Genomic DNA, 230,686 nt, shown 5'->3' on the forward strand with positions numbered 1-230,686 from the left:
CGTGGTGCGCCCCTCGGGTGCCGGTACCGCGACGGTGACCGTGTCCGCCGAGGGCCACGAGGACGTCGCCCTGGAGCTCACCATCGCGTAGCGCGCAGGTTCATTGAACGGCCACGCGAGTGTGCACTCGCGTGGCCGTTCGTGCATTCCCTAGGCTGGCGGCATCACCACCGGTTTCAGCTAAGGAAGCACACCGTGACGATCATCCCCCTCAACGACGAGTGGACCTACCGCCTCCCCACCGGCCCCTTCGCGGGTGCCGACGGGAGCCGACCGAGCGTGCTCGGCACGGTCCGCCTGCCTCACGACGCGCTGCGCGACGAGGACCGCTCCCCCGACGCCCCGTCGAAGGACGCGTCCGGCTACTACCCGCGCGCGGCCTTCACGTATGAGCGCGCGCTCGATGTGCCCGCCGAGTGGGAGGGACAGACCGTCCAGCTCGAGATCCAGGGCGCGATGCGCCGTGCGCAGGTGTTCGTGAACAACGAGCTTGCCGGGATCCGCGCCGACGGCTACGCGCGCTTCTTCGTCGACGTCACGCCGTACCTGCTTTTCGGCGCGTCCAACGCACTGCGCATCGAGGTGCGCACGGGCGAGGACTCGCGCTGGTACTCCGGCGCCGGACTGCATCGTCCCGTCTTCCTGCACGTGGACGATGCGGTGCGCATCGTCAACGACGGGGTCACCATCGTGACGGAGCGGATCGAGGACGACCAGGCGGTCGTGTCCGTCACCACCACGGTGGTCAACGACACCAGGACGACGCGCACCGTGCGCGTGGTCACGGACGTCGCCTCGCCCTCCGGCTCGTCTTGTGAGGGCGACTCGACGCCGCTCACGCTCGCCCCCGGCGAGACCGCGTCGGTGCGGCAGTTGCTGTACGTCGCCGATCCCTCGTTGTGGAGCCCCGACTCGCCGGCCCTGTACACGGCGTCGGTGGGCCTCGAAGGTTCCTCGCCTGTGGTGACCGCGTTCGGCATCCGGACCATCACCGTCGACCCCAAGAAGGGGCTGCGACTCAACGGCGAACCCGTGCTGATGCGTGGGGCGTGCATCCATCACGACAACGGGCCGCTCGGCGGCGCTGCGATCGGCCGTGCCGAGGAGCGCCGGATCGAACTGCTGAAGGAGGCGGGCTTCAACGCGATCCGCACGTCGCACAACCCGGCATCGGTCGCGATGCTCGACGCATGCGACCGGCTCGGCATGCTCGTCATGGACGAGGCCTTCGACATGTGGACGCGCTTCAAGACACCCTACGACTACGCCGCCGACTTCCCTGTGTGGTGGGAGGCGGACGTCGAGGCGCTCGTCGCCAAGGACCGCAACCACCCCAGCGTGATCATGTACTCGACGGGCAACGAGATCGTCGAGGTCGGCACGCCCCACGGCGCGCGGTGGGCGCGCAGGCTCGCGCAGAAGTTCCGCTCGCTCGACCCCACGCGGCCGGTGACCAACGGCGCGAACGCCCTGCTCGCGGTGATCGACGAGATGCCCGAGTTCATCGAGAAGATGGGCGGACTCAACGCCGCGATGGCGGACTACGACCTGTTCGACGAAATCGGGAAGTCGCCGTCCGCGACCGCGCGCATGGAGGAGGCGGCGTCGTCGCTCGACGTGTTCGGCCTCAACTATGCGGAGTCGCGGTATGAGCAGGATCTGGAGGCGTTCCCCCACCGCGTGATCGTGGGCTCGGAGACGTTCCCGTCGCAGATCGGGCGGCTGTGGCCGCTCGTGAAGTCGCATCCCAACGTCATCGGCGACTTCACGTGGACCGGCTGGGACTACCTGGGTGAGGTCGGCATCGGCTCGGTGCAGTACGCCGACGACCCGAAGGCGAACGGCCAGCTGATGCGCGAGTACCCGTGGCTGACCGCGTGGACCGCGGACATCGACATCACGGGCTGGCGCAGGCCGGTGTCGTACTACCGAGAGATCGTGTTCGGGCTGCGGACCGAGCCGTACATCGCGGTGCAGCGGCCCTCTCGGTATGGGGTCAAGGTCGTGGCGCACTCGCAGTGGTCGTGGAGCGACACGGTCTCGTCGTGGTCGTGGAACGGGTTCGAGGGCAAGCCCGTCGTGGTCGAGGTGTATGCCGATGCCGACACTGTTTCACTCGAATTGAATGGCTCCGAGGTCGCTCGTGGTCCCGTGGGGGACATGAAGCCGATGCTCGCCTCGCTGGAGACGACGTATCAGCCGGGTTCGCTGGTGGCCGTCGCCTTCCGGGATGGGGCCGAGGTTGGCCGGACTTCGTTAGTGACCGCCGGCGCGCCTTCGCTTGTCGCGTCGCTCGACCGTTCCGCGATCACGAACTCGGACGACGACCTGGCGTACGTGGCGATCGAACTGCGCGATGCTGCTGGGGTCCTTGCGGCCGACTCGGTGTCGTCGGTGACGGTGATCGTGGAGGGCGCGGCGGTACTGGCGGGCATGTGCTCAGCGAACCCGTCGACCGAGGAGCGGCTGGACGCGTCGACGTGGAAGACGTTCGACGGCCGCGCGCTGGCCGTGGTGCGGCCGACAGGGACGGGCGCCGCGAAGGTGACCGTGACGGCCGAGGGCTACGAGGACGTGGTGCTGGAACTCAGAATCGCGTAGGCGCCCGATCCGGGTGTGCCGGGGGGTGCTTCGGCGCGACTCAGATCGGCTTGGCCGCGATGGTGGGCCTGCTGGCACAGGAGGTCGGCAGGCTAGTAGCGTGCATCCGGGGGATCGTTCAATCGAAGCGCCGAGATGTCCTTGGCGGAGGGGGCATTGTTGTCAGTCAGCAAGAAGGGCTTGAGCACGCTCGTCGCGGCGTTGGCAGCCACCTTGCTCGCCGGATGCACTGGCGGGTCCGAGGCTCGGGTGCCCGAAGTCGCGGAAGTCGAGGCGCTCGTCGCACAGGCATATGGCTCGCGCGGAGACGCTGCGGCACTGTGCGACCTGGCGTCCTCGCAAGGCAACTGCGATGTGCTGCTCCAAGAAGCGGGCACCGCACCCACCGCCCAGCCTGAGATCGTCTGCACACAGCCGTACGAAGGCCACGACAACTACACGCCGGGCCTGCTGGTGAGAACCGTCACGGACGATGGCTCCGGAGACGACATCACCCACGACACGATCGCGATCGACACCCCCGAGGGCCCGAAGCTCATGAACGTCGTGTACTGGGTGTCATCCAAAGTCTCGGACGGAAACACAACGGACGACGCGATCGACTTCACCTGTTGACAGCGGCTGTAAGTACCACGCGGTCGATGCAGGTCCGCAGGGGGGTGGATTGGCAACTGGCCGGCTTGCTGGCCTGAGTGGCACCGTATGGGCGCGAGATCATCGGGAGCACAAGCAGAACGAGGAGGGGCCGGTCGACCACATGGTCGACCGGCCCTTTCTCTGCAGTCAGCAGCGCTACCGCAGCACGGCCCCGAACTCGTCGCTGGCCTTCGCGATGATCGCTTCGCGCACAGCGAGCACCTCATCAGCAGACAGCGTCCGGTCGGCAGCACGCATCACGACGTTCACAGCCAGCGACTTCTTGCCCTCGCCGATCTGCTCGCCCGTGTACACGTCGAACACGTGCGCGTCCTCGACCAGCTCGCCGCCAGCCGCGCGAACGGCAGCCACGAGCGCACCGGCCGGCACAGAGGACGCGACGACGAACGCGAAGTCCTCCTTCGCCAACACCTGCTGCGACACGGGAGTCGCGGGAGCAATCCGTCCCTCGGACGCCTCGATCATCGGATCGAGCACGACCTCGAACGCCACGGTCCGGGCCGGGAGGCCCAGGTTCTCGCACACCTTCGGGTGCATCTCGCCGGCGTAGCCGATCGGGGTGCCGTCGGGCAGGCGGAACGCCGCCGTGCGGCCCGGGTGCAGCGGCGCGAGCGACAGGCGCTCGAACGGCTCCGTGCCGATCTCCAGCTCGACTCCGCACACGCCAGCGACCTTCTGAACCATGGCGATCGCATCGGTCCAGTCGAAGGCCTCCGCGCCGTGGTTCCACGACGCCGGCACGCGGTTGCCGGTCATGATGCCCGCCACGCGACGACGCTGACCCGGCAGGGCCTCGTTGAGTCGCTCGACGTCATCGGGCGTGATGGTCGAGCCCGAGAACGTCGTCGGCACGTCGCCGATCAGGTCGGCGCGGTACGCTCGGCCGATCTCGTAGACGGCGACGTCCTGCGCGCCGCGGCCCAGGTTCGTCTTCACGGCGTCGATCAGCGTCGCGATCATGCCGGTACGCATGAGCGGCATCGTCGACGACAGCGGGTTCGCCAGGCGGATTGCCTGCGCGCGCCGGAAGTCGTCCGCGGGGATCAGCATGTCGTCCAGACGGGACTCAGCCATGAACGGGTACGTGAGCACCTCGGTCAGGCCGGCCTCGGCCAGGGTCCGCGCCACGGATCGACGCGTCTTCTGCGAGTGCGTGAGACCACGCCCGGGGGGCGCGACCGGCAGGATCGACGGCAGGGTGTCGTAGCCCTCGAGGCGCGCGACCTCTTCGACGAGGTTCACCGGCGACTCCAGGTCGGGACGCCACGACGGCGGGGTCACGGTGAGGGTCGTCCCGGAGGCCGACACCAGGCAGCCGACCTGCTCGAGCGAGTCGACCACGACGTCCTGTCGGTACTCCACCCCGACGAGCGTCGACGGGTACGAAGCATCCATGACGATCGGCTTCACGGGCTCGACGTGGTTGATGTCGGTGTAGATCTCCTCGATCTCACCGCCACCGAACTCCTTCATGAGCCCGAGCGCGCGCTCGATCGCGTGCGGCGGCAGCGCGGTGTCGACGCCGCGCTCATAGCGGCGCGACGCCTCGGAGCCGAGCTTGTGACGGCGCGCGGTGCGCGCGATCGTGATCGGGTCCCAGTGCGCGGCCTCGAGAAGGATGTCCGTGGTGGTCTCCGAGATCTCGGTCTCGAGTCCACCCATGACACCGCCGAGGCCGATGATGCGCTCGCCCGCGCCGCCGACCGAGTCGGTCACGAGGATGTCCTCGGGGTCGAGCTTGCGCTCCACGTCGTCGAGCGTGACCAGGGTCTCCCCCGGCTTCGCGCGGCGCACCACGATCGGCTCCTCGAGCTTCGCGAGGTCGTACGCGTGCAGCGGCTGACCGAGCTCGAGCATCACGTAGTTGGTGACGTCCACGGCGAGCGAGATCGGGCGCATGCCTGCCTGATCGAGCCTGCGCTTCATCCACGTCGGGCTCGGCGCGGCCGGGTCGAAGCCGCGCAGAATGCGCGCGGCGAAGCGGTCGCATCCCACGCGCCCCCGGATGGGCGCCTGGTCGTCGATGTCCACAGGGAAGCCCGCGCCGCGTCGTCCGGAGACCTCGATGTGCGCGGGGTCGCGCAGCGGCTGGCCGGTCGAGTGCGAGTACTCGCGAGCGACGCCGCGCACCGAGAACGAGTAGCCGCGGTCGGGCGTCACGTTGATCTCGATGGTCTGCTCGTCGAGCCCGAGCAGCGGGATCGCGTCGGCACCGGGCACGAGCGCGTCGGAAGGCACGGAGACGCCCGCGAAAACCTCGGACGAGCCCGAAGGCGACGCGAGCACGATGATGCCCGAGTGGTCGTCCCCGAGGCCGAGCTCCTTGGACGAGCAGATCATGCCGTCCGACCAGTGACCGTACGTCTTGCGGCCGCCGATCGGGAACGGCCCGGGCAGCACGCCGCCGGGCAGCACGCAGACCACGTAGTCGCCCTCGACGAAGTTGTGCGCACCGCAGACGATGCCCTTCGACGCCGGGTACTCGACCTTGTGGTCGGGCTTGTGGCCCGGCCCCTCAGGATCGTTGTGCTCGCCGACATCCACGCGGCAGTAGTTGATGGTCTTGCCGTTGGACTGCTCCTCCTTCACCAAGGAGAGAACGCGGCCGATGACGAGCGGCCCCGTGACGGAGCCGCCCTCGATGCCCTCCTCCTCGAGGCCGACCTTGACGAGCGCGGCGGCCACGTCGGACGCGGTGGAACCGGGCAGCAGGTCGACGGACTCCTCGAGCCACTTCAGCGGAATCTTGGGCATGTCAGATCTCCATCCCGAACTGCTGGGAGAAGTGCACATCCCCCTCGACCATGTCACGCATGTCCTTCACACCGTGGCGGAACATCAGGGTCCGCTCGATGCCCATGCCGAACGCGAACGCGGTGTACTCGAACGGGTCGATGCCCGCGGCGATGAGCACGTTCGGGTGCGTCATGCCGCAGCCGCCCCACTCGATCCAGCCGGTGCCCGAGCAGGTGCGGCACGAGGCGTCCTCGCCGCCGCACACGAAGCAGCGCAGGTCCATCTCCGCGCTGGGCTCGGTGAAGGGGAAGAACGACGGGCGCAGACGCGTCACGGCATCGGGGCCGAACAGCGAGCGCGCGAACGCGTCGAGCGTGCCCTTGAGATGCGCCATCGTGAGGCCCTTGTCGACCGCGAGGCCCTCGATCTGGTGGAAGACCGGGGTGTGGGTCGCGTCGAGCTCATCGGTGCGGAACGTCTTGCCGGGGCACACCACGTAGATGCCGCGGCCGTCACGCACGAGCGCGTCACGGCGGTCGAGCGCGGCGCGCACCTGCACCGGCGAGGTGTGGGTGCGCAGCAGCAGGCCCGACTCGGGCGGGTCGATGAAGAAGGTGTCCTGCATCTCGCGCGCCGGGTGGTCAGGGTCGAAGTTGAGGGCGTCGAAGTTGAACCACTCCGCCTCCATCTCGGGCCCCTCGGCCACCTCCCAGCCCATCGCGACGAAGGTGTCGCACATGGTCTCCTGCATCGTCTCCAACGGGTGGCGAGCGCCCTGCAGGCCGCGCTGCACCGGGAGGGTCACGTCGACCGTCTCCTCGACCAGGACGCGCGCGTCGCGCTCGGCCTCGAGCTCCTCGGTGCGGGCCGCGAGCGCGCGACCCATGGCGGCGCGGGCGGCACCCATGGCCTTGCCGGCGGCGGCCTTGTCGGTGGGCGCGACGTCCTTGATGGCGCGGTTGGCGAGGGTGAGCGGCGCCTTGTCACCCGTGTGGGCGAGTCGCGCATCCTTGAGCTCGTCGAGGGTAGTGGCGGCCGCGAAGGCGGCGAGCGCCTCGTCGACGGCCGCCTGGACGCCGTCGGCGTCGAGCGGAGAAAGGTCGGTCATGGCTGCTTTCCTTGAGGGAATGTCCGTGCGGGAGTCTACCGGCGCGCGCGGGGGCGTTCAGTGCGGCCGCGTGCGGATTCAGGCCAGGCGGTCCTCGCCTGGCCTACATAAACAGCGAAGGTGCGGGGCGGCTCTGCGCGCCCGACTCCCGAGGCACGGCGGCGCCCGCGACAGGGGCGCTCGGCTGCGTGCTCATGGATGCCACCTTAGCAATGGACGATGCGTCAGTCACCGGGCACCGGGACGATGCGTCGCTCCCCGGGCCACGGACGATGCGGCACCCGGGCAGGTGGGGACGACCCGGATCAGTGCTCGGAGGCCGGAGGCACGGCCTCGTATGCGGTCCCCTTCTCGTCCTGGCGTCCCTCAACCATCGCGCCGTCCGCGGCGCGCACGAGCCGGTCCAGGCGCCGCTCTCCCCCGTGGGTCGTCGCCCATCCCGCACTCACGCCGACCGCGATCTCTCCCACGACGACCTCGGAGTCCACGCATGCCTTGAGCTCGAGGTCGGCGAGCGAGCGGAAGCGCTCGACAGTCTCCGAGGCGTCCTCATCGTCACCGAGCCAGTGCACGAGCGCGAACTCGTCGCCGCCGGTGCGGGCCACGACGTCGCGGGGTCCCGCGGCGCCCGTGAGCGCGTCGCCGACGATCTGCAGCGCGGCGTCGCCCGCGTCGTGGCCGATGACGTCGTTCACCTGCTTGAAGCCGTCCAGGTCGAACACGACGACGAGCACGTGAGCGCCGCGTCGTCCCGCCGCTGCGAGGATGTCCTTGCCGCGGACGTGGAAGTGATGGCGGTTGGCGAGCCCGGTGACGGCGTCGGTGCGCGCGAGCGCGGAGATCTCCCCCGCGGGCCTGCGCAGCACCCAGGCGACCGCGCCGAAGACCGCGACGAGGATCAGCACGAGCGCGGTGTAGAAGGTCATGGTGTGCGCGACCGCGGCCGCCGACGGCACGACCTCGTCGGCGCTCGCGCACAGCACGAGCGTCCAGCCGAGGCCCGAGTCGGTGCTCACGGTGCGCGTGTAGTAGACCCAGTTGCCGTCGACCGCGACGGAGCCCTCGTCCACCGCCGTCGACATGAGGTCCTCGGGCACCTGGACGTCCTCACCTGCGATGAGCTCGCCCTCGGGCGAGTAGACAGCGACCTGTCCGACCTCGACAGCCTTCGTGTCCGCGAGCGCCTCGTCGAGCATGTCGATGTCGATCGCCGCCTGCACCGTGGCGATGAGCTCGCCGTCATCGTCGTAGACCGAGAGCCGGCTCGGGACCGCGAGTCCTCGCTCCGAACCGATGGGCTGAGGCTCGCCGCGGACGATCTCGCCCTGCTCGACGGGCTCAAGGTCGAGGATCGCCTTGCTCGGCGGGTTCGCGATGGCGCCCTGGGCGGTGAAGAACGAGTTGAAGTGGATGCCCTCGACGGTGCCGTCCGCATGACGCCCCACGAAGGCGAAGCCGCCCTCGACGCGGTACATCCCCGCGAACGTCCCGTCGGCCACCTCGACCTGCATCGAGCCGACCTCGTCGAACGACAGCATCGCGGTCGCGAGCATCGTCGCGACGTCCGCCGGCTCAAGCAGCGTCGGGTCAGCATAGATCCCCGAGCGCAGCGCGGTCAGCACCAGGTCCGCAGGCAATGAGGACTCGACGAGCTGCGCGGCGGCGGCGTCCCCGATCACCTGAACGGCCTCCGAAGTCACCGTCTGCGCCTCCTCGGAGACGTCGGCGCGCACGAACAGCGACGAGCCCGCGATCACGGTGAGCACCACGAGGGCGACCACCACGACCCACGCGAAGGGATCGCGCAGCCTCTCCCGGATCCTTCCTTCAGCCATCGCAGCGTCCCCCTTGCCGCGGCCGGTCAGCCTAGAGCGCCCGTGAACACGAGGACGACGACCGCACCCGCCGCGGTGTTGGCGAGCGGAAGGGCCGCGCGCATCCACACCGGCATGTCGGGATTCTTCACGACCATGATGGACATGAAGAACAGCAGCAGCGCGAGCACCATGCCGATGGTCCCCGGGACGGTGCCGAACAGCGCGGTGACCAGCAGGAGCAGCGGCGCGAACATGGTCACGCGCGCGACCATCGGCACGTGGTCGCCGAGCCCGACGACGGGCTCGCCGTCGACCACGACCTTCTGGAAGCCGGGAAGCAGCCCCCGCAGGCGGATCTCCGCGGTGCGTCCACCGCTCACCGGAACGGCGAACACGCCCTTCTTGGGGCGCACCGGCTCGCCGTCGAGCAGCACCTTCGCGGTGACGCCGTGGCGGCCCTCCACCTCGACCTTGCCGCGCGCGCCTCGCACGTCGATCCGCACCGTGTTATCCATGGATCCTCCTCAGACTGCGCCCGAGGCTACCAGTGAGGGCCCGCCGCGCCCCAGGCCCCTGCCTCATCGCGTCGCGGCGTACGAGTGCGACTTCGCGCGGCGCTTGCCCTCGACGAGGGCCTGATCGGCCTCCCGCACGAGCTCCTCGATGGCCTCCCGCCCGGTGAGCGACCGCGTGCCGCCGGCGGTCACCCCGAGGCCCGGCACGTCAGGGAAGAGCGTGACGAGCGCATCCTCGGCCGTGTCCCGCAGCCTCTCCATCGCGGCCACGCCCAAGGTGTCATCGGGCATCGCAAGCAGGGCGACGAACTCGTCGCCTCCCCATCGCGCGACCAGGTCCGGCCCTCGCGCATGGTTCCTGAGCGCCTTGCCGACTGCCTCGAGCCCGGCGTCGCCGGCCTTGTGTCCGCGCGCGTCGTTGAGCGCCTTGAAGTTGTCGAGGTCGAGCACGACCACGCACACGTGGCCGCCTTCCCGGTGCGCGTTCGCGATGACCTGAGGGGCGAGGTGCGTGAACCGACGGCGCGTGAGCAACCTTGTCAGACCGTCCTCATAGGCGGCGCTCCGCATCTGCCGCAGCGGCTTCCAGATGATCGCATACACGATCGCCGCGAGCAGCAGCACAAGGAACATGCCCGCCGTGACCCACCTGAACACCGTCGCGAGATGCACGATCCCGGGGGCGAGTGAGGAATCCGTCGCCCGGAAGTGCAGGATCCACGGAACCCCGAGGTCGTTGAGCCCACGCTCGGCGGTGTGGAGGTCGCCGTCGGTGCCGATCTGCACTGCGATGTCGTATGGAGTCGCGCGCTCGGACGGGTCGAGGCCGAAGCCGGCGCTGCTCAGCCCACCGTCCTCGTCGAAGCCCGCGGCGATCCGTTCGCCGAGCTCGGTCGGGCCGGTCATCACGCGTCGGTCGCCGTCGAGCAGGAAGATCTCCCCGTCGCTGCCGAGCGGCAGCGCGTTGAGGTCCTCCTGAAGCGACTCGAGCGGGAAGTCTGTGCCGACGATCGCCTCGATCTCGCCGTCATCGTCGAGCACACGCTGTGCGGCCCAGGCACCTCCGACGCCGGTGATCGGACGGAGCGCGGGCTGCGTCCACACGAGCTCGTACGAGGGCGCGGCGGCCTCCCAGAAGCCGAGCTCCGTGCCTCCGACGGCCCAGTCGTACGACTCGTCCGCGATGGGCTCGAGGTCCATGTTGTAGCCCGTCAGGACGTAGGAGCCGTCGGTCGCGTCGGCGGTCGCGGTCACATACGCGTAGCCGCTCCCCTCCCACGCGGGCACGACGGCGACGAAGGAGTCGTCCGGATAGGCCACGGCGATCACCCGCAGGCGCGAGTCGGCGGCGACGATCACCAGCAGGCGGTCGGCGATCTCCTCCCTCGTGGGCGAGTCCCTGTCGATCCACCTCGCCACGGCGTCGGTGGTCTGCTCGGAGGCCTCCACGTACTCGGCCACCTGGGCGGTCGAGCTCTCCGCGACATACGCGAACGCCTCGGCGAGGGCCGTCTCGACGCCCTCGCGCGCGACCCCGCCAGTCCAGATCGCGACGGCGAGGTGGGCGAGCAGCACCAGGTCGGCGAGCAGCAGACCGATCACGAACGTGTGCCGGCGAGTCCGGCGTCGTGGCTGGCTGCGTGCGATCACGGCCACAACCTAGAGCAGCGAGAGCGGCGAGCACACCCCTGTGTGGCAACTCTCACCCTCGCTCATCAGGCGTTTCTTGTCCGCGTGTGCTGGGGCGTGCCGCAGCAAGGGGCCGAGCGTGCTGCCGGCGCGCGAGGTCACGGGTGCGCGGCGTAGGACCTCGACTTCGCGTGCTGCTTGCCCTCGACGAGCGCCTCATCCGCGAGCGTGATGAGCTCCTCGACGTCGTCCCACGCGCCCGCCGCGGGCGCGCCTCCCGCAGTGACCCCAAGGCCGTGCTGCTTGGGGAACGCGGTGTCGAGCGCGTCGGCCACCCCCGCGCGGAGCCTTTCCATCGCGGCCTCGCCCGTCGCGGCGTCCGGGACCATGAGCAGCGCGACGAACTCGTCGCCTCCCCACCGCGAGACCAGGTCCTTGCGACGCACCTCGGCCTCCATCGCACGCCCCACCTCCGTGAGCGCGGCGTCTCCCGCATCGTGCCCTTGGGCGTCGTTGAGCTCCTTGAAGTTGTCGAGGTCAAGCACGACCACGTAGGCGATGCCTCCCGCACGGTTGGCCTCGAGGATCGTCGCCGACGCGAGCTCGATGAAGCGGCCGCGGCGCAGCAGCCCCGTGAGCGAGTCCGTGTACGCGGCGCTGCGCATCTCCGAGAACGGCCGCCACAGCACGAAGAACAGCGCGGAGGCGCCGATCACCATCCCGAAGAGGATCGCGGCCGCCCAGGCGAGCGCGCCCTGCAACGTGATGACCTCGGGCGAGATCTCGTCGTCGATCGCCCTCACGTGCAGGATCCAGCCCACCCCGAGCGACTCGAGACCCACCTCGGCCGTGCGCACGTCGCCGTCGAAGCCGAGCTGAATCGTCGCGTCCTCCGGCGTCGCGACGGCGGACGTGGTGAGGCTCAGCGCCTTGTCATCGACCAGGCCACCAGTCTCGAACGCGTCCTCGAGGTCCGCCCGCAGCATCTCGGGAGCAACGAGCACACGCCGCTGGCTGTCGAGCACGTACACGCCGGCGCTGTCGCCGAGCGAGACGGCGTTGACCGCCTCGGCGAGCGAGTCGAGCGTGAAGTCCGAGGCGACGACCGCGACCACGTTGCCCGCATCGTCCCGCACCGCCTGCGCCGCCCACGACCCGATGTCGCCGTTGAGCGCCTTGCGCGCGGGGTCGGTCCACACGAGCGCATCGGCGGACGCGGCGGTGGACCAGAACCCGAGCTCCTCAGCGTCGAGCTCCCCCTCCTGCTCGGAGGCGCTCACCCGAACCAGGCCGCTCGAGTACTCGGTCGTGCTCTCAGCGCCACCCAGGCCCGAGCTCGTCACAACGGTGAAGGCCTCCTCCGATGGGAAGATCCCTCTGGTCACGGCGACCCACGAGCCGTCCGGGTACGCGACCGCGACGGTCCGCAGGGTCGAGTCCACGGCCTCCGCGACGAGCAGCCGGTCGGCGACCTGCGCGGGTGACGGATCGTTCTGGGCGACCCAGCCTGCGAGGCCCGCGGTGGTGTCCTCGGCGGACCCCAGGTACTCCTCGACGCGCCCCATGGCCGTGTCCGCGGCCGAATCGAGCGCTCCCTCGACGACCCGGTCCACGCCGTTGCCAGCCAGCGACCCGATCCAGATCGTCACGCCAAGCAGCACGACGAGCATGGTCGCGCTCACGACCGCCCCGGCCCGCACGAGGTCGCGGGACCGTCGCGCGCGCAGCGGGGAAAGGTGGCTCATACCTGGATCGTAGGCACAGGGACAATGCGGGGGCGAGGGCCATGCAGGTCGCCGCCCGGGCCGCCGCACCTTTTGCGTCGAATGTCCGGCGAGACGGTCACCGGGTGCCCGCGTACGAGCGCGACTTCTCCTGCTGCTTGCCCTCGATCAGGTGGGCGTCGGCGGTGTCCACGAGCTCGCGGATGTCGGCGTCACCCGAGCGCGACACGACGACGCCGGCGGTCGCGCCGAGGCCCAGGTCCTCGGGGAAGGACCCGCGGAACGCGGTCTCGCACTCGCTCCTGAGCCGCTCCGCGACCGACAGGCCGACAGCGTCGTCCTTGAGCCTCACGAGCGCGACGAACTCATCACCACCCCAGCGGCAGACCAGGTCCCCCGAGCGCACCGCGGCGCTGAGAGCCCGCGCGGCCTCGGTGAGCGACCTGTCCCCGGCCGCGTGGCCCGCCTCGTCGTTGACGCGCTTGAAGTTGTCGAGGTCGAGCACGACGACCGCGACGGCGGCCCCCGTGCGATGCGCGTCCGCGATCACCTCGGGGGCCAGCTCCAGGAAGCGGCTGCGGCGCAGGAGGCCCGTGAGGCCGTCCGTGAACGCGGTCCGTCGGATCTGCTTCATGGGACGCCAGTACAGGAAGAAGAGCACCGCGCCGCCCACCAGCACCGTGAACTGTGCGAACGATGCGATCTGAATCGTCGTCCTGAGACTGAGGATCTGCGGAGCCAGCTCCTCGTCGACCGCGCGAAGCTGGAGCACCCACGGCACCCCCACCGACTCGAGGCCGATCTCCGCCACGTGATACTGGCCGTCGTACGCGAACTGGGCATGCGAGTCGTCCGGCGTCGCCTCGGCCGCGGTCGCCAGGCCAAGGCTCTCGGCGGTCGCGCGCGCCGTCGACGTCGAGCCGTCCGCCGCGCCTGTCGCGAGATCGGTCGGGGCCGCGACGACACGTCGCTCCGCGTCAAGCACCACCGCACTTCCGTGCTCACCGAGAGAGACCTCTGCGAGCGCGGAGGACATGCCCTCCACGGGGAAGGACGAGGCGACGACGGCGACGAGCTCACCGTCGCCGTCCCGCGCGGGCTCGGCGAGCCAGACGCCGTGATCCTCAGATCGAGGGTCGACCTCGTCCGAGACGTACCACAAGGCATCGTCGGAACGCGAGGCCTCCTCCCAGAACGTCACCTCGAGCGGCACCCGATTGTCGTCGAGGACGATCGTCTCGACCAGTCGCAGGTCGCTGTCATAGAACTCGGCCGTCTGCGTCAGCCCTTCCCCGACCGTGGACGTGCTCGCGACCGCAAAGGCGTACTCGTCGCCGTCGCCTCCCACGTCGATCGCCGTCCATGACCCGTCCGGGTACGCGACGACGACCGTGGTGAAGTGGGGATTGAGTGCGGCACTCGCCAGGAGGACCTCGGTGACCTCGTCGGGAGCCGGTGAGGCGCGCGAGATCCACGCCGCGGTGCCGGAGGTCGCGGACACGACCGCCTCGGTGTAGTCCGCGACCCACTCCTGGGCGCTCTCGACCGAACTGGTCATGACCTCGTCGACCGCGTCGGCGACGCCGTTGACCGCCACCCCGCGCATCCACAGGGCGATCAGGAGCTGCGCGACGAACATGAAGACCATGACGGCGACTCCGAGCGCGAACATGCTGCGCGGGCGCACTCGCCCCTGCGACATCAGCTCGGTCATGTGCAGAGGCTAGGGAACCATGCGCGCGCGAGGCGAGCGCGTGTGGGAACAATCACCAATGCTCACCAGGCATTTCACGGCTTTGCCCAGATTTGCCCCGGTACCCTCGGGGGCATCCCGCGACGTTCGGTTGGCTGGACGGACACGCCTCGGGCCGCGACCCGCTCAGGCGACGCGGTCAGGAGCGCGCGAACAGGCTCGCGTACATGCACACCGCGGCCGCGGTGGCGAGGTTGAGGCTCTCGGCCTGGCCTGGGATGGGGATCCTGACGACGTGCTCGACGACGGCGAGCTCGTCGTCCGTGAGACCCCAGGCCTCGTTGCCGAAGACCCACGCGTGCGGCTCTCGCAGGGCCGGCTCCGTGGCCCGCCCGAGCTCGTCGGCGCCGCTCACGTCCGCCGCGACGAGCGCGAGGCCGCGCTCCTTCAGGGCCGCCGCGGACTCCCTCAGTTCCGGCGCGCGCAGCACGGGAAGGTGGAACACGCTGCCGACCGAGGCGCGGATCACCTTGGGCGAGGCGGGGTCGACGCACTCGCCGGCCAGCACCACGGCGTCGGCGCCCACGGCGTCCGCGACCCGGATCGCCGCGCCGAGGTTGCCGGGGTCGCGGATCGCGCTCAGCACGGCGACGAGCGTCGCATCGGAAGGAATGCTGTCGATCTCGCCCGTGGCGCGGGCGGTGAGCACGGCGATCACGCCCTGCGCGTCACCGCTCATGGCGTGTGCGACCTCGTCGGTGACGGGGTGGACGAAGAGCCCGGCCTCGAGCGCCTCGTCGACGATCTCGGGGTGCGCGACTCGCGCATCGTCCGTGACATACACGTCGCGCACGTCGGCCGCGGCGAAGCGCACGGCCTCGCGCACGGCCTGCGGACCCTCGACCAGGTAGGTGCCCGACCGCTTGCGCGCAGAACGCCCCGCCAGGGCCCTCACGCCTCTCACGCGATCGGCCCTCGGGTTCGAGAGCGTGTCGCGGAGGCGGGGCCCGGCGGGGCGTCCTGTCATGCGGGTGCTGCTTGGGTGGCGACGCTTACGCGGCGGGCGCGTTGACGTCGGCCGGGAGGGCCTTCTTGGCGACCTCGACGAGCTGCGCGAAGGCGGCCTCGTCGTTGACCGCGAGCTCGGCGAGCATGCGGCGGTCGACCTCGATCTCCGCGGCCTTGAGGCCCTGGATGAGGCGGTTGTAGGTCATGCCGTTCGCGCGGGCCGCAGCGTTGATGCGCTGGATCCACAGCTTGCGGAACTCACCCTTGCGAGCGCGGCGGTCCCGGTAGCTGTACACCATGGAGTGGGTGACCTGCTCCTTGGCCTTCCGGTAGAGGCGCGAGCGCTGGCCGCGGTAACCCGCTGCCCGCTCGAGGGTGGACCGGCGCTTCTTCTGGGCGTTGACTGCCCGCTTGACGCGTGCCATTTCGTACTCCTTAGTTTTGCGGGCGGGCTTACTTGCCCAGCAGCTTCTTGATCTTCTTGGCGTCGCCGTCGGCGAGCGTCTGGTCCACGGCCACGCGGCGCTTGCGCGAGGAGTGCTTCTCCTCGAACTTGTGCACGTTCATCGCCGAGGCGTGCTTCACCTTGCCGGTGCCAGTGAGCTTGAAGCGCTTCTTGGCGCCCGAGTGGGTCTTGTTCTTCGGCACGATGGCCTCCTTCTTCAGGTCAGGCCGCGCCCGCGAGGGCACGACACGTTCGTCCGGGACCCGTGGGGGCCCCGGGAAGTCTGTGATGAGGCTTACGCCTCCTCCACCTCGGCCTCCACCGGCTCTGCCGATGCGGGCTTCGACGCGGCCTTGGCCGCCTCGCGCTCGGTGCGCTCCGCGACATCCGCCGCCTTGCGCGCCTCGCGCTCCTTGCGCTGCTCGTCCCGAGCCTCGGCCTTCTTCTTCAGAGGACCGAGCACGAGGGACATGTTGCGTCCCTCCTGGCTGGGACGGTTCTCGACGACCGCGTACTCCGCGACCTCGTCCGCGAGCTTCATGAGGAGTCGACGGCCCATCTCGGGACGGGACTGCTCACGGCCGCGGAACATGATCGTGACCTTGACCTTGTCGCCACCCTTGAGGAAGCGGACGACGTGGCCCTTCTTGGTCTCGTAGTCGTGCTCGTCGATCTTGAGGCGGAACCGCATCTCCTTGATCTCGGTGTTCGCCTGGTTGCGACGTGCCTCGCGTGCCTTGACCGCAGCCTCGTACTTGAACTTGCCGTAGTCCATGAGCTTGACGACGGGAGGACGCGAGTTGGGCGCCACCTCGACCAGGTCGAGCTCGGCGTCCTGCGCCAGACGGAGGGCATCCTCGATGCGGACGATGCCGACCTGCTCGCCCTTCGGGCCGACCAGGCGGACCTCGGGGACACGGATGCGCTCGTTGATGCGCGGCTCGTTGATAGCGGCTCCTTCTCGTTGCTTGCGTCGACGACCTTCCGACCGGCGCCTTCCCCGGAAATGGGAAAAGCCCCTGCCCGAACACGAGCAGAGGCCACCAGCGATCCCGCCCCCACGTACGATGAACGCACGCCACGGGCGAGGACCTGTACCCTGGCCCATCTGCTGGCCCTAGGGTGGGAGGCGGACTCCACTTGCGCGTCACAGCATGTGCCGTGACCGGTCGATCAAGAAGGATAGCACGATGAGCCCAGAAACACCCGTCGAGGACTCCACGACCCCCGCGCGCCGCACCTGGGCCGACGCGGGCGAGGAGACCCGGGACCTCTCCGACGTCACGTCGGTCGAGCTGATCACCACTGTAGGCGTGCACCTGCTGAGCGCCGCCGCACTGCGCTGCGGCCTCGCGGAGGACGGCGACGAGCACCAGGACCTCGACGAGGCACGCACGCTCATCACCGCCCTCGCGGGGCTCGTGACCGCGGCCGCGCCGGAGATCGGCGACACCCACGCGCGCGCCCTTCGCGACGGCCTCCGGAGCGTACAGTTGGCGTTCAGGGAGGCCTCGGTCTTCCCGGATGCTCCGGGCGAGGGGCCGGGCGAGAAGTACACGGGGGCAGTCAGCTGACGATGGCGCGAGACACGGCGGGTTCCTCCGCGCACGGCGGCGGCTCGGATCCGGACGGATCCGAGCTCGAGTCGACCGCGCGTCGCTCGCCTCGCGCCTCCCGCACCCCAGGTCTCTCCCGACGTGCGCGGGCGCGTCGCTCGCGCACCGCGGGCGACGAGGCCGACACCACCACGTCCGAGATCTCCAGCCCTCCGCCGACCGCCGCCGGGCTGTCGCTCGCCGAGCGCTCCGGATCCGCCTTCGGGTACGAGGACGACTGGGACGACGACGACCTCCCTGAGGGGGAGCGCAGCGACGACCGCCGAGGCGCCCGCCTGCGCTGGATCATGGTCACGGCCTTCCTCGCCCTCACGGTGCTGTCGCTCACGGGCGTCGCGATCTACCTCACCGATGTGGTCGAGCAGTGGGAGCAGCGCTCCGACGAGCTCACCGAGGCGAACTACGAGCTCGGCGACAAGATCGCCTCGCAGAAAGAGACGATCGCGTCGAAGACCGACCAGATCGACATCCTCACCGAGCAGCTCAACACTGCGCAGGACCGCATCAGCGAGCTCGCGAGCCAGAGCGCCAACAGCGACGACGACCTCGCCTATGCCGAGCAGCGCCTCGAGATCCTCAGCGGCTACGCGAGCACCGGCGCCGCGGTCGCGAACGCTCTGGTCCGATGCCTCGACAGCGAGGAGCAGCTCGTCGAGTACCTCGCGAACCCCGACGACTACGACGAGGACGAGGTCGCGGCGTACGCGGAATCCGTGGACGAGCTGTGCACTGCGGCACGCGAGTCCAACTCCCAGTTCCAGGCGCTGCTGACCGAGTGACCCCATGAAGACTCCCCGCTCTCTCGCCCTCGCAGCGTCCGCGCTCCTGATCGCGGGCTGCGGCGTCCTCCCCGAAGGACCTGACCCGATGCCGTCCGACTGGGTGCCGACGGCGTCGGCCTCCCCCGCCGCGCGCGCGGGAGCGATCTCTCCCGACGGCTTCTCCGCGGCACAGCGCATGACCGTGCGGCTGCGCAACATCGGGTGCGGCTTCATCGCGACGGGAACTGGTTTCATCTACGACAGCACCACGCTGATCACGAACCGCCACGTGATCGAGAACTCTCGCCAGATCCAGGTGTCGACGTACAACGGGACGAGCCTGACGACGACCGCGGTGTCGTCGACGACAGTCGCCGACATCGCGATCGTCCGCATCGAGGAGTCGGTGCTCACGAGCTTCGCGAAGCTCGCGCAGGAGGACCCCGAGGACGGCGACGTCATCACGGTCATCGGCTACCCCAACGGCGGCGAGCTCACGACCGTGTCAGGCGTGGTGCTCGGCGCCACGTCCGATCCTCTCGACTCGTCGATCGGACAGGTCCTGCTGACGAGCGCCGAGGTCGAGCCCGGCTCGTCGGGATCCCCTGTGCTCAACGAGAGCGGCGCGGTCGTGGGCGTCGTCTACGCGAAGACCGACGACGACCGCAGCCTGATCGTGCCCGTGTCGACGCTGCGCACCCTGCTGAACGAGACATCCCTGCTGGTCCCCGAGGCTCTCTCGTGCGACACCGCCACGGGATCCTCCTCCTGACGCACCCGCCCGCGGCCCTCGCTCTCCACCGAGAGCGCTCCGATGCCCGATACTGGTCACGCCCGCCGCACACCTGGGAGGACCATTGACGACCGACGCCCTCGCCACCGCTCCGCTCCCACCGCCCGCGCCCTCGCGCGGCAAGGGACGGGTGTGGCGCACGCTCGGCCTCATCGTCCTCGTCCTTGCGCTGCTGGCCGCGTCGTCGCTCGCCGCCTACCTGTGGCTCGTGAGCTCGCAGTGGATGGACCAGAACGACACCCTGCGGTCCGAGGCGACCGCGATGGGTGAGCAGCTGGCGGAGGCCCAGGATCAGGCCGCAGCGCTGCAGGCGCAGGTCGAGACTCTCGAGGGCCAGCTCGAGACCACGGCGACCCGACTGTCCGACGTGGTCAACGAGGAGGCGCACGCAGGTGATGACCTGCAGTACCTGGGCGACCTGATCGACGCGTATGCCAACTGCGTCGACTCGTACGACGAGGTGCTCACCGACGCCCTCAACGCGGGATACACGTACAGGAACTCGAACGCGAGCAGCGTGCAGGCCGACGTTGCCGAGTACTGCGACTCGCTCGCCGAGGCGTACGCGGAGTACACGGCGGAGGCCGAGTGAGGAGACCCGCGCTCCTGGTCGCCCTCGCGGCGCTGCTCGCGGGGTGCGCAACCCTGCCGTCGTCCCCTCCCCCGCTGCCGGACAGCTTCGTGCCCGAGACGAACCCGACCGTCGACACGGCCTACGTGTCCGACGACGGCTTCACCCTGGCCGAGCACGCGTCCTACCGGGTCCGGGTGCGCACGTGCGACGGCTACGCGACCGGCACAGCCTTCGCGATCGACGAGCACACGCTGGTCACCAACCGGCATGTGGTCTCCGAGGCCGTCGAGGTGGACGTCACGACCTATGACGGCCGCGAGCTCGACGTCGTGACGACCCGCATCGACCGCGACGCGGACCTCGCGCTCCTGACAGTCGACGACTCGCTCGACGAGTGGCTCGAGCTCGCGGACGAGGAGGCGGTCAAGGGCGACATCGTGTCGGTGTCCGGCTATCCCGAGGGCGACAGCCTCTCCACCGTGAGCGGCCCGATCCGCGGAGTCGTGGACGAGGTCTTCGGGACCGACGCGGACGAGGTGCTGCTCGTCCGAGTGCCCGCGGCGCCCGGAAGCTCCGGCTCCGCGGTCGTGGACGACTCCTCCGAGGTGGTCGGAGTCCTCTACGCGATCGACGCCGACGAGGATGGCTGGTCGTACGCGGTCAGCCTCGACTCGCTCGTCACGATGCTCGAGGACTCGAGCGTGCTCGATCCCGTCGTCGGGCTGTGCGCGGACTGAAGTCGACCATCGGCGCGACGCGCGGCCGCGCGTCGTCTTGGGCCGTGCTCTCCGCCCGCGTCTACTCCGCGGGCGTCTACTCCGCCGGCGCGAGCCTGAGCTCGACGCTGTCGATGCGGTGCGCCACCACATCCGACGCCGCGAGCTGACGCTGCACCCGTCTCAGCAGGTCGTCGACCTCAGGCTGCGTCAGGCCTGGGATGAGTCGTAGCACCACCGCGACCTCGCTGCGTCGTCCCGGCGCCGCGTCGACCCTCCTGAGCCGGTCGTCGAGCGTGACGGCGTCGCGTACGGCGTCGACCACGTCCCCCTCTACCTCGCCCTCGACGATCGCGGGCCGCCAGGTCTCGCCCTGGCCCAGCGCCCAGACCGCCGGTCGAGGGATCACCGTGGTCTCCATGCCCGGGTTCAGCACGAGCACGGCCCACTCCTCCGTGATGGCCGCGAGCGCCGCGCGAGGCCCCTCCGCAGGGATGGGGCGCGCGTTCTCGTTCCATGCCTTCATGGCGTCGACGTCGGTGAAGATCGGCAGGCCCGCGCGACCGTCGGGCATCTGCACCGCGACCACGCCGGTCGACGCGACGTGATCCTGCTCGAGCCCGTGGCGACCCATCACGCGCTGCTCACCGTCCGCGAGCACGGGCACGAGCACGCGCGCGTACGCGAGCGCCTCGACCACCTCGGCGAGCGGCGCCTTTCCCCGCGAGTGCCGGATCAGCGCCTGCGCGAGGCGCGCGTCGGCGCTCCCGTCGTCGTCCGCGAAGATCGACTCGGGGATCTCCTTGAGCGGGTCCTCGTCGGTCATGCCTCAAGGGTACGGGCAGGGCCCGACAAGCCGACATACCGCTGTGGCGATTCCGACGCTCAGGACGATGCGGCCGTCCAGGCAGCGGCCGCCGCTGAGGCAGTGGCGGAGACCGGGATCGTGGGCCCGAGGAGCGCGCGCAGGTCGTCCAGTGCGGCACGCCCACCGTCGACGATCAGCCACCCGGACTCCAGCGCATCGTCCGCGCTCTCCCCGGGGGCCGTGACGAAGGGATCCTCGGTGAATCGCACAGTCTCGCAACCGAAGACGTCGATCACGACTCCCGTGAGGTCCCCGTCGTCCACCAGGACCACGAGCTCCCGAGGACCGAGGTCGGCGAGGCAGTCCATGCTGGCCGACGCGACGGCGAGCCTGTCCAGGACGTCATCGACGATGGGCAGGTCCTCCTCCGCGAGCTCGACGGGCGTGGTCGCGAGGTGCCACGAGTTGAAAGTCCCGTTGCCGTCCTCCTGAGGGCGGTCGATGGGGACGTACTCACACAGCCATACGGCGTCGTAGCCGCCGAGCTCGGGCACCGCATCGCCCTCGAGGTCCGCTCCAAGCCCGTACCGGTCAGACGAGTCCACGAGCGAGTCCGGGCACGCGACGCCGCCGTAGGCCGCGAGCTCGGAACCCGCGGGAGCCGATCCCTCCGCGCCCGAGTGCTCGGCGTCGCCAGAGCACCCCGTCAAGACCACCGCGAGCGCTGCGCCGCACAGGCTCGCCGCTGGAGTCCCGATGTTCCCCATGCCATCCCCCTTGCTGAGATCCAGCGTAGTACTCAGGGGAGAACCCGAGCGGCCCCGGGCGCCTCCCCCAGGGAAGACGCGCGGAAGGCCCAGCTCGTGGGGTCTGGCGCGGCGATATGCCTGCTACGGACGCCCGGCGATGTCGAGGGCCTCGGGCAGCGTGAAGTTGCCGTTGTAGAGCGCCTTGCCGACGATCGCGCCCTCGACGCCCTTCGGGGTGAGGGTGCGGATCGCCTCGATGTCGGCGAGCGAGCTCACGCCGCCCGACGCCACCACGGGCGCCTTGGTCGCCTCGCACACCTGGCCGAGCAGCTCAAGGTTCGGGCCCGTGAGCATGCCGTCCTTCTTGACGTCCGTGACCACGTAGCGGGAGCAGCCGGCCGCGTCGAGGCGCGCGAGCACCTCCCACAGGTCGCCGCCGTCCTTGGTCCAGCCGCGCGCGGCCAGGGTCGTGCCGCGCACGTCGAGGCCGACGGCGACGCGGTCGCCGAAGCGGTCGATCGCCGACGCGGTCCACTCGGGGTTCTCGAGCGCCGCCGTGCCGAGGTTCACGCGAGCGCAGCCGGTCGCCATCGCGCGCTCGAGAGACTCGTCGTCGCGGATGCCGCCGGACATCTCGACCTTGACGTCCACGGCCTTGACGACCGACGCAAGCAGCTCCGCGTTCGAGCCGCGACCGAACGCCGCATCGAGGTCCACGAGATGGATCCACTCGGCGCCACCCTTGACCCAGTCCATCGCGGCGGACAGCGGGTCGCCGTAGCTGGTCTCCGAGCCCGCCTCGCCCTGCGTGAGGCGGACGGCCTGACCGTCGGCCACGTCGACGGCGGGAAGGAGCTCGAGGCGGGGAAGGTCGGTCATCGTGGTCGCTCTCTCGTGGGGTGAAGGGCCGACGACCAGCGTACCGGCGCGCGGACGGCACCGGGTGCGCGAGTCAAGAGATGAAGCTCGCGGCGCAGTACACGGAGTCGCCGGCATCACTCAGGCGCCAGAAGCAGCCGACCTTGGCCGCGGCGGGCTCACCGTCCGTGAGAATCTCCCCGAGGTGGACGTCCGAGTCGAGGAACGCCTCCATCAGGGCCGGGATGTCCGCGGCGTAGCCGACGATGTTGTCGTGCCCCGAGTGCCAGATATCGGACGCCTCGGCCATGTCCTCGGCATGCGCGACGAGCGAGCCCCACTCGCCGCACGAGGTGAGCGGTGGCGAGCCCGCGGCCTCGCGGATCTCGTCGAGCGCCCTGCAGAAGCGCGCCTCGCTGCTGCGGTGCTTGAGAGTCACGGGCGTCGACGTCGACGTGCTCGATCCTCCGCTCGCCGTCGACGCGTGCGGCGAGGGCTCCGATGGCTCCTTCTCCGCGGAGCCTTGGGACGTCGTGCCTTGCCCTGTACCGCTCGTGCCCGTCGACTGCGACCCTGACGGCTGTGACCCTGACGGCTGCGCGGCCTGCTGCGCGGCCAGTCGCGCTGCCTCCTCAGCCTCCGCCTGCGCCGTCTCCCACTTGTCGTGCGACGCGGACACGAGGGCTGCCGCGGTCCGCAATTCGCCGCGCGCCGCGCCGAGCAGCTCAGCCTGCTGCGCCAACCACGGCGCGTCGTCGGCGGCGGACGCCTCCGCGTCGAGCGCCTCCTGGAGCGCGTCCAACGCGGCCGCGAGCCGCTCGCGGGTCCGCTCGTCCGACACCTCACCCGCGGTGTCGGCATAGACGCCCTGCGCCTTCACCTGCGCGCGCTGCGCGGCGTCCGCGGCGTCCGCATACGCGAGGGAGGCCGCCTCCAGGACGGCCTCGCCCTCCGCATCGTCCAGCGACGCCTGCCCGGCCTCGAGATCCGCCGCGAGCGACTCGAGCTCCTCCGCCGCGGCGACCAGCTCCGCGGTCAGAGCCTCGTTCTCCTCCACGGTGTTCTCGTCCAGCGTGTTCCCGCGCGCCGCGTCTCCCGCCTCGGGGTCGCACGAGTCCACCGCGGCGAGCGATGCGGAGACTGTCTCCGCGAGCGCCTGGCCGGCCTCGGAGTCGACCGTCAGCTCGGCCCCCGCCAAAGCCTTCTCGGCGTGCTCAGCGGCTTTGCGCAGCGCGCTCTCGGCGTCCACACACGTCGCTGCGGCCTCCTCGACCTCGGCGATCGAGGCCGCGAGCGCCTCACGGTCCCGCTGCTGCGCCGTGGCGATCCACCCACCGGCGCCGAGCGCGACGACGCCGACCACGGCAAGCGTGGTCATCACGCGCGCACGCGGCATCATTGCCATGTCGCCCCTTCAGAAGCCTCGATCTACGGTAATCGACGGTGGCGCGAGGCGGAAGGCTCCTAGAGCGACTGCACCCAGTTGCGCAGCAGCGCGAGGCCCGCCTCACCCGACTTCTCGGGGTGGAACTGCGTGGCCATGAGCGGGCCGTTCTCGACCGCCGCGACGAAGCGATCCGACTGCTCCACGGTTCCGGCCTCCGACCACGTGACGAGCGGTGCGCGGAAGCGGCCGGTGTCTTCGGTGGTGCCGAGCGGGAACTTGCGCGCGCCGTAGCTGTGCACGAAGTAGAAGCGCTCGTCGGCGATCCCGTCGAACAGCACGGAGCCCTCGGGCGGCTCGACCTTGGCCCAGCCCATGTTCGGCACGACAGGTACCTGGAGCCGCTCGACGGTGCCGGGCCACTGATCGAGGCCGTCGGTCTCGACGCCGTGCTCAACGCCCTTGGAGAACATCACCTGGAGACCCACGCAGATACCCAGAACCGGGCGTCCTCCGGAGAGGCGGCGGCCGACGATCTGGTCGCCGCGCGCCTCCTTGAGGCCCTCCATGACGGCCGCGAACGCGCCCACACCGGGGACGATGAGGCCGTCGGCATTCATCGCGACGTCGCGGTCGGCGGTCAGGTGCACCTCGGCGCCCACGTGCTCGAGGGCCCTGGTCGCAGAGCGGACGTTGCCGAAGCCGTAATCGAAGACGCAGACGGTGGGGGTGCTCACCCGCGCCAGTCTAGTGGCGGCCGCGGCAGTCGAACGCGGGCCTGCGGCACGGAGGTGGCGCCCGGAACCGGCTCTACTGCGAGAGCCGGCCCTTCGCCTCCTTGGCGACCGCGCGGAGCGACCGGAAGGCCTTCCACTTGGACATGCGCGCATCGGCGACCTTGTCCTCGTGCAGTGCGGCGACCTCGTCGAAGTCCTGGGATCCCGACATCACGGACAGGACCACGCCGGGGGCGTTGTCGAGCGCGAGGCCGGGGGGCAGTGCCTCCCCGCGCGCGCCGGCGCGCCACTCGATCGCCGTGATCTGCCCGTCCTTGCGGTCGAGCACCACGACCGGCATCGTCTTGACGAAGTTGGACACGACCTGGCCCACCTTGGCGGCCATCTCATCCGACGCATCGTCCAGGACTCCGAAGGCACCGCCCGAGGTGAGGATCACGCGGCCCTTGCAGCCGCCCATCGCCATCACGGCGGCGAGGACGCGCTGGTCCCCGACCGGCGTGAAGACGGCGAGGACCTCGGCGTCCGCCACTACAGCGCGCCCTTGGTCGACGGGATGATGCCAGCGATGCGCGGGTCCTCCGTGACGGCGGCGCGCAGCGCGCGGGCGAGCGCCTTGAACTGCGCCTCGACGATGTGGTGCGGGTCGCGGCCCGACAGCACGCGCATGTGCACGCAGATCCCCGCGTGGTGCGCGATCGACTCGAGCGCGTGCGCGGTCAGCGAGCCTGCGAAGTTGCCGCCGATGAGGTGCGTGGCCTGGCCGACGGGCTCTCCCGTGTGCACGAAGTAGGGACGGCCCGACACGTCGACGACGCACTGCGCGAGAGCCTCGTCGAGCGGGACCAGGGCGTCGCCGAAGCGCGAGATGCCTGCCTTGGTGCCGAGCGCCTCCTTGAGCGCCTCGCCGATGCAGATCGCGATGTCCTCGACCGTGTGATGCGAGTCGATGTGCACGTCGCCGGTCGCCTTGACGGTGAGGTTCATGAGCGAGTGCTTGCCGAGCGCCGTGAGCATGTGGTCGTAGAACGGCACGCCGGTGTCGATGTCCGTGACACCGGTCCCGTCCAGATCCAGCTCGACGAGCACCTGCGACTCGCTCGTGGCGCGCTCGATGCGTCCGGTACGGCTCATGCGGTGACCTCCAACAGGGCGCTGCGGAACAGCGCCATCTCCTGCGGCGTGCCGATCGACACGCGCAACCAACCCTCGGGACCCGTGACACGGATCAGCACCCCACGCTCGAGCAGTCCCTCGAACACCTTCTCGCGGTCCTCGAACGGACCGAACAGCGCGAAGTTCGCGTCCGTGTCCGCGACCGTGTAGCCCTGCGCCGTGAGCCACGCGACCGTGTCGTCGCGCTCGGCGCGGATCTCCGCGACCTGGGCCTGGAGCTCTCGCGCGTGCGCGAGCGCGGCGCGGGCCGTCGCCTGCGTGACCGCGCTCAGGTGATACGGCAGACGCACGATCTGGAGCGCGTCGACGATCTCGGCCGATGCCGCGAGATAGCCGAGGCGACCGCCGGCCATCGCGAAGGCCTTGGACATGGTCCGGCTCACGACGAGGTTCGGCTGGGTCGGCAGCAGGCTCAGCGCGCTCGGCACGCCGACGTGGCGGAACTCCGCGTAGGCCTCGTCGACGACGACGAGGCAGCCGGCCTCGACCTTGTCGGCAGCCTCGAGCAGCGCGACCGTGTGGTCGAGCGGCAGGGCCGTGCCCGTCGGGTTGTTCGGGCTCGCGACGATCACCATCGACGGCTGCACCTCGGCGATCGCGGCGACCGCCGCGTCGACGTCGAGCGTGAAGTCGTCCGAGCGCGGGAACGTCACGTACTCGGTGAGGGTGTCGCGCGCATACTCGGGGTACATCGAGTAGGTGGGCGCGAAGCTCAGCACCTTGCGCCCCGGGCCGCCGAAGGCCTGGTGGAGGTGGAGCATCACCTCGTTGGAGCCATTGGCAGCCCACAGGTTCTCGGTCCGCAGGAAGTCCGCGTCGGACTCGGAGGCCAGGTAGGCGGCGAGGTCCCCGCGCAGGCCCTCGGCGTCGCGGTCCGGGTACCGGTTCAGGCTCGAGGCCGCCTTGCGCACCGCCGTCGCGATCGAGTCGACCACCGAGTCCGGGGGCAGGTACGGGTTCTCGTTGACGTTGAGCCGTGCCTCCACGTCCAGCTGCGGGGCGCCGTACGGCTTGAGGCCCTCGAGGTCGGGGCGCAGGGGCAAAGTCATGGCCACGAGTCTAGTGGCGGGACCCGACCGGGCTTGGCACCGCCTGCCACGGCTTCGGTCGCATCGTCCGCGTACCTGGCGCCGCGTCAGCCGATGCTCACGTCGCCCGTGAAGGTGAGCACGAGCAGCACCGCGTTGAGCGCGACGATCGCGGCGACGACGGTCCAGGCCACCGCCTTCGTGCCGACGCCCGCGGCATGCATGCCCATGAGAGAGCGGTCCGAGATGAGCCGCACGAGGGGGATGAGAGCGAACGGGATGCCGATGCTCAGCACCACCTGCGAGATCACGAGCGCCCACGTGGGGCTCACGCCACTGCCGAGGATGATCAGCGCGGGGATCAGCGTGATCGAGCGGCGGACGATGAGCGGGATCCGACGGTGGATGAGGCCGCCCATGATCGCGGAGCCCGCGTAGCAGCCGACGGAGGTCGAGGCGAGGCCCGAGGCGAGCAGCCCGACACCGAAGATCGCGGCGATGACGGGGCCGAGCGCGCCGTCGATCGCGGCGTAGGCGCCCTCGATCGAGTCGGTGCCGTCGACGCCGCGCAGGGCGCCGGCGGCGAGCATGAGCATGCCGATGTTCACGCCGCCCGCGATGATGAGGCTCAGGCCCACGTCCCACTTGGTCGCGTGGAGCAGCTCCTTGAGCCTTCCGTGCCCGTGACCCGAGCCGTGCCGGTCACGCGACAGCGAGCTGTGCAGGTAGATCGCATGCGGCATGACGGTCGCGCCGAGCATCGAGGCGGCGAGCAGCACGGTCGGTGCGCCGTCGAAGCGCGGGACCAGGCCCTCCGCGGCCTCTCCCCACTGCGTGTCGGTGAAGAGCAGACCGACGAGGAAGCCGACCGCGATGATCGCGAGCAGGCCCATGATGACGAACTCGAAGGGGCGCTGGCCGCGGTTCGACTGCACGCGCAGCAGGCCGAGCGAGACGATGCCGACGATCAGGCCACCCAGCACGAGCGGGATGTCGAAGAGCAGGTAGAGCGCGATCGCACCGCCGATGACCTCGGCGAGGTCCGTCGCGGCCGCGACGATCTCGGCCTGCGCCCAGTAGGTGATGCGCGTGCCGCGGCCGAGCCGCTCCCCCAGCAGCTCGGGCAGGCTGCGGCCCGTGACGAGGCCGAGCTTGGCGGACGAGTACTGGATGAAGACCGCCATCGCGTTCGACACGACGAGGACCCACATGAGCAGGTAGCCGTACTCCGCACCCGCGGTGAGGTTCGCCGCGACGTTGCCGGGATCGACGTACGCGATCGCGGCGACGAAGGCCGGGCCGAGCAGCGTGGCGACGCGCCGGATCGGATTCCGCGGACGCGCGTCCTGGCCCTCCTCGCTGGGGGTCAGCGTGCTGGTCATGGGGACCGCCTTCACCTCAGGGACGGACCTCTCGGCCCACCTTGCTCGCAAAGTTCGCCGTGGCGAACTTTCCTTGGACGCCAAGCCTATACGCGCCTCGGCTCGTGTCGCGACGACATGCCGTGGCCCGCCTTCGTGCCTGTCGGACCACCCCCTTAGGCTCGTGCGCATGACCGAGACGCTCACGATGAGGAACGCCGCGGAAGCCGCGCTGCGTGCGCTCGTCGGCCGCGAGGACGCGTCGCTGCGCGCGGATCAGTGGACCGCGATCGAGGCGCTCGTCGCGCGCCGCTCGCGCGCGCTCGTGGTCCAGCGCACGGGCTGGGGCAAGTCCGCGGTGTACTTCGTCGCGACGCGCCTGCTGCGGGACGCGGGCGCCGGGCCCACGATCATCGTCTCCCCGCTGCTCGCCCTCATGCGCGACCAGATCGCAGCGGCCGGGCGTGCGGGGATCAGCGCGGTGACGATCAACTCCGCCAACGTCACCGAGTGGGACGCGGTGCACGAGTCGATCGCCGCCGGCGACGTCGACGTCTTGCTGTGCTCGCCCGAGCGGCTCAACAACCCCCAGTTCCGCGACACGGTGCTGCCGCGTCTCGCGGCGGACGCGGGGCTCGTCGTGATCGACGAGGCGCACTGCATCTCCGACTGGGGGCATGATTTCCGTCCCGACTACCGACGCATCCGGACTCTGCTGGCGAGCCTGCCGTCGGGCATCCCCGTGCTCGCAACCACGGCGACCGCCAACGCGCGCGTGACCGACGACGTCGCGGAGCAGCTCGGCGTGACCGGAGACTCCGCGTCCGCGGAGGTGCTCGTGCTGCGCGGACCGCTCGACCGGGAGTCGCTCCATCTCGCGGTGCTCGACCTGCCCGACCCCGCGGCGCGCGTCGCCTGGCTCGCGCAGTCGCTCGGCTCACTCGAGGGCTCGGGCATCGTGTACTGCCTCACCGTCTCCGCCGCCGAGGAGGTCGCGTCGCAGCTGCGTGCCGCGGGGCTCGCCGTCGGCGCGTACACGGGCCGCACCGACCCGGCCGAGCGCGAGCAGCTCGAGCAGGACCTCAAGGACAACCGGGTGAAGGCGCTCGTGGCGACGTCCGCGCTCGGGATGGGTTTCGACAAGCCCGACCTCGCCTTCGTCGTGCACCTTGGCGCGCCCTCGTCCCCGATCGCCTACTACCAGCAGGTGGGCCGCGCGGGTCGTGGCGTCGACCGCGCCGTCGTCGCCCTGCTTCCCGGGCGCGAGGACCGCGCGATCTGGGACTGGTTCGGCTCTCAGGCCTTCCCTCCCGAGGACACCGTGCGCGCGACCCTCGCGGCGCTGAACGCGGAGAGTCCCACGAGCGTCCCCGCGCTCGAGACCGCGGTGGAGCTCAGCCGCTCCCGGCTCGAGGCGATGCTCAAGGTGCTCGACGTCGACGGCGCGGTGCGCCGGGTCCAGGGAGGCTGGATCGCGACGGGCGCCCCCTGGAGCTACGACGCCGAGCGCTACGCCAAGGTCGCCGCGACCCGCGAAGCCGAGCAGCGGACCATGCTCGCGTATCAGCGCGCCGAACGCTGCCGGATGGCCTTCCTGCGCGAGGTGCTCGACGATCCCGAGCTTGCACCCGGCTGGGCGTGCGGGCGATGCGACGTCTGCGGTGGAGTGGCGCTTCCCGAGGCACCGACCGAGGAGTCCGTGTCCCGCGCGCAGGAGGCGCTCAACGTGGTCGGCGTCGAGGTCGTCGCTCGCCGACAGTGGCCCAGCGGCATGCAGACGCTCGGCGTCAATCTGCGTGGACGCATCGCCCCTGAGGAGCAGGCGTCGCCCGGTCGTGCCATCGCGAGGCTCGACGGCCTCGGCTGGTCGGGGATGCTGCGCGACCTTTTCGCCGCGCGTTCCGAGGACGGGACGCCCGTTGACGCCGAGCTGCCGGTGCCGCTTCGCCATGCGGCCGTGCAGGTGCTCGACGAGTGGCCCGACCGAGGCCGGATCAACGGCGTCGTCGGCATCGATTCGACCACCCGCCCGGCGATGATGAGCCACCTGCCAGCGGGGCTCGCCCGCTACCTCGGCGTTCCCGTGCTCGGCACCGTGAGGCCCGCGCCCGGACGCGAGGAGCCCACGCGGCACGACGTGAACTCCGCGCAGCGGCTCGCGGCCGTCGCCGCGAGGCTGCGGTGGGAGCCGGCCGCGGAGACATCGGTCGGGGGCGCGCGCGTGCTCCTGGTCGACGATCAGACCGAGTCCGGATGGACGCTCACGGTCGCGGCCCGCGAGCTGCGGCTCGCGGGCGCGCAGGAGGTGCTGCCGTTCGTGCTCGGAGTGCGCTGACCTCCTCGTGCCGGCGGACCGCAAGGCTCTTGATGGAGCGGCCCACGAGACACGCAGAGGGGCACCGTCCGAAGACGATGCCCCTCCACTGACTCGGTCCGCGCTAGCTGACCTTGGTGAACTTGTTGCAGCCGTTGACCTCGATGAAGTCGTACGCCGAGTCCAATTGCAGGTAGATGGTGCCGGAGCGGGTGAAGCTCTGGAAGTCGGGGTCGTAGAGGTTCGCGGTCAACGTCGCGCCGTCCGGGTCCTTCCAGAAGGTCATCTCGCAGCCGCTGTTGCCCGTCGACTTGTACGTTCCGGCCTTGACGTCGACACCCACGCCGAACATGCCGTCGCCCGGCATGGTGCTGCGCTTGAGTCCGGTCCCGTCGTAGCGGATCCATCCACCGCAACCCTCGCCCTCCACAGGAACCGCCACAGCGAGCCTGAAGGGATCCGTCGAGCTCGACTGCGTCACGTACGTGATCTTGCCGGCGGTGATGACGGTCTTGTCAGACGCGCTGATTGAGATCATCCGCCTTCCGCTGCCAGTGTTGGTTCCACCCGTCCAACGGTTGCCCGTCTTGCGGGTCCATTCGCAGTACTCCGTCTCCGACGCCGTGTAGTAGATGCCGGGCTGCACATCGACGCCGACCTCCCATGTGCCGTTGCCCTGCATGACGAGCGGGCGCTTCCTGATCTCCGCCGTCAGCGCGGAGGTTCGCGTCGTCGTGACATAGCCATCCTTGACGTAGGTCACCCTGACCGAGATCCTGCGGCCCGCGTCGACGTTCTTGAGCCCGTATCGCGCGCTGGTCGCACCCTTGATCGCGTTCCCGTTGCGCAGCCACTGGTAGGTGATCTTCGTGCTGCCCGGAGTGACCGTACCCAGCCGCACGGACAGTCGGTTACCGGCCCTGGTGGTGCCCGTGAGCACGGGCTTGGTTGCCTCAATATGACCCTTGCGCACCTTGTCGGTCGCGCCGGAGGTCCTGGACTTCGCGAGGTAGCCGGGCTTGTGCCCTGTCACTGTCACCGTGATCTTGTGACCGAGGTCGTTCACGGTAAGCCTGCGAGTCTTGCCGGTGGCTCCCTTGATGGCCACGCCGTCACGGTTCCACTGATACGTGTACGACTTCACGCCCGGCGACCACTCGCCCACCGAGGCCTTGAGCACCTGACCCACCCGCACGGTGCCGCTGATCTTCGGCGCCTTCGACGCGGTGAACACACGTTTGACCTTCGACGTCGCGTTCGCGATCGACTTCTGCGTGACGTAGCCGGGCGCACTCTGCACGACCTTCACCGACATGCGGTGCCCGGCGTCGGCTGACCTGAGCGTGTAGGTCGAGGACGTCGCCCCCGAGATCGCGACCCCGTCGCGGCGCCACTGCACCGTGTACGGCCCCGAGGCGGGGACCTTCGCCTTGAGGGTCTTGCCGACCACGAGCGAGCCCGACAGCGACGTCGAGAACTCCTCGAACGTCGCCTTCTGCACCGTCACGGCCGCGGTCTCCAGCGTCGTGTCCGCATAGCCGTCCTGATGACCGGCCACCGAGAGCACCAACGACTTCAGCGCATCCTCCGCGACCACGTCATACGTCTGCGTCGTGCCGACGACCACGCCCGCGACGCTCCACTCGTAGTCGTACGTCGCCGCCGCATTGTCCGTCACCGCGGTCAGCGTCTCCCCGACCTGCACCACGCCAGAGACCTCCGGCGAGAACGCCACCGGATCCAGCTCGACCGCCTGGGCGGCCGTCGTCAACGTCAACGCCGCGACGATCGCCGCCGCGACAGCCATGAGACCACGCCCGGATCGACGTGGCGCGCGTGCGAATGAATGCATCAATCCCCCTCAGTAGACAGGCACCCCGGAGGGCACTAGGGAAGATAGTGGTGGGATCGCGAAGTTTTGCGAAGGGACGCCCGGCGCAAATGGATTACGAAGTGATAACGATCCCTCTCGAGACGGCACGGGCCGCCTCGCTGCGGACGTGCCACGCACCTGACCTCGTCGTGCGCGGAGAAGCACAGAGGGGCACCGTCCGAAGACGATGCCCCTCTGATGGCCCGGTCAGCGCTAGCTGACCTTGGTCCACTTGTTGCAGCCCAGCACCTCGACGAACTCGGCACCCGCATCCAGGAACAGGTAGACCTTGCCGTCGTACTCGTCGCTCTCGACGATGTCGGCGATGTCACCCGACGGGGCGTCCAGGATCGCGACGTAGCACCCGTCGTTACCGGTGGACTGGTACGTTCCGGTGCGCACGTCCACGCCTACCTTGAACACCCCGCTGCCGGGCAGGCCGCTGCGCTTGAGCCCGGTGCCGTCGAAGCGGATCCAGCCACCGCAGCCGTAGGTGTAGACGTACTCGTCGCCAGAGTCGATCTGCATCATCCGACGCCCGGTGCCCCAGTCACCGCCGGCGACCGCGTCCTCGTACGAGCCGGACATGTCGTCCCACCGCTCCCACGTGCAGGACTCCGTCGGAGAGGCCGAGTAGTACAGGCCGGGCTTCACGTCGACCCCGACCTTCCAGGCACCGTTGCCTCGCATGACCTGGTTGCGCTTCGCGATCTTCGCGGTCTCGACGGAGGTCCGCGTCTTGGTGACGTAGCCGTCCCTCGCGTAGGTCACCTCGACCGAGAGGGTCTTTCCCGCGTCGACGTTCTTGAGAGCGAAGGTCGCCTCGGTGGCACCGCTCACCGCCTTGCCGTTGCGGTACCACTGGTAGGAGAGCGACACGTTCCCCGGCGTGATCCGCCACGCGTAGTCCTCGACGGTGAGCCGCTTGCCTGCCTTGCGGGTGCCGGCGATCGTGGGCCTCGGAGCGCTGATGATTCCCTTGCGCACCTTGTCCGTGCCAGCCGACGTGCGCGACTTCGGCGCATAGCCGGGCTTGTATCCGGTGACGGTCACCGTGATCTCCGCACCCAGGTCGTTGACCGTGAGCTTGCGCGTCCTCTTCGTGGCGCCTGTGATCGCCTCACCGTCCCGCTTCCACTGGTACGTGTAGGAACGCACCGTCGGCGACCAGTCAACGACGTCCGCGGTGAGGACCTTGCCGACCCTCGCGGTGCCACGGATCTGCGGTGCCTTCGACGCGGTGAACACGCGCTTGACCTTGCCCGCTGCGTTCGCGATCGACTTCTGCGTGACGTAGCCGGGCGCGCTCTGCACGACCTTCACCGACATGCGGTGGCCGATGTCAGCGCTCTTCATCGTGTAGGTCGCGGACGTCGCCCCCGAGATCGCGACCCCGTCGCGGCGCCACTGCACGGTGTAGGGCCCCGAGGCGGGGACCTTCGCCTTGAGGGTCTTGCCGACCACGAGCGAGCCCGACAGCGACGTCGAGAACTCCTCGAACGTGGCCTTCTGCACCGTCACGGCCGCGGTCTCCAGCGTCGTGTCCGCATAGCCGTCCTGATGCCCGGTCACCGAGAGCACCAACGACTTCAGCGCATCATCCGCGACTACGTCATACGTCTGCGCCGTGCCGACGACGGCGTCGTCGACCATCCACGCGTAGTCGTACGTCGCCTCGGCGTTGTCCATCACGGCCGTCAGGGTCTCCCCCACCTGCACCACGCCAGAGACCTCCGGCGAGAACGCCACCGGATCCAGCTCGACCGCCTGGGCGGCCGTCGTCAACGTCAACGCCGCGACGATCGCCGCCGCGACAGCCATGAGACCACGCCCGAATCGACGTGGCGCGTCTGCGAATGAATGCATCAATCCCCCTCAGTAGACAGGCACCCCGGAGGGCGCTAAGGAAGATCCTGGCGGGATCGCGAAGTTTTGCGAAGGGACGCCCGGCGCGAATGGATTACGAAGTGATAACGAACACTATCCACGCGGCGCGCACCGTGCACGGTTCGCGAGAGCCGGGCGCTTCAGCCCCGCTCGAGACGCGCAGCGATCGCCTCTCCGTGCGCCGGAAGGTCCTCGGCGTTCGCGAGCGCGATCACCTTGCGGCCTACCTCGGCCAGCGCGCCGGCGTCGTACTCGATGACCGACACCGCCTTGAGGAAGCTCACGACGTTCAGGCCCGACGCGAAGCGCGCGGTGCCACCCGTGGGCAGCACGTGGTTCGAGCCGGCGAGGTAGTCACCGAGCGGCACCGGGCTGTGCGGACCGACGAAGATCGCGCCCGCGTTGCGGATGCGCCCGGCGACCTCGGCTGCGTCGCGCGTGTGGATCTCGAGGTGCTCCGCGCCGTACGCGTCGGCGACCTGGATGGACTGCTCGAGGCTGCCCGTGAGGATCACGGCCGACTGGATGCCCGTGAGGGCCTCCTTGGTGCGCGCGACGTGCTTGGTCGCCTGGGCCCTCGCGAGCAGCGCCGTCTCGACGCGCTCGGCGAGGTCCGCGTCGTCGGTGATGAGGACCGAGCCCGCCATCGGGTCGTGCTCGGCCTGGCTGAGCAGGTCCGCGGCGACGTAGTCCGCGTCAGCGGAGTCGTCCGCGACGATCGCGATCTCAGTCGGGCCGGCCTCCGAGTCGATGCCGACGACGCCGTTGACCGCGCGCTTCGCGGCGGCCACGTAGACGTTTCCCGGGCCCGTGATGACGTCGACCGGCTCGCACAGCACCGATCCGTCCGCGGCCTCGGCGCCGTAGGCCAGCATGCCGACCGCCTGGGCGCCTCCGACCGCGTAGACCTCGTCAACGCCGAGCAGCGCGCATGCCGCGAGGATCGTCGGGTGCACCGAGCCTCCGAACTCACGCTGCGGCGGGCTCGTGACGGCGATCGCCTTCACGCCCGCGGACTGCGCCGCGACCACGTTCATGACGACCGAGCTCGGGTAGACGGCGAGCCCGCCGGGCACGTACAGGCCGACGCGTCCGACCGGGATCCACCGCTGCGACACGGTCGCACCGGGCGCGAGCTCGACCTTCACGGGCGGCGGGACCGTCGCGACGTGGAAGGCGCGCACGCGCGTGATCGCCTCCTCGAGCCCCTCGCGGACGGCGGGGTCGAGAGTCGTCAGCGCGTCCTCGATCTCCGCGGCCGGGACGCGCAGCGACGAAGGCACCGCACCGTCGAAGCGCTCGCCGTACTCGCGCAGCGCATGCTCGCCTCGCTCGCGCACGTCGGCGAGGATCGGCAGGACGGTCTGGAGCGCGGCGGCGACGTCCACCTCCGCGCGGGGAACCACCTCGAGCAGCTCGCGGGTGGTGAGGTCGCGGTCACGCAGGTCGATACGGCTGAGCATGAGGTCAGCCTAGTGGCGCGGCGTGCCGCGTCCGGGCCCCGAGGCTCTCTGTCTTGCCGGGCATCGCCCGCTGCCGGCGGACGCCCCTAGTCCTGTCCGGAGACCGGGTTGACGTGCTCCGACAGCGACAGCAGGTTGCCCTCGGTGTCATGGAACCAGGCGACGCGGTCGCCGTTCGGGGCCGTCCACACGTCGGAGCCCTCGGCCGAGCCGAGATGCTCGAAGCGCACGTCCTCCGCGACGAGCCGAGCGACCTCGGCCTCGATGTCCCGCACCTCCCAGCCCAGGACCGTGAAGGGCTGCGGCGAGAAGTCGCGGGGCTCGACGATCCTGACCATCGTGCCGCCCATCTCGCACACCGCGGCGAAGCCATCGTCCTCCACGAGTCTCGCCCCGAGCACCTCGGTGTAGAACTCGACCGCGCGAGGCTGATCCTCGGCCGGCACGAAGGCGATCACGGGCCATCCGCTCATGGCTCCTCCTCTCGGGCGGACCCCGAGGACGAGCCGACGACACGCGCGAGGCACGCTGAAGCGGGCGTGCCGCCCCGGAGCCGCCACCACGTCGTCGGGGTCATACCTCGACGCTAGCGCGCCGCGCCGCCGACGTCAGGCGAGACAGGCCGGACCGAGCGCCGCCTTGAGGTCGCCGTAGAGCGCGCTCGAGCGGGTGACGCGGAACTTGTCGTCGACAGACACCGTCACGGGGTCGCCCGAGCCGGTCAGCACGAGCTTCACCTCGATGCCGCCGGGGTGCGAGGTGAGGATCGACCGCACCTCCTCGACCACGGGCGGGGTCGCGCGCGACGCGGGCAGCGTGATGACGACCGGCGAGTTGTCCTGCACGTTGAGGTTCGGAACCCGCAGCTCGACCGCGGAGAACTGCATGCCGCCGTCGCCACGCTCGCGAGCGCGCGCCTTGATCACGATCACGGCGTCGTCGGCGAGGTCGCGCGCGTACGTCTCGTACGTCTTGCCGAAGAAGGAGATCTCGGTCTCGCCCGTGAGGTCCTCGAGCGTGACGATCGCGTACGCGTTGCCGGACTTCGCGATGCGTCGGTCGACGCGCGTGAGCAGGCCCGCGAAGGTGACCTGGTCGCCGTCCGACACGCCGTGCGAGGGCGTCGCCGTGAGGATCTGGTGCGAGGACTCGGACCGCAGCACGTTCTCGAGCCCGGACAGCGGGTGATCGGAGACGTACAGGCCGAGCATGTCGCGCTCGAGGTTGAGGAGGGTCTTCTTGTCCCACTCCTCGATGTCGGGCACCGACACCTTGACGCCGCCGCCGAGCTCCTCGTCCATCCCGAACAGGTCGAACTGGCCGGTCGCCTCCTGGCGCTTCACGCCCACGACCGAGTCGATGGCCTGCTCGTGGATCGTGTTGAGCGAGCGGCGCGTGTGGTCCAGCGAGTCAAACGCGCCGGACTTGATGAGCGAGTCGATCGTGCGCTTGTTGCACACCGACGCGGGGACCTTGTCGAGGAAGTCGGAGAACGAGGTGAACTTCCCCTTCTCCTCGCGGGCCTTGACGATCTCCGCGACGACGTTGGCGCCGACGTTGCGCACTGCGGCCATGCCGAAGCGGATGTCGGACCCGACCGCGGAGAAGAACGCGCGGGACTCGTTGACGTCCGGCGTGAGCACGCTGATGCCCATGCGGCGGCATTCGGCCAGGTAGAGCGCCGACTTGTCCTTGTCGGTGCCGACCGACGTGAGCAGCGCCGCCATGTACTCGGTCGGGTAGTGCGCCTTGAGGTATGCGGTCCAGAAGGAGAGGACGCCGTAGGCCGCGGTGTGCGCCTTGTTGAACGCGTAGTCGGCGAACGGGAGCATCGTCTCCCACAGCGCGTTGATGGCCTCGATCGAGTACCCGCGCTCGAGAGCACCGTTTTTGAAGGGCTCGAACTCCTTGTCGAGGATCTCCTTCTTCTTCTTGCCCATCGCGCGACGCAGCAGGTCGGCCGCGCCGAGCGTGTAGCCCGCGACGATCTGCGCGATGCGCTGCACCTGCTCCTGGTACACGATGAGGCCGTAGGTGATCCCGAGGACCTCCTTGAGCGGCTCGTCGAGCTCGGGGTGGATCGGCTGGATCTCCTGGCGGCCGTTCTTGCGCTCGGCGTAGTTGGTGTGGGAGTTCATTCCCATCGGGCCAGGGCGGTACAGCGCGAGCACAGCCGAGATGTCCTCGAACGAGTCGGGACGCATCTGGCGCAGCAGCGAGCGCATCGCAAGACCATCGAGCTGGAAGACGCCCAGGGTGTCGCCGCTCTGGAGGAGCTTGAAGGTCCCCTCATCGGCGAGCTCCAGGTCCTCGAGGACGAGCGGATCCTTGCCGTTGTCGACGATGTTGTCGAGCGCATCGTCCAGGATCGTGAGGTTGCGGAGGCCCAGGAAGTCCATCTTGACCAGGCCGAGCGTCTCGCACGTCGGGTAGTCGAACTGGGTGATGATCGCGCCGTCCTGCTCGCGGCGCATGATGGGGATGATGTCGATCAACGGGTCGGACGACATGATGACGCCCGCGGCGTGCACGCCCCACTGACGCTTGAGCCCTTCGAGGCCGCGCGCGAGATCCATGACCTCGGCGGCCTCGGGGTCGGTCTCGAGCAGCGCCCTGAAGTCGGCGGCCTCGTGATACTGCTTGTGCGACTCGTCGTTGACGGCGCCGAGCGGCATGTCCTTGCCCATGATCGCGTCGGGGTAGGCCTTGGTGAGCTGCTCACCGACCGCGAACGGCTTGCCCAGGACGCGCGCGCCGTCCTTGAGCGCCTGCTTGGCCTTGATCGTGCCGTAGGTGACGATCATCGACACCCGGTCCTCGCCGTACTTGTCCGACACGTAGCGGATGACCTCGGCGCGACGACGCTCGTCGAAGTCCACATCGAAGTCGGGCTTGGACTCGCGCTCCGGGTTGAGGAAGCGCTCGAAGTACAGCTGGTGGACCAGCGGGTCGATGTCGGTGATCTTCATCGCGTACGCGGCCATCGAGCCCGCACCGGAGCCACGGCCGGGGCCGACGCGGATGCCGTGGTCCTTGGCCCACTGGATGAAGTCGGCGACGACGAGGAAGTAGCCGGGGTATCCCTTGCCCGCGATGACCTCGATCTCGAAGTTGGCGCGCTCCTGCACCTCCGACGGGATCGTCTCGCCGTAGCGCAGGTGGAGGCCCTTCTGGACCTCCTTGACGAACCACGAGTGCTCGTCCTCGCCTGGCGGGCAGTCGTAGACCGGCATGTAGTCGGCCTTGGTGTCGAACGCGACCTCGCAGCGTTCCGCGATCGCCATGGTGTTGGTGAGCGCGTCGGGGTGCGCGTCTCCCCAGAGGTCCCACATCTCCTCGGATGACTTGACGTAGTAGCCGTCGCCCGAGAACGCGAAGCGCTTGCCGCCCTGGTCGTAGGTGGGCTCGTTGAGGTTGGAGCCCGACTGGATGCACAGCAGCGCCTCGTGCGCGTGGGCGTCCTCCTTGCGCACGTAATGCAGGTCGTTGGTCGCGACGAGCGGAGCGCCGATGGCCTTGGCGACGCGGATGAGGTCCTCGTAGACGCGCTTCTCGATGGACAGGTTGTGGTCCATGAGCTCGACGAAGTAGTTGTCCTTGCCGAAGATGTCCTGGAACTCCGCGGCGGCCTTGATGGCCTCCTCGTACTGCCCCAGGCGCAGGCGGGTCTGGACCTCTCCGGACGGGCAGCCCGTGGTCGCGATGATGCCCTTGGCATAGCGCTGGAGAAGGTCGCGGTCGATGCGCGCCTTGTGGAAGTGCCCCTCGAGGCTCGCATACGAGCCCATCCGGAACAGGTTGTGCATGCCCTCGGTGGTCTCTGCCCACATGGTCGCGTGCGTGTAGGCGCCACCGGCCGAGACGTCGTCGGACTCCTGGCCGCGCTCGCCCCAGCGCACGCGGGTCTTGTCGGCGCGGGCCGTGCCCGGCGTGAGGTAGGCCTCGAGACCGATGATGGGCTTCACTCCCGCGGCGGTGGCCTTGCTCCAGAACTCGTACGCGCCGAACAGGTAGCCGTGGTCGGTGATCGCGATCGCGTTCTGACCCAGGCTCTTGACCTCCGTCATGAGATCGCCGATGCGGGCCGCGCCGTCCAGCATGGAGTACTCGGTGTGGACGTGCAGATGAGTGAATTCCTTGCCCGGCATGGGGTTGATTCTAGGACCCGCCGCTGACAACGCTGGGCGAGACTCGCGGCCCACCGACCTCGCGGACGGATCACCCCTGACACCTTGGGACAATGGTGGGCATGACCGCCGACACGCCGCCCGAGAACGCGCCGGTCCGTCGCCTCGACCGCGACGGGAACCAGGCGCAGGGACGCTCCGGTCGCCGCGGTCACGGTCGTCGCCGCGGTCAGGGGGCGGGTCGGGGCACGCCGCGTCAGCCGCGCGTGAGCCATGCCGCTCTCGCGGCCGCCGCGGAGAAGCGCGCCGCAGTCGAGCTGCCCTCGATCTCCTATCCCGAGGAGCTGCCGGTCAGCGCCAGGCGTGAGGACATCGCGGCTGCCATCCGGGACCACCAGGTCGTGATCGTCGCGGGCGAGACCGGCTCGGGCAAGACGACCCAGCTTCCCAAGATCTGCCTCGAGCTCGGTCGCGGCCGTGCCGGCCAGATCGGCCACACCCAGCCGCGCCGCATCGCTGCCCGCTCGGTCGCGGAGCGCATCGCCGAGGAGATCGGCACTCCTCTCGGCGGCATTGTCGGCTACCAGGTGCGATTCACCGACGAGTCCTCGCCCGAGACCCTCGTGCGCGTGATGACCGACGGCGTCCTGCTCGCGCAGATCCAGCGCGACCCCGAGCTACGCGCCTACGACACCCTCATCATCGACGAGGCCCACGAGCGCAGCCTCAACATCGACTTCCTCCTCGGCTACCTCACCAACCTGCTCCCCCGCCGCCCTGACTTGAAGGTCATCATCACGTCGGCGACGATCGACTCGCAGCGATTCGCGAGGCACTTCGCTCCGGGGGGCCCGCTCCCCTACGTGGCACCCGAGGATACGGACGATGCGACCGCCGCCCTGGCATCGTCCGGAACCACCGCATCGTCCCTTCCCAGGGACATGGACGATGCGCCCGTCGCCCCGATCGTCGAGGTCACGGGCCGCACCTACCCGGTCGAGATCCTGTACCGCCCGCTCGAGGGCGAGACCCGTGGCGCCGAGAGGGACCTGGTCACCGGCATCGTCGAGGCGTGCGACGAGCTCATGACGTGGGGCGACGGCGACATCCTCGTGTTCCTCTCGGGCGAGCGGGAGATCCGCGACGCCGCCGACGCGCTCGAGGGCCACTACGGCGACCGCGTGCGCAATCCCCGGCACCCCCGCCGGATCGAGGTCCTCCCGCTCTACAGCCGGCTCAGCGCCGCCGAGCAGCACCGCGTGTTCGAGCGCCACTCCGCGCGCCGCATCGTCCTGTCGACGAACGTCGCAGAGACGTCGCTGACCGTCCCCGGCATCCACTACGTCGTGGACCCCGGCACCGCGCGCATCTCGCGCTACTCGAAGGCCACCAAGGTGCAGCGCCTGCCGATCGAGCCGATCTCGCAGGCGAGCGCGAACCAGCGCTCCGGTCGCGCGGGACGCCTCGCCGACGGCATCGCGATCCGCCTGTACTCCCAGGAGGACTTCGAGGGCCGGCCTCGGTTCACCGAGCCCGAGATCCTGCGCACGTCGCTCGCGTCGGTGCTGCTCCAGATGATCTCCGTCGGCGTGGTCGCCTCGCCCGAGGACATGGCGTCCTTCCCGTTCGTCGAGCCGCCGGACACCCGCGCCATCCGCGACGGCATGAACCTGCTCGCCGAGCTCGGCGCGATCTCGCAGCGCGACGGTCAGACCCGGCTGACCGAGACGGGCCGTGCACTCGCGCGCCTGCCCATGGACCCGCGCCAGGCCCGCATGATCGTCGAGGCCGCCAAGCACGGCGTCGCGCACGAGGTCGCCGTGATCGCCGCGGCCATGTCCATCCAGGATCCGCGCGAGCGCCCCGCGGAGATCCGGGAGGCCGCGGACCTCCTGCATCGCCGCTTCGCCGACCCGTCGTCGGATCTGCTGTCCTACCTCAACCTGTGGGAGTACCTCCGCGAGCGCCGCCGCGAGCTGTCCGGCTCCGCGTTCCGCCGCCTCGTCAAGGCCGAGCACCTGCACTATCTGCGGATCCGCGAGTGGCAGGACGTGGTCCAGCAGATCCGCGAGGCCGCGAAGCCGCTCGGCATCCAGATGCAGTCGGGGAGGCCGAAGAGGGTCACCCCCGAGGGCGATGAGAGGGCCACCGGTGCGCTGCGGCACGTGTGGAACGAGGAGGCCATCCACCGCTCGGTCCTGTCCGGGCTGCTGTCCCAGATCGGCATGCAGGAGACCCTCGACGTCAAGGCCTCCGACTTCGCTCACCTCACCGGCGACAAGCGCCAGGCCGCGATCCGCAAGGCCCGCAAGCGCGCCTCGAACGAGTACCTCGGCTCGCGCGGCGTGCGCTTCGCGATCAACCCCGGATCCGCGCTGTCCAAGAAGCCTCCGGAGTTCGTCATGGCCGGCGAGATCGTCGAGACGAGCCGCATGTGGGCGCGCGACGTCTCCTCGATCAAGCCCGAGTGGGCCGAGGAGCTCGCGGGCGACCTCGCCAAGAAGACGTACTCGGACCCGCACTGGTCGACGAAGCAGGGGGCCGCGATGGCCCACGAGAAGGTGCTGCTCTACGGTGTCCCGATCGTGTCCGACCGCACGATCCTGTGGGGACGAGTACGACCCGCAGAGGCGCGCGAGATGTTCGTCCGCCACGCGCTCGTGCAGGGCGAGTGGACCACGCACCACAGATTCTGGAAGGACAACCAGCGGCTGCTCGCCGAGCTCGAGGAGGTCGAGGCCCGCTCGCGCACGCGCGGCCTCATCGCCGACGAGGAGACGCTGTTCGACTTCTACGACGAACGGATTCCCGACTCCGTCGTCTCCGCGCGCCATTTCGATCGCTGGTGGAAGGGCGCTTCGCGGACCACGCCCGATCTGCTCACGCTGCGCCGCGACGACCTGCTGCCGCCCGAGGCGGACGTCGACCCCGAGGCCTTCCCCGATGCGTGGCCTCAGGGCGAGCTCACGCTGCCGCTGCAGTACGCGTTCGAGCCCGGGGCGCTGCACGACGGGCTGACCGTCCGCATCCCGCTCGCGCTGCTCCCCCGCGTGGTGCCCGACGGCTTCGACTGGCTCGTGCCGGGCCTGCTCGAGGAGCTCACCACCGAGACGATCCGAGCGCTCCCCAAGCCCGTGCGGCGCGGCCTCGTTCCAGCACCCGACACCGCGCGCGCGGTCGTCGCGTGGCTTGTCCGCGAGACGCCCGCCTGGGCGGACATGGCTCGCGCCGGGGACATAGCCGAGTCGTACCGCTCCACGTTCACGCGCGCGATCGCGGCCGTCAAGGACGCCGCCATCCCCGAGGACGCATGGACCGAGGTCGACGCGCGGCTGCCCTCGCACCTGCGCGTGACCTTCGAGGCGGTCGACGGCCGCAAGGCGGTGTCCTCCTCCACGAGCCTGATCGCGCTGCAGCGCGAGCTCGCGCCCCGCACGGAGGCCGCCGTGAAGCGCGCCGTCGCGACGGCGCGCCCGTCGTCCCGGCAGCGCGGCGGCGCGAAGGGAGCGACGCCCTCCCCCGCGAACGTCGCGCCGGTCGTCCCGACGACGCTGCCCGAGCAGGAAGGGCTCACCTCGTGGCCCTCGCTCCCCGGCGGGACACTCCCCGAGCACGTCGAGGGCGTCGTCGGCGGCGTGGCAGTGCGCGGCTACCCGGGGATTGTCGCCGAGAAGGGTCGCAAGGCCTCGCTGCGGGTCATGCCCGACGCCGTCTCGCGCGACGCGGCCCACCCGGCCGGGGTCAGGCGCCTGCTCGTGGCCGACCTCGCCCTCGCGACGGGACGCGTCACGTCGCGCTGGAGCTCGAAGGAGTCGCTGCTTCTCGCCTCGGCTTCGTACCGGAACACCGAGGCGCTCGTCGACGACCTTCAGCTCGCGGCGGTCACCGCCCTCACCACGCCAGGCTCCGACACCGGGCTCGACGCGGGAGCGATCCGATCCGCGGCAGCCTACGACCACGCGCGCACCGTGCTGCGCGAACGGCTCGAGGACGAGGTTCAGACGATCGTCACACGCGTCCTGCCCGCGCTCGAGGCCGCCCGCGAGCTCGACTCGGCCGTGCGGGCCTCGACGTCGCTGGCGCTGCTGAACGTGCTGTCGGAGCTGCGCGCGCGGTCCGCCGACCTCGTGGGCGACGGCTTCATCTCCGCGACGCCTCCCGCGCGGCTCAGGCACCTCGCCCGCTACCTCAAGGCCGCCAAGGTGCGGCTCGAGAAGGCGGCCACCGCATCGTCCAGGGACACCGAGCTCGCGTGGAAGGTGCGAGAGGTCGCCGACGAGTACGAGGCCGTGCGCGGCGCAGTGCTCGCCGGACGGCCCGATCCGACGCGCGCGGCGGCGCTCGAGGACGTCCGCTGGATGATCGAGGAGTACCGCGTCTCGCTGTTCGCCCAGACGCTCGGCACAGACGGACCCGTGTCGGACAAGCGCATCCGCAAGGCGCTCGCCGAGATCCGCTAGCGTCGGAGTCATCAGCCCGGCACCGCACGTCGCGCCATCGGGCCCCGCCAGGAGGAGAACCGTGAGCGACCGCAGGAAAGCGCCCGTCTGGCTCGTGTGGACCGAGCGAGGGCTCGCCCTCGCCGCGCTCCTCGTGGTGGCATGGGTGGCGCTCACCGCATGGGGAGGCGTCTCCCACGGGCATCCGCTGTATCCCGCGCTGCTCCTCGTCACGGTGCTCGGCGCCGCGCTCGTCGGAGTCGCGACGTGGCGTGGCTGGGGCGGGGCCCGCACATGGCAGATCGTCCTCCGCGTGTGCGCCGCAGTCGCGGGGGTGGCATGGATCGCCGCGATGGCGTGGCTCAAGCCGTTCTCCGCGACGGAGCCCGCGCTCGCCGCGATGGAGTCCGACGAGGCGGTAGCGGTCACCGAGACGAGCACGCAGATCGTCCTGCAGCCGACCGGCGAGGCGAGCACCGTGGCCCTCGCGTTCCAGCCCGGCGCGCGCGTCGATCCGCGCGCCTACGCCGCCGTGCTGCGGCCGCTCGCGGAGGCCGGCCACACCGTGGTCATCGTCAAGCAGCCGCTCGGGATCGGCTTCCTCGCCCTCGACGGCTACGCGGCCGCGACGGCGATCGATCCCTCGTTGGAGTGGGCCGTGGGCGGGCACTCGCTCGGAGGCACGGTGGCTGCGCTCGAGGCCGAGAGCGCCGCCGAAGCGCCCGCAGGGCTGCTGTTCTTCGCGTCCTACCCTGCCGACGACATGAGCGGCTTCGCGGGTACGGTGCTGTCGATCTCGGGCTCGGAGGACGGCCTTGCGACCCCCGACAAGATCGAGGCCTCGGCCGAGGACCTGCCTGCCGACACGACCTTCACCGTGATCGAGGGAGGCAGCCACGCCCAGTTCGGCGCCTACGGCCTCCAGCCGGGCGACGGCACGGCGACCATCTCCGATGACGAGGCTCGCGAGCAGATCTCGGACGCGACCGTGGCCTTCCTGGACTCGCTCGCATCCTGACGCGTGAGTCCCGCCGCATGCACTCCGCACGGATCTGCGTCCGACACCCCGACGACACGCCGACTGTGCCGGGCGACACGCTGGCGTGCCGCCCGCGAATCCGTGCGGAGCGTTGGGTTGTTCAGTCCGCGCGGACGATGCGGTACGCGTCCTGGTGCCACACGTGCTCGTCCAGGTAGGCGTCGCCGAACGCCGTATAGCCGAGCCGGTGGTAGAACGGCATCGCCTGGCGCTGCGCGCTGACCTCGACCCGCACCTCGCCGTCGGCGCCGAAGCGCGCGACCGCCTCGCGCTCGAGGTAGTCCATGAGCGCACGCCCAGCCCCCGTGCCGCGGCCCGCGGCCGCGACCACCACACGCCCGATGTGCGGCACGGTGGCGTCCATCCCGCCGATGCCGCCGTCGACCCCGTGCCCCGCGTCGGAGCCAGGCGCGACCAGCCGCGCGGTGCCCAGCACGGTGCCATCGTCGGCGAGGCACAGCGCGTGAAGGGTACGCGGATCGTCGTCGACGGCGTCGCGCTCACCCTCGAGGTCGAAGCCCTGCTCGGTGACGAACACCTGGATCCTCAGCGCGATCGCCTGGTCCAGCTGCGCCGCCGTGGTCACGGAGACGACGCGCATGTCAGGCCCGCAGCTTCTCGAGCGCGGACGCGAGGTCCTCGGGATACTGCGAGACGACCCGCACCTCGCCGCCGCGCGTCGGGTGCTCGAATGCGAGCTCATGCGCATGCAGCCACTGCCGTCCGAGGTTCAGCCGCTTCGCGAGCATCGGGTCGGCGCCGTACGTGAGATCCCCGACGAGCGGGTGGCGCATCGCCTGCATGTGCACGCGGATCTGATGCGTGCGGCCGGTCTCGAGGTGGATCTCCAGCAGCGACGCAGCGGGGAACATCTCGAGGACCTCGTAGTGGGTGACCGAAGGCTTGCCGCCCTCGACGACCGCGAACTTCCAGTCCGAGCTGGGGTGGCGCCCGATGGGCGCGTCGATGGTCCCCTCGGTGGGGTCCATATGGCCCTGCGCGATCGCGTGGTAGATCTTCTCGACCGTGCGCTCCTTGAACGCGGCCTTGAGCGCGCTGTAGGCGGGCACGGACTTCGCGACCACCATGAGTCCCGAGGTGCCCACGTCGAGGCGGTGGACGATGCCCTTGCGCTCGGGAGGACCGGCATCGGCGAGCGTCACCGCCGCCGAGGCGAGTCCACCGACGACCGTGGGTCCTGTCCAGCCTGGTGACGGGTGAGCGGCGACGCCGACGGGCTTGTCCACGACGACGAGGTCCTGGTCCTCGTACACGATCATGAGTCCACCGGGGATCTCAGGCTCAGGAGCGGGCTCGCGATCGTCCGGGATCTCGACCGCGAGGACCCCATCCGACAGACGATCCGACTTGCCGAGGATCCGCCCGTCGAGCATCGCGGAGCCCGACTCGAGGATCTCAGCGGCCTTCGTGCGCGACAGCCCCAGCATCCGGGACAGCGCGGCATCGGCCCTCTCGCCCACGACGGCGTCGGGGACGGGGAGGTAGCGGGTCTCAGACACCGTCGGCCGTGCTCTCCGTGGCCTCGGCCTCGGTCGCCGCCTCGTGCTCGAGGAGACGATGCCCGAACAGCCCGGCGATGACCGCCCAGATCGCGGCTCCCACGATCGCGATGTCCGCGACGTTGCCGATGAAGAGGTCGCCGTACTTGATCATGTCGACCACGTGGCCCTCCCCAAACGACGGCTCGCGGAAGAGCCGGTCGATAAGGTTGCCGATCGCGCCGCCCAGGCCCATGCCGAGCAGCACGGCGGACCACGTCGCAGACGCCCGTCGGCCGTACCAGAGGATGCCGACGGTCAGCACGACGGCGACGACCGTCAGGATCAGGGTGCTCGAGTTGCCGAAGGAGAAGGCCGCTCCCGAGTTGAACACCAGCTGCAGCGACAGCAGGTCACCGAGGAGCTGATGCTCCGTGCCCGGCGTGAGGGCCGACAGCGCCCACTGCTTGGTGGCCTGGTCGACCGCCACCGTGAGGATCGCGGCCAGCCAGAAGGCTGGCCGCCAGCTCAACGACGCTCCTCGCGCTGCTTGCAGGTGACGCAGTGGGTCGCCCGGGGGAACGCCTGCAGGCGCGCCTTGCCGATGCCGTTGCCGCACACCTGGCACGCGCCGAAGGTGCCCGCCTTGATGCGACGCAACGCGTCGACGCTCTGCTCGAGCATGTCACGCGTGTTGTTGACGATCGACATCTCCTGCTCGCGCTCGAGCGCGGTCGAACCGGCGTCGGCCTGGTCGTCTCCCGCGCCCTCCGAGGTGTGCAGCAGATCGTCGAGCTCGAGCTCCGTGTCGCGGAACTCCTCGAGCAGCCGAGCGACGTCGGAGTTGAGCAGCGTCACGATGTCCCTGAGCTCGCCGACCTTCCAAGCCTCGTCACCCTCACGCACCGGCAACGTCTTCACTGACGCCGCCTTGATGTCGTCCGGGTCGATCTCGATGATCGTCACGTCCGTGCTGGTCATGACACACCTCTTCTCGGTAGTGACGCGAGCGTAGACCTCATTCGCGTCGCAGGCAAAGCGTGACGCGCCTTGTCAGCCGTCGGCGTACATACTTCCACAATCGGACGTCTGCCGGGCCCGACGCACCGCGCAGAAGCGAAGAGGGCCGGGCGTCGCCGCCCGGCCCTCCTGTCGCTTGCTGAGATCAGCCGTTCTCGTTCCGCGGCGTCACGTCGCCGAAGATCGACCGGATGTCGTAGATGTCGGGCTTGGGAGCCGCGGCCTCCTCCGCCTCCGTGTCGGCCGCCGCAGGCTCGGCCGGCTCAGTCGAGGCGGCCTGCGGGATGGACGACGTGGTGGGAGCCCACATCGGGGTCGTCTGCGTGGGCGCCTCGTAGCGCGGCGGCTCGGAGTACGCGGGCTCAGGTGCGGCAGGGCTCTCCTGCTGCGGCGCGGCGAAGGACTGCGGCGTGTAGGGCGCCACCTCCGGCTCGGCGGCAGGGGCGCCGAACAGCGACGCGCGCGCCGGGGCGGCAGGGGCCTCGGGCGAGGGCGCGGATGCCTCCGGCGTCGCGAACATGCGCGGCTGGTAGGGCTCAGGCTGCTCGGCCTCGGCGGGAGCTGCGGGCTCGTCGTCGGGCTGCTCCGCGCTGAACGTCGGCATCGCTGCGGACCAGGCCGGCGCCGCAGACTCCTCCGCGACGGGCTCCTCCTCCGGCTCAGCAGCAGCAGGAGCGAACTCGGCGACGGGAGCCTCCTCGGCGGAGGCCTCCTGGACCGACTGGCCGTACGGTGCGAAGCCTCCGAAGGGAGACGGTGCGGCCTCGGGCTCCTCCGCGGCGGGGGCGTACTCCTCGACGGGAGCCTCCTCGGCAGCGGGCTCCTCCGTCACCTCGTCGGCGAAGGTCTCGGGCTCGGCCTCGGCCTCTGCATCCATCGCCGGCTCGGCCTCGGTCTCGTCGTCCGCGGGGATCGTGTCCTCGCCGACTCCGACCGCGGCCTCCTCAAGCGCTGCGGCAGCGACGGCCGCCTCGAGCCCGGCCACGTTCGCGGCGGGCGCGGCGGCCGGACCGGATGCGGCGACGCCCGTGGGGGCGGTGCCGTGGTCGAGGTCGCCGAGAAGGTTCTCGAGGTACGTCTTGAGACGGGCGCGGTAGTCACGCTCGAAGCGGCGCAGGTCGTCGATCTTGCTCTCGACCGCCGAGCGCTCCTGCGCCAGCTGGTCCATGCGCGCCGCCGAGTCCGTGTCGGCCTGGCGGAGCAGCTCGTCGGCCTTCGCACGCGCCTCCTCGACGATGCGGTCGCGCTCCTCCTCGCCGGCACGGACGTACTCGTCCTGCAGCTTCTGGGCCATCGCGACCATCTCGGGTCCGCCGGCCTGCGACGGGTCGGTCGCGGCGGCGAGCAGCGACTCAGGCTCGGCGGGCGCCGCCTCAGGCGCGGGTGCCGCGCCGGACTGCGCCGCGGCCAGGCGCTGCTGAAGATCGTCCCGCTCGGCGGCGAGCACGGAGATCGTGTGCGCCACCTCGTCGAGGAAGTCGTCGACCTCGTCCTGGTCGAAGCCCTCGCGGTACTTCGTCTTGGAGAATGCCTTGTTCAGCACGTCCTCTGCTGTCAGCAAAGCCATGGGTCACCCCTTCGCTACGTTCGGACAAAACGAACGCGTCGTTTCCGTCACTCTACTCATTCATCTATCGGCTTGCACTTGAGCCGGTTCTCGAGACTTCCCAGGTCGGTCGGGGTTATGTGCTCAGGAACGAGAGCGCCAACATGAGGAAGTAGCACACGAAGAACAGGATGATCACGGCCAGGTCCAGACGGATCTGCCCGATCGTGATCGGCGGGATGAGCGACCGCAGGAGCTTGATGGGCGGGTCGGTCACGCTGTACACCGATTCGACGATGACCGCGGCGACTCCGGTGGGTCGCCAGTCCCGGGCGAGCACCGACACCCAGCTCAGCACCACGCGTCCCAGAAGGAACATCAAGAACAGGAAGACGACGAACTGGAGCAGACCGAAGATGATTGTCACGCGACGAGCCTAACCGACGAACCGCAGGGTTCCCGCAGCGATGACGCGGGCCTCAGGACTGGTTGTAGAACGTCTGCTGGTCCTGCTGCTGCTCGTTGTCCATGCCGATCTCGACATGCGCCGGAGAGAGCAGGAAGACCGACGTCGTCACGCGCTCGATCGAGCCGTGCAGGCCGAACGAGAGGCCCGCGGAGAAGTCCACGAGGCGCTTCGCGTCCGCGTCGGACATCTCGGTGAGGTTCATGATGACCGGGACTCCAGAGCGGAACGCCTCGCCGATCAGGCGCGCGTCGTTGTACGAGCGCGGGTTGATCGTCTGGATGCGTCGCAGGCTCTTCGACTGCGGCGCCGACGGCTCGCGGTGCGCCGCGCGCACCGAACCCGTGGCGGGCGCGCTCTTGCGCGCCTCCGACACCTCGTGAAGGTTCGTCACAGGGGCGAGCTCCTCCTCGGAGTAGTCGTAGTCCTCGTGCTCGCTCACATCGAAGCCGAGGTACTGAACAACCTTGCGCACCGCGCTCATCGGCGTGCTCCTCTCCCCTGATGGATGTCCTGAGCCATCTGGGACCACGTTAGGTCGCGGCGTCCTCGGGTGCCGGGACCGACACGCCGACAGGGCCCTCGCACACGATGACTCCAGCGTGGCGGCCCGTGCGCGCGTCCCTGCGGTGCGAGAACCACCGCGTGTCCTCGAACGTGCAGTGCCGGTGGCGCAGCACGGGGCCCACCCCCAGCTCGGTGAGCCGCGTCTCGATCGCCCGCGGGATGTCGAGCGAGGGGGTGCCCCACGACGTCGAGGCCACGGCGACCGGATGCCGCCTTCCCACGCGGGCGCGCAGGTTCTCGGGGACCTCGTAGCACGCGCCACAGATGGCGGGCCCGATCGCGGCACGGATCCCGGCCGCACCGGCACCGCTCGGGCGCAGGTCGAGCATGGCCGCTATCGCGGAATCGACGACGCCGCGATAGAGCCCCTCCCGGCCCGAGTGCACCGCGGCGACGGCGCCTGTCTGCGGGTCGTTCAGGAGCAGCGGCACGCAGTCCGCGGCGATCGCGGCGAGCGCGATCCCCGGCGTCGTCGTGAGCAGCACATCCGCCTTGGGCGGTCTCGGGGTGGGCTCGTCGATCCTCGCGACCGTGATGCCATGATCCGCCTCCAGGAACGTCACGAGCGCGCCGGCGGCCTCCGACACCACGACTCGGTTGTGCGCGACCGCGTCCGGGTCGTCGTCGACGTGAAGCGCGACGTTGAGAGTGTCGTAGGGAGCCGCCGAGTGCCCTCCTCGCCTGTCGGTGAAGAAGGCTCTGACGGGCAGCCCGGCATCGAGCACGCGGCGGCTACCGCAGGAAGTCGGGAACGTCGAGCTCGTCCGCCGCGGCGGCCACCTTCGGCTTGACCTCGATCGCGTCCGTCATCGGCTCGGGCTCGGCGTCTGCGTCGATCGCGGTCGGGATCGCTGACTGCTCGATCGGCGCGGACACGGGCTCTGCGGGCACCGCGGCGGCCGCGGGCTTGGTCTCCACGCCGCCGACCGCCGTGTCGTGCTGGCGGTACGTCGGCGCACCGCCGTCGAAGCCCGCCGCGATGACCGTGATCCGCAGCTCGTCGCCAAGCGAGTCGTCGATGACGGTGCCGAAGATGATGTTGGCCTCCGCGTGGGCCGCCTCGCGCACCAGGCGCGCCGCAGCCTCGACCTCCTTGATCCCGAGGTTCGAGCCGCCCGAGATCGACAGCAGCACGCCGTGCGCGCCCTCGATCGAGGCCTCGAGGAGGGGCGATGAGATCGCGCCCTCGGCCGCCTCGAGCGCGCGGCTCTCGCCGCGGGCGGACGCGACACCCATGAGAGCCGTGCCCGCGCCCTGCATCACGGACTTCACGTCGTTGAAGTCCACGTTGATGAGGCCGGGGGTCGTGATCAGGTCGGTGATGCCCTGCACGCCGCCCTGGAGGACCTGGTCGGCCGCCGCGAAGGCGCCGAGCACGCTCAGCTGCGCATCCGAGATGTCGAGCAGGCGGTCGTTCGGGATGACGATGAGGGTGTCGACCTCCTCGCGCAGGCGCTGGATGCCGGCGTCCGCCTGGTCCGCGCGGCGGCGGCCCTCGAAGCCGAAGGGGCGGGTCACGACGCCGACGGTGAGCGCGCCGAGGCCGCGCGCGATCTTGGCGACGACGGGGGCTCCGCCGGTGCCGGTGCCGCCGCCCTCTCCCGCGGTCACGAACACCATGTCGGCGCCCTTGAGCGCCTCGGTGATCTCATCCTCGTGGTCGTCGGCGGCCTGGCGGCCGACCTCGGGGTCGGCGCCGGCGCCGAGGCCGCGCGTGAGCTCGCGACCGATGTCGAGCTTCACGTCCGCGTCGGACATGAGCAGCGCCTGCGCATCAGTGTTGATCGCGATGAACTCGGCGCCCTTGAGGCCGACGTCGATCATGCGGTTGACGGCATTGACGCCGCCGCCGCCGACGCCGACGACCTTGATGTTGGTGATGTAATTCTGCGGTGCGGCCATGGGTGCCTCCCCTAAACGTTAACCTTCAACTTGAGGGTTATAGTTATGTCAAGTTGATCCACGACGAAGGTACGTCGCGCCGTCGGCTCGGCTCCGCAGGACACGCGCAAGTGTCGCGACAATCCGAAGTGAGAGAGTCGACCGTCACTCGTCGCGAGTGATCGGCAGGCTCGGCGCGGAGACGTCGATCACCTCCGCCGAGGAGGCCTTGTCCGAGTCGAGCAGCACCGACAGCACCTGAGCCTTCGTGGCAGAGTCCTCAACGCTCCCCCACTCCACGCGCGGCCCGTCGCGCAGGGTGAAGCTCACCGAGTCCTCGGTCTCCGCCTCGATGCTCTCGACCTGAGATCGCAGGTCGACGGGGAGCTCGTCGATCACGCCGAGCACCGCCTGGAGCACCCGGTCGCTCCCCTCCCCGAGCGGCACGGTCACGATCGGCAGCCTCTTGGGGGCGTTCTTGACCGTCGACACGGTCTGCGCCTCGTCATCCACGATGACGTAGCCGCCGCCGTCCCGCGGAACCGCGGCGACCGGGACGCGAGATTCGATCTCGACCCGGAGCGTGGTCGGCCACAGCCTCACGACGCTCGCCGAGGCGACTCCCCGGATCTCCTCGAGGCTCTCCACGAGCGCGCCCGTGTCCACGAGGAGCAGCGAGTCGCCGTCCTGCGCCGCGATGGCGGCCTCGACGGCGTCGCCGTCCACGTACCTGCCCGCGCCCGAGACCTCCACCGCCGACGCGTCGAAGCGCAGCAGCGGCGACATCATCACCGCCCACACGACCGCGACCACGCCGAGCGCGATCGCCGCGCGGATGCCCCACCGCCGCCACAGCACGCGCCGTTCGACGGCACGGCGCTCCGCGAGGCGTTCCTGCATGCGCAGGGTCACGCGGTCGAAGGTTTGGGAGGCCCTGGCGACCCAGATGCTCGGGTCGGCGGCCTGCTGCTCGCCGGCCGCTCGCGCGGCCCCATCGGCGACCTCGTGCTCACCGGTCGCCTTCGCGGCCGGCGTCGCGCTCTCGCGGGACCTCGTGACTTCGGTGCGATCGATGGTCCCGGTCGCCGCGCCCTGACGGCGCGTCGCCTGCGGCGCCACCGACATGGGTGCGCTCCCGGTGCGCGGGCGCTCCGCTTCCGTACTGCGCGGTGCCTCCGTACCGCGCGGCACGGCCGGGCGCCTCGCGGCGGGTCGCGAGGGCGCGGCCGGGCGCTCAGGCATCCGGGCCCCGGCCCTCGCCCTTCCGCAGGGCGTCGAGGATCCATCCAGCGGCCTGGGTCACGGGACCGGAACCGACCGTGAGCACGAGATCGCCCGGCTTCGCGAGACGCGCCGCCTCCGCAGCCGCGTCGACGAGGGACGGTACGAGCGTGAGCGTCGACCCCTCTGGCATCGTGGCGCCGTCGGCGATGAGCTGCGACGAGACTCCGGGGATCGGGTCCTCCCTGTCACCGTGCACCTCGGTGAGCACGACGTCGGCGTCGGCGACCGACAGCGCCTGGCCGAACGCCGCGGCGTGCAGCTGGGTGCGGGTGAACAGGGCCGGCTGGAACAGCACGACGAGGTGTCCGGCCCCCGAGGCGCGCGCGCCCTCGAGCATCGCCGCGACCTCGGTCGGGTGGTGCGCGTAGTCGTCGATCACGCGCACCCCGCCTGCCTCGCCGCGCAGCTCGAACCTGCGGCCCGTGCCTCCGAACGTCGCGACCGCATCGGCGGCCTCGACAGGGTCCACTCCCAGGTGGACGGCGGCGGCCCATGCTGCCGCCGCGTTGAGTCTCTGGTGAGCGCCGGGCAGCGCGGGCGCGATCGCATACGTGTCGGCTCCGCGCACCAGCCCGTCGGCGGTGACCCGCACGTCGGCGTCGGGAGACTCGCCGTAGCCCACGACGTCGCGGCCCTCGGAGCGCAGCCGCTCGGCGATGCCCCGCACCACAGGGTCGTCGACGCACGCGACCAGCAGGCTCGCCTCGCGCGCGAAGTCCTCGAATGCCTGGTGCAGCGCCTCGACCGTGCCGTGGTGGTCCAGGTGGTCCGGCTCGATGTTGAGGATGATCGCGACCTCGGGGTGGTAGCGAAGGAACGAGCCGTCGGACTCGTCCGCCTCGACGACCCCGACGCCGCTCGAGCCCGCGTAGCCGCCCGCGACGGCGCCCTCGATGCCCAGCACGCGCGCACCCACGGCGTAGCTCGCGTCGATCCCACAGGCGTGGAGCACGTGAGCGGTGAGCGCGGACGTCGTGGTCTTGCCATGCGAGCCCGCGACGCCCACGAGGCGCTGCCCCGCGAGCGCGTTGGCGAGGGCCTCGGAGCGGTGCACCACCGGGATCCCGAGCTCACGCGCTCGCGCGAGCTCGACGTTGGTCTCGCGCACCGCGGTCGAGATCACGACGGCGGCCGCCCCCTCGACGAGCGCGGCGTCGTGCCCGATCCGCACGTCCATGCCGGCGCCCTTGAGCGCGAGGAAGTAGGCGCTCTCCTTCGCGTCGGTGCCCGACACCTCGACGCCCGTCGCCGCGGTGAGGCGGGCGACGGCGGACATGCCTGAGCCGCCCACGCCGATGAAGTGGATCCTGTCCGTCACTGCTGCGCGTCCTCCTTCAGCTGCGCCTCGACGAGGTCGGCGAGCCTCGCCGAGCCGTCGGCGATTCCCACCCGTCTTGCCGCGGCGCGCATGCGCGCCGGCGCGTCCCTGTCGAGCAGCATTTGCTCCGCCGCCATCTCGATCGAGGCGGGCGTGAGGTCAGCATCGCGGATCATGGTCGCCGCGCCCGCGTCGACCGCGGGACCGGCGTTGAGGCCCTGCTCGCCGTTGCCGTGCGGCAGCGGCACATAGAGCGCGGGGATCGCGAGGGCCGTGAGCTCGCACACCATGCCCGCGCCCGAGCGCGCGACGACGGCGTCGGCGGCCGACAGCATCGCCGCCATGTCGTGCGCATACTCCTCGACCTTGTACATCTCGCGGTGCGAGGCGGACATGCCACCCCTCACGCGGAGCGCATCGTCCGCCTTGCCGATCCCCGTGAGGTGGATGACGTGGACGCCGTGCGCGGTGAGGCGCTCGGCGGCACCGACCGTCGCAGCGTTGAGGCTCGCAGCACCCGAGGAGCCGCCGGTGACCAGGAGGACCGAGGCGTCCGCGGGCCAGCCGAGCGCCTTGCGCGCCGCGGCCTGCGCCTCCTTGCGGGCGTCGTCGTCCAGCAGGATCGGGGCGAGCTCACCGATCTGCGCGCGCAGCGGCAGTCCGGTCACCACCGCGCCCTTGAGCGGGGTCGAGGGGAACGTCGTCGCGACCGCGGCGGCCCAGCGCGCGCCGAGCTTGTTCGCGAGGCCAGGCATCATGTTCGCCTCGTGGACGATCACGGGGAGCCTCCTGCGCCGCGCCGCGAGATACGCGGGCGTGGACGCGTAGCCGCCGAAGCCGACGACGGCCTTCGCGCCGATCGCGTCGATCGCGTCGGTCGCGGCATCGATCGCGCGCTTGAGGTTCAGCGGCAGGCGCACGAGGTCCATCGAGGGACGACGCGGCATGGGCACCTTGGGGACCGTGAAGAGCTCGAGGCCGGCGCGCGGGACGAGGTCGGCCTCGAGCCCCATCGACGTGCCGAGCGCCGCGGGCTCGTGCCCGCGTGACGCGAGCTCGGCCGCGGTCGCGAGCAGCGGGTTGACGTGGCCGGCGGTGCCTCCGCCGGCCAGCAGGATGGGATCACCCACGACGCCCCCTCGAGACGACCGCGATGGAGCGGCGGATCATCGACGGCCGGGCCGCGAAGGCCTCCTGCGCGCCGGGTTCTCGGCGCGCGAACGCCATGAGCACGCCGAGCGCGGCGAGGGAGGCGATCATCGACGATCCGCCCGAGGACAGCAGCGGCAGCGGCACGCCGAAGACCGGCAGCAGCTCGAGCACGACCGCGATGTTGAGGAAGGCTTGCCCCACGATCCAGGCGCCGATCGCGCCCGAGGCGATCTGCACGAAAGGATCGCGGTGGCGGCGCACGAGGCGTGAGACCGCGATGAGGATCATGGCGAACGCGATGAGCACCGTCACGGTGCCGATGAGGCCCCATTCCTCGCCGATGATCGCGTAGATGAAGTCGTTCTCGGACTCCGGCAGGTAGCCCCACTTCTCGCGGCTGTTGCCGGGCCCCAGGCCCCAGATGCCGCCCGAGGCGAGTGCCCAGGTGCCGCGGGTCTGCTGCAGGCCCACGCCGACGGTGTCGGTCTCCCCCGACAGCCACGACGAGATGCGGGCCGACCTGGTCGATCCCTGGGTGAGCAGCCAGATGACGAACGGCACCGCGGCAAGCGCTGCCATCACGAAGAACCGCGCGGGCACTCCGGCGATCCAGTACGCGGCGGCGACGACCATGCCGATCACCATCGCCGTGCCCATGTCCCCTCCGGCGAGGACGAGGCCGATCACCGCGAGCGCGGCGACGCCGCCAGGGAGCAGCATCCCCTTGAGCGTGTGGAGCTCCTTGCGGCGCTGCGCAAGTACGAGGCCGAGGAACAGCGCGAGCCCGAGCTTCGCGAACTCGGACGGCTGCAGGGAGAAGCCCGCGATCCTGATCCAGTTCCTGTTGCCGTTGACCGCGGTGCCGGCGAGCTGGACGAAGATGAGCAGCCCGAGCGACCCGTAGAAGACGAGCGGCGTGAACGCCTTCCACTGCACGATCGACAGCCGCGACCCGAAGATCAGCACCACGAGGCCGATGAGCATCGCCGCGACCTGCACGATGAACGCGCCCCACGGGTTCCCGCCGGAGGTGAACGTCGACGTGATCGACGAGCTCGACAGCACGACCGCGAGGCCGATGAGCAGCAGGATGCCGGTGGCAGCGGCGAGCAGGTAGTACGTGACGACGGGCGAGCCCGTCGGCGCGGGGGCGGCCTTGCGGCGGTCTGCCGTCGCGGTCACTCGCACCTCCCCCGGCGCGTGCGCGCCTATGTCAGCGCCTCCGCCGCCCGGGCGAAGGCCTCTCCTCGATCCGCGTAGCTCGCGAACTGGTCGAACGACGCGCACGCGGGAGACAGCAGGACCGTGTCGCCCGCGGTGGCGAACGAGCGAGCGGCGATGACCGCCCTCGCCATCACAGTGTCCCCCGGTTCGATCCGCGATACGGGTATATCGGGCGCGTGTCCCGCGAGGGCCGACAGGAGCGGCTCGGGGTCCTCGCCGATGAGGACCACGGCCTTGAGCCTGTCGCCGACCTCCCGCACGAGCTCGGAGAACTCCTGGCCCTTGGGCTGACCGCCCGCGATCCACACGACCGAGCCGGGGCTCATCCCGCCGAAAGCGGCGATCGCCGCGTGCGCGTTGGTCGCCTTCGAGTCGTCGACGTACTGCACGCCGTCGAGGTCGCGCACGAACGCCGTGCGGTGCTGGTCGAGGGCGAAGCCACGCAGCCCGGCGCTCACCGCCTCGGGCGGGACGCCCACCGCCCTGGCGAGCGCGGCCGCGGACAGCGCGTTCGTGACGAGGTACGGGGGCACGGCGCCCGCCACGAGGTGCTCGAGGTCCTGGAGCTCGCCGATCTCCGCGGCCTGGCGGCGACGGTCCTCGACGAACGCGCGGTCGACGAGCAGGCCCTCGACGACGCCGAGCTGGCTGGGCGCGGGAGCGCCGAGCGAGACGCCGATCGCGCGGCAGCCGTCGACGACCTCGGCGTCCTCGACCATCCTCTCCACCCGCGCGTCAGCGCTCGGGTACACGCACGCGACCTGGACGTGGCGGAACACGCGCGCCTTGTCAGCGCGGTACGCCTCGAGCGAGCCGTGCCAGTCGGTGTGGTCGTCGTCGGCGTTGAGGCACACGGCGGCGTGCGGCGAGAGCGTCTCGGTGAAGTGCAGCTGGAGACTCGCGATCTCGACCGCGACGAGGTCGTGCTGCTCGCGCGCCGAGGCGATGACGGGGATCCCCATGTTGCCGCACACGGCGACATCGAGACCGCCGGCCTCGGCGATCGCGCCCACCATCTGGGTCGTGGTCGTCTTGCCGTTGGTGCCGGTCACGAGCACCCACGGGATGCCGGGACGGCGCACGCGCCACGCGAACTCCATCTCGGACCAGATCGGCAGCCCGGCCTGCTCGCATGCGCGGATGGCCGGCGAGTGCGGGGCGAAGGCCGCCGACGCCATCACGACGTCGAAGCTCGACAGGTCGACCTCGGAGAGGTCGCGGTGGTCGCCGTGACCGTTCGCGTCGACGGTCACCGCCTCCGCGCCGTCCTCGCGGCACGCCTGCGCCGCCGACGTCCCCGCGACGCCGACACCGAGGATCAGCACCCTCAGCCCGGCGATGCTCACAGGTTCGCCACCCACTCCGCGTAGAACGCGCCGACCCCGGTCATCGCGCACAGGCCCGCGATGATCCAGAAGCGCACGACGATCGTGACCTCGTTCCATCCCATGAGCTCGAAATGATGGTGCAGGGGCGCCATCTTGAAGATGCGTTTGCCGCCGCTGATCTTGAACCAGCCGATCTGCAGCACCGACGAGGCGACGATGAGGACGAACAGGCCGCCGATGAGCAGGCCGAGGAACTCGGTGCGGGAGACGATCGTCATGCCCGCGATCGCGCCGCCGAGCGCGAGCGAGCCGGTGTCCCCCATGAAGATCCGCGCGGGCGAGGTGTTCCACCACAGGAAGCCGAAGCACGCGCCCGCGATCGCGGAGCTGAGCACCGCGAGGTCGAGCGGGTCGCGCGTCTCGTAGCACAGCGATCCCGCGCCCTCGAGCTGGCAGTTCTGCTGCAGCTGCCAGATCGCGATGATGATGTACGAGCCGAAGAAGATGAGCGAGGCGCCGGTCGCGAGGCCGTCGAGCCCGTCCGTGAGGTTCACCGCGTTCGACCACGCGGTGATGAGGAAGTTCGACCAGATGATGAACCCGATCGTGCCGACGGCGGGCGCGATGACCGCGAGATCGAGCGACGTGTCGCGCAGGAACGAGATCGCCGTGGACGCGGGCGTGAGGCCGTCCGCGTTCGGGAACTGGAGCGCGAGCACCGCGAAGCCGATGCCGACGATGCCCTGGCCGAGGATCTTCCACCCCGCCCTCAGACCGAGCGAGCGCTCCTGCCGGATCTTGATCGCATCGTCCAGGAAGCCCACGAAGCCGAGGCCCACGAACAGGAAGACCACGAGGATCGACGAGGCGTTAGGCGCCCTGCCGATGAACGCGTTGCCGACGAGCCAGCCGAACAGCGTGGCGAGGATGATGACGACGCCGCCCATGGTCGGGGTGCCGCGCTTGACGTGGTGCGACGCGGGCCCGTCCTGGCGGATGAACTGCCCGTAGTGCTGCCTCGTGAGGTACCGGATGAACAGCGGGGTCCCGAGCAGGGACACCAGCAGCGCGATCCCGCCTGCGGCGACTACCGCCTTCATGCACTCTCCTCCACGAGCTGGTCCGCCAGCCTCCACAGCCCTGAGCCGTTCGATGCCTTGACGAGCACCGTGTCTCCTGGTCGCAGCGCTCCCTCGAGCATCGCGCGGGCCTCGTCAATCGTAGCGGCGAAGGCCGCCTCGTCGCCCCATGAGCCCTCGCGCACTGCCGAGACGTAGACCGGTCGCGCGCCCTCGCCGACGACGAGGATGAGGTCGAGCCGCAGGCGCACCGCGTCCAGCCCGATCTCCTCGTGGGCCTCGCGCGAGCGGTCGCCCATCTCGCGCATCTCGCCGACGACGGCGATCGCGCGGCCCTCGCCCGCGACCTCCTTGAGCGCGCGCAGGGCGGCCTTCATCGACTCGGGGCTCGCGTTGTACGCGTCGTCCAGGATGCGCACGCCGTCCGTGCGCTCGGTGAGCGCCATGCGGTGCGCGCTGACGGGGCCGGAGACGGCCAGGCGCGCGGCGACGTCGTCGAGAGCGACTCCGCACTCGAGCGCGACCGAGGCCGCGGCGAGCGCGTTGGTCGCGTGGTGCGCGCCGATGAGCCGCAGCGTCACGGGGGCCGTGGACTCCGGGGTGGTGAGCACGAACGACGCGCTGCCGCGCACGAGCGCGAAGCCGTGCGCGCCGAGCGCGAGCGCGGGGCCGTCGCCCTCGACGCCGAACAGCCGCACGCGACGGCCGTCCTCGCCGAGGGACGGTCGGTCGGCCATCGCGAGCACGCGCGGGTCGTCCGCGTTGAGGATCGCGACGCCGCCGGGCACGAGGCCGTCGAGCAGGGTCGCCTTCTCCGCGGCGAGCCCCTCGGGGGAGCCTTCGTAGCCGCCCAGGTGCGCGGTGCCGACGGTGAGGACGACGGCGATGTCCAGTGGCGCGATGCCCGTGAGGTACGCGAGGTCGCCGGGAGCGCTCGCCCCCATCTCGAGGATGAGGTGGCGGGTCGAGGACTCCGCGCCGAGCACCGTGAGCGGCATGCCGAGCGCGTCATTGTAGCTCTTGATCGGCGCGTGCGCGTCGGGCAGGAGCTGCGTGAGCAGATCCTTCGTCGTGGTCTTGCCGTTGGAGCCCGTGATGCCGACGACCGTGAGCTCGCCCTCGGCGCGCAGCAGCGCGAGGTAGGCCTTCGCGAGGCGTCCGACGGCGGCCGGGACGTCGTCGACGAGCACGTGGGGCGATTCGACCGGGCGCGACGCGAGCGTGAGCACGGCCCCGGCCTCGGTCGCGGCGCCGACGAACTCGTGGCCGTCGAAGAACTCGCCCACGACGGCGATGTACAGCGCGCCCGGCTTCAGCACGCGCGTGTCGTTCCACGCCGAGGTGACGGTGACGCCAGGGTCGGCGTGCAGCTCTCCCCCGACCTCCTGAGCGATCCAGCCGGCGGTCAGCGGCCTCATGCGCCCGCCTCCCGCTCGGAGACGATGCGCGCGTGGGCGGCCAGGTAGGCGTCGCGGTCGTTGTAGCGATGGAAGACGCCGGCGATCTCCTGGGTCGGCTCGTGGCCCTTGCCGGTGACGATGACGGTGTCTCCCGGGCGGCCCAGGCGCAGCCCGTACTCGACCGCGTCGACGCGCGGCTCGACCTCGTGGACGTCTGCCAGGTCGGGACGCACCCTCTGGATGCCCTCGCGGATCGCGGCACGGATCGCGGCGGGCTCCTCGGACCGGGGGTTCTCGTCCGTCAGGACGATGACGTCGGCCAGGTTCGCGGCGATCTCGCCCATGACGGGGCGCTTGCCCTGGTCGCGGTCGCCGTCCGAGCCGAAGATCAGGATGAGGCGGCCGGGCGTGATGGGGCGCACCCCCTGGAGCGCGAGCGTGAGCGCGTCGGGGGTATGGGCGTAGTCGACGATCGCGAGAGGGTCCACGTCGCTGCGCTCGATCACGCGCTCCATGCGTCCGGGGACCTCGTGACCTCCCGCGACCCCGGCGATCGCCTCGTCGAGCGGCACGCCCGCGGCGTGCGCGGCCACGATCGCGACCATCGAGTTGGAGACGTTGACGAGCCCGGGAAGAGGGCTCTCGGCGTGGTGCTCGGCTCCCGACGGATCGGTGAAGGCGAACCGCGAGCCGACACCGTCGAGGCCGATGTCGGCCCACGTGACGGTCCACTCAGCCTCGTGCGGGTCCTCGGGGCGGGTCGACACACGCTCGCACGGGATCTCGACCCTGCCCGCGAGCTTGCGCCCCCACTCGTCATCGACGTTGATCACTCCCCTGCGCGCGCGGCCGGGCTCGAACAGCCGCGCCTTCGCGTCCAGGTAGCCGTCCATCGTCTTGTGGAAGTCGAGGTGGTCCCACTGCAGGTTCGTGAAGACCGCGACGGAGAACTCGACGCCCGCGATGCGGTCGAGCGCCGCTGCATGCGAGCTCACCTCGGTGACCGCGGCCGTGACGCCCTCGTCGAGCATGCGAGCGAGCAGCCCATGCAGGACCGGCGACTCGACCGTGGTCCGGGGGCTCTCGATGGCCTCGTCGCCGAGGCGCAGCTCGACCGTGCCCATGATGCCGGTGAGCTCGTGGACGCGCCCCAGCGCCGACTCGATAAAGTAGCTCGTCGTGGTCTTGCCGTTGGTGCCCGTCACCCCGACGAATGCCAGCTGCTTCGAAGGGTCTCCATAGACCTCTGCGGCGGCCTCACCCATCGCCGCCCGCGCATCGTCCACGACCACGACCGGCACGTCGACGCCGTCCGCGGCGAGGATCTCGGCACCCTCCGTGTCCGTGAGGATCGCGGCCGCGCCCGCGGCCTGCACCTGCGCGCCGAAGCGCGCGCCGTGGACCTTGAAGCCGGGGAAGGCGCCGAACAGGTCGCCCTCGCGCACCTCCCGCGAGTCGACGGTCGCGCCGCTCAGCGCGAGCCCTGCGACGTCCGCCGGCAGCGGCGCGAGTCCGAGGCGCGCGGCCACGGCGGCGAGGGTGGTGCCCCGCGCGTGCGCGGGACGGAGGTCCATCTGAGTCAAGCTCACTCCCAGGTCGTGGGGTACGGATCGGCCTCCCCCGTCGAGGGCGCGACGCCGAGCGACTGGAGCGTCAACGTCGCGACATCGCGGAAGACCGGTGCAGCCACCGTGCCGCCCCAGATCGAGGTCCTGGGATGGAACATGATGACGGACACGACGATACGCGGATCGTCGGCCGGCGCGATTCCGACGAACGACGCGACGACGCCGGACTGGGTGCCGTCGCTCGCGAACACCTGCGCCGTGCCGGTCTTGCCAGCCACGCGGTATCCCTCGATCGTCGCGGCGCCACCCGTGCCCTCGGCCGTGACGTCCTCGAGCATCGTCATCAGCTGCGAGGCCGTGTCCGCGGAGATCACCTGGGTGTCCTCCTCGGTCTCGCGCGCGGTGAACTCCCCGTCTGCGGACTCGTAGCCCTGGACGACCGTCGGCTGCACCATCACGCCGCCGTTCGCGATCGTCTGGTACACCTGCGCGGTCTGCAGCGCCGTGACCGAGACGCCCTGCCCGTAGTAGACGGCGTACTTGGTGCGCCCGTCCCAGTTCTCCCAGCTGCGCAGGATGCCGCCCGACTCCCCGGGCAGCCCGACGTCCGTGGGCTCGCCGAAGCCGAAGGCCTCGAGGTACTCGTAGAACGTCTCCGAGCCGAGCTCCTCGCCCACCTGGATGGTTCCCGTGTTGGAGGAGTTCACCAGAATGCCCGCGAGCGTGTACTGCTGCTTGCCGTAGTCGTGGGAGTCGCTGAAGGTCTGACCGTTCGACGTCGTGTACTGGTACGGCGCGACGTACTCGGACGTCGGGGTCGCGACGCCCTCCTCGAGTGCGGCGGCCATCGTGATCACCTTCGCCGTGGAGCCGGGCTCGAACACCGTCGAGACCGCGCGCGAGCCGCGGTCCTCCGAGTCGGAGGCGCCTGGGTCGTTGGGATCGACGGTGTCCGAGTCGGCCAGCGCGTAGATCTCGCCCGACTTGACGTCCTCGACGATCACGATGCCTCCCGACGAGCCCGTGTCGGCGACCGCCTCGTCGAGGATCTCCTGCACCTGATACTGGATGTCGGCGTCGATCGTCAGCACCACGGTGTCGCCCGGCTCCGCCGCGACCTCGTCGAGGATGCCCGTGGGGATCACGGTGCCGCTCGCGGAGTTGGCGCCGCGCTCGTACGTGACGGAGCCGTCCTCGCCGACCAGCGTGTCCTCGAGCGCGAGCTCGATGCCGGCGTTGCCGAACAGTCCTGCCTGGTCCGAGCGGCCGCCCATGTAGCCCACGATGTTGCCCGCGACGGTGCCGTTCGGGTAGTAGCGCTGCGAGACGCTCTCCTTGCCGATGCCGGAGATGCCCTCGTCGTCGATGAGCTCCCACGTCTCGGGAGAGACGTACTTCGCGATGTACGTGAACGTGCTGTCGCCGACGAGCTTCGCGGCGAGCTCGCTCTCGCTCATGTCGAGGATCGGCGCGAGGATCTTGGCCGCGTCGAGCGGGCCCTCGGCGACCAGCTGGCCACCCTCGTAGCGCGTCCAGCCCGCGAGCTCGGTCTGGTCGACGTACACGTGGTACTTCTGCACCGAGGTCGCGAGCACCGTGCCGTTGCGGTCGACGATGTCGGCGCGCTCGGTGGACACGCTCGTCGTGGTCAGCCGGGTCGCGAGCGCCTCGTCAGAGAGCTCCTCGGCATTGACGGCCTGCACCATCACGAGCCTGCCGATGAACACGAGCAGGATGGCGAGCGCGGCGAAGGACAGCACGCGCTGCCGCCGCACAGGATGCCCCACGCGCTGCAGGTGCGTGCGCCCCGCGCGATCGGCCATCAGCCGGTCCTCTGCTTGAGGACGACCCCTTGCTCCAGCGACACGAAACCGAGCGTATCCGCGGACTGCATCCCGAGCTCGGAGGCACGCTGTGCCAGCCGCGGAGCTGCCGAGCTCTCCTCGAGCTCCGTGACGAGGTCGTCACGCTCCTGGGCGAGCTGCGCGATCTCGATCTTCAGGTCGCGGCGCTCGTACGCGCCCTCCGTCATCGCGATGTTGATGAGCAGCACGCTCGCGAGCGCCGCCACGATGACGCTCACGCACAGCATCGCGAACGGCACGATCGAGCGCGCCTGCTCGGGCGCCGCGACGGCCCGCAGATGCGGCGCGCGCGCCGGCTCCTCCGCCTGAGGCCGAGGGCGCTGACGGCGCGGCGCGGCAGCCGTGGCGGCGGACGACCGCGAGACCGGGACGGGACGTCCTGAGACGCCGGGCCTCAGCTTGGGTGCGGCGCTCACGCGTCCCTCCTTCGACGCGAAGGCGGCGTGGGCCGGAGCCGCTGTGCGGCGCGCAGCCGGACGGGCTTGGAGCGCGGGTTGACCTCGGCCTCCTCGGCGGAGGCCTTCTCAGCCCCGCGCGTGAGCAGCTTCAGGTAAGGCTGCGCCTCGTCGGGGACGACGGGCAGCCCGGGCGGGGCGTCGATCTCGGCCCCTGCGGCGAACGCGTGCTTCACGAGCCGGTCCTCGAGCGAGTGGTAGCTCATCACGACGACGCGGCCGCCGACCCCCACCGCCTCGATCGCGGCGGGGATGGCGCGATCGAGCACCTCGAGCTCGCGGTTCACCGCGATGCGCAGGGCCTGGAACGTGCGCTTGGCGGGGTGACCGCCGGGCGCGTGCCGCGCGGCGGCCGGCATCGCCTCGAGCACGAGGTCGGCGAGCTCCGTCGAGCGTGTGAGCGGCGCGGTCTCGCGGCGGCGCACGATCGCACGCGCGATGCGCGGCGCGAAGCGCTCCTCCCCGTACACCTTGAGGATGCGGGCGATCTCGCGCTCGTCCTCCTCGCGAAGCAGGTCCGCGGCCGTGCGCGGCTCCGACCGGTCCATGCGCATGTCGAGCGGAGCGTCCTGCGCGTACGAGAAGCCTCGCTCGGGCTCGTCGATCTGGAGGGAGCTCACGCCGAGATCGAGCAGGATCGCATCCGCGGCCCCGACGCCCGCGGTCGCGAGCGCGCCCGCCATGTCGTCGTACGTGGCGTGATGCGCGACGAAGCGGTCCCCGAAGCGCACGAGGCGCTCGGACGCGAGCGCGATGGCCTGCTCGTCGCGGTCGATGCCGACGACCCGCGCGAGCGGGCAGCGCTCGAGCAGCGCCTCGGTGTGGCCGCCCATGCCGAGCGTGCCGTCGATCGCGACCGCACCCTCGTGGTCGAGTGCAGGGGCCATGAGCTCGACGCAGCGGTCACGCATGACCGGCACGTGCCGAGAGGCCGCATCCTGACCCATCTCCTGCCCCCTTCCTCCGTCGGTACTGCTTCAGGTCTGTCGTGCCCCGTGGTCTCCCTCCGGCCCTCTGGCGGGGGGAAGTCCGCCAGAGCTGCTCGGAAGAAGGCCACGGGGCACGCGCGTCACATGTCGTCGAACACCTCTGCCGCCGTCTCCGCGTAGGCGTCCTCGCCAGCCTCGAGGTACTTCTCCCACGCCTCCACGTCCCAGATCTCCACGCGGGATCCCATGCCGACCACTGCGACCTCGCGGTCGATCCCCGCGTACTTGCGCAGCGGCTGCGACAGCAGCACGCGCCCCTGCTTGTCAGGGATGTCGTCCTGCGCATACGCGAGAAAGCTGCGCATGTAGTCGCGCGCCGCCTTGTTCTCGAGCGGCGCCTTGCGCAGGCGGCTGTGAACCTCCTGGAACTCGTCGATCGGGAACACGAAGATGCAGCGGTCCAGGCCGCGTGTGGCGACCAGTCCCGATGCGAGGCGACCGCGGAACTTCGCCGGCAGGATCAGCCGGCCCTTGTCGTCGAGGCGGGGCATGAACGTGCCAAGGAAGACCCCTGTGGGTCCCAGGCCATGCGCCGCGATCTCCGACACGTGGCCTCACCTCCCCTCGCCACGGTTCACCCGATGCCCCCACTTTACTCCACTTCCCCCCACATTTTCAGAGGACAGGCGAAATTCTCCTGTCAGATTCCTCATATCTACTGGTAGATCACGGTGGAGGGATGTGGAGGAGTCTAGGCCTCCCCTGGGTGTCCGATACGCTCGAACCAGTCCGAACAGGAGGAACCCCGCATGGCACACCCGATCCCCACCCCGGAGGAGCTCGCCGAGGTCGCCGAGGTGATGGAGCGCATCCGTGAGTCGATCGGCACGGTGCTGTCCGGGCTCGGACCCGCGGTCGAGGCGACGCTGTCGACCGTCCTCGCCGAGGGACACGTGCTCATGGAGGACGTCCCTGGCGTCGGCAAGACGACGCTCGCCCGCGCGCTCGCCGCCTCGGTCGGGGCGAGCGTCGGCAGGGTGCAGTTCACCCCGGACCTGCTCCCCTCGGACGTCACCGGCGTCTCGATCTTCAGGTCCGACGAGCAGCGCTTCGAGTTCCGTCCCGGCCCGATCTTCGCGAACCTCGTCATCGCGGATGAGATCAACCGCGCCTCTCCCAAGACGCAGTCCGCGCTCCTCGAATCGATGCAGGAGCGCAGGGTGACCGTCGACGGCACGACGCACCCTCTGCCGTCGCCCTTCCTCGTCGTCGCGACCCAGAACCCCGTCGAGATGGAGGGCACCTACCCTCTGCCCGAGGCGCAGCGTGACCGCTTCATGACCCGCGTCGCGGTGGGCTATCCGTCTCCCGACGACGAGCTCGCGATGCTCGACAGCCACGACGGCGTCGACCCGCTGCAGTCCGTCTCCGCGGTGACCGACACCGAGACGCTCGCGCGCCTCATCTCCATCGCGCGCAGGATCTATGCAGCCCCGGCGATCAAGCAGTACATCGTCGACCTGGTCCGCGACACCAGGCAGGACCCGGCGCTGCGCCTCGGCGCCTCGCCGCGCGCGTCCCTCCAGCTGCTTGCCGCGGCGAAGGGCCGCGCCGCGCTGCACGGACGCAACCACGTGCTGCCGGACGACCTCAAGGCGCTCGCCGTGGCGGTGCTCGCGCACCGCGTGATGCCCTCCGTGGAGTCCCGCGCCGCGGGGCGGAGCGCCGAGTCGATCGTCGCCTCCCTCACGAGCAGCGTGCCTGTTCCCACCGAGGCGCGCGTCGGGTCGTCCCGCTCCGCATGACCTCGCGCGGCACGTCGCAGGCTCGCACCGCTCCCGCGAGCGCGAGGCCGGGGCGCACGGAGACAGTCGTCACCGCGCGCGGCATCGGGATGGCGGGCGCGAGCATCGCGGTCCTCGCCCTGGGCATCGGGCTCGCCTCGACCCTGCTGGTGTTCATCGGCATGACCGTGCTCGCCGCGACCCTGATCTCAGCCGCGTGGCTCGTCGGCGCGGTGCAGATGCTCAGGCGCCGGTTCCGCACCGCCCGCCGGGTCGTCGCGCCCTTCCCGCTCGTCGTCGGGGAGCCGGGCTCGGTCACGGTCGACGTCGACGCGGTGCGCGCGACGCGACGCGTCCCCCGGCTCGACATCCGCGAGCAGGCCTCCCCCGAGCTCACCGGGCCGCGGCCGACGTCCGCCGAGGTCCTGCGAGCACCCGGCCGAGTCCGCCTCGCGTACGCGCTCCACCCCGACGCGCGAGGACGCTGGCCCCTGGGCCCGGCCGTCGTGCGCGTCTCCGATCCCTTCGGCCTCGCCTGGGCCGACACCCCGGTCGGCGCCGAGGAGGTCGTGCCGGTGCGGCCCCAGGTGGTCGATCTCGCCGCCGCAGGCGCGGCCCGCCTCGAAGGCCTCGAGCAGCTCTCGCGGGGCGCGCGGCGCGCATCGTCGGACGATGCGGCGGTGCGCGAGTACCGGGTGGGCGACGACCCACGTCGCGTCCACTGGCCCAGCACTGCCCGCCGCGGCAGCCTCGTCGTCCGCGCGGATGAGCACGCCGGCCGCCCGCCCGCGACACTGATCGTCGATCTGCCAGGCGACGAGGAGTCGCTCGAGACAGCCGTGTCCGCCGCCGCGTCGGTCGCGCTGAGCGTGATCGCCGACGGCCACGGCCTCACGTTCGAGGTGCCAGGCAGCGTCGACTCACCGAGCTGGAACGCAGACGCGCCCGACGAGGCCCGTGCGGGCATTCTCGATGCGTGCGTCGACCTGCGGTCCCCCTCCACGGGGGACGGCGATGCGCTCGCTCAGGCCACGCACGCCGTACTGCGACGCGACGGCGCCGCCTCGCTCGTGATCGCCATGGTCGAGCCGCGCGGAGAGAGGGACACGGGACTCGTCGCGCTCTCGGGACTCGGTGCGGGAGGCCGCGCGATCGCGCTCGTGCGTGCCGGAGAGCGCGCGTCCGAGACCCAGCGACTGCTCGCGCGCGGCGGATGGCGCTGCGCGATCTGGAACGATCTCGACGACCTCGCGGACGCCTGGGGATCCATCGCGGGCGGGACGGGGAAGTCATGAACGAGCCGACCCGCCGGGTCTCCCCCGCCGCGACGCTCCTGGTCGGGACCGCGAGCGTCGCGGGCCTGCTCGCGTACTCCGACCCGGTGGAGCTCGGGGCGTGGCTGCTTCCCGCGCTCGGCCTGCTCACCGGGCTCGTCGTCCTGCTCATGGCCGTGCGCCTGCTCACCCGGTCGCGCATCCTGCCCACCGCCCTCGGCCTGGCCGTCGGCATCACCGTCGCCGTCCCGATGCACACGGAAGAGTCGTTCCCCACTCCCGACGGGGTGCGCGCCCTCCTCGACGCGATCGGGGACGGCGCCGCGTTCGCGGCCACCTCGGTCGCCCCTGTGAGCGACGCCGCGCCACTCGGCGCCCTGGTCACCACGGGTCTCGCGCTGCTCTTCCTCATCGCCGAGCACCTCACGGTGTCCTGGCGCGCGGCAGGATTCGCGGGGGCCCTGCTCCTGCTGCCGTGGCTGCCTCCCATCGTGATGCCGTGGGCGGTGCCCTGGGTGCCCGCCGCGGTCGCGCTCGCCGCCTGGCTCGGCACGCTCGCGCTCACCTCGATGCACGAGGAGGTGACGCTTCCGCCGCGACTCGGAGCGTGGGCGGGCGCGACAGCGGCCGCGGTCGGGATGGCCGTGCTCGTCGCCCCGCTGTCCCCTGGAGTCCCCGGATGGGGCATGCTCCCGCAGACCAATCTCGCGAGCAGCTCCTCGACGAGGCTCGATCTGGGACTCGACCTGCGCGACTCCCTCAACACCAACTCCGAGTCGATCGTGCTCACGTACTCGACCGCCGGCGGGCCACTCGACGTGCTGCGCCTGCGCACGCTCGAGGACTTCACCGGCGCGGATTGGGAGCGGCCCGACGACTCTGGCGTCGCCGAAGACACATCGGGCTGGATCCTGTGGCCCGAGCAGAGCCTGCTCACCCAGCAGCCCACGCAGACCGTCAGCATCTCCGTCGACACGCTGACCGAGGGGGCTCTGCCTCTCACGGTCGACCCGCGCACAGTGTCGGTGTCCGACGCCTGGAGCTACTACGCCGGCAGCGACGAGGTGCGCTCGGACTCGACCGACACCTCCGGCCTCGAGTACACGCTCGTCACGGATCCCTCGTACGTCACCGCGGATCGGCTCCGCACCCTCTCTGGCCCGGACGTCGCCGGCGAGACGCTTGCGATCGCCGACGCGATCGACGCGGACCGCATCGGCGATCTGGCGGCGCAGATCGTCGCCGACGCGGGAGCGACGACCCGCTACGACGAGGCGGTCGCGATCCAGAACTGGCTTCGCGACCCCGCAGAGTTCACCTACGACACGACGGTCGCCCTTACCGGCGACGACGCCGTCTCCGAGTTCCTCGACACGCGAGAGGGCTACTGCGTCCAGTTCGCCACGACGATGGTCGTGATGGCCCGCACGCTCGATATCCCGGCCCGCGTCGGCGTCGGCTTCCTGGGTGGCGAGCAGATCGAGTCCGGCACCTACGAGGTCATCGCCGGCAACGCGCACGCCTGGCCCGAGCTCTACTTCCCCGGTACCGGCTGGGTGCGCTTCGAGCCCACGCCCGCGGTCCAGGCGACCGCACCGTCGTATGCCTCGGGCGACGCGGACGACGCGAGTCCCACTCCCTCTCCGAGCGCGTCGCCCTCGGAGACAGCGGCCGCCGCAGCCACGCCCTCAGCGTCCTCCACGACGTCAGCGTCCCCCACGGCGCAGGCCGACCAGGAGGGATCCGAGACCAGCGGCGGATCCGGGTGGGCGGCCTGGGCCTTCCTCGCGATCGCGCTGATCGCCGCGGGCGCGATCGGATGGTTCGTGCTCCGCCGCCGCCAGGTGAGCGCCGCGGCCGCGCACGGCGCAGAGGCCGCATGGGCGCGCCTGCGTCAACGGCTTCCGGATGATGCACGATGGCCGGCCTCCGCGACGCCCTTCGAGGCTGCGGCGCACATACGCGACACGGTCTCCCTCTCCGAGGAGGCGGACGCCGCGCTCACTGCGCTCACCGAGGCCGTCGTGAGCAGCCGCTATGCGCCCGACTCCGGGCCGTCCGAGGGCCAGGGTGACTCGCAGGACTCCGTGGCGGACGAGTCGCTGTCGCTCGAGCGGCTCAGGGGTCTCGCCGACACCGTCGCTGACTCCGCGCGCAGCCACGAGTCGTAGCCAGGACCGCGTAGCGCGCGGCACGGCGAGGACCGGGTCACGGGCGCGGCACAGCGAGCGCCAGGTCGCGGGGGCGGCAAGGTGGACGCCGTGTCGCGGGCACGAACTCAAAGGCGCGCCAGGTCGCGCCGAGCCTCCGAGCGAGGGGTCTACGCGCGGTGCGCGAGAGTCAGAAGTCGCCGTTCTCGCGACGACGGTCGTACCGCTCCTCCATGCGCTGGGTGAACGGCTTCTTGGTCGGGCGCGGCTTCGCGGCCGGTCCGCCCTTGCCCTTCGCCTTGGCTCCGGCGCCCTTGACAGGGGCAGCGGAGGATCCACCGAGCAGCGCCCACAGCGCCGACGCGACCATGACGGCGAAGCCGACGATCCCGAGCCAGAGGATCTGCGTGACGACGGCGATCACGACGACGCCGAGCCCCACGACCACTCCGACGACGCCCAGCGCGATCCTGCTGCGAGCCTTCGGGCCGCGCTTCATCGCGCGACCAAGCTGCGGGTCGGTGCCCAGGTCGCGCTCGAGCTGCTCGAGCACGCGCTGCTCGTACTCCGACAGCGGCATGGTGCCACCTCCCTACCCTCAACCAGGCCCGGGGTCCCACGGGCTTGGAAACAGTCTAGTTCTAAGCGCGACGGCAATCCAGCCGTCTAGTCTGAGCGCATGGCCCGGCGCAGGACACCTACGGACGAGATCGCGCCAGGAGTGCCGCGAGGAGTGGACTTCCCCATCGCGACGGGGACGGCACGTCTGCAGGATGAACCCGATGGGACAACGTTCCTATGGGTCAATGGAGTTCCCAGCTCTCCGCTGCGCTCCGATCCGGAGATTCTCGACTTCGAGTACATGGAGCGCTTCTCGGCGACGGTCGACGCCTGGGGCCCGCCCGCGAGGATGCTCGCGCTCCACGTCGGAGCCGCGGCGTGCGCCTTCCCGCGTCACCTCGCGCACCGGTTCCCCGACTCGGGCCATATCGCCGTCGACATCGACGCGACGCTGCCGGAGCTCGTGCGCACGTGGTGGGACCTGCCGCGAGCGCCGCGGCTGAGGATCCGTGCGCAGGATGGGCTCGAGGCACTCGTAGGTCGCGCGGACGCGAGCCTCGACCTCGTGGTGAGGGATGCCTTCGCGGGCGACGACACGCCGTCGCATCTCGCGGGAGAGGAATGGTGGGGTCATGCGAGCAGAGCGCTGCGCCCCGGGGGCCTCGTGCTCGCCAATGTGGGGACGAGGCCGGGATCGACCGCCACGCGGGGCGATCTCGCGGCCGCCCGCGCCGCCTTCGGCACGGTGATCGCGATCGGCGAGCACGCCGTGCTCAAGGGGCGTCGACGCGGGAACGTGGTGCTCGCCGCGTCGACGCGCCTCGATACAGATGTGCTCGCACGCTACGCCGCGTCGGCATCGCTGCCGACGGGCGTGCGGAGCGACTGGGCGCCCTCATAGGCGCCCCGTCGTTCCTTAGAGCGGGCGGACGTTCGAGGCCTGCGGGCCCTTGGGGCCCTGCGTCACCTCGAACTCGACGCGCTGCTGCTCGTCGAGCGACTTGTAGCCGTCGGTCTCGATCGCCGAGTAGTGGACGAAGACGTCAGCGCCGCCACCGTCCTGGGCGATGAATCCAAAGCCCTTCTCAGCGTTGAACCACTTCACGGAACCCTGCGCCATGCGGGTGTCTCCCTTTACTTCAAATGCCCTGGGAGGGAAGCGCGACACCGTGCCGCGCTCGTCGCCGCAATGACTTCTCCCACCCAGGCGGGCGGGTTCCTGCACACTACGTTCTTGCAACCGGTACCAAGTGTGTCATGCAAGGGGCCACAAGCGCGACATGAATCGGCGAGTCGGCCCCTGTTCGGCGGCTGCTCAGCACCGATTCGCCGGCTGTGAGGCGACCGTTCAGCCCTGCGGGAACTCGGGCGGATGCTGACGCAGGTACTTCTCGAACTCCGCGCCGAGCTCGTCCGCGGAGGGGATGAGCCCCTCGCGCAGCATCTCGTCGTCGCGCGTCTCGGTGAAGGCGTCGAACTGCTCCTCGAGCGCCGCGACAAGAGCCTGCACCTCTTCCGACTCAGACATCTGGCGCGCGATCTCCTCCTCGGCGCGTTGGGCGTCCTCATCGAGCCGCTGCGGCTCAAGCACGAGTCCGGAGAGGTCCTCGAGGGCCGAGAGGGCGCGCTGCGCGGCCTGCGGGTAGGAGGACTGCGCGAGGTAGTGCGGGACGTGGACCGCCACATTCACCATGTCCAGGTCCCACTGCCCGAATCGGTACTCGAGCAGGTTCTGCGCGGACGCCGGAACCGTCACGGTGCCGAACATGCTCGGCTGGTCAGGCAGCAGGTCCTGCGAGGTGCCGTGCACGGTCACCCCGAGCGGGCGCGTGTGGGGCGCGGCCATGGGGATGCCGTGGGCGCCTAGCACGAGCCCTACGCCGAGACGCTCGACCATCGAGCGGACCTCGGCGATGTAGGCCTCCCAGCGGATGTCGGGCTCGAAGCCGTGCAGGAGGAGGAACGGCGTCCCCTCCACGTCGCGGACCATGTCGAGCACCAGCTCGGGCTCGTCGTACTCGGTCCACTCGTTCACGGAGAACGTCATCTCGGGACGACGCGAGCGGTAGTCGAGCAGCTCATCGATGTCGAAGGTCGCGACCCTCACGGGCTCGCCCAGCTCGAGCAGGTGCTCGCCGACGAGCCTGCCCGCCTTGCCTCCATCGATGAAGCCACGCAGCACGTGCATCATCACGGCGCCCTCCGACGGAGCTACCTCCGCCCAGGCCGCGACGCCCTCGGGGTCCCACGTCACCAGCTTCGTGTCCATATCCGTTCATCCTCCCATGCCGCAATGCTGGGACCAGGAACTTCCGCGTGCGGCGAAAGATTCCGCGAAAGGGGTGCGTCGGGCCCTCCCGATCCTGCGATAATGGTTGACCGCCTGCCACGGACGAACACCCGACCCGAGGGATATGCCAATGCACGACGAGTCGACCGCCACCGACACGGGACTCGAGGCCGAGCAGCGCGTCGTCGACACGCTGTACGGGCGTCTCGACACGCTCCGTGACGAGACCGAGGGCAGGCTCGCCGAGATCCGCCGCCAGGGCCCCTCCGGCTCTCCGCAGAACCGCTCCGAGCGGGATGCCTTTGCCACGCTGTACGAGGACCGCATCGGCCAGCTCGACGCGGTCGAGGACCGGCTGTGCTTCGGCCGCCTCGACATGACCGACGGCGAGACCCTCTACGTCGGCCGCATCGGCCTGTCCGACGAGGACCACGGCCCGCTGCTCACGGACTGGCGCGCCCCCGCGGCGCGCGCCTTCTACTCGGCCACCGCGGCGTCCCCGAGCGGCGTCATGAACCGACGCCACCTCACGACGCGCGGGCGCAAGGTCACCGCGGTCGAGGACGATGTGCTGGACGTCGAGGCGCTGCGTGCCTCGGGCCGCGTCGAGGGGCTCGCGGGCGAGGGCGCGCTGCTCGCCGCGCTCGACGCGCGCCGCACCGGCCGCATGGGCGACATCGTCGCGACCATCCAGGCCGAGCAGGACGCTGTCATCCGCGCCCCCATGGAGGGCGCGCTCGTGGTGCAGGGCGGGCCGGGCACCGGAAAGACCGCCGTGGCGCTTCACCGCGCGGCCTTCCTGCTGTACCACCACCGCGAGCGCCTCGCGAGCCGCGGCGTGCTGCTGATCGGGCCGTCGCGCCAGTTCCTGCGCTACATCGACCACGTGCTGCCCTCGCTCGGCGAGACCGGCGCCGTGTCGACGACGCTCGCGGGCCTGCTCAAGGGCGTCACCGCGACGGGCGTCGAGACAGACGCGGTCGCCCGCATCAAGGGCCGCGCGGACATGGCGCGCGTGATCAAGCGCGCGGTCAGGGAGCGTCAGCGCGTGCCGCGCACCGACCAGACCGTGCGACTCGATGGGCGGCCGGTCGTGATCCGCCGCTCGGACATCCGTGACGCCCAGGCACGTGCCCGCCGCGACGGCAGGCCCCACAACGAGGCCCGCGCGACGTTCGCGAAGGACATGATCGGACGCCTGACCTCCCAGCTCGCGGAGCAGCTCGAGCACGTCGAGGCGGATGACCGGCTCGAGCTCGAGCGCGAGGTCCGCGACAACCGCACCATCCGGATCGCCATCAACCTGTGCTGGCTACCGATCACCCCCTCGCAGCTGCTCAAGGACCTGTTCTCGAAGGCGCACCTGCTGGACAACGCGGCGCCGTCGCTGAGCCCGCAGGACCGCGACCTGCTGCTGCGGCCGACCTCCGCCCCGTTCACGGACGCCGACGTGCCGCTGCTCGACGAGGCTGCGGAGCTGCTCGGAGACATGCCCTCCGGCTCGCCGCGCCCGAATGCGGGTGACCTCACGTCGGAGGAGCTCGAGTACGCCAAGGAGGTCCTCGAGACCTTCGGCGATGGCGGGATGGTCACCGCCGAGGCCCTCGCCTCGCGCATGCGCGAGGGCGGGTCGCGCCTCACCGTCGCCGAGCGCGCCGCGGCCGACCGCACGTGGACCTACGGCCACATCGTCGTCGACGAGGCGCAGGAGCTGAGCCCCATGGCGTGGCGCATGCTGTCCCGCCGCTGCCCCACCCGGTCCTTCACGATCGTCGGCGACGTCGCGCAGACGTCGTCGGCCGCGGGCACGCAGTGGTGGCCCGAGGCGATGGACCCGCTGTTCAAGGGCACGTGGACCCTGCGCGAGCTCACGGTGAGCTACCGCATCCCGGCCCAGGTGGCCGAGGCGGCGCAGTCCTTCGCCAAGGCGGTGCGGCTGCCGGTCTCCGAGCTGAGCGCCGCGCGCGCGGTGGACGATGCGGTCGCGTACCACCGCGTCGAGCGCACCTCCTTCGCCTCCGCGGCGGTCAGGCGCGCGATCCACCGCGCGGAGTCCCTCAAGGCCTCCGGGGGCGGCATCGTCGCGGTGATCGCGCCCGAGCCGCTTCACGAGGAGCTGCGCGCGGAGCTCGGCGAGCACGACGTCGAGATCCTCGGAGCGCTCGCCTCAAAGGGCCTCGAGTTCGACGCCGTGGTGGTCGTGGACCCCTCGGCCATCGCCCACCGGGCGGGCGACCTCTATGTGGCCCTCACCCGCCCGACCCGCCACCTCGACATCGTCCACGCGGGGGACCTTCCGCCCGGATTGGGCGAGTAGCGCACTGACAGAAGCCCCGTCATCGACGTGGGATTGCAGGCCTGTGTATCCGCACCTTGGATGACGGCGGCGCACGAACCGCACGACACGCGGTCCCACCCCCGAGTTCGGGGGCACCGGGTGCTCGAAGTTGGTCATCCCGCTGTTTTGCGAGAGTATGACGCTCGTGCGCGCACTTCTCCTTGAATCCCTCCACCCCCGTGCCACCGAGGTCCTCACCAAGGCCGGCATCGAGGTGGACAACCACGTCGGAGCGATGGACGAGGACGAGCTCATCGCCGCCCTCGACGGCGTCGAGCTGCTCGGCATCCGCTCCAAGACCCACCTGACCGAGCGCGTGATCGAGGCCTCGCCCTCGCTCCTCGCGGTCGGCGCGTTCTCGATCGGCACGAACCAGATCGAGCTGGACGCGGCCGCGCGTCACGGCGTCGCCGCGTTCAACGCGCCTTTCCAGAACACGCGCTCCGTGGTCGAGATGGCCGTGTCCGAGATGATCTCGCTCACGCGTCGGCTCGCCGAGCACAACAACCAGATGCACGAGGGTGTGTGGTCGAAGACCGCCGAGGGCTCGCACGAGATCCGCGGCCGCACGCTCGGCATCGTGGGCTACGGCAACATCGGCTCGCAGCTGTCCGTGATCGCCGAGGCGCTCGGCATGAACGTGATCTTCTACGACACCTCGGAGAAGCTCGCGCTCGGCAACGCGACGCCGATGCCCTCGCTCGAGGCGCTGCTCGGCGAGGCCGACATCGTCACGCTGCACGTCGACGGCCGCGCGGGCAACCAGAACTTCTTCGGCCGCGAGCAGTTCGCCGCGATGAAGCCCGGCGCCAAGTTCCTGAACCTCTCGCGCGGATTCATCACCGACATGGAGGCGCTCGGCGAGGCGCTCGAGTCGGGCGCGATCGGCGGAGCCGCGCTCGACGTCTTCCCCGTCGAGCCCAAGAAGAAGGGCGACCTGTTCGAGTCGCCCCTGCGCGGCAAGCGCAACGTGATCCTCACGCCGCACATCGGCGGCTCGACCGAGGAGGCGCAGCGCGACATCGGTCAGTTCGTCGCCTCACGCCTGCGCGACTACGTCAAGCACGCGTCGACGTCGCTGTCGGTCAACCTGCCGAGCCTGTCGCTCGAGCAGGTCCAGGGCTCGCACCGCGTCGCCCACCTGCACGCCAACGTGCCCGGCGTCCTCGCCGCGGTCAACCAGGTCTTCGCGGCGCACGGCGTGAACATCGACGCGCAGATGCTCTCGACCCGCGGAGAGCTCGGCTACGTGGTGACGGACGTCGCCTCGGGCCTGAGCCGCGAGACGGTCGAGGAGCTGCGCGGGATGCCCGGGACCGTGAAGGTGCGCGTCGTTTCCTGACCCGATCACCCGACGAAGGAGCCCGCCCGGACCCTGGTCCGCGGCGGGCTCTCTCGTGTGCGCTGCGCCTAGCGCCCCGGCAAGGGCACGCCGCCTCCGTCGAGCATCGGCCCGGTGGCGCACCCGAACGGCAAGAGGCCCACGGGCGGCCGCCTCTCTCGGATCGCGCCTACTTCTCGCGCGCGGCGTCCTCGGCGCGGAGCCGGTCGATCGCGGCTTGGAAGTCGTCGAGGGTGTCGAACGCCTGATACACGCTCGCGAATCGCAGGTAGGCGATCTCGTCGAGGTCGCGCAGCGGCGCAAGGATCGCACGCCCGATGTCGAGGGCGTTGATCTCGGCCTGACCGCCCTCGCGGATGGTGTCCTCGACGCGGTAGGCGAGCTTCACGAGATCGTCGTCGCTCACGGGGCGCCCCTGGCACGCCTTGCGCACACCGGTGACGACCTTGTCGCGGCTGAACGGCTCGGCGACACCCGTCCTCTTGACCACCATCAGCGTGGGGGTCTCGACGGTCGAGAAGCGCTTGCCGCAGCTCGGGCACTCTCGACGACGCCGGATCTGACCGCCGTCGTCGGCGACGCGTGAGTCGACGACCCTGGAGTCAGGGTTCCTGCAGAACGGGCAATACATGCCCCTACTCTCCCACGATTCACACCAGTCACGCACATATCGTCCCGGCGCACGCAAGTCCGACTGCGAGCATCGGCCGCTTGGAAGACTTCGGGGGTCACGGGAGTCTTCGAGGGAGGGCACCTGCGCCGCTCCGGATCAGCTCTCGATCGGGATCAGGATCTGCTCGCCGGCCATGAGCGACGAGTCCGCCATGCGGTTGATCTCGACGATCTCTGCGACGGTCTCCGACACGTCGTCGCCAGCAGGCGTGAGCGCCGAGGCGATCTCCCAAAGCGTGTCCCCGGTCGCGACGGTGTACGAGGTAAGCGACGACTCGACGGGCACCGCGTCGGCACCCGCGAGCGCGCGGGGCGCGATGAGCATCGCGAGGGCGAGGAGCACCATCAGCACGAGCGCCCGACGCAGGCGGGCAGAGGCCGTCCGGGGTGCGGTCACGGTCACGTTTCCGATCGACATGTCATCCTCCTTCGAACATATGTTCTATCGAACGTCTGTTCTAGTTGTAGCACCGAGTGGCGACATTCACAAGACACGCTCGAACAAATGTTTGATTTGGCCACTCGTCTGCCCTAGGTTCGAGACAAAGGAATCACCGGGGTCTGACATCCCGGCTCGGACGGAGGGCGACACCATGGCTGACGGCGATCGGCAGGACGCGACGATCCACGCGTTCCCGGACGTGCACGCGGAGAACGCCCTCACCGACAGGCAGCGCCTGATCCTCGAGCACATCCGCGACTCGGTCGCCTCGCGCGGCTACCCGCCGTCGATGCGCGAGATCGGGGAGGCCGTCGGGCTCACGTCGACCTCATCGGTCAAGCATCAGCTCAGCGCGCTCGAGTCCAAGGGCTTCCTGCGCCGCGACCCGCACCGCCCGCGCGCGATCGAGGTCGTCATGCCCGAGGATGCCGCGGCTCCCCCGGAGCTTCCCGAGGCCGCGGCCGTCCCCGCGGCCCTCGCGGACGGCCCGACGGTCGGCGTGCCGCTCGTCGGCCGGATCGCCGCGGGTGGCCCGATCCTCGCGGATCAGGCGGTCGAGGACGTCTTCACGCTCCCCCGCCAGCTCACGGGCGAGGGCGAGCTGTTCATGCTCAACGTCTCCGGAGACTCGATGATCGACGCCGCGATCTGCGACGGCGACTGGGTCGTCGTCCGCCGGCAGGCGACGTGCGAGAACGGCGACATCGTGGCCGCGCTGCTCGACGACGAGGCAACCGTGAAGACCTTCCGGCGACGCGACGGTCAGGTGTGGCTCATGCCGCACAACCCCGCCTACACGCCGATCGATGGCACGCATGCCCAGATCATGGGCAAGGTCGTGTCTGTCATGCGCCGCCTCTAGCGCTCCCCGGCCCTAGGCGGGACTGCAGCACACTTCCCAGCGACACCCCGCAGGTGTGCGCGACGCGCCACGCGGCCCCTACCGACCGTCGGCGCACGCCGCATCGTCCAGGCGCCGCAGCGCTCCGAGGACCGCCTCGCGATCCGTCGTTCCCCACAGGGGCGGCATCGACCGGGCGAGGAACCCTCCGTAGCGCGCGGTCTTGAGCCGCGAGTCGAGCACCGCGACCACGCCGCGGTCATCCATGGATCGGATCAGGCGTCCCGCGCCCTGTGCCATGAGCAGTGCGGCATGCGTCGCGCTGACCGCCATGAAGCCATTGCCCCCTGCGGCGCCCACGGCCTCGGTACGTGCCTGCGACACCGGGTCGTCGGGTCTCGGGAACGGGATGCGGTCGATCACCACGAGCGATGCCGTCGCTCCCGGCACGTCGATGCCCTGCCACAGCGAGGTGGACCCAAACAGGCACGCGCGCGGGTCCTCCGCGAACTGCTTCACGAGAGTAGGGAGCTGGTCGTCCTTCTGGTTGAGCACGGGCAGATCGAGCCGCTCGCGCAGCGCCTCGGTCGCAGCCTGGGCCGCCCGATGCGAGCTGAAGAGGCCGAGCGTCCTGCCTCCCGCGGCCTCGACGAGCGCGACGAGCTCCTCGATCGCCTCCTCGGAGATCCCGCCCTGCGTGGGGCGCGGAAGGTGGGACGCGACGTAGAGGATGCCCTGGCGGCCATAGTCGAAGGGACTGCCCGCGTCGAGGGTCACGGGGTCGTCCATCCCGAGGTGGCGCGCGATCGAGTCGAAGCCGCCCCCGAGAGCGAGCGTCGCCGAGGTGAACACCGCGGACTTCTCCTCGGCCAGCCGGTGCCCGATCAGCCCCGCGACGTCGAGCGGAGCCGCGACGATGCGCGAGGGCCGCTCCTCGTCGTACTCGCCGTCCGGAGGAGCGAGCCAGATGACGTAGCGCCCCTCCTCCCCCTGCAGCTCGGCGCACACGTCGACGATCTCGGTGAGCGCCGCGCTCGCCATCTTCGCCGCCGCTCCCGCCTGCTCCTGCGTCTTCGCGACCTCTGTGAGCAGCGTGCGCGCGGCGCCGCGGACCAGCTCGACCGCGGCGGCGAGCTCCTCGGGCAGGCCGCGGCGCAGGCGCCCGACCGTGAGGTCGCCGAGGGCGGAGTCGACGGCGCGCGCGGCGCGGTCCAGGTCGTCCGTCGTCCTGCCGCAGCGCCGCACGGCGCTCGCCGCGCGGTCGAGCCCGCGCACCGTGAGCTCGTGCGTGGCGGCCGAGGTGATGCGCTGGACCAGCTCGTGCGCCTCATCGACGATCAGCACGTCGTGCTCGCCGAGCAGGTCGTGACTCGCGGCCTGCACCCCGAGCACCGCGTGGTTCGTCACGACGATGCGCGCGTCGGTCGCCTCCTTGCGCGCGCGCTGGGAGAAGCACTCGTCCGCCATCGGGCACTTACTGTCGAGGCACTCGCGCCCGGACACGGAGACCTGCGCCCACGCCCTGCCGGACACGCCCGGGACAAGGTCGTCGCGGTCGCCGGTCTCGGTCTCGTCCGCCCACTGATGCAGGCGCGCGACCTCGCGACCGAGGTCGCTCGTCGGGCCGACGTCGAAGAGTCGATCGTCGTCGGGCTCGGGGTAGCCGCCGCCGAGGCGGTGCACGCACAGGTAGTTCGAGCGCCCCTTGAACAGAGCGACGCCCGGCCGCTTGCCGAGGACCGGCTCGAGGGCGTCGAGGACCATCGGCAGGTCCTTCGTGTAGACCTGCCGCTGGAGAGCGAGCGTCGCGGTGGAGACGACGATCCGCTGGCCCGTGCGCGCCGCGTGCGCGACCGCGGGCACCAAGTAGCCGAGGGACTTTCCGGTTCCCGTGCCGGCCTGCACGAGTGCATGCTCTCCGTCGTGCAGGGCCTTCGCCACCACGGCGGCCATCCGCTGCTGCCCCTCGCGAGGGCGGCCCGACAGCGCCTCGACCGCGGCCTCGAGCAGCTCCGCGACCTCGTGCGGGTCGTCGAGGGCGACGTCCGATCCCTCAGCGACGACCGCATCGTCCCGATCGAGGTCCTCAACCTCCGCGTGGGGGGCCGGCGTCACGAGGCGGCCGCCGCGCTCGCCTCCAGGCGGGCCGCGAGCGACTCGTCGACGAGCGCGACCAGGTGGGTGCCGTCGGCCTCGTGGCTCTCGCCGAGCACCTCGCCGTGCGTGTGTGCCTCGCTGATGAGGTCGCCGCGCGTGTAGGGCACGACGAGGTCGACCTTGACCCCGGGTCGGGGCAGCATCTCGCCGATGACGTCCATGAGCTCTGCGACGCCTTCGCCCGTGAGCGCGGACACCTCGACCGACCGCTCGCGGCGGGACCTGAGCTGCAGCACGGTCGCGGCATCCGCGACGTCGCATTTGTTGAGGACCAGCAGCTCGGGGACGTCGGTCGCGCCCGGAACGTCCGCGAGCACCTCGTGCACCGCGCGGATCTGCCCCTCGGGGTCCGGGTGGGCGGCGTCGACGACGTGCAGGACGAGGTCGGCGTGGGCCGCCTCCTCGAGGGTCGACGCGAAGGCCGCGACGAGCTGGTGCGGAAGGTCCTTCACGAACCCGACGGTGTCGGACACCGTGAAGGCGCGCCCGTCCGGGGTCTGAGAGCGTCGCACGGTCGGGTCGAGGGTCGCGAAGAGTGCGTTCTCGACCAGCACGCCCGCGCCGGTCACGCGGTTGAGCAGGGACGACTTGCCGGCGTTCGTGTAGCCCACGATCGCGACGTTCGGAAGTCCGAGCCTGCGCTCTCGACGCACCGCGCGCGCGGGCTCCATCGCCTTGATCTGGCGGCGCAGCATCGCCATGCGCGTGCGGATGCGGCGACGGTCGAGCTCGATCTTCGTCTCACCGGGACCGCGTGAGCCGATGCCCTCACCGCCCGCGACGCGACCACCGGCCTGGCGGGACATCGAGTCACCCCAGCCGCGCAGGCGCGGCAGCAGGTACTCGAGCTGCGCGAGCTCGACCTGGGCCTTGCCCTCACGGGACTTCGCGTGCTGCGCGAAGATGTCGAGGATCAGCGCGGTGCGGTCGATGACCTTGACCTTGACGACGTCCTCGAGCGCGCGCCGCTGGCTGGGCGCGAGATCGTCGTTGACGATGACGGTGTCAGCCCCGACGGCCTTGACGAGATCGTGGACCTCCTGGGCCTTGCCCGCGCCGATGTAGGTGGCGGGGTCGGGATGCGGACGACGCTGGAGGACGCCGTCGAGAACCTCGGAACCGGCCGTCTCGGCGAGGGCGGCGAGCTCGCGCAGACCGATCTCGGCGTCCTGCGCGGTGCCGTGCGACCACTGGCCGACGAGCACGACGCGCTCGAGGCGCAGCTGGCGGTACTCGACCTCGGTGACGTCCTCGAGCTCCGTCGAGAGCCCCGCGACGCGACGCAGCGCGGCGCGCTCCTCACGGTCGTACTGGTCACCGTCGTAGTCGGTCTCCGAGGTCGCGCCCTCGCTCACCGCAGTGCCCGAGCGCGACAGGATCCGCTCGAGCACGGCGTCGGTCCGCGCGTCGTCGTCGGGGGCGGACGCGCGGTCCTCCAGGGGCCCGTCGTCCATGACGGTGTCGAGGTCGTCGTCGATGCGGTGAAGGCGGTCTGTCATAGGTGATCCATTGTCTCACCCCGCGGATGCCCTGAGCCATGGTCCGGGGAAGGTTACGCTTCAGGCGTGAGCGACGACCACTACTTCAGCGCGCAGCCAGCCTCGCCCGATGAGAGGCGCACGATCTCCGTGACGCTCGCCGGCAAGGATCTGACCCTCGAGACGGCGCCCGGCGTCTTCTCCCCCGATCACGTGGACCGCGGCACGCAGGTGCTGCTGCGCACCGCGCCCAACCCGCACGGACGCGTGCTCGACCTCGGCTGCGGCTGGGGTCCGATCGCGCTGACCGCCGCGCTGCGCTCGCCCCACGCGAACGTGACCGCCGTGGACGTCAACGAGCGCGCCCTCGACCTGCTGTGCCGCAACGTCGAGCGCGTCAACGCCGTCGCCCCCCTCGCGCCGATCGTGGCCGCCGTGCCCGACGCGGTCCCGGTCGACCAGCGCTTCGACGTGATCTGGTCCAACCCGCCGATCCGGATCGGCAAGACCGCGCTGCGCGAGCTTCTCCTCAAGTGGCTGCCCCGGCTCGCGCCCGGCGGCGTCGCCTACCTCGTGGTCCAGAAGAACCTCGGTGCGGACTCGCTCATGGCCTGGCTCGCCGACATCGGCGAGGGCACCGGGGCGTGGGGCCACGTCGAGAAGATCGCGTCGGCGAAGGGCTTCAGGGTCCTCCGGGTCGAGGCGGCCCAGGCCTCCTGACCAGGGACGATGCGGGAGCCGGGACGATGTGCTCGCTCGCCCGGATCCGATTTCAGGGTCGTTGCTGCCCCAAGGCCTCGCCCCGCGCGGCCGCGTCGCTGATCGCCTCGACCCTCGCCTGCCGCGTACCGGGACGCTTCGCCGTGGCCACGTGACCGAGCAGTTGCTTGCGGACCGAGGCCGTGAATCCCTCCCATGCCTCTCGCGCACCCGATCGACTCGCGAGGGCCGCCTCCAGGTCGGAAGGAACGATCAGGGCCTCGACGTCGTCCAGCATCGTCCATGACCCGTCCGCCTGCGCCGCGGCGATGACCGCCTTGCCAGCCGGCGCGAGCAGGCCCTCGGCGTCGAGCTGCGCGATCCGCTCTTTGTTGCTGCGCGCCCATCCCGAGCCTCGCTTGCGGGGAGCGCAGTACTGCCACGTGCGGGCGTCGTCGAGCCGCCGCGTCGTCCCGTCGATCCACCCGAAGCACAGCACCTGCCGCACGACGTCGTCGTAGGTGATCCCCGGCACCTGCGCACCCTTGCGGAGGAACGCGACCCACACGCCGGACGCGTCCGCGTGATGCGCGTCGAGCCAGTCCCGCCATGCGCCGACGTCCGCGGGCTCGAGGCGCGGGGCCGAGTCGATCCGAGAGGCGTCGCCGGGGCGCTCGGACCGTGACATGGCTAGTCCGGGAGCGAGACCGAGCCGTCGGCGATGAGCACCGCTGGTCCCTCGAGGACGGTGTGATCGGGCTCGATGCGCACCGTGACCTCCCCGCCGGGCACCTCGATGTCCCACACGGCCGGCGAGGACTCCCCCGCCCACGACCGCATGGCGAGCGCTACCGCGCATGCGCCCGTGCCGCACGACCGAGTCTCGCCGACGCCCCGCTCGTGCACGCGCATCCGCACGCGCCCGCGGGGCTCGCCCTCGCCCTGCTCGATGCCGAGCATCACGACGAACTCGACGTTGGACCCCTCGGGCGGCAGTGGGTCGACCACGGGCGCCTCGTGCAGATCGAGCGCCTCGAGCTCGTCCACGGAGGCGAGCGCGACGACGTGGTGGGGATTGCCGACATCGACCGGCTGCGCGAGCCGGGGAGGCATGAGACCCGCCGCGGTCACCACCGCGTCGTCCTCGGACACGATCCATCGGCCCATCCCGACCGAGTAGCGCCCATCGCCCAACGCCGTGACGGTGCGCTCCCCCGCGCGCGTGCCGATCGCGAGCCCGCCCGCGAGGTCGACCCCGGCCTCGCGCTCGAGGAAGCGCGCGAAGACGCGCACGCCGTTGCCGCACATCTCGGACGTCGTGCCGTCACCGTTCCAGTAGTCCATGAACCACGTGTCGGGGGCGAAGCCGGCGCCTGCATCGAGCGAGCCCGCGCGCACCGCGCGGATCATACCGTCACCGCCGATGCCGGCGCGGCGCTCGCACAGGAAGCGCACCCTCTCGGGAGTGACGTCGAGCTCGCCGCGCTCGTCGAACAGCAGCACGAAGTCGTTCTCGGTGCCGTGTCCCTTGGTGAAGTGCAGCGTCGTCATGGCTCCTACCCTACGGGGGCGTCACCGGGTCGACCGCCCGCGTCGACGATCGCGAGGGCGGCCCGCGCGGCCCTGCCTACGTCCGCCGCATCCGCTGGCGCCGGCACCCAACCGACGCGCGGGTCCGGGTTGAACCAGCGACGCTGGCGGCGCGCGAGCCGACGCGTGTGCTGGGCGATGAGCTCCCTGGTCTCGGCCTCGTCGAGCTCACCGTCGAGATGCCTGAGGGTCTCCGCGTAGCCGACCGCACGGCGCGCGGTGGTTCCCTCACGCAGGCCGGCGTCGATCAGCGCGAGCGTCTCGTCGACGAGCCCGCCCTCCCACATGCGCGTCACGCGGTCCTCGATGCGGGGGTCGAGCACGTCGTATCCGAGCTCGAGGCCCACCTGCATCGCGGGGATCGCGTACTGATGGCGCGGCAGCGAGGTGCCGAACGGCTTGCCCGTGAGCGTGACGACCTCGAGCGCGCGCACGACGCGTCGCTCATTGCGCGGGTCGAGGGCCCGCGCTCCATCGGGGTCGAGCGCGGCGAGCTCGCGATGAAGGACTCCGGGCCCCTCGGCCTCCGCGCGCGCCTCGAGGCGGGCGCGCAGCTCGGGATCGGTCGCGGGGAACTCGAAGACGTCGAGCAGCGCCCGAAGATACAGTCCCGAGCCGCCCACGACGACGGCCCGCCCTCCGCGCGCGTGAATCGCGTCGATGTCGGCGCGCGCACGCTCCTGGAAGCGCGCGACCGAGGCGTCCTCGGTCACGTCGAGCCAGTCGAGCTCGTGGTGCGGGATGCCCTCGCGCTCGTCGTCCGAGATCTTGGCGGTCCCGATGTCCATGCCCCGGTAGAACTGCATCGCGTCGCCGTTGATGATCTCGGCCGGCGTGCCGCGCTCGGTCAGCAGGTGCGCGAGCGCGACGCTGACCGCCGACTTGCCGGTCGCGGTCGCGCCGACGACCGCGATGACCTGCGGCGCGGCGCCAGACGGCGTGGCCTGCTCCACGGCGGGCCTAGGCGCCGACGCGGCGCAGCGAGGGCATGCCGAGGCCGACGGGGCCCGCGAGCGCGGAGCCGCCGGTGCCGCATGAGTCCCCTCCGCCGTGGCTGTGCTCGCCGCGCTGGACGGCGTCCCACGTGTCGCCCGCACGGGTGCGACGCACCGCGTACGCGCCGCCCTCGATCGCCGAGTCGGCGATGAGGTGGTACGGCGCTGCCTTGGTGACCTCGACGGTGACCAGGTCGCCCGGGCGCGGGGCGCCGAGGCCGTCGGGGCCGTCGCCCTCGGGAAGCGAGAAGTGCACGAGGCGGTTGCCCTCCTCGCGGCCGGACATGCGCGCCGAGGCGTCGTCCTTGCGTCCGCCGCCGTCGAGCACGAGCAGCTCGACGGTGCGGCCGGTGAAGCGCTGCGAGTCCTCGAGCGTGATGCGGTCCTGGAGTGCGATGAGCCGCTCGAAGCGCTCCTGCACCACCGCCTTGGGGAGCGGCTCGAGGTCGTAGGCGGGCGTACCGGGGCGGGGGCTGTACTGGAACGTGAAGGCCGACGTGAAGCGGGAGGCCTCGACCACGCGCAGCGTCTCCTGGAAGTCCTCCTCGGTCTCCCCGGGGAAGCCGACGATGATGTCCGTGGTGATAGCCGCGTCCGGCATCTTCGCGCGCACGCGGTCGATGATGCCCAGGAACCGCTCGGACCGGTACGACCGGCGCATCGCGCGCAGCACGCGGTCCGAGCCGGACTGCAGCGGCATGTGCAGGCTCGGCATGACGTTCGGCGTCTCGGCCATCGCCTCGATGACGTCGTCGGTGAACGCTGCCGGGTGGGGCGACGTGAAGCGCACGCGCTCGAGCCCCTCGATGTCGCCGCATGCGCGCAGCAGCTTCGCGAAGGCGCCCCGGTCGCCGAACTCGACGCCGTAGGAGTTCACGTTCTGGCCGAGGAGGGTGACCTCAACGGCACCCTGGGACACGAGCGCCTCGACCTCGGCGAGGATCTCGCCCGGCCGGCGGTCCCGCTCCTTGCCTCGGAGCGACGGGACGATGCAGAAGGTGCACGTGTTGTTGCAGCCGACCGAGATCGACACCCAGCCAGAGGCGATCGCGTCGCGCCTGCTCGGGAGGGTCGAGGGGAAGACCTTGAGGGATTCCTCGATCTCGACCTGCGCCTCCGCGTTGTGACGCGCACGCTCGAGCAGCGCGGGCAGCACGTCGATGTTGTGCGTGCCGAAGACCACGTCGACCCACGGGGCCTTGTCGAGGATCTCGCCGCGATCCTTCTGCGCGAGGCAGCCGCCGACGGCGATCTGCATCCCGGGACGCGCCGCCTTCTTTGAGGCGAGCTGGCCGAGGTTGCCGTAGAGACGGGTCGCGGCGTTCTCGCGCACGGCGCAGGTGTTGATCACCACGACGTCGGCGATCTCGGCGTCGGGCGCGGCGGCCGCGTAGCCGGCGTCCTCGAGCAGCCCGGCCATGTGCTCCGAGTCGTGGACGTTCATCTGGCAGCCGAGCGTGCGCACGACGTAGGTGGGGGCGAGGGTGGTGTCGGTCATGCCTATCCTGCGACGGCGTCCGCGCGTAGTTCGCGGATCACCGTCACCTTGATCTCTCCGGGGAACGTGAGGTCCTTGCTGATGTGCTCAGCAATTGTACGCGCCAGCACCCGCGCCCCCTCGTCGTCGACCTCGTCCGGCTCGACGACGACGCGCATCTCGCGTCCCGCGGACATCGCGATCGCCTTCGCCACGCCCGCGTGGCTGCCCACGATCTTCTCGAGGCTCTCCATGCGCTGCACGTAGCTGTCGAGGTCCTCGCGCCGCGCCCCCGGGCGGGCCGCCGACAGCGAGTCCGCGATCTGCACGATCACACCCTCGAGCGTCAGCTGGGGAACCTCGTCGTGGTGCGCAGCCACCGCGTTGACGACCATCGCATCCTCGCCGTGCTCGGCGAGGAACTCCGCGCCGATCTGCGCGTGCGGTCCCTTGCGCTCGGGGGTGAAGGCCTTGCCGATGTCATGGAGGAACGCCGCCCTGCGAGCGAGCTCGACGTCCGCGCCCACCTGCGCGGCCAGGGTCGCCGCGAGCTGTGCGCTCTCGACGAGGTGCCCCAGGATCGTCTGGCCGAAGGAGGTCCGCAGGCGCAGACGTCCGAGCGTGTCGACCACGGGCATGGGCAGGCCCTTCACGCCCGCCTCGTCCAGCGCGTCGAGACCCGCCTGACGGTGTCGCTGATCCGAGCCGACAAGCGCGCGCGAATAGGCCGCCTCGATGCGCTGCGGCTGGATGCGCCCGTCCTCGATGAGCGCCCGCAGCGCGACCTCGGCGATCTCGCGTCGCTGCACGTCGAAGGACGACAGCTGGACCGCCTCGACGTTCTCCTCAAGGATCAGGTTCACGCCGGTGAGGGACTCGAACGCACGGATGTTGCGGCCCTCTCGACCGATGATCCGCCCCTTCATCTCCTCATTGGGCAGCGGGATCCAGGTGGTGGTCGCGTGCGTCGTGGTCTCGCCAGTCTGCCGCTGCATGGCGTCGACGAGGATCTCCCGCGCGCGTGACGTCGCCTCCGACTCGGACTTGCGTTCGAGCCTGCGCAGCTCGGTCTGGGCCGCGTCGCGGGCCTGTTCGAGCAGCTGCGCCCTCAGTTCCTCGCGGAGCGCCTCGGGGTCCGTCTCCGTCAGCTGCGCCATCTCCTGCGCGTGCTCCGCGCGGAGCCGGTTCCGCTCTGCGTCGAGTGCGCTGCGGTCCCTCATGAGTCGCTTCTCGTCGCGCGCGATCACCTCGACACGCTCGTCGAGCCCTCGCGCGTACGCCTGAGCGTTGCGGTGGTCGGCCGCGATCTCCTTCTCGCGCTCCACGACCTGCTGCTCGCGACGTGCCGCGTCGGCGATCGCGGCGCGCGCCTCACTGCGCAGTGACTCCGCCTCGCGGTGCGCGGACTCGCGCTCCGCCGCGGCCTCGCGCCGGGCGAACATCACCAGCAACAGGGCCACCAGGGAGGCGCCGAGGAGCATCACGATGATGATGGGCTCCACGCGCTCCCCTTTCCGCCGGATCGGGCAGGCGCCACCGGCTCAGACAGACTCTCCGTCATTATCGGCACGTTCGAGCTCTCGCACGACCTCGAATGCGAGCGAGGGCGAATATCCCTTGCGCGCGAGCATGGACGCGACGCGGCGCGACCTGGTGCGGGAATCGTGCGAGGAGAGCCGACGCCAGCGCTGCTCGCCGAGCTCGCGCGCCGCCTCTCGCTCGTCGTCGGTCGAGATCTGCTCGAGCGCCGCCTCCGCGTCCTCCGCGTCGAAGCCCTTGCGGCGCAGCTCGTCCGCCACGGCCCGCCGCGACAGCCCGCGCTCCCGGTGCCGGGTGCGGGCAATCGTGGCGGCAAGCGCGGCGTCGTCGAGGAGACCGACCTCGGTGTACCTCTCGATGATGAGATCGGCCGTGTCCGGATCCACCTCACGCTGGAGCAGACCCGCACGAAGCTGCGCACTCGACCGCGGCGAGTGGTCAAGCAGCCTCAGGGCGATCTCCCTCGCCCGCTCGGCGGGATCGGTCGTGTCGTCGGCGCGCTTGGCCCTGGTACGCGGTCGCCCCGCCATCCCGGCTCCGCTCAGGCCCCGGCCTTCTGGCCGCGCCTCGCCGTGCTCTTCGCGGGCGCGGACTCCGGAACGTCATCCACGGAGACCTCCGCCTCCGCCGCGGGAGCGGCCTGACCGATGCCGAGCTTGGCCTTGACCTTGCGCTCGATCTCGATCGCCAGCTGCGGGTTGTCCTTGAGGAAGTTGCGGGCGTTCTCCTTGCCCTGGCCGAGCTGATCGCCCTCGTAGGTGTACCAGGCCCCGGACTTCTTCACGAAGCCGTGCTCGACGCCGAGGTCGATGATGCCGCCCTCGGTCGAGATGCCCTGGCCGTAGAGGATGTCGAACTCCGCTTGCTTGAACGGGGGCGCCATCTTGTTCTTGACGACCTTGACGCGGGTGCGGTTGCCGACCGGGTCCGTGCCGTCCTTCAGGGTCTCGATGCGACGCACGTCGAGGCGCACGGACGAGTAGAACTTGAGCGCCTTTCCACCAGTGGTGGTCTCGGGCGAGCCGAAGAACACGCCGATCTTCTCGCGCAGCTGGTTGATGAAGATCGCGGTGGTGCCGGTCGTGTTGAGCGCACCCGTGATCTTTCGCAGCGCCTGCGACATCAGGCGGGCCTGCAGACCGACGTGGGAGTCTCCCATCTCGCCCTCGATCTCCGCCTTGGGCACAAGGGCCGCCACGGAGTCGATGACGAGGATGTCGATACCGCCCGAGCGGACCAGGATGTCCGCGATCTCGAGCGCCTGCTCGCCGGTGTCCGGCTGCGAGACGATGAGGTTGTCGGTGTCCACACCGAGCTTGCGGGCGTACTCGGGGTCGAGCGCGTGCTCCGCGTCGACGAATGCCGCGACGCCGCCGGCCTTCTGCATGTTCGCGACCGCGTGGAGCGCGACAGTCGTCTTACCCGAGGACTCGGGACCGTAGATCTCCACGACGCGGCCACGGGGCAGCCCGCCGATTCCGAGCGCGATATCGAGCGCCAGCGCACCCGTGGGGATCGCCTCGACCGGGACGACCTGCTTCTCGCCGAGCCTCATCGCCGAGCCCTTGCCGAACTGCCTGTCGATCTGTCCGAGCGCGGCCTCGAGCGCCTTCGCGCGGTCTGCTGCCTGTGCCATGCGGGTTCTCCCCTGTCTCGCGGTGTCGGCCGGTGAGCCGTAGAACGTGACCGACATTAGATCCGACCACTGACATCGCGGTCCCGGCACCCTTCCCCGCTGGGGACGAGCGCCGTGTCCCGGCGTCCTGTGCACAAGTATCGAACGAATGTTCGAACGATCGCAAGCGACACGCCGCGTGGCGCGTGCATCGTCCCCGTACGGCGGACCGCCGCCGTGACGCGCTCGTCAGCTTCGGCGGGGCGGGATCACCCTGCGCCGGTCACCGCCGTCGCGGCGATCGAGCGGCACGTCGAGCTCGTCGCACAGGGCGTGCCACACGTCGCGCGGTGCGACCCCGTCGTCGAGGGCCTGGACGCAGGTGCGCGAGGACAGCGCGGTGAGCGCGTGGTCGCGCGCGAGCGTGGGTGCGTAGGCCTCGCCGAAGACGGCGTCCATGAGTGACCAGAACTCGCTGTGGCGCACTGACGGCGTCCGCTAGCGGCGCGGCATCGAGTCGAGAAGCTCCTGGGCGGTGTCCGGGATGGTCGGCATGACCGACACCTCGTCGAACGTCTCGGCCGTGGCGAAGCGGTCGGACACCTCGCGGAGGATGTCCGACATGGGAACCTCAAGGGCGTCCGAGATCGAGGCGAGGAGCTCCGAGGAGGCCTCCTTCTGGCCGCGCTCCACCTCGGACAGGTAGCCGAGCGAGACCCGCGCCGCGGACGAGATGTCACGCAGCGTCTTGCCCTGAGTCAGGCGCGCCTCACGGAGAACGTCGCCGAGCTCTGTTCGCAGAATGGGCATTCGTCCTCCTCTCTCGACCATCAGACCGTCTCTCATGTCTGACACAACGCACATTACCCCACGCTTGTTCCGGCAGACTACGGAACAGTTTCAAGCGTGTGAAACCTCACTCGTGGCCGCGAGGGCCGCGTCGAGCGCGCGGTCGACGGCCGCCTGCCGGATCGCAGCCCTGTCCCCCGACAGCGCAAGCTTGTGCGCGCTCGCGCCGGATGCGGTCGCGACGCCCACCCACACGGTGCCCGGCTGCTTGCCGTCGTGCGGATCGGGGCCCGCCACTCCCGTGGTCGAGACGCCGATGTCGGAGCAGAGCCTTGCGCGCACGCCTGTCGCCATCGCGATCGCGACCTCCTCGGAGACCGGCCCGCGCTCGTCGAGCAGCTCCGCCGGCACGCCGAGCAGGGCGTGCTTCGCCTCGACGGTGTACGACACGATGCCGCCCAGCAGCACCTGCGAGGCTCCCGGAACCGACACCAGGGCCGAGCACACGGCGCCGCCCGTGAGCGACTCCGCGAACGCGAGGGTCACGCCGCCGGCCGCGGCCTGAGCCACGACCTCGTCAGCGGACGTCACTGCGGGAACCCTCCGGCCTCCGGCTTGGGCACCCTGTGGTCGCCCGGCTGCGGCGGGTGCTCGCGTCGCGCCTTCGCGATCTTCATGCCGTAGTCGATGCCCGAGACGACGGCCACAGCCGTCGCGCCGAGCAGCAGCACCCAGGCGAGCAGGAGCATCCACGCGGGAGCGGGCGGGAAGAGGTACAGGCTCACCGACACGAGCTGGAGGATTGTCTTGACCTTGCCTCCCGGGGAGGCCGCGATCACGACGTCGGAGGCCACCAGGAGGCGCCCGACGGTGACGTAGACCTCGCGGAAGGCGATGATCGCGACGGGCCACCACTGCAGGCCGTCGACCACGATGAGAGAGCCGAGCGCCCCGAGCACGAGTGCCTTGTCTGCGATCGGGTCGGCGAGCTTGCCGAAGTTGGAGATGACATCCCAGCGCCGCGCGAGGTATCCATCGAGGTAGTCGGTGATCGAGGCCGCGACGAAGACCCAGAAGGCCACCCACCGCCACGTGCCGCCGGCGCCGCCGTCGACGAGCAGCGCGACCACCACGACGGGCACGCCGACGAGGCGCAGCACCGTGAGGATGTTCGGCAGGGCGGAGGTCACCCCCACACCCTACTAAGGCGAGGGCACCGCCCACGCCGGATCGAGGCGCGCGGCGCTCACGATTCCAGCACGCCTTCCTCGTCTCGCGGGCGCGGATCGATCAGGAAGATCCCGGTGTCGAGGCCCATGTCGAGCAGCGTCTGCGCGGGCTGGGCCACTCCGAAGAGCCAGCCCTGCCCGAGCCGCCAGCCGCAGTTCGCGAGGAAGTCCGCCTGCGCCTCGGTCTCGATGCCCTCGGCGATCGTCGCAAGGCCGAGCTCGCGCGCAAGCGCTCCGAGCGCGCGGGAGACGCGGGCCCCCGCGGGGTCCTCGGGGATCCCTGCGACGAACGACATGTCGAGCTTCACCCCCGAGACGGGCAGATCCCGCAGGTACGACAGCGGCGAGACACCCGTGCCGAAGTCGTCGAGCAGGATCGGCACCCCCGCGTTGCGCAGCTCGGTGAGCTCGTGGCGCACGCGCGTGTTCGGCGCGACGAGGGAGGCCTCGGTGAGCTCGACGACGATGCGCTGCGGGCTCAGGCGGTGCTTCCCGATCGCGGTGAGGACGCTGTCGGCGAACTCGGAGTTGCCGAGCTGCTCCGCGGACACGTTGATCGACACCCAGGTCTGGTCGTCGGGCTGCGCGGCGAGGAACTCGGCGGCCTGCTCGACGAGCGTCGTGCCGAGCACGACAGCGAGGTCGCGGTCCTTGAGCAGCGGCAGGAAGGCCCCGGGGAGGAGCAGTCCGCGGGTCGGGTGCTGCCACCGGACGAGGGCCTCGAAGCCGACGACCTTGCGCGTCGAGAGGTCGTACATCGGCTGATAGTGGAGCACAAGATCGCCGCGTCGCACCGCGTCGTCGAGCTCGAGGGTGAGCGCCGACTCCGACTCGGAGGGCCCCTGCACGCGGGAGTCGTATGCCTCGGTGCGACCCCGTCCCCCGGCCTTGGCGCGGTACATGGCGCCGTCGGCCGCGCCGAGGAGCGCCGCGGGTCCCCCTGCGGCGATGTCGTCGTCCGCGACGGCGAAGCCCATCGACGCGCTCAGGCGGATCTGGTGGCGCTTGATCTGCAGCGGGGTGCGCAGCCCGTCGTGCACGGCGTCGGCGATGTCCTTCATCACCGCCGCGCAGTCGTCGCTGTGCACGACGACGATGAACTCGTCGCCGCCGATCCGGGCGACCTCGCCGCGACCTGCCGCCGCGCCACGCAGGACGCCCGCGACGTGGACGAGCGCGTGGTCGCCCGCGGCATGCCCGAAGCGGTCGTTGAGACCCTTGAAGCCGTCCAGGTCGACCGCGACGACCCCGACCTGCGCATCGTCCGGGTCCGACAGGAGGCGCTGCAGGATGTCCTGCAGGAGCGTGCGGTTCGCGAGCCCGGTGAGCGGGTCGTGCAGCGCGCGGTGCGCCATGAGCTCCGAGGTCATGCGGTCGTCGGTGGTGTCGCGCAGCTGGACCACGTAGTGATCGGGCGCTCCTCCGGCGTACCGGACGAGCCCGACGTCGAGGACCGCCCACACGACGTGGCCGTCGGCGCGCACGTAGCGCTTCTCGCACGTGAAGCGCGTCTGGAAGCCGTCGTACAGGCGCTGGAGCTGATCGTCCTCCGCGTTGCGGTCCTGCGGGTGCGAGAGCGCCGAGAACGGCGTGCCGCGGAGCCCGACGACGGTGGATCCCATCATCTCCGCGAAGACGCGGTTGACCTCCATGAGCCGCCACTCGAGGTCGACGAGCGCCATCCCGACCGGGGCGTTCTGCATCGCCTTGCGGAACTGCGCGTCCGAGCGGTTGAGCGCCTCGGCGGCCTCGCGCAGGCCCGACGTGTCCATGATCGTCGTGACCGTGATCGGCTCGCCGTCCTCCTCGCCCGTGAGCAGCTTGGAGGACACCTGAACCCAGCGCACGTCGTCCGTGCCGCGCCGACCCGGGACGCCGACGATGCGGGGCACCGTGTCGTCGGCGCGCGGCGCGAACACCTCCTGCGCGAGGACCGGACGCATCCGCTCGTCGACGATCCGCAGCGGCAGTCGCGCGATCGACCGGCCGAGCATCTCGGTGCGCGTGACGCCCAGGATCTGAGTCGCGGTGTCCGACAGCAGCAGGACGTCTCCGTGGCGGGTCGTGATCAGCACACCGTCACGCGAGGAGGACATGACCGCGTCGAACTGCCGGCGCAGCGCCATCTCGCGGGCGACCGCCGCATCCCGCGCCTCACGCGCGATCCGCGCGCGCACCAGGAAGGTGAAGAAGGCAGCCGCGAATGCGACCAGCACAGCGAGCACGAGGATCGAGAACACGGACGCGCCGTCGTCGCCGCCGGCGGCCGCGATCCTCGCCGCGTCGCCTACGAGTCCTCCCATGGCACATCCTCAGTGTCGGTGTCGTCAGTCACCTCGACAGCTGTCGCCGGGCGCTCACCCCTGAGGATAGCCAGGGTCGCGGCCAAGTCATCGGGTCTGATAAGAACATCACGCGCCTTGGAGCCCTGCGAGGGTCCGACGACCTCGCGGGTCTCGAGCAGATCCATGAGCCGACCCGCCTTCGCGAAGCCCATCTTGAGCTTGCGCTGGAGCATCGAGGTCGAGCCGAGCTGGGTCGTGATGACGAGCTCGGCCGCGGCGATGAGGTCCTCGAGATCGTCGCCGATGTCCTCCGCGACGACGGAGCTCGCCTGCGGCTGCACGACGTCGTCCCTGAACTGTGGCTCGGCCTGCGTCTTCACGTGCTCGACCGCGGCGTGGATCTCGGTCTCGGACACCCACGCGCCCTGGACGCGCATCGGCTTCGACTCCCCCATCGGCAGGAAGAGCGCGTCACCCTGGCCGATGAGCTTCTCCGCACCGGGCATGTCGAGCACGACTCGCGAGTCGGCGAGCGAGGACGTCGCGAACGCGAGCCGCGACGGCACGTTGGCCTTGATGGTTCCGGTCACGATGTCGACCGAGGGTCGCTGGGTCGCGAGCACGAGGTGGATGCCCGCGGCGCGCGCGAGCTGCGTGATGCGCTGGATCGAGTCCTCGACGTCGCGCGGGGCGACCATCATGAGATCCGCGAGCTCGTCGACGATCACGAGCAGGTACGGATACGTCTTGATGCGCCGGTTGGAGCCCGGCAGCGGCTTGACCTTGCCGGCGCGAACCGCCTTGTTGAAGTCGTCGATGTGCTTGTAGCCGAACAGCGCGAGGTCGTCGTAGCGCGTGTCCATCTCCTTCACGACCCACTCGAGCGCCTGCGCGGCCTTCTTGGGGTCCGTGATGATGGGCGTGATGAGGTGCGGGATGCCCTCGTAGATCGTGAGCTCGACGCGCTTGGGGTCCACGAGGACCATGCGGACCTCCTTGGGGGTGGCCCTCATGAGCAGCGACGTGATCATCGAGTTCACGAACGACGACTTTCCGGCGCCGGTCGCACCCGCGACGAGCATGTGCGGCATCTTCGCGAGGTTCGCCATCACGAAGCCACCCTCGACGTCCTTGCCGATGCCGATCGCCATCGGGTGGTCGTTCTTCATCGCCTGCGGCGAGCGCAGCACGTCGCCCAGCGAGACGGTCTCGCGGTCGACGTTCGGGATCTCGATGCCGATCGCCATCTTGCCCGGGATGGGCGAGAGGATGCGGATATCGGGGCTCGCGACGGCGTACGCGATGTTCTTGCTGAGCTGCGTGATCTTCTCGACCTTCACGCCGGTGCCGAGCTCGATCTCGTAGCGCGTGACCGTCGGGCCGCGCGTGAAGCCCGTGACGGCCGCGTCGACGTTGAACTGCTCGAAGACCGCCTGGAGCGACTCGACGACGCGGTCGTTCGCGGCGGAGCGGGTCTTGTGCGGGGCACCCTGGACCAGCACGTTCGGGTCAGGCAGGTAGTACGGGCCCGTCTCGTCGAGCTCGCCCTGCTCCCCCTGAGGGACCAGTCGCGTCGTCATCGGCGCGGAGATCGAGGGGCTGGGCTCCGTGGGGGCCTCGGGATCCGACTCGTACTCGTCGGCCGCCTCGTCGTCCTCCTCGATGCCCGTGACGTACGGCGAGACCGCCGCGGTGAGCGCGGTGGGCGCCTCGCGCGGCTCTCCGAGCACCTCGGTGACCCCCGGGTCCTCGCCACGGTCGCCGCTCGCGGGGCGCAGCGGCGCGTCGGTCGCCGTGCGCTCGACGGTCGCCGAGGCCTGGAAGGCCTCGTCGCCCTCGTACGAGTCGAGCGAGTCGTCGTCCTTGCGCAGCCGGCCGAGCAGGCTGCGGCGCCGGCGTGGTGCCTCGTCGCCCTCGAGAGAGCCGTGGTCGGGAAGCACCAGGGTGTCGTCGTCGGGGTCGACAGACGCGCGTCGACCGGAGAAGCGCGAACCCAGCCCGCGCGCGCGAGCCACCGCGTCGCGCAGCGGGATCCCGGCCACGACGAGCAGCGACATGCCGAGCAGGAGCACCAGGATGATCGCGGCGACGGGGACGGTCACGGCGGCCGCGAGCGGGGTGCCGAGCACGTAGCCCAGGATGCCGCCGGCCTCCTGCACGGGACCGAGCCCGTCGAGCGGCGAGGGGCGCCCGTGTCCGAGGTGGATGAGCGCGCCGAGAGTCATGGCGACGAGCAGCCCGCCGACCATGATGCGCTGGTTCGCGTCGTCCTCCTGAGGCGCGCGGAACAGCCGGATGGCGAACGCGAGGAGGACGAGCGGCAGCGCGACGGCGAGCACGCCGAAGGTGCCCGCGAAGACGCGATGGGCGAGGTCGCCGAACCACGAGTCGATCTGCCACCACTCGCGGGCGGCGACGACGACGGCGAGGATGAGCAGTCCGAAGGCCGCCCCGTCGCGACGCACCTCGGGGCTCACGTCGCGGGCGCCCTGGCCGAGCGAGCGGAAGATCGCGCCGATTCCGTGGATCAGCCCGTTCCACATCCCCACGAGGATCCGCAGGATCAGCGGAGGCTGCTTCTTCTGGGGCGCGCGCGAGCGCGAGGACGACGCCTTGGACTTGGCCGTCGTCGTGCGGGAACCGCTGGAGCGTGCTTGAGCCATGATGCCGCCAATCTACGACGCGCTGCGCGGACTGGGCGTGAGGCGCGGCGACGGCACCCGGATGCGGCTACGCCTCGATGATGATCGGGACGATCATCGGGCGGCGACGCAGCTTCGTGCCCACGTAGCGGCCGAGCACGCGACGCATCACCTGCTGGAGCTGGTGCGTGTCGGTCGAGCCTCCAGCCGCCGCCTCCTCGAGCGCCTCGCGGATCTTGGGGAGCACCGACGCGAACGCGTCGTCGTCCTCCGCGAGTCCGCGCGCGTGGACCTCGGGTCCGCTGACGACCTTGCCGTTCGAGGAGTCGATCACGGCGAACACCGACACGAACCCCTCCTCCGACAGGATGCGGCGGTCCTTGAGCTCGGTCTCCGTGATCTCGCCCACGGACGAGCCGTCGACGTAGACGTTCTGGTGCTCGATCGCGCCGACGATGCGCGCTTGGCCGTCCTTGAGGTCGATCACGACGCCGTTCTCGGCGAACATCACGTTCTTCGCGGGCACGCCCGTCTTGATCGCGAGCTTGCCGTTTGCGAGCAGGTGACGGACCTCGCCGTGGATCGGCATCACGTTCTTGGGGCGCAGGATGTTGTAGCAGTACAGCAGCTCGCCCGCACTCGCGTGGCCCGAGACGTGCACGCGCGCGTTCGCCTGGTGCACGACGGTCGCGCCAAGCCGCATCAGCAGGTTGATCACGCGGTACACGGAGTTCTCATTGCCGGGGATCAGGGACGATGCGAAGATCACGAGATCGCCCTCGCCCACCGTGACCTTGTGGTCCCCGGTCGCGATGCGGCTCAGCGCGGCCATCGGCTCGCCCTGCGAGCCGGTCGACATGTAGACGACCTGGTGGCCGGGCATGTGGTCGGCCTTCTTGGGGTCGACGAGGATGCCGGCGGGCACGTTGAGGTAGCCCATGTCCGCGGCGAGGCCCATGTTGCGGACCATGGAACGGCCGACGAGCGCGACCTTGCGGCCGTGCTTGTGGGCCGCGTCGATGACCTGCTGCACGCGGTGGACGTGGCTCGCGAACGAGGCGACGACGATGCGCCCCTCGGTCTGCGCGAACAGCCCGTCGAGCGTCGGCCCGATCTCCGCCTCGGCCGTCGTGAAGCCCGGGACCTCGGCGTTCGTGGAGTCGACCATGAACAGGTCGACGCCCTCCTCGCCCATGCGGGCGAAGGCGCGCAAGTCGGTGATGCGACCGTCGAGCGGCAGCTGGTCCATCTTGAAGTCGCCCGTGTTGAGCACGGTGCCCGCGCTCGTGCGGACGAAGACCGCGAGCGCGTCGGGGATCGAGTGGTTGACCGCGACGAACTCGAGGTCGAACGCACCGATCTGCTCTCGGCCGCCCTCCTTCACCGCGAGGGTGATCGGCGTGATGCGGTGCTCCTTGAGCTTCGCCTCGATGAAGGCGAGGGTCAGCTGCGAGCCGATGATCGGGATGTCGTGCTTCTTGCGCAGCAGGTACGGCACCGCGCCGATGTGGTCCTCGTGGCCGTGCGTGAGGACGATCGCCTCGATGTCGGGCAGCCGGTCCTCGAGGTAGGTGAGGTCGGGCAGGATCAGGTCGACGCCGGGCTGGTGCTCCTCGGGGAACAGCACGCCGCAGTCGATGATCAGCAGCTTGCCGTTCAGCTCGAGCACGTGCATGTTGCGCCCGACCTCGCCGAGCCCACCGAGCGGGACGATGCGGAGGGTGTCCGGCTTGAGGGCGGGCGGTGCGGTCAGTTCGGGGTGAAAGTTCATCGTGTCATTCCTGCGGCCTCCAGGGCCGCGGTCAGTGCCTCGTACTCGGCCTGCGTGGCGGGCAGCAGCGGGAGCCGCATCGCGCGGTTCTCGAGGACGCCGGCCCACTGCATGGAGGCCTTCGCGCTGACGGCGCCGGGGATGGCGAACATCGCGTCGACGACGGGCAGGAGGGATTCGTGGATGCGCTCGGCCTCGGCAGTGTCGCCCGCGCGGAACGCGTCGATCATGGCCTTGGTCTCCTGAGAGGCGACGTGCGCGATCACGGAGACCGTGCCGACCCCTCCCGCGCGCAGGAAGTCGAGCGTGAGCCCGTCGTCGCCCGAGTACCAGGCGAGGCCGGTGCGCTCCATGCGCGCCTTGCCGGTGGCGACGTCGCCGGTCGCGTCCTTGACCGCGACCACGCGCGGGTGCGGGGCGAGCTCGTCGTATGCCCAGTCGGAGATCGCGACCGAGGTGCGGCCGGGGATGTCGTAGATCATCACGGGCAGGCCGGTCGCGCCGAGGATCGCTCGGAGGTGCGCGACGATGCCGGCCTGCGACGGCTTGGAGTAGTACGGCGCGAGCGCGAGGATGCCGTCGGCGCCGGCCTCCTCGCCCTGCTCGGCCATGCGCACCGCGTGGGCGGTGTCGTTCGAGCCGGCACCCGTGAGGATCGTCACCTCGGGGCCGACCGCCTCGCGCACGGCACGGATCAGGTCCACCTTCTCCGGAGCGTGCGTGGTCGGAGCCTCCCCGGTGGTGCCCGACAGCACGAGGCCGTCGGAGCCGCGGGAGACCAGGTACTGCGCGAGTCGCTGAGCGCCCTTGTAGTCGATCGCTCCGCCCTCGTGCAACGGTGTGACCATCGCGGTGAGTACGGTGCCGAACGGACGAGCGGGATCAGTCATGGCACCAACCTACCGCGCACGTGCCCATCCACCCTGCTCGTGGCGGCACCGCGGTCTCGTCAGGGAAGCACGATCTCGAAGCCCGGGTCCCCCGGGTCGAGCACTCCGAGCAGCGCGCTCAGCACCTGCGGATCTCCGCTGGTCTCGATTCCCGGCGAGGCGAGGTCTCCTGCGACGAGCCCGAGAAGCCGCTGCTTGGTCAGGGACACCACGACCTGGACGTCCTTGGTCGGGGTCCTCTCCTCCGGCACCAGCACGCCGTTGCGCAGCGTGAGCACGAACGCCCTCTCCAGGTCGGTGAGGACGACTCCGATCGTCAGGTGCAGCTCCCACGCGTGCGGGCCGTCGACGGTGATAGCGATCGCATCGAAGATCTGCTCAGGGGTGAGCTGCGCCATGAGCTCGGGCGCGGCCGTGGCGACGGGCGTCCCGAAGCTGCCCTCCCGCAACTCCTCCGCGCCTGAGAGGAAGAAGTTGCGCCACGTGCCGTTCTCCGACCCGTAGCCCAGCTGCTCGAGGGTGTCGGCGTAGAGCTCGCGCGCCACCGGGTTCGCCGGGTCGTGGAACACGGCGTGGTCGAGCAGCGTCGCGGCCCACCGGAGGTCGCCCTCGTCGTACGCGGTGCGTGCCAGCGCAAGGACTCCGACCATGCCGCCCATGGCGGCGACGTAGCGGTCCGCGAGGGCCTGCGGCGGGTGAGGCCACAGCCGCGCCGGATTGCCGTCGAACCAGCCCAGGTACCGCTGGTAGATCGCCTTGACGTTATGACTGACGGAGCCGTAGTAGCCGCGGGCACCCCACGTGTGCTCGAGGGCGGGAGGCAGGGTGATCGCCTCGGCGATCTCGGCGCCTTGGAGACCCTTGTTCGCCATCCTGAGCGTCTGGTCGTGCAGGTACTTGTAAAGGTCGCGCTGGCCGGCGATGTACTCGACGACCCGTTCGCGCCCCCACGTCGGCCAGTGATGCGACGCGAACATCACCTCAGCGCGATCGCCGAAGAGGGCGAGCGCCTCGGTGAGGTAGCGGGACCAGACGTTGGGATCCCGCACCACAGCGCCGCGGAGCGTCAGGATGTTGTGAAGGGTGTGGGTGACGTTCTCCGCCATGCACAGCGCCGCGTAGCGCGGGAGGAAGAAGTGCATCTCAGCGGGCGCCTCGGTGCCAGGAGCCATCTGGAACTCGAGGTCGACGCCGTCGACGGTCACCTTCTCCCCCGTCGCCTTCACCTCGTGGGTGGGAAGGACGATGCCGGGGTGGCCCGTCGAGGTGGTCTGTCCGAGGCCCGCGCCGACAGCGCCGCGCGGACCGCGCGGCAGGCTCGCGCCATACATGTAGCCCGCACGGCGGGACATCGCTGTGCCGGCGTAGACGTTCTCGGCGATGGCGTGCCCGACCAGGCCCTCGGGAGCGAGCACATGCACGGCACCCGACGCCGCCTCCTCCGCGCTCACGAGCCCCAGTGCTCCTCCGAAGTGATCGAGGTGCGAGTGCGTGTACAGCAGCGCACGGATCGGCCTGTGACCCCGGTGCTCGGTGTACAGGTCGAACGCGGCCTTCGCCGTCTCACGGGAGATCAGCGGGTCGACGACGATCACGCCGGTGTCGGTCTCGATGATCGACATCACGGAGAGGTCGAAACCGCGCACCTGGTAGACCCCCTCGACGACCTCGAAGAGGCCGTGCTTCGCGTTGAGGACCGATTGCCTCCACAGGCTCGGGTGCACGGTCTCGGGCGCGTCGCCGGTGAGGAAGTCGTAGGACCCGAGGTCCCAGACCACGTTGCCGTCGTCGTCGACGATGGTGCTCTCCGACGTCGTCCCGAGGAAGCCTCGGCCCGCGGCTTCGAAGTCCGCCGCGTCGTCGAACGGCAGCATCGCGAACTGCGCGGCGTGCGCCAATCGGACTGTGGAGATCGGATCGTTCTTCAGCATGATGAGCCTCGCTCTCGACAATGAGAACTCCCCTAGCGACAAGCGTCGCCCCGGTGAAGCCGCCGCGCAAGTCGTGGAGAGGCGACCGCCGCGCGAGTCCTCAGACCGAGGACTCGCGTGAGCATCATGGAGGTGCTCGTGCTGGTCATCGGCGTGATGCGCATCGGCAGGTCGCTGGCGCAGTTCTGACTGCGACACACTCCGTCGCCCGCCCGTGACCGCTCCCAGGCCGTACGCTGACCCCGTGACCGAGATTCCCACGCCCTACGAGGACCTGCTTCGCGACGTGCTGGCCACGGGGACGCCCAAGGGCGACCGCACGGGCACGGGGACGGTGTCGGTGTTCGGCCGTCAGCTGCGCTTCGATCTGAGCGAGGGATTCCCCCTCATCACGACCAAGCGGGTCCACACGCGGTCCATCGTGGGCGAGCTGCTGTGGTTCCTGCGCGGCGACACCAATGTCCGCTGGCTCCAGGACCGAGGCATCTCGATCTGGGACGAGTGGGCGGACGAGGACGGCGAGCTCGGTCCCGTGTACGGCCATCAGTGGCGCTCGTGGCCTTCGCCGGACGGCCGCCACATCGACCAGATCTCCGAGGTCGTCGAGCAGATCCGCTCCAACCCGGACTCGCGCCGGCTCATGGTGTCCGCGTGGAACCCCGCCGACATCCCGGACATGGCGCTCGCGCCGTGCCACGCGATGTTCCAGTTCTACGTCGCCGACGGCAGGCTCTCGTGCCAGCTGTACCAGCGCAGCGCCGACCTGTTCCTCGGAGTGCCCTTCAACATCGCGTCCTACGCGCTGCTCACCCACATGATCGCCGCGCAGACGGGGCTCGAGGTCGGCGACTTCGTGTGGACCGGCGGCGACTGCCATATCTACTCGAACCACATGGAGCAGGTCGAGCTGCAGCTCAGCCGCGATCCCTACCCCTACCCGACGCTGCGCCTCGCGCCGCGGGACAGCCTCTTCGACTACGACATCGACGACGTGGTCATCGAGAACTATCAGCACCACCCGGGGATCAAGGCGCCCGTCGCCGTCTAGCAGGAGGAACACATGTCAGAGGACCGTGCGGCCATCCACGCGATCTGGGCCCAGGCCCGCGACTCGTACGGACGGCCGGTGATCGGCCTCAACGGTGGGATGCCCTGGCACCTGCCCGGCGACCTCAAGCACTTCCAGTCGCTCACGCACAACGACGCCGTCGTGATGGGCCGGCACACGTGGGAGTCGCTCCCGCCGCGGTTCCGGCCGCTCAAGGACCGCTTCAACATCGTCGTGACGACGCACGAGGCGCCCAAGGGCGCGGCCTCCGCCTCGTCCCTGCCCGCGGCCCTCGAGCTCGCGGAGGACGAGGACCCTGGAACCGACATCTGGATCATGGGCGGCGCGCGGCTCTTCACGGAGGCGCTGGCCGTCGCGGACACGCTCGAGGTCACGGAGATCGACCTCGAGGTCGAGGGCGACACCTTCGCGCCCGCGATCCCCGAGGCCGACTGGAAGGTCGTCGCGACCTCGGAGACGCAGCGCGACGAGGACGGCCCCGAGTACCGCTTCGTCACCTACCACCGCGCCTGAGCTCGCCTTCACCGCGCCGCGCGTCCCCCCGACCCCACTGCCATCGCCCCACATTCCCCTGAGTGCTGCGGTGCCTCCCTCCCAGGCTCCTGCATTCCTCTGAACGCGGCTCAGCTGCCACCGCCCCGGGCTGACGCCAGTCACCTGCCCCCGGCCCTGGAATCGGATGCCAGGATGAGCCCATGACCTGGACCGTCCCCTCGCGCATCGAGACCGAGCGCCTCGTGCTCTGTCGGTACACCCCGGAGGACGCGGAGGCGCTCGCCACGGTCGCGGCGAGGAACAGGGAGCACCTCGTGCGGTACCTGCCGTGGACCCGCGAGGAGCCACAGACCGTCGCGCAGCGACGCCAGTACATCGCCACGAGCACGGCGGACTTCGACGCGGGCCGCGACCACACGCTCGGGATGTTCACGCGAGACGGCGGCGAGCTGATCGGCGGCACGGGCCTGCACGTGAGGTCCGAGCCCGTCGACCATGTCGAGATCGGCTACTGGATCGACGCGGAGCGCGAGGGCGAGGGCCTCGTGACCGAGGCCGCCGCCGCGCTCACCCGGGTCGCGCTCGAGCTCCTCCGCGTGCCGTTCGTCGGCATCGTCCATGCCCCTACGAACTCGCGCAGCGCCGCGATCCCTCAGCGCCTCGGCTATGCCCGCCAGCCGAGCTGCGGCTCCCCCACCTGCACCGACGGGGGCGACAGCGTGGTGCCCGTCGAGTGGCACGCCACCACAGAAGCGCTGGCCAACGAGCCGCTCGCCTCGACGCCGCGCCCGACGGTGTACGACGCCGACGGCGAGCCGATCCCGTGGCCCGCCTGACGCTCGACCCGGCACGCCAGCAGGCCGTGTCGGTGTCGATCGCGACGGGCGCCTACGGGCTCAGCTTCGGGGCGCTGTCCGTCGCCGCGGGACTCGACCTGTGGCAGACCGCCGCACTGTCGCTGCTCGTGTTCTCGGGCGGCTCGCAGTTCGCGTTCGTCGGGGTCCTCGGCGCTGGTGGCTCCTCGGCGGCCGCCGTCGCGACCTCCACGTTCCTCGGCGTCCGCAACGGCTTCTACGGGGTCGCTCTCGCCGAGGTGCTGCGCCCGCTGCGCGGCCGGCGGCTCGCGTGGGGCGCGCACATCACCATCGACGAGTCGACCGCTGTCGCCCTCGCGCAGCCGCACGACGACGTCCCCGCGCGCCGCGCCGGCTTCTGGTGGACCGGCGTGGGCGTCTTCATGCTGTGGAACGCGATCACCGTGCTCGGTGCCCTGCTCGGCCAGCGGATCGGCGACCCCGGCGACTGGGGCCTCGACGCGGCCGCAGGCGCGGCCTTCCTGGGCCTCGTGTGGCCGCGCCTCGCCTCCCGGCGCGCCCAAGCGGTCGCGGGCGTCTCAGCGGTGGTCGCCCTCGCGCTCACGCCGCTCCTTCCCGCGGGAGTTCCCATCCTCGTCGCCGCACTCGTCGGCGTCGTCGCGGGCTGGGCGCCGCACTCCGGAGAGAAGGTGCCCGAGTGACTCCGTACGCGTGGACGTGGGTCGCGATCGTCGCGGCCGGGCTGCTTGCGTGGCTCACGAAGCTCGCGGGCCACACGGTGCCCGAGCGCGTCGTCGAGAACCCGCGCGTGCATCGGATCGCGGCCTTCGTGACGGTCGCGCTGCTGATCTCGCTCGCGGCCGTGCAGACTTTCACGACCGATGCCCGGCTGGTGCTCGACGCGCGGGTCGCAGCGATCGTCGTGGCGGCCGTCCTGCTGTGGCGCAAGGCTCCGTTCCTCGTCGTCGTCGCGTCGGCGGCGGCCGTCGCGGCAGGACTGCGCGCGCTCGGCTGGGGCTGACGGGCCACCCTAGCCGCGCGCGGCGCGCCGCTTCGGGGCAGGGCCTCGCCCCATGGTCCCCCCAGGCCCTAGGCTCGGCGTATGAGCGCTTCTCCGGCCGACACCGTCCGCCCCGCCCGTCCCGGCGACGAGTCCGCGATCGCCAGCATCCAGGTGGACTCCTGGATCTCCGCACTCGGCTCGCGCCTCGGGCCGCGTCGCCACAGCGCGTTCGACGTCGAGGCCGTCGAGGCCGGCTGGCGCGACGCGATCGCGCAGCCGCCGTCGAAGGGCCACCAGGTGCTCGTCGCTCTCGGCGACGACGGCGAGGTCGCGGGCTTCGTGGCGTGCGCGCCGCCGAAGGACCTCATCGCGCTCGAGGTGGACCCCGGCAAGCGTCGCCAGGGCCACGGCTCGCGCCTGCTCGCGGCCGCGGCGGAGCACATGCGGTCGCATGGCGCGGAGACGATGCGGCTGTGGGCCCTCGAGCGGGACCCGGTGCGCTCGGAGTTCCTCGAGACCGCGGGCTTCGCTCAGGCGGGCATGCGCCGCGAGCTCGACGGGCCGGGAATCACGATCCCCGAGCAGCTCTGGCACACGGACCTCACCCCCGAGTCCTGAGGCTCCCCGAACCGACACCCCGCATCGTCTAGTGGCGATGCCTGGCCGGGCGGCGCATCGTCCCGGTGCCCTGCCCTGGCGGGGCCGCGGACTCAGCCCTGGCGGCGGCGCTCGGCGCGGTACAGCGAGGCCGCGTGCCCGAGCGCGCGGCGCGCCATCCGCTTGTCGCCGCTCGCCTCATACGCATACCCGACGTGGAACCACGACGCCCAGTCCTCGGGGTTGTCGTCCACGACCCGGCGCGCCACCTCGAAGGCGGCCTCCGCGCTCTCGGGCGCGACGCGACCGGAGGGCATGCGCTCGAGGTCGTCGACAGGAAGCCTTCCCTGGCTCTCGAGGCGCGTGGACATCCGCTGCACCGCGACACCGAGCCGCCACTCCATCGCGAGCCACCAGACCGCGAGCACGGGCAGGACGAGCAGCGCGACACCGATCGCGACGCCGATCGGATTGCCCGACTCGAGGAACGCGATCGCCTGCTGGCCCACGTAGATCGAGTACATGGCGACGAGTGCCGTCATCGCGACGGCGCCGAGGAAGGCGGGTCGACGCATCAGCCTCATAGGCTCAAGTACCCGTCCAGGCCGACCGTAAGGCCGGTGTGATTCGCGACCTCGCGCACGCCGAGCAGCACACCGGGCATGAAGCTCACGCGGTCGAAGCTGTCGGTGCGGATCATGAACTGCTCCCCCGGATTGCCCATGAGGACCTCCTCGTGAGCGACGAGGCCCCGCAGGCGCACCGCGTGGACATGCACGCCGTCGACGATCGCGCCGCGCGCACCGTCGGGGTCCTCCGTCGTGGCATCGGGCGAGACCCCGACTCCCGCGGCCGCACGCGCCGCGGCGATGCCCGCCGCGGTGTGACGCGCCGTGCCGGAGGGCGCATCAACCTTGTCGGGGTGGTGCAGCTCGACGATCTCGACCGACTCGAAGTACGGGGCCGCGATCGCGGACAGCTTCATCGCGAGCACCGCGCCGAGCGCGAAGTTCGGCGCGATCAGCACGCCGAGCTCGGGCCGCTCCTTGAGGTGCTCGTCCACGCGGGCGAGCGCGTCGCCAGTCCACCCCGTCGTCCCGACGACCGCGTGCAGCCCCGCGTCGATCGCTGCGTGCACGTTGGCCTCGGTCGCGGACGGCACCGTGAAGTCGACGACCACCGAGGCACCAGCGCGGGCGGCCTCCACCACGTCGTCCCCCGCGTCGAGCGCAGCGGCCACACTCATGTCCTCCGCCCCCTCGATGGCTCGGACAACGGTGGTTCCCATACGCCCTGAGGCGCCCAGCACAGCGACGGAGATCATGCGTCGAGCGTACCGGGCGCCTCAGGCGTCAGGGTCATGCGGGGCGTGTCAGCCGCCCATCTGCGGCATCTGTCCGCCGCCGAAGCCTCCGGACGGCATCTGCATGCTGCCGCTGCTGTCGTCCGACGAGTCGTCGCTCAGTCCGGAGAGGAGTCCGCTGCTGTCAGAGGCATCGCTCTCGTCGTCCGAGGACATGTCGGCCGTCAGGTCCGCGAGCACGACGACGTCGCCCTCCTCGAGCCCCGAGGTGACCTCGGTGTACTCGGAGCCGATCGCGCCGGTCTCGATCTCGGTCTCGACCGCCTCGCCGTCGTCCCCGAGGACGAGCACGGTCGCGTCGCCCGCGGCATCGCTGATCGCGGAGGTCGGCACGACGAGCACACCCGTCGAGCCGGCCACGGTGATCTCCATGCGGGTCGCCGCGCCGATCCTGATGTCGAAGCCCGGGTCGGGCACCGCGATCGTGACGGCGTAGGACTGCGAGTAGCTGTTGCCGGAGTTGACGTTCGACACGCTCGACACGGTGCCTTCGACCACGTCGCCGCTCGCGGTGAGCGTGAGCTCGGCGTCCTGGCCGACCTCGAGCAGCTGCGCCTCGGTGAGGCTCACCGACAGCTCGACGAGGTAGGTGTTGTCCGCGACGATCGTGATGACCGCGGAGGTGTCGTTCGCGCTGACCGAGTCGCCCTCGGCCATCTCCACGGAGATGACCTCGCCCGCGACCGGAGCGGTGAGCTCCGCGTACTCGAGCTGCTGCTTGGCGACCTCGAGCTCGGCCTTCGCCGCGGTGATGTCCGCCTTGTCGGCGAGGATGTCCGCCGCGCTCGGCACGTCGTCCTCCTCTTCGGTGGTGGAGCCGCCGGTCATCGTGTCCGACGAGGAGCCGTCGGTCATCGCCGAGTCGCTGCCCGCCATCGCCGAGTCGTCGCCGGTCATGGCATCGTCGCCGGTCATCGCCGAGTCGTCTCCAGCCATGGAGTCGTCACCCGCCATCGCCGAGTCGTCGGCGGACGCCGAGTCATCGCCCGGCATCGCCGAGTCGTCCGATCCGGACGCGTCGTCGCTGGCCCCTGAATCGTCGCTCGAGTCGTCCGACGAGGAGTCATCAGCCGAGTCGTCCGCTGCGGCGGCGGCCTCGATGGCCTCCTGAAGCGTGGCCACTGCCTCGTCGACGGCGGTCGCATACTCCATGAGCACGGTCTGAGCGTCGTACGCGTCGTTCGACGCAGCGAGCGCGTTCGTCGTCGCGTCCTGGCATGACTCGAGCGCCGCGGCGATCTCCTCGGTGGTGGCGTCCGGGTCGGAGCTCACCTCGGTGAACGTCGCGCACGCCGCAGTCGCGGTCTCGGACAGGTCCTCGGCGTTCTCGAGCAGGCCCTGCGTGTAGTCGTACTGCTCGAGCAGCAGGTCCTGCGCCGCCACGAGTGCCTCGCGGGCGGCCGTCACGGCGTCGTCCTCGTCACTCGTCGTGTCGCCGGCCGTGGTCGTGTCCGCCGTCACGATCGTCGCGGCCGCGCTGACCGTCGTCTCGACCGCGGTCGTGTAGGCCACAGTGGTGACGGTGGTCGACGCGTCGTCGTCGGAGTCGGTCGAGTAGGACGCGGCAGACGTCGAGCTCGAGCTGCTCGACGAGTCGCTCTGCGCCTCGAGGTCGTTCGCGAGCGCCTCCTTGGCGTCCGCGAGCGCCTCCTTGGCCTCGGCCACGGCGTCCTCGAGGTCCTCGGTGTCGAGCGTCGCGAGGAGATCGCCGGCCTCGACCGTGTCACCCTCCTCGACCTCGACGGTGTCGACCGTGCCGGAGACCTGGAAAGCCTCGTCGTACTGGCTCGCCGACTCGATCGAGCCGGTGGCCGACAGTGTCTGCGTGACGTCGCCGGTCTCGACGGCGGCCGTGCGGTACGTCGCCGACGACGACGAGGCGCCGGTCAGCAGCGTTCCAGCCACGAGGCCGCCGACCGCGACGGGCACGACCGCCAGACGCCACTTCCAGCGCCGCGCGAAGTCCATTGCCTGCGTCATCACTCCCCGCTCTCGTCGATCGCGCCGTCGCCGCCAGGCATCTGGCCGCCCATGCCGCCGCCGAACCCACTCGTGGTGACGCAGCCGTCGTCGCCGGCGCTGAACACGGAGATGGAGGTCGCCGCGTAGCCGCCGGACGAGTCCGACTCGCCGGTGGCCGTCATGCACATGCCGACCTCGATCGCGTCGGCGTCGGCCTCCTCAGTGCCCGTCAGCGCGGAGTCCGAGTCGATGTCGACCGTCGTCTCATCGCCGTCGGCGTCCTCGATGGTCAGGGAGTCATCGCCGACCGCGGTAACCGTGCCTGTGACGATCGACGACGTGTCGAAGTCTCCGCCATCGGGCATCTCACCCTGAGCCATGTCGGTGGGCATGTCCGTCGGCATCTCGGCGTCGTCGGGCATCTCGCCCTCCGCCATGTCGGTGGGCATGTCCGTCGGCATCTCACCGTCGCCCATGTCCGCGCCCCCACCCATGCCGCCGCCGAATCCGGTCGCGCAGCTGCCGTCGTCGTCGGCCTCGGTCACGGAGACCGTGCTCGCGGTCGTCTCGTCGTCGGCCAGCGTGACCACGACGCATGCGCCGGTCTCGATGTCCTCGAGCGCGACCTCGACCTCCGCGGTGATCGTGGTGTCGTCGGTCCATGTCACCGCGGTCTGCGAGGAGTCGTCCTGCACCTGAGCGGTGTCGTCGGAGACGTACGAGATCTCGCCCGTGAGGCCGGAGGCCTCGGGCATCTCCATGTCCGCGGCGTCACCCGCGGCGGGCTCGGCGCTGGCCGAGGCCTCGGCCGCGGCCGAGTCGGTGGTGTCGGCGTCGCTCGAGGAGCAGCCTGCAAGCAGCGCCGCGGTGCAGCCGAACGCCACTACGGCGGTCAGGGTACGGGTCTTCATCGTCAGTCGTTCCTGTTCTCTCACGGGGAGGTTCACTGGTCTCGCAGGGCGTCGATCGGCGCCAGCTTGGCGGCGCGCGCCGCGGGGTACACGCCGAAGATCGCGCCGATCCCGACGGCGACGATGATGGACACCACCAGCGCGAGGCCGGAGATGACGATCGTCGAGCCGAGGACGCTCGGCAGTCCCAGCGCCAGTCCGACGCCGAGGAGCGCACCGATCGCGCCACCGGCCAGGCCGAGGATCATCGCCTCGATCAGGAACTGGTTGCGGATGTTCGCGGGCGCGGCGCCGAGCGCCTTCCGCAGACCGATCTCCTTGGTGCGTTCGGTCACCGACACGAGCATGATGTTCATGACCCCGATGCCGCCGACAAGGAGCGCGAGGGCCGCGATGCCGGTCAGCAGGATCGTGAGCTTCTCGTAGACCGCTGTCGCGGTCGAGATCAGCGAGTCCTGGGCGTCGATCGAGAAGTCGGCGTCGTCCGCGCTGCTGATGCCGTGGAGGTTCAGCAGCAGGGACTCGGCCTCCTGGGCCGCGGCGCTGAGGGAGTCGGAGTCGTTCGCCTTGATGTAGATCGTGTCGACGGACTCGGTCGACGAGGTGTCCTCGACGAGCGACTCGAACATCGTCGTCATCGGCACCACGGCCATGTCGTCGAGCGACGTGTCACCGGACGAGCCCGCCTCGGCGAGGACGCCGATGACCTCGAAGGCCTCGCCGTCGATCGTCACCTCCTGGCCGACGACGTTCGTGCTGCCGAACAGCTCCTCCGCAGTCTCGGTGCCGAGCACGATGACGCTCGCCCCGGAGGTCTCCTCGTCCTCGGTGAAGAAGCTTCCGTAGAGGAGCTCGCGCGACCGCACCTCGGTCCAGCTCGTCGTCGTTCCGGTGACGTCGGTGGTCCAGTTGCTCTCGCCGTACTCGAGCGACAGGCTCGACGTCTTCTCGGCGGCGACCGCCGCGGCGTCGGGCACCGCGATGATCGACGCGAGGGCGTCGGCGTCGGTGAGCGTCAGGGTGTCGCCCGTGCCGAAGCCGCCCTGCATGCCGTCCTCGTCGGTAGACGACCCGGGAGACACGATGAGCAGGTCGGAGCCGAGCGCGGAGATCTCCTCGCTGACGTCCTTCTGCGTGCCGAGGCCGAGGCCGACGGTGAGGACCACGGAGGCGATGCCTACGACGATGCCGAGCATCGTCAGCGCGGAGCGCATCTTGTGGGCGCGGATCGCGCTCACGGAGCTCTTGAGAAGGTCTGCGGGCCTCACTTGGCGATCTCCGTTCCGGCGCCGACGAACTGGCCGTCGGTCACGTTGTAGACGGTCCCCGCACGACGCGCGACGTCGCCCTCGTGGGTGATCAGCACGATCGTGCTGCCCTCCGAGTGCAGATCGTCGAGCATGCCGAGGACGTCCTCGGTGGACCGTGAGTCCAGGTTTCCGGTGGGCTCGTCCGCAAGCACGATCGCGGGCTCGGTCACGAGCGCGCGAGCGATCGCGACTCGCTGCTGCTGGCCTCCCGAGAGCTGGCCCGGGTGGTTGCGGTAGCGATCGCCGAGGCCGACGCGCTCGAGCGCTGCCATCGCCCGCTCCTTGCGCTCGGCGGGAGCGATTCCCGCGTACACGAGCGGCAGCTCGACGTTGCCGAGCGCAGTGAGGCTCGACAACAGGTGGAACTGCTGGAACACGAAGCCGATGCGCCGGTTGCGGGCCGAGGCGAGCGCGTTCTCGTCCATCTGCGAGACGTCCTCGCCCGCGAGGATGTACTGCCCCGTGGTCAGCACGTCGAGACAGCCCAGGATGTTCATGAGGGTCGACTTGCCGGAGCCCGACGGCCCGACGATGGCGACGTACTCGCCGGGGAAGATCCGGCAGTCGATGCCGCGCAGGGCTTCGAACTCGATGTCGCCCGTGTGGTAGGTCTTGCGAGCGGCGTTGAGCTCGATCACCGGGGCGGTGTCGTCGAGCCGCTCAACGTGAGTGACGGTCATGGGAGATCCTTGTCTGAGTCGATCTGGTCGAGGGGTCCGGCCGGGACCTACTGGCCCGGCATCCCGCCGGCCGGGGCTCCGCCCATGTCGCCGCTCGGCATCTCGCCGCTGAAGCCGCCCATCATGTCGCTGAAGTCGTCGGTGCTGTCCGAGTCGGTGCCATCCGAGGACGCCGTCGTCGTGACGACGATCGACTCGCCCTCCTCGAGACCGTCGGTGATGATCGTGTAGCTGTCGATGGCGTCGCCGAGGGTGACCTCGCGGGTCTCCTCGTTGCCCTCGTCGTCGACCACGGTGACGGTCGAGACGTCGTCGGTGGTCGTGATCGCGTTCGTCGGGATCGCGAGCACGTCGGTCTGGCGGAGGTAGGCGATGTCGGCCGTGACCGACGTGCCCTCGTACAGGCCCTCGATGGTGTCGGTCACCTGGAGCTCGACGGCGTACGTGGCGGAACCGCCGGTCGTCGTCGGGAGGTTCGCGATGTCGGTGACGATCCCGTAGAACTCCTCGTCCACATCGTCCGAGGTGAAGGTGACCTGGTCGCCCTCCTCGATCAGCGCGACCTCGTCCTCGCTGAGGCTCACGGACACGGTCCACTCGTCCTGACCGACGATCGTCACGCCGTCGCTCGACGTCGAGGTGCTCGTCGCTGTCATGGTCGACGAGTCGCCGCTCGACGAGCTCGAGCCGCCGGAGACGACGTCGCCGACCTCGTAGGGCTGCGAGGTGAGGAGGCCATCCATGTCGGCGACCAGCTCGGCGTCGTCCATGGCCTCCTTGGCATCGGCGACCGACGCCTTGAGCACCGCGACCTGCGACTCTGCGGCCTCGATCTGGGCCTCGCTCGCGTCGGAGCCGTCGTCGGCGTCCTCGAGGTTGGACAGCGTGGCCTTCGCCTGGGCGAGCTCGGCCTTGGCCGAGGTCAGCGACGCGGTGAGAGACAGCGTGTCGATCTCGGCGATCACGTCGCCCTCCTCGACGTAGTCGCCCTCCTCGAAGTACACGGCCGTGACCTCGCCCGACGCGTCGAAGGACAGCGAGTCGGTGGAGACCGCGGCGAGCGTGCCGGACGCCTCGACCGACTCCTCAAGCGTCTGGAGGCTCACCGTCATGGTCTGCTGGCCAGCGTCCTCCATGCCCTCCATCGCGAAGGCCTCCTGGTCGCCGGCGCTGCTGGGCCCCCACAGGTACATGGCGCCGACGCCGACGCCGGCGCCTGCCACGAGGGCGGCCGCGGGAATGACCCACTTGCGCGCGCGGTTCCATCGGAGAGAAATCTTGGGCATGGTCCGTCCTGTCGGTCGTGACGTCATTTCGTGTCACAACCTAGGGACGCTTGCTGGGAGATTCCTCAGAGCCAGCCAAGGATTCCCAGGAATGTGGGACGAGCGTCCAAAGCTGTCCGGAACGCACCGGTTCGAGGGGTCACGGACGATGCTGCGGGGAGTGGCCGCACCGCAGACGGAGGGTCGGGCGCGAGGCCCGGCCGACGGGCGTGAAAGGCTAGCGGGCGGGACCGACGCGGACGACGGCCCGCTCGCGCGACGCGATATCTGCAGCGAGCGCGACCACGTCGTCGGCGGTCACCGCATGCACCTGATCGAGCATCTCCCCGATGCTCCACAGCTCACCGAACGCGAGCTCCGCCTTGCCCAGGCGGGACATGCGCGAGTACGAGTCCTCGAGCCGCAGCACCATCGAGCCGGCGATCTGTCCCTTGGCCCGGTCGAGCTCCGAGGCGGTGACCCCGTCGGCCATGCGCTCGAGCTCGACGCCCATGAGCCGCTCGACCTCCGGGGCCTTCGCGGGCGTGCAGGCGGCATAGACGCCGAACAGCCCCGTCTCGGCGCTCGGGGCGCCGAACGAGTACACCGTGTAGGTGAGGCCGCGCTTCTCGCGGATCTCCTGGAACAGGCGCGAGCTCATGCCGCCGCCGAGGATCGCGTTGTAGACGGCCAGGGTGTTGCGCCGCTCGTCGTTCGCGCGGAATCCAAGGCTTCCGAGCAGCAGGTGCGACTGCTCGAGCTCCGAGCGCACGACGTCGATCTCGGGCGTGTGGACGGACGTGACCGGCGCGAGAGGGTCGCGGCGGCTCACGGGCGGCACGGCCGCCGTGAGGTCCCAGCCGCCGTCCTCGAGAGCCTGCTGGACCTGTGCGCACACGACGTCGTGGTCCACTCCCCCGGCCGCGGTGACGATGAGGGTGCTCGGCGCGTAGTGCTGCGTGTAGTGCTCCCACACGGCTTCGCGGGAGACCGACTCGATGATCTCGGGGGTGCCGCCGATGGGACGACCGAGCGGGTGCCCTCCGAGCACGGCCTCGGCGAAGCGCTCATGGATCACGTCACCCGGGTCGTCCTCGTTCATCGCGAGCTCCTCGAGGATCACCCCGCGCTCCATGTCGAAGTCGTCGCGATCGAGCCGCGCGGAGGTGACCATGTCGAGGATCACGTCGATCGCCATCGGCAGGTCCTCGTCGATCACCCGCGCGTAGTAGCAGGTGTACTCCTTGCCCGTGAGCGCGTTCGACTCGCCGCCGACCCGGTCGAAGGCCTCGGCGATGTCGAGGGCGCTGCGGCGCCGGGTGCCCTTGAACAGCAGGTGCTCGAGGAAGTGGGTCGACCCCGCGTGCTCGTCGGTCTCATCGCGCGAGCCGACGCCGAACCACGCGCCGATGGTCGCGGAGCGCATCCCGGGGATCGTCTCGGTGAAGACCCGGACCCCGCCGGGAAGGACAGACCGGCGGATCACGGCTCCGTGATCCTGCTCGATCGTGACCGAGCTTCCGACTGTGGAGGGGGCCACCAGCGGCAGGAGGTGAGGCATGGGAGCGAGCCTAACGCCGAAGAGGCGGCCCCGGTGAACCCGGGACCGCCTCTTGCGAGCGTGATGCGGCGGATTACTCCGCGGCAGCCTCCTCCGAGGCCTCCTCGACGACGCCGAGCGACAGCTTGCCGCGCGGGTCGATCTCGGTGATCTCGACCTGGATCTTCTGGCCGACGTTCAGGACGTCCTCGACGTTCTCCACGCGCTTGCCGCCGACCAGCTTGCGGATCTGCGAGATGTGCAGCAGACCGTCCTTGCCCGGCGAGAGGGAGACGAAGGCGCCGAAGGCGACCGTCTTGACGACGGTGCCGACGAAGCGCTCGCCCACCTCAGGCATGTGCGGGTTCGCGATCGCGTTGATCGCGTCGCGCGCCGCCTCGGCCGAGGGGCCGTCGACCGCACCGATGAACACGGTGCCGTCGTCCTCGATCGAGATGTCGGCGCCGGTGTCGTCCTGGATCTGGTTGATCATCTTGCCCTTGGGGCCGATGACCTCGCCGATCTTGTCGACGGGCACGCGCACCGTGATGATGCGCGGCGCGAACGGGCTCATCTCGTCGGGCTCCGAGATGGCCTGGGCCATCACGTCCAGGATGTGGAGGCGGGCCTCCTTGGCCTGGGTGAGCGCGCCGCCGAGCACCGAGGCGGGGATGCCGTCGAGCTTGGTGTCGAGCTGGATCGCGGTGACGAACTCGGAGGTTCCGGCCACCTTGAAGTCCATGTCGCCGAACGCGTCCTCGGCGCCGAGGATGTCGGTGAGCGCCGCGTAGCGGGTCTCGCCGTCCACCGTGTCGGACACGAGGCCCATCGCGATGCCCGCGACAGGGGCGCGCAGCGGCACACCGGCGTTGAGCATGGCGAGCGTCGAGGCGCAGACCGAGCCCATCGAGGTCGAGCCGTTGGAGCCGAGCGCCTCGGAGACCTGACGGATCGCGTACGGGAAGTCCTCACGCGACGGCAGCACCGGCACGAGCGCACGCTCGGCGAGCGCGCCGTGGCCGATCTCGCGGCGCTTCGGGCTGCCCACACGACCGGTCTCGCCCGTGGAGAAGGGCGGGAAGTTGTAGTGGTGCATGTAGCGCTTGCGCGTCTCGGGGTTGTACGAGTCGATCTGCTGCTCCATCTTGAGCATGTTCAGCGTGGTGACACCCATGATCTGGGTCTCGCCGCGCTCGAAGATCGCGGAGCCGTGGACGCGCGGGATCGGGCCGACCTCGGCCGACAGCGGGCGGATGTCGCGCAGGCCGCGGCCGTCGATGCGGACGCCGTCCTTGAGGATGCGCTGGCGCACCGACTGCTTGGTGACGGAGCGGATCGCAGCCGACACCTCCTTCTCGCGGCCCTCGAAGGTCTCGGCGAAGTTCGCGAGCGTCTCCGCCTTGACCTCGTCGAGGCGAGCCTCGCGGGTCTGCTTGTCGGCGATGGTGAGCGCCTCGGCGAGCTTGTCGCCGGCGAACGCCTTGACGGCCTCGAGCACGTCGTCCTGGTAGTCCAGGAAGCGCGGGAACTCGATGGTCTCCTTGGCGGCCTTCTCGGCGAGCTCGATCTGAGCCTCGCACAGCGCCTTGAGGAACGGCTTGGCGGCCTCGAGGCCCTGGGCCACGACCTCCTCGGTCGGCGCCGCGGCGCCCTCCGAGATGAGGTTGTAGGCGTCGTCGGTGGCCTCGGCCTCGACCATCATGATCGCGACGTCGTCGCCAGCGATGCGGCCGGCCACGACCATGTCGAAGACCGCGCGCTCCTTCTGCGAGTACTTGGGGAACGCGACCCACTGGCCGTCGATCAGCGCGATGCGCACACCGGCGATCGGGCCGGTGAACGGCAGGCCGGACAGCTGCGTCGACGCCGAGGAGGCGTTGATCGCGAGCGTGTCGTACGCGTCGTCCGGGTTGATGGACAGGACCGTGATGACGACCTGGACCTCGTTGCGCAGGCCGGACACGAAGGTCGGGCGCAGCGGGCGGTCGATCAGGCGGCACGTGAGGATCGCGTCCGTCGACGGACGGCCCTCGCGGCGGAAGAACGAGCCGGGGATCTTGCCCGCGGCGTACGAGCGCTCCTCGACGTCGACGGTCAGCGGGAAGAAGTCGAAGCCGTCGCGCGGGTGCTTGCCCGCGGTGGTGGCGGACAGCAGCATCGTGTCGCCGTCCAGGTAGGCGGCGACGGAGCCGGCGGCCTGCTGAGCAAGGCGGCCGGTCTCGAAGCGCACCACGCGCTTGCCGAACGAGCCGTTGTCGATAACGGCCTCGGCGAACTGGATCTCGGGACCCTCCATGGGTCACCCTCCGTTTCGTGAAGGGCGTCCGAATGTCGGTCGTCGATCGAGGCCCACTCCCCTGCCGAGCAGGTGAGGAGGCCACTACCGAGGACCAGGCAACCGGACGCGGTTGTTGAGTTGTGGTGTGGGTGGCGGCGAACCGCCGGTCACTAGCGTGACACAGAAATCGCCCCGGGGCTTGAAGGCCCCGGGGCGGAAGTCTTAGCGGCGCAGGCCGAGACGCTCGATGAGCGAGCGGTAGCGCGCGATGTCGACCTTCTGCAGGTAGTTCAGCAGGTTGCGACGGCGACCGACGAGGAGCAGCAGGCCACGACGCGAGTGGTGGTCGTGCTTGTGCTCCTTGAGGTGCTCGGTGAGGTCCGTGATGCGGGCGCTGAGCAGCGCGATCTGCACCTCGGGCGAGCCGGTGTCGCCCTCGCTGGTGGCGTACTCGGCCATGATGGACTGCTTCTTGGCGGTGTCGAGCGGCATTGGCTCTCCTTCTCAAGGTTGCTGCGCGGCGCACCCGGGCTTGTCCACCGGGGCACTGGGAACCGCGGCCGTTTTACGGCAGAGAAGATCATACCCCAGGTACCCCCCGGACCCCAACCGCAGGGCCACGGCACGACCGCCCGGCGCGCCCCGCATCGTCCCGCGGAGCCATACGGCATCGTGCCACAGACAGTCTGAACCAATCTCAGCCGCGACACGCGAGCGTGTCGCGGGTCGACGCGGCGTGTCGCCGGGGTGTCGGGGCTCGGATTGGTGCGAACTGTCGGCGGATGGTGCGCGGCTGGCTTTCGGACGGACGATGCGGCGGTCGCCATAGGGACGATGCCGCAGTCGCCCCGCGTGGAGCCAGGACGATGCGGCGGTCACCACGGCGGCGCGCTTGGCACAGGGGCGTCGGGCCTACACGTCCCCTGTGCGATCGTTGGCCCTGAGGCTCGCGCGCTGTGAGCTCGCCTGACCGATGCGGCGCTGGAACTCCTCGTCCGACTCCCCCGGGTAGCGCTGAGGCATCGGCTGCGACTCGACGGGCCGGTTGGCTCCGAAGACCGGGTCGCCCGCGCGGGCGCCCTCGGCCCGAGGCGGCCCGCCGACGCCGGACTGCGGGATCGGCCCCGCGGGACCGATCTCGGGCGGGTTGGCTCCCTTGCCCCGCTCCCGCAGACGCCGTTCGACGTACGTCGCGAGCCGCGAGATCGCGAGGTTGATGAGGATGTAGAGCGTCGCGCCCACGACGAAGAGGGGGATCACGTAGTCGTCGCCGAAGTAGTCGCGGTTGATCTTGATCTTCCTGAGCAGCTCCGGGTACGACACGATGTATCCGAGCGCCGTGTCCTTGAGCAGCACGACGATCTGGCTCACGAGCGCGGGCAGCATGATGCGCACCGCCTGCGGGAGCTCGATCAGCAGCGTGGTCCGCATCGGGGACAGCCCGATGCTGAGGCCGGCCTCGCGCTGTCCCTTGGGAAGCGCGGTGAGCCCCGCGCGCAGGACCTCGGCGACCACCGCGGCGTTGTAGACGACGAGGCCGAACACCACGGACCACAGGGGCGACCAACCGAAGGCGAGCCGCGCGAGCAGCATGAGCATCAGCACGGGAAGGCCGCGAGCGAACTCCGTGACCACGGTGGCGGAGCCCGTCACGAGTCGGCGTGTGATGCCCCGGCGGACGATCGCGACGAAAGCGCCGAGCGTGACGGCGATCGGCGCCGCGATGGCGGCGGCCAGCAGCGTGTTGCCGAGACCCTGAGCGAGCGATGTCCAGACGTCGGCCGCGGTCTGACCCTTGGGCGGGTCCCACAGGACCTTCCACCGATCGTCGAACACGCCGCGCTGGGCGAACGCGTACACGACGTACGCGGCGATCGCCACGAAGGCGACCGAGAAGGTGACGTTGAGGATCCGGTCGAGGCGCCTCGCGCGCGGACCGGGGACGTCGTACAGGACCGAGGAGCTCATCGCGCGAAAGCCACCCTCTTCTCGATGCGCCCGGCGGTGACGCCGAGCGGGATGGTGATGACGAGGTACATCAGCGCGATGCCGAAGAAGACGAACAGCGCATCGGCCGGGTTCTCCGTCATGAGCGTGCGCTGGACGGTCACGAGCTCGGCATAGGCGAACCCGGCCCCGACCGAGGTGTTCTTCGTGAGGGCGATCAGCACGGAGATCAGCGGCGGGATCGAGGTTCGCCATGCTTGAGGAAGCACGATCTGCGTGAGGGTCTGTCCGAAGGTCAGCCCGATGCTCCGAGCGGCCTCGGCCTGACCGACGCCCACCGAGTTGATGCCCGACCGGAGCGCCTCGCACACGAACGCGCTGGTGTAGAGCGTGAGCGCCGCGAGCGACCACTGGAAGCCCAGCCCGACCAGGAGACCGAGCGACGGCGCAACGAAGACGAAGAAGAAGAACAGCAGCGTCAGCGGCGTGTTGCGGACGATCTCGACATAGGCGGTGCCGAAGCTTCGCAGCGGCCCCACCGGCGACACCCGCATCGTCGCGAGGACCGTGCCCCAGACGAGGGACAGCACCGCGGACGCGGCCGCGAGCGCGAGCGTCGCGAGGAATCCGCCCCAGATGGTGCCGAATTCGCTGATGAAGGTCTCCATGGTCTCCCCTGCCGAGGGGTGCGGTCCCTCCCTCAGGAGGGACCGCACCCGGGTCGTGTCAGCCGATCAGTAGCGGTCGACCGTCGGGACGTCGGGCTCCGGCAGCACCGTGCCCGCGGTCTCGTTCCACGCGTCGAGCCAGCGGCCGTCCTCGAAGATCTCCTCGAGCACGTCGTTGATCCAGTCGCGGAACTCGTCGTCCTCAAGCGCGAGGCCGATGCCGTAGGGCTCCTCGGTGAACGGCTCGCCGACGACCTTGAACTCGTCGTCCGAGTCCGCCACATAGCCGGCGAGGATCACGTTGTCGGTGGTGACGACGTCGACCTGGCCGTTGCGCAGCGGCTCGAGGCAGTCGGTGTACGCGTCGAACAGCGCGAGCTCCGCGTCGGGGTAGTTGTCCGCGATGTTCTGCGCGGGGGTCGAGCCGGTGACCGAGCAGACGACCTTGCCCGCGAGATCGTCGGGCGACTCGATGTCGTCCGTCTCGGTCAGGGTCATGAGCGCCTGGCCGGCGTTGTAATAAGGTCCGGCGAACGACACGAGCTCCTTGCGCTCATCGTTGATCGTGTACGTCGCGACGACGATGTCGACCGAGCCGTCCTGGATGAAGGGCTCGCGGTTCGCCGACACGGTCTCGACCCACTCGATGCCGTCCTCGGAGATCCCGAGCTCGCCCGCGATGATCTTGCCGATCTCTACGTCGAAGCCCTCGGGGTCACCCGACGGTGCGAGCAGGCCGAACAGAGGCTGGTCGAACTTCGTGCCGATCGTGATGGTGCCCGCCTCCGCGAGCGCCGCCATGGTCGACCCCTCGGGGAAGTCGCTCGCCGCGACATCCGCGGTGTCGTCGCCACCGCTCGAGCACGCCGTCAATGCGACCAGCCCGATCGCGCCTGCGGCGATCCAGGTGCTCGTCTTCGTGAGCTTCATGGTTCTCTCTCCCTGTGTGTGCGGCCCGACCGAGTGTGGGCCTCCTGCTGCGCGCACCCCCGCGCGCGCCTCGCCTGTCTCGGTCCTCAGTGCGTGAGGATCTTGGACAGGAAGTCCTTGGCCCGCTCCGACTGGGGGTTCGTGAAGAACTCCTCCGGCTCGGCCTCCTCCTGGATGCACCCGTCCGCCATGAACACGACGCGGTTGGCCGCCTTGCGGGCGAAGCCCATCTCGTGGGTCACGACGATCATCGTCATGCCCTCGTGAGCGAGCGACGTCATCACGTCGAGCACCTCGTTGATCATCTCGGGATCGAGCGCAGAGGTCGGCTCATCGAAGAGCATCACCTTGGGCTTCATCGCGAGGGACCGCGCGATGGCGACGCGCTGCTGCTGACCGCCCGAGAGCTGGGCCGGATACTTCTGCGCCTGGCTGGCCACGCCGACGCGCTCGAGCAGCTCCATCGCGGTCTTCTCCGCCTCCTTGCGGGAGACCTTCTTCACCTTGATGGGGCCGAGCGTGACGTTCTCGAGGATCGTCTTGTGTGCGAAGAGGTTGAACGACTGGAAGACCATTCCGACGTCGGCGCGCAGGCGCGCGAGGGCTCGCCCCTCCTCCGGCAGCGCCTGACCGTCGAGCGTGATCGCGCCGTCGTCGATGGTCTCGAGCCGGTTGATCGCACGGCACAGCGTCGACTTGCCTGAGCCGGAGGGGCCGATGACGACGACCACCTCGCCCTCACCGACGGTGAGCTCGATGTCCTGGAGCACGTGCAGGTCGCCGAAGTGCTTGTTGACCTTGTCGAGCACCACGAGGGGACGATGCTCCGCCGACGGCTGTGGTTGTTCCATGCACGGCACCATAAACAGACATACGTCGCGAAAGGGATCTCTATACCCAAACGGTACCGAACATTAACGTGCTGGTAACAGGCACTTCGTGCACAAATGGGACACGAGCCGTCAGGTCGCGTCAGCGCAGCGTGGAGATCCCCAGCGCCTCGCGCGACCACGAGACGTCCTCCTCGAGGCCCCGTGTGAGAGCCTCGAGCGAGCCGAAGTCCAGCATCGGCCGGCGCCAGTCCACCAGGTCGAACGCGACCGCCGCGTCGTACAGGTCGAGGTCGACGGCATCGATCACGAACGCCTCGACGCGCAGGCTCTCGCCGCCCACGGTGTAGTTGAGCCCGACGCTGATCGCGGCCGGCATGCGGACCCCCACGAGCGACTCCGACGCAGCGTTGCCGCCAGAGTCCAGGACCGTGAGCCAGCCGGCGTAGACGCCGTGGCGCGGGATCATGCCCGCGGAGACGTCGAGGTTGGCGGTCGGGAAACCGATCGTGCGCCCGCGCTTGTCACCGTGCACGATCACGCCCCGGAGACGATGCTGACAGCCGAGCACCTCGGCGGCCTCGCGGACCTTGCCGTCGTCGAGGAGCTCACGCACCCAGGTGGACGACCAGCGGCGCCCGCGCGCGTCCGTGTCCCCCGCGTCGGGCAGCACCTCGACCGCGAAGCCGAGCGCATCGCCGAGCTCCTTGAGCGTCTCGACGTCGCCCGCGTTGCCTCGACCGAACTTCGTGTCGCGGCCGACCACGACCACGGCCGCGCCGAGCCCGTCGACCAGGTAGTTGCGCACGAACTCCTCGGGGGTCTGCATCGCGAAGTCGAGCGTGTAGTCGACCAGCAGCACGCCGTCGAGCCCGGTCTCCGCGAGGCGCTCGAGGCGGTCCTCGATGCCCGTGATCAGCACGGGAGGGTGGGCGGGGTCGTGCACCGCGCGAGGATGCGGGTCGAAGGTGATCGCCACGGCGCGCAGGCCCCGTGACCGCGCGTCGGCGGCCATGCGCGACAGCACCGCGCGATGCCCGCGATGGACGCCGTCGAAGTTGCCGATCGTGACCACGGTCGGACCCAGGTCCGACGGAACCTCGTCGAGTGAGCGCCACACGTGCATGTCGGTCATTCTGCCGCAGCCCCCGCCGGCTTCATCACGACGACGGGCTTGATCTTGCCGCCGCGCCGCTCTCCGAGCGCGATCAGGTCGCCGCGCGCGTCGAGCAGCGCGAGGTGCTCGCCCTCCGACCCGGCGTCGGACTCGATCCACTGGCCGTAGCCGAGCGCACGCGCGTCGTCGTCGGAGATGGGAACTGGCGGAAGGGTCGCCGCGGCCGCAGGCCCGAGCGGCAGCAGGGGCAGCGACTCCCCCGCGTCGACCTTCGCGGTGAGCTCGTCAAGGGTCGCCGCCTCGGTCAGGGGGATCCGCCCGATGCGGGTGCGGCGCAGCGCGGTCAGGTGGCCGCCGACGCCGAGCGCGGCGCCAAGATCGCGGGCGAGCGCCCGCACATATGTCCCGGAGGACACATCGACCACGACATCGACGTCCACGACTTCGTCATGCCGGCGGGCCTCGAGCACCTCGAAGCGGCTCACCGTGACGGGACGCTCGGGGAGCTCGACGTCCTCGCCCCCGCGCACGCGCGCGTAGGACCGCTTGCCGTCGACTTTGATCGCGCTGACGGACGAGGGCCGCTGCATGATGTCGCCCGTGAGCGCGGCGACGCCCGCGGCGATCTCCTTATCCGTGACCCCGGACGCGTCGGCGGAGGACGTGACGTCGCCCTCCGCATCGTCCGTGACCGTCGACTGCCCGAGGCGGATCGTCGCCTCGTACGCCTTGTCGTGGCCCGTGATGTAGGTGAGCAGCTTGGTCGCACGCCCGATCCCGAGCACGAGTAGGCCCGTGGCCATGGGATCGAGCGTGCCGGCGTGCCCGACCTTGCGCGTGCCCGCGAGGCGCCGGGCGCGGCCGACCACGTCGTGCGACGTCCAGCCCTGCGGCTTGTCGACGAGCAGCAGGCCCGGCGTCGGCTCGACGCTCGGCCGGCGACCCATCCGGGCTACGCCTCGTCGTCCTCGTCGGCGTGGCGGTAGGGATCCGCCTCGCCGGCGTAGGTGGCGTTCTCACGGAGCCTGCGCAGCTCCTCGTCCCGCTGCTGCGCCTCGTGAAGCGCGCGGTCGAGGGACGCGGCCGACTCGGGCACCGCGTCGAGGTGGAACTCGAGGCTCGGCGTCAGCCTGATGCCGAGCTCGTGCCCCACCTTCGAACGCAGCTTGCCCTTCGCGGACTGCAGCGCGGCCGCGGTGCCCGCACGATCCTCGTCAGAGCCGAGGACCGTGTAGAACACCGAGGCCTGCTGCAGATCGCCCGTGACGCGCACGTCCGTGATCGTGACGAACCCCAGGCGGGGGTCCTTGATCTCGTTCTCCAGCGCGCGGGCGACGATCTTCTTGATCGTGCCCGCGAGCCGAAGCGCACGGGGGTTGTCGCTCATCAGTCCCTCGGAATCTCGACCATCTCGAAGGTCTCGATGATGTCGCCGACCTGGATGTCATTGAACTTGCCGAGCCCGATACCGCACTCGTAGCCGTCCTTGACCTCGGTGACGTCGTCCTTGAAGCGACGCAGGGTGTCGATCTCGGGCTCGCCGATGACGACGCCGTTGCGGACGACCTTCGCCTTCGCGTTGCGCTTGATGAGACCCTCGCGGACGATGCAGCCCGCGATGTTGCCGAACTTGGACGAGCGGAAGATCTCCTGGATCTCCGCGGCACCGACCTGCTTCTCCTCGAACTCGGGCTTGAGCATGCCCTTGAGCGAGGCCTCGACGTCCTCGAGCGCACGGTAGATGACCGAGTAGAAGCGCATGTCGACGCCCTCGCGGTCGGCCATCTCCTGGACGCGCTCGGCGGGACGCACGTTGAAGCCGATGATGATCGCGTTGTCGACCGTCGCCAGGTTCACGTCGTTCTGCGTCACCGCACCGACGCCACGGTGGATGATGCGCAGGTCGACCTCGTCGCCCACATCGATCTGGAGCAGCGCGTCCTCGAGTGCCTCGACGGCACCGGACACATCGCCCTTGATGATGAGGTTGAGGGTGTCGACCTTGCCCTCCTCGAGGGCCTTGTTGAAGTCCTCGAGGGAGATGCGCTTGCGACGCTTGGCCAGCTGGGCGGCACGCTCCGCGGCCTCGCGCTTCTCGGCGATCTGGCGGGCGGTGCGGTCGTCCTCGGCCACGATGAACGAGTCACCGGCACCGGGGACCGAGGTGAGACCGATCACCAGGACGGGACGTCCGGGCTTGGCCTCCTCGATCGGCTTGTCGTACTCGTCGAACATGGCGCGCACGCGGCCGTAGGCCGTGCCCGCGACGATCGCGTCTCCGACGCGCAGCGTTCCCGAGTTGACCAGCACGGTCGCGACGGCACCGCGGCCCTTGTCGAGGTGCGCCTCGACGGCCACACCGCGCGCGTCCTTGTTGGGGTTCGCGCGCAGGTCCAGACCGGCGTCGGCGGTGAGCAGGACGGCCTCGAGGAGGTCGTCGATGCCCATGCCCTGAAGCGCGGAGACGTTGACGAACATCGTGTCGCCGCCCCAGTCCTCGGACACCAGGTTGTACTCGGTGAGCTGCTGGCGGATCTTGTCGGGGTTGGCCCCCTCCTTGTCCACCTTGTTGATCGCGACCACGATCGGCACGTTCGCCGCCTGGGCGTGGTTGAGCGCCTCGATGGTCTGCGGCATCACGCCGTCGTCCGCCGCGACCACGAGGATCGCGATGTCGGTGACCTGCGCACCACGGGCACGCATGGCGGTGAACGCCTCGTGACCAGGGGTGTCGATGAACGTGATGGGACGCGTGACGCCGTCGTGGACGTGGCGGATCTGGTACGCACCGATGTGCTGCGTGATGCCGCCCGCCTCGCCGGAGATGACGTCCGCCTTGCGGATCGAGTCCAGCAGGCGCGTCTTTCCGTGGTCGACGTGACCCATGACGGTGACGATCGGGGCGCGGGGCTCGAGCTCCTCGTCGGTCTCCGCCTCGAGCTCGGCCTCCAGGTCGAGGCCGAAGCCCTCGAGGAGCTCCTTGTCCTCGTCCTCGGGCGAGACGATCTGGATCTTGTAGCCCAGCTCGGCGCCGAGGGTCTCGAACGTGTCCTCGTCGAGCGACTGCGTCGCGGTCGCCATCTCACCGAGGTGGAACAGCACCGTGACGAGCGACGCGGGATTGACATCGATCTTCTCGGCGAAGTCGGTCAGCGTCGCGCCGCGGCGCAGGCGCAGCGGGGTCGTGCCGTCACCGCGAGGGATCTGCACGCCACCGATCGCCGGAGCCTGCTGCTGCTCGTACTCTGCCCGCTTCGCACGCTTGCTCTTGCGCGAACGGACGGGACGGCCGCCCTGACGACCGAAGGCGCCAGCGGTGCCGCCGCCACGACCGCGGCCACCCGGAGCCGGACGACCACCGGGACCGCCGGGACCGCCGGGGCCGCCGAAGCCGCCGCGACCGCCACGGCCGGGAGCACCGCCGGTGCCGCCCGCCGGAGCGGTCGGACGCGGGCCGAAGCCCTGGCCGGGACGCGGGGCGCCGCCGGGACGGCCCTGACCACCGCCGGGACGCGGGGCGCCTCCGGCGGGACGGCCGCCGCCCTGGCCGCCGCTGCGGGGGCCCTGGAACGGGTTGTTGCCGCCCGGACGCGGGCGGGGACGCGGACCGGCGGAGCGGTCCGAGAAGGGGTTGTTGCCGCCGGGACGCGGGCGCGGCTTCGGCATGTCGGCCGGAGTCGGCGACTTGGGGCCGGGCTTGGCGCCGGCGGGCTTGGGCGCGGACGCCTCAGGCTTCGCCTCGGGGGCGGCCTCAGCGGCCGGAGCGGCCGCCTCGGCGGCGGGCTTCGGCGCGGCAGGCTTGGGGCCGGGCTTCGGACCGCCGGGCTTGGGCGCGGACGATGCGGGCTTCGCCGGGGCATCGTCGGTCGCGGCGGGCTTGGGCGCGGCGGGACGCGGTGCCGGCTTCGCGGCAGGCTTGGCCGCGGGCTTCGCGGCAGGCTTGCTGGCGGAAGAAGCGCCACCGGGGAAGGCCTCACGGGCCTTGCGCACGACGGGTGCCTCCAGGGTGGAGGACGGACCCTTGACGTACTCACCGAGCTCGTTGAGCTTGGCGATCAGATCCTTGCTCGGGACTCCGAGCTCCTTCGCGATCTCGTGAACGCGGGGCTTTGCCACAATTCTCCTGTCTCGGCTCGACCGAGACAGGGGTCGAGCCATCGCTACGGCTGGTAACTCATTTCGAGGTACTCATCGGTTGACCATGGGCTTTCATCCCGTTCTGTCAGGCCGTATGGCTGGGCGGACGCAGTCCACGCTACCGCACCACGAGGCCGCTCAAGTCGACGTCCGGGCTGCGCAGCGCGCGCCCGATCGTGCGTCGCTTGAGTGCGAGCTCGAGGCATGCGGTCCCGGGGTGGAGCCATGCTCCACGTCCAGGGAGGGTCTTGGCGGTGTCGACCACCGCGGCGCCGTCCACGACAGCGACCCTCACGAGAACCGACCGAGACCCTCGTCCCCTGCATCCGACGCACGTGCGAACCGGGCCCTCTTCGGGCGGATCCGGGTGGTCGGCGACACGAGACGAGTCTCTCGGCTGCACCAGTCTACCCGCTGTCCGGGCCGTCAGGCCCCGGCGCCTTCCGGCGCGCCCTCGGCCTCGTCCGAACGGATGTCGATCCGCCACCCGGTGAGCCTCGCGGCGAGGCGGGCGTTCTGGCCCTCCTTGCCGATGGCGAGGGACAGGTGGTAGTCCGGGACGATGACGCGGCACGCGCGGGCCTCGGGGTCCACCACGGTCACGGAGACGACGCGCGACGGCGACAGCGCGTGACCGACGAACTTCGCGGGGTCCTCGTCCCAGTCCACGATGTCGATCTTCTCGCCGTGGAGCTCGCTCATCACGGCGCGCACGCGCGCACCCATGGGGCCGATGCACGCGCCCTTGGCGTTCACGCCGGGCACGGTCGCGCGCACGGCCATCTTGGAGCGGTGGCCGGCCTCGCGGGCGAGGCTCATGATCTCGACGGTGCCGTCGGCGATCTCGGGCACCTCCATCTCGAACAGACGGCGCACGAGCCCGGGGTGGGTGCGCGACAGCATGATCGACGGCCCCTTCTGGCCGCGCGCGACCTGGAGCACATAGCCGCGCAGGCGCTCGCCGTGCACGTACTGCTCGGTCGGCACCTGCTCGTGCTGGGGCAGCAGCGCCTCGACGTCGCCAAGGTCGACGTGGACGTTCTTGGGGTCCGAGCTCTGCTGGATGATGCCGGACACGAGGTGGCCCTCGCTGCCCGCGTACTCGCCGAGCACCGCATCGTCGCCCGCCTGGCGCATGCGCTGGACGATCACCTGACGCGCCGTAGCCGTGGCGATGCGGCCGAAGTCCGCGGGCGTGTCGTCGAACTCGGGCATCGCGTCGGGGTCGGTGTCCGAGTCCTCGGGCACCGGCTCCTTCGCGAAGATCGACACGTGGCCCGTGTCGCGATCGAGGTGCGCGCGAGCGTTCCGGTAGGCGCCGGGAGTCTTGTGATACGCCGACACGAGCGCCTGCTCGATCGCGTCCACGAGGACGTTCAGGGAGATGTCGCGCTCGCGCTCCAGCGAGCGCAGCGCCGTCATGTCGATGTCCATCAGTTCTCCGTCTCGTCGTCGATGCGCTTGAGCTCGACCTCGATCGTGCCTCGCGCGATGTTCGCAAGCGGAACGGTGACCTCGCCCAGCGCGTCGCTCTCGAGCAGCACCGCGTCGTCCGTGACGTCCACGATCCGGCCGCGCGCCTGATCCCCGCTCGCGAGGTCGATCACGACCAGGCGGGTGCGGGCACGCAGGAAGTGGCGCCGCTCCGTGAGGGCCCGCGAGGTGCCCGGGGTGGAGACCTCGAGCATGTACTCGCCCTTGATGGGGTCGGCCTCGTCGAGCGCCTTGCCGATGCCCCGCGAAGCCTGGGCGATCGCGTCCAGATCGGCCGAGCCGATCTCCGTCTCCGGCAGGTCGACCGTGACGACCACGCGGGAGCGCTTGCCCGCCTGGTGCACCTCGACGCCGTCGACGACAAGACCCGCGGCGTGCGCGGCGGGGCCCGCCAGGTCGGCGATCCGCTCCGTGATGTCCATGCCCAGCCTCCCCGCGCGCCAAAGACGCGCTCCGTTCCTGAAGTTCGCTCGCGAGACATTCTAAGCGCACCCTGGACACGTGTCATGATGACCGCCATGAGCTCTCCGCGCCGCGCCCACGCCCTTGTCGCAGTGGCGGCGACGCTGCTGAGCGTGTCGCTCGCGGGCTGTGTGAGGATCGAGACTCCCGAGCCGCCCGTCCGCACCGCTTCGCCGGGCACGGTCGAGAGGGATGAGCTCGCGGCCTCGCTCGACGATGTCTCCACCGCGCTCGCCGCGGGCACCGACGGCGGGCGCCTCGCGCGCGTCGAGGTCCGCAGCCTTCCCTCGCTCGTCGCTGGCGTGGGGCAGCGCTACGTCACCTATCCCGGCGTGACGCCGTCGCCGTCCTCGTCGGCCTCGGTGGCAGCCGAGGCGGCGAGCCTCGAGGACACCGTCCGATCCGCGCTCGACACCGCGGTCGAGATCGCGACGTCCACGGAGGACGAGGATCTCCGCACGTGGGCGACGAGCGCGTCGCTGGTCCATGGCCTCGCCCTGTGGCTCGGGGAGGTCCAGGCGGGTACCGCCGAGACCGGTGTGGCAGAGCGGGTGCTCCCCTCCTCGGGAGCGTCCGACTCCCTCGCCGTGCCCCAGTCGAGCGCTCTCGACCAGGACGCGCTCGCCGACCTGGCGCTGCGGCACGACCAGGCGCGCTACCTCTACGAGCTCGTCGCGACCCGCCAGTCGGGTGAGGCGCGCGCGGCCTCGCTCGCCCGTGCCGCGCTGCACGCGGCGCGGTCCGACGCCCTCCAGGCACTGTCGGGCGCCGAGGACGACCGCACCGAGGTGTACTCGACGCTCGCCTCCTCGATCGCGGACGACGACAGTCGCGCCGCGACGCTGAGGTCCGCGGAGAGCGCGCTGGCGTCCGCCTACGCGGGCTACGCGACGTCCACCGAGGGCGACGACATCGTGTGGCTCCTGGATGCCGCCTTCGACGCCTATGCCTCCGAGTCGCTTCTCGACGGCTGGCGGCTCGCCGATCTGCCCGTGCTCCCCGGCCTCGCGGAGCAGTAGGCGTCGTCTCAGGCCGGCACCGGCGGCTGCACCGATGACCACGGGGCCCTCGGCCCCGCATGGTCGAGGTCGCGCCGGATCGCGACCGCGGCCGCGGGATCGTCCACGATCACGGCGTCGACGCCCGCGAGCAGCATCGCGCTCAGGTGCGCAGGCTCGTTGACGGTCCACGGACGGATCGCGATGCCGGCCGCGCGGAAGGACTCCACCGTGCCCGGCCGCTGCAGCGTCGCGATCTGCGGATGCAGCGCCGAGACGCCGAGCATGCGGGCATAGTCCCACGGTCGCGCGAGCCCCACCTCGTACAGCGGCGCGAGAGGGAGCGCGTCGTCGTGGTCGCGCATCTCGAGCAGGCCGACGTGGTCGAAGGACGACACGATCACGCGGTCCCGCATCCCGGCGGCGCGGACCGTCTCGGCGACACCCTCCGCGATCCCCCGGTACGGAGCCGCGCGCCCCACCTTGATCTCGATGTTCACCGCGAGCCCGGTGGGCTCGAGGAGGTCGAGGACCTCCCACAGGTGCGGGACGCGATGCGCACCCGAGATCCCGTCGCCCACGTCGGCGAGATCCACCTCGGCGCGGGTGAGCGCGGCGAGCGGGACCAGCGAGCCGTCAGGCAGCCGAAGGTCGGGATCGTGGCGGACGACGAGCCTGTCGTCCGCGGTCAGGTGCACGTCGAGCTCGACGCCGTCGGCACCCGCAGCGGCGGCCTCCGCGAAGGCCGCGAGCGTGTTCTCCGGGGCTGCGAGACGGGCACCCCGGTGCGCCCAGATCTGCGTCACGTCGGCAGACTAGCCGCACCACGTGACGGGACCGTGACACACGGGTAGCGATCCCATGAACTCGGCTCAGGCCTGAGCAAGCGCCTCCCGCACGCGCGAGGCGACCGCGGCCACCGCATCGTCCACGGCCACCTGCTCGGACTCCCCCGTCGCGCGGGTCTTGAGCTCGACGACGCCCTCGGCAAGACCGCGGCCCGCGACCAGGATGTACGGGGCGCCCAGGAGCTCGGCGTCCTTGAACTTCACACCGGGCGAGACCTTGGGGCGGTCGTCGTAGAGCACCTCGATGCCCTGGCTCTCGAGGCCGTCCGCAAGCGACTGCGCGGCCTCGAAGACCGCATCGTCCTTGCCCGTGGCGACCACGTGCACGTGATACGGCGCGACCTGGATCGGCCACGAGAGGCCGAGCTCGTCGTGGTTGTTCTCGGCGAGCAGCGCGACGGCGCGCGTGACGCCGATGCCGTACGAGCCCATGGTGACGACCTGCTGCTTGCCGTTGACGTCGAGCACCTTGAGCTCGAGCGCCTCGGCGTACTTGCGGCCGAGCTGGAAGATGTGGCCGATCTCGACGCCGCGCGCGAGCTCGAGCGGACCCGAGCCATCGGGAGCCTCGTCGCCCGCACGCACCTCGGCGGCCTCGATCGTGCCGTCGCCCACGAAATCACGGCCCATCACCAGGTCGAAGACGTGGCGGCCGTGCTCGTTCGCGCCAGTGATCCAGCGAGTGCCGGGGACGATGCGGGGGTCGAGCAGGTAAGGGATCGTCGCGTCGTCCTCGGAGAGGTACGCGACGTCGGCGGGGCGGGCCTGCGGACCGAGCACGCCGGGGCCGATGTAGCCCTTGACCAGCTCCGGGTGCGTCTTGAGGTCGTCCTCGTTCGCGGGCTCGACCGTCGCGGGCGACAGCGCCGCCTCGAGGCGCGTCATGTCGACCTCGCGGTCACCGGGCACGCCGACGACGAGCAGGCCGCGCTCCCCCTCCGGGTTCGTCGCCGCGATCACGACGTTCTTGAGGGTGTCCGCCGCGGTCCACGGACGGTCGTCGCGGGGGTGGTTCGCGTTGGCAGAGTCGACGAGCGTGTCGATCGTCGGGGTGTCGGGGGTGTCCTCGACGTGCGCGGCGGGCGCGTCGGCCCAGTCGATCGCCGCGGGGACGATGGTCGTGACGGCCTCGACGTTGGCCGCGTAGCCGCCGGGCGAGCGCACGAACGTGTCCTCGCCGACCTCCGTCGGAGAGAGGAACTCCTCGGACTTCGAGCCGCCCATCGCGCCGGACTGCGCCTGCACGATGACGTACTCGATGCCGAGCCGCTCGAAGATGCGGATGTAGGCCGCGCGCTGCGTCGCGTACGACGCGTCGAGACCCTCGTCCGTGAGGTCGAAGCTGTACGAGTCCTTCATGATGAACTCGCGGCCGCGCAGCAGGCCCGCACGGGGACGCGCCTCGTCGCGGTACTTGGTCTGGATCTGGTAGATCGTGAGCGGCAGGTCCTTGTACGACGAGTACATGTCCTTGACCAGGAGCGTGAACATCTCCTCGTGCGTGGGCGCGAGCAGGTAGTCGCCGCCCTTGCGGTCCTGCAGACGGAACAGGTTGGGGCCGTACTCGGTCCAGCGGTTCGTGGCCTCGTAGGGCTCGCGCGGCAGCAGCGCCGGGAAGTGCACCTCCTGGCCGCCCGCGGCGTCCATCTCCTCGCGCACGATCCCCTCGACCTTGGCGAGGACCTTGAGGCCCAGCGGCAGCCAGGTGTAGATGCCGGGCGCGGCGCGGCGGATGTAGCCGGCACGGACCAGGAGCTTGTGGGAGGCGACCTCGGCGTCGGCCGGGTCCTCGCGCAGCGTGCGCAGGAAGAGAGTGGACATGCGAAGCATGGGGCCAAGCCTAGCCGGGCGCACCGTCCGCGCGGACATCCTCGAGGGACGCCCGCGCGGCCGGGGTCAGGCGCTGTAGACGAAGCGGTACATGAAGCCCGCCATCTGCCTGCGGGAGACCTTCGTGCCCGGCCGGAAGGTGCCGTCGGAGTAGCCCTTCGCGATGCCGGTCGAGTCCAGCCACGCGATCGCCTTGTACGCCGAGTCCGACTTCTTCACATCCGAGTACGGGCTCTTCGACGGCACGTCGAAGTCCGGCTTGCCGGCGAGCTTGTACAGGAAGCTCGCCATCTGCCTGCGGGAGACCTTCGTCAGGGGCTGGAAGCTGCCGTCGGAGTAGCCCTTGGCGATGCCCGCCGAGTCGAGCCACGCGATCGCCCTGTACGCCGAATCCGACCTCTTCACATCCGAGTACGGGCTCGTCGACGGCACGTCGAAGTCCGGCTCACCCGCGAGCCTGTAGAGGAAGCTCGCCATCTGCTGTCGCGAGACCTTGACCCCGGGCCTGAACGAGCCGTCCGCGTAGCCCTTCGCGATCTCATTCGCGCCGAGCCACGAGATCGCTGTGAAGCCCGAGTCCGTGGGGTCCACGTCGGTGTAGTACGCGAGATCCAGCGAGTAGCCGTCGTTCGCGAGCGGCGTGGTGAGGTACCACGACTCGGACTTGACATCAGCGTTCCCGAACCAGAATGAATCGCCCTCGTACGCGGACCACTCAGCTCTGGTGAAGAGCTCGCGCGGCGCGACCTGGAACGTGTAGTCGGTGCCAGGATCGAGCGCGGTCAGGTACATCGTGGAGCCAGGTGCCGCGCAGTCGACGCTCGTAGGAACCGAGTGGATATACGTGGTCACCTCGTATGCCGCCAGGCAGACGACCTCGGAGCTCCACGAGGTCTTGCCCGCGAGGTCAACGGCGAGCCAGACGTCCCAACCACCCGAGACCTTCGCCCCCTTGAGCTGCGCTTCCGTGCTATCGGCGATGATGAAGCGCCCAGGTGCCCGGTTCCTGGAGCTCTGAGACTGCGTGCGGACCCAGTCCACGTCGGCCAGATCGGCGTCGCCGACCATGACCTTGTACTGGCCCTCTCGCACGTCCTCGAACACGTACTCGCCGTCGACCACGTCGACCGTCTCCACCCAGTCGCCGGACCACGTGTAGAGGTCGGCCCACATGCCTTCCTCATCGCTGGCGACCTCGCCCGAGATCGTCGCCGTCACCTCGAGCGGGAAGGTCTCGTAGAGCGTCTCGTCGGTCCAGGTCATGGAGTCCCAGCCACCCGATGGGTCGTAGTAGCCCTCGACGGTGTCGGCGAAGCCCTCGAAGTAGAGCCAGTAGGTCCCGGCGCCGTCGCCGGCGAGGAAGAACTCGCCGTCCGGACCCACGCACGTCTCCCCAGCCTTGGTGCCGTCGTCGCGGTACGCGGTGACGCAGCCGTCGGTGAACGTCTCGCCTCGCGCCGTGGCGACGCCCACGACACCGATCCCGTCGGAGAGCTCGTAGTCGTAGGACTGGCTCTCACCTGTCGTGACTGCGAAGGAGACCGCGTCGCCGAGGACCATGCCGCCGACGTACTGGTCGGGAAGCCCGGTGAAGCCCTCGAGGCGGACCAGGTAGTCGCCCCCGTAGATGCGGACCGTGTAGACGCCCGACTCGCCGACGCAGTCGCGGTCGGCCTCGGACTCATCCGCACGGTACGCGACAGCACACCCGCCCGAGGCGGCGACACCCTCGGCATCGGTGAGGTCCAGCACGACCGCACCACGCTCCTCAAGAGTCGTGTCGATCGTCTCCACGTCGTCAGTGTCCAGGTAGACGACCTCGGCCTCGTCGGCGATGCTCGAGTCGCCCTCCGAGTACCACTGCCATGCCTCTGCTCCCACGGCACGATAGCGAAGGGTCACGCTCCCCTTGGGCAGGGAAAGGGAGTAGTCGTATGTCCCTTCCTCCGTGCACGCAGTCCCGACGACCGCGCCGTCCTTGTATGCGTCAACGCATGCGCCTGTTGCGCCGGCAACCGCCGAGTAGTCGATCGTGCCTGAGAGTTGGCCGTAGACCCCGACGTCGTATGTCTTCTCGACGGTCCTGCCGCCCACAAGCTCCGCTCCTGAGACCCAGTTCGACACGTCGTTCGCGCCATCAACGCCGGCCACTTGCCAGCGCACGCTGTGATTGTCGCCGAACTCGAAGACGAACACACCCTCATCCCCCGCGCACGAGGAGAGCGCCCCCTGAGAGGTCGACACATCTCTCACATAGACGCAGCCGTCCGAGATCGGCTCGCCCCCGCTGGTGACAGTGAGCCGGAGGGTGCCTCCGTACAAGAGGTCCACGCTCTCGTCCGCGTCCTCGCCGACGGTGATCTCGGTTGCGCCGACTGAGCTCGTCGAGCCGAGGTAGCTGCCGCATCTGGTGCCGTCATAGGAGACGCACAGGTTGTAGGTGCCCGCTCCTAGTCCGTCGAGCTCGAAGACGGAACCCACCTCGCCGCAGTAGGTGCTCGCGAAGAAGGAGGAGGTGTGGCCCCCGAAGTCCTCCACGGCATGCACACATGCCTCATCGATGTCCCACGATTCCGGAATCTCGAGCACACCGCTGATGGACGATTCCGGAGCCAGCTGGACGTCGAACGACGTGATCAGCTCATCCAGGCTCGCGAGTGAGGCGTACTGCCACTGGTAGCCGTCCCCCGCGCTGGTGGGGACGAACCTCAGCGACCGAGACTTGTACTCGGCCACGAGGACATAGCGCCCTGCCTCATCACTCGTGGCGGTAGTCCCAGTACTCGCGTACTTCGAGCCATACTGCTCCACCGTCACTCCGGCAGCCGGCTCGCCCGTCGAGTCCAGGACAACTCCTGAGATCGATGCCGCAGGAAGCATCGCGTACTCGACCGACACCTCCGCGGCGTCGACCACGACGTCGGCAGCGTCCTCAAAGGAGTCCGCCCGGTCGTACCACTGGTCTGGCAGGTCATCGAAGCCGGTGAAGGCGATCCGATAGGTGCCCGGCGTCACGTCGACGAGCTCGTAGGCGCCGTCGACCCCCTCGCACTGCGTCGCCGCCACGGTGTCCGCGTCGGAGTACAGCGTCACGCAGCCTCCGGTCGCGGCGGCCCCGTCACCCGCCTCGGTCCAAGCCACAAGATCGACCGAGACGGTCGCCGTCTCGAGCGCGGTCGCGGCGGACGGCAGTCCGACCACCGCCATCGACATCGTCACCACTGTCGCTGCCACGCGGTCGCGCCATCGCATCGCCGTGCGTCCCCCTCAGATTCGCCGAAGGCCCCGCCCCGGTGGCCTCGCGCAGACGCTATCGCTTTCGCGAAGAATCAACAAGTGACCTTCCGCGCTTGTTGCAGGAACGATAGAGAGGCCCTGAGGCCGCGCCAGCGCGCGACCTCAGGGCCTCGAAGTCTGGATGGGGGAGCTCCTTGCGAGCAGAGTCCCAAAGACGAGCGCACGGGCGTCTCAGGACGCTGCGGGGAGCCCGGCCCCACGTGGGGCCGGCGCGGGCATTAAGAGGAGTAGCGGTACAGGAAGCTCGACATCTGGCGACGTGAGACCTTGCTGCCGGGCTTGAACGACCCGTCGGAGTAGCCCTTCGCGATCCCCGTCGAGTCCAGCCACACGATCGCCTTGTACGCCGAGTCGGACTTCTTCAGGTCCCAGTACGGGCTCGTCGAAGGCAGCGAGACCGAGGGCTTGTCCGCGAACTTGTACAGGAAGCTCGCCATCTGGCGGCGGGACACCTTGTCGCTCGGCCGGAACGTGCCGTCGGAGTAGCCCTTGGCGATGCCGGTCGAGTCGAGCCACGCGATCGCCTTGTACGCCGAATCGGACTTCTTCACGTCCGAGTACGGGCTCGTGGAGGGGACGTCGAAGTCGGGCTTGCCCGCGAGCTTGTACAGGAAGCTCGCCATCTGACGGCGAGAGACGCCGGTGCCCGGACGGAACGTGCCGTCGGAGTAGCCCTTGGCGATGTCCTCGCTGGCGATCCACATGATCGCCTTGTACGCCGAGTCGGACGTGTAGACGTCGCTGAACAGCGAACTGCTCGTCCCGAGCACCGCGGAGGCCTTGGGGTACTTGCCGAAGTTCTGCGTGGCGAAGGCGCAGCCCGTGCCGGAGTCCCATGCGAAGCCCACGCCGATGTGGCTGTAGCTGCCGAGCATGTTCTCGAGGTGACCCTCGGAGTTCTTCCAGGCCTTCTGGATGGCCTTCGCGGCATCGACGGCGGTGCTGTAGCCGCACGCCCAGCCCACGTTCTCTCCTGCCGACGTCCAGCCGTCGGGGATCTGCGACGAGTAGTTGGGGTTGTGCTTCATCGGGACGTCGAGCGAGCCCCCGTTGAGGTACTTCTTCCACGCGGTGACGACGCCGTCGAGCTGCTTCTCGCTCCACTTGTCGGCGACGCTCGTGAGCCCGTCCTTCACGGAGAGGGTCGACTTGCCGTTGTTGTCGCGCAGGGTGTTGGTCAGGCTGACGATCTTGTCGGCGGCGTCGGACTCGGCACCGGCGTACACCGGCGTCGCCACTCCCATGAGGAGGGCGATGGCTAGCGGGACTGCAAGCAGGCGGCGCATGGGTGGGACTCCCAGATCGACGGCACGGACCGGCCCGACGTGGATCAGGCAACGGCCCGAACATATCGATCCAAAACCCCCCAAGTCATGGCCGTGTGGCGAATCCCACACGAGGGAGCCCTCAACTCAAGGAACGCAGCGATCCTGCCAAGGACCAGGGACGAGACGTCAGAACATGACAGTGGCGAAGGTCCCGACATCCTCGAAGCCGACGCTGCGGTAGACGGCGAGCGCGGGGGCGTTGAAGTCGTTCACGTACAGCGACGCGACGGGCGCGACCTCGGCACGGATCGCGCGCACGAGCTCGGCCATGCCGGCCCGTGCCACGCCGCGGCCGCGGACGTCCGGGTGCGTCCACACGCCCTGGATCTGCGCGACCCCTCCCCCGAGGACGCCGATCTCTGCCTTGAAGATCACCTCGGGTCGCTTGCCCCGGATGGAGCCGAGCTGCACATAGGAGCGGCCCGCGCGCACGAGGTACTGCAGCCTGTCCTCATACGCCGCCCGCCCGTGGCGGAGCGGGTCGTAGCCGACCTCGCCCCGGAACATGTGCACGCACGCGGGCAGGAGGACGTCGTAGTCGTCCATGGTCGCGAGCCTCACGGGCTCGAGCTCGAGGTCCCCGGACGATGCGGGGGCGGGCTGGGCGGCCGGGTCCTCGTCCATCGCCATGGACAGCTGGCGCGGCCTCAGCTCGCGCGCGGGGCCCCACCACGGCTCGACCCGTCCCCACAGGTCGAGGATGAGGCCCGCGTGGCCGACGAGAGCAGCCGGTCGGGTGAGCCGCGCGACCATCGCGGAGGCGACGCCGGCACGCATCTCGTCCCCCGACGGATCGTCGGGGGTGACGGGGAGGACCGCGGAGAGGTTGGCGCCGTTCCACAGCACGCCTGCGAGCTCACGGGTCATCCCCGTGCGACGCCTGACGGCCCACATCCCGCGCGGGACGATCCCGCTGTCGCGGGCGGTCTCGAGGTGCATCGTCGGCAGCACCGACGACACGGGATCGGCCGCGCACAGCTCGAGCGCTGCCTCGACCTCACGCCGCTGCAGGGGCGCCAGCGTCTGCTGGGCCCTCCGCAGCAACGAATCGGTCATGGTGCCGCGATCACCTGCGGCTCGGCGCCCTCCTCGGGCTCCATGGTGTCGGCGATCTTCATCGCCTCCTCGATCAGCACCTCGACGATGTCTCGCTCGGGGACGGTCTTGATGACCTCACCCTTGACGAAGATCTGCCCCTTGCCGTTGCCCGAGGCGACGCCCAGGTCGGCCTCGCGGGCCTCGCCGGGACCGTTGACGACGCAGCCCATCACGGCGACGCGCAGCGGCACCTCCATGCCCTCGAGTCCGGCGGTGACCTTCTCAGCGAGCTCGTAGACGTCGACCTGCGCGCGACCGCACGAGGGGCACGACACGATCTCGAGCTTGCGCGGACGGAGGTTGAGGGACTGGAGGATCTGGATGCCGACCTTGACCTCCTCGACGGGAGGCGCGGACAGCGAGACGCGGATCGTGTCGCCGATGCCCTTGCTGAGCAGCGCTCCGAACGCGGTCGCGGACTTGATGGTGCCCTGGAACGCCGGCCCGGCCTCGGTCACGCCGAGGTGCAGCGGCCAGTCGCCGCGCTCGGACAGCATCTCGTAGGCCTTCACCATGACGACGGGGTCGTTGTGCTTGACCGAGATCTTGAAGTCGTGGAAGTCGTGCTCCTCGAACAGGCTCGCCTCCCACACGGCGGACTCGACGAGCGCCTCCGGGGTGGCCTTGCCGTACTTCTCGAGCAGGCGCTTGTCGAGCGAGCCCGCGTTGACGCCGATGCGCAGCGACGTGCCGTGGTCCTTGGCCGCCTGCGCGATCTCCTTGACCTGGTCGTCGAACCGCTTGATGTTGCCCGGGTTCACACGGACCGCGGCGCAGCCGGCCTCGATCGCGGCGAAGACGTACTTCGGCTGGAAGTGGATGTCCGCGATCACGGGGATGTTGGACTTCTTCGCGATCGCGGGCAGCGCGTCCGCATCGTCCTGCGTGGGGCAAGCGACGCGGACGATGTCGCAGCCGGAGGCCGTGAGCTCCGCGATCTGCTGGAGCGTCGCGTTGATGTCGTGGGTCTTCGTGGTGGTCATCGTCTGCACCGAGACGGGCGCGTCGCCGCCGACGAGCACATCGCCCACCTTGATCTGGCGGGTCTTCTTCCGGGGTGCCAGCACGGGGGCCGGCATCGCCGGCATTCCGAGTCCGATCGCAGTCATGTCTTCAGTATTCCTTACCTGTCGAACCGTTCCTCGCAGCGCCGCAGCGCCACCCCGGAGGCCCTCGCGGGCGTCGACGGGGCCTCGTACGAGGTCTTCCGCTTGTCACTCACGCTATCGTCACCGGCGCCACGATGTCCGCATAGATCAGCACCGCTCCCATGACGAGCAGCAGCGCGAACACGCCGTACGCGACCGGCATCATCCGGGCGACGTCGACCGGCGCGGGCTTGGCGGCTCCGCGCACGCGCGCCCAGCCGTTCTTGACGCCCTGCCACAGCGCCGACAGCACGTGTCCGCCGTCGAGGGGCACGAGGGGAATCATGTTGAAGGCGAACAGCGCGAGGTTGAGGCCGCCCAGCAGCATCAGCATGTCGGACACGCGATCGGCGAGCGTGTATCCGTCCACATCTGCGGACGCGATCTCGCCCGAGACCTGCGCGACGCCCACGACGCCCATCACGGAGTCCGTCGTGCGCTCCTCGAGCCCGAGCGAGGCGCGGGCCACGTGGTAGACCTCCGACGGCAGATGGATGATCACCTGCATGGTCTGCCCCAGGTAGTCCCACGCGAGCGCGGTCCCGGCCCACAGCGGCTGAGTCTCGTTCGCGGTCACCGAGTAGACCCCGAGGTAGCCGATCTCCTCGGTCAGCGCCTCGCCGTCGGCGTCCGTGAGGATCTCGCCGGCGTCGTCGTACTGGTACACCGTGCGTGCGGCGGGCGTCACCGTGAGGTCGACCTCCTCGCCATCGCGGTCGACCACGAGTGCCAGCTCCTGAGACGGGTGCTCGGACACGTAGGTCGTGAGGTCCGTCCACTCCTCGAGCGCGATGCCGTCCACGGAGACGAAGACGTCCCCCTCCTCGATGCCGGCGAGCGACGCGGGCGAGGCCGCGTCGTCGTCCGTGCACTCGCTCGCCCCCGTCGCGAGGACGCACTCAGCGACCTGTGACACCTGGAGCGTCTGCGTGGGGGTGCCCATGAAAGACATGACTCCCGTGAACAGCACGATCGCGATCACCAGGTTGACGAACGGGCCGCCCATCATGACGATCGCCTTGCGCCACCACGACAGGTGGTAGAACGCCCGGTGGTCCTGACCCTCGGGGATCTCCTCCTCGGCCGCGGCGCGGGTGTCCTCGATGAGCCGGCCCGCCCAGCCGCGGCTCGCGACGGGCTTGACCGCGGACGCGGGCGGCACCATGCCGATGAGCTTGACGTAGCCGCCGAGCGGGATCGCCTTCACGCCGCACTCGGTCTCCCCCACCTTGCGGGACCACAGCCTCGGCCCGAATCCCACGAAGTACTCGCTCACGAGCACGCCGAAGCGCTTCGCGGGGATCAGGTGCCCCAGCTCGTGCAGAGCGATCGAGACCAGCAGCCCGACCACGAGCACCAGCACACCGATCAGGAATTCCATGTCTTCACCAACAACTCCGAGTCGTCAAACGTTCCGCGTCGCGCGGCGCACCTCGAGAGGCGCCCAGGGACGACGCCGGTCATCCGTGGATCGCGGCATGCGCGGCCCGCCGGGCCCATCGCTCCGCCTCGTCCACGGCGTCCAGCGTGATGTCGCCAGGGGCCTCGTACTCCTCGACAACGCTCCGCACCGTCTCGACGATCCCGAGGAACGGCAGGTCGCCCGCGGCGAACGCCGCGACGCACTCCTCGTTGGCGGCGTTGAAGACCGCCGGGTGGAGGCCCGACTCCGCGACCGCCGCCCTCGCCACGCGGATCGCGGGGAACGCGTCCTCGTCGAGCGGGTGGAACTCCCAGGACTGCGCCGTCGTCCAGTCCAGGCCCGGTGCCGCGTCCGCGACGCGGCTCGGCCAGCCGATGCCGAGCGCGATCGGCAGCCGCATGTCCGGAGGCGAGGCCTGTGCGATCGTCGAGCCATCGATGAACTCGACCATCGAGTGCACGATCGACTGCGGGTGCACGACCACGTCGATGCGGTCCATCGGCACGTCGAACAGCAGGTGCGCCTCGATCACCTCGAGCGCCTTGTTGACCATCGAGGCCGAGTTCATGGTCACGACCGGGCCCATGTCCCAGTTGGGATGCTTGAGCGCCTGCTCGGGGGTGACCCCCTGGAGCATGTCGCGGGTCCAGCCGCGGAACGCTCCGCCGGACGCGGTGAGCACGAGCCGCTCGACCTCATCAGCGGTGCCCGAGCGCAGCGCCTGCGCGAGGGCCGAGTGCTCCGAGTCCACGGGCACGATCTGCCCCTCGCGCCGCACCGCCCGCTTGACGAGTACCCCGCCCGCGACGAGCGACTCCTTGTTCGCGAGGGCGAGCGTCGAGCCCGCCTCGAGCGCGGCGAGGGTCGGCCGCAGCCCCACCGAGCCGGTGACGCCGTTGAGCACCGTGTCGGCGCCGATCCCCGCGGCCTGGGCGACCGCATCGTCCCCTGCCACGACGTCGGACTTCACACCGTGAGCATCCAACGCCTCGACGACCGCCTCGCGCGCGTCCTCGCGCGCGACCGCGACGAGCGCGGGGCGCACCGCCGCTGCCTGCTGCGCGAGCAGGGCCGGATCGGCGCCACCCGCCGCGAGGGCGACGACGTCGAACGACTCGGGGTTGCGCGCGATGACGTCGAGCGCCTGGGTGCCGATCGACCCGGTCGAGCCGAGCAGGGAGATGGTGCGGGGCATCACGCGACGCCGAGCAGGATGTCCACCGCCCGCGCCAGGTAGGCGTCCACGACGCGCTCGTCGTAGGCCTGCCACTTGGGGCGGCGCTTGAACGTGAGGCTGCGGAGGTCCTCGACGTTGAGCGGCTCGCCCTTGTCGAAGAAGGCCGTCATGCGGTCCAGGACGTCGTCGACCGCCTTGGCCTCGTAGCCGCCCGAGAGCCCGCTGGGGCGTGCGAAGCGCTCGCCGTGAGGCCTGCGCAGGCGCGGGTAGAGCACCTGGGCGTGCGAGGCGAGCTCCGCGAACCACGCCTGCTGACCATGATCGCGCACGAACGAGTCGCGGGCCCGCGTGGAGAATGCCTGCTCGAGGCGGTCGAGCGCGGCGTCGACCGGCTGGGTCGCGTATCCCCCCCGCTTGAGGTCGAACGAGGCACGGCGCACGTCGAGCGCGGCCATCGAGCCGCCGTCCGACGCCTCATACGCCTCGCGTGCCGCGGTGAAGAACGCGTCGACGTGGTCGCGGCTGTAGCCGATCTTGAGCACTCCCGCGCGAGGGAACAGGTCCGCCATCAGTCGTCCTCCTTGATCGCCAGCTGACCGCAGGCGCCGTCGATGTCGCTGCCGCGCGTGTCGCGAATCGTCGTGGGGATCCCGTGCGCGCGCAGGCGGCGGACGAACTCGTCCTCGACGGCCGGGTCCGACGCGGTCCACTTGGAGCCCGGGGTCGGGTTCAGCGGGATCGGGTTCACGTGCACCCAGCCGGTGCCGCGGGCGGCAAGCTTCTCGCCGAGCAGGTCGGCGCGGTGCGCGTGGTCGTTGATGTCGCGGATGAGCGCGTACTCGATGCTCACGCGGCGCCCGGTCGCGTCGAAGTACCGGCGCGCGGCGTCGAGCGCCTCGTCGACCTTCCAGCGCGTGTTGATGGGCACGAGCTCGTCGCGCAGCTCGTCGTCAGGAGCGTGCAGCGACAGCGCGAGCGTGACCGGGATGCCCTCCTTGGAGAGCTTGTCGATCGCAGGCACGAGGCCGACGGTGGACACGGTGACGTGGCGCGCCGAGAGGCCGAAGCCGAGCGGCTCGGGCGCGACGAGCGCGCGCACCGCGGTCATGACGGTCTTGTAGTTGGCGAGCGGCTCGCCCATCCCCATGAACACCACGTTCGACAGGCGCACGCCCTCACCGAGATCGCCGTCGCGGGCGGAGCGGGCGGCGAGTCGCACCTGCTCGATGATCTCGGCGGCCGACAGGTTGCGAGTCAGGCCCATCTGTCCGGTCGCGCAGAACGGGCAGGCCATGCCGCAACCCGCCTGGCTGGTGACGCACAGGGTCGCGCGGTCCGGGTACTTCATGAGCACCGACTCGACCTTGACGCCGTCGTGAAGGCTCCACAGCGTCTTCTGGGTCGCACCCTTGTCCGCCTCGAGGCTGCGCACGGGGGTCATGAGCGGCGGGAACAGCGCCGTCACCATCTCATCGCGTGCGTCGGCCGGCAGGTCCGTCATGTCGGCGGCGTCGACCGTGAGGTGATCGAAGTAGTGCGTCGCGAGCTGCTTCGCGCGGAACGACGGCTGCCCGAGCTCGCGCATCGCCTCCTTGCGCTCGTCGACCGTGAGGTCGGCGAAGTGACGCGGCGGCTTGCCGCGGCGCGGCGCGGCAAAGGTCAGCTTGACTGGAGTGCTCATCGTCCCCCCAAGGTACCGAGGATCGCGGCGAAGATGACGTACGCCGCGGGTGCGGCCAGCAGCAGCGAGTCGAGGCGGTCCATGACGCCGCCGTGACCCGGGATGAGGGAGCTCATGTCCTTCACCTCGATGTCCCGCTTGATCGTGGACTCCGCGAGGTCGCCGAGCACCGCAGCACCAGTGCAGGCGAGGCCCACGAGGGTGCCGAGCCACCAGCGGCCGTCGAACAGCAGCGCCGCGGCGATCGTCGCGGCTACCGTGCCGAGGAGGACGCCGCCGATGAGGCCCTCCCACGTCTTGTTGGGGCTGATCGTGGGGGCGAGCTTGTGCTTGCCCCACGTCATGCCCGCGAACAGGCCGCCTGTGTCGTTGCCGACGACGGCGACGACGAACACGACGATGCGCTGCCACCCGTCGTCCGCCTGCTCCATGAGGAGCATGAAGGAGCCCAGGAACGGGATCCAGAGCAGGGTGAACACCGAGGCAAGCGAGTCGGCGAGGGTGTTCTCGACCCTCTCGTCGGTCGCGCGCCACGCGACCATCCCAGCGAGCCCGACCAGCACGGCCACCGTGAGACCCTCCGCGCGGCCGAACCACGTCGCAGAGCCGATGCCGAGCGTGGCGAGCACGAGCGGGACCACGGGCACGCGGCGGCCCTGGCCGAGCAGCGCGCTGCGCCACTCGAGGACCGCGATGAGCAGGGCGGCGTAGATGAAGATCGCGAAGGCGCGCGCGTCGAACCACGCCGCGAACAGCGCCACGAGCAGCAGTCCGATGCCGACCGACGTCGCGACGGTCATGTTGCGGCCGCCCTTGCGGGCCCGCGGCACCGTCTCGGCCACCGCATCGTCCTCGTCGGCCGCTGCCGCGTCCGACAGCTCAAGGTCGTCGTCGAGACCGTCGCCTTCGTCGTCCAGGTATGTCAGGTCCGTGCCCACATCCTTGGGCGTCGGCCAGACAAGGCTGCCGTCCGGCTGCATCCGGGGTCCCGTCTCGTAGGCGGTGTCGGTCTGCGCCGATCGGCGACGCCCCCACCTCATCGGCGGCCCCCGGATGCGCTCGCTGCACGCATCAGACCGCGAGCAGCTCGCTCTCCTTGTGGCTGAGGAGCGCGTCGACGGCGTCGACATGCTTCTTGGTCAGCGCGTCGAGGTCCTTCTCGCCGCGCGTGCCCTCGTCCTCGCCGACCTCGCCGTCCTTGACCGCGCCGTCGATGAGGTCCTTGGCCTTGCGGCGCATGTTGCGGATCGTGACCTTGGCGTCCTCGGCGCGCGTCTTCGCGAGCTTCACGTAGTCGCGGCGGCGCTCCTCGGTCAGCTGCGGCATGTTGATGCGCAGCACGTTGCCGTCGTCCGTGGGGTTCACGCCCAGGTCCGAGTTGCGCAGCGCCTTCTCGATCTCCTTCTTCGCCGAGGCGTCGTAGGGAGAGATGGTGACCATGCGCGGCTCGGGGATCGAGATCGACGCGAGCTGCTGCAGCGGGGTCGGCGCGCCGTAGTAGTCCACCGCGATGTTCGCGAACATCGCCGCAGAGGCCTGGCCCGAGCGGATGTTCGCGAAGTTGTCCTTGGCCACGGCGATGGCCTTGTCCATGTTCTCCTCGGCTTCGAGGAGGATCTCGTCAATCACGTCTGTCTCCTTGTCAGTGCGGCCCCTCAGGCCGTCACGAGCGTCCCGATTCTCTCACCCAGCAGGGCCTTCGTCACGTTGCCATGCTCTTCGAGCCCGAACACGACCATGGGGACACGGTTGTCCATGGCGAGCGAGAACGCCGAGGCATCCATCACGTTGAGACGCTGCTGGAGCGCGTCGCGGTAGGTGACGTGGTCGAGCTTGCGTGCCGACGAGTCCTTGCGGGGGTCCGCGGTGTAGACGCCGTCCACGCCGTTCTTGCCCATGATGACCTCGGAGCAGCGGGTCTCGAGCGCGCGCTGAACCGAGACCGTGTCGGTCGAGAAGTAAGGCATGCCGGCGCCGGCGGCGAACACGACGACGCGGCCCTTCTCCATGTGGCGGATGGCCTTGAGGGGGATGTAGGGCTCGGCGACCTGACCCATCGTGATGGCGGTCTGCACGCGCGTCGCGACACCCGCCTGCTCCAGGAAGTCCTGGAGCGCGAGGGCGTTCATCACGGTGCCCAGCATGCCCATGTAGTCGGCACGGGCACGCTCCATGCCGCGCTGGCTGAGCTCGGCGCCGCGGAAGAAGTTGCCGCCACCGACGACGATCGCGACCTGCACGCCCCCGCTGACCGCGGCGGCGATCTCCTGGGCGACGCGGGAGATGACGTCGGGGTCGACGCCGATGCCGCCGCCTCCGAACATCTCTCCCGAGAGCTTCAACAGCACGCGCCGCGCCGCCGGGGGCGCCGTGTCCGGGATCGGATCGGTCTCGGACATGGCTGGCCTCCTTGGCGACGCGGCGCGGTTGATGCTGGGTGCTTGCTACGTGCTAGAGCCTAGGCTCCCACACGGAAGCGGGCGAAGGCGGTCACCTGACCACCGGTCGCCTCGATGACCTTGCCGACCGTGGTCTTGGGGTCCTTGGCGAACGCCTGGTCGACCAGGGTGTTCTCCTTGAAGTAGCCGTTGAGGCGACCCTCGACGATCTTGGGCAGCGCCTGCTCGGGCTTGCCCTCGGCCTTCGCGGTCTCCTCGGCGACGCGACGCTCGTTGGCGACGACGTCCTCCGGAGCGTCCTCACGGACCAGGTAGATCGGCGAGTACGCCGCGATGTGCATCGCGATGTCGCGGGCGACCTCGGCGGCCTTCGCGTCCGAGCCGACGAGGACGCCGACCTGGGCCGGGAGGTCCTTGTTGGTGCGGTGCAGGTACTCGGAGACGACGGGCGCCTCGACGCGAGCGACGCGGCGGAGCACGATCTTCTCACCGAGGGTGCCGGCGGCGGCGTCGATGTACGCGCCGACGGTGGTGTCCTCGATCGGGGCCGCGACGGCGGCCTCGGCGTCCGCGGCGCCGGCGGCGGCCACGGCAGCGAGCACGTCGTTCGCGAGCGCGATGAACTTGTCGTTCTTCGCGACGAAGTCCGTCTCCGAGTTGATCTCGATCAGCGTGCCGACCTGGCCGCCGTCGACGTCCGCGATCTGCGTGACGACGAGGCCCTCGGAGGCCGAGCGGCCCTCGCGCTTCGCGACGCCCTTGAGGCCCTTGACGCGAAGGATGTCGACGGCCTTGTCCAGGTCGCCGTCCGCCTCGTCGAGCGCCTTCTTGACGTCGAGCATGCCGGCACCGGTGCGCTCACGGAGCGCCTGGATGTCGGCAACGGTGTAGTTCGCCATGTGATGCGTCCTTTGACTAGTGGCTTACTTGTCCGCCGCGGCGGCCTCGGGGGCCTCGGCAGCGGGGGTGGTCTCGGCGGCGGCGTCGGCGGCGGGAGCCTCCTCAGCGGCAGGCGCCTCGGCGGCGGGGGCCTCGGCAGCGGCGGGGGCCTCCTCGGCCTTCGCGCCGTCCAGGAGCTCCTGCTCCCACTCGGCCAGGGGCTCCTCGGTGCCCTCGGCCTCAGCCTCGGTGCCGGTCTTGACCGCGTGACGCTGCTTGATGCCGTCCGCGACCGCGTCCGCGATCACGCGGGTGAGCAGGCCGACAGAGCGGATCGCGTCGTCGTTGCCGGGGATGCCGTAGGCGACGTCGTCCGGGTCGCAGTTCGAGTCGAGGATGCCGACGACCGGGATCTGGAGCTTCTGGGCCTCGTCGATCGCGAGGTGCTCCTTGTTGGTGTCGACGACCCAGATGGCCGACGGCACCTTGCCCATGTCGCGGATGCCGCCGAGGGTCTTGGCGAGCTTGTCCTTCTCGCGGCGAAGGCCCAGCAGCTCCTTCTTGGTGCGGCCCGAGCCGGCGACGTCGTCGAAGTCGATCTCCTCGAGCTCCTTGAGGCGCGCGACGCGCTTGCTCACCGTCTGGAAGTTGGTGAGCATGCCGCCCAGCCAGCGCTCGTTCACGTAGGGCATGCCCACGCGCGCGGCCTGCTCGGCGATGGTCTCCTGCGCCTGGCGCTTGGTGCCGACGAAGAGGATCGTGCCACCGTGGGCGACGGTCTCGCGGACGAACTCGTAGGCGGCGTCGATCTTCGACAGCGACTGCTGCAGGTCGATGATGTAGATGCCGTTGCGCTCGGTGAAGATAAAGCGCTTCATCTTGGGGTTCCAGCGGCTGGTCTGGTGTCCGAAGTGGACGCCCGAGTCGAGCAGCTGGCGCATGGTCACGACGGCCATGGCACTTCCTTTTCCGCACGCGGTTCCCCGCGTGCATGCTGTGGTGGCGGGCGGACCCGCCGTTGTTCGGTTGACGATCCGCTCCCTGGGTGGGAGAGGATCCCTGGCACCTGCGCGGTTCCGCACCGAGCGAACTCGGACCTTGCGTCCCCGGCGCCTCCCGGTTCCGTGCGAGACGGTCCCGGGCGCGAAAGGCGCGCGACGTCATCCGGGCATGCCGGATGCGGGGTAAATCATACCTGACGGGGCCTCGACCTAGCGACTCGACTGCGGGGACCGCATCGTCCCCAGGCCCCGGGCTCGCGCGCCCTCTCCACCGGGCGCCCGCGAGACCGCGCGGCGAGCGCGTTCTGACACGAGCCTCAGCCTATGAGCAGCGGCAGGAATCTCGCGACGCAGGCCCTCTCCATCGCGCTCGTGCTGGCGGTCGCCGTCGGTCTGTCAGGCGCGGGAGCCACTCCCTCTTCGGCGTCGTCGGAGTCCGACCCTGCGCCCCTGCTGCGACCTCCCCTCGTCCCGACCGACGTGGTGCGTGGCGCCGACATCCCCGCGGAGCGCTGGCTTCCCGGCCATCGCGGTGTGGACCTCGCCACTGCGGTCGGGGCGGACGTGCTCTCGCCCGCGTCGGGAGAGGTCACCTTCGCCGGCGCCGTCGCGGGACGGGGCGTCGTGGTCATCGCGGTGGGAACTTCGGGGCTCAGGACGACGCTCGAGCCGGTCGACGCGACCGTCGTGGTGGGCGAGGCGGTCACCGCCGGAGCACAGGTCGGGAGCGTGCAGGAGGTCGCGCTCGTGCCCGGCGTCGGTCACTGCGCGCCCGAGGCGTGCCTCCATTGGGGTCTCAAGCGCGGGGACGACTACCTGGATCCGCTCGACTGGACCGAGGGCTGGGGTCCGATCAGGCTCAAGGCCGTCGCTCCCGACTGAGGTGAGGTCGTGTCAGCTGAACGCGCCGGTCTTGATGAGGGTCTCGCGCAGCTTCTTCACCGCGGCGGAGTGGATCTGCGACACGCGCGACTCGGTCACGCCGAGGATCTTGCCGATCTGGGCGAGCGTGAGGTTCTCGTAGTAGTACAGCCGGAGCACCTCCTGCTCGCGCTCGCGGACCTGCTGGACCGCGTCGGCAAGCAGCGAGCGCGTCTCGTGGTGCTCCACGTTGCGCGAGGCCCCGGGGACCGCGAGCGCCGCGACGGTGTCGAGCGCGTTCGTGTCGTCGCCCACGCCGCCAAGCGTGTCAAGGGCAGCGACGTGGCTCAGCGCGACCTGCGCGCGCACCGTACGCACCTCCGCCGTCTGCCACTCGAGCTGCTCGGCGATGAGCTCGTCGGTGACGGGACCCTGGAGCTTCTGCTCGAGCTGCCGGGTGGCGGTCTCGACGGCGCGCGCCTTGGCCCGGACGGAGCGCGGCACCCAGTCGGCCGCGCGGAGCTCGTCGATGATCGCGCCGCGGATGCGCTGGCTCGCGTACGTCTCGAACTTGAAGCCGCGCGAGGGCTCGAACTTCTCGACCGCGTCGATGAGGCCGAACATGCCGTAGGACACCAGGTCGCCGAGCTCGACCGACTCGGGCAAGCGTCCGATCATGCGGGAGGCGACGTGGGTGACCAGCGGCGCGTAGTCGGTGATGATCGCGTCCCGCGCCTCGCGTCGCTCACGGTCGTCGCCGTGGAGCAGCGCCACCCACCGTGGGTCTCCCTCGACGCCCTGCGTCCTCGCAGGGGTCTCCTGTGGCTCCGGTGTGGCCTCGAGGTGCTTGAGCACCGTGTTCAGCTCCGACATGGCATTCCCCTCTTATGCGCGCGGATGAGCGAGTTGGTAGGCGGACCGCAGGCGATCTGCGGACACGTGGGTGTAGCGCTGGGTGGTGGTGAGGCTCGCGTGACCGAGAACCTCCTGGACCGAGCGGAGATCCGAGCCTCCGTCGAGCAGGTGCGTGGCCGCGGTGTGGCGCAGCCCATGCGGTGCGATGTCGGGCACGCCCGCGAGGCGGCACAGGCGGTGGATCGACTCCCTGACCTGCCGCTGGTCGGCGCGAGAGCCGCGTCGGCCCACGAGCAGGGCCTCGCCGGTGGTCTCGGTGACGAACTCCGGCCTCCCGCGCTCGAGCCACTCCACGACGGCCTTGGCGGCGGGCTCGCCGAAGGGAACCATGCGCTCCTTGCCACCCTTGCCCATGACCCTTACAAGCCGCTCGCGCAGGTCCACGTCCGAGACGTCGACCCCGACGAGCTCGCCGACGCGCATCCCGGTCGCATAGAGCAGCTCCGCTGCGGTCCAGTCGCGCAGGTGCATCGCGTCGCCGTCGTCGCAGCGCCGACGCGCGGTCTCAAGGAGTGTGAGGACGTCCTGCGTCGAGATGACCTCGGGAATCGTCGAGGCGGCGCGGGCCGAGGCGAGCCGCAGCGCCGGGTTCGTCTCAAGGCGGCCCGTGTCATGTGCCCACGCGAAGAAGGAGCGGGCGGAGGCGCCGCGCCGGGCGAGCGTCGTGCGGCTCAGTCCGGCCGCTGCCATGCCCGCGAGCCACGCCCGCAGGTCCGCGAGGGACACGGCGGAAAGCAGCTCGTCGACTCCTGCCTCGGAGGTTCCGAGGGACTCCGCCAGGTGCACGAGGTCGCCCGAGTACGCGCGCACCGTGTTCTCCGAGAGGCCGCGCTCATGACGCAGGTGCCCCTCGAAGGCGGCGAGCAGCGCACTCTGCGCAACTCGTGACGTTATCGGCATATCGACACCCTGGCATCGTCACTCTTGTCAAATCAACCCCCTCAGTCACATTTGTCACATCCATTTCTGAGAACGTTCTCAGATTCACCCCTTATGTCCGTTTACCAGCGCGGAACTGGCGCAGCGCGAGGCCCGCAGCGGGCACCGATCGGCCCCGCGCGACCCCCGTCAGCCCTGTCGAGGACCACTTGCGCGCGAGCGCGAGAGCCGACGGTACGTGCCGTCGGCGAGCTCGACCCGACCGGCGGCGCTGAGCGCGGCGAGGGCCGCCCTGGCCTCGCGCGGAGTGAGCGCCGCCGACAGTGCGACCTCCTCGAGGGTGGCGCCGCGCGGGCCGATCCCGTCGAAGGCGGCGCGCTCCGCCTGGGACCCGAAGCCGTCACCCTCGACCACCGGGACGCCGTCGCCCGCCTCCAGTGGGCCCACGAGCTCAAGGGCCTCGGCCGCCGAGGTCACGAGCATCGCGCCGATGTCGCGGATCAGCGTGTGGCATCCCGCGGACGCGGCGGATGTGACGGGCCCGGGCACCGCGCCCACGGGCCTTCCCAGCTCGGCGGCGTGCCTCGCTGTGCTCAAGGCTCCCGAGCGATGCGCGGCCTCGACCACCACCGTTCCCGCCGCGCACGCGATGAGCCGGTTGCGGCTCAGGAATCTGCTGCGATGCGGTGCCCAGCCGGGCGGCACCTCGCTGACGATGCACCCCCGTCGCGCGACCGCCTCCCTCAGCTGCGCGGTGCCGGTCGGATACCAGCGGTCGACACCGCCCGCCATGACCGCGACCGTGGCCCCATCGACCGCGAGCGCACCGCGGTGCGCCGCCGCGTCGATCCCGTAGGCACCTCCCGAGACCACCGCACGGCCCTCGCCCGCGATTCCCGCAGCCAGCTCGCCGGCCAGGTGCTCTCCGTAGGAGGTCGCGGCCCGCGAGCCGACGAGCGCGACCGCGCCGTTGAGCAGCGTGGCGAGATCTCCGCCCACAACGTACAGCGCCGGCGGAATGGCCGGGCCGAGGTCGCGGACGGGCTCGGGCCAGTCGTCGTCCGCCGGCGTGAGCACGCGTGCGCTGGCCGCCTCGGCCCTGCGCCGGATGAGCCGTGGGTCTGCGAAGTCCATCCGAGGCGTCCACCGCGCCGCCGCCTCGGCGATCCGTCCGAGCGTGCGCGCGTCGAGCTGGGCGTCGAAGCGCTCGATGAGCCCGGCCTGCGCTCGCGAGGGCCGTCGTTCTACCTCGCGCAGCCACCGCAGCGCCTCGAGGGGCCCGAGCGAGGACAGGAGGGCCCCCGCTGCGGCGTCGAGCGGCTCGGCGAGCGCGCTCCACGCGACCCACGCATCGGATTCCTCGTTCGTCACGAGCCGCACCTGCTCATGCGTCGCCTCTGCTCATCCCTCACCCCGGCGCAGCAGCAGTGCCTGCTCCGCGTGAGTCTGATCGGGCGCATCGATGCCGTCGAGATCCGCGAGGGTCCAGGCCACCCGCAGCGCCCGATCCGCTCCCCTCGCGGACACGAGGCCACGATCCAACGCGCGCCACACGGGCGCGCACGCGGATGCGGCGGTGCGTGCGCGCAGCCACGCGCCCGACGCCTCGGCGTTCGTCCTCCATCCGGACCCGGCAAGGCGCGCGCTCGCCCGCTTCCTCGCCGCGGCGACGCGAGTCGCGACGTCCGCGCTCGCGTCACCCGTGTCAGCCGCGCCATCGCCCAGACCGAGCCTCACCGGGAGCACCGAGACCTGCAGGTCGACGCGGTCGAGGAGCGGCCCGGACAGTCTGCTCAGGTAGCGCCTGCGCTCGAGAGGCGTGCACGTGCAGCCCGCGCCGTTGCCGTGGAACCGCCCGCATGGGCATGGGTTGGCGGCGAGCACGAGCTGGAACCGAGCCGGATAGCGGACCGCGCCGTGCGCGCGGTGCAGCACGATCTCCCCCGACTCGAGTGGCTGCCGAAGCGTCTGGAGCACGCGCGCCGAGAACTCCGGCGCCTCGTCGAGGAAGAGAACACCGCCGTGCGCGCGCGAGATCGCGCCGGGCCGGGCGAGCCGCGCTCCCCCGCCCACGATCGCCGCCGCGCTCGCGCTGTGATGCGGCGCCTCGAACGGCGGGCGTCGAATCAGCCCCGCCGCAGTGTCGAGGGTCCCCGCGAGCGAGTGCACCGACGTCGCCGCGACGGCGTCGCGCGCGGGCAGATCGGGAAGGATCCCCGGCAGCCGCTCCGCAAGCATCGTCTTGCCCGTCCCCGGAGGTCCCGTCATGAGCAGGTGGTGGCCGCCGGCCGCGGCGACCTCGAGCGCCCACCGCGCGTCGGCCTGGCCCTGCACCTCTGACAGATCGACGCTTCTCGCGCGGGCCGCCTCGACGGGCGGCTCCCGCACCGGCTCGGTCGCGCTCGGGACGGCCTCCACGTTGCCGTACGCGGCGAGCAGCTCCGCGAGGCTCGCGATCCCGAGGACCTCCGCACCGTCGACAAGCCGCGCCTCCTCGAGGTTCCCGATCGGCACGACGACCCGCGTCGCCCCCGCCTCGACCGCGGCGGCGACCATCGGCAGGATGCCCCGCACCGGCCTGACCCTGCCGTCGAGCCCGAGCTCCCCCAGGTGGACCGCGGACCCTGGCGCCGCGGAGGCGAGGTGCCCCGAGGCGACGAGCGCGGCGATCGCGATCGCCAGGTCGGTCACGGAGCCGGACTTGGGCAGCGACGCGGGGGTGAGGTTCACGGTCACCCGCCGCGCAGGCCACCGCAGTCCCGACGACGAGGTCGCGGCCCGCACTCGGTCCCGCGCCTCGCCGAGCGCCGCATCGGGCAACCCGACGATCGTGAAGGCGGGAAGCGACGCCGCGACGTGCGCCTCGACCTCGATCAGGTGGCCCGCGAGCCCCACGAGCACCACCGAGCGGGTGCGGCCGATCACCCGACGGCCCTGAGGTGCTCCACACCGGCCGCGCCCGCCCGCGGGAGCGTCACAGCGATCACGTCGATGCGCACCTCGGGCCACCGGCTGTCCTGCGAGGCGAGCCACACGGCAGCGAGCCTGCGCAGCCGCGAGAGCTTGCGTGCCGTCACCGCCTCCTGCGGTGTCCCCATCGCTGAGCCTCGCCGCGTCTTCACCTCGACGACGACGAGAGCGTCGCCGTCGGCCGCGACGATGTCGATCTCTCCCTCGCGGCAGCGCCAGTTGCACGCGAGGACCGTCCACCCCTTCTCGGTCAGCCGCCGCGCGGCGACCTCCTCGCCGTAGCGCCCGACCGCGTCCTTCGCCGCCATGCCTCACCTCCGTCGGTGACAGCGTGCGAGTGCGCGCGGGAGGCGGCGCTAGCGCGGCAGGGATCTGTGGACGGAGCACCGGCGGTGGAGGGCGGTGGATGACGCGAGAGGTCGGCCTTCCCGGGTCGGCACATGGCCACCCGATGGCACAGAGGAGAGCGGGAGAGGTCGACCTGGCTCGCGCGTCCCGGCGCGCGAGGCCGCCGCGGAAGGCAGCCCCCCTTTCCGTGCCCCAGCTCCCCAGCTCCCCAGCCGCGACCGTGGCGAGAACCGTCCCTGGAGGCCCTTTCGTTAATGGCTTGTAAATTCCTCGTGCCGAACGGTGACCAGGACGCCTGAGCCGCCCGATCCGGCCGCCGACCCGACCTAGGCTGTCGCCAGCCGCGGGCTCGGGAAGCGAGCCGCAACGTCCGCTCGAGGGGACCATGACCGCCGCCGACCCGTCCGCCACGATGCTCGCCACGGACTTCTTCGCCGACCTGGACAAGGGCGACCCCGCTCCTTCGTGGCTCACGGTGAGCGTCGGCGAGGCCTGGGACCTGGCCCTGCCGATCGAGATGACGCTGATCGGCGTCTCCGAGAACGCCTCGTTCCTGCTCAGGCGGGACGGCGTGCCCTTCGCGGTGCTGCGCCTCAACCGTCCCGGCTACCTGGCCGGCTCCGGAGCGGTGCTCTCGGAGACGGCGTGGGTGCGAGCGATCGCCGAGGACACGGACGTGGCCGTCCCCGCGCCGCTCGCCGGTGCCGACGGCGAGACCGTGCAGACCCTGGTCCTCGAGGGCGGTCGCGAGAGCACCGGGGTCCTGTCCCCCTTCGTCCCCGGGACGATGCTCGAGGACCGCGCCGATCAGGAGCGCTGGTTCGGGCGGATCGGGACGGCGACCGCGCAGCTGCACGAGCACGCCCGAGGCTGGAAGCGGCCGGCAGGGTTCTCGCGCCACGACTGGGCGCTCGAGCACATGATCGGCGCGGACGCGCGCTGGGGTCGCTGGCGAGACCAGTACCTCCTGGAGCGGGACCGCGCGCTGCTCGCGCGAGCGGAGGCCGCCGCACTCTCCGTCCTGGGCGATGGGCCCGCGCGCACGCCGGACACGTGGGGCCTCATCCACGCCGACATCCGTCCGTCCAACGTGATCGTCGAGGGCGACGCGATGACAGTGATCGACTTCGACGACTGCGGCGACTCGTGGTTCCTCTATGACTTCGCCTCGGCCCTCACCTGGATGGACCACCTGCCCACCGCGGCGGGCATGGCCCAGGATTGGATCGCGGGGTACCGCGAGGTGCGGCCGACGTTCTCGGCGGCCGACGCGGAGGTCGCCGTCGCACTCGACATGGTCCGCTGCCTCACGATGCTGGGCTGGTGCACCACGCATCGGGCCGACGCGCTCCCGCCGACGCTCGCGGATGGCGTCGTCCCGGCGGCGCTCACCGTCGCCGAGCGCTACCTCTCCTCGCCTACGTGGCTGCTGGACTGAGCGTGCGTCCCGCAACCGCGACCCCCGCGACACTCGAGCTGGCCGTGCGTGTCCGGCGCCTGATCGCGTCCGAGGAGCTCGCCGTGGGCGAGCGGCTCGGCACCGAGCGCGTGCTCGCGGAGCAGCTCGGGGTCGGACGGACCCTCTTGCGCCAGGCGCTCCAGGTGCTCGAGGACGAGGGTCGCATCGTGCGCCGCATCGGTCGCCACGGCGGGGTCGAGGTGTCGGACGGCAAGGTCGACCGAGCGCTCGACGCGATCGACTCGATTCCCGCGCTCCTGCACCGCGCGGGGCGTGTGCCGCGGACCGTGGTGCTCTCCGCCTCGCTCGTGCTCGCTGGCCCTCGGGAGTCGCGGGCGCTCGGCATCGAGCCGCGCGACCCGCTCGTCGACCTGCTGCGGCTGAGGCTCGCGGACGACGAGCCGTTCAGCCTCGAGCACGCACGACTGCCGTCACGCGCGTTTCCCGACCTGCTTCAGCAGCCGCTCGACACCTCGCTGTACAGGCTCCTGCACACGCGCTACGGCTGCGCTCCGACCACCGCGACGGAGTCGATCGAGGCGGGCCATCCGTCGGCGGAGGAGGCTGCACACCTCGCTCTCGCGCCGACCGACGTCGTGCTGCGGGTGACGCGCGTGTCGGCCGACGCCACGGGGCGCCCCATCGAGCTGTCCGAGGACGTGTTCCGCGCCGATCAGGTGCGGCTCGAGGCCACCATCACCGGCACGCGCTCGGTCGTGGTGCCCACCGCGGCGCCACGCTGACGGGGCGCGAGCCCTGCGCCGAGCCCGGTCCAGGACGCGAGCCGCGGCGTCCTAGTCGTCGAGCGGCGGTCGCGCGCCCACGAATCCCGCGGCGGCCTCGACCTGTGCGGCCACCGCGATCGCTGCGGGCTCCCCGTTGGCAGGCGCGATCACCTGCACGCTCAGCGGCAGACCTTGGCGGTCGAGCCCCACGGGCACCGCGATCGCGGGGTTGCCGAGGACGTTCCACGGCGCGGTGAACGAGGACACCGGATTCGCCCGAGCGAGCCCCTTGAGCGCGCCCGCGCCGGTGAGCCGTCCCGCGAGCTGCGCGGTCGTCGGCGTGGTTGGGGTGATCAGGACGTCGTTCTCCGAGAAGAAGCCGGCCTCGAACTCGGTCGCGAGCGCCTCGGCCTTGCGCTCGGCCCACGCGCCCAGGCCGCGCAGCGGCGCTCCGAGCCTCACGAGCGCGCGCGTGCGGCTCTCGAGCCGCTCGGGGTGCTCGGCACGCCTCGCCTCGTCGGTCACGCCGCCGAAGAACTGCACCAGGAACGGCAGGGTGACCTGCGGGTAGCGCACGTCGCGCTCGACGACGTCGTGACCCGCCTCTCGGAGCAGCTGGGCCGTCCGGGCGAGCGCGGCGGCGGTCTCCACGTCGGGGCGCGGACCGCCTCCGGGGTTCGACGTCGACACGACGATGCGCAGCGGCCGGACGTCGTCGAGCGCCGCCGTGAGCGTCGTGTCCCAGGCCTCGGCCGCGAAGCGATCCGTCGCGGTCGCGCCGTGGATCGCGTCGTACACGAGCGCGCTGTCCGCGACGGTCCGGGTGAGCGGCCCGATGACGCCGAGCGAGCGCCACAGGTCGGGGTTCGGGGCCGCGGACACGCGTCCGCGCTGGGGCTTGAGGCCGACGAGCCCGCACCAGCTCGACGGGAGCCGGATCGATCCTCCCCCGTCGCCTCCGATCGCCACGGGCACCATGCCCGACGCGACCGCGGCCGCGGTGCCGCCCGACGATCCCGCCGTCGAGCGCTCGAGATTCCACGGGTTGCGGGTGATCCCGTTCACCTCGGTCTCGGTGAACGGCCAGATGCCGAACTCGGGCATGCGCGTCTTGCCGACGATCACGGCGCCGGCCTCGCGCAGTCGCCGCACCACCTCGGCGTCGGCCGCCGCGGGCGTGCTGAACGCCGCACCACCGTAGGCCGTCGGGAGGCCCGCGACGTCGTTCTCGTCCTTGATCGCCACGGGGACGCCGTGCAGGGGGCCGAGGGCCTCGCCCGCGGCCTGCGCGGCGTCGCGCGCGTCCGCCTCGGCGAGCGCCTCGTCGGCCAGGACGTGCGCGAAGGCATTGAGACGCCCGTCGAGCGCGGCGATCCGTGCGAGGGCGCGTTCGACGACCGCCCTCGCCGTCGTCTCGCCGCCGGCGATCGCGTCGCGCGTCTCGACCGCGGTGGCGAAGTCGTGGTCGATCATCGTTGCTCCTTCGGTGCCGCTCGTCCCGCCGTCGCGGGGTCTGCCTGCATCCTTGCGCACGGCCCGTCCCTTGGAGGTGCTGCCCGGTTACGTGTCCGTGACATCTCGCGCCCGCGGATTAACGGCGTGTGACGCGCCGAGGGGCGCACCCCGTGCGGGATGCGCCCCTCGAGAAGCGGCCGGAAGTCGTCGAGCGCAGATCAGCGGCCGGAAGTCGTCGAGCTCAGTTCAGCGGCGCGGAGAGCCCGTGCCGGACTCCTCGGCGTCGGCGTCCGCGGCCCCGACGAGCGCGGGCTCGCGCCCGGCCTCGTCGGCGACGACCACATCGTCCATGCCCGGCTCGCCCGTCGCAGGCGACGGCGCGTTGGCGTCACGATCGAGCGTCGTGCGCAGCGGCGCCTCCTTGACGAACAGCAGCAGCACGAGCGCGAGCAGCGCGAGCGGAACGATGTAGAGGAACACCGGGGTGAGCGCGTCGTTGTACGAGCTCACGATGACGTCCTGCATCTCCTGCGGCAGCTCGAGCACCGCCGACGGCGTGAGCGAGTTCGCGTCGCTCAGATCCGCGGTGCCGCTTGCGACCCGGTCGCGGAGCAGGTCCACGAGGTTGTTCGTGAAGATCGAGCCGACGACCGCGGCGCCGAGCGACGCTCCGATCTGGCGGAAGTAGTTGTTCGCCGCGGTCGCGGTGCCCACCATGCGCAGCGGGAACGTGTTCTGCACGACGAGCACGAGCACCTGCATCATGAGGCCGAGCCCGGCACCGAAGATGCCGAGGTAGACGCAGGTCAGCCAGATCGGCTGGTCGTAGCTCATGGTCGACAGCAGGTACATCGCGACGGTCATGACACCCGCGCCGGAGACCGGGTACCACTTGTAGCGACCGGTGGCGGAGACGATGCGGCCGACGATGATCGAGGTGGGAAGCATCGTCCCCATCATCGGGATCATGAGCAGGCCAGCCTCGGTCGCGTCGACCTGCGCCACCATCTGGAGGTAGGTGGGCATGTAGGCGAGCGTGCCGAACATCGCGATGCCCATCAGCAGGCCCGCGGCGGTCGTGAGGTTGAAGTTGCGCTCCTTGAACAGCGTGAGCGGCATGATCGGCTCGACGGCCCGGCGCTCGACCAGGACGAAGGCGACTCCCGCGACGACGGTGAGGCCGATGAGCGACAGGATGACCGGCGAGTCCCACTCGTACTGGCCGCCGCCCCACGAGGTGACGAGCACGAGCGAGGCGGACGCGATCGCGATGAGGATCATGCCCGCGATGTCGAGCTTCGGCTTGGCGCGGTCCTGGGCCGGCGGGTGGAGGAAGATCGCGACCGAGGCCATGGCCAGGATGCCGAGCGGGACGTTGATCCACATGCACCACTGCCAGCCGATCGACTCGGTGAACCAGCCGCCGAGCAGCGGCCCGATCACCGAGGCGAGCGCGAAGACGCCGCCCATGAGGCCCATGTACTTGCCGCGCTCGCGGGCCGGGACGATGTCGGCGATCACTGCCTGCGACAGGATCATGAGCCCGCCGCCTCCGAGGCCCTGGATCGCGCGGCCCACGATGAGCTCGGTCATGCCGGTGGACAGCGCGCCCACGACCGAGCCGATCATGAACAGCCCGATCGCGCCGAGGAACAGCGGCTTGCGTCCGACGAGGTCGCCGAGCTTGCCGTAGACCGGCATCATGATCGTCGCCGCGAGGATATACGCGGTGGTGACCCACAGCATGTGGTCGACGCCGTCGAGGTCGCCGACGATGGTGGGCAGCGCGGTCGAGAAGATGGTCTGGTCGAGCGCGGACAGCAGCATGGCTGTCATGAGGCCGACGAAGACGAGCAGGATGCCGCGCCGGTCGGGCGCGGCGGCCGCGTCGGGGCGCGGCTGCATGGTGGTGTCTGACATTTCCGGGGAACTCCTTGTGGTGCGGCTCGCCTAGGGGCGAGTGGTCTGAGTGAGACGACGGATGCTGGGGACGAGGCCGTGGATGAGGGCCTTGAGCTGGGACACCTCTGCCCCGCTCGACAGCCAGGTGCGGCCGATGGCCTGGAGCGCGCCCATGGCGAGCGCGACCACGAGGGTGGACTCGAGGGCGAGCTGCTCCTCGTCGATCTCCGGGCGATGCGCACGCAGGCGCAGGACTGCGATCTCGGCGAGGCGCTCGCGGGACTCGCCGATCCGGGCGAGGTTGGCCGCCGCGAGGGTCGGCTCCGCCTCGTACAGGCGGTGCCGCAGGGCGAAGAGCTCGCGGTCGGGCTCGTCCTCGACCCACACGTCGGCCATCATGAGAGCGAAGGCCTCGACGTCGCTGACGTCGTCCCGCGCGACGAAGCGCGCGATGTGCGACTCGGTCGGCACGGGCTTGGCGTCGCCGAGCAGCGCGCTCTCCCGCGTGCCGAAGTAGTTGTAGAACGTGCGCGCGGAGATGCCCGCCCGCTCGGCGATCATCTCGACCGTGACGGCGTCGAGCCCGTGCTCGAGGCACAGCTCGATCGCGGCCTTCTGCGTGGCGTTGCGCGCGAGACGCAGCTTGCGCTCGCGCAGCCCCTCACAGGCCTTCGGGGTCGACTCGATCAAATCTTGCATATTCTGCATTGTTGCAGACTCTGCAAGCTTTAGTCAACCACCCGTGAACTATCTCCCGCGGAGTTGCCTGATGTCGGGGATCGTCGGGTCGTCGTCGTGCGCGAGCTCCTCAATGTTGACGTCCTTGAACGTCACGACGCGCACCTTCTTCACGAGGCGCGCGGAGCGGTACACGTCCCACACCCACGCGTCGGTCATGCTCACCTCGAAGTAGACATCGCCCCCCGAGGCGCGCACCTGGAGGTCGACCTTGTTCGCCAGATAGAACCGGCGCTCGGTCTCGACCACGTACTGGAACAGGCCCACCACGTCGCGGTACTCACGGTAGAGCGCCAGCTCCGCCTCGGTCTCGTAGTTCTCCAGGTCGTCGCTGCTCACGGTCCCATTGTGGCCGATGCACGCCCGGCGCACGCAACCGACGCGTGCGTGGCGCTCACGCGTCGCGCTGAGGAAGGGACCAGCTCAGTCGGTGGAGGGGGCTCGGGCCCCTCTCGCGCAGGGCCGCGAGGTGCACCGGCGCGCCGTAGCCCTTGTTGCGGGCCCAGCCGTACGCGGGGTGGTCCGCGTCGGCCGCGACCATAAGCGCGTCGCGCTCGACCTTGGCGAGCACCGACCCCGCGGCGATCGACGCGCACTTGCCGTCGCCCTTCACCACGGTGGTCACCGGGGCGACCTCAGGGGCTTCCGGCACGAGGACGACGAGGGGGTCGCCCGCGTCGGCGGCGAACAGGTCCGGGGCGGGCGCGGTGAGCCAGTCATGCGTGCCGTCGAGCAGGATCGCGTCGACGACGACGCCGTCGGCCGCAAGGGAGGCGAGCGCACGCAGTCCGGCAAGGCGGAGGGCCCCCACGATGCCGTGGGCATCGATCTCGTGCGGCTGGGCGTGGGCGACGGCTCTGGCGACCCCGTAGCAGGACAGCTCGGCGGCCATCGCGTCACGTCGCGCGGGCGTGAGCTGCTTGGAGTCGGCGAGCCCCTCGGGCCAGTCGTCGCGCGGCGTCACGGCGCACAGCCCGACGCTCACGGGGCCGGCGAGCGCTCCCCTGCCGACCTCGTCGATCCCGGCGACCACCGTGGCGCCCGCGTTCCAGAGGGCACGCTCGTGATCGAGCGAGACCGCGGTGCGCACGCGCTCAGGCCTGGTTGGAGTCGACGAGCGGGTTGCCGATGCCGCCCCAGTTCTCGACCGGCCACACGGTCACGAAGGCCGTGCCGACCACGGAGCTGACGGGGATCGTGCCGCCCCCGGGAAGTCCCATGTGATAGCGGGAGTCCGCGGAGTTGTCGCGGTTGTCGCCCATGACCCACAGCGAGTTGTCGGGCACGGTGACGGAGAACTCGGCGCCGCACGGCTGCGAGCCCTCGGCCAGATAGTCCTCGTCGAGGTAGACGCCGTTGACCATGACCTGGCTGTCCGCGCTCTCGCAGACGATCTCATCGCCGGGCAGCCCGATCACGCGCTTCACGAGGTGCTCGCCCGCGTCCTCAGGCAGGAGCCCGACGAACTGGAGGACGTCCTGTGCGGCCTTGCGGACGCCGGTCGCCTCGACGGTCTCGGAGCCTGAGAGCCAGCCGCCCGGGTCCTTGAAGACGACGACGTCGCCGCGTCGCAGCTCGAGGGGGTCGGGTCGCCACTTGGTGACGAGGATCCGGTCGCCTTCCACCAGCGTCGGGTGCATCGACCCGGAGGGGATCCAGAACGACTGGAAGAAGAATGTCTTGATGATGAGAGACAGGACCAGCGCCGCGACGACGATGATCCCGATCTCCTTGAACCAGCCCCATACACGAGCGCCGGCGGACGGGGTTGGCCCCCCGTCCGCCGGCTGCTGCGTGTCTGCGCTGATGACTAGTTCTCGCGCTTCTCGCGGATGCGAGCGGCCTTGCCGCGGAGACCGCGGAGGTAGTACAGCTTGGCGCGACGCACGTCACCGCGCGAGACGACCTCGAGCTTCTCGATGGTCGGCGCGTTGATCGGGAACTTGCGCTCCACGCCCACACCGAACGAGATCTTGCGGACCGTGAAGGTCTCGCCGACGCCCTTGCCGTGGCGGGCGATGACGACGCCCTTGAAGACCTGGATACGCGAGCGGTTGCCCTCGATGACCTTCACGTGGACGTTGACGGTGTCGCCGGCGCGGAAGTCCGGAATGTCGTCGCGGATCTGGCCCGCGACCACGGAGTCAAGCTTCTGCATGACATCTCTCCTCGCACATGCCACAGGTCACCATGCGGTTCTGCCCGAAGGCTACGTAAGTGAATGCCGCGCTCCGGGCTGGTGCTCCACCCCCTGTGGCAGGTGCGAGCGCCGGGCGCGCCGACGCACTATTCTGCCACATCGTCCGGCCCCGGCCCAACAGAACCCCAGGTCAGTCGTCCGCCCGCGGCTCCTCGAGCGCGGCGAGCATGTCGGGGCGCCGCTCACGCGTGCGCGCGACCTGCTGCTCGTGACGCCACTCGGCCACGCGACCGTGGTGACCGCTCAGCAGCACATCGGGCACGTCGTGGCCCCGCCACGACGCGGGACGGGTGTACGAGGGGTACTCGAGCAGGCCGTCGGAATGGGACTCCTCGACGATGGACTCGGCGTTGCCCATGAAGCCGGGGATGAGCCTCGTCACGGCCTCGATCATCGCGAAGGCCGCGACCTCTCCCCCATTGAGCACGTAGTCGCCGAGGCTTACCTCGAGCACGCGGAAGCCCTCGCCCGCGTAGTGCTCGGCGACGCGGGCGTCGATCCCCTCATACCGACCGCATGCGAAGACGAGTTGGGGCGCGACGGACAGGTCCGCGGCGAGCGCCTGGGTGAACGGGATCCCCGCCGGGCTCGGGATGACGAGCACGCCGCCAGGCTCGAGCACGTCGTCGAGCGCCTTGCCCCAGACGTCGGGCTTCATCACCATGCCGGCGCCGCCGCCGAACGGCGCATCGTCGACCGTGCGGTGCGCGTCGGGGGTGCCGTCGGCCTTGAAGGCCGCCCAATCACGCAGCTGGTGCACGTGGGTATCCACGAGCGCGGCCTGACGCGCCTTGCCCAGGAGCGACACATCGAGCACCTGGAAGAACTCGGGGAAGATCGTCACGACGTCGACGCGCATGTCAGCCTCCCGCAGTCTCACCGGTCGCCTCGGGCTCCTCGCCCGCGAGCAGGCCATGCGGCGGGTCCACCACGACCCGTCCGCCCTCGAGATCCACCTCGGGCACGAACGCTTCGACGAACGGGATGAGGGCGCGGAAGCCGCCCGGCTGCTTGACGACGAGCAGATCCTGCGCGGGCATCGACTGCAGGTCCACGACCTTGCCGACCTCCGTGCCGTCCGACCGCACCGCAGTGAGACCGACGAGCTCATGGACGAACCACGCGTCGTCCTCCATGTCCTCGTCGGAGTCCATCACGAGGGACACTCCCCTCGCCGCCTCCGCCGCGTTGCGGTCCGTGATCTCCGCGAAGCGCACGTACCACCGCCCCGCCTGCACGCGCGTTCCCGCGATCGTGAGCGGCCCGGCGCTCTCGGGATCGGTGGTGAACTCGGCGCCCGCCACCAGTCGTTCCTCGGGGATGTCGGTGCGCAGCTCGACGCTCACCTCACCCTTGAGCCCATGCGCACGCCCGATGCGCGCCACTGTCACGTCCATGCCGACAAGCCTAGGGCCGACGGGCCCACGCACCGGCCCTCTCAGGTTCACTCAGGGCCACCAAGTCGCACCATCCGATACCAAATGCCACGATGGTGCCGGGGTTCCCGCCCTGGGGCACCCCTCACGGAGGACATGCATGGCAGGCACGCGCCCCTGCGTCGTCGTCGCGGCGACGGCGCTCGCGTGGAGCACGGCCGCGCTCGACACGATCGCGGGGGTGGCCGCGCTGGCGCTCGCTCTCGACGGATCGTTCGCGGAGCGCACGGGCACCTCGGCTGAGATGCTCGCGTTGATCGGGTCGGCACTGCTGGTGCTGGGGATCCTCACGGGCGCGGCCGCGGCGATGCTCCCGCACGGGACGCCGACGGTGCGCGCGATGGTGTCGGGCCTCTTGCTGACCCGACTCGCGACTCAGGGCGCGGCGTGGGGCGTGCTCGGCTGGGCCGCACTCGGCTCGATCACGGTCTCCGCGGTGCTCGCGACCGCGTCGCTCACGCTGCTGTGGACCGCCCGGGCGACGCGCTGGTTCCGCGCGTCCTGAGGCGCGCTGGTTCCGCGCGTCCTGAGGCGCGCTGGTTCCGCGCGTCCTGACGCTCGCCGCTACCTGCGGCCCCGGCCGCGGCCGAGGTCCATCACGCCGACCGTGACGACGGTGTCGAGCTCGGCGAGCGCGTCGGAGAGCGCATCGAGGTCGGCCTCCCGCACCTCGGCGGGGCCGACGATCGAGGTCTTGGTGTCCTCCTGCGAGAACCGGTACATGTACGTCGTGCCGAGGAACGCGGACTGCCGCAGGACGTCGACCTGCAGGGGCGTGCCTGGCGTCATCGCGCGGCGCCGACCCCACCAGCCGAGTCCGGGCGCGTGCACGACGATCGCGTCAGGAGAGACGGACACGCGCGCGAGCGGCACGACTCCGAGCGCCTTGAGCAGATCCCAGCACAGCCACGCGGTGGTCCCGAGGATCGCGATCATCAGCACGATCGCGACGGTCGACCCGTCGCCGGTGACGTTGACGACCGAGGCGAGGGACAGCGCGAGCATGAACAACGCCCCCAGACCGGGCAGGACGAGCCTGCCGGTCGAGGGGCGCTGGCCGCGGAGCGTGACGTCCGCCATGGGTGTCAGGCGACGTCGACGATGTTGACCCGCACGTCATCGCGCGCGACGGCGTCGACGACGGTGCGAATCGCCTGCGCGGTGCGGCCACGGCGGCCGATCACGCGAGGCAGGTCGTCGGGGTGGACGACCACGTTCAGCGTGGTGCCTCGACGCCCCGTGCGCTCGGTGACGCGCACGTCGTCCGGGTTGCGGACGATGCTGCGGACAAGGAACTCCAGGGCGTCGAGGACCATCGCTTAGTTCTCCTCGGACTCGGCGGCCGCGGGGGCCTCGTCCTCGGCGGGCGCCTCTGCGGCCTCAGCCTCGGCGGCGGCGGCCTTGGCGGCCTCCTCCTTCTTGGCGGCGGCGTCGGCCTTGGCCTTCTCCGCGGCGTCGGCGTGCGCCTTGATGGCGTCCTCGGCGGAGGCCTTGCCCGCGGCGACCTTGACGGTGCTCGTGGCACCCTTCTCGCCCTTGAAGGTGCCCCAGTCGCCGGTCAGCTTCAGGAGGGCCGCGACCTGCTCGGTCGGCTGCGCGCCGACGGAGAGCCAGTACTGCGCGCGCTCCGAGTCGATCTCGATGACCGAGGGCTCCTCGGTCGGGTGGTACTTGCCGATCTCCTCGATGGCACGGCCATCGCGCTTGGTGCGCGAGTCCATGACGACGACGCGGTAGAACGGGGCGCGCTTCTTGCCGAAGCGCTTCAGACGAATCTTCACAGCCATGCTGCGGTCTCCTTGATCATTCGGTATGAGCCTGACCTCGCGCCCCCGGGGAATCACGGGGAGGTCGGTCCGGCAAGACGAATCGCTCGCACGGGTAGAGGGCCGTACGCGCTAGCGGTCAAGTATGCCAGATGCGGGGGCCTCGCGACGACCAGCGGCCGGTCAGGCCGCCCAGGTCCAGCCGGGCGACCGGTCCGCGACGACCCTGCCCTCGCGCATCCGCAGCGCGAGCACGTCCATGCCGCGCTCCTGGGCCGCGAGCGCGGCCCTCTCGCCATCCGCGACGATCGCGGTGGCCCACGCGTCGCACTCCACGAGGTCGTTGCCGACGACGCTCGCCTGAACATATCCCGACGTGCCACCCTCGGTGCGCCAGATGTGCTCGCCGTGCTCCGAGGTGCCGGAGGTCGCGATCGCGGTGCGGCGCCCTCCGAGCGCCACGGTTCCGACCGACTCGAAGCGGTGCTCGGGGTGCGCGATGCCCACGCGCCAGACCCGACCGTCGTCCGGCCCGAGTCCCGACACGGTCGCGTCGCCCGCACAGCCCCACATCCAGCCGCGGGCGGGGAGCGAGTCGAGGCGCCAGCGCACGCGCTCCATCGCCCAGGTCTTCACGATGCCCGTGGGATCGATGCGGCCGTCGGGCCTGATGGCGTCGAACGCGCCGCCGGTCGCGTCGCGGTAGTCGGCGCACAGGTCGAGGACCTGGGCCACCGCAGGCGGGCACTCCTCCACCGTCGTCTCGCCTCGACCAATGCGGGAGACGCACGAGTCGTCCTTGAAGGTCGAGAAGGTCTCATCGACCCACCGAAGGTCGTGCTCGATGTGCTCCATGATCGTCGCGAGAGCGTCGCGGTCCACAGCGTCGTCCACGTGCAGCGTGAACCCCATGGCCATCGCATGCGCGGCGACGATCATCACAGGCCCGCCTGGTCGAAGGCGTCGGCGACGGACTGCGCGAAGCCGTCTGACGTGTAGCTCGCGCCAGAGATGTACGTGACGTCCGCGCTCTGGGTCTCGAGGACCTCCTGGATGAGCTGCGGCAGAGCGGTCGAGTTGATCTGCTGGGACTCGTGGTCGGTCTCGCCGGACTCGACCATGGTGACGTCGACGACCTCCCCGCCCTCCACGGTGATCGCGACCGAGAACGACCCGTACCGGGTCTGGACCGACTCTCCCGTGTAGGTGCCGTCGGAGTCGGACGACGAGGTGTCGGTCGAGTCCGTCGTGGTGCTCGTGTCGGTCGAGGCGTATGCCGTCGACGAGTCCTTCGGCGTGAGGGCCCAGCCGGCGGTGAGGACCGCGGCTGCGGCGCCGCCGACCATGAATGCGCGTGAGGTGTTCATCTCTGCTCTCCTTCCGCCCTCTCAGGCGTACTGCTGACGGGTGTGGGCACGCCGGCCGTCTCCCACGGGGTGGGGACGGGCCGGGTCGGGCTGGACGGCCATCACAGGCCCGCCTGGTCGAACGCATCGGCCACGGACTGCGCGAAGCCGCCGGACGTGTAGCTCGCGCCCGAGATGTAGGTCACGTCGGCGCTCTGCGTCTCGAGGACCTCCTCCATGAGCTGAGGAAGCGCGGTCGAGTTGATCTGGATGGACTCGTGGTCGGTGTCGCCGGACTCGACCATCTCGACCCCGGTGACCTCGCCGTCGACCACGGTGATCTGGACGGAGAACGAGCCGTAGCGCGTCTGCACGGACTCACCCGTGTAGGTGGTGCCGTCTGAGCTGCCGGTGTCGCCCGCGCTCGTGGCGGAGTCGTCAAGGGTGCCGCTGCTCTGCTCTCCCGATCCGGGGGGCCCGCCATGGCCGCCCCCCTCGGGCCTCTCGCCCTGATCGAAGGAGGGAGCCGAGCCGTCCGTGGACCCGTCGCTCCCGTCGTCCTCGAGGGTCAGTCCGGAGTCGTCGCCCGAGTCCTCGCTCAGGTCGTCGCTCGACTCGGAGCCCTCGCTCGAGCCCGCATCGTCGGCCGAGTCGGACTCTGCGAGCGAAGAATCGGACGATGCGGCGTACTCGACCGCGTCGGTGGCCTTGGGCGACAGGGCCCAGCCGGTCGTGAGGATGGCCGTGGCGGCGCCGCCGACCATGAATGCGCGTGAGGTCTTCATTCGTCTTCCTCCCGCCTCACCAGGCGAACTCTTCGCGGTGGATCGCGTGGCTCGGCACTCCAGCCGCACGCGCGTCCGCCTCGACCTGAAGGCCCCACTGCACGGGGCCGCAGATGTACACATCGGTGTCCGACGGATCCTTGATCGCGCCGACGAGCGTCACGGGGTGGAGCGCGGTGCCCCACGTGGTGCCGCGGCGGCCCAGCAGCGCCGCGTAGCGCGCGCCGCGCACCATCGACAGCTGCTCGATCTCGTCGAGCAGCGGGATCTCCTCGCGCGAGCGACCGCGGACGATCACCGACACCGAGCCGTGCTCGGGCGCGTCCTCGAGCAGCGAGCGGATCGGGGACACCCCGATGCCCGCGCCGATGAGCATGAGGTCGCGGCCCGTGCGGGCCTCGTGGGTGAAGACCCCGAGCGGACCCTCGATCCAGGCGCTCGTGCCGACCTCGAGGTCGGCCAGTGCCGACGAGGCGTCGCCGAGCGGCTTCACCGTGATGCGGAGGGTCTCGCCGGGCGCGGCCGACAGCGAGTAGGGGTGCATCTCGCGCAGATAGGCGAAGCGCCCGAACGCGATGTTGAGGAACTGGCCCGAGCGGGCGCCGATGTGGGACACCGCGTCGCCGCCGAGCGTGATCGTGACGGAGCCGTCGGTCTCGTGCGCCACGTCGGTCACCGTGAGGCGGTGGCGGCGGTTGACGACGATGGGCGAGATGATCCGTGAGTAGACGAACGCGGACACCGCGCCGGCCCACAGCACGAACCAGAACCACCATGCGGCACCGCCGTCGCGGAACGTCGAGCCCTGCAGGAACTGGTGAGGCACGGCGGCGATGATCGCGACGTAGCTGAGCAGATGGATCGCGTGCCACTTGTGGTACGCGATCCGCGCCCTCGACGTCGCGAAGGACGTGAACAGGACGACCAGGATCGCGGCGACCGAGACGACGGCCCACGCCATGAACCAGTCGTACGACCAGTAGTCGAACAGCTGCGAGACCGGGTTGGTCCCCGCGGTGTGGGAGTCGGCGGTCGAGACGACGGCGATGTGCAGGAGCATGACGACGAACGACGTCACGCCGTACTTGGTGTGCAGCGCGACGGCCTTGTCGTGGCCGATCACCCGGTCGATCCACGGGGCGCGCGACGCGAGCAGCAGCTGCATCAGCATCATCACCGCGGCGACGATGCCGAGCGCGCGGGCGATCATGCCGAGCCAGCCCCAGAAGCCCGAGTCGAGGAACGCGCCCGAGCCGATCATGAAGGCGATTCCGGTCACCGCGGTGAGCCATACGGCGGCCTCGAGCATGTCGGCGCGGAGGCTGCGGCGGCGGGCCACGGCCTCGGTCGGGGTGCCCACTTCGCGCGCCAGCGCGCCCGCGTCGCGCCGGATCGGCAGCGGTGCGGGCCGATGGTCGCCCGGCGGCGTCTCGATGATGGTCATGCGGGCTCCTCCCCGTCTCCATGCCGGGCTGTGCGTGCCCTGACATGAACGATGCTCCCGCTCGCACCTGAGAACCGGCTCAGAGCAGGCGGGGAGGACGCCGGGGATCGGCCCTCAGTGCCACTGTCCTGACCACGCGGGTGTGGTCAGGGCGTCGTAGCCACCACCTGATCGTGCTCCTGTGACGGCGAGCGCGGCAACCTTCCGATCGGCCGCGAGCGCGAGTGCGTGAGGACCGCCCGCGGCGATGGCCGTCGCCCAGGCGTCGCACGCGACGAGATCCGGGCCGATGACCGAGACCTGCAGGTAGTGCCTCGCGACGTCACCCGTCACGGGATCCCAGATGTGATCGTGGACCTGCGAGCCGCCCGAGGTCGCGAGAGCGCGACGCCGACCGCCGAGCGCCACCACCTCGACGGGACGCGTGCCCGCGGGGTCGCCCTGGACCCGGGGATCGGCGATCCCGACGTGCCACTCGCCCTCTCCCCCGACCACCACGTCGCCTGCGGCTCCGACGAGCCAGCCGTCCGCCGCGACGCTCTCGAGCGCGGGAAGCGCACGGGCGACCGCCCAGGCCTTGACGATGCCGGTGGGATCGGGGGCGCCGGCAGGGTAGGCGACGGGCAGTCGGCGCGTGGCGCGCGGGGTGAGGCGCGCGTCGAAAGCGCCGTCGGTGGCGTCCCGCCAGCCCGCTGCCAGGGCGAGCACCTGCGCGATCTCGGCCGGCGCATCGTCCACGTCCAGGTCTCCCCTGGCGACGCGGCTCATGGGCGTCTCCGCGCGCCACATCGACAGCAGCGCGTCCGCCTCCCTCAGCGAGTCCTCGAAGTCTCCGATCACGCGGTCCGCCTCGGCGGGGTCGGCGACGTCGCGCAGCCGCACCGTGAACGGCATCGCCATCGCATGGACGATGCGGGTGAGGGTCTCATGATCGTCCCCGTGGGGCATGGGGGTTAGAGCCCTGCGTCGTCGAAGGCCCCGTGGACCGACTCGAGGAAGCCGGGCGACGTGTACGACGCCCCCGAGTAGGCCTCGACGTCCCAGTCCTGCGCCTCGAGGACGCGCGCCGACAGCTCGGGGATCGCCTCCGCGTTGATGCGCTGCGACTCGGATGCGGACGTGCCAGCGGCGAGGGCGTTGACCTCGACGACGACCCCATCCTGGACGACGATCTGCGCCTGGAAGTCGCCGCGCACGTTGGTGACCACGGGACCATCGAAGGTGCCGGAGCCCACATCGGCCTGTCCGGCCTGGTCGCCGCCCGAGGTGGTCTCCGAGGTCGGCTCCGGCGTGACGGTGGTGCAGATCTCGACGACCTGGACCGCGTCGTCGTCGTGATCATCGTCGTCATCGTCATCGTCATCGTCATCGTCATAGTCGTCGTCGTCGTCGTGATCATCGTCGTCATCATCGGCGGCGTCGTCGGCGGACACCGCGACCTCCTCGCATACGACCGACGGCGTCGGCTCGGCCTCCACCGCGTCGTCCGCATCGTCGGCCGTCGTGTCCTCGCCCGCAGACGCGTCCGAGTCCACGGACTCGGCGAGGTCGAGCGTCACCAGCCCCTTGGGCGCCGTCGCGTACCCGACTCCGACGATCGCCGCCGAGCCGACCGCGACCGCGGCCATCCTGCTCGCTCTCATGCCCGTCCGCCCTTCCTCGTCACCATGCGAACCTCTCTCGATGCACCGCCGCCCGTGGGACCCCGCAGGCCAGCGCGTCCGCCTCGACTGCGTCCGCCCATGCGAGCGGCCCGCAGATGAACACGTCTCGCCCGCCGACGCCCTCGACGAGGTCCGCAAGGCCGCCTGGGGCGTCCCTCGGGGTCCAACTGTCGCCTCGCGGCCCGTGCAGGACGTGGAGCGAGGCTCCCGCGCGCTCGACCAGCTCCTCGACCTCGTCGAGCAGCGGCGAGTCCGCGGTGCCGCTCGCGCGCACGATCACGGTGCACGGCTCCGAGTCGTCGCATTCCTCGAGCATCGCGCGGATCGGCGTGATGCCGATGCCCGCGGCGACCAGCACGAGGCCGTGGCCCTGGCGCGCGGAGTGGGTGAAGATGCCGAGCGGCCCCTCGGCCGCCACGCGCGTGCCGGGCGCGAGGCTCGCGAGCTGTCGGGTGAAGTCTCCTGAGGGACGCACCGTGAGTCGCAGCGAGGTGCTCGTGGGCTTGGCCGACAGCGAGAACGGGTGCGCCTCGCGCCAGCGGGCACTATCGAGAAAGCGCCACAGCATGAACTGGCCTGGCTTCGCGCCGAGCGCGTCCATGTCGCGCCCCGTCACGGTGATCGACACGGAGCCGTCCGGGAGCGGAGTGACCTCGGACACGCGCGGGTCGTGGCGCGCGAGCCGCCACAGCGGCACGGCGAAGCGGAACACGAGCAGCGACCCGAACGCGAACGTGTACAGCGCGAACCAGAACCACCACGCGGCTCCCCCGTCGCGGAACGTCGAGCCCTCGAGGAACTGGTGCGGCACCGCCCCCGCGATCCCGATGTACACGAGCAGGTGGACCACGTGCCAGCTCTCGTAGCGCAGCCTGCGTCGCACGATCGCGATCGACGTGGCGAGCACCGCGAAGAAGGCGGTGAGGGCGATCTGCGCCGCGGCGAGGTACCAGGCGCTCGTGAAGGTCGTCACCGCCTGGTCCAGCAGGCCGCGGCCGTCGTAGTAGGCGGACATCCCCGTGATGATCGACGCATGCATGAGCATGAGGACGATCGCCCACGTGCCGAGCCGCGTGTGCAGCGCGGTGGTCCGGTCATGCCCCACGGACTGCTCGATGTACGGCGCGCGGGACACGAGCAGCACCTGCGCGAGCATCAGCACCGCGGCGACGATGCCGAGCGCGCGGCCGAGGGTGTACACGAGGTCGACAGGCGCGGCTATCTGAAGACCCCCGCTGCGCAGCATGAGGGCGACTCCGATCGCTGCGGCGACCCAGATGGCGGCCTCGAGCCCGTCCGGCCACCAGGTGCGTCGCGCGCTCGCGCGGACGCGTTCCCGCTCCACCGTCGTCGTCATCGTCTTCTCCCCGTCTCGCGCATCCACCACAGCCCCCACGGATGTCGTGTCAACTGTCCCTGGTATCGCGGTGTTCCCGCAACCTCTCCGGAATCGTCCTCAGCAATCCCTCAGACTCGTGGCGACCACGGTCGGCACGACACACGACGCGGCCTCGCGGCGCTGACGACCTGCTACGGCGCGACCCGGACGCCGCGCAGCACCACGTGCGCGGGCGAGGCGAGGGCCCGGATGTCGTCGCGAGGATCCGAGTCGTACACCACCAGGTCCGCGGACGCTCCCTCACCCAGGGACGGGACGCCGAGGAAGGCGCGCGCCTGCCAGGACGCGGCGGCGAGCACCTCGGGCGCGGGAATCCCGGCCTCGACGAGAGCGGCGGCCTCGTCGGGCAGCCGCCCGTGGCCGATCGTGCCGCCTGCGTCGGTGCCGAGCAGCAGCTGCATCCCTGCGGCGCGCATCGCCTGCACCTGCTCGTGCCGACGCTCATGCATGCGCGTCATGCGCGCCGAGTACTCGGGGAAGCGCTCCGCTCCCTGCGCCGCGTATCCGGGGAAGTTGTCGATCTGGAGCAGCGTCGGCACCGCGGGCACCCCGAGGTCGGCGGCCTGCGCCATCTGGTCGGTGGTCATCCCGGTGCCGTGCTCGAGGCAGTCGATCCCTCCGTCCAGGAGGGCGTCGATCGACTCGGTCGCGAACGTGTGCGCGGTGACGCGGGCTCCCTCGTCGTGGGCCGCCTTGATGCCCTCCTTGAGCACCTTCGCGGGCCACAGGGGCGTGAGGTCTCCGACCTCGCGGTCGATCCAGTCGGCGATGATCTTGACCCAGCCGTCGCCCTTGCGGGCCTCCTCCGCCATGACGCGGGGCAGGTCGTCGACCTCGATCTCGCGCGCGTAGTGGCGCAGATACCGCTTGGGGCGTGCGATGAAGCGGCCCGCGCGGATCAGGCGCGGCGTGTTGAGGACACCTTGGAGGAACGACGTGTCCGAGGGCGAGCCGGCGTCGCGGATCAGCAGCGTGCCCGCGTCGCGGTTGAGATGCGCCTGCTTGAGGGACAGGTCGGGATCCACTGCTCCGCCGCTGTCGAGACCCACGTGGCAGTGGACGTCGACCAGTCCGGGTACGACGACGCCGTCCACGCGTGCGCCGACGCTGCGGCCCTCGGGTGGTGCGAAGGCCATCCGGCCGTCGACCACCCAAGCCTCTGGCCTGACATCGTCGTCCCCCACAAGCACCGGTCCGGCGAGGTGCAGCACGTCGGTCGGGGCCCCTGGGACGACGGTATCCATGCGTCTACCTTCTCAGGTACTTGCCCAGATCCGCCTGAAGCTGCGCGGGGTCGATGTCCTCCTGCGGCGGCTGGGTGCCGAGCCCGAAGGCCGAGCCCGCGGGCGCGGCGGGCTTCTCGCCTGCCGCGCGTGCCCGCGCGGCCTGCTCCTGCTGGGCGCGCTTGGCGGGGTTGCCGGACTTGCCCTTGACCTTGCGCTGCGGCGCCTGCTTGCCCTTGGACTTCTTGCCGCCCGGCAGGCCGCCGAAGGCGCCCGGGCCGCCGCCCATGCCTGGCATGCCCGGCATGCCACCGCCCTGGGCCATCGCCTTCATCATCCGCTGCGCGTCCTCGAAGCGCTTGACGAGCGAGTTCACGTCCGCGACCGTCATGCCCGAACCCGCGGCGATGCGCGAGCGGCGTGAGCCGTTGAGGACCTTCGGGTTGTCACGCTCGAGCGGCGTCATGGACTGGATGATCGCCTCGGTGCGCACGAGCTCACGCTCGTCGAGGTTCTCGATCTGATCGCGCATCGCGCCCATGCCCGGCAGCATGCCGAGCATCTTCTTCATCGAGCCCATGTTCTTGAGCTGCTGCATCTGCGCGAGGAAGTCCGTGAAGGTGAAGTCCTCGCCGCGCTGCATCTTGCCAGCCATGCGCTCGGCCTCGGCCTGGTCGAACTTCTGCTCGGCCTGCTCGATCAGGGTGAGGATGTCACCCATGTCGAGGATGCGCGACGCCATGCGGTCGGGGTGGAAGACCTCGATGTCCTCGAGCTTCTCTCCGACGGAGGCGAACATGATCGGGCGGCCCGTCACCTGGGCGACGGACAGCGCGGCACCACCGCGCGCGTCGCCATCGAGCTTCGACAGCACGACGCCGGTGAAGTCGACGCCCTCCTGGAAGGCCTGCGCGGTGGCCACGGCGTCCTGACCGATCATCGCGTCGATGACGAACAGGACCTCGTGCGGGTCGATCGCCTTGCGGATGTCGCCCGCCTGCTTCATGAGCTCGGCATCGACGCCCAGGCGTCCCGCGGTGTCGACGATCACGACGGTGTGCTGCTTGTCCTGCGCCTCCCTGAGGCCGCGGCGCGCGACCTCGACGGGGTCGCCGTGCGGGCGCTCGTCCTCGCGCGTGACTCCGGCCTCCGGGGCGAACACGGGCACGCCCGCGCGCTCACCGACGACCTTGAGCTGCGTGACGGCGTTCGGACGCTGGAGGTCGGCCGCGACCAGGATCGGGGTCTGGCCCTGCGACTTCAGGTGGTGCGCGAGCTTGCCCGCGAACGTGGTCTTGCCGGCACCCTGGAGACCCGCGAGCATGATGACCGTGGGGCCGTGCTTCGCGAGGGTGAGCGGGCGCTGCTCGCCGCCGAGGACAGCGATGAGCTCCTCGTGCACGATCTTGACGACCTGCTGGCCAGGGTTGAGCGCGCCCGAGACCTCGGCGCCCAGCGAGCGCTCACGGATGGCCGCGGTGAACGACCTGACGACGGGCACGGCGACGTCGGCGTCGAGCAGGGCGCGGCGGATCTCGCGGATCGTGCCGTCGATGTCAGCCTCGGAGAGCCGTCCCTTGCCGCGGAGGCTCTTGAAGGTCTCAGCGAGGCGATCGGAGAGGTTGGCGAACACAGGTGTCCCTTCAGGCGTGTCTCAGGCGCACCAGCCTACCTGGCGCCCCGGCTACGCGCCGCCGACCTCGCCTCTGCCGACGGCGACGGCGCGCGCCCTCGTGTAGAGCGTGTTCACCAGCTGCTCGCGCCACTGGGTCCACGCCTTGGGGCCCGCGGCGCGCGCGTCGCACTCGGTGAGCGCGCGCAGGGTGTCGAGAAGCTCGACGCGATGCTCGACCGCGTCGAGCAGCCGCTCGATCGTGGCCGGATCCTCGGGGTCCTCGGTCGTGGCGAGGTTCGCGAGGGTGAGGTGCTGGCGGACGAGCAGCTCGACGTCATGAATGGTCTGCGGCGAGAGCCCGAGGCGACGGCCCATCTCGGGGATGAGCACTGCACCGTCGATCGAGTGGTCCGTGGCCCCTGGTCGCTTGCCGATGTCGTGGACCAGCAGCGCGAAGCGGAGCAGGTCGTGATCGATGTCGTACTTGCGCATCTTCGCGGCGAGGACGACGGACTCGACCATATGGCGGTCGACCGTGAAGCGGTGGATCGGGCTCCGCTGCGGACGGTTGCGGACCCCCTGCCATTCGGGCAGGCCCCGCACGATCAGGCCGGCGAGGTCGATGGCCTCCCAGACCGCGATCAGATGGGCCGAGCCGCGCAGCAGCTCGCGCAGGTGCTCGCGCGCCTCCTCGGGCCAGGGGTCGGGCAGCGCGGGGCAGCGCTGCAGGGTCGCGAGCAGCGTCGGCGTGATGGTGAGCCCTGTCGATGCCGCGGTGGCCGCGGCCCGCAGCGGCAGCAGCGCGTCGGAGGTCGCGTCGTAGCTGGGGGCGAGCGCGAGCTCGCCGTCCACATCGATGAGCCCCGTGGCGACCACCGTGTGGCGAGGCGCGCGGGCACGGCGTCGCGCGAGGAACGCGCGAGAGCCGACGCCGGAGCGCTCGAGCGAGCGGCGCGCGCCGCGCTCGGTCATGTCGAGCGCGTAGGAGATCTCTCGGCCCGCCTCGGCCAGCGACGCGAGCAGGTCGTCGGGGTCGTCGTGGCCCATGAGCGCGGCGACCTCGTCGGCGAGGTGTCGGCCCAGCACGTTCTGCGGGCGGCCGACCTCCATCTGGATGGCGTCGCGCACGTCCATCACGTGCGCGCCGGCCTCATCGACCGCACCGTGGGGCCGGTCGGTGAGCCACGTCGCCGACAGGCCCGTGAGGCTCACGAGGTCGCGCAGGCCTCCGCGGGCCTCCTTGAGGTTCGGCTCGATCAGGTAGGCCAGCTCGCCGTGCCGCTCGGCGCGCGCCTTCGACGCGGCGAACAGCTCGGGCAGGCGCTTGCGCGCCGCGGCGCGCCAATCCTGATAGATGAGGGACCGCGCGCGCTGCGCGAGCTCCTTGTCGCCCGCGACCGGCTTGAGGTCGAGCAGGCCGGAGGCCGCGGCGAGGTCCTTCGACGCGACCTGGCGCACCTCGGTGAGCGAGCGCGACGAGTAGTCGAGCTCGAGCCCCGCGTCCCAGATCGGGTACCAGAGCCGCTGCGCGAGCTCGGCGACCTCGTCGGACTTGAGCGTGCGGCCGTCGTGGATGAGCACGACGTCGAGGTCCGAGTACGGTCCCGAGTCCCCCCGACCCAGCGACCCGACGGCCCCCAGCGCGATCCCCTCCGTCAGCCCGTCCGCGGCCTCGTCCCAGTGCGCCGAGAGGGCGGCGATGGTGAGGTCGGTCAGCGCCTGACGGCGGTACTTCCCGGGAGCTCCGTCCCGGTACAGCGTGTCAGCCAGCTCCCGCCTCAGACGCTTGAGGTCCCGCACCCCCTCGGGATGCGGGACCTCAGCGTCCGAGCCTTCACGGAACTGACCGTCCCGGCTCGGCATATGCGGTGTGGCTCCTTACAGAGCGTCCGCGCCGTGCTCGCCGGTGCGAACCCGGGCGACGTCGTCCACCGGGACGACCCAGACCTTGCCGTCGCCGATCTTGCCGGTCTGCGCGGCCGAGACGATGGCCTCGGTCACGGTCGCGGCGTCGGCGTCGTCGACGAGGACCTCAAGACGGGTCTTGGGGACCAGGTCGACGGTGTACTCAGCACCGCGGTAGACCTCGGTGTGTCCCTTCTGGCGGCCATAGCCGGCAGCCTCGGAGACAGTCACGCCCTTGACGCCGGCAGCCTCAAGGGCTGCGCGGACCTCGTCGACGCGGTGCGGCTGGATGATTGCGGTCACGAGCTTCATGGGTTACACAGCCTCCTCGTAAGCGGTCTCGCCGTGCTCGGCGAGGTCGATGCCTGCCACCTCGACCTCTTCGGCCACACGCAGTCCGATCGTGTACTTGATCGCGAGACCGATGATCAGGGTCATGACCGCCGAGTAGACGATCACGACGAGGGCGGCAAGTGCCTGGACACCCAGCAGGGTAAGGCCGCCACCGTAGAACAGGCCAGCGTCGCCGTTGATGGCGCCCGAGGCGACCAGACCGATGGCGAGCGTGCCCCACAGACCGGAGACGAGGTGGACACCCACGACGTCGAGCGAGTCGTCGTAGCCCAGCTTGTACTTCAGGCCGACCGCGAGCGCCGAGAGCACACCGGCGAAGAAGCCGATGACGATCGCACCCCAGGTGTCGACCGAGGCGCACGACGGGGTGATGGCGACCAGACCGGCGACCACACCGGAGGCGGCACCGAGCGAGGTCGGCTTGCCGTCGCGGACCTTCTCCGTCAGGAGCCAGCCGAGCATGGCGAGCGCGGTCGCGGTGGTGGTGTTGACCCACGCGAGGGCGGCGTAGCCGTCCGCGGCGAACGCCGAACCAGCGTTGAATCCGAACCAGCCGAACCACAGCAGCGCGGCGCCGAGCATGACGAACGGCAGGTTGTGCGGACGCATCGGCTCCTTGCCGAAGCCCTTGCGGACCCCGAGCAGAAGCGCGAGGACGAGCGCAGCGACACCGGCGTTGATGTGGACGACCGTGCCGCCCGCGAAGTCATACGGTCCGGGCAGCGACTCGAACCACGGGCCGTCGGGGCCGAGGAGAGCGGCGAAGCCGTCGCCCCACACCCAGTGCGACACGGGCGCGTAGACGAGGATGACCCAGACGAACGCGAAGAGCATCCAGGCACCGAACTTCATGCGGTCGGCGACCGCACCGGAGATCAGCGCGACGGTGATGATCGCGAAGGTCGCACCGAAGCCGGCGGAGATGATCGCGGTCGCGTCCATCGACTCGAGCGTCGAGATCATGCCGAAGTCGTAGGTGGGGCTACCGATGATGTCGTTGACGGTTTCGCCGGCGGACAGCGAGTAGCCGACCAGCACCCACGCGAGCATGCCGACACCCATGGCGCCGAAGCTCATCATCATCATGTTCAGAACAGACTTGCTGCGCGACATGCCGCCGTAGAAGAACGCCAGAGCAGGCGTCATCAGCAGCACCAGCGAAGCCGACACGAGGAGCCATGCGACCGCCCCGACGCCGTCGGCGTAAGCCATTGCGTCTTCCATTGTGTTTCTCCCTTTCGCTAACCCTTCGGCTAGTCAAGGAAGACCCTCCCGCAGAACTGTTACACCTGAACTGCCCCTGTGTTTCGGGACTGTTACAGGGGTGGCATCCGAGTAAAAGGTGTGTTGCGGATCTCACACGTTGGGACAATGGCCGCGCGGACCGTCACCGGGTGACGTATCACCCGAACCGACCTGCTACTGCCCGAGCAGACCGTCCACGAACTGCTCGGCGTCGAACGGGGCAAGATCGTCCTCGCCTTCGCCCAGGCCGATGAACTTCACGGGCACGCCCAGCTCGCGCTGCACGGCCACGACTATGCCGCCGCGAGCCGTGCCGTCGAGCTTCGTGAGGACGATGCCCGTCAGGGGTGCGACCTCACCGAACACGCGCGCCTGCGTGAGCCCGTTCTGACCCGTCGTGGCGTCGAGGACGAGCAGCACCTCGCTCGGCGGGCTCACCTTCGACACCACGCGCACGATCTTGCCGAGCTCGTCCATGAGGCCGGCCTTGTTCTGGAGCCGGCCGGCGGTGTCGACGAGCACAACGTCGAGCCCCTGCTCCTTGCCCGTCTGGGCGGCCTCGAAGGCCACGGACGCGGGGTCGGCGCCCTCGCGGTCCGAGCGCACGACGGGCACGCCCACCCGCGAGCCCCACGTCTCGAGCTGATCGGCGGCGGCGGCGCGGAAGGTGTCGGCAGCGCCGAGCACGACCGTCTTGTCCTCGGCCACGAGCACGCGCGCGAGCTTGCCCACCGTCGTCGTCTTGCCGACGCCGTTCACTCCGACGACGACTGCGGTCGCAGGCATGCCCTCGGCGCCGGTGAGGTCGAGCGAGCGGTCGAGCGAAGGGTCGACCACGTCGAGCAGCGCCTGCCGCAGGAGCGCGAGCGGCTCGGCCTCGGGCTCGGCCTTGAGGCGCGCCCGCAGGTCCTCGAGCAGCACGTCAGTCGAGGCGGCGCCGACGTCGGCGGCAAGCAGCGTCTCCTCGAGCTCGTCCCAGTCGTCCTGGCTCAGCGAGTCGCGGGAGAAGATCGCCAGCAGCGTCGCGCCGAAGCCTCCTGACAGGCGCGAGCGCAGGCGCGCGAGCCGCGACTCAGGTGCCTCGGGTGCGACGAGCGTCCGTCCGGGCTCCTCGGCGGGGGCCTCCTCGACAGCGGTCGAGGTAGCGGGCTGCTCGGCGGTCGGCGGGGCGGCAGGAGGTCGCTGCCCTCCCCCTGGCCGCCGCAGCAGCGCGAACGCGCCTCCTCCGATCGCCGCGACGGCGACGAGGATGACGACGAGGTCAGCGTCTCCAGGAATCCATGTGACGTCCACGGGCCCAGTCTGTCAGACGATGCGGGGCGTCAGCGGCTCGCGGTGTCGGCGAGCACCGGGGTGCCGGTCGTGTCCACGGGAGCCTCCTGCGGGGCCGCGAGGGAGCGCAGCACCGGCAGGTCCTTGAGCGCGGGCAGGGCGCTCCTGACCTCGGGCAGGCGGTCCTTCACTGCAGGGAGCCTGTCCTTGACCGCGGGAAGTCGATCCTTGACCGCGACGACGTCCTTGAGGCGCGGCCGGGGGTCGCCGTCCTCGTCACGCGTCGGCGAGTCGAGCCTGCCGACGACGGACCACTCGTAGCCCTCGCGCGGGACCTCGTGCTCGAGGATGCCCTCTTGTGGCGCGTTCCCTTGCCGCATCCGCTGGATCAGGTCGAGAAGATGCTCGCCGCGGCCCTCGGAGAGGGCGGCGACGACGATGACGATGACGGAGAGCGCGACTGCGAGGAGCAGCGTGGCTTCCATGTCCTGGAACGAGATCACAGCGGGATGAGTCCTCTCGTGGTCGGGTACGAGGCCGTCCTCGCTCCACCCGGTCGGGACGACGAGGGGAAACGGGACATTCCGGGCCTTCCATGAGCGTGAACGATCGGCATGCGGGATACGCTCCACCCATGCCGGAGTCCGCCGATCGCCTGCCTTCAGGCCACCACGACGCCCCCACGCCCGGATCCGGAAATACTCGGACATTCTACGCGATCCTCGCGGCGGCCCTCGCGCTCGCCGTGTTCCTCGGGGGCACATACCTGCTCTGGAGGGCCGTGGACGACGACGCCGGACAGGCCACGTCCGAGGCGAGCTCCTCGACGACCGCGGCAGCGGACTGCTCCCCCGTCGACGCCGTCGCGCTCGAGCTCGACGGCCAGGTCGTGGAGCCAGGCAGCCCGTTCTGCCTGGTGATCGACGAGCGGACCGAGCTCACGGTCGGCGCCGCGACCCTCGAGGAGGGCGAGAGCCTCGCGCTGTCGCTCGAGACCCCGGACGGCGCCGTGCTCGCGACCGCGGACACGTCGCTCGGGGCGGACCCCGTGGTGACCGTCGTCGTCGAGCCGGGCGCCTACGTCGGCTACGCGACGGCGCTCGACGGGACCGAGGCACCGCCGTTCCTCGTGTACACGTCGACGCTCGCGGCGGGCGACGATGCGACCACGACCACCGCGGTGGCGACCCCCACGCTCGCCGAATGCGGCGGCGAGGTGCCGCTGTTCACGGACGAGGCCTCGCTCGAGACCGACGGGGACGCCCCGTACCTGTGCCTCGAGGTCACCGAGGCGACGTTCCTGGTCGCGGGGGCCGAGTCGCATGCGGACGTCACCCCCGACGAGGGCGGGCCCGACCTCACGCTCGCGATCTCCGCGTTCGACGACGATGGCGTCGCGCAGGTGCTCCAGTCGAACGACGACGTCTTCGACTACGACCCCGAGATCACGATCGACCTCGAGCCGGGCACCTACCTGATCTCGGCGACCGCGTGGTTCGGCACCGACGCGGGCGACATGACCCTCTACGCGGGCCCCGCCGGCTCCGTCATGCGCACCGGAGCGGTGAGCACCGTGATCGACGGCGTCACCGAGGCCGAGTGCGCGGACACGACGCAGATCGGCGTGGGCGACGCTGTCACGATCGACGGGGCGCAGCAGTACGTGTGCCTCGACAACCCGTCCCAGCAGCGCCTGCGCATCGAGGCGGCGACGCTCGCGGAGCAGGACCTCGTGCTCGAGGTCGTGCAGTTCGTGGACGGCGAGGCCGTGCGGGTCGCATGGACCGACACGGACCCCGACGCGACCTCGCTCGCGAACACCGACCCCGCGATCGATCGCGTCTTCCCCGAGGGCACGCTGCTCCTCGCGGTTACCACGTTCTTCGACGACGATGCGGCCGACTACGACCTCAGGGTCGTCGCCGAGCAGTAGGGACGATGCGAGGGTCTCGTCGGCCGTGCGGGCCAGGTGGGCTGCGCGGTCCGGGCGAGGCGCGGCCTACGCCGCGTCGTCGTCGCGCAGGCGCTGCGAGATCACGGTCGTGACGCCGTCGCCGCGCATCGTGACGCCGTACAGCGCGTCGGCGATCTCCATCGTGCGCTTCTGGTGCGTGATGACGATGAGCTGCGAGTCCTCCTGCAGCTCCGTGAAGATCTCGAGCAGGCGCCCGAGGTTCACGTCGTCGAGCGCGGCCTCGACCTCGTCCATCACGTAGAACGGGCTGGGGCGGGCCTTGAAGATCGACACGAGCAGCGCGACCGCGGTCAGCGAGCGCTCGCCGCCCGACAGCAGCGACAGCCGCTTGACCTTCTTGCCCGCGGGACGGGCCTCGACCTCGATGCCCGTGGTGAGCATGTGCTTGGGGTCGGTGAGGACCAGCCGCCCCTCGCCTCCAGGGAACAGCCGCGGGAAGACCCTGTCGAACTGCGCGGCGGTGTCCTCGAACGCCTTGGTGAAGATCTGCTCGACGCGCTCGTCGATCTCCTTCACGATCTCGAGCAGGTCCTCGCGCGAGGACTTGATGTCCGCGAGCTGGTCCTGCAGGAACTTGTGCCGCTCCTCGAGCGCCGCGAACTCCTCGAGTGCGAGCGGGTTCACGCGGCCAAGCTGGTTCATCGCGCGCTCGGCCTGGCGCAGGCGCTTCTCCTGGACCTCGCGGACGAAGGGCTCGGTAGGAGTGAAGTCCTCCGGCAGCTCCTCCCCCGACTCTGCCGCGGCGGCGATGGCCGCGTCGCGCGCGGCGTCGCCGACGGGGCCGAACATCGGCACGGGCAGATGCGGGCCGAACTCCTCGACGAGCTGCGAGGGATCCACGCCGAGCTCGTCGATCGCGCGCTGCTCGAGCTGCTCGAGGCGCACCCGCATCTGGGCCCGGGCGACCTCGTCCTTATGCGCGTCGTCGGTGAGGCGCGCGTGCTCCTGCGCGTACTCGTCGACCGCGCGGCGGACGGTGGTGAGCTCGCCCGAGCGCTCGCTGCGCGCGAGCTCGGCCTCGGCGCGCGCATCGTCGGCGCGCTGGACGGAGACGTCGATCGCCTCGATCGCCTCGGTCGCGCCCGCGAGCACCTCCCTGGCCGCAGCGGCCTGGCGTTCACGCCTCGCGGCGGACTCGGCCGCCCTGGCCCGAGCGTCGCGTTCGGCCTCGGCGGCGCGCTCGAGGCTCTCGGCGCGCGCGGCCAGCGCCCGCGCCCGCTCCTCGCTCGTGCGCAGCGCGAGCCTCGCCTCGGTCTCGCGCGCACGCGCCGCGGTCGCGGCGCGCGCGTCGGCGGCACGGTTCTCCTGCGCCTCGTTGACGTCGGCCTCGAACTGCTCGGGCTCCTCCTGAGCGGCGGCGAGCCGATCGGTGAGCTCGGTGAGCGCCTCCTGGTCCGCGGTCATGCGCTCGGCTGCCTGGTCGAGCTGCACCTGCACGCGCTCGGCCTCGGCGCGGGCGGCCCTCGCGGACGCGTTGAGGTGCCCCAGCTGCTCGGCGACCGCGGACATCTTGGCGTCGGACTCGTTGAGGCGATCGAGCGTGAGCTGAAACTGCGAGTGCGCGGCCTGAGACTCCTCCTCCGCGGTGCGGATCTCGAAGCCCGTCGACTCGACCCTCCGGGCCGCGGCGTCCCTGGCCTCACGCGCATCGTCCAGCGCCGCCTGCATGTGCAGGACACTCGGCGCCTCGCCCGCACCTCCGTATGCTCCGCGGCCGGACAGCAGGTCTCCCCTGCGCGTCACCGCGGTGACCTCGGGGTGGGCGGCGACGAGCGTGCGCGCGGCGACGAGATCGTCGACCACTGCCACGCCGGACACGGTCGCGCGCACGGTGTCGACGATGCCCTCGGGGCCGGAGACCAGGTCCGACGCCCAGGCCGCGCCTTCCGGAAGCGAGAAGTCCGGGTTGGTCGGGCGCGCGTCGGCGTCGGCGACCACGAAGCGGGCACGGCCCGCGTCCTCGTCGCGCAGCCACCGGATCGCGTCCACGGCGTCCTCGACCGTGTCGACCGCGAGCGCCTCCGCGAGCGGGCCCAGGGCCGCCGCGATCGCGTCCTCGGCATCGCCCGACACCTCGATCAGCGCGGCGACCGTGCCGCGCACCGCGCGCACGCCCTCCGCGAGCAGCGCGCCCGCGCCGTCCTTGCGGGCCAGCGACATCTCGAGGGCCTCGGCCTTCGCGGCCCACGTGTCGCGCTCGCGCATCGCGGCGTTGAGCGCGTCCTTGAGGTCCGCGAGCGCCTGCTTCGCGGCGTCCCAGCGCTCGGTCGCGACCTCGTGCTGCTCGTCGAGGTCCTCCTCGCCCTCCTCGACGGAGGTGACCGTGGTCTCGAGGGCCTGGAACTCGGTCGTGGCCTCGTGCGCGCGCTTGTTCGCGGCGGCGAGCTGCTCCTGGAGCCGGCCGAGCTCGTCCTCGGTCGCCTCGACGCGCGAGCGCTTGACCGCGACCTGGCCCGCGATGCGCGCGACGCCCTCGCGGCGGTCCGCGATCGCCCTCAGGAGGTTCGCGTGGTGGCGCTCGGACGTGTAGGCGGTGTCCTCGGCCTCCTTGCGCGCGGCCTCCGCTGCCTCGAGCTCGGCGGCCGCGGCGGCGACCTCGGCGTCGAGCTCGGCGCGCGCGGCCTTGGCGCGCTCGACCTGCTCGTCCATGTCGACCAGGTCCGCGGTCGGCACCTGCTCCACCTGGTGGCCGAGCATGCGCAGGCGCTCGTCGGCGAGGCTCGCGAGGTTGCGCAGCCGCTCACGGATCGCGCTGAGGCGGTAGAAGAGGTCGTTGGCCCGGGTCAGCGCGGGAGTGGCCTCGGCCGCGACGCGCTCAAGCTCCGCGAGGCGCGAGCGCGCCTCCTGCATCGCCTTCTCTACGGCCTCGCGGCGCTCGGTGAGCGCCGACTCGTCGGCCTTGTCCTGCTCGAGCCTGCCGGTGAGCTGCGCGAGGTCGTCTGCGATGAGGCGGGACTTCGCGTCGCGCACCTGCACCTGGATGGTCTGCGCCTGTCGTGCGACCTCGGCCTGCTTGCCGAGCGGGCCGAGCTGGCGGCGGATCTCCGCGGTGAGGTCCTGGACGCGCGTGAGGTTGGCCTGCATCCCGTCGAGCTTGCGCAGCGCCTTGTCCTTGCGGCGGCGGTGCTTGAGGATGCCTGCGGCCTCCTCGATGAAGTGGCGGCGGTCCTCGGGGGTCGCGCGCAGCACGGCGTCGAGCTGGCCCTGGCCGACGATGACGTGCATCTCGCGGCCCAGGCCCGAGTCGGACAGCAGGTCCTGGATGTCGAGCAGGCGGCATGGCGAGCCGTTGATCGCGTACTCCGAGCCGCCAGAGCGGAACAGCGTGCGGGAGATCGTGACCTCGGAGTAGTCGATCGGCAGCGCGCCGTCGGTGTTGTCGATCGTGAGCGAGACCTCGGCGCGGCCCAGCGGGGCGCGGCCGGAGGTGCCGGCGAAGATGACGTCGTCCATCTTGCCGCCGCGCAGGGTCTTGGCCCCCTGCTCGCCCATGACCCAGGCGAGCGCGTCGACGACGTTGGACTTGCCGGACCCGTTCGGTCCGACCACGCACGTCACGCCTGGCTCGAACTCGAGGGTCGTCGCCGACGCGAAGGACTTGAAGCCTCGCAGCGTCAGCGTCTTCAGATGCATGGTCGGGAGTCTAGGGGAACCGCGGGTGCGAGCCGGGGACGCTCACCGGGCGACGGCCGAGACCGCGCGACCGCGGCATCGTCCACGTGCCGCGACGACCCGGCCGCCGCATCGTCCGGCTGCCTCGACGATCCGGCCCCAGCATCGTCCGTGTCGCTACTCGACCTCGTCGAGGTGAGGAGCCTGCACCGACGGGTGCGCATCGTGCGCCTCCGCGAGCAGCACCTGGCGCTTGGCGCCGATGTAGTCCATGAGCGCGAACAGCACGCCCGACAGCACGAAGGTGAAGTGCAGGCCAATGCGCCACGCGATGCCCGTGTAGTCGTAGTCCTCGCCCGCGCCCTCGACCGCGACGAAGTCCTTGAGCAGGAGGATCACCGAGATCGCGACCAGCGAGCCGATGAGCTTCATCTTGAGGCCCGAGAAGTCGACGTGGCCCATCCAGGACGGACGGTCCTCGGAGTCCTCGGCCGCCTTCATCTTCGACACGAAGTTCTCGTAGCCCGCGAAGATCACGATGACGATGAGGTTGCCCAGCAGCGCGATGTCGATCAGCGACAGCAGGTCGACCGTGATGTCCTCCGCCTCGGTCTTGAGGCTGAAGCCGGCGACGAGCTTCCACAGCGCCGTGAAGAACTTCGCGAGCACGACGAGCAGGCCGACGACGAGGCCGACGTACATGGGGGCCAGCAGCCAGCGGCTCGCGAAGAGCGCCTTCTCCAGGCCGTTCTCAAGGTTGTCGCGCATGGGGGCTCCTCAGCGTTCGGGGACCGCGGCGTCCGAGGACCGCCGCGTGGGGGGACTGCCGCGTGGGGGATGACGCGCCGCCCGGTGAGGATACCTGCCCGCAGAGCGCCTACAGCTCGGGGAACCAGATGCCGATCTCGCGCTCGGCCGACTCGGGCGAGTCGGAGCCGTGCACGAGGTTCTGCATGACCTTGAGGCCCCAGTCGCGGCCCAGGTCGCCGCGGATCGTGCCGGGCGCCGCCGTGGTCGGGTCCGTCGCGCCCGCGAGCGAGCGGAAGCCCTCGATCACACGCTGACCCTCGGCGACGATCGCCAGGGTCGGGCCGGACAGCATGAACTCGACCAGCGGCTCGAAGAACGGCTTGCCGGCGTGCTCCTCGTAGTGCCTGCCGAGGATCTCGGGGGTCGCCTGCCGCAGCTCGACGGCCACCAGGCGGTATCCCTTGGCCTCGATGCGTCGCAGGATCTCCCCGGAGAGGCCGCGGTGGACCCCATCGGGCTTGACCAGAATCAGCGTGCGCTCCATAGCCGCGACCCTACCGTGCGTCGTCGTGCCAGGATGGGAGCCATGATCACGCTCGATGACTTCGACACGTACCCCGACTTCCCCGTCGAGGGGATCCTGTTCTACGACATCGCGCCGATCCTGGCCAGCCCTGAGCGCTTCCGCGAGGCGTGCATCTCCCTGATGCCCCCGCGCGACGCCGAGGTCGACATCGTCGCGGGCGTCGATGCACGCGGCTTCATCTTCGCGCCGGTCGTCGCGCAGACCCTCGACGTCGGCATGACGATGGTGCGCAAGAAGGGCAAGCTGCCCGGCGAGCTGCTCGAGGCCGACGCGACCATCGAGTACGGCGCCTCGGAGCTCGTGATCAACCCCGACGGCATCGAGGGCAAGCACGTGCTCGTGATCGACGACGTGCTCGCGACGGGAGGCACGGCTCGCGCCGTCGCGGACATGCTCGAGCGCGCGGGCGCGGCGAGCGTGCGCTTCAGCTTCCTGATGGAGATCGGTGACATCCCCGGGCGCCTGGCGCTCGCGGACTACGAGGTCACGTCGGCCGTCGTCGTCTGACGCTCCCGGGCGCGGCCTGCTGTCGGCCGTCCCACGTCACAGGGACGATGCGACCGTCGCCTTCCCTCGTGGGGCTCAGGACCTGACGGCGGTGTGCTTGTAGCCCGGGGCCCAGCGCACCGCGGCGAGCACGAGGCTCACGGCGACGAACATCCCCATCACGACCTGGAATGCGACGTAGCCCTGGTTGGGGTCCACCGGGACCGAGTCGAGCGAGCGGACGTACGCGGCATGCGTCGCGACCGCCGTGACGAGCGCGGCGACCGCGAAGGCGCTCACGAGCCCGAGCGCCCACATCGGCACCTGCTTCGTGTCGGGGTTCTCGCGCAGGAACCGTGACCACTGGAGCATCGCGAGGAAGGCCGCGACGTTCATGAGCGACAGCCCGATGAAGAGGATGAAGTAGATCCGCGCCGGCGGGTTGCTCTCGGCGCCCGCGGCGAACGTCAGCAGCACCGTGCGCTCGAGCGCCCAGAACATCATCGTCATGCCGAGCATCCCGGCGGCCGTGAGGCCGCCCATGGTCCACATCAGACGGGACATGCTCATGCCTGGTCTCCCTCGGTCGCGGTCTCGCCGCGCTCCACCGTAGCGGCAGCGGCCTGCGCGCGCTCGGACCGCTCGCGGTCGATGCGTCCGCCGAGGCGCAGCGCGGTGATCCACAGCGCGAGGAACACCACGCCGAGCGCGGCGATCGCGGGCACGACGAGGCCCGCCACCAGCATCGGCACCTGCAGCAGCCAGCCGAGCCAGCGACCCCAGGGCCGCTGCTGCACGCCGGCCGCGAGGAGCAGCAGGAGCATGAGCACGAAGCCGCCGAGCAGCATGCCCAGCACGACGCCGTAGGAGTGGTCGGACAGCGTGTCGGCCTTCGCCAGACCGAAGACCGTGAGCGCCGCGAACAGCGCGACGAAGGCCTGGAGGGCGAGGACGGTCTGCGTGAAGACGAGGACGGCGGGCCTCTGCGCCCGCGGCTGGGTGTCGCTCATCGGGCCTGGCCCGCGCCCTTGCGCTTGTCGGCGTCGAGGAGGATGCGGGCGTCGGCGACGAGGGTCACCGAGCCGACGACGAGCACGCCTGCACCCATGTCGTGGTCGCGCTCGGCGCGCTGGACCGCCGCGTCGATCGCGTCGGGCAGGCTCGGCTCGATCGTCACCCGGTCCTCGCCGAAGACCTCGACCGCGAGGGTGCCGAGCTCGTCGGCGGGAATGGCGCGGGGCGAGGACGATGCGGTGATGACGATGTGGTCCAGGGCGGGTTCGAGGCCGGCGAGGATCCCCTCGGCGTCCTTATCCTGCAGGATGCCCACGACACCGACGAGGGCCTTGAAGACGAAGGACTCGTCGAGCGCATCGACGAGCGCGTCGACCCCGTGGGGGTTGTGGGCGCTGTCGACCAGGATCATCGGGGAGGTGCGCACGGCCTCGAGCCGGCCCGGCGAGGCGACGGCCCCGAAGCCGGCCTCGACGATCTCGCCGACGAGCGCGCGGGGCTGTCCCCCGCCCGCCATGAGCGCCTCGACGGCCGCGAGCGCGAGCAGCGCGTTGTGCGCCTGGTGGGCGCCGTAGAGCGGGACGAAGATCTCGGCGTAGGTCGCCGCGGGCGTGCGCAGCGTCACGAGCTGGCCGCCCACCCCCGGCTGACGATCGACGACCTCGATCTGGTCGCCCTCCCACAGGGACGATGCGGCGCGCTCCTGAACGGCCTCGCGCAGGACGGGGACGACGGGCTCGGACTGCTCGGCGATCACGGCGACGGAGCCGTCCTTGATGATCCCCGACTTCTCGGCAGCGATGTCGACCAGGCTGTCGCCCAGGAAGTCCTGGTGATCCATGGCGACCGGGCCGATCACGGCGACGTCGGCATCGGCCACGTTGGTCGCGTCCCACACACCGCCCATGCCGACCTCGATGACCGCGACGTCCACGGGGGCGTCGGCGAAGGCCGCGTACGCGAGGACCACGAGCACCTCGAAGAAGCTGAGCCTCGGTCCGCCGTCCTGCTGGGAGCGGGCGTCGACCATGTGGATGATCGGGGCGACGTCGGTCCACAGGCGGATGAAGTCCTCCTGGCCGATCGGCTCGCCGTCGATCTGGATGCGCTCGCGCACCGAGGTGAGGTGCGGCGACGTGAACAGGCCCGTGCGCAGGCCGTGCTCGCGGATGAGCGACTCCGTCATGCGCGCGGTCGACGTCTTGCCGTTCGTCCCCGTGAGGTGCACGACGCGGAACGAGCTCTGCGGGTCGCCGAGGGCCCCGCACGCCGCGCGCACGCGGTCCGTGGTGGGCTCGAAGCGATGCTCCGGGTTGCGACTGATGATGTGGGCGTAGATCTCGCGCTCGGCTTCGTCGAGCGACAGTCCGCCGAGGTCCAGGTCTGTCATGCGCACCAGTGTCCCATGCGCGCGCGAGCATCAGACCAGGTGCATCTCTGGCACGACCAGGAGTCGGCGGCTTACCCTGGCGGCAACGTCCAGCACCGACGGCTGAGGGGGCGAGATGACCGAGACGACGCCGGAGGCCGGCTGGTATCAGGACGCGTCCGCGCCCGGCATGGCCCGATGGTGGGACGGCGCGCAGTGGACCGAGCACACCGCGTCGCTCGACGGACCCGAGCCGCCCGCGCCGACTGCGGTGCAGGCCCGATCCGCAGGGGCACCGCCCGACGCCTCCGCCTCGCAGCAACAGAGCTCCGCGCCCGAGCCGACCGAGGACAGCACCCCGGACCCGGACCCCACCGGACACGAGACCCAGGCAGTCGGGGCGTACATCCCCGCGCCGACGTCACAGCCGACCCCGACCGTGCCGAGCGGCGGCCGCTCCCCCAGGATGCTCGTGCTGCTCCTGATCCTCCTCGTCGTCGTCGCGGGCGGCGCAGCCGTGTGGTGGTTCGCGCCCTCGCTGCTCACCGGCATCGAGGAGGCGAGCGAGTCGACGACCGCCGGCATCGATGAGGCCGAGGACACGGCGGCGCAGAGCGATGTCCGGCTGCTCCAGACCGCGATCACCGCGTTCGTGGCGGCGGACGCCTCGGGGGAGATGCCGACGGTCACGTCCGACGGAAGCGTCTACCTCATCGAGGGCGCCTCGGGCGAGAGCACCGAGGTCGGCACCTCGTCCGGAGTCGAGCTCGGCGGCTTCACAGGCAAGGACGCCACCGACTGGTGCGTGTGGGTCACCTCCGCCAGCGGCACCTCGTACCAGGGAGAACCCGGCGGGTCGCCCTCGGAGGGCAGCTGCTCCTGACGCTGGCGCACCGCACCCCGGACCGCTAGCCTGGCGCCACCGTCCAGGGGGGACGGGCTGAAGGGGGACCTCATGGAGCACACGCCGCCCGCAGGCTGGTACGCCGATCCGACCATGCCGGGGACGATGCGGTACTGGGACGGCGCCGCCTGGACCCAGCACGTCTCCCCTGCCCCCGGGGCAAGCGCGGTGGCCGTCGCGCCGCCTGCGCCTCGGACGGGCGCGGGCGCCGCCGGCAAGGTGCTGCTGGCCCTCGGCATCGTCATCGGAAGCCTCATGCTGCTCGGGTTGATCGCAGCGGTCGCGATCCCGATCTTCCTGAACCAGCAGCACAAGGCAGAGGATGCGCAGGCGCAGGCCGCGGTCGCGGAGCTGGGCGTCGCGATCGCCACGGGATTCGTCGAGGACCCCGCGAGCGACCTGCCCCAACTGTGGCAGGACACCGATGGGGCCGTCATCGTCCTCTATGACGGGAACTGGTCGGAGACCGTCGCGATGCCCGACGGAGTCACCCTGGGAGGGGCGAGCGGCGGCTCGACGGGCTTCTGCGTCTTCGTGCTGTCGGCCTCCGGCACCGGATACCAGTACAACGCCAACAGCGGCGTCGGCGTCGGCACGTGCGGCCAGGGCGAGGACCTGTCGTAGCCTTCTCGACCCCTGCGGGCATCGCTCGCCTCGCGGGACTGCCGCCCGCGTTCAGGCTGGCTGCGGCTCCGCCGTTCCGTCTGACGCGCCGTGATCCTGGCCCCGCGCGATCGGCAGCGTCGCCTCGGTGACCGGGGCCATCGCCTGCGCGGCGAGCTCGCGGCGCGCCTCGCCCACGAGCGTGATCGACCCGGCGACGAGCACGCCCGCTCCCTCGCCGTGCGCGGCCGCGAGGGCTCGTGCCTCGGCGAGGGCGCTCGAGACGTCGGGCGCGACGGTGACGCGCTCCTCCCCTAGCGACGCGCGGGCCTGCGCGGCGAGCACGTCGACCGCGAGCGCGCGTCGCGACTCGGTGCGCGTGACGACGGCATGGTCCAGGATCGGCGCGAGGCCGTCGAGGATCCCCGCGTAGTCCTTGTCGGCGAGCACGCCGACGACCCCGATCACCCGGGTGAGCCCGAAGGCCTCGTGCAGCGAGCGCGACAGGGCCTCGATGCCATGCGGGTTGTGCGCGGCGTCGCCGACGACGATCGGGTCGGCGGCGATGACCTCGAGCCGTCCGGGTGAGGTCGCGGCGGCGAAGCCGCGTGCGACGACGTCGGCGTCGAGCGAGCGCGGGATCCCGTCGCCGAGCGTCACCTCCACGGCCGCGAGCGCGGTGAGGGCGTTCTGCGCCTGGAAGTCGCCGTGCAGCGGCACGTGCACGTCCTCGTAGGTCGCCGCGGCGGTGCGCAGCGTGACGACCTGTCCGCCGGGTGCGACGCGACGCGACTCCACGCTCATGTGCGCGCCCTCCCAGAACACGGAGGCGCCACGGTCGGTCGCGGCCGCGCCGATGATCTCCGCGGCCTCGTCCTGCTGAAGAGCCGAGACGACCGCCGCGCCCGGCTTGATGATCCCCGACTTCTCCGACGCCACACCGGGCAGGCCGCCCGTGAAGTAGCCGTCGTGGTCGAGGGCCATGGGGGTGAGGACCGCGACGCGCCCGTCGCCGACATTGGTCGCGTCCCTGCGCCCGCCGATGCCGACCTCGATCACCGCGACGTCGACGGCGGCGTCGGCGTAGGCCGCGAACCCGAGCACGGTGAGCACCTCGAAGAAGCTCATGCGGGGGCCGCCGCGCTGGAGCGAGCCCGCGTCCACCGCGTGGATCGCGGGCGCGACCCGCTGCCACAGCCGGATGAGGTCCTCCTGAGGGAGCGGTCGGCCATCGATCTGGATGCGCTCGCGCAGGGTCGTGAGGTGCGGCGACGTGTACAGGCCAGTGCGCAGCCCCGAGGCGCGCAGGAGCGACTCGATCATGCGGCTGGTGGACGTCTTGCCATTCGTCCCTGTCACGTGCACGATCCGCAGCGCGTGCTGCGGATCTCCGAGCATCCCGAGCGCCTCGGAGACGCGCAGAAGCTTGGCCTCGTGATCGGCCTCGGGGTGGCGGGCGAAGATGTGCGCGTCGATCTCGCGCTCGGCCTCGGAGAGGCTGATCTGGGGGAAACCTGCGGTGGTCACCGGGCAATTCTGGGGCACGCCGAGGCATGCTCGTGACCATTCTCGGGAGCGAATTTCGAAGCGCTCCCCAGGCACAGCATCGTCCCTGCTAAAAACGATCTTTCCAAGGCCCAGGGAACGTTCTCACGGACCCGTTCACCGCATTGTCATCGAGGCGCGCGTCAGTTGAGCTGACCGAGCAGCCCTCCGATGACCTGGATGAGGATCCAGCCGCCGACGATGAAGAAGACCAGGCGCTTGACCTTGCGTCCCGCATCGGCCTGGCGGGCGGGGATCTCGGGCTTGTTGGCCCCCAGCGGCGCGCGCGGCAGAGGGGACGATGCGCCAGCGGCCGGGGACGATGCCGGAGGAGGGGTCAGCGGTCGTCCCGAGGGCGGCCCTGGCCGGGCGCCAGGCGCCGGAGGGGGCGTGCCGGGCGGCGCGGGCGCGACGGTCATGCCGCCGTACGCGGACGAGGGCGACGAGCTGGAGACCTGCGTCTCGACGCTCGGGGACGTCGTGGACTCGTAGGAGCGCGCGACCGACGGGGCCGCGACGCCGGACGATTCCGCGAGCAGCTGGGGCGAGACGGTCTCGGGATCGAAGTCTCCCCCGACCCACTGCGAGCCGTCCCAGTACCGCGCCCGTCCACGGACGATGCGCCACCCCGCCGCCGCTGCCATCGAGATCCCCTCTCTTCCTGCCCATCCTCGCACGTAGCGCCGGGCAGACGATAGGTTGGCAGGGTCGAAGGGATGCTCATGCGCACACTCGCCCTCTGTGGCACTCCGGCACTCGGGATGCCGCCCGAGCAGACGGTGCTGATCGACCCAGAGACGCCGATCGCGACGGCCACGGACCTCGGCCTCACGCGAGGCGACGGCGTCTTCGAGACGGTCGGCGTGCACCACGGCCGGATGCTCGACCTCGAGCCCCACCTCGAGCGGCTCGCCCAGTCGGCGCGACTCATGGACCTGCCGAGCCCCGACCTCGCGGCATTCAGGATGGCGATCACGCTGTCCGTCAACGAGTTCCTCGACAAGGTCGGCCGACCACCGGTGACGGCGCTGTGCAAGATCGTCTACACGCGGGGCGAGGAGGACGCGCTCGTCGCGCCGCCAGGACGACCGCTCGGCTTCGCGCTCACGTACGGCTTCCCGGATCCCACGGAGGCGCGCGAGAACGGCACCTCGGCGGTGACGCTGTCGCGCGGCTACCCGCTCGGGATCGGCAACGAGGCGCCGTGGCTCACGATCGGTGCGAAGACGCTGTCGTACTCGGTGAACATGGCGGCGCTGCGTCACGCGCGCACGCTCGGCGCCGAGGAGGTGCTCTTCGTCACGACGGACGGCTATGTGCTCGAGGCGCCGCGCTCGACGCTGCTGCTGCGGCAGGGCGAGGTCATCGTCACGCCCGCCGTCACGGGCGGGCTGCTCCACGGGACCGCGCAGCGTGCCGCGTTCGAGGCGTTCGAGTCTCTCGGCCTCAAGACGGAGTACCGGGACATCCACCACGACGAGCTCGCGACGGCGGACGCCCTGTGGCTCGCCGACTCGGGCTTCCTGCTGCGTCCGATCCACACGCTGGACGGACGTCGCTACGCGGTGGACGAGCGGCTCACGATGGCCGCGGTCAGGCTGATCCTGGCCGGCACGCTGTAGGTCGGGCGGCGCTGGGCGCACGGCCCTACAGTGCGCCGACGCGCGTCGCCGGCAGGGCCCTTCAGCGCAGCAGCAGTCCCGCGAGGACGAGCACGACGCCCGTCGCGGCGAAGAGATTGGCGAGCGTGACCCGGGGCATGCGTTCGCCCCAGTCCCTCGCGTGGTCGGTCAGATGATGCTGTCGCGCGTCGCCTTCACGACTGCCTGCGATCGCGTCTTCCTCGCGCGCTCCTGCCCCCATGAGACCCCCCGATCTCGTGTCGTTCCCTCATCATGACACGAGATGACACGGGGCCGCGGGACGAAGGTCAGGGCGTCGCGCCGGTCGCCACCGGGCGGCCCTGATTCGACCACGCGGACCACGATCCGGGGTACAGCGCGACGTCCGAGATCCCGGCGATCTCCATCGCCGCGATCTGGTGCGCGGCGGTGACTCCCGAGCCGCAGTAGACGGCGATCGCCCCCGGCTCGGTCCGCAGCTCGGAGAAGCGCTCCGCGAGCGCAGCGGCGGGCTTGAACCTGCCGTCGAGCTCGGAGTTCTCGGTGGTCGGCGCGTTGACGGCGCCCGGGATGTGCCCCGCGACCGGATCCATGGGCTCGACCTCGCCCCGGTAGCGCTCGCCCGCCCTCGCATCGAGCAGCAGGCCCTCGTAGGAGGCCGCCTCGTCCGCGGTGATGACGGGCATGTGACCCCACGACAGCGTCGCGTGGCCCGCGAAGGGCATCGCGGGGCCCGCCTCGATCGGCAGCGCGAGCTCGGCCCATGCCGGGTAACCGCCGTCGAGGATCCTCACGTCGACCCCCGCGTGACGCAGCAGCCACCACGCGCGAGAGGCGCCGAAGGACGGTCCGCCGTCCATCACGACGACGCGCACGCCGTCGTTGAGCCCCCACGCGCGCGCCGCCTCCTCGAGTCGCTCGCGCGTGGGCAGCGGATGACGACCGGCGGTGGGCTCGCCGTGGGTCGACAGCTCGGTCTCGAGGTCGACGTAGACGGCGCCGGGCACGTGGCCGGCCTCGAAATCGGCACGCCCGTCGGGCTGGGTGAGCGCCCAGCGCACGTCCAGCACGAGGGGCGGGTTCGGCCCCGCGAGCTCCTCGGCAAGCTCGCCTGCCGTGATCAGCACCGTCATGTCGTCCTCCTCGTCGAGAATCGCTTCGGTCAGGCCTTCGCCACGGCGATGGACTGCTCGCCCTCGGCCACCTCGAGCGAGGTCGCGAGCACCTCACCCGCGATGAGCTCGCGGTGCGCCTCGACGGCCGCCACGCGCTCGGCGGGCACCGTGAGCGTGAGGACGATGCGGTCGCCGACGTTGAGGCCCGCGGCCTTGCGCTCGTCCTGGATCGCGCGGATAAGGTCGCGCGCGAAGCCCTCGGCCTCGAGCTCGGGGGTCAGCACGGTGTCGAGCGCGACGAAGCCGCCGCCCGCGAGCACCGAGGCGACCAGCGCATCGTCCCCTTCCCCGCCGATCACCGTGACGAGCTCGTACTCGCCCTCGACCAGGTCGATGCCGCCCGAGGTGACAACCCCGTCGGTCTCCGACCAGTCGCCGGTCTTGGAGCCCTTGATCGCCGCCTGGACGTTCTTGCCGATGCGCGGGCCGGCCGCGCGGGCGTTGACGGTGAGGCGGCGCTCGACGGGGTTGGCCTCGGTGAACGCGGCCTCCGTGACGAGCGCCACGGCCTTGACGTTGAGCTCGGACGCGATGAGGTCGGCGTACGGCGCGAGCGCCTCGGGGTCGGCCACGGCCACCTCGAGCGCGGGCAGCGGCTGACGCACGCGGATCTGCTCCTTCTTGCGCAGCGCGTGCGCCGAGGAGACGACCTCGCGGACCTGATCCATCGTGGCGCCGAGGGTGTGGTCGTGCCACTGGCTGGACCACACGGGGTAGTCGGTGAGGTGCACCGAGCGCTCGCCCGTGAGCCCGCGCCAGACCTCCTCGGTCGTGAGGGGCAGGAGCGGCGCCGCGAGGCGGGACACGGTCTCGAGCACGGTGTAGAGCGTGTCGAACGCGTCGCGGTCCTCGTCCCAGAAGCGGTCGCGCTGCGTGCGGACGTACCAGTTGGTGAGCAGGTCCATGTACTGGGCGAGCTCGTCCGACGCACCGGGCACGTCGAACGCGTCCATCTGCGCGGTGACGGTGTCCACGAGCTCGGCCGTCTTGGCAAGCATGTAGCGGTCCATCACGGGCAGCGACGCGATGCGCTCGGGGATGACCTTCTTGCCGAGCAGGCCGGCGCCCTTGTTGGCGGCGCCCGCGTACAGGGTGAAGAAGTAGTACGTGGACCACAGGGGCAGCATCACCTGGCGAACGCCCTCGCGGATGCCCTGCTCGGTGACGATCAGGTTGCCGCCGCGCAGGATCGGCGAGCCCATGAGGAACCAGCGCATCGCGTCGGAGCCGTCGCGGTGGAACACCTCGTTGACGTCCGGGTAGTTGCGGCGCGACTTGGACATCTTGGTGCCGTCGTCGCCCAGGACGATGCCGTGGGAGATGCACGTGGTGAACGCCGGGCGGTCGAACAGCGCGGTCGCGAGCGTGTGCATCACGTAGAACCAGCCGCGCGTCTGGCCGATGTACTCGACGATGAAGTCCGACGGGTTGTGGCTGTCGAACCACTCGCGGTTCTCGAACGGGTAGTGCACCTGCGCGAACGGCATCGAGCCCGAGTCGAACCAGACGTCCAGGACGTCGGGGATGCGACGCATCGTCGACTGCCCGGTCGGGTCGTCAGGGTTGGGGCGCGTGAGGTCGTCGATGTAGGGACGATGCAGGTTGGGCTCCCCGTTCTCGTCGAGCGGGAGCCGGCCGAAGTCGGCCTCGAGCTCCGCGAGCGAGCCGTAGACGTCCATGCGCGGGTGCTCGGGGTCGTCCGAGATCCACACCGGGATCGGGGTGCCGAAGTAGCGGTTGCGGGACACGGACCAGTCGCGCGCGCCCTCGAGCCACTTGCCGAACTGGCCGTGCTTGATGTGCTCGGGCACCCACGTGATGTCCTCGTTGAGGCCCACCATGCGGTCGCGGAACTCGGTCACGCGGATGAACCACGAACTCACGGGCTTGTAGATCAGCGGGTTGCGGCAGCGCCAGCAGTGCGGGTAGCTGTGGTCGTACGTCTCGTGGCGGACGACGACGCCGGCCTCCTTGAGGTCGGCGATGATCTGCTTGTTCGCCTCGAAGACCTGAATTCCCTGGTACTCCGGCACGAGCGACGTGAAGCGGCCCTTCGCGTCGACGGTCTCGACGGGGTGCACGCCCTTGACGCCGAGCAGCGCGAGGTCGTCCTCACCGTAGGGGGCCAAGTGCACGAGCCCGGTGCCGTCCTCGGTCGAGACGAAGTCGGCGGTCCAGGCGCGGTGCGCATTGTCGTTGCCCACGAAGTGCGGGAACGGGGGCGTGTACTGAAGCCCGTCGATGTCCGCGCCCTTGACCGTCGCGAGGGTCTCGAAGCCCTCGCCCAGCTCACGCGCGTACATCCCGACTCGCGCGGCGGCGAACACGAGCTTGCGGCCCGCGAACGCGCCCTCGACAGGGCGGACGACGACGTAGTCGATGTCGGCGCCGACGGCAGCGGCGAGGTTGCTGGGCAGTGTCCAGGGCGTCGTGGTCCAGACGACCAGCTCGGCGCCCGCCAGGTCACCGGGACCGTCGACGAGCGGGAACGTCACGGTGAGCGCGGGGTCCTGGCGCATCGCGTAGACGTCGTCGTCCATGCGGAGCTCGTGGTTGGACAGCGGCGTCTCGTCGCGCCAGCAGTACGGCAGCACGCGGAAGCCCTCGTACGCGAGGCCCTTGTCGTACAGCGTCTTGAAGCCCCAGATGACGGACTCCATGAAGGTCACGTCGAGCGTCTTGTAGTCGTTCTCGAAGTCGACCCAGCGGGCCTGGCGGGTGACGTACTCCTCCCACTCCTTCGTGTACTTCAGCACCGAGGTCTTGCAGGCGTCGTTGAACTGGGCGATGCCCATCTCCTCGATCTGCGACTTGTCGGTGATGCCAAGGATGCGCTCGGCCTCGAGCTCCGCGGGAAGGCCATGGGTGTCCCAGCCGAAGCGACGCTCGACCTTCTTGCCGCGCATCGTCTCGAAGCGGGGCACGACGTCCTTGACGTAGCCCGTGAGGAGGTGGCCGTAGTGCGGCAGGCCGTTGGCGAACGGCGGGCCGTCGTAGAAGACGAACTCCTCCGCGTCGGCTCGGTTGTCGATCGACGCCTGGAAGGTGCCGTCCTCCTTCCAGTACGCGAGCACGTCCTCCTCGATGGAGGGGAAGCTCGGCGAGGCGGGGACCTCGGCGTCGGGACGGTGGAGCGGATAGCGGGCGTCGGCCATGTGGAGGCTGTCCTTCGGTGGTGCGTCTGGCGGTGCGTCGACTCGGGGGCCGTGGGGCTGGCTGCCTCAGGGCCGCTCTGCGAGGACGCTCGGGGCCGGCCGTGACCGGTCCGCTCGCGCGGTACCACCTCGCTTGCCACTCTCCCCTGCCGTGCAGGCGGATCGCGGCCGCTCGTGCCCCGCTTCCACGGGACGGACGCTGTGACGGGCTGCCCGTGCGGTTCTACTCCCCGATACTCATGCCACGGGTTTCTTCCGCAAGCTCGCCGGTGATGGCCGGGTCGACGCTGGTGGGTCAAGTGTAGCGGGCGAGCCTTCGCCCGGGCACCGGGTGATGTGAGACGCATCACCGGGTACTCGACACGCGTCGCCTGGAATATCTACGCTGGAGTCACTGGTTGCACCTATCTCAGGATCCACGCGATCCGGCCGGGCGGCGTTGCCCTTCACGCGCCGCCCCCGTCGCCAGCGGGTCAGGCGCTCGTCCCCTTGCCTTCGTCCCCGCATTGGAAGCCCTGAATTGTCCTCGAACACCCGCACCCTGGAGCTGCCCGGGCTCGACGCGCTCCTCGCGCACGCGCCCGACGCGCGGCCCGGCCCCGCCGGGCCCCACGAGCACGAGCCCACGACCGCAGCGATCCCCGTCCTCGGGGGCACCGAGGCCGTCGTCATCGACGAGCCCGAGCGTGCCCACCGCTCGCTCGCGGCGCTCACGCTGTCCCCCCGCCGCGCGAAGCTCGCGCTGCTCGTCCTCGCCGCCGGCGCCTTCGCGACCGGCGCCAACGAGGCGTCGATCATCGCGCTCAGCCCCGCGATCGCGAGCGGCCTCGGCGTGCCCGTCGCGCAGGTCGGCCTGCTCGCGACCGCCTTCGCGCTCACGGTCGTGATCGCGGCGGTGCCGCTCACGCTGCTGACCGCACGGCTCGCGCCCCGCACGACGCTCACGGCCACGCTCGCGCTGTGGACCACGGGCGTGACGATCGCCGCGACCGCGGGCACCTTCGTGCAGCTGGCCGGCGGGCGCATCGTCTCCGCCGCCGCCCACGCCCTGTTCTGGGCGCTCGTCGCGCCCACGGCGGCCAACCTCTTCGCCCCGCACCTGCGGGCCATGACGGTGACCCGCATCATGGTCGGCGGCGCCGCCGCGGGCGTCATCGGCACGCCTCTGGTGACGATCGCGGGAGAGCGAATCGGCTGGCAGGCGCCGTACTGGGCGTTCGCGGCGATCGGAGTCGTCCTTGCCATCGCGCTCGCGCTCACGCTCCCCGGCCCGGTGAAGGATGACTCCGCCGAGCCGGACGACGAGCCCCCCGCCGCCGAGCACACGCGCGGAGACGTCCCGTCGATGGCTCACTTCCTCCGCGTCCTCGCGGTGACCTTCACCGTCCAGGTCGCCATGTCCTCGACCTGGACGTACATCGCGTCCTACTTCGGCGAGGTGGCAGGCATGCCGTCGTCCACGCTGCCCGCGCTCTTCGCGCTCGGCGGGGTGATCGGCGTGGCCTCCACGCTCGCGATCGGCCCCCTGCTCGCGCGCCGCGCGGTCCACAGCGTCGGGCTCGGCATCATCGGCATCGGCCTGGCCTGGGTGCTGCTCGCCACCGGCACGGTCTGGGGAGCGGTCGGCGGCCAGATCTTCCAGGCCGCAGGTTGGGCCGTGCTGGTCGCCGCGCTGCTCAACTGGGCGATGCGCCACACCCCCTGGCGCACCGACGTCGGGGCCAGCACGTTCATGGTCACCGCGAACTCCGGCGCGGCGCTCGGCCCGGTCCTCGGCGGCATCGTCCTCGCGTCGATGGGCCTCGCCGCCCTGCCGCTGCTCTCTCTCGTGCTCACCGGCGTCGCCGCGACCATCATCGCCACCGTCGACCCCAAGGTGCTGCGCCGGCTCGGCGTCGCGCGCAGCGTCCGCACCGCGCTCGAGCGCAGCCAGCAGCTGCGCGCCAAGCGCGAGGAGTGGTCGCGCCGCACCGGCAGCACCGCGCCGCGACCCGTCGCCGCGGCCTGGGCCGTCGGCCAGAATGCCGCCCGCCACGCGGGCCAGGGCGCGCGCACGCTCACCCAGGGCGCGGTCGCGGCCTCCCGTGCCACCGCGAACGCCACGGCGAAGGCCGGCGTCAAGGCGGGCGAGGCAACCAGGTCGGCCGCCTACCTCCACATCGCCTCGCTCCAGGCGCTCGATCCCTACCGCGAGGATCCGTACGGCAACCGCCCGTACGGCAACGACCCCTACGACGGGGAACCGTTCCGCGACGAGTCCTGAGCGACTGCGCGGCCCCGAAGCCGGGACCTTCCGCTTCGACATCAGGCGGCCTGGAACCGTACGATCAATTGCCGCGTTTCCTGCGCGGATACCCCACCCCGGCGAGGCCCCGACCTCGGCGTCCACATCCCCTGACCCACCCCCGGCATCGTCCCTTGATGCTGCCCCGAGACCCGTCGAGGTTCACCGCCGTTGTCCGCCACGACCCGCACTCTGGAGATGGCCGCGCTCGATGAGCTGCTGCACTCCGACGAGCCTGCGCACCCGGCGGCGACGGAGGCCTACGACCCCGAGCCGACCACGGTCGCGATCCCCGTCACGGGAGTGATCGACGCGGTCGTCGTGGACGAGCCGGAGCCTGGAGCCCGCTCCCTCGCAGCGCTGACCCTGTCCCCTCGGCGGGCCAAGACCGCGCTCATGGTGCTCGCGGGCGCGGCTTTCGCCGCGGGCGTGAACGAGGGCGCGATCGTCGCGCTCACGCCCGCGATCGCGGACGACCTCGGCATCGCCGTCGCTCAGGTCGGACTGCTCGCCACCGCCTTCGCGCTCACGGTCGTGGTCGCCGCCGTGCCCCTGACGATGCTGGCCGGGCGGCTCTCGAAGCGCACGACGCTGACCGCGACGTTCGCGGTGTGGACCACGGGCGTCGTGATCGCCGCGACGGCGCACTCGTTCGCGCAGCTCGCCGCAGGCCGCATGGTGACCGCCGCGGCGCACGGACTCTTCTGGGGCGTCGTCGCGCCCACGGCCGCGAGCCTCTTCGCGCCTCACCTGCGCGCGATGACCGTGACGCGCGTGATGGTCGGCGCGTCCGTCGCGGGCGTCATCGGCACGCCGCTCGTCACCGTGGTCGGCGAGACCGTCGGCTGGCATGAGCCGTTCTGGGCGCTCGCCGTGCTCGGGCTCGCGCTCGTCGTCGCGCTCCCGCTGGTCCTGCCCGGCCCCGTCAAGGACGAGCACGAGGACGACGACGAGGGCGTGGACCCGCCCCCGGTCCACCACACGATCGGTGACGTGCCGTCGCTCAAGCACTTCCTGAGAGTCCTCGTCGTCACGTTCGGCATGCAGATCGGCATGGCGATCACGTGGACGTACATCGTCGCCTACTACACCGGGGCCGCGGGCCTGCCTCCCGGCGCGGTGCCACTGCTGTTCTCTCTCGGCGGGATGGTCGGGGTCGCCGCGACGCTGCTCATCAGCCCGTTCCTCGCCCGGCACGCGGTGCAGACGGTCGGCCTCGGCATCCTCGGCGTCGTGCTCGCGTACGTTCTGTACGCGCTCGCGCAGCCCTGGTCGGCGGTGCTCGGGCAGGTCTCCGTGTCCGCGGGCTGGGCCGTACTGGTCGCGGGGCTGCTGAACTGGGCGATGCGTCACACGCCCTGGCGCACCGACATCGGCTCGAGCCTGTACATGGTTACCGCAAACGTCGGAGCGGCGGTCGGCCCGCTCATCGGCGCCGTCATCGTCTCGACGTTCGGCATCCGCTGGCTGCCGATCGTGTCGCTTGCCTTCTCCGGGGCCGCGCTGGTCGCGCTCGCCACGGTCGACGCCCAGGTGGTCGCGCGCCTCGCGGTGCCGCGCCAGGTGCGCATGGCGCTCGAGAGGCAGCAGGAGCTGCGGGACAAGCGCCGCGAGTGGCGCCGCCGCACCGAGGCGCCCACGCATCGTCCCGTCGCCGCGCAGTGGGCGGTCGGCCAGCACGCCGCCGAGCAGCCCGGGGCGGAGCGCCGCTCCAAGATGGCGTCCGCCTGGAACCGCCCGCTCGTCGGGGCCCGCCTCGCACGACCCACCCCGCATTGGCCGTCCGCGCGCACGGCGCGCGTCGGCAGGCGGTCCACGGTCGAGCAGAAGCGCGCGCTCGCGCAGGCCGCGGCGCTCTCCGCCCAGCAGGAGGCCATCGCGGCGGAGGCGGTGCGCCTGGCCGCGGAGGAGCACGTCGCCGCGTCCGACGCGGTGCTCGCCGAGCACGCGCCCGCCCCCGGGGACCACGATTCGCAGGCCGACGCGGTGCAGGCGCCGGAGATGACTCCCGGAGAGGCGAAGGCCGAGTCCTACGCCGAGTCCTATGCCGAGGAGCAGATCGCGGCCCTCCAGGCCCTGGACCCCTACCGCAGCGAGGACTGACGCGGCCTACTCTCGTCCCATGAGCTCTCGGGGCGGGCGCGGCGTGGGACTCGCGGACGCGCTGTCGTTCGCGCGTGTCCCGCTCGGAGTCGCGCTCGCCGCCGCGGCGATCGCCGCACCGCAGGCCCAGACGATGCTGGTCACCCTCTTCGCGCTCGGCGTCGCCACGGACGCCCTGGACGGCTGGTGGGCGCGCCGCTCCGGGACGGCCTCGGACCGCGGCGCGAGGCTCGACAGCCTCGCCGACGCGGTCTTCACGGTCGCGACGGTCGTCGCGCTGCTCGTCGCCGTGTCATGGCCGATCGCACCCTGGGTCTGGTGGGCGGTCGTCGCGGTCACGGCCGCCAGGCTCGCGGTCGTCGCCGCGACCTGGACCCGCTTCCGCGTCGTCTCGATCATCCACACGCGCCTCAACAGGGCGACGGGCGTCGCGGTCGCGATCGCCGCGGGCGCGGCCCTCGCCACGGGGACGATGCCGGTGTGGGCGCTCGTGGTCGCGGGCCTCGTGTCGGTGGCGGCCTCGACCGAGGAGCTCGGGATCGTGCGCACAGCCGAGACGTACGACCGCGACACGCGGTCGTGGCGGGACCTGCGCGCGCCTCACGTCTCCGAGGATTCGGCGTAGCGTCGAGGCATGTCACAGCTGCAGCGCATCGCCGACGACCTCTACGACCACGCTACGTCGAGCAACCCCACAGGGCTGCTGTGGGACGGCAAGCTCGACCACCTGAGCGAGTGGACCGACGTCTCGCCTGAGGCCCGTGCGGAGAGTTCCCGGCGCTACGACGAGATCGCGAGCGCCGCCGAGGCACTCGAGATCGACGACGATCCGGCGCAGCGCGCGCTGCGCGACGTGGTGGCCACCACCGCACGCAGCAACGCCCTCCTCGCGATCTGGGAGCCCGAGCTGCTGTCCGTCACTCCGCGCATGGGGGTGCTCGAGGACATCATGTCCTTCGCCACGATGTTCCCGCTGGCGACCGCCGCGCACGGCGAGGACTATCTCACCAAGCTCACGCGCATGCCCGCGATGCTCGACCAGCTCATGGACGTCGCCGAGGCCGCCGCGGACGAGGGCCGCGTCGCGCTGCGCAGCCACCTGATCGGCACGGCGGAGACCGCGGAGACCTACCTCGCCACTCAGGCGGGTCCCGCGGAGCGGCTGTGCGGCCAGGCCCCGCCCACCGAGCTCGACGCGGCGCAGGCCGATGCCTGGCGCGAGCGCCTCGTGGCGATCGTGCGCGACGAGGTGCGCCCCGGCCTCGCCGCCTACGCCGCACGCCTCCGGGCGCTCGCGGAGCGCGGCCGCCCCGACGACAGGCCCGGCCTGTGCCACCTCGACGGAGGGCTCGACGTCTACCGCAAGCAGATCTGGGGGACCCTGCTCCTGGACCGCACTCCCGACGAGTTGCACGCGCTCGGCCTCGCGCAGGTCGCGCGGCTCGAGCAGGAGTACCGCGAGCTCGCGGGGCCTCTCGTGGGCACGGACGACGTCGCCGAGATCTACGCGCGGCTGCGCGACGACCCGTCGCTGCGCTACTCGTCCGCGGAGACGCTGATCGCCGATGCGACCGAGGCGCTCGCGCGCGCGGACGCGGCCTCGCACGAGTGGTTCCACACGCTGCCGCAGTCTCGCTGCACCGCGAACGCCACCGACTTCGGCGCGATGGGCTACTACTCCGCCCCGGACCCCGAGACCGGCAAGCAGCCGGCGTTCTACGTCAAGACCTCTGACCCGTCGGCATGGTCGACGTACGAGCTCGAGGGGCTGACGTTCCACGAGGCCGTACCCGGCCACCATCTCCAGGTCGCGCTCGCGGCAGAGGACGAGTCGCTGCACCGTGTGCAGCGGGAGTTCTTCAACACCGCGTACGTCGAGGGCTGGGCGCTGTACGCCGAGCGCCTCGCGGACGAGATGGGGCTGTACTCCACGCCTATGTCACGCGTCGGGATGCTGCTCAACGACTCGATGCGCGCGTGCCGGCTCGTCGTCGACACCGGGCTGCACGCGTTCGGCTGGACCCGCGAGCAGGCGATCCAGTACATGGTGGATCACTCGCCGATCGACCGCGCGCACGTCGAGCAGGAGGTGGATCGCTACATCGCGCTGCCCGGGCAGGCGCTCGCCTACATGGTCGGGCGGCTCGAGATCCAGGCGATCCGCGCGGAGGCGGAGAAGGCCGCGGACTTCGACATCCGTGACTTCCACGACCGGGTGCTGCGCTACGGCGCGGTGCCGCTCACGACCCTGCGGACGCAGGTGCTCGAGGGCTGAGCCGAGCAAGAGGTACCCCGCTCGCGGGTGATCGACGCGAGGACTCGGCCAGCCTGAGGGCCGAGCCGAGCCGGAGGAGCCTCCTAGGCGTGCGCGTCGGCGGTCTCCGGCTGCTCCGCTGCCTCGTCCTCGTGGTGCTCGCCCGCGACGTACGGGAAGGCCGACACGTTGAGCAGGGTCGGCTTGGTGCCGGGGCGGTACTCGGCGGCCTTCGCGAAGCGCTCGATGAGCTCGTTGACGAGCGCCTGCACCTCGCCACGCTCCTCGTCGTCGAAGTAGCCGATGTTGCGGCTGATGCGGGTGAAGTCACCCACCCAGTCGAAGCCCTCGCTCGAGATGTACCGCGAGGCGTCGGCCGCAAGCATGCGGTTGAGGCCCTCGATGCCGGCGACGAACTCGGCCGGGCCGAGCGTGCCGAGATCCTGGCGCGAGATGAGGCTCTCCTGCTCGTTGGCGCGGAAGTACCGCTCGATCGCACCGCCACGACGCTCCTCGCGCGTCACCTCGATGATGCCGCCGTCGAGCAGCTCCGCGACAGCGCGGTAGAGGGAGGCCTGGGGGACGTCATCGAGCACCTTCGCGAGCTGCTTGACGTTCATCTCGGACTGGGCGAGCACGAGCGACACGCGGATGCGGACGGGGTGCAGGAGAAGGCGAGAGCGTCGAGGATCCATATCAATCATTCTACTGTCTGGTAAACGCGAATTCGAGCCTATCGGTCACTCGATGCCGCACAGTTTGCTGAGAATACCGCTGGTCCGGGCCCGAATGTGCCAGTTTCGCCGGGTTTGTCCGCGCCCGATTGTGACATTATCAATATGGGAATATCGAACCGGGTCGACATTCCTGCAATTGATACTACCCGCCTTCTGCGGATTCGTCCGCTATCGGATCCGGCCCAGTCCCGGCACGAATTTCCCGGTCCTCGAGGCGTAGTCCGCGTAGCCGTCGTACTCCCTCAGCAGATACGACTCCTCGAGCCGTGTCTTGAACTCGAAGAAGACCGCGAGCGCCCCCACAAGCGCCCACACCACGACCTCACCGCGCGCGATCGCGACGCCCGCGCAGATCACCACGACCGCGGTGTACAGCGGGTGTCGCATCCACCGGTACAGCCCCTTGGCGATGAGCCCCGTGCCGTTCGGCGTCGGCAGCGGCGTGAGCGCGCGCCCGAGGTGGTAGCCCGACACCGCGAGCCCGACGCTTCCCACCACGACGACCGCGAGCCCTGCGAGCGGCGCGCCCGGCACATCGGGGCTCCACGATCCAGGCCAGAACCCCACACCGAGGAACAGCAGCGCCTGCACGCCGACCAGTGCCCAGTCGATGCGAGCCTGACGATCGAGCAGTTTCATGCGCCCAGGGACCAGTCGCCCCTTGCCTGCGGCGTCCGACACCTCGTCCTCCTTGCTGCTGATCCAGCCGTCCACGCGCTCCCACCAGTCGAAGAGCCACGTGGTGCGCTCCTCCGCGTCGGCGGGGATCTCTTCGGGCATCGCGGTCCAGCCCTTCATGGTGATGCGCTTGTCGATCGGCAGCTCACGCCAGACGTCCTTGATCGTCGACAGGTCCTCGAGGCCGGTGTGCGCCACGACGATCACGGCGGCGTCGGGGCTGGCCTCCATCGCCGCCATCACTCCCCCGACGTGGGGCGGCATCACGTTGGGCATCGCCTCGGCCCGGTCGGCGAGCGCGTCGTGACCGGCCGCGCGCAGCGACCGGATCCGGGACTCGCGCCGGCGCGAGGTCACGTTCGCGCCCTCGGGGAAGATCAGCACCGCGTCGTCATCGTCCATGCCCGCGGCGAGCTGCCCGACCGCCTCCGAGCCGCCCGGCGACCCCGCGCGGCGGTGGCGCCGCGGCGTCACGAACCTCGACGGGATGCGATGCAGCAGCACGTCGATCGCGGGGTCCCACTGGAGCGTGTCCTTGAGCACGATCATGGGGTCGCGCGAGTAGTGGTTGAGGAGCGCCTCGACGATCACGAACGAGTCACCTGGACCCGCGTGTCGGCTCACGACGATGACCGGCCGACCCTCGGCGGCGCCGTACAGGTCCTCGTCCTCGTGGACGATCTCGAGCCGCAGCGTCCACCGCACCTGCCAGAACAGCAGCGCGAGGAGACGGCTCGTGAGCGTGTAGTGCGCCTGCTGGAAGCCCGGCCGCTTGAGGAGCAGTCCGAAGCCAGATCCCACCCACAGCAGGAACAGGCACACGAGCGCGAAGGCCTCCCACATCAGGTAGAACACCGCCATCGCGAACACGCGCGTGAGCCGCAGCCGGCCCGGAAGCGCCCAACTCACGACACCCGCGACCACCGCGAGCAGGATCACGGTGACGGGCAGTACCGCGATCGCCACGAACACGAGCGCGGGGGCGATGACCATGCGGCGCACCCAGATCGGGGGCAGGCGGAAGCGTCCGGCGGCACTCATGCGAGCATCCTCCCGTGCCTCAGCGCTCGCCGTCGAGCGCCAGGTAGGCGGCCGATGCCTCGTAGGCGGCCGCGATGCGCGCGTGGGTGGCGTCCATGCGCCGGTACGAGCCCGGCTTGGAGTCCAGCGGGTGCGGTCCGCCGTAGGGAAGGACGTGCACGGTGACCCCGTCGGGGATCTGCGCCCGCTCGCGCGCGAAGCGGTGCCTGCGCGCGATCTCGAACGACACCTTCGCGACATCCGACGGCCTGCGAGGCGCGGTGAGCGGCTCCTCGATGCGGCCCACCTGGAGCACGTACACCTGGGTCGCGCCGCGTGCGATCGCCTCGCCCAGCGGGATCGAGTTGACGAGCCCGCCGTCCACGTAGTGCTCGCCGTTCAGGTACGTCGGCGGCAGCGCCGCGGGCACCGAGGCCGAGGCGAGCACCGCGCTGATCAGCGGCCCCGAGTCGAACCACTGCTCCGCCGCACGCTCGATGCTCGCGGCACACACCGCGAGCGGGATCTCGAGGTCCTCGAAACGGGCGTCTTCGCCGACCATCGCGGCGATCAGCTCGCGCAGCGGCTCGGGATCGTTGAGGTGGATGCGGGACGTCGCGAGCCGCTGGAGCTGGCGCGCCCACGAGTCGCCGTAGACGGCCGACGCCGCGGGCGAGCCCCACGCGTCCGTGAGTCGCTCGATGACCGCCGGCGTCGGGTCGGCCGCGAAGGCCGCGCCGTTGATCGCGCCGATCGACGTGCCGACGATCACGTCGGGGCGGATCCCCGCCTCGACGAGCGCCTGCAGCATGCCGATCTCGACCGCGCCGCGCACGCCGCCGCCTCCCAGCACGAATCCCACCGTCATGGTCTCGACTCTTCCACGCGACCCGGCCAACCGCCAGAAGACGCCCCATGCACCACGCACGGATCGCATGACGACGCGCCAGCGTGTCGCCCGCCACTGTCGGCGTGTCGCCGGGGTGTCGAATCAGAATCCGTGCGGAGCGCATGGTGAGCGAGGCGGCGGCGGGGCCAATGGCATCACCCGTCCCCCGCCGGGTCGCCTCCGAACACCAGACATGATCACGCTCCTCATCGTCGGGCTCGTGTCCGGCATCATCACCGCGGTCAGCCCCTGCGTGCTGCCGGTCCTGCCAGCCATCCTCACCAGCGCGATCCAGGACGGGGCGGCCTCGAAGCGGCGCCCGATCGTCGTGGTCGCGGGGCTCGTCACGAGCTTCGCGGTGTTCACGCTGCTCGGCGGGATCCTGCTCTCGAGCCTCGGCCTGCCCGACGATCTGCTGCGGTGGATCGGCATCGTCGTGCTCGCGATCGTCGGCCTGGGCCTCGCGGTCCCCGCCGTCGGCCACATCCTCGAGCGCCCGTTCCAGAACACGCGCATCCCCACGCTCAACCGCGACGGCAACGGCTACGTCATGGGCCTCGCACTGGGCCTGGTCTTCGTCCCGTGCGCGGGACCCATCCTCGCGGCGATCACCGTGCTCGCCGCGACCAACGGGGTCAGCTGGGGGCTCGTCGTCCTCACGCTCGCGTTCTCGGCAGGCATCGCGATCCCGCTGCTGGTCTTCGGCCTCGCGGGTCAGGCGATCGGCTCGCGCACGAAGTGGGTGCGCACCCGCCTGCAGGGGATCCGGATCGCCTCGGGCGTCGTCCTCATGCTCACCGCAGTCGTGATCGCGACGAACATCGCGGAGCCGCTCCAGCGCTCCGTGCCAGGATTCCTCGCGAGCATCCAGGAGCGCGTCGAGAACAACGACGCGGTCCAGGACGAGCTTGACGAGCTCACGGGCAGGGACGATGCGGCAGCCGCCTCGGGCGATTCGCTCACCTTCGACCAGTGCGAGGAGGACGCGACGATCCTGCAGGACTGCGGCGAGGCGCGCGGCTTCGAGGGCATCGAGGCGTGGCTCAATACCGACGACGGCGCCGAGCCGGACCTCGAGGGCAAGGTGGTCCTGGTCGACTTCTGGACCTACTCGTGCATCAACTGCCAGCGCACGTTCCCCTACCTGACCGGCTGGTACGAGAAGTACGCGGACCAGGGACTCGAGATCGTCGGAGTCCACTCCCCCGAGTTCGCGTTCGAGAAGGTCGAGTCCAACGTGGTCGACGCGACCGAGCGCTACGGGATCGAGTACCCGGTCGCGCTCGACAACGACTTCACCACGTGGCGGCTGTGGGACCAGCGGTTCTGGCCCGCGCACTACCTCATCGACACCGAGGGGAACGTGCGCCAGGTGCACTACGGAGAGGGGAAGTACGAGGCCACCGAGGCGCTGATCCAGGAGCTGCTCGGAGCGTCGGACGGCGACTTCGTGGAGGCCGCGGAGACTGCGGACACGAGCGGGCGCACGCAGGAGTCCTACCTTGGTTCGAGGCGCATCGCGTACGCCGAGAACAGCCCGCTGCCGTTCGGCATGGCGACCACGTTCACCGGCCAGGCCTCGCCCGAGCTGGATCACTTCGCCTTCGCGGGCACGTGGACGATCGCGCCCGAGTACGCGCTCGCGGGCGAGGACGCGAGCCTGTACCTGCACTATTACGCCGCCGACGTCTACCTCGTGCTCGCGGGAGAGGGCACCGTCACGGTGACCGACATCGACACGGGCGACGTCTCGGAGGTCCAGGTGGACGGCACATCGGACCTGTACACGCTCGTCTCAGGGGACGCGAAGGACGGGATCGTGAGGCTCGACTTCACCGAGGGTCTCGAGGCCTACGCCTTCACCTTCGGATGATCGACCCCATCCGGGGAGCCACCCGCACCGAACAACCCCATGAGCGGCGCCCGTCGCTCACGAGCACAGGGAGGGAACCAATGAAGCTCGCACCCAAGATGATCGTCGGCCCCGCCGTCGCGCTCCTCGCCGCCGGCATGCTCGCCGGCTGCGGAGACACCGAGGACGCGGACGACACGATGGAGCCGACCGCCTCACACTCCGAGATGATGTCGGAGGACTCGATGGAGGAGGACTCCATGGAGGACGATTCGATGGAGGATGACTCCATGGAGGACGACGAGATGATGGAGGAGAGCTCCGACTCCTGACGGGGGCGGTGACGACGACCATGGGCGAACGGCATCTCAGGGCGGTGCGTGGCGACGGGGACGACCCCGACGCCCGCACCGCCGCGTCCGCCCCCGACGCCGCATCGTCCGGGCGTCGACCACGCGAGGCCGACGCGCTCGACCACCTCCTCACCCGCGTCGGCCGCGGCGACCAGGTCGCCTTCGAGGAGCTCTTCGACGCCGTCGCCGGATCGGTGCACGGCCTCGCGGTGCGGATCGTCCGCGACCGCGAGATGGCGCAGGACGTGGCACAGGAGGTGCTCGTGGAGGTATGGCACCGTGCCGCGCGGTACAGGTCCGATGCGGGCTCGGCCCGGTCGTGGATCCTCACCATCGCTCACCGCAGGGCGGTCGACCGCGTGCGGTCCGAGCAGGCGCACGCCGACAGGCTCAGGGCCCACGGCGCGCAGCCTGAGAGGCAACCAGCCGAGCAGGACACCGTGATCGACACGATGCAGCACGAGTGGGAGGCCGCGCGGGTGCGCAGTGGCCTGGCCGCGCTCACCGAGCGCCAGCGCGAGGCCCTCGAGCTCGCGTACTACCGGGGCTTCACCCACCGCGAGGTGGCGCAGGCCCTCGACATCCCGCTCGGGACCGCGAAGGCGCGGATCCGGGACGGACTGACACGACTTCGAGACATCTGGGGGGAGGAGCGATGAGCGACGATCAGAGCGTGCACGCACTGCTCGGCCCCTACATCGTGGACGCGGTGACGGACCAGGAGCGCGCCGCCTTCGAACGCCACCTTGCGCGCTGCTCGGACTGCAGCTGCGAGGTCGCCTCGCTCCGCGAGGTGTCGGCGACCATGGCCGACGCCGAGGCGATCGCGCCTCCCGAGACCCTGCGCGCCGACGTCATGGCCCGGATCGCGGTCACGCCCCAGCTCACGCCCGGCGATGCCGGAGAAGCCGGGGACGATGTGGTGGCGGAGACGGCCCACACGGCCGCGTCGGAGGGCGCGCCAGAGCACGCCTCAGTGGCGGCGACCGCCGACATCGCTTCCCGCACAGGCGGCCGGTCCGCCTCCCGGGCGCTGCGGCGGCCCGCGCACCGCTGGCTTCCGCTGAGCGCCGCGGCCGCCTCCGTGGTCGTCGTCGTCGCCGTGGGCCTCGGCCTGCTGCGACCGACCACGGACCCGGGCGAGACCGCGGCCATGGAGCGGGACGTCATGATGATCGTCTCCGCCCCCGATGCGCACACCATGGACCTGGATCTCGGCACCACGCACGTCGTCGTGTCGGACCGGATGGAGGGCGTCGCAGTCATGTGCTCGGATACGCCGATGCCGGAGGACGGCATGGAGTACCAGCTATGGCTCGTGATGGACGACGGCTCCACCATGGCCGGGCCGACGTTCATGCCCGACGACTCGGGCGAGGTCATGACGATGATGCACGCGAGCCTCGACGACGTCGCCGCGATCGCGGTCACCGAGGAGCCCAAGGGCGGTTCCGAGGAACCGACGTCGGACGCCCTCGCGACGACCGGGATGTAGGTCACGATACGGTCACGGGACCGTGCGGACGTCCACCTGTGAACGGTCACAGGCATTAAGTTCGGTTCTGAGAACGAGGCGCCGCCGATGGCACCACCAGAGACCTGTCCACGTATGGTCAATGGCGCCCATACGTGGGCGGCTATTTCGAGCACCGGCCCCATCTCCCCTGGCAGAAGCCTCCATTACCCGTCGCGAACCCACCCGTCCTCGCCATGGCGCACGCACGCTCGACTCGCGTGGAGGCCACGTTCGGGCGAGACTGGGCTTATGGCAGAGATCCTGCTCTTCCACCACGCGCACGGCCTCACGGACGGTCTGAGGTCGTTTGCCGATCGCCTGCGTGCGCAGGGGCACATCGTCCACACGCCCGACTCCTACGCAGGTAAGACCTTCGACAGGCTCGACGACGGCATCCAGCACGCGCAGAGCATCGGCCACGACGCCCTTGCCGAGGTCGCGCACCGCGCCGCACGCGAGCACCGGCACGCGACCATCGTCATGGGCTTCTCGCTGGGAGCCGCGCAGGCCCAGCAGCTCGCTCAGGACCTGCCCCGGATCCGCGGATGCCTGCTCATGGGCAGCTGCCTGCGACCGCTCGCCCTCGGCGGCGACTGGCGCCACCAGGTACCGCTCGACATCCACATCGCCGATCCCGACGAGTGGGTCGACGAGCAGGCGCTCAACCGGCTGACGTTCCGCGCACCGCACGCTCGCGTGTTCCGCTATCCCGATCGGCGGCATATGTTCGTCGACCGGTCGCTGCGCGACTACGACGCGGACGCGGCAGACCTCTTCGAGCAGCGGGTCGACGAGTGGTTGGGCACGGTCGCCCTACCCGTCGACCACCGGGCCGCCGCACGCGCACTGTAGGGGACGCAAGGATCTGGCGGTCGACGATGTCGCGCCAGTCGGCGGCGTCGCCGCCGCCTCACCCTTCGATCAGGTGAAGACGCCGGTTGCCCGGCCGACCATCTCCGGTCCCGTGGAGCCCATCTCCGGCGGGGTGCGGAACGACAGCCCCAACTCGAAGTGCGGCGCGATCGTGTCGATGTACCAGTCCGTGAGGGACTCGATGCCCGTGAAGAACCACTGCTCGGTGAACGCGGTGTAGGCGAGGTACGCGAGCGCGGCCGCGAGCACCAGCTCGATAAGGAAATAGATGGGGACGCGGAGCGTCGGCGCGCTCGTCACGGTCCCCCGCGTCGGTGCGACCGGTCGTCGCAACGGGCGGATGGCTACGGTCGCCAGGTTCGGCGTGGTCACTGTTCCCCCTTGATGTAGAACGTTGCCAAGTGCCATCACTGACAACGCTAATTCGCCCCCACGTATTTCGCGAGCCGTGCCCGTGGCATCCCCCGATACCAGGCACGCTGCCCTACCCTACCCGGTTTGCCCCGGTTCGCTCCCCAGGTGGACGGACGTGTCGCGCGGCGCTTCCCGTGCTCCCCTGGACCTCACCGCAGCGACCTGCCTCCGGCGTCTCGGTCCACGACCGCGCCCCACGGTCGAGCATCGTGCGACACGGCTGCTGGGAGTTGCCGCATAACTGGCTGGGACGTCCTCTGAGACGGCGCAACGGCTCGTAACGTGAGTGCCATGAAGACATCGACTCCTCGGTCAAGCGGGACCGACACCCCTCCCCCATAGCCGTGGCGGCGGGCGTTCCTTCTCCCCCTGGCCCGCCGCCTCACATCTACGCCCGGTGCACGCGTCACGGCGCGACGCGAGCACCGGGTGTTGCCATGTCCGGACCGCTCAGGCGGCGAGCGCGTGACCCGCGCGCGTGGCGCATCGTCCTCGCCCCATGCCGTCGGCGACCCGCACGTAGGCGCCCTCCCCCAGCCGATTCGCGGGCCTCTCGAGCCATACGACGTCGTCCGCGCCCGCGGTCAGCTCCGCCGACGCCGTGATCGGCATCGCCGCGACCGTGGTGCGCACGCCGGCCGCCCGCAGCCCCGCGACCGAAGCGACGAGCTCGTGGTCACCGCTCGCAATGACGACCTCCGCGAAGCGCGAGGCGACCCACTCCGCGTCCTCGACCTCATCGCACAGCGCTCGGTCGGCGCCCGACGCGCCCTCTCGCACGACGAGCCTCGCATGCGGGAACCGCGCGCTCGCCTCGAAGGCCCACGCCGGCGCCGAGGCGACGGTGAGCCGGTCGGTCTCGGGCCGATAGCCGAGCGCCTCGACGAGCCCCTCGCAGGCGGCGTCCCACGCCGCGTCGGAGGCGAGCTCGGGACTGCAGCCGAGCAGGTTCTCGATGTCCACGAGGATGTAGCGGGTGTCGATGGTGTGCATGGTCAGATCCCCCTCAGGATGCGCCGAGGCCCCCGATCGAGGGCCATGGCGACGACCGTAGAACGGGGGTCTGACACCCGACCCGGCCGGCGCATCGTCCGGAGAAGGCGAGAGCCCGGCCGGCGCATCGTCCGGGGACGACGAAGGCCCGGCCCCCGCGCGCTGCGGGAGCCGGGCCTTGGCGTCGGTGCGGGCGTCAGCCGTTCAGCAGGCCCTCGGCGCGGCGCGCTCCCTCGCCGAGCGACTCGAGCTTCGCCCACGCGATCTGGCCGTGGACGCGGCCGCCGAGGCCGCAGTCCGTCGCCGCGATGACGTTCTCCGGTCCGACGAGCTCGGCGAAGCGGAGGATGCGCTCGGCGACCAGGTCGGGGTGCTCGACGACGTTGGTCGAGTGGCCGACGATGCCGGGGACGATCTTCTTGCCCTCGGGGAGCTGGACGTCCTTCCAGACCTTCCACTCGTGCTCGTGACGCGCGTTCGCGGCCTCGAACGAGTACTCGCCCGCGTTCACCTCGAGCATCTTGTCCGCGATGTGCGCGAACTCGAGGTCCGTCGTGTGCGGACCGTGCCACGAGCCCCAGCACAGGTGCAGGCGCACCTTGTCCTCGGGCAGGCCCTCGATCGCGTGGTTGATCGCGTCGATGCGGGTCTGGATGAAGGCCCGGTAGTCGGCGACCGACGGCTCGGGGTTGATCTGGTCCCACGACTCGGCGAGCGAGGGGTCGTCGATCTGCAGGGTGAAGCCCGCGTCGACGATCGCCTTGTACTCCTCGCGGAGCACGTCGGCCCACGCCCAGATGTGCTCCTCCTCGGTCTTGTAGAACGAGTTGCCGATGCGCGCGGCGGAGCCGGGAGCGAGCGCGGTGATGAAGCCGTCCTCGAGGCCGTTGGCGTCGAGCGCCGAGCGCAGGTGACGGACGTCGGCCGACACCAGGTCGTGGCCGCGGTAGGTCAGCGGGCCGGAGGTCTCGGGCCAGTAGGGGACGTCGCCGAGCAGCACGCCCGACGTCGGGTCGAAGTAGGCCTCGGCGAACTTCGTCCAGTCGCGACGGTCGTTCATCGACGTGAGGCGCACGTTGCCGGGGCTCGAGCGGACCGGCTCGGGCATCGGGGCGTCCTTCGGCGGGAGCGACAGGCCCCCGGTGCGCTGGAACGAGTACGACCACCAGGCGCCGAAGTCGTGACCCGGCGACATCGCCTTGCCGAACTCGCCATCGCCGACGATGTCGATGCCGGCCTCGACCTGCTGCTTCACGACGTCCGTGACGGCCTCCTGCAGGAGGGACTCGAACTCGTCGTTGGTCTCAAAGGTGAAGCCGTCCTCGGACACGGGGCGCGCGGCGTTCGCCTCGGCGAGCTTCTTGGTGCGCGGCAGCGAGCCGGCGGTGGTGGTCTGGATGAGCTTGCTCATTGTTCTCCTCGGTGCGGCGACGGCTGAGCCCGGCATCGGGCGGCCGTCGACGCGGGGTCGACGGGCTGTCGCAGGCAACTTCCACTTCGCATTCCGGCTGGTCGAGCCGGGTGCGGCGGATCCGAGGCTTCGTTTGATGCGCTGCGTCGCCCATTGTGCACGATGCGCGCGCGAGCCTCAACGTCGGGCGTCGTCGGCGCGCCGCGGCGACCTCGGACATGCGACGGATCTGCCGTGGGTCAGCCTCGGCGCGCCCCGTCAGCCGACGTAGTTCGGGTTGGCCGCCACCGCGTCGGCGCTGTCAGCCGCGGGCAGCTGGTCCGAGGTCGGTTCCGTCGTCGAGTCGGGGTCCACGCCGCCACCTGTCGTGGTCGAGTCGCCGGTGGGAAGCGCGGATCCGGTGAGGCACGGGCAGGGCTCGGTCTCCGTGATCGTGACGGCCGGCTTCGCGGACTGGGTCAGCGTGAAGGTCACGGCAGGCTTGGACTCCGTCTCGGTGACCGTCACCGCAGGCTTGGACTCGGTCTCCGTGATGGTGACTGCCGGCTTGGATTCGATCTCGGTGATCGTCACCACGGCGTTCGGGCTCGCGACCACGGTCGCGGTGACGGTCACGACGGGCGCGGGCTCGGCGGTGACGGTCACCGCCGGCTTGGTGACGGTCTCCGTGGCGGTCACGGTATTCGTCGCCGTCTCGGTCACCGTCACGACGGGCGCGGGCGAGGCCGTCACCGTCACCGTCGGCGGCGTCGCAGTGACCGTCTCCGTCGCGGTCGCGGTGGCTGTCTTCGTCGCCGTCTCCGTGGCGGTCTCCGTCGCGGTGGCGGTCTGAGTCGCCGTCTCGGTCACCGTCACGACGGGCGCGGGCGAGGCAGACACCGTCACCGTCGGCGGCGTCGCGGTCACCGTCTCCGTCGCTGTAGCCGTCACAGTCTTTGTCGCGGTGGCCGTCGCGGTCTCCGTCGCCGTCTCCGTGGCGGTCGCCGTCTCGGTCGCCGTCTCGGTAGCCGTGGCGGTGGCCGTCTCGGTGGCCTTCTCCGTCACCGTCTCCGTTGCCGTTGCGGTCGCCGTCTCAGTGGCGGTCTCGGTCGCGGTGACGGTGGCCGTCGCGGTGGCAGTTGCCGTCTCGGTCGCGGTCGCCGTCGCGGTGACCGTCGCGGTCGCGGTGACGGTCACGGTGACGGTCGGGGTCTGCTCGGGCGAGCTCGCACCGCCGCACCAGATGCCGTCGTATACCGACGGGAACTCGACCTCGTCGACGTAGTTGCCCTCGGAGTCCAGCTCGACGAAGGTCGCGTCGACCGTGTAGTCATACCCCTCGTCAGGCAGGTCGGCCGCGGGGATGAACACATGCATCCCCATGAGGTCGCCGTCGGTGTCGACCATGTCGAAGGTCATCGGTACACCGTCGGAGCCGACGACCGTCGCGTGGAGCACCCAGTAGCCCGGGGTCGGGTCCTCGTTGTAGGTCACGTCGAGGTGGTAGTCGGTGCCGCAGGCCGCATTGACGTTGACGTTCGGAGCCTGCACGGTGTCGACCGTCGCGGCGACGGCGATGGGCGCGATGAGGAGCGCGGCGGCTGCGCCAGCCGCAACGAGCACCTTGCGACGCATGCGTTCACCCCCTGGATCGTCACGCTTGTGTGCGAGATACGGACCCTTGAAGGGGTCCCTCCTCCCACTGACGTCACTTACGTCACTTATGTCACCAATTTCGATGGTCACTCCGTTTGTCCAACTTCGCAAACGCTGAGCGGTACGCCGTGCCAGTGAGCCGACGCTCTCCGCGCCTGCCCGCGCATGTCAGGGCTCCCGGATAGCCTCGGGCCATGCGAGTGATCCACACGTCGGACTGGCACCTCGGACGCACCTTCCACGGGCACAGCACGGATGCGCATCTCGAGCTCGTCCTGTCGGCCCTGGTCGCCCAGGTGACGGAGCACGGCGTGGACGCGGTCGTCGTCGCCGGAGACGTGTTCGACTCCTCCACTCCCAAGGCGGAGGCGTTCACGATGCTCAACCGCGTGATCGCGGAGATCCGTGCCGCGGGCGCCGAGGTCGTGCTCACGTCGGGCAATCACGACGGGCCCGCGCGCCTGGGCCACATGGCCGGATTCGCGGCCTTCGGCGGCGTCCACATCCGCACCGACCTCGCGAGGCTCGCGGAGCCGGTGCTGCTCGAGGATGCGCACGGCCCGGTAGCGATCTACGGCCTGCCGTACATCCACCCCGAGTTCCTGCGCGCCACGTTCGCCGACTTCACGGGATCCACGCACGAGCACGCGCTCTCGTTCGCGATGGGCCTGGTCAGGGACGATGCGACGGCCAGGCGGGCCGGCTCCCCCACCTTGCGCACGGTGGTCGCGAGCCACTGCTTCGCCGCCGGAGTGGAGGCGACGACGGAGGACTCCGGGCGGACCGAGGAGCGCGACATCACGCGCGGAGGCCTGAACCTCGTGCCGATCGAGGTCTTCGCCGGTGTCGACTATGTCGCCCTGGGGCACATCCACGGCCGCCAGACGCTGAGCGAGAGCGTCCGCTACAGCGGCGCCCCCCTGCGGTTCAGCTTCGGCGAGCGCTCGAGCGCCAAGGGTGTCTGGCTCGTGGAACTGGACCAGGCAGGCCTCGCGTTGGTCGAGTGGCTCGAGCTGCCCACTCCACGCGCGGCGGTCAGGATCGAGGGCACCCTCGACGAGCTCCTGACCGAGGACGCCCATCCCGAGGCCGTCGACGCCTGGGTCGAGGCGATCCTCACGGACGACCAACTCCCCCGCGAGGCGATGCGGAGGCTTCAGACGCGCTACCCGCACGCGGTGACCCTGGCGCATCGTCCCGCAACGAGGCATGACCATGGCGAGGCGACGTATGCGACGCGAGTCGAGGGCAAGTCGGACTCCCTGGTGATCGATGAGTTCCTCGCGTTCGTGCGCAACGGTCAGGGCCCGACGGCGGAGGAGACCGCCCTGCTGCACGAGGCTCTCGAGGCGATCGACGCCAAGGAGTCGCTCCGATGAGGATCCTCAGCCTCGAGGCGGAGGGCTTCGGGCCCTTCCGCGCGCGCCAGACGATCGACTTCACGCAGTTCGACGCCGAGGGGCTGTTCGTCATCTCGGGCCGCACGGGCGCGGGCAAGAGCACGATCCTCGACGCCATCTGCTTCGCGCTGTACGACAAGGTGCCGCGCTATGAGGGCACGGACAAGTCCGTCCGCTCCGACTTCTGCGGACCCGACGAGCCGACGACGGTGACGCTCGAGTACGAGCTGCACGGGCAGCGCTACAGGGTCGTGCGCTCGCCCGCCTACGAGCGCACCAAGCGCCGCGGCGACGGCGTGACCACGGAGAAGGCGACCGCCTCGCTCTACCGGGTGGGCGAGGGCGAACCGGAACCGATCGCGACGATGCCGCGCGAGGTCGCGGAGCACGTCGCGACCACGGTCCCGCTCACGAGCGACCAGTTCCTCCAGGTGATCCTGCTCGCGCAGGGCCGGTTCGCGGAGTTCCTCAAGGCGGACACGCAGGAGCGCCGCAAGCTGCTGCGCTCCCTGTTCGGCACCCAGCGTTTCGAGGACCTCGAGGCGAGGATGCGCGAGCGCGCGAAGGAGGCGTCCAGGAAGGTCGAGTCGGCCGACGCGGGCCTCGCCTCGCTCGCCGCGCGTGCGGCGGCCCTCGTGGGGCTCGAGACGCCCGCCGCCTCGGACCGCGAGCAGTTCCTGTCGGTGCAGTCCGACGCGCTGACCGAGGCCGCGCGCCTCGCCGGCGAGACCCGGTCCGCGGCGGTCGATGCGGCCGAGTCGGCGACCGCGGCACTGTCGAAGGCACGGTCGGACGAGGAGGCACGCGTGCGCCTGAACCGCGCACGCGACACGCAGGCCGAGCTCGAGACGGACGCCGAGGCCCAGGCGGAGCGTGAGGCACGGCTCGCTCTCGCGCGCCGCGCGGTCCCCGTCGCCGGACCCCGCAGGACGCTGCTGGAGGCCGAGCGCGAGGAGTCGTCGGCGCGGGCCGCACTCGCCACAGTCCTGGCCGCCGCGGAATCGGATCCGAGCCGTGCGCTCGCGTGGCCCGAGGGACACCTGGCCGAGGCGGCGCCGGAGGCCCTCGACGGACGCGCGAGCGCGCTGACCGCAGAGAGGGGCTCGCTCAAGGACGCGCTCGAGTCCGAACGCGCGCTGCCGCGCCTCGCGGCCGCATCCGAGGCCTGCGCCACGGCGGTCGTCGCCGCCGCCGCAGCGCAGGTCGCGACGCAGGAAGGGCTCGACGCGCTGCCCGCGCAGGAGCAGTCGCTGCGCGCAGACCTGGAGATCGCGACGACGGCCGCGGCGCGAGCCGACGACCTAGAGGCCGAGGTGGTGCGCGCGACCGCCGCCGTCGCGGCGCACACGCTCGTGTCGCGGCTCGAGGAGCGGGCGGGACCGATCCGTCTGCGCGAGGCCGAAGCGGCCGACACCTCCGCGGAGCGCCACGAACACCACGCGGCGCTCGTGCGCAGGCGCCTCGCCTCGCAGTCGGCGCACCTCGCCGAGGCGCTCGTGGACGGCGAGTCGTGCCCCGTGTGCGGCTCGCTCGATCACCCCTCGCCCGCCCAGCCGACGGACGACCACGTCACGGACGAGGAGGTGGACGCCGCCTACGAGGCCGCGCAGGCCGCCGCGACCGCCCTCGAGGGCGCCCGCGCGGAACGGGTCGAGCACGACAAGAGGATCGCCGCCGCCGCGCAGTCCGCGGGCGAGGGCAGCGCTGAAGATGCCGCAGAGGCGCTCGAGGCCGCACAGACGGCACGGGACGCCGCGCTCGAGGCGACCGCCGAGCGCGACCGCCTGCGTGCCGCGCTCGAGTCGCTCGAGACGGTCAGGGTCGGGCTCGCGGAAGAGCTGGCCGCGCACGCGAACGCGCTGACCGAGGCCCGCGAGGCGCAGACCCGTGCCGACGCCGCTCTAGACGCGGCGCGCGCACACGCGGCCGACCGACCCGACGGCTACGACAGCGTCGCCGCGTACGCGTCGGCGCTCGACCGAGCGGTCGCGCTGCTCGAGCGCGTCGGGACCGCGATGCAGTCCGCCGTCTCGTCGCGTGAGGCGGTAGCGAAGGCGCAGGGAGCGCTCGAGACGGAGCTCGCCGCGGCAGGGTTCGACTCGGTCGAGGCGGCCTCCGACGCCGAATTGCCCCGGGACTCGCTCGGCGAGCTCGAGCACGCCGTCACGACGCACCGGGAGCGGCTCGCGTCCGCGAGGGCGGTCGTCGCGGAACTGTCCGATCGCGAGCTGCCGGAGGACGCGGCGGACCTCGACGCCCTCGCGGCGACAGAGGCCGCGGCCGTGCTCGCGCGCGACGCCGCGGTAGAGGAGGCCACCGCGTCGCGGGACCGCGCGCAGCAGTTCGAGAGCCTGCGCGCGGAGTACGAGGAGCTGGGCCGGTCGAGCGTCGCCGCGCGCGCCGAGCGCGACACGATCGCCACTCTCGCGGACGCGCTCGAGGGCAAGCCTCCGAACGACCGGCGCCTGCGGCTCGAGTCATTCGTGCTCGCGTCGAAGCTCGAACGGATCGTCGCCGCCGCGAACGCGCGGCTCCTCGTGATGTCGTCCGGTCAGTACCGCCTCGCGCTCGACGACTCCGCGCAGTACCGCAACAAGGAGGCGGGCCTCGCACTGTCGATCGAGGACGCGCACACCGGCCGCACGCGCGCGACGCAGTCGCTGTCGGGAGGCGAGACGTTCCTCGCGTCGCTGTCGCTCGCGCTCGGGCTCGCCGAGACGGTCTCGGCCGAGGCCGGAGGCATCCAGCTCGACACGCTGTTCATCGATGAGGGCTTCGGCTCGCTCGACGAGGAGACCCTCGAGGTCGCGATGGCGACGCTCGAGGACCTGCGCGACCAGGGCCGCACCGTCGGGCTCATCTCCCACGTCGAGACGATGAAGGAGGCGATCCCGGCGAAGCTCGACGTGGTCAAGTCCGCGGACGGCTCCAGCCGGGTGCTGTCACGCCCGCGAGGCGAGTGACTCCTCGACGATCGAGCCGACGCGGCGGGCCCGCAGCGCCCTCGTCACCGCCACGCCCGCGGCGACGATCAATGCGGACGCGGCGGCTTCGAGCAGCCCCCACGCGGCGTGCGGCGCCACGACCTCGCGCAGCACGATCCCGGTGACGCCGCCGACGATCGACAGCACCGCCAGGGTCAGCGCCGACGCCATCACGCTCACCCACGCCCCCGCCGCTGCCGCGGGCACGCGCCACCACGACGTCGCATCGTCCGCGCCTGGTCCGCGCCGTCGGGCGACCATCGTCAGCACCGCGCGATAGACGCCCCAGCCGGCGAGCACGCCGGCCGCCCCCATCACGACGAAGTTCACCCCGAGCGCCGCGACGCCGCCGTCGCCCCAGGCGAGGGCCTCAAGCGCGAGCGCGACCGCCATCGTGAGCATCGCCATCCACGGGCCGAGCGCCGCGGCGAGCAGCGTGCCGCCGATGACGTGCGCGGAGTACGGACCGTAGAGCGGCACATCGGCCAGATGGGCGACGAGCACGAGGCCCGCTCCCCCGGCGGCCAAGCCCCAGCGGACGTCGCCGCGTCTGAGCTCTCGGGCCGACCAGGCGATCGCTCCGACCGACACGGCACTCGCGACGCTCAGCGTCACCGGGTCCAGGACTCCATCCGGCATGTGCATGACTCTCTCCTCTCTGGCGGGCGCCTCACGCGAGCACCGCGGCGGGTGCCGAGTAGGCGCACGAATCGACCGCCGCCAGCTCGTGGGCGGTGGACTGTCGCAGGTCTCGCAGGTCGGCGGGCGCGAGCCTGTCGCACACCCAGTCCCAGTGCAGGGACACCCAGTCGCCGACCGCGAACGGCCGGGCGAGCGCGTGCTCGCCGCGCCGCATGCGCATGGGCTCGAGGCGAGGCGCGCCGAGCGTGAGGCGTCGGCCGTCCCACGCGAGCCGAGGGATGAGGACGTCGGCGGTGTCGCCTCGGAGTTCGACCACCCGCCCCCAGCTGATGCGGCAGCGGTCGAGCACCTCCAGCGGAGCCTCGCCCGCGCCACCGCGGAGCAGCCCGACCCAGGGGTAGACGCCGAACACGTGGAAGCTGTGATGCGGGGTGGCGCCGTGGCCGACCGCCGCCGCGAGCCGCTCGAAGTCGATCCGCGTGAGCCGCGGCCGGAAACGCACCTCGAGAGAGTCGGCGAAGGCACGCCCGCCGCAGCGCGCGAGCGCGCGGCCGCCGAGCCAGTAGGTGCGCACCACGACCGGGTCGAGCGGCGCGCGGCCGAGGCACTGGCCGAGGTGCTCGAGGTAGGGCCAGGCCCCCTCGAAGCCGCGCGCGACCTCCTCGAGCGCGCGGCCGGACGCTCCGACGCTGACACGCTCGAGCAGCTCGCCGGCGCGGTCGGGTCCGCAGTACCCGCGCTCGTTGGGCGGGAAGGCGTAGCGGCCGAACAGGACCGCGCCGTCTGCCTCGGTGTCGTAGGCGGCGGGCGTGGCCTGCGGTGCGGGCCTGCGCGCGACGGCGGTCATGTCATGCGTGCGCTCCCTGGGTCTCGGCGTCCGCGGGACTCTGGGGGCGCGGCGCTCCCCAGATGAGCGCGGCGCCGGTAAGGATCGCGGCGAGCCACGGCGCCTGCGGGGCGAGCACCGCGCCGTCGAGGATCGTGGCGAGCAGCGCGGTGACGAGCGCGCCGAGGACCAGCACGGCGGTGACGTCGATCGCAGGAGCGCGCATGAGCGCCTGGTGCCACGTGAGGACGTAGCCGGCGAGCAGCAGCCCGGTGGCGAGCACCCACCCCCACTGCTCCGCGGTGCTCGGCATGACCGTCGCGAGCGAGCCGGTCGCGACGGCCCACGCGAGGAGCGCGGCCGAGCCGCCCGCCATGCGCACGAGGGAGACCGTCCACGGGGTCACGTCCGCGAGCAGCCGCTTGGCGACGACGACCTCGACGGCCCACAGCAGGGTCGCCGCGCCGACCAGCATGGTCCCGGTGTCGGCGAGGAGCCCGAGGGGTCCCGCGAGCCCGACCTGGCCGACCACAAGCAGCGCGATCGCGGCGAGATGCCACGCGGTGAAGCGCTCCTTGAGCAGCGGCACCGCGAGCAGGGCGACCCCCACGATGAGCATCTTGTGAAGGAACGACGCCTGCGTGGACTCCGTCGTCACGAGCCCGCGGAAGAACAGCACGAAGGGCACCGCGCCGCCGAGCACGGCGACGTACGCGAGGCCCCACCACTGGAGGGCGCGCGCGGGTCGGGTGACGGAGACCGCGTCGGGGCCCGCCGCGCGCCGCGCGACGAGGAACACCACGGCGATGATCAGTGCCGCCATCGCGTTCTTCGCGGTCGTGTACGCCGCAGGATCTCCATACGCCGCCACACCGTGGGAGTTCAGGAAGATCGCGACGCCCGAAATGCAGGCGGTGACTGCCGCGAGCGTGAGGCCGCGGCTGCGAGTGGGATTCATGATCGCGCCTCCCGGGGATCGAGCGCGGGCACCGCATGCGGGCGCCCCCGCGGCGGCGCCGGCTCCGCCGCGCGAATGGCCAGGGCATCGAGTGCCTCGGCCTCCGACAGAGTACCCAGGACGAATCCGGAGTGGACGATCACCCAGTCCCCGCTGTGGAGAGGCACCTCGCCCGGCGTCAGGTTCGCGGCGTCGAAGGCGCGCCCCTCGGCCTCGACGACGACGGCGCCCCCGGCGCGCACCGCGACGACCTGACCGATCGACCCTAGGCACATGTCCCGGCCTCCGTGTCCTTGAGCTCGCCCACGGCCCGCGCGAGCGTCGCGATCACCGTGGCGACCGCATCGTCCACGCACGCGACGACCGCGTCCGACATCGGACCGTGGTCGAAGGTCTCCGCTTCGATGCCAACGATCGCGAGCTGCTCCGGCAGCGTGCCGAGCGTGCGCGACAGCTCGACCGCGCCCGCGACGCCGAACGCGTGGCTCCCGCCCCGGCCGGCGGCGGTGAAGGCGTGCGTCGGCAGTGTCTCCGCATCGCGGCCCGCCTTCCTCACGGTGAGAGTGCCGGGGTCGGCGCCCGTGAGGACCGCGTCGATGAGCACCGCGACGCGGTACCCGTCCCAGGCCTGGACCAGGGCGGTGGGGTCCTCCCGCGTGAGGACCGTGACGCTGTCGCCCGCGAGCTCGCGCACCCGCGCGGCGACGACCGGTCCGACGGCGTCGTCGCCCCGATCGGGCTGTCCGAGCCCGATCACGAGCATGCCCTCGTCGGCGGTCGCGGCGCTCATGAGCGCTTCACCCGCAGATCCAGGAAGTGCGTGGCGCACGAGATGCAGGGGTCGTAGTTGCGGATGGCCTCCTCGCAGCGATGCGTGAGCATGTGGTCGTCGAGGTCCACCCACTGCTGCGCGGCGAGCCGCAGGTCGGCCTCGATGCTGGCCTGGTTCTGCGACGTGGGCGGGACGATCTGCGCGTCCTCGATCACCCCATCAGCGTCGATGCAGTAGCGGTGCCAGATGGTGCCGCGGGGCGCCTCGGACGCGCCGACGCCCTCTCCCGCGCGGGGTGCGATCGGCACCGACGGTGCGTGCCCGTCGCGCCACAGATCGATGATCCGCACGGCCTCCTCGAACGCGTACGCGAGCTCGACGGTCCGCACGATGATCGACTTGAACGGGTTGCGGCACGTCTCGGTGAGGCCCGCCTTCACGGCGGCCTCCTGGCAGCGCGGCGACAGTTGGTCGAAGTTGTTGCTGTAGCGCGCGAGGGGGCCAACAAAGTACGTGCCGCCGTCGAAGCGGGCATGCAGCGCGTTGGAGTGCGCGACGTGGAACTCCTCGATGTGCTGCGGGATCTCCGCCACGGGGAAGCGCACGCCGTTGGTCGCGACGATCTCGTTGCCGCGCTCGAGCGGGTACCAGTCGGGGTGGCGCAGCGACACGTAGGTGTAGTCCTGCTCCATCTCGGGGAAGTCGAAGCCGGCGACGAGCTCGACGGCCGCGAGCGCATCCTCGATTCCCCGCTCGAGGTCGGGGCGGAGGTCCTCGAGCTCTGCGACGGTCGGCATCCGGTAGAAGCCGCCGACCTTCACGTTGACGGGGTGGATCGCGCGGCCGCCGACGAGCTCCATGAGGTCGTTGCCAGCCTTCTTCAGCCGCAGCGCCATCTTCACGACGTCGGGGTAGGTCTTGGCCATCTCGAGGACGGACTCGTAGCCGAGGAAGTCGGGCGCGTGGAGCATGAAGATGTGCAGCGCGTGCGACTCGATCCACTCGCCGCAGTACAGGAGCCGCCGCATGAGCTGGATCTCGGGGGTCGTGACGATGCCGCAGATGTTCTCCATCGCCTCGGTCGAGGCGCTCTGGTACGCGACCGGGCAGATGCCGCAGATGCGCGCGGTGATGTCGGGCGGCTCGGTGTACGTGCGGCCGCGCAGGAAGCCCTCGTAGAAGCGCGGCGGCTCGAAGATGTTGAGCTTCACGTCGACGACCTGGCGGTCCTTGATCTCGATGTGCATCCCGCCCTCGCCCTCGACGCGCGCGAGCATGCCGACGTTGAGGACCTGGCCGCCGTCCTTGAGCTGGTGGGTCATGGCACGCCTCCCTGCTCGGGCGCCCGGTCGACGGTGGAGCGCACGGTCGCGCCGACCTCGACCGCGTCGGAGGCCGCGGCGAACGCGGGGGCGCCGGCGTTGAAGGTGCGGTACACCCGGACGATGTCGTCGCTGGGCATCCCCAGCTCCACCAGCTGCCGCGTGAGCGACTCGGTATTCGCGCTGTCCTGCGGGCCGAAGCACCCGTAGCAGCCGCGCCCGTACGACGGGCACAGCGCGCCGCACCCCGCCTGCGTGACCGGGCCCAGGCACGGCTGGCCGGTCGCGACGGGCACGCACACGTTGCCCTTGAGCTTGCACTCGACGCACACCGAGTACGTCGCAATGCGAGGCTTGCGGCCGTTGAGGAACGCGGCGAGCACCTCGATCAGCTGCTTCTTGTCCACGGGGCAGCCGCGCAGCTCGTAGTCGACGTCCACGTGGCTCGCGATCGGCGTCGAGGTATCGAGCGTCTTCAGGTACTCCGGGTGGGCGTACACGACCGAGCGGTACTCGTCGACGTCCGCCCAGTTGCGCAGGGCCTGGATGCCTCCCGCGGTCGCGCATGCGCCGATCGTCACGAGCACCCCGGACTGGGCACGGATCTCGTGGATGCGCCGCACGTCGTCGGGAGTCGTGATCGACCCCTCGACCAGGCTTAGCTCGTACGGCCCCTCCACGACGGCCCTCGTGGCCTCCGGGAAGTACGCGATGTGGACGGCCTCGGCGATGCTGAGCAGCTCGTCCTCGCAGTTGAGCAGGCTGAGCTGGCAGCCGTCGCACGACGCGAACTTCCATACGGCCAGCTTGGGCCGGGACGATGCGGCGGCCGCCTCGTCGTGTTCGTGGGAGTGGGCGTGTGGTTCGGTGACGCCGTGGGGTTCGGGCGCGGTGGTCATGTCACAGCTCCCTCACGCTCATGAGCGGCTCGAGTCGCGGGTAGTCAAGCACGGGACCGTCGACGCAGATGAAGAGATCCCGCAGCTGGCAGTGGCCGCACAACCCGATGCCGCACTTCATGGAGCGCTCCATCGACAGCCGGATGTGGGACGCGGGGACGCCGCGGCCCGCGAGCGCGGACGCGGCGGAGCGCATCATCACCTCGGGACCGCACACGAACGCCCACGAGGCGCGCGGGTTGAAGCCGGCGCGCGCGATGAGCTCGGTGACGAAGCCGACCTTGCCTGTGTAGCCGTACGGCGCGTTGTCGACCGCCATCTGCACGTTGACGTCGTTCAGGTCGGCCCAGCGGTGCATCTCGTGGCCGAAGAGGATGTCGTCGGGGGTGCGGGAGCCGTAGAGCAGCAGCACCTTGCCGTAGCGGTCGCGCTCGCGGAGCACGTCGAGGATGGCAGGCCGCAGCGGAGCCAGCCCGATGCCGCCGGTGACGAAGACGACGTCCCCGCCCGCCGCATCGTCCACGTCCCACGAGGTCCCGAAGGGGCCCCTGACCCCGATCTCCGTGCCGGGGCTCGCGTGGACGAGCGCGTGCGTGACGGCGCCGACGTCGCGGATGGTGTGCTCGAGCGGTGCGCCTCCCTCCGCGAGCGCCGCGGCGGGGTCGCCCGAGATGGAGATGGGCACCTCCCCCACCCCGAAGGAGTGGAGCATCGTGAACTGGCCCGCGCGGAAGGCAAGCGGTTCGCCGTCGACGGGGTCGAGCAGCAGGGTGAAGGTGTCGCGCGTGTCCTGGCGGACGCGGCTGATCGCGAAGCGGCGCGGCACCATCGGGTCGCCCGCGTCGGCGATCCGTGGCTCGGCTGCTGCCGTGCTCATGCCCGCTCCCTAGGTGGTGGCGGCTGGGGCGGGAAGGCCGCTCATGCGCGCGAGCGCGGCGGCCTCCTCGGTGATGTCGATGCCCGCAGGGCACCACGTGATGCAGCGGCCGCATCCGACGCAGCCGAGCATGCCGAACTGGTCCTCCCACGACGACAGCTTGTGGGTGATCCATTGGCGGTAGCGGGCCTTCGTGGACTCACGGGTGGGTCCGCCGTGGATGTAGCTGAAGCTCTCGGAGAAGCACGAGTCCCACACGCGGTGGCGCTCGGCGCTGTCGCCGGCGAGGTCGGAGACGTCTTGCACGGTCGTGCAGAAGCACGTGGGGCACACGAGCGTGCAGTTGGTGCACGCGAGGCACCTGCTCGCGACGTCCTCCCAGCGGGACGACTCGGCCGAGGCGCGCAGCACGTCGTGGACGGTCGTCGTGTCGATCGCGCGGGACTGCCGCGCGGCGGCGTCGTCGGTCACGGCGATCGCGTCGTCCCTGTCGGCGCTGTGCCCGATCGAGGATCCGATCTCGTCCGCGACCTCCCTGCCCCGGTCCGTGCCGATCTCCATCACGAAGTGGTGGTCGCCCGCGGCGAGGATCTCGGTGAGGAGCAGGTCGTACGACGGCTCGCCGGTCTCGCGGCTGGTCGCGGAGGGGCGAGGCCCGGTGCCCATCGACGCGCAGAAGCAGCTCGCGGCCGGATCCGAGCACGCCACGGCGACGACGAACGCGCCGTCGCGGCGGCCCACATAGTGAGCGTCGACGTGGGCACGGTCCGCGAGCACCTTGTCCTGGATCTGGACGGCGCGCAGGTCGCAGGACCTCACGCCCAGGAGCGCGATCGGGGCGGCGTCAGGGGTGTCGCGCTCCACTGTGAATTGACCACCGGAGAAACGACCACCATCGTCGTGGTCGCGCCGCCCCCGCCACACGACCTCCTCGGCTGGGAAGAACACGGGCTTCGAGGACTGGGCCGGCGCGGCGAAGCCGAAGTACGCCTCGTCGTCGCGCGGGCGGAGCCGGTACGTCTTGGCGTCCTGAGAGTCACCCATGCCCCGCGGCAGGTCGGAGACAGCGCGGATCTCGCCGGTGACGATCGCATCGCCCCGGAGGGTCGGCCCGACGACTCGGAAGCCACGCGCGCGCAGCTCACCGACAAGGGCGTCGAGGCCGGATGGCTGAAGGATCCTGATGTCGTCCATGACATGCCTCTTCTGCGAGGCTAGAACTGCCGCTATTCGACACCCGGGACCAAGGTCCGGGTGGGGTGCGTCTCTCCTGGAAGGGACCTCTCTAGGAATCGAGAATTCTCGCGCCGAGGC

Annotated in this window: 209 protein-coding genes and 1 pseudogene (1 of these 210 running past the window's edge); 46 read left to right on the plus strand and 164 right to left on the minus strand. The window is 70.7% G+C overall.

Annotated elements, in window-relative coordinates; genetic code table 11:
- The 3 genes from B7K23_RS12965 to B7K23_RS12975 form a co-directional block, all read left to right on the plus strand.
- Positions 1-91, plus strand: the end of a protein-coding gene (locus B7K23_RS12965) for a glycoside hydrolase family 2 TIM barrel-domain containing protein (RefSeq protein ID WP_084127021.1). Its footprint begins 2,312 nt before the window's first position; the window shows 91 of its 2,403 coding nt (coding positions 2,313-2,403); its start codon lies beyond the left edge, outside the window; the stop codon is at positions 89-91.
- 104 nt (positions 92-195) lie between these two features.
- The gene (locus B7K23_RS12970; RefSeq protein ID WP_084127022.1) at positions 196-2,601 is read left to right on the plus strand and encodes a glycoside hydrolase family 2 TIM barrel-domain containing protein; all 2,406 of its coding nucleotides are present in this window, start codon (positions 196-198) and stop codon (positions 2,599-2,601) included.
- Positions 2,602-2,781: 180 nt separating this feature from the next.
- Positions 2,782-3,216 carry a hypothetical protein gene (locus tag B7K23_RS12975; protein WP_143338291.1) on the plus strand — a complete coding sequence of 145 codons (435 nt, stop codon included), beginning with the start codon at positions 2,782-2,784 and terminating at the stop codon, positions 3,214-3,216.
- Positions 3,217-3,393: 177 nt separating this feature from the next.
- Here the strand turns inward: B7K23_RS12975 and pheT are convergent, their stop codons facing one another.
- The 11 genes from pheT to infC form a co-directional block, all read right to left on the minus strand.
- A complete protein-coding gene (pheT, locus tag B7K23_RS12980; protein ID WP_084127024.1) occupies positions 3,394-6,012 on the minus strand; it encodes a phenylalanine--tRNA ligase subunit beta in 2,619 nt (872 codons plus the stop codon).
- Position 6,013: 1 nt separating this feature from the next.
- Complete coding sequence (gene pheS / locus B7K23_RS12985) at positions 6,014-7,102, minus strand: phenylalanine--tRNA ligase subunit alpha (RefSeq protein WP_084127025.1); 1,089 nt, start codon at positions 7,100-7,102, stop codon at positions 6,014-6,016.
- Between the two features lie 305 nt (positions 7,103-7,407).
- A complete protein-coding gene (locus tag B7K23_RS16090) occupies positions 7,408-8,937 on the minus strand; it encodes a diguanylate cyclase (RefSeq protein ID WP_084127026.1) in 1,530 nt (509 codons plus the stop codon).
- 26 nt (positions 8,938-8,963) lie between these two features.
- Positions 8,964-9,434, minus strand: coding sequence for a hypothetical protein (locus tag B7K23_RS12995; RefSeq protein ID WP_084127027.1), 471 nt, complete (start codon positions 9,432-9,434; stop codon positions 8,964-8,966).
- Positions 9,435-9,497: 63 nt separating this feature from the next.
- Positions 9,498-11,084, minus strand: coding sequence for a diguanylate cyclase (locus B7K23_RS13000; RefSeq protein WP_159451418.1), 1,587 nt, complete (start codon positions 11,082-11,084; stop codon positions 9,498-9,500).
- A gap of 137 nt (positions 11,085-11,221) precedes the next feature.
- Positions 11,222-12,808 (minus strand): diguanylate cyclase, encoded by a 1,587-nt coding sequence (locus B7K23_RS13005; RefSeq protein ID WP_084127029.1) that lies wholly within the window; start codon positions 12,806-12,808, stop codon positions 11,222-11,224.
- Between the two features lie 97 nt (positions 12,809-12,905).
- Positions 12,906-14,501, minus strand: coding sequence for a diguanylate cyclase (locus tag B7K23_RS13010; RefSeq protein WP_084127030.1), 1,596 nt, complete (start codon positions 14,499-14,501; stop codon positions 12,906-12,908).
- Positions 14,502-14,679: 178 nt separating this feature from the next.
- On the minus strand, positions 14,680-15,435 hold the full coding sequence (locus B7K23_RS13015) for an RNA methyltransferase (protein ID WP_307176122.1): 756 nt from the start codon (positions 15,433-15,435) through the stop codon (positions 14,680-14,682).
- Positions 15,436-15,532: 97 nt separating this feature from the next.
- Positions 15,533-15,913 (minus strand): 50S ribosomal protein L20, encoded by a 381-nt coding sequence (gene rplT / locus B7K23_RS13020; RefSeq protein ID WP_084075948.1) that lies wholly within the window; start codon positions 15,911-15,913, stop codon positions 15,533-15,535.
- 28 nt (positions 15,914-15,941) lie between these two features.
- Entirely contained in the window at positions 15,942-16,136 is a 195-nt protein-coding gene (gene rpmI, locus B7K23_RS13025; protein WP_062203297.1) for a 50S ribosomal protein L35, read from the minus strand.
- Positions 16,137-16,228: 92 nt separating this feature from the next.
- Positions 16,229-17,041 carry a translation initiation factor IF-3 gene (gene infC / locus B7K23_RS13030; RefSeq protein ID WP_084127032.1) on the minus strand — a complete coding sequence of 271 codons (813 nt, stop codon included), beginning with the start codon at positions 17,039-17,041 and terminating at the stop codon, positions 16,229-16,231.
- Between the two features lie 82 nt (positions 17,042-17,123).
- Here infC and B7K23_RS13035 point away from each other — a divergent pair, with 82 nt between their 5' ends.
- From B7K23_RS13035 to B7K23_RS13050, 5 genes are all read left to right on the plus strand, one after another.
- Positions 17,124-17,507 (plus strand): DUF1844 domain-containing protein, encoded by a 384-nt coding sequence (locus B7K23_RS13035; protein ID WP_084127033.1) that lies wholly within the window; start codon positions 17,124-17,126, stop codon positions 17,505-17,507.
- 2 nt (positions 17,508-17,509) lie between these two features.
- Positions 17,510-18,328 carry a hypothetical protein gene (locus B7K23_RS13040; protein WP_084127034.1) on the plus strand — a complete coding sequence of 273 codons (819 nt, stop codon included), beginning with the start codon at positions 17,510-17,512 and terminating at the stop codon, positions 18,326-18,328.
- 4 nt (positions 18,329-18,332) lie between these two features.
- Positions 18,333-19,082, plus strand: coding sequence for a serine protease (locus B7K23_RS13045; protein WP_084127035.1), 750 nt, complete (start codon positions 18,333-18,335; stop codon positions 19,080-19,082).
- An 85-nt stretch (positions 19,083-19,167) separates the two neighbouring features.
- Positions 19,168-19,695: a hypothetical protein gene (locus tag B7K23_RS15775; RefSeq protein ID WP_159451419.1), complete on the plus strand. Its 528-nt coding sequence runs from the start codon at positions 19,168-19,170 to the stop codon at positions 19,693-19,695.
- Complete coding sequence (locus B7K23_RS13050; RefSeq protein WP_159451420.1) at positions 19,692-20,414, plus strand: serine protease; 723 nt, start codon at positions 19,692-19,694, stop codon at positions 20,412-20,414. The genes B7K23_RS15775 and B7K23_RS13050 overlap by 4 nt, the downstream gene beginning before the upstream one ends.
- Positions 20,415-20,490: 76 nt before the next feature.
- Here B7K23_RS13050 and B7K23_RS13055 read toward each other — a convergent pair whose 3' ends face one another.
- The 9 genes from B7K23_RS13055 to B7K23_RS13095 all read right to left on the minus strand — a co-directional run bounded on the left by B7K23_RS13055 (position 20,491) and on the right by B7K23_RS13095 (position 28,515).
- Complete coding sequence (locus B7K23_RS13055; protein ID WP_084127037.1) at positions 20,491-21,219, minus strand: SseB family protein; 729 nt, start codon at positions 21,217-21,219, stop codon at positions 20,491-20,493.
- Positions 21,220-21,278: 59 nt separating this feature from the next.
- Positions 21,279-21,968 (minus strand): hypothetical protein, encoded by a 690-nt coding sequence (locus B7K23_RS13060; protein ID WP_084127038.1) that lies wholly within the window; start codon positions 21,966-21,968, stop codon positions 21,279-21,281.
- 123 nt (positions 21,969-22,091) lie between these two features.
- Positions 22,092-22,829 (minus strand): bifunctional 1-(5-phosphoribosyl)-5-((5-phosphoribosylamino)methylideneamino)imidazole-4-carboxamide isomerase/phosphoribosylanthranilate isomerase PriA, encoded by a 738-nt coding sequence (priA, locus tag B7K23_RS13065; protein ID WP_084127039.1) that lies wholly within the window; start codon positions 22,827-22,829, stop codon positions 22,092-22,094.
- A gap of 73 nt (positions 22,830-22,902) precedes the next feature.
- Complete coding sequence (locus tag B7K23_RS13070; RefSeq protein ID WP_143338292.1) at positions 22,903-24,213, minus strand: hypothetical protein; 1,311 nt, start codon at positions 24,211-24,213, stop codon at positions 22,903-22,905.
- A gap of 59 nt (positions 24,214-24,272) precedes the next feature.
- On the minus strand, positions 24,273-24,938 hold the full coding sequence (hisH, locus tag B7K23_RS13075) for an imidazole glycerol phosphate synthase subunit HisH (protein WP_375730886.1): 666 nt from the start codon (positions 24,936-24,938) through the stop codon (positions 24,273-24,275).
- A 64-nt stretch (positions 24,939-25,002) separates the two neighbouring features.
- A complete protein-coding gene (locus B7K23_RS13080) occupies positions 25,003-25,461 on the minus strand; it encodes a hypothetical protein (RefSeq protein ID WP_084127043.1) in 459 nt (152 codons plus the stop codon).
- Positions 25,461-26,063: an imidazoleglycerol-phosphate dehydratase HisB gene (hisB, locus tag B7K23_RS13085; RefSeq protein ID WP_084127045.1), complete on the minus strand. Its 603-nt coding sequence runs from the start codon at positions 26,061-26,063 to the stop codon at positions 25,461-25,463. Before hisB ends, B7K23_RS13080 begins: the two co-directional genes overlap by 1 nt.
- Positions 26,060-27,154, minus strand: a complete 1,095-nt coding sequence (locus B7K23_RS13090) for a histidinol-phosphate transaminase (RefSeq protein WP_084127047.1) — start codon at positions 27,152-27,154, stop codon at positions 26,060-26,062. The genes hisB and B7K23_RS13090 overlap by 4 nt, the downstream gene beginning before the upstream one ends.
- Before the next feature lie 86 nt (positions 27,155-27,240).
- Positions 27,241-28,515 carry an Nramp family divalent metal transporter gene (locus tag B7K23_RS13095; protein WP_084127548.1) on the minus strand — a complete coding sequence of 425 codons (1,275 nt, stop codon included), beginning with the start codon at positions 28,513-28,515 and terminating at the stop codon, positions 27,241-27,243.
- Between the two features lie 169 nt (positions 28,516-28,684).
- Here B7K23_RS13095 and B7K23_RS13100 point away from each other — a divergent pair, with 169 nt between their 5' ends.
- A complete protein-coding gene (locus B7K23_RS13100; RefSeq protein ID WP_084127049.1) occupies positions 28,685-30,829 on the plus strand; it encodes a RecQ family ATP-dependent DNA helicase in 2,145 nt (714 codons plus the stop codon).
- A gap of 103 nt (positions 30,830-30,932) precedes the next feature.
- Here B7K23_RS13100 and B7K23_RS13105 read toward each other — a convergent pair whose 3' ends face one another.
- The 5 genes from B7K23_RS13105 to dnaE all read right to left on the minus strand — a co-directional run bounded on the left by B7K23_RS13105 (position 30,933) and on the right by dnaE (position 40,179).
- Positions 30,933-32,615: a hypothetical protein gene (locus B7K23_RS13105; RefSeq protein ID WP_084127051.1), complete on the minus strand. Its 1,683-nt coding sequence runs from the start codon at positions 32,613-32,615 to the stop codon at positions 30,933-30,935.
- Positions 32,616-32,894: 279 nt separating this feature from the next.
- Positions 32,895-34,502, minus strand: coding sequence for a hypothetical protein (locus tag B7K23_RS13110; RefSeq protein WP_084127053.1), 1,608 nt, complete (start codon positions 34,500-34,502; stop codon positions 32,895-32,897).
- Between the two features lie 206 nt (positions 34,503-34,708).
- Positions 34,709-36,031 carry a histidinol dehydrogenase gene (gene hisD, locus B7K23_RS13115; RefSeq protein WP_084127055.1) on the minus strand — a complete coding sequence of 441 codons (1,323 nt, stop codon included), beginning with the start codon at positions 36,029-36,031 and terminating at the stop codon, positions 34,709-34,711.
- A gap of 86 nt (positions 36,032-36,117) precedes the next feature.
- Positions 36,118-36,504 (minus strand): VOC family protein, encoded by a 387-nt coding sequence (locus tag B7K23_RS13120; protein WP_084127057.1) that lies wholly within the window; start codon positions 36,502-36,504, stop codon positions 36,118-36,120.
- Between the two features lie 135 nt (positions 36,505-36,639).
- A complete protein-coding gene (gene dnaE / locus B7K23_RS13125; protein WP_084127059.1) occupies positions 36,640-40,179 on the minus strand; it encodes a DNA polymerase III subunit alpha in 3,540 nt (1,179 codons plus the stop codon).
- Positions 40,180-40,280: 101 nt separating this feature from the next.
- Here dnaE and hrpA point away from each other — a divergent pair, with 101 nt between their 5' ends.
- The gene (gene hrpA / locus B7K23_RS13130; protein WP_084127061.1) at positions 40,281-44,618 is read left to right on the plus strand and encodes an ATP-dependent RNA helicase HrpA; all 4,338 of its coding nucleotides are present in this window, start codon (positions 40,281-40,283) and stop codon (positions 44,616-44,618) included.
- Positions 44,619-44,679: 61 nt separating this feature from the next.
- Positions 44,680-45,615 (plus strand): alpha/beta hydrolase, encoded by a 936-nt coding sequence (locus tag B7K23_RS13135; protein WP_084127063.1) that lies wholly within the window; start codon positions 44,680-44,682, stop codon positions 45,613-45,615.
- A 121-nt stretch (positions 45,616-45,736) separates the two neighbouring features.
- Here B7K23_RS13135 and B7K23_RS13140 read toward each other — a convergent pair whose 3' ends face one another.
- The 22 genes and pseudogenes from B7K23_RS13140 to mraZ all read right to left on the minus strand — a co-directional run bounded on the left by B7K23_RS13140 (position 45,737) and on the right by mraZ (position 66,825).
- Entirely contained in the window at positions 45,737-46,237 is a 501-nt protein-coding gene (locus tag B7K23_RS13140; protein WP_159451421.1) for a GNAT family N-acetyltransferase, read from the minus strand.
- 1 nt (position 46,238) lies between these two features.
- Positions 46,239-47,156 carry an RluA family pseudouridine synthase gene (locus B7K23_RS13145; RefSeq protein ID WP_084127067.1) on the minus strand — a complete coding sequence of 306 codons (918 nt, stop codon included), beginning with the start codon at positions 47,154-47,156 and terminating at the stop codon, positions 46,239-46,241.
- Complete coding sequence (gene lspA, locus B7K23_RS13150; protein ID WP_234996540.1) at positions 47,149-47,667, minus strand: signal peptidase II; 519 nt, start codon at positions 47,665-47,667, stop codon at positions 47,149-47,151. Before lspA ends, B7K23_RS13145 begins: the two co-directional genes overlap by 8 nt.
- Positions 47,664-48,116 carry a TraR/DksA C4-type zinc finger protein gene (locus B7K23_RS13155; protein WP_084127069.1) on the minus strand — a complete coding sequence of 151 codons (453 nt, stop codon included), beginning with the start codon at positions 48,114-48,116 and terminating at the stop codon, positions 47,664-47,666. The genes lspA and B7K23_RS13155 overlap by 4 nt, the downstream gene beginning before the upstream one ends.
- Positions 48,117-48,300: 184 nt before the next feature.
- Positions 48,301-49,722, minus strand: a complete 1,422-nt coding sequence (locus B7K23_RS15860; protein WP_084127071.1) for a DivIVA domain-containing protein — start codon at positions 49,720-49,722, stop codon at positions 48,301-48,303.
- 115 nt (positions 49,723-49,837) lie between these two features.
- Positions 49,838-50,128, minus strand: coding sequence for a YggT family protein (locus B7K23_RS13165; RefSeq protein WP_200809843.1), 291 nt, complete (start codon positions 50,126-50,128; stop codon positions 49,838-49,840).
- A gap of 52 nt (positions 50,129-50,180) precedes the next feature.
- A complete protein-coding gene (locus B7K23_RS13170) occupies positions 50,181-50,651 on the minus strand; it encodes a cell division protein SepF (protein WP_084127073.1) in 471 nt (156 codons plus the stop codon).
- Positions 50,652-50,700: 49 nt separating this feature from the next.
- Positions 50,701-51,459, minus strand: coding sequence for a polyphenol oxidase family protein (locus B7K23_RS13175; protein WP_200809844.1), 759 nt, complete (start codon positions 51,457-51,459; stop codon positions 50,701-50,703).
- Positions 51,460-51,466: 7 nt separating this feature from the next.
- Positions 51,467-52,636 (minus strand): cell division protein FtsZ, encoded by a 1,170-nt coding sequence (gene ftsZ / locus B7K23_RS13180; RefSeq protein ID WP_084127074.1) that lies wholly within the window; start codon positions 52,634-52,636, stop codon positions 51,467-51,469.
- Between the two features lie 144 nt (positions 52,637-52,780).
- Complete coding sequence (locus B7K23_RS13185; RefSeq protein ID WP_143338294.1) at positions 52,781-53,740, minus strand: cell division protein FtsQ/DivIB; 960 nt, start codon at positions 53,738-53,740, stop codon at positions 52,781-52,783.
- A 109-nt stretch (positions 53,741-53,849) separates the two neighbouring features.
- Positions 53,850-55,217 (minus strand): UDP-N-acetylmuramate--L-alanine ligase, encoded by a 1,368-nt coding sequence (gene murC, locus B7K23_RS13190; RefSeq protein ID WP_234996541.1) that lies wholly within the window; start codon positions 55,215-55,217, stop codon positions 53,850-53,852.
- A complete protein-coding gene (locus B7K23_RS13195) occupies positions 55,214-55,975 on the minus strand; it encodes a glycosyltransferase (protein ID WP_375730887.1) in 762 nt (253 codons plus the stop codon). The genes murC and B7K23_RS13195 overlap by 4 nt, the downstream gene beginning before the upstream one ends.
- 6 nt (positions 55,976-55,981) lie before the next feature.
- A pseudogene (locus tag B7K23_RS16160) lies at positions 55,982-56,347 on the minus strand (glycosyltransferase); the annotation flags it as partial.
- Positions 56,340-57,551 (minus strand): FtsW/RodA/SpoVE family cell cycle protein, encoded by a 1,212-nt coding sequence (locus B7K23_RS13200; RefSeq protein ID WP_159451422.1) that lies wholly within the window; start codon positions 57,549-57,551, stop codon positions 56,340-56,342. The pseudogene B7K23_RS16160 and the gene B7K23_RS13200, both read right to left, overlap by 8 nt.
- A gap of 26 nt (positions 57,552-57,577) precedes the next feature.
- A complete protein-coding gene (murD, locus tag B7K23_RS13205) occupies positions 57,578-58,939 on the minus strand; it encodes a UDP-N-acetylmuramoyl-L-alanine--D-glutamate ligase (RefSeq protein WP_234996543.1) in 1,362 nt (453 codons plus the stop codon).
- Positions 58,936-60,021, minus strand: coding sequence for a phospho-N-acetylmuramoyl-pentapeptide-transferase (gene mraY, locus B7K23_RS13210; RefSeq protein WP_084127082.1), 1,086 nt, complete (start codon positions 60,019-60,021; stop codon positions 58,936-58,938). Before mraY ends, murD begins: the two co-directional genes overlap by 4 nt.
- Positions 60,018-61,418, minus strand: a complete 1,401-nt coding sequence (gene murF / locus B7K23_RS13215; RefSeq protein ID WP_084127084.1) for a UDP-N-acetylmuramoyl-tripeptide--D-alanyl-D-alanine ligase — start codon at positions 61,416-61,418, stop codon at positions 60,018-60,020. Before murF ends, mraY begins: the two co-directional genes overlap by 4 nt.
- A complete protein-coding gene (locus B7K23_RS13220; RefSeq protein ID WP_084127086.1) occupies positions 61,415-62,974 on the minus strand; it encodes a UDP-N-acetylmuramoyl-L-alanyl-D-glutamate--2,6-diaminopimelate ligase in 1,560 nt (519 codons plus the stop codon). The genes murF and B7K23_RS13220 overlap by 4 nt, the downstream gene beginning before the upstream one ends.
- 11 nt (positions 62,975-62,985) lie before the next feature.
- Positions 62,986-64,791 carry a penicillin-binding protein 2 gene (locus B7K23_RS13225; protein WP_084127088.1) on the minus strand — a complete coding sequence of 602 codons (1,806 nt, stop codon included), beginning with the start codon at positions 64,789-64,791 and terminating at the stop codon, positions 62,986-62,988.
- A complete protein-coding gene (locus B7K23_RS13230; RefSeq protein ID WP_084127090.1) occupies positions 64,791-65,249 on the minus strand; it encodes a hypothetical protein in 459 nt (152 codons plus the stop codon). The genes B7K23_RS13225 and B7K23_RS13230 overlap by 1 nt, the downstream gene beginning before the upstream one ends.
- Positions 65,246-66,235, minus strand: coding sequence for a 16S rRNA (cytosine(1402)-N(4))-methyltransferase RsmH (gene rsmH / locus B7K23_RS13235; protein WP_084127092.1), 990 nt, complete (start codon positions 66,233-66,235; stop codon positions 65,246-65,248). The genes B7K23_RS13230 and rsmH overlap by 4 nt, the downstream gene beginning before the upstream one ends.
- Before the next feature lie 122 nt (positions 66,236-66,357).
- Positions 66,358-66,825, minus strand: a complete 468-nt coding sequence (gene mraZ / locus B7K23_RS13240; RefSeq protein WP_084127093.1) for a division/cell wall cluster transcriptional repressor MraZ — start codon at positions 66,823-66,825, stop codon at positions 66,358-66,360.
- Between the two features lie 201 nt (positions 66,826-67,026).
- On the opposite strand from mraZ, the gene B7K23_RS13245 reads away from it, so the two are divergent.
- From B7K23_RS13245 to B7K23_RS13255, 3 genes are read left to right on the plus strand one after another with little or no spacing between them, the layout of a single operon-like run.
- Positions 67,027-68,022 (plus strand): MoxR family ATPase, encoded by a 996-nt coding sequence (locus B7K23_RS13245; RefSeq protein WP_084127094.1) that lies wholly within the window; start codon positions 67,027-67,029, stop codon positions 68,020-68,022.
- Entirely contained in the window at positions 68,019-69,296 is a 1,278-nt protein-coding gene (locus tag B7K23_RS13250) for a DUF58 domain-containing protein (RefSeq protein ID WP_084127095.1), read from the plus strand. Before B7K23_RS13245 ends, B7K23_RS13250 begins: the two co-directional genes overlap by 4 nt.
- The gene (locus B7K23_RS13255; RefSeq protein WP_159451423.1) at positions 69,293-71,446 is read left to right on the plus strand and encodes a DUF3488 and transglutaminase-like domain-containing protein; all 2,154 of its coding nucleotides are present in this window, start codon (positions 69,293-69,295) and stop codon (positions 71,444-71,446) included. The genes B7K23_RS13250 and B7K23_RS13255 overlap by 4 nt, the downstream gene beginning before the upstream one ends.
- 169 nt (positions 71,447-71,615) lie before the next feature.
- On the opposite strand, the gene B7K23_RS13260 is transcribed toward B7K23_RS13255, so the two are convergent.
- Entirely contained in the window at positions 71,616-72,005 is a 390-nt protein-coding gene (locus B7K23_RS13260) for a DUF3040 domain-containing protein (RefSeq protein ID WP_084127098.1), read from the minus strand.
- A gap of 99 nt (positions 72,006-72,104) precedes the next feature.
- Here B7K23_RS13260 and B7K23_RS13265 point away from each other — a divergent pair, with 99 nt between their 5' ends.
- A complete protein-coding gene (locus B7K23_RS13265; RefSeq protein ID WP_255376308.1) occupies positions 72,105-72,887 on the plus strand; it encodes a spermidine synthase in 783 nt (260 codons plus the stop codon).
- A gap of 15 nt (positions 72,888-72,902) precedes the next feature.
- Here the strand turns inward: B7K23_RS13265 and B7K23_RS13270 are convergent, their stop codons facing one another.
- Positions 72,903-73,106, minus strand: coding sequence for a cold-shock protein (locus B7K23_RS13270; RefSeq protein ID WP_062203110.1), 204 nt, complete (start codon positions 73,104-73,106; stop codon positions 72,903-72,905).
- Positions 73,107-73,334: 228 nt separating this feature from the next.
- Positions 73,335-74,255 carry a PAC2 family protein gene (locus B7K23_RS13275; RefSeq protein ID WP_084127102.1) on the minus strand — a complete coding sequence of 307 codons (921 nt, stop codon included), beginning with the start codon at positions 74,253-74,255 and terminating at the stop codon, positions 73,335-73,337.
- Positions 74,256-74,406: 151 nt separating this feature from the next.
- Here B7K23_RS13275 and B7K23_RS13280 point away from each other — a divergent pair, with 151 nt between their 5' ends.
- Both B7K23_RS13280 and serA read left to right on the plus strand, forming a co-directional pair.
- Positions 74,407-76,593, plus strand: a complete 2,187-nt coding sequence (locus tag B7K23_RS13280; protein ID WP_084127104.1) for an AAA family ATPase — start codon at positions 74,407-74,409, stop codon at positions 76,591-76,593.
- A gap of 157 nt (positions 76,594-76,750) precedes the next feature.
- Positions 76,751-77,956, plus strand: coding sequence for a phosphoglycerate dehydrogenase (gene serA / locus B7K23_RS13285; protein ID WP_084127106.1), 1,206 nt, complete (start codon positions 76,751-76,753; stop codon positions 77,954-77,956).
- 169 nt (positions 77,957-78,125) lie between these two features.
- Here the strand turns inward: serA and nrdR are convergent, their stop codons facing one another.
- Both nrdR and B7K23_RS13295 read right to left on the minus strand, forming a co-directional pair.
- On the minus strand, positions 78,126-78,587 hold the full coding sequence (gene nrdR / locus B7K23_RS13290; protein WP_084127108.1) for a transcriptional regulator NrdR: 462 nt from the start codon (positions 78,585-78,587) through the stop codon (positions 78,126-78,128).
- A gap of 138 nt (positions 78,588-78,725) precedes the next feature.
- Positions 78,726-79,046 (minus strand): LysM peptidoglycan-binding domain-containing protein, encoded by a 321-nt coding sequence (locus B7K23_RS13295; RefSeq protein WP_143338296.1) that lies wholly within the window; start codon positions 79,044-79,046, stop codon positions 78,726-78,728.
- Positions 79,047-79,221: 175 nt separating this feature from the next.
- On the opposite strand from B7K23_RS13295, the gene lexA reads away from it, so the two are divergent.
- The gene (gene lexA / locus B7K23_RS13300; protein WP_084127110.1) at positions 79,222-79,932 is read left to right on the plus strand and encodes a transcriptional repressor LexA; all 711 of its coding nucleotides are present in this window, start codon (positions 79,222-79,224) and stop codon (positions 79,930-79,932) included.
- 78 nt (positions 79,933-80,010) lie between these two features.
- Here lexA and B7K23_RS13305 read toward each other — a convergent pair whose 3' ends face one another.
- Positions 80,011-82,026 carry an ATP-dependent DNA helicase gene (locus B7K23_RS13305; RefSeq protein WP_255376309.1) on the minus strand — a complete coding sequence of 672 codons (2,016 nt, stop codon included), beginning with the start codon at positions 82,024-82,026 and terminating at the stop codon, positions 80,011-80,013.
- Positions 82,023-83,522, minus strand: a complete 1,500-nt coding sequence (gene hflX / locus B7K23_RS13310; protein ID WP_084127556.1) for a GTPase HflX — start codon at positions 83,520-83,522, stop codon at positions 82,023-82,025. Before hflX ends, B7K23_RS13305 begins: the two co-directional genes overlap by 4 nt.
- 111 nt (positions 83,523-83,633) lie before the next feature.
- Between hflX and B7K23_RS13315 the strand changes: the two genes are divergently transcribed.
- Positions 83,634-84,266, plus strand: a complete 633-nt coding sequence (locus tag B7K23_RS13315) for a class I SAM-dependent methyltransferase (RefSeq protein WP_084127112.1) — start codon at positions 83,634-83,636, stop codon at positions 84,264-84,266.
- Positions 84,267-84,318: 52 nt separating this feature from the next.
- Here B7K23_RS13315 and B7K23_RS13320 read toward each other — a convergent pair whose 3' ends face one another.
- From B7K23_RS13320 to B7K23_RS13395, 16 genes are all read right to left on the minus strand, one after another.
- Positions 84,319-84,933, minus strand: a complete 615-nt coding sequence (locus tag B7K23_RS13320) for a YdeI family protein (RefSeq protein WP_084127114.1) — start codon at positions 84,931-84,933, stop codon at positions 84,319-84,321.
- A gap of 2 nt (positions 84,934-84,935) precedes the next feature.
- Complete coding sequence (gene dapF, locus B7K23_RS13325) at positions 84,936-85,796, minus strand: diaminopimelate epimerase (RefSeq protein ID WP_084127116.1); 861 nt, start codon at positions 85,794-85,796, stop codon at positions 84,936-84,938.
- Between the two features lie 5 nt (positions 85,797-85,801).
- On the minus strand, positions 85,802-86,788 hold the full coding sequence (miaA, locus tag B7K23_RS13330) for a tRNA (adenosine(37)-N6)-dimethylallyltransferase MiaA (protein WP_084127118.1): 987 nt from the start codon (positions 86,786-86,788) through the stop codon (positions 85,802-85,804).
- 7 nt (positions 86,789-86,795) lie between these two features.
- Positions 86,796-88,328, minus strand: a complete 1,533-nt coding sequence (miaB, locus tag B7K23_RS13335) for a tRNA (N6-isopentenyl adenosine(37)-C2)-methylthiotransferase MiaB (protein WP_084127120.1) — start codon at positions 88,326-88,328, stop codon at positions 86,796-86,798.
- Between the two features lie 2 nt (positions 88,329-88,330).
- Entirely contained in the window at positions 88,331-89,809 is a 1,479-nt protein-coding gene (gene rny, locus B7K23_RS13340; protein ID WP_234996544.1) for a ribonuclease Y, read from the minus strand.
- A 39-nt stretch (positions 89,810-89,848) separates the two neighbouring features.
- Positions 89,849-90,376 (minus strand): regulatory protein RecX, encoded by a 528-nt coding sequence (locus B7K23_RS13345; RefSeq protein ID WP_084127122.1) that lies wholly within the window; start codon positions 90,374-90,376, stop codon positions 89,849-89,851.
- 11 nt (positions 90,377-90,387) lie between these two features.
- A complete protein-coding gene (gene recA, locus B7K23_RS13350) occupies positions 90,388-91,482 on the minus strand; it encodes a recombinase RecA (RefSeq protein WP_084127124.1) in 1,095 nt (364 codons plus the stop codon).
- 228 nt (positions 91,483-91,710) lie between these two features.
- Positions 91,711-91,947 (minus strand): DUF3046 domain-containing protein, encoded by a 237-nt coding sequence (locus B7K23_RS13355; protein ID WP_084127125.1) that lies wholly within the window; start codon positions 91,945-91,947, stop codon positions 91,711-91,713.
- Between the two features lie 12 nt (positions 91,948-91,959).
- The gene (locus B7K23_RS13360; protein ID WP_084127127.1) at positions 91,960-92,271 is read right to left on the minus strand and encodes a helix-turn-helix domain-containing protein; all 312 of its coding nucleotides are present in this window, start codon (positions 92,269-92,271) and stop codon (positions 91,960-91,962) included.
- A 90-nt stretch (positions 92,272-92,361) separates the two neighbouring features.
- On the minus strand, positions 92,362-92,841 hold the full coding sequence (locus B7K23_RS13365) for a CinA family protein (RefSeq protein WP_084127129.1): 480 nt from the start codon (positions 92,839-92,841) through the stop codon (positions 92,362-92,364).
- Positions 92,838-93,440: a CDP-diacylglycerol--glycerol-3-phosphate 3-phosphatidyltransferase gene (gene pgsA / locus B7K23_RS13370; RefSeq protein WP_159451424.1), complete on the minus strand. Its 603-nt coding sequence runs from the start codon at positions 93,438-93,440 to the stop codon at positions 92,838-92,840. The genes B7K23_RS13365 and pgsA overlap by 4 nt, the downstream gene beginning before the upstream one ends.
- 56 nt (positions 93,441-93,496) lie before the next feature.
- Positions 93,497-95,782, minus strand: a complete 2,286-nt coding sequence (locus tag B7K23_RS13375; RefSeq protein ID WP_084127133.1) for a bifunctional diguanylate cyclase/phosphodiesterase — start codon at positions 95,780-95,782, stop codon at positions 93,497-93,499.
- Entirely contained in the window at positions 95,767-98,427 is a 2,661-nt protein-coding gene (locus tag B7K23_RS13380; RefSeq protein ID WP_084127135.1) for a DNA translocase FtsK, read from the minus strand. The genes B7K23_RS13375 and B7K23_RS13380 overlap by 16 nt, the downstream gene beginning before the upstream one ends.
- Before the next feature lie 67 nt (positions 98,428-98,494).
- A complete protein-coding gene (locus tag B7K23_RS13385) occupies positions 98,495-100,177 on the minus strand; it encodes a ribonuclease J (RefSeq protein WP_084127137.1) in 1,683 nt (560 codons plus the stop codon).
- On the minus strand, positions 100,174-101,067 hold the full coding sequence (dapA, locus tag B7K23_RS13390; RefSeq protein WP_084127139.1) for a 4-hydroxy-tetrahydrodipicolinate synthase: 894 nt from the start codon (positions 101,065-101,067) through the stop codon (positions 100,174-100,176). Before dapA ends, B7K23_RS13385 begins: the two co-directional genes overlap by 4 nt.
- Positions 101,068-101,126: 59 nt before the next feature.
- Positions 101,127-102,998 carry an alkyl/aryl-sulfatase gene (locus B7K23_RS13395; protein WP_084127141.1) on the minus strand — a complete coding sequence of 624 codons (1,872 nt, stop codon included), beginning with the start codon at positions 102,996-102,998 and terminating at the stop codon, positions 101,127-101,129.
- A 244-nt stretch (positions 102,999-103,242) separates the two neighbouring features.
- Between B7K23_RS13395 and B7K23_RS13400 the strand changes: the two genes are divergently transcribed.
- From B7K23_RS13400 to B7K23_RS13420, 6 genes are all read left to right on the plus strand, one after another.
- Positions 103,243-104,046, plus strand: a complete 804-nt coding sequence (locus tag B7K23_RS13400; protein WP_159451425.1) for a thymidylate synthase — start codon at positions 103,243-103,245, stop codon at positions 104,044-104,046.
- Positions 104,047-104,058: 12 nt separating this feature from the next.
- On the plus strand, positions 104,059-104,580 hold the full coding sequence (locus tag B7K23_RS13405; RefSeq protein ID WP_084127143.1) for a dihydrofolate reductase: 522 nt from the start codon (positions 104,059-104,061) through the stop codon (positions 104,578-104,580).
- A gap of 182 nt (positions 104,581-104,762) precedes the next feature.
- Positions 104,763-105,398: a GNAT family N-acetyltransferase gene (locus B7K23_RS13410; protein WP_084127145.1), complete on the plus strand. Its 636-nt coding sequence runs from the start codon at positions 104,763-104,765 to the stop codon at positions 105,396-105,398.
- Positions 105,386-106,078 carry an AzlC family ABC transporter permease gene (locus B7K23_RS15545; RefSeq protein ID WP_143338297.1) on the plus strand — a complete coding sequence of 231 codons (693 nt, stop codon included), beginning with the start codon at positions 105,386-105,388 and terminating at the stop codon, positions 106,076-106,078. The genes B7K23_RS13410 and B7K23_RS15545 overlap by 13 nt, the downstream gene beginning before the upstream one ends.
- Entirely contained in the window at positions 106,075-106,398 is a 324-nt protein-coding gene (locus B7K23_RS15550) for an AzlD domain-containing protein (protein WP_200809845.1), read from the plus strand. Before B7K23_RS15545 ends, B7K23_RS15550 begins: the two co-directional genes overlap by 4 nt.
- A gap of 81 nt (positions 106,399-106,479) precedes the next feature.
- Positions 106,480-106,998, plus strand: a complete 519-nt coding sequence (locus B7K23_RS13420) for a GNAT family N-acetyltransferase (protein ID WP_084127147.1) — start codon at positions 106,480-106,482, stop codon at positions 106,996-106,998.
- Between the two features lie 92 nt (positions 106,999-107,090).
- Here B7K23_RS13420 and B7K23_RS13425 read toward each other — a convergent pair whose 3' ends face one another.
- From B7K23_RS13425 to rimP, 21 genes are all read right to left on the minus strand, one after another.
- Entirely contained in the window at positions 107,091-107,552 is a 462-nt protein-coding gene (locus B7K23_RS13425; RefSeq protein ID WP_234996545.1) for a hypothetical protein, read from the minus strand.
- 5 nt (positions 107,553-107,557) lie between these two features.
- On the minus strand, positions 107,558-108,301 hold the full coding sequence (gene dapB / locus B7K23_RS13430) for a 4-hydroxy-tetrahydrodipicolinate reductase (RefSeq protein WP_084127150.1): 744 nt from the start codon (positions 108,299-108,301) through the stop codon (positions 107,558-107,560).
- A gap of 48 nt (positions 108,302-108,349) precedes the next feature.
- Positions 108,350-110,320 (minus strand): efflux RND transporter periplasmic adaptor subunit, encoded by a 1,971-nt coding sequence (locus B7K23_RS13435; protein WP_084127151.1) that lies wholly within the window; start codon positions 110,318-110,320, stop codon positions 108,350-108,352.
- Positions 110,320-111,213: a hypothetical protein gene (locus B7K23_RS13440; protein ID WP_084127152.1), complete on the minus strand. Its 894-nt coding sequence runs from the start codon at positions 111,211-111,213 to the stop codon at positions 110,320-110,322. Before B7K23_RS13440 ends, B7K23_RS13435 begins: the two co-directional genes overlap by 1 nt.
- Before the next feature lie 32 nt (positions 111,214-111,245).
- Positions 111,246-112,481 (minus strand): ABC transporter permease, encoded by a 1,236-nt coding sequence (locus tag B7K23_RS13445; protein WP_234996546.1) that lies wholly within the window; start codon positions 112,479-112,481, stop codon positions 111,246-111,248.
- Positions 112,478-113,203 (minus strand): ABC transporter ATP-binding protein, encoded by a 726-nt coding sequence (locus B7K23_RS13450; RefSeq protein ID WP_084127153.1) that lies wholly within the window; start codon positions 113,201-113,203, stop codon positions 112,478-112,480. Before B7K23_RS13450 ends, B7K23_RS13445 begins: the two co-directional genes overlap by 4 nt.
- 47 nt (positions 113,204-113,250) lie before the next feature.
- Positions 113,251-114,489 (minus strand): efflux RND transporter periplasmic adaptor subunit, encoded by a 1,239-nt coding sequence (locus tag B7K23_RS13455; protein ID WP_159451426.1) that lies wholly within the window; start codon positions 114,487-114,489, stop codon positions 113,251-113,253.
- A gap of 217 nt (positions 114,490-114,706) precedes the next feature.
- Positions 114,707-116,029, minus strand: a complete 1,323-nt coding sequence (locus tag B7K23_RS13460) for a pitrilysin family protein (RefSeq protein WP_084127157.1) — start codon at positions 116,027-116,029, stop codon at positions 114,707-114,709.
- A gap of 73 nt (positions 116,030-116,102) precedes the next feature.
- Entirely contained in the window at positions 116,103-118,304 is a 2,202-nt protein-coding gene (locus tag B7K23_RS13465; RefSeq protein ID WP_084127159.1) for a polyribonucleotide nucleotidyltransferase, read from the minus strand.
- Between the two features lie 204 nt (positions 118,305-118,508).
- The gene (gene rpsO / locus B7K23_RS13470; protein ID WP_062203037.1) at positions 118,509-118,778 is read right to left on the minus strand and encodes a 30S ribosomal protein S15; all 270 of its coding nucleotides are present in this window, start codon (positions 118,776-118,778) and stop codon (positions 118,509-118,511) included.
- 420 nt (positions 118,779-119,198) lie between these two features.
- Positions 119,199-120,254, minus strand: coding sequence for an amino acid ABC transporter permease (locus tag B7K23_RS13475; protein WP_084127161.1), 1,056 nt, complete (start codon positions 120,252-120,254; stop codon positions 119,199-119,201).
- On the minus strand, positions 120,251-120,901 hold the full coding sequence (locus tag B7K23_RS13480; protein ID WP_084127162.1) for an amino acid ABC transporter permease: 651 nt from the start codon (positions 120,899-120,901) through the stop codon (positions 120,251-120,253). The genes B7K23_RS13475 and B7K23_RS13480 overlap by 4 nt, the downstream gene beginning before the upstream one ends.
- Positions 120,902-120,967: 66 nt before the next feature.
- Positions 120,968-121,831 (minus strand): glutamate ABC transporter substrate-binding protein, encoded by an 864-nt coding sequence (locus B7K23_RS13485; protein WP_084127164.1) that lies wholly within the window; start codon positions 121,829-121,831, stop codon positions 120,968-120,970.
- Between the two features lie 86 nt (positions 121,832-121,917).
- Positions 121,918-122,682, minus strand: coding sequence for an amino acid ABC transporter ATP-binding protein (locus B7K23_RS13490; RefSeq protein ID WP_084127166.1), 765 nt, complete (start codon positions 122,680-122,682; stop codon positions 121,918-121,920).
- A 121-nt stretch (positions 122,683-122,803) separates the two neighbouring features.
- Complete coding sequence (locus B7K23_RS13495) at positions 122,804-123,796, minus strand: bifunctional riboflavin kinase/FAD synthetase (RefSeq protein WP_307176157.1); 993 nt, start codon at positions 123,794-123,796, stop codon at positions 122,804-122,806.
- Entirely contained in the window at positions 123,793-124,725 is a 933-nt protein-coding gene (truB, locus tag B7K23_RS13500) for a tRNA pseudouridine(55) synthase TruB (protein WP_084127168.1), read from the minus strand. The genes B7K23_RS13495 and truB overlap by 4 nt, the downstream gene beginning before the upstream one ends.
- A gap of 5 nt (positions 124,726-124,730) precedes the next feature.
- Positions 124,731-125,165 carry a 30S ribosome-binding factor RbfA gene (rbfA, locus tag B7K23_RS13505; protein ID WP_084127170.1) on the minus strand — a complete coding sequence of 145 codons (435 nt, stop codon included), beginning with the start codon at positions 125,163-125,165 and terminating at the stop codon, positions 124,731-124,733.
- On the minus strand, positions 125,165-127,894 hold the full coding sequence (gene infB, locus B7K23_RS13510; RefSeq protein ID WP_084127172.1) for a translation initiation factor IF-2: 2,730 nt from the start codon (positions 127,892-127,894) through the stop codon (positions 125,165-125,167). The genes rbfA and infB overlap by 1 nt, the downstream gene beginning before the upstream one ends.
- 139 nt (positions 127,895-128,033) lie before the next feature.
- Positions 128,034-128,402 (minus strand): YlxR family protein, encoded by a 369-nt coding sequence (locus B7K23_RS16050; protein WP_307176160.1) that lies wholly within the window; start codon positions 128,400-128,402, stop codon positions 128,034-128,036.
- Complete coding sequence (gene nusA, locus B7K23_RS13520) at positions 128,342-129,349, minus strand: transcription termination factor NusA (RefSeq protein ID WP_084127174.1); 1,008 nt, start codon at positions 129,347-129,349, stop codon at positions 128,342-128,344. The genes B7K23_RS16050 and nusA overlap by 61 nt, the downstream gene beginning before the upstream one ends.
- Complete coding sequence (rimP, locus tag B7K23_RS13525; protein WP_084127176.1) at positions 129,349-129,831, minus strand: ribosome maturation factor RimP; 483 nt, start codon at positions 129,829-129,831, stop codon at positions 129,349-129,351. Before rimP ends, nusA begins: the two co-directional genes overlap by 1 nt.
- A 96-nt stretch (positions 129,832-129,927) precedes the next feature.
- Between rimP and B7K23_RS13530 the strand changes: the two genes are divergently transcribed.
- Complete coding sequence (locus tag B7K23_RS13530; protein WP_143338298.1) at positions 129,928-130,890, plus strand: hypothetical protein; 963 nt, start codon at positions 129,928-129,930, stop codon at positions 130,888-130,890.
- Between the two features lie 8 nt (positions 130,891-130,898).
- Here the strand turns inward: B7K23_RS13530 and B7K23_RS13535 are convergent, their stop codons facing one another.
- The 15 genes from B7K23_RS13535 to rpsB all read right to left on the minus strand — a co-directional run bounded on the left by B7K23_RS13535 (position 130,899) and on the right by rpsB (position 148,933).
- Complete coding sequence (locus B7K23_RS13535) at positions 130,899-131,675, minus strand: glycerophosphodiester phosphodiesterase family protein (RefSeq protein ID WP_084127180.1); 777 nt, start codon at positions 131,673-131,675, stop codon at positions 130,899-130,901.
- Positions 131,676-131,741: 66 nt separating this feature from the next.
- Entirely contained in the window at positions 131,742-133,547 is a 1,806-nt protein-coding gene (locus B7K23_RS13540; protein WP_234996548.1) for a proline--tRNA ligase, read from the minus strand.
- Between the two features lie 66 nt (positions 133,548-133,613).
- Positions 133,614-136,781 (minus strand): S-layer homology domain-containing protein, encoded by a 3,168-nt coding sequence (locus B7K23_RS13545; protein WP_143338299.1) that lies wholly within the window; start codon positions 136,779-136,781, stop codon positions 133,614-133,616.
- A gap of 281 nt (positions 136,782-137,062) precedes the next feature.
- Complete coding sequence (locus tag B7K23_RS13550; protein WP_084127185.1) at positions 137,063-138,130, minus strand: S-layer homology domain-containing protein; 1,068 nt, start codon at positions 138,128-138,130, stop codon at positions 137,063-137,065.
- Positions 138,131-138,298: 168 nt separating this feature from the next.
- Entirely contained in the window at positions 138,299-139,228 is a 930-nt protein-coding gene (locus tag B7K23_RS13555; protein ID WP_084127187.1) for a GNAT family N-acetyltransferase, read from the minus strand.
- Entirely contained in the window at positions 139,225-140,379 is a 1,155-nt protein-coding gene (gene ispG, locus B7K23_RS13560; RefSeq protein WP_084127189.1) for a flavodoxin-dependent (E)-4-hydroxy-3-methylbut-2-enyl-diphosphate synthase, read from the minus strand. The genes B7K23_RS13555 and ispG overlap by 4 nt, the downstream gene beginning before the upstream one ends.
- 109 nt (positions 140,380-140,488) lie before the next feature.
- Positions 140,489-141,799 carry an RIP metalloprotease gene (locus tag B7K23_RS13565; RefSeq protein ID WP_084127191.1) on the minus strand — a complete coding sequence of 437 codons (1,311 nt, stop codon included), beginning with the start codon at positions 141,797-141,799 and terminating at the stop codon, positions 140,489-140,491.
- A 79-nt stretch (positions 141,800-141,878) separates the two neighbouring features.
- Complete coding sequence (gene dxr / locus B7K23_RS13570) at positions 141,879-143,036, minus strand: 1-deoxy-D-xylulose-5-phosphate reductoisomerase (protein WP_084127193.1); 1,158 nt, start codon at positions 143,034-143,036, stop codon at positions 141,879-141,881.
- A complete protein-coding gene (locus tag B7K23_RS13575; protein ID WP_084127195.1) occupies positions 143,036-143,587 on the minus strand; it encodes a DivIVA domain-containing protein in 552 nt (183 codons plus the stop codon). Before B7K23_RS13575 ends, dxr begins: the two co-directional genes overlap by 1 nt.
- The gene (rlmN, locus tag B7K23_RS13580; RefSeq protein ID WP_084127196.1) at positions 143,587-144,699 is read right to left on the minus strand and encodes a 23S rRNA (adenine(2503)-C(2))-methyltransferase RlmN; all 1,113 of its coding nucleotides are present in this window, start codon (positions 144,697-144,699) and stop codon (positions 143,587-143,589) included. The genes B7K23_RS13575 and rlmN overlap by 1 nt, the downstream gene beginning before the upstream one ends.
- Positions 144,696-145,739 carry a phosphatidate cytidylyltransferase gene (locus B7K23_RS13585; RefSeq protein ID WP_159451427.1) on the minus strand — a complete coding sequence of 348 codons (1,044 nt, stop codon included), beginning with the start codon at positions 145,737-145,739 and terminating at the stop codon, positions 144,696-144,698. Before B7K23_RS13585 ends, rlmN begins: the two co-directional genes overlap by 4 nt.
- Positions 145,740-145,770: 31 nt before the next feature.
- On the minus strand, positions 145,771-146,328 hold the full coding sequence (gene frr / locus B7K23_RS13590) for a ribosome recycling factor (protein ID WP_084127198.1): 558 nt from the start codon (positions 146,326-146,328) through the stop codon (positions 145,771-145,773).
- Positions 146,329-146,354: 26 nt separating this feature from the next.
- Positions 146,355-147,098 carry a UMP kinase gene (gene pyrH / locus B7K23_RS13595; protein WP_084127199.1) on the minus strand — a complete coding sequence of 248 codons (744 nt, stop codon included), beginning with the start codon at positions 147,096-147,098 and terminating at the stop codon, positions 146,355-146,357.
- A 59-nt stretch (positions 147,099-147,157) separates the two neighbouring features.
- Positions 147,158-147,997 carry a translation elongation factor Ts gene (gene tsf / locus B7K23_RS13600; RefSeq protein WP_084127200.1) on the minus strand — a complete coding sequence of 280 codons (840 nt, stop codon included), beginning with the start codon at positions 147,995-147,997 and terminating at the stop codon, positions 147,158-147,160.
- 24 nt (positions 147,998-148,021) lie between these two features.
- On the minus strand, positions 148,022-148,933 hold the full coding sequence (gene rpsB / locus B7K23_RS13605) for a 30S ribosomal protein S2 (RefSeq protein ID WP_084127201.1): 912 nt from the start codon (positions 148,931-148,933) through the stop codon (positions 148,022-148,024).
- 369 nt (positions 148,934-149,302) lie between these two features.
- On the opposite strand from rpsB, the gene B7K23_RS13610 reads away from it, so the two are divergent.
- Entirely contained in the window at positions 149,303-149,860 is a 558-nt protein-coding gene (locus B7K23_RS13610; RefSeq protein WP_084127202.1) for a M23 family metallopeptidase, read from the plus strand.
- Between the two features lie 12 nt (positions 149,861-149,872).
- On the opposite strand, the gene B7K23_RS13615 is transcribed toward B7K23_RS13610, so the two are convergent.
- The 5 genes from B7K23_RS13615 to B7K23_RS13635 form a co-directional block, all read right to left on the minus strand.
- Positions 149,873-150,712, minus strand: a complete 840-nt coding sequence (locus B7K23_RS13615) for a sigma-70 family RNA polymerase sigma factor (RefSeq protein ID WP_084127203.1) — start codon at positions 150,710-150,712, stop codon at positions 149,873-149,875.
- 12 nt (positions 150,713-150,724) lie between these two features.
- Positions 150,725-151,654 (minus strand): tyrosine recombinase XerC, encoded by a 930-nt coding sequence (locus B7K23_RS13620; RefSeq protein WP_084127204.1) that lies wholly within the window; start codon positions 151,652-151,654, stop codon positions 150,725-150,727.
- A 168-nt stretch (positions 151,655-151,822) separates the two neighbouring features.
- On the minus strand, positions 151,823-153,004 hold the full coding sequence (dprA, locus tag B7K23_RS13625) for a DNA-processing protein DprA (protein ID WP_143338300.1): 1,182 nt from the start codon (positions 153,002-153,004) through the stop codon (positions 151,823-151,825).
- Between the two features lie 30 nt (positions 153,005-153,034).
- Positions 153,035-154,558 (minus strand): YifB family Mg chelatase-like AAA ATPase, encoded by a 1,524-nt coding sequence (locus B7K23_RS13630; protein ID WP_084127206.1) that lies wholly within the window; start codon positions 154,556-154,558, stop codon positions 153,035-153,037.
- Positions 154,555-154,911, minus strand: coding sequence for a YraN family protein (locus B7K23_RS13635; RefSeq protein ID WP_084127207.1), 357 nt, complete (start codon positions 154,909-154,911; stop codon positions 154,555-154,557). Before B7K23_RS13635 ends, B7K23_RS13630 begins: the two co-directional genes overlap by 4 nt.
- 425 nt (positions 154,912-155,336) lie before the next feature.
- On the opposite strand from B7K23_RS13635, the gene B7K23_RS13640 reads away from it, so the two are divergent.
- On the plus strand, positions 155,337-156,389 hold the full coding sequence (locus B7K23_RS13640) for a phosphotransferase enzyme family protein (RefSeq protein WP_084127208.1): 1,053 nt from the start codon (positions 155,337-155,339) through the stop codon (positions 156,387-156,389).
- Positions 156,374-157,153: a GntR family transcriptional regulator gene (locus B7K23_RS13645; protein WP_143338301.1), complete on the plus strand. Its 780-nt coding sequence runs from the start codon at positions 156,374-156,376 to the stop codon at positions 157,151-157,153. The genes B7K23_RS13640 and B7K23_RS13645 overlap by 16 nt, the downstream gene beginning before the upstream one ends.
- Positions 157,154-157,204: 51 nt before the next feature.
- On the opposite strand, the gene B7K23_RS13650 is transcribed toward B7K23_RS13645, so the two are convergent.
- From B7K23_RS13650 to rimM, 9 genes are all read right to left on the minus strand, one after another.
- Positions 157,205-158,608 carry an amidase gene (locus tag B7K23_RS13650; protein WP_084127212.1) on the minus strand — a complete coding sequence of 468 codons (1,404 nt, stop codon included), beginning with the start codon at positions 158,606-158,608 and terminating at the stop codon, positions 157,205-157,207.
- 228 nt (positions 158,609-158,836) lie between these two features.
- A complete protein-coding gene (locus B7K23_RS13655) occupies positions 158,837-160,510 on the minus strand; it encodes an MDR family MFS transporter (protein WP_084127214.1) in 1,674 nt (557 codons plus the stop codon).
- 30 nt (positions 160,511-160,540) lie between these two features.
- On the minus strand, positions 160,541-161,191 hold the full coding sequence (locus B7K23_RS13660) for a TetR/AcrR family transcriptional regulator (RefSeq protein ID WP_143338302.1): 651 nt from the start codon (positions 161,189-161,191) through the stop codon (positions 160,541-160,543).
- A gap of 48 nt (positions 161,192-161,239) precedes the next feature.
- Positions 161,240-161,569, minus strand: coding sequence for a DUF2469 domain-containing protein (locus tag B7K23_RS13665; RefSeq protein WP_084127216.1), 330 nt, complete (start codon positions 161,567-161,569; stop codon positions 161,240-161,242).
- Positions 161,570-161,624: 55 nt separating this feature from the next.
- Positions 161,625-162,320 (minus strand): ribonuclease HII, encoded by a 696-nt coding sequence (locus tag B7K23_RS13670; RefSeq protein ID WP_084127217.1) that lies wholly within the window; start codon positions 162,318-162,320, stop codon positions 161,625-161,627.
- Positions 162,321-162,324: 4 nt separating this feature from the next.
- Complete coding sequence (lepB, locus tag B7K23_RS13675; protein ID WP_375730888.1) at positions 162,325-162,957, minus strand: signal peptidase I; 633 nt, start codon at positions 162,955-162,957, stop codon at positions 162,325-162,327.
- 83 nt (positions 162,958-163,040) lie between these two features.
- Entirely contained in the window at positions 163,041-163,388 is a 348-nt protein-coding gene (gene rplS / locus B7K23_RS13680; RefSeq protein WP_084127220.1) for a 50S ribosomal protein L19, read from the minus strand.
- 172 nt (positions 163,389-163,560) lie between these two features.
- On the minus strand, positions 163,561-164,289 hold the full coding sequence (trmD, locus tag B7K23_RS13685) for a tRNA (guanosine(37)-N1)-methyltransferase TrmD (protein WP_084127222.1): 729 nt from the start codon (positions 164,287-164,289) through the stop codon (positions 163,561-163,563).
- A 1-nt stretch (position 164,290) separates the two neighbouring features.
- Positions 164,291-164,827 carry a ribosome maturation factor RimM gene (gene rimM, locus B7K23_RS13690; RefSeq protein WP_084127224.1) on the minus strand — a complete coding sequence of 179 codons (537 nt, stop codon included), beginning with the start codon at positions 164,825-164,827 and terminating at the stop codon, positions 164,291-164,293.
- A gap of 139 nt (positions 164,828-164,966) precedes the next feature.
- Between rimM and B7K23_RS13695 the strand changes: the two genes are divergently transcribed.
- The gene (locus B7K23_RS13695) at positions 164,967-165,371 is read left to right on the plus strand and encodes a hypothetical protein (protein ID WP_084127226.1); all 405 of its coding nucleotides are present in this window, start codon (positions 164,967-164,969) and stop codon (positions 165,369-165,371) included.
- 59 nt (positions 165,372-165,430) lie between these two features.
- On the opposite strand, the gene B7K23_RS13700 is transcribed toward B7K23_RS13695, so the two are convergent.
- From B7K23_RS13700 to B7K23_RS13780, 17 genes are all read right to left on the minus strand, one after another.
- Positions 165,431-165,946, minus strand: a complete 516-nt coding sequence (locus tag B7K23_RS13700) for a hypothetical protein (protein ID WP_084127228.1) — start codon at positions 165,944-165,946, stop codon at positions 165,431-165,433.
- 5 nt (positions 165,947-165,951) lie between these two features.
- Positions 165,952-166,182 (minus strand): KH domain-containing protein, encoded by a 231-nt coding sequence (locus tag B7K23_RS13705; RefSeq protein WP_084127230.1) that lies wholly within the window; start codon positions 166,180-166,182, stop codon positions 165,952-165,954.
- Between the two features lie 3 nt (positions 166,183-166,185).
- Positions 166,186-166,653 carry a 30S ribosomal protein S16 gene (gene rpsP / locus B7K23_RS13710; RefSeq protein ID WP_084127232.1) on the minus strand — a complete coding sequence of 156 codons (468 nt, stop codon included), beginning with the start codon at positions 166,651-166,653 and terminating at the stop codon, positions 166,186-166,188.
- Positions 166,654-166,815: 162 nt separating this feature from the next.
- Entirely contained in the window at positions 166,816-167,571 is a 756-nt protein-coding gene (locus tag B7K23_RS13715) for an FAD:protein FMN transferase (protein WP_084127233.1), read from the minus strand.
- A complete protein-coding gene (locus tag B7K23_RS13720; RefSeq protein ID WP_084127234.1) occupies positions 167,571-167,999 on the minus strand; it encodes an FMN-binding protein in 429 nt (142 codons plus the stop codon). The genes B7K23_RS13715 and B7K23_RS13720 overlap by 1 nt, the downstream gene beginning before the upstream one ends.
- Before the next feature lie 101 nt (positions 168,000-168,100).
- Positions 168,101-168,763 carry an FMN-binding protein gene (locus B7K23_RS13725; protein WP_143338304.1) on the minus strand — a complete coding sequence of 221 codons (663 nt, stop codon included), beginning with the start codon at positions 168,761-168,763 and terminating at the stop codon, positions 168,101-168,103.
- Between the two features lie 16 nt (positions 168,764-168,779).
- Positions 168,780-170,207 carry a ferredoxin reductase family protein gene (locus tag B7K23_RS13730; RefSeq protein WP_084127238.1) on the minus strand — a complete coding sequence of 476 codons (1,428 nt, stop codon included), beginning with the start codon at positions 170,205-170,207 and terminating at the stop codon, positions 168,780-168,782.
- A gap of 114 nt (positions 170,208-170,321) precedes the next feature.
- On the minus strand, positions 170,322-171,155 hold the full coding sequence (locus B7K23_RS13735) for an FAD:protein FMN transferase (RefSeq protein ID WP_084127240.1): 834 nt from the start codon (positions 171,153-171,155) through the stop codon (positions 170,322-170,324).
- Between the two features lie 5 nt (positions 171,156-171,160).
- Positions 171,161-171,850, minus strand: a complete 690-nt coding sequence (locus B7K23_RS13740; protein ID WP_143338305.1) for an FMN-binding protein — start codon at positions 171,848-171,850, stop codon at positions 171,161-171,163.
- A 19-nt stretch (positions 171,851-171,869) separates the two neighbouring features.
- Entirely contained in the window at positions 171,870-173,228 is a 1,359-nt protein-coding gene (locus B7K23_RS13745) for a ferric reductase-like transmembrane domain-containing protein (protein ID WP_084127244.1), read from the minus strand.
- Between the two features lie 173 nt (positions 173,229-173,401).
- Positions 173,402-174,514: an amidohydrolase family protein gene (locus B7K23_RS13750; RefSeq protein WP_200809846.1), complete on the minus strand. Its 1,113-nt coding sequence runs from the start codon at positions 174,512-174,514 to the stop codon at positions 173,402-173,404.
- A 4-nt stretch (positions 174,515-174,518) separates the two neighbouring features.
- Positions 174,519-176,126 (minus strand): signal recognition particle protein, encoded by a 1,608-nt coding sequence (gene ffh / locus B7K23_RS13755; protein WP_084127246.1) that lies wholly within the window; start codon positions 176,124-176,126, stop codon positions 174,519-174,521.
- Between the two features lie 51 nt (positions 176,127-176,177).
- Positions 176,178-177,971 carry an HD domain-containing protein gene (locus tag B7K23_RS13760; RefSeq protein WP_084127248.1) on the minus strand — a complete coding sequence of 598 codons (1,794 nt, stop codon included), beginning with the start codon at positions 177,969-177,971 and terminating at the stop codon, positions 176,178-176,180.
- Positions 177,972-177,986: 15 nt separating this feature from the next.
- A complete protein-coding gene (locus B7K23_RS13765) occupies positions 177,987-178,325 on the minus strand; it encodes a P-II family nitrogen regulator (RefSeq protein ID WP_042215355.1) in 339 nt (112 codons plus the stop codon).
- A 3-nt stretch (positions 178,326-178,328) separates the two neighbouring features.
- Positions 178,329-179,579, minus strand: coding sequence for an ammonium transporter (locus B7K23_RS13770; protein WP_084127250.1), 1,251 nt, complete (start codon positions 179,577-179,579; stop codon positions 178,329-178,331).
- Between the two features lie 207 nt (positions 179,580-179,786).
- The gene (gene ftsY / locus B7K23_RS13775; protein WP_234996549.1) at positions 179,787-180,905 is read right to left on the minus strand and encodes a signal recognition particle-docking protein FtsY; all 1,119 of its coding nucleotides are present in this window, start codon (positions 180,903-180,905) and stop codon (positions 179,787-179,789) included.
- A gap of 29 nt (positions 180,906-180,934) precedes the next feature.
- The gene (locus B7K23_RS13780; RefSeq protein WP_084127252.1) at positions 180,935-181,387 is read right to left on the minus strand and encodes a hypothetical protein; all 453 of its coding nucleotides are present in this window, start codon (positions 181,385-181,387) and stop codon (positions 180,935-180,937) included.
- A gap of 131 nt (positions 181,388-181,518) precedes the next feature.
- Here B7K23_RS13780 and B7K23_RS13785 point away from each other — a divergent pair, with 131 nt between their 5' ends.
- On the plus strand, positions 181,519-182,817 hold the full coding sequence (locus B7K23_RS13785) for a hypothetical protein (protein WP_084127254.1): 1,299 nt from the start codon (positions 181,519-181,521) through the stop codon (positions 182,815-182,817).
- 66 nt (positions 182,818-182,883) lie between these two features.
- Here B7K23_RS13785 and smc read toward each other — a convergent pair whose 3' ends face one another.
- The 3 genes from smc to ndk form a co-directional block, all read right to left on the minus strand.
- Complete coding sequence (smc, locus tag B7K23_RS13790; RefSeq protein WP_084127261.1) at positions 182,884-186,492, minus strand: chromosome segregation protein SMC; 3,609 nt, start codon at positions 186,490-186,492, stop codon at positions 182,884-182,886.
- Positions 186,493-186,648: 156 nt separating this feature from the next.
- Positions 186,649-187,239 carry a TIGR00645 family protein gene (locus B7K23_RS13795; protein ID WP_084127262.1) on the minus strand — a complete coding sequence of 197 codons (591 nt, stop codon included), beginning with the start codon at positions 187,237-187,239 and terminating at the stop codon, positions 186,649-186,651.
- Between the two features lie 109 nt (positions 187,240-187,348).
- Positions 187,349-187,765: a nucleoside-diphosphate kinase gene (gene ndk / locus B7K23_RS13800; protein ID WP_084127263.1), complete on the minus strand. Its 417-nt coding sequence runs from the start codon at positions 187,763-187,765 to the stop codon at positions 187,349-187,351.
- Between the two features lie 42 nt (positions 187,766-187,807).
- Here ndk and B7K23_RS13805 point away from each other — a divergent pair, with 42 nt between their 5' ends.
- Positions 187,808-188,314, plus strand: coding sequence for an adenine phosphoribosyltransferase (locus tag B7K23_RS13805; protein WP_159451428.1), 507 nt, complete (start codon positions 187,808-187,810; stop codon positions 188,312-188,314).
- Positions 188,315-188,389: 75 nt separating this feature from the next.
- On the opposite strand, the gene B7K23_RS13810 is transcribed toward B7K23_RS13805, so the two are convergent.
- Genes B7K23_RS13810 through B7K23_RS13820 form a run of 3 tightly spaced genes read right to left on the minus strand, consistent with a single transcriptional unit; the run spans position 188,390 to position 190,697 of the window.
- Positions 188,390-188,863 carry a hypothetical protein gene (locus B7K23_RS13810; protein ID WP_084127265.1) on the minus strand — a complete coding sequence of 158 codons (474 nt, stop codon included), beginning with the start codon at positions 188,861-188,863 and terminating at the stop codon, positions 188,390-188,392.
- Positions 188,860-189,303 carry a DUF4233 domain-containing protein gene (locus B7K23_RS13815; RefSeq protein WP_084127266.1) on the minus strand — a complete coding sequence of 148 codons (444 nt, stop codon included), beginning with the start codon at positions 189,301-189,303 and terminating at the stop codon, positions 188,860-188,862. Before B7K23_RS13815 ends, B7K23_RS13810 begins: the two co-directional genes overlap by 4 nt.
- Complete coding sequence (locus tag B7K23_RS13820; RefSeq protein WP_084127267.1) at positions 189,300-190,697, minus strand: folylpolyglutamate synthase/dihydrofolate synthase family protein; 1,398 nt, start codon at positions 190,695-190,697, stop codon at positions 189,300-189,302. Before B7K23_RS13820 ends, B7K23_RS13815 begins: the two co-directional genes overlap by 4 nt.
- Positions 190,698-190,812: 115 nt before the next feature.
- Between B7K23_RS13820 and B7K23_RS13825 the strand changes: the two genes are divergently transcribed.
- Together B7K23_RS13825 and B7K23_RS13830 are read left to right on the plus strand one after the other, a co-directional pair.
- The gene (locus tag B7K23_RS13825) at positions 190,813-191,559 is read left to right on the plus strand and encodes a DUF2510 domain-containing protein (RefSeq protein WP_084127269.1); all 747 of its coding nucleotides are present in this window, start codon (positions 190,813-190,815) and stop codon (positions 191,557-191,559) included.
- Positions 191,560-191,631: 72 nt separating this feature from the next.
- Entirely contained in the window at positions 191,632-192,204 is a 573-nt protein-coding gene (locus B7K23_RS13830) for a DUF2510 domain-containing protein (RefSeq protein WP_084127271.1), read from the plus strand.
- Positions 192,205-192,255: 51 nt separating this feature from the next.
- On the opposite strand, the gene B7K23_RS13835 is transcribed toward B7K23_RS13830, so the two are convergent.
- Together B7K23_RS13835 and B7K23_RS13840 are read right to left on the minus strand one after the other, a co-directional pair.
- Positions 192,256-193,710, minus strand: coding sequence for a folylpolyglutamate synthase/dihydrofolate synthase family protein (locus tag B7K23_RS13835; RefSeq protein ID WP_143338306.1), 1,455 nt, complete (start codon positions 193,708-193,710; stop codon positions 192,256-192,258).
- 161 nt (positions 193,711-193,871) lie between these two features.
- Positions 193,872-194,372, minus strand: a complete 501-nt coding sequence (locus B7K23_RS13840) for a hypothetical protein (protein ID WP_084127275.1) — start codon at positions 194,370-194,372, stop codon at positions 193,872-193,874.
- A 78-nt stretch (positions 194,373-194,450) separates the two neighbouring features.
- On the opposite strand from B7K23_RS13840, the gene B7K23_RS13845 reads away from it, so the two are divergent.
- Positions 194,451-195,350: an aminotransferase class IV gene (locus B7K23_RS13845; protein ID WP_159451429.1), complete on the plus strand. Its 900-nt coding sequence runs from the start codon at positions 194,451-194,453 to the stop codon at positions 195,348-195,350.
- 61 nt (positions 195,351-195,411) lie between these two features.
- Here the strand turns inward: B7K23_RS13845 and B7K23_RS13850 are convergent, their stop codons facing one another.
- From B7K23_RS13850 to ileS, 3 genes are all read right to left on the minus strand, one after another.
- Positions 195,412-195,591, minus strand: coding sequence for a hypothetical protein (locus B7K23_RS13850; protein WP_084127279.1), 180 nt, complete (start codon positions 195,589-195,591; stop codon positions 195,412-195,414).
- Between the two features lie 67 nt (positions 195,592-195,658).
- Positions 195,659-196,483, minus strand: a complete 825-nt coding sequence (locus B7K23_RS13855) for a sulfurtransferase (RefSeq protein ID WP_084127284.1) — start codon at positions 196,481-196,483, stop codon at positions 195,659-195,661.
- Positions 196,484-196,512: 29 nt separating this feature from the next.
- Positions 196,513-199,680: an isoleucine--tRNA ligase gene (ileS, locus tag B7K23_RS13860; RefSeq protein WP_084127285.1), complete on the minus strand. Its 3,168-nt coding sequence runs from the start codon at positions 199,678-199,680 to the stop codon at positions 196,513-196,515.
- 520 nt (positions 199,681-200,200) lie between these two features.
- Between ileS and B7K23_RS13865 the strand changes: the two genes are divergently transcribed.
- The 4 genes from B7K23_RS13865 (at position 200,201) to B7K23_RS13880 (ending at position 206,342) form a co-directional block, all read left to right on the plus strand.
- A complete protein-coding gene (locus tag B7K23_RS13865; protein ID WP_159451430.1) occupies positions 200,201-201,943 on the plus strand; it encodes an MFS transporter in 1,743 nt (580 codons plus the stop codon).
- Between the two features lie 192 nt (positions 201,944-202,135).
- Positions 202,136-204,067 carry an MFS transporter gene (locus B7K23_RS13870; RefSeq protein WP_143338307.1) on the plus strand — a complete coding sequence of 644 codons (1,932 nt, stop codon included), beginning with the start codon at positions 202,136-202,138 and terminating at the stop codon, positions 204,065-204,067.
- A 19-nt stretch (positions 204,068-204,086) separates the two neighbouring features.
- The gene (locus B7K23_RS13875; RefSeq protein WP_159451431.1) at positions 204,087-204,692 is read left to right on the plus strand and encodes a CDP-alcohol phosphatidyltransferase family protein; all 606 of its coding nucleotides are present in this window, start codon (positions 204,087-204,089) and stop codon (positions 204,690-204,692) included.
- 9 nt (positions 204,693-204,701) lie between these two features.
- Positions 204,702-206,342: a DUF885 family protein gene (locus B7K23_RS13880; RefSeq protein ID WP_084127289.1), complete on the plus strand. Its 1,641-nt coding sequence runs from the start codon at positions 204,702-204,704 to the stop codon at positions 206,340-206,342.
- Positions 206,343-206,425: 83 nt separating this feature from the next.
- On the opposite strand, the gene B7K23_RS13885 is transcribed toward B7K23_RS13880, so the two are convergent.
- The 3 genes from B7K23_RS13885 to B7K23_RS13895 form a co-directional block, all read right to left on the minus strand.
- On the minus strand, positions 206,426-207,016 hold the full coding sequence (locus B7K23_RS13885; protein WP_159451432.1) for a helix-turn-helix domain-containing protein: 591 nt from the start codon (positions 207,014-207,016) through the stop codon (positions 206,426-206,428).
- Between the two features lie 210 nt (positions 207,017-207,226).
- Positions 207,227-208,777, minus strand: coding sequence for a 1-acyl-sn-glycerol-3-phosphate acyltransferase (locus B7K23_RS13890; RefSeq protein ID WP_084127291.1), 1,551 nt, complete (start codon positions 208,775-208,777; stop codon positions 207,227-207,229).
- 19 nt (positions 208,778-208,796) lie between these two features.
- Entirely contained in the window at positions 208,797-209,624 is an 828-nt protein-coding gene (locus tag B7K23_RS13895; protein ID WP_084127565.1) for a patatin-like phospholipase family protein, read from the minus strand.
- A gap of 214 nt (positions 209,625-209,838) precedes the next feature.
- Here B7K23_RS13895 and B7K23_RS13900 point away from each other — a divergent pair, with 214 nt between their 5' ends.
- From B7K23_RS13900 to B7K23_RS13920, 5 genes are all read left to right on the plus strand, one after another.
- On the plus strand, positions 209,839-211,518 hold the full coding sequence (locus B7K23_RS13900; protein WP_159451433.1) for a cytochrome c biogenesis protein DipZ: 1,680 nt from the start codon (positions 209,839-209,841) through the stop codon (positions 211,516-211,518).
- A gap of 80 nt (positions 211,519-211,598) precedes the next feature.
- Complete coding sequence (locus B7K23_RS13905) at positions 211,599-211,829, plus strand: hypothetical protein (RefSeq protein ID WP_084127293.1); 231 nt, start codon at positions 211,599-211,601, stop codon at positions 211,827-211,829.
- Positions 211,830-211,849: 20 nt separating this feature from the next.
- Positions 211,850-212,509: a sigma-70 family RNA polymerase sigma factor gene (locus B7K23_RS13910; protein WP_084127566.1), complete on the plus strand. Its 660-nt coding sequence runs from the start codon at positions 211,850-211,852 to the stop codon at positions 212,507-212,509.
- The gene (locus B7K23_RS13915; RefSeq protein WP_084127567.1) at positions 212,506-213,345 is read left to right on the plus strand and encodes an anti-sigma factor; all 840 of its coding nucleotides are present in this window, start codon (positions 212,506-212,508) and stop codon (positions 213,343-213,345) included. Before B7K23_RS13910 ends, B7K23_RS13915 begins: the two co-directional genes overlap by 4 nt.
- 270 nt (positions 213,346-213,615) lie before the next feature.
- Complete coding sequence (locus B7K23_RS13920) at positions 213,616-214,218, plus strand: dienelactone hydrolase family protein (RefSeq protein ID WP_159451434.1); 603 nt, start codon at positions 213,616-213,618, stop codon at positions 214,216-214,218.
- Positions 214,219-214,287: 69 nt separating this feature from the next.
- Here B7K23_RS13920 and B7K23_RS13925 read toward each other — a convergent pair whose 3' ends face one another.
- The 4 genes from B7K23_RS13925 to B7K23_RS15780 form a co-directional block, all read right to left on the minus strand.
- Positions 214,288-214,611 (minus strand): hypothetical protein, encoded by a 324-nt coding sequence (locus B7K23_RS13925; RefSeq protein WP_143338309.1) that lies wholly within the window; start codon positions 214,609-214,611, stop codon positions 214,288-214,290.
- Positions 214,612-215,103: 492 nt separating this feature from the next.
- Positions 215,104-215,646, minus strand: coding sequence for an NYN domain-containing protein (locus B7K23_RS13930; protein WP_084127296.1), 543 nt, complete (start codon positions 215,644-215,646; stop codon positions 215,104-215,106).
- Between the two features lie 196 nt (positions 215,647-215,842).
- A complete protein-coding gene (locus tag B7K23_RS13935) occupies positions 215,843-217,057 on the minus strand; it encodes a cobalamin-independent methionine synthase II family protein (protein WP_084127297.1) in 1,215 nt (404 codons plus the stop codon).
- A gap of 258 nt (positions 217,058-217,315) precedes the next feature.
- Positions 217,316-218,671, minus strand: a complete 1,356-nt coding sequence (locus B7K23_RS15780) for a hypothetical protein (protein ID WP_159451435.1) — start codon at positions 218,669-218,671, stop codon at positions 217,316-217,318.
- Between the two features lie 215 nt (positions 218,672-218,886).
- Between B7K23_RS15780 and B7K23_RS13945 the strand changes: the two genes are divergently transcribed.
- Positions 218,887-220,071 (plus strand): exonuclease SbcCD subunit D C-terminal domain-containing protein, encoded by a 1,185-nt coding sequence (locus B7K23_RS13945; protein ID WP_084127298.1) that lies wholly within the window; start codon positions 218,887-218,889, stop codon positions 220,069-220,071.
- Positions 220,068-223,055, plus strand: coding sequence for an AAA family ATPase (locus tag B7K23_RS13950; protein WP_084127299.1), 2,988 nt, complete (start codon positions 220,068-220,070; stop codon positions 223,053-223,055). The genes B7K23_RS13945 and B7K23_RS13950 overlap by 4 nt, the downstream gene beginning before the upstream one ends.
- On the opposite strand, the gene B7K23_RS13955 is transcribed toward B7K23_RS13950, so the two are convergent.
- Genes B7K23_RS13955 through B7K23_RS13995 form a run of 9 tightly spaced genes read right to left on the minus strand, consistent with a single transcriptional unit; the run spans position 223,035 to position 230,566 of the window.
- Positions 223,035-223,721 (minus strand): energy-coupling factor ABC transporter permease, encoded by a 687-nt coding sequence (locus B7K23_RS13955; protein ID WP_084127300.1) that lies wholly within the window; start codon positions 223,719-223,721, stop codon positions 223,035-223,037. The genes B7K23_RS13950 and B7K23_RS13955 overlap by 21 nt on opposite strands.
- A gap of 25 nt (positions 223,722-223,746) precedes the next feature.
- Positions 223,747-224,565, minus strand: coding sequence for a DUF6390 family protein (locus tag B7K23_RS13960; protein ID WP_084127301.1), 819 nt, complete (start codon positions 224,563-224,565; stop codon positions 223,747-223,749).
- A gap of 1 nt (position 224,566) precedes the next feature.
- Positions 224,567-225,502, minus strand: coding sequence for a DMT family transporter (locus tag B7K23_RS13965; protein WP_084127302.1), 936 nt, complete (start codon positions 225,500-225,502; stop codon positions 224,567-224,569).
- Positions 225,499-225,744 (minus strand): HypC/HybG/HupF family hydrogenase formation chaperone, encoded by a 246-nt coding sequence (locus B7K23_RS13970; protein WP_159451436.1) that lies wholly within the window; start codon positions 225,742-225,744, stop codon positions 225,499-225,501. Before B7K23_RS13970 ends, B7K23_RS13965 begins: the two co-directional genes overlap by 4 nt.
- Before the next feature lie 23 nt (positions 225,745-225,767).
- Positions 225,768-226,292 carry a hydrogenase maturation protease gene (locus tag B7K23_RS13975; protein ID WP_084127304.1) on the minus strand — a complete coding sequence of 175 codons (525 nt, stop codon included), beginning with the start codon at positions 226,290-226,292 and terminating at the stop codon, positions 225,768-225,770.
- Entirely contained in the window at positions 226,289-227,596 is a 1,308-nt protein-coding gene (locus B7K23_RS13980; protein ID WP_084127305.1) for a Ni/Fe hydrogenase subunit alpha, read from the minus strand. Before B7K23_RS13980 ends, B7K23_RS13975 begins: the two co-directional genes overlap by 4 nt.
- The gene (locus B7K23_RS13985; RefSeq protein WP_084127306.1) at positions 227,593-228,495 is read right to left on the minus strand and encodes an oxidoreductase; all 903 of its coding nucleotides are present in this window, start codon (positions 228,493-228,495) and stop codon (positions 227,593-227,595) included. Before B7K23_RS13985 ends, B7K23_RS13980 begins: the two co-directional genes overlap by 4 nt.
- A 1-nt stretch (position 228,496) precedes the next feature.
- Positions 228,497-229,372: an FAD/NAD(P)-binding protein gene (locus B7K23_RS13990; protein ID WP_200809847.1), complete on the minus strand. Its 876-nt coding sequence runs from the start codon at positions 229,370-229,372 to the stop codon at positions 228,497-228,499.
- Positions 229,373-229,381: 9 nt separating this feature from the next.
- Positions 229,382-230,566, minus strand: coding sequence for a 4Fe-4S dicluster domain-containing protein (locus B7K23_RS13995; protein WP_084127307.1), 1,185 nt, complete (start codon positions 230,564-230,566; stop codon positions 229,382-229,384).
- Between the last annotated feature and the right edge of the window lie 120 nt (positions 230,567-230,686).

The sequence above is a fragment of the Demequina sp. NBRC 110054 genome (assembly GCF_002090115.1).
GTDB lineage: Bacteria > Actinomycetota > Actinomycetes > Actinomycetales > Demequinaceae > Demequina.

Bases quoted from the DNA above. Each gene is read 5' to 3' on its own strand.
- B7K23_RS13250 (WP_084127095.1), top strand. From the start codon at position 68,019: ATGACCTCGCGCGGCACGTCGCAGGCTCGCACCGCTCCCGCGAGCGCG.
- B7K23_RS13820 (WP_084127267.1), bottom strand. From the start codon at position 190,697: ATGACAGACCTGGACCTCGGCGGACTGTCGCTCGACGAAGCCGAGCGC.
- B7K23_RS13995 (WP_084127307.1), bottom strand. From the start codon at position 230,566: ATGGACGACATCAGGATCCTTCAGCCATCCGGCCTCGACGCCCTTGTC.
- B7K23_RS13105 (WP_084127051.1), bottom strand. From the start codon at position 32,615: ATGGCTGTCGCGGCGGCGATCGTCGCGGCGTTGACGTTGACGACGGCC.
- dapB (WP_084127150.1), bottom strand. From the start codon at position 108,301: ATGATCTCCGTCGCTGTGCTGGGCGCCTCAGGGCGTATGGGAACCACC.
- B7K23_RS13715 (WP_084127233.1), bottom strand. From the start codon at position 167,571: ATGATCGTCGCCGCGCATGCGATGGCCATGGGGTTCACGCTGCACGTG.
- B7K23_RS15860 (WP_084127071.1), bottom strand. From the start codon at position 49,722: ATGGCTTTGCTGACAGCAGAGGACGTGCTGAACAAGGCATTCTCCAAG.
- rplS (WP_084127220.1), bottom strand. From the start codon at position 163,388: ATGCAGAAGCTTGACTCCGTGGTCGCGGGCCAGATCCGCGACGACATT.
- B7K23_RS13225 (WP_084127088.1), bottom strand. From the start codon at position 64,791: ATGGCCGATCGCGCGGGGCGCACGCACCTGCAGCGCGTGGGGCATCCT.
- hisD (WP_084127055.1), bottom strand. From the start codon at position 36,031: ATGCTCAGCCGTATCGACCTGCGTGACCGCGACCTCACCACCCGCGAG.
- B7K23_RS13730 (WP_084127238.1), bottom strand. From the start codon at position 170,207: ATGACCATCATCGAGACGCCGCCGGGCGACCATCGGCCCGCACCGCTG.
- B7K23_RS13700 (WP_084127228.1), bottom strand. From the start codon at position 165,946: ATGGCGGACGTCACGCTCCGCGGCCAGCGCCCCTCGACCGGCAGGCTC.
- dapA (WP_084127139.1), bottom strand. From the start codon at position 101,067: ATGACTGATCCCGCTCGTCCGTTCGGCACCGTACTCACCGCGATGGTC.
- B7K23_RS13565 (WP_084127191.1), bottom strand. From the start codon at position 141,799: ATGGAATTCCTGATCGGTGTGCTGGTGCTCGTGGTCGGGCTGCTGGTC.
- B7K23_RS13930 (WP_084127296.1), bottom strand. From the start codon at position 215,646: ATGCACACCATCGACACCCGCTACATCCTCGTGGACATCGAGAACCTG.
- B7K23_RS13265 (WP_255376308.1), top strand. From the start codon at position 72,105: ATGGCCCGGCGCAGGACACCTACGGACGAGATCGCGCCAGGAGTGCCG.
- B7K23_RS13435 (WP_084127151.1), bottom strand. From the start codon at position 110,320: ATGACGCAGGCAATGGACTTCGCGCGGCGCTGGAAGTGGCGTCTGGCG.
- B7K23_RS13270 (WP_062203110.1), bottom strand. From the start codon at position 73,106: ATGGCGCAGGGTTCCGTGAAGTGGTTCAACGCTGAGAAGGGCTTTGGA.
- B7K23_RS13035 (WP_084127033.1), top strand. From the start codon at position 17,124: ATGAGCCCAGAAACACCCGTCGAGGACTCCACGACCCCCGCGCGCCGC.
- B7K23_RS13295 (WP_143338296.1), bottom strand. From the start codon at position 79,046: ATGTCGATCGGAAACGTGACCGTGACCGCACCCCGGACGGCCTCTGCC.
- rpsO (WP_062203037.1), bottom strand. From the start codon at position 118,778: ATGCCGCTCGACACCGCCAAGAAGCAGTCCATCATGGCCGAGTACGCC.
- ftsZ (WP_084127074.1), bottom strand. From the start codon at position 52,636: ATGGCCGCACCGCAGAATTACATCACCAACATCAAGGTCGTCGGCGTC.
- B7K23_RS13420 (WP_084127147.1), top strand. From the start codon at position 106,480: ATGAGCGCTTCTCCGGCCGACACCGTCCGCCCCGCCCGTCCCGGCGAC.
- B7K23_RS13740 (WP_143338305.1), bottom strand. From the start codon at position 171,850: ATGAGAGCGAGCAGGATGGCCGCGGTCGCGGTCGGCTCGGCGGCGATC.
- B7K23_RS13140 (WP_159451421.1), bottom strand. From the start codon at position 46,237: ATGCGCGTCGTCTCCGTGACCACGGCGGCGCAGCTGGACCAGGCGATC.
- B7K23_RS13850 (WP_084127279.1), bottom strand. From the start codon at position 195,591: ATGGGGGCAGGAGCGCGCGAGGAAGACGCGATCGCAGGCAGTCGTGAA.
- B7K23_RS13495 (WP_307176157.1), bottom strand. From the start codon at position 123,796: ATGACCGACATGCACGTGTGGCGCTCACTCGACGAGGTTCCGTCGGAC.
- infC (WP_084127032.1), bottom strand. From the start codon at position 17,041: ATGGGCCAGGGTACAGGTCCTCGCCCGTGGCGTGCGTTCATCGTACGT.
- B7K23_RS13745 (WP_084127244.1), bottom strand. From the start codon at position 173,228: ATGACGACGACGGTGGAGCGGGAACGCGTCCGCGCGAGCGCGCGACGC.
- B7K23_RS13655 (WP_084127214.1), bottom strand. From the start codon at position 160,510: ATGTCAGACACCACCATGCAGCCGCGCCCCGACGCGGCCGCCGCGCCC.
- B7K23_RS13990 (WP_200809847.1), bottom strand. From the start codon at position 229,372: ATGAGCACGGCAGCAGCCGAGCCACGGATCGCCGACGCGGGCGACCCG.
- B7K23_RS13615 (WP_084127203.1), bottom strand. From the start codon at position 150,712: ATGTCGGAGCTGAACACGGTGCTCAAGCACCTCGAGGCCACACCGGAG.
- B7K23_RS13320 (WP_084127114.1), bottom strand. From the start codon at position 84,933: ATGTCACGGTCCGAGCGCCCCGGCGACGCCTCTCGGATCGACTCGGCC.
- B7K23_RS13385 (WP_084127137.1), bottom strand. From the start codon at position 100,177: ATGAACTTTCACCCCGAACTGACCGCACCGCCCGCCCTCAAGCCGGAC.
- B7K23_RS13460 (WP_084127157.1), bottom strand. From the start codon at position 116,029: ATGCCTCACCTCCTGCCGCTGGTGGCCCCCTCCACAGTCGGAAGCTCG.
- pyrH (WP_084127199.1), bottom strand. From the start codon at position 147,098: ATGTCCGAGACCGATCCGATCCCGGACACGGCGCCCCCGGCGGCGCGG.
- B7K23_RS13375 (WP_084127133.1), bottom strand. From the start codon at position 95,782: ATGGGAGGACTCGTAGGCGACGCGGCGAGGATCGCGGCCGCCGGCGGC.
- B7K23_RS13620 (WP_084127204.1), bottom strand. From the start codon at position 151,654: ATGCCGATAACGTCACGAGTTGCGCAGAGTGCGCTGCTCGCCGCCTTC.
- B7K23_RS13425 (WP_234996545.1), bottom strand. From the start codon at position 107,552: ATGCGTCGACCCGCCTTCCTCGGCGCCGTCGCGATGACGGCACTCGTC.
- B7K23_RS13555 (WP_084127187.1), bottom strand. From the start codon at position 139,228: ATGACCGATTCGTTGCTGCGGAGGGCCCAGCAGACGCTGGCGCCCCTG.
- B7K23_RS13720 (WP_084127234.1), bottom strand. From the start codon at position 167,999: ATGAACACCTCACGCGCATTCATGGTCGGCGGCGCCGCAGCCGCGGTC.
- B7K23_RS13045 (WP_084127035.1), top strand. From the start codon at position 18,333: ATGAAGACTCCCCGCTCTCTCGCCCTCGCAGCGTCCGCGCTCCTGATC.
- B7K23_RS13660 (WP_143338302.1), bottom strand. From the start codon at position 161,191: ATGCAAGATTTGATCGAGTCGACCCCGAAGGCCTGTGAGGGGCTGCGC.
- truB (WP_084127168.1), bottom strand. From the start codon at position 124,725: ATGGGTCGCCGGCCGAGCGTCGAGCCGACGCCGGGCCTGCTGCTCGTC.
- ispG (WP_084127189.1), bottom strand. From the start codon at position 140,379: ATGACTGCGATCGGACTCGGAATGCCGGCGATGCCGGCCCCCGTGCTG.
- B7K23_RS13360 (WP_084127127.1), bottom strand. From the start codon at position 92,271: ATGCCCATTCTGCGAACAGAGCTCGGCGACGTTCTCCGTGAGGCGCGC.
- B7K23_RS13980 (WP_084127305.1), bottom strand. From the start codon at position 227,596: ATGACCCACCAGCTCAAGGACGGCGGCCAGGTCCTCAACGTCGGCATG.
- B7K23_RS13610 (WP_084127202.1), top strand. From the start codon at position 149,303: ATGAGCAGCGGCAGGAATCTCGCGACGCAGGCCCTCTCCATCGCGCTC.
- B7K23_RS13855 (WP_084127284.1), bottom strand. From the start codon at position 196,483: ATGACGGTGCTGATCACGGCAGGCGAGCTTGCCGAGGAGCTCGCGGGG.
- B7K23_RS13410 (WP_084127145.1), top strand. From the start codon at position 104,763: ATGACCTGGACCGTCCCCTCGCGCATCGAGACCGAGCGCCTCGTGCTC.
- B7K23_RS13380 (WP_084127135.1), bottom strand. From the start codon at position 98,427: ATGGCTCAAGCACGCTCCAGCGGTTCCCGCACGACGACGGCCAAGTCC.
- B7K23_RS13905 (WP_084127293.1), top strand. From the start codon at position 211,599: ATGAAGCTCGCACCCAAGATGATCGTCGGCCCCGCCGTCGCGCTCCTC.
- B7K23_RS13635 (WP_084127207.1), bottom strand. From the start codon at position 154,911: ATGGCGGCGAAGGACGCGGTCGGGCGCTACGGCGAGGAGGTCGCCGCG.
- B7K23_RS13950 (WP_084127299.1), top strand. From the start codon at position 220,068: ATGAGGATCCTCAGCCTCGAGGCGGAGGGCTTCGGGCCCTTCCGCGCG.
- B7K23_RS13965 (WP_084127302.1), bottom strand. From the start codon at position 225,502: ATGAATCCCACTCGCAGCCGCGGCCTCACGCTCGCGGCAGTCACCGCC.
- B7K23_RS13010 (WP_084127030.1), bottom strand. From the start codon at position 14,501: ATGACCGAGCTGATGTCGCAGGGGCGAGTGCGCCCGCGCAGCATGTTC.
- B7K23_RS13490 (WP_084127166.1), bottom strand. From the start codon at position 122,682: ATGGAACAACCACAGCCGTCGGCGGAGCATCGTCCCCTCGTGGTGCTC.
- B7K23_RS16090 (WP_084127026.1), bottom strand. From the start codon at position 8,937: ATGGCTGAAGGAAGGATCCGGGAGAGGCTGCGCGATCCCTTCGCGTGG.
- B7K23_RS13830 (WP_084127271.1), top strand. From the start codon at position 191,632: ATGGAGCACACGCCGCCCGCAGGCTGGTACGCCGATCCGACCATGCCG.
- B7K23_RS13100 (WP_084127049.1), top strand. From the start codon at position 28,685: ATGACCGAGACGCTCACGATGAGGAACGCCGCGGAAGCCGCGCTGCGT.
- serA (WP_084127106.1), top strand. From the start codon at position 76,751: ATGACGCTCGTGCGCGCACTTCTCCTTGAATCCCTCCACCCCCGTGCC.
- B7K23_RS13935 (WP_084127297.1), bottom strand. From the start codon at position 217,057: ATGAGCAAGCTCATCCAGACCACCACCGCCGGCTCGCTGCCGCGCACC.
- smc (WP_084127261.1), bottom strand. From the start codon at position 186,492: ATGCATCTGAAGACGCTGACGCTGCGAGGCTTCAAGTCCTTCGCGTCG.
- B7K23_RS13055 (WP_084127037.1), bottom strand. From the start codon at position 21,219: ATGACCGACGAGGACCCGCTCAAGGAGATCCCCGAGTCGATCTTCGCG.
- nrdR (WP_084127108.1), bottom strand. From the start codon at position 78,587: ATGTATTGCCCGTTCTGCAGGAACCCTGACTCCAGGGTCGTCGACTCA.
- B7K23_RS13455 (WP_159451426.1), bottom strand. From the start codon at position 114,489: ATGCCCAAGATTTCTCTCCGATGGAACCGCGCGCGCAAGTGGGTCATT.
- B7K23_RS13975 (WP_084127304.1), bottom strand. From the start codon at position 226,292: ATGAGCGCCGCGACCGCCGACGAGGGCATGCTCGTGATCGGGCTCGGA.
- B7K23_RS13915 (WP_084127567.1), top strand. From the start codon at position 212,506: ATGAGCGACGATCAGAGCGTGCACGCACTGCTCGGCCCCTACATCGTG.
- B7K23_RS13805 (WP_159451428.1), top strand. From the start codon at position 187,808: ATGATCACGCTCGATGACTTCGACACGTACCCCGACTTCCCCGTCGAG.
- B7K23_RS13705 (WP_084127230.1), bottom strand. From the start codon at position 166,182: ATGGTCCTCGACGCCCTGGAGTTCCTTGTCCGCAGCATCGTCCGCAAC.
- rplT (WP_084075948.1), bottom strand. From the start codon at position 15,913: ATGGCACGCGTCAAGCGGGCAGTCAACGCCCAGAAGAAGCGCCGGTCC.
- B7K23_RS13785 (WP_084127254.1), top strand. From the start codon at position 181,519: ATGCCGGAGTCCGCCGATCGCCTGCCTTCAGGCCACCACGACGCCCCC.
- B7K23_RS13760 (WP_084127248.1), bottom strand. From the start codon at position 177,971: ATGCCGAGCCGGGACGGTCAGTTCCGTGAAGGCTCGGACGCTGAGGTC.
- dnaE (WP_084127059.1), bottom strand. From the start codon at position 40,179: ATGCCGGGCAAGGAATTCACTCATCTGCACGTCCACACCGAGTACTCC.
- B7K23_RS13475 (WP_084127161.1), bottom strand. From the start codon at position 120,254: ATGAGCTCCTCGGTCCTGTACGACGTCCCCGGTCCGCGCGCGAGGCGC.
- B7K23_RS13795 (WP_084127262.1), bottom strand. From the start codon at position 187,239: ATGCGCGACAACCTTGAGAACGGCCTGGAGAAGGCGCTCTTCGCGAGC.
- B7K23_RS13640 (WP_084127208.1), top strand. From the start codon at position 155,337: ATGACCGCCGCCGACCCGTCCGCCACGATGCTCGCCACGGACTTCTTC.
- B7K23_RS13280 (WP_084127104.1), top strand. From the start codon at position 74,407: ATGCACGACGAGTCGACCGCCACCGACACGGGACTCGAGGCCGAGCAG.
- B7K23_RS13070 (WP_143338292.1), bottom strand. From the start codon at position 24,213: ATGGCAATGATGCCGCGTGCGCGCGTGATGACCACGCTTGCCGTGGTC.
- rpsP (WP_084127232.1), bottom strand. From the start codon at position 166,653: ATGGCTGTGAAGATTCGTCTGAAGCGCTTCGGCAAGAAGCGCGCCCCG.
- B7K23_RS13275 (WP_084127102.1), bottom strand. From the start codon at position 74,255: ATGGACACGAAGCTGGTGACGTGGGACCCCGAGGGCGTCGCGGCCTGG.
- B7K23_RS13005 (WP_084127029.1), bottom strand. From the start codon at position 12,808: ATGAGCCACCTTTCCCCGCTGCGCGCGCGACGGTCCCGCGACCTCGTG.
- nusA (WP_084127174.1), bottom strand. From the start codon at position 129,349: ATGGACATCGACATGACGGCGCTGCGCTCGCTGGAGCGCGAGCGCGAC.
- B7K23_RS13040 (WP_084127034.1), top strand. From the start codon at position 17,510: ATGGCGCGAGACACGGCGGGTTCCTCCGCGCACGGCGGCGGCTCGGAT.
- B7K23_RS13810 (WP_084127265.1), bottom strand. From the start codon at position 188,863: ATGAGCATGTCCCGTCTGATGTGGACCATGGGCGGCCTCACGGCCGCC.
- B7K23_RS13920 (WP_159451434.1), top strand. From the start codon at position 213,616: ATGGCAGAGATCCTGCTCTTCCACCACGCGCACGGCCTCACGGACGGT.
- B7K23_RS13895 (WP_084127565.1), bottom strand. From the start codon at position 209,624: ATGACGGTGGGATTCGTGCTGGGAGGCGGCGGCGTGCGCGGCGCGGTC.
- B7K23_RS13735 (WP_084127240.1), bottom strand. From the start codon at position 171,155: ATGCCCCACGGGGACGATCATGAGACCCTCACCCGCATCGTCCATGCG.
- B7K23_RS13245 (WP_084127094.1), top strand. From the start codon at position 67,027: ATGGCACACCCGATCCCCACCCCGGAGGAGCTCGCCGAGGTCGCCGAG.
- B7K23_RS13345 (WP_084127122.1), bottom strand. From the start codon at position 90,376: ATGGCGGGGCGACCGCGTACCAGGGCCAAGCGCGCCGACGACACGACC.
- B7K23_RS13695 (WP_084127226.1), top strand. From the start codon at position 164,967: ATGGCAGGCACGCGCCCCTGCGTCGTCGTCGCGGCGACGGCGCTCGCG.
- B7K23_RS13880 (WP_084127289.1), top strand. From the start codon at position 204,702: ATGTCACAGCTGCAGCGCATCGCCGACGACCTCTACGACCACGCTACG.
- ileS (WP_084127285.1), bottom strand. From the start codon at position 199,680: ATGGCCGACGCCCGCTATCCGCTCCACCGTCCCGACGCCGAGGTCCCC.
- rimP (WP_084127176.1), bottom strand. From the start codon at position 129,831: ATGGACATCACGGAGCGGATCGCCGACCTGGCGGGCCCCGCCGCGCAC.
- trmD (WP_084127222.1), bottom strand. From the start codon at position 164,289: ATGCGCGTCGACGTCGTGACGATCTTCCCCGAGTTCTTCCAGGTGCTC.
- B7K23_RS13060 (WP_084127038.1), bottom strand. From the start codon at position 21,968: ATGGGGAACATCGGGACTCCAGCGGCGAGCCTGTGCGGCGCAGCGCTC.
- B7K23_RS13095 (WP_084127548.1), bottom strand. From the start codon at position 28,515: ATGACCAGCACGCTGACCCCCAGCGAGGAGGGCCAGGACGCGCGTCCG.
- dxr (WP_084127193.1), bottom strand. From the start codon at position 143,036: ATGCCCCGCACCATCTCCCTGCTCGGCTCGACCGGGTCGATCGGCACC.
- B7K23_RS13815 (WP_084127266.1), bottom strand. From the start codon at position 189,303: ATGAGCGACACCCAGCCGCGGGCGCAGAGGCCCGCCGTCCTCGTCTTC.
- rsmH (WP_084127092.1), bottom strand. From the start codon at position 66,235: ATGGGTCAGGATGCGGCCTCTCGGCACGTGCCGGTCATGCGTGACCGC.
- B7K23_RS13765 (WP_042215355.1), bottom strand. From the start codon at position 178,325: ATGAAGCTCGTGACCGCAATCATCCAGCCGCACCGCGTCGACGAGGTC.
- B7K23_RS13185 (WP_143338294.1), bottom strand. From the start codon at position 53,740: ATGTCGGTGGCGCCGCAGGCGACGCGCCGTCAGGGCGCGGCGACCGGG.
- B7K23_RS13585 (WP_159451427.1), bottom strand. From the start codon at position 145,739: ATGAGGTGGGGGCGTCGCCGATCGGCGCAGACCGACACCGCCTACGAG.
- B7K23_RS13395 (WP_084127141.1), bottom strand. From the start codon at position 102,998: ATGCTGAAGAACGATCCGATCTCCACAGTCCGATTGGCGCACGCCGCG.
- B7K23_RS13910 (WP_084127566.1), top strand. From the start codon at position 211,850: ATGGGCGAACGGCATCTCAGGGCGGTGCGTGGCGACGGGGACGACCCC.
- mraY (WP_084127082.1), bottom strand. From the start codon at position 60,021: ATGAAGGCGGTAGTCGCCGCAGGCGGGATCGCGCTGCTGGTGTCCCTG.
- rimM (WP_084127224.1), bottom strand. From the start codon at position 164,827: ATGGACGTGACAGTGGCGCGCATCGGGCGTGCGCATGGGCTCAAGGGT.
- B7K23_RS13770 (WP_084127250.1), bottom strand. From the start codon at position 179,579: ATGGCTTACGCCGACGGCGTCGGGGCGGTCGCATGGCTCCTCGTGTCG.
- B7K23_RS13845 (WP_159451429.1), top strand. From the start codon at position 194,451: ATGCGCACACTCGCCCTCTGTGGCACTCCGGCACTCGGGATGCCGCCC.
- pheS (WP_084127025.1), bottom strand. From the start codon at position 7,102: ATGACCGACCTTTCTCCGCTCGACGCCGACGGCGTCCAGGCGGCCGTC.
- B7K23_RS13825 (WP_084127269.1), top strand. From the start codon at position 190,813: ATGACCGAGACGACGCCGGAGGCCGGCTGGTATCAGGACGCGTCCGCG.
- B7K23_RS13405 (WP_084127143.1), top strand. From the start codon at position 104,059: ATGTCAGAGGACCGTGCGGCCATCCACGCGATCTGGGCCCAGGCCCGC.
- B7K23_RS13875 (WP_159451431.1), top strand. From the start codon at position 204,087: ATGAGCTCTCGGGGCGGGCGCGGCGTGGGACTCGCGGACGCGCTGTCG.
- B7K23_RS13530 (WP_143338298.1), top strand. From the start codon at position 129,928: ATGAGCTCTCCGCGCCGCGCCCACGCCCTTGTCGCAGTGGCGGCGACG.
- murF (WP_084127084.1), bottom strand. From the start codon at position 61,418: ATGAGGCCGCTGACCGCCGGCTGGATCGCTCAGGAGGTCGGGGGAGAG.
- B7K23_RS13890 (WP_084127291.1), bottom strand. From the start codon at position 208,777: ATGAGTGCCGCCGGACGCTTCCGCCTGCCCCCGATCTGGGTGCGCCGC.
- B7K23_RS13985 (WP_084127306.1), bottom strand. From the start codon at position 228,495: ATGACCACCGCGCCCGAACCCCACGGCGTCACCGAACCACACGCCCAC.
- B7K23_RS13955 (WP_084127300.1), bottom strand. From the start codon at position 223,721: ATGCACATGCCGGATGGAGTCCTGGACCCGGTGACGCTGAGCGTCGCG.
- rpsB (WP_084127201.1), bottom strand. From the start codon at position 148,933: ATGGCCGTCGTGACCATGCGCCAGCTGCTCGACTCGGGCGTCCACTTC.
- B7K23_RS13120 (WP_084127057.1), bottom strand. From the start codon at position 36,504: ATGAGCGGATGGCCCGTGATCGCCTTCGTGCCGGCCGAGGATCAGCCT.
- rbfA (WP_084127170.1), bottom strand. From the start codon at position 125,165: ATGAGCGACAACCCCCGTGCGCTTCGGCTCGCGGGCACGATCAAGAAG.
- B7K23_RS13900 (WP_159451433.1), top strand. From the start codon at position 209,839: ATGATCACGCTCCTCATCGTCGGGCTCGTGTCCGGCATCATCACCGCG.
- ndk (WP_084127263.1), bottom strand. From the start codon at position 187,765: ATGGAGCGCACGCTGATTCTGGTCAAGCCCGATGGGGTCCACCGCGGC.
- lexA (WP_084127110.1), top strand. From the start codon at position 79,222: ATGGCTGACGGCGATCGGCAGGACGCGACGATCCACGCGTTCCCGGAC.
- B7K23_RS13540 (WP_234996548.1), bottom strand. From the start codon at position 133,547: ATGCTTCGCATGTCCACTCTCTTCCTGCGCACGCTGCGCGAGGACCCG.
- B7K23_RS13465 (WP_084127159.1), bottom strand. From the start codon at position 118,304: ATGGAGGGTCCCGAGATCCAGTTCGCCGAGGCCGTTATCGACAACGGC.
- B7K23_RS13220 (WP_084127086.1), bottom strand. From the start codon at position 62,974: ATGGACCTCCGTCCCGCGCACGCGCGGGGCACCACCCTCGCCGCCGTG.
- B7K23_RS15780 (WP_159451435.1), bottom strand. From the start codon at position 218,671: ATGCGTCGCAAGGTGCTCGTTGCGGCTGGCGCAGCCGCCGCGCTCCTC.
- B7K23_RS13110 (WP_084127053.1), bottom strand. From the start codon at position 34,502: ATGGCTGTCGCGGCGGCGATCGTCGCGGCGTTGACGTTGACGACGGCC.
- B7K23_RS13260 (WP_084127098.1), bottom strand. From the start codon at position 72,005: ATGCCGCTGTCGGAGTACGAGCAGCGCGTGCTCGAGCAGCTCGAGCGC.
- B7K23_RS13885 (WP_159451432.1), bottom strand. From the start codon at position 207,016: ATGGATCCTCGACGCTCTCGCCTTCTCCTGCACCCCGTCCGCATCCGC.
- hflX (WP_084127556.1), bottom strand. From the start codon at position 83,522: ATGGACGACGGGCCCCTGGAGGACCGCGCGTCCGCCCCCGACGACGAC.
- dapF (WP_084127116.1), bottom strand. From the start codon at position 85,796: ATGACGACGCTGCACTTCACCAAGGGACACGGCACCGAGAACGACTTC.
- B7K23_RS13725 (WP_143338304.1), bottom strand. From the start codon at position 168,763: ATGAAGACCTCACGCGCATTCATGGTCGGCGGCGCCGCCACGGCCATC.
- B7K23_RS13840 (WP_084127275.1), bottom strand. From the start codon at position 194,372: ATGGCAGCGGCGGCGGGGTGGCGCATCGTCCGTGGACGGGCGCGGTAC.
- B7K23_RS13575 (WP_084127195.1), bottom strand. From the start codon at position 143,587: ATGGCGGACCTGTTCCCTCGCGCGGGAGTGCTCAAGATCGGCTACAGC.
- recA (WP_084127124.1), bottom strand. From the start codon at position 91,482: ATGGCACAGGCAGCAGACCGCGCGAAGGCGCTCGAGGCCGCGCTCGGA.
- B7K23_RS13195 (WP_375730887.1), bottom strand. From the start codon at position 55,975: ATGATGCCTGGCCTCGCGAACAAGCTCGGCGCGCGCTGGGCCGCCGCG.
- B7K23_RS13170 (WP_084127073.1), bottom strand. From the start codon at position 50,651: ATGAGCGCGGTGCGCAAGGTTGTTCAGTACCTCGGCTTCGATGTGAGC.
- tsf (WP_084127200.1), bottom strand. From the start codon at position 147,997: ATGGCGAACTACACCGTTGCCGACATCCAGGCGCTCCGTGAGCGCACC.
- B7K23_RS13450 (WP_084127153.1), bottom strand. From the start codon at position 113,203: ATGACCGTCACTCACGTTGAGCGGCTCGACGACACCGCCCCGGTGATC.
- hisB (WP_084127045.1), bottom strand. From the start codon at position 26,063: ATGAGCCGTACCGGACGCATCGAGCGCGCCACGAGCGAGTCGCAGGTG.
- B7K23_RS13550 (WP_084127185.1), bottom strand. From the start codon at position 138,130: ATGCGCCGCCTGCTTGCAGTCCCGCTAGCCATCGCCCTCCTCATGGGA.
- priA (WP_084127039.1), bottom strand. From the start codon at position 22,829: ATGACCGACCTTCCCCGCCTCGAGCTCCTTCCCGCCGTCGACGTGGCC.
- B7K23_RS13155 (WP_084127069.1), bottom strand. From the start codon at position 48,116: ATGACCAGCACGGACGTGACGATCATCGAGATCGACCCGGACGACATC.
- B7K23_RS13480 (WP_084127162.1), bottom strand. From the start codon at position 120,901: ATGGAGACCTTCATCAGCGAATTCGGCACCATCTGGGGCGGATTCCTC.
- B7K23_RS13960 (WP_084127301.1), bottom strand. From the start codon at position 224,565: ATGACCGCCGTCGCGCGCAGGCCCGCACCGCAGGCCACGCCCGCCGCC.
- miaB (WP_084127120.1), bottom strand. From the start codon at position 88,328: ATGACCGACACCACCCTCGCCCCCACCTACGTCGTGCGCACGCTCGGC.
- B7K23_RS13485 (WP_084127164.1), bottom strand. From the start codon at position 121,831: ATGAAGCTCACGAAGACGAGCACCTGGATCGCCGCAGGCGCGATCGGG.
- B7K23_RS13440 (WP_084127152.1), bottom strand. From the start codon at position 111,213: ATGAAGACCCGTACCCTGACCGCCGTAGTGGCGTTCGGCTGCACCGCG.
- B7K23_RS13945 (WP_084127298.1), top strand. From the start codon at position 218,887: ATGCGAGTGATCCACACGTCGGACTGGCACCTCGGACGCACCTTCCAC.
- pheT (WP_084127024.1), bottom strand. From the start codon at position 6,012: ATGCCCAAGATTCCGCTGAAGTGGCTCGAGGAGTCCGTCGACCTGCTG.
- B7K23_RS13090 (WP_084127047.1), bottom strand. From the start codon at position 27,154: ATGACTTTGCCCCTGCGCCCCGACCTCGAGGGCCTCAAGCCGTACGGC.
- B7K23_RS13650 (WP_084127212.1), bottom strand. From the start codon at position 158,608: ATGATCGACCACGACTTCGCCACCGCGGTCGAGACGCGCGACGCGATC.
- B7K23_RS13255 (WP_159451423.1), top strand. From the start codon at position 69,293: ATGAACGAGCCGACCCGCCGGGTCTCCCCCGCCGCGACGCTCCTGGTC.
- hrpA (WP_084127061.1), top strand. From the start codon at position 40,281: ATGACCGCCGACACGCCGCCCGAGAACGCGCCGGTCCGTCGCCTCGAC.
- B7K23_RS12995 (WP_084127027.1), bottom strand. From the start codon at position 9,434: ATGGATAACACGGTGCGGATCGACGTGCGAGGCGCGCGCGGCAAGGTC.
- B7K23_RS13750 (WP_200809846.1), bottom strand. From the start codon at position 174,514: ATGGATACCGTCGTCCCAGGGGCCCCGACCGACGTGCTGCACCTCGCC.
- rlmN (WP_084127196.1), bottom strand. From the start codon at position 144,699: ATGAGCACTCCAGTCAAGCTGACCTTTGCCGCGCCGCGCCGCGGCAAG.